General features: G+C 44.3%; 228 protein-coding genes, 6 tRNA genes and 2 pseudogenes (1 of these 236 cut by a window edge). 149 read left to right on the plus strand and 87 right to left on the minus strand.

The window, feature by feature from the left end; translation table 11 throughout:
• Together EDC63_RS00005 and EDC63_RS00010 are read left to right on the plus strand one after the other, a co-directional pair.
• Nucleotides 1-81 (plus strand): annotated as a pseudogene (locus EDC63_RS00005) (IS1595 family transposase); the annotation flags it as partial.
• 20 nt (nucleotides 82-101) lie between these two features.
• On the plus strand, nucleotides 102-677 hold the full coding sequence (locus EDC63_RS00010; RefSeq protein ID WP_399166205.1) for an N-acyl amino acid synthase FeeM domain-containing protein: 576 nt from the start codon (nucleotides 102-104) through the stop codon (nucleotides 675-677).
• Nucleotides 678-871: 194 nt separating this feature from the next.
• Here EDC63_RS00010 and EDC63_RS00015 read toward each other — a convergent pair whose 3' ends face one another.
• The 4 genes from EDC63_RS00015 to EDC63_RS00030 all read right to left on the minus strand — a co-directional run bounded on the left by EDC63_RS00015 (nucleotide 872) and on the right by EDC63_RS00030 (nucleotide 4,069).
• Nucleotides 872-1,375 carry a hypothetical protein gene (locus EDC63_RS00015; protein ID WP_124947972.1) on the minus strand — a complete coding sequence of 168 codons (504 nt, stop codon included), beginning with the start codon at nucleotides 1,373-1,375 and terminating at the stop codon, nucleotides 872-874.
• Between the two features lie 365 nt (nucleotides 1,376-1,740).
• On the minus strand, nucleotides 1,741-2,079 hold the full coding sequence (locus tag EDC63_RS00020; RefSeq protein WP_124947971.1) for a zinc ribbon domain-containing protein YjdM: 339 nt from the start codon (nucleotides 2,077-2,079) through the stop codon (nucleotides 1,741-1,743).
• Nucleotides 2,080-2,199: 120 nt separating this feature from the next.
• A tRNA-Asn gene (locus EDC63_RS00025) sits at nucleotides 2,200-2,275 on the minus strand.
• Between the two features lie 600 nt (nucleotides 2,276-2,875).
• Nucleotides 2,876-4,069, minus strand: coding sequence for a pyridoxal phosphate-dependent aminotransferase (locus EDC63_RS00030; protein ID WP_132920852.1), 1,194 nt, complete (start codon nucleotides 4,067-4,069; stop codon nucleotides 2,876-2,878).
• 82 nt (nucleotides 4,070-4,151) lie between these two features.
• Here EDC63_RS00030 and uvrB point away from each other — a divergent pair, with 82 nt between their 5' ends.
• From uvrB to EDC63_RS00075, 9 genes are all read left to right on the plus strand, one after another.
• Nucleotides 4,152-6,179, plus strand: a complete 2,028-nt coding sequence (gene uvrB / locus EDC63_RS00035) for an excinuclease ABC subunit UvrB (protein WP_124947970.1) — start codon at nucleotides 4,152-4,154, stop codon at nucleotides 6,177-6,179.
• A gap of 162 nt (nucleotides 6,180-6,341) precedes the next feature.
• Entirely contained in the window at nucleotides 6,342-8,585 is a 2,244-nt protein-coding gene (locus EDC63_RS00040) for a putative bifunctional diguanylate cyclase/phosphodiesterase (protein WP_223248463.1), read from the plus strand.
• 385 nt (nucleotides 8,586-8,970) lie between these two features.
• Complete coding sequence (locus tag EDC63_RS00045) at nucleotides 8,971-9,543, plus strand: MarR family transcriptional regulator (RefSeq protein WP_124947969.1); 573 nt, start codon at nucleotides 8,971-8,973, stop codon at nucleotides 9,541-9,543.
• Between the two features lie 58 nt (nucleotides 9,544-9,601).
• Nucleotides 9,602-11,092, plus strand: coding sequence for an efflux transporter outer membrane subunit (locus EDC63_RS00050; RefSeq protein WP_223272261.1), 1,491 nt, complete (start codon nucleotides 9,602-9,604; stop codon nucleotides 11,090-11,092).
• A 59-nt stretch (nucleotides 11,093-11,151) separates the two neighbouring features.
• Nucleotides 11,152-12,294, plus strand: a complete 1,143-nt coding sequence (locus EDC63_RS00055; RefSeq protein ID WP_124947968.1) for an efflux RND transporter periplasmic adaptor subunit — start codon at nucleotides 11,152-11,154, stop codon at nucleotides 12,292-12,294.
• A complete protein-coding gene (locus EDC63_RS00060; RefSeq protein ID WP_223248462.1) occupies nucleotides 12,291-15,404 on the plus strand; it encodes an efflux RND transporter permease subunit in 3,114 nt (1,037 codons plus the stop codon). The genes EDC63_RS00055 and EDC63_RS00060 overlap by 4 nt, the downstream gene beginning before the upstream one ends.
• A gap of 171 nt (nucleotides 15,405-15,575) precedes the next feature.
• Nucleotides 15,576-16,673 (plus strand): NADH:flavin oxidoreductase/NADH oxidase, encoded by a 1,098-nt coding sequence (locus tag EDC63_RS00065; protein WP_223248461.1) that lies wholly within the window; start codon nucleotides 15,576-15,578, stop codon nucleotides 16,671-16,673.
• Nucleotides 16,674-16,792: 119 nt separating this feature from the next.
• A complete protein-coding gene (locus tag EDC63_RS00070) occupies nucleotides 16,793-18,406 on the plus strand; it encodes an MFS transporter (protein WP_124947967.1) in 1,614 nt (537 codons plus the stop codon).
• 288 nt (nucleotides 18,407-18,694) lie between these two features.
• On the plus strand, nucleotides 18,695-19,174 hold the full coding sequence (locus EDC63_RS00075; RefSeq protein WP_124947966.1) for a low molecular weight protein-tyrosine-phosphatase: 480 nt from the start codon (nucleotides 18,695-18,697) through the stop codon (nucleotides 19,172-19,174).
• Nucleotides 19,175-19,276: 102 nt separating this feature from the next.
• On the opposite strand, the gene EDC63_RS00080 is transcribed toward EDC63_RS00075, so the two are convergent.
• Nucleotides 19,277-22,090, minus strand: coding sequence for an Rne/Rng family ribonuclease (locus tag EDC63_RS00080; RefSeq protein ID WP_124947965.1), 2,814 nt, complete (start codon nucleotides 22,088-22,090; stop codon nucleotides 19,277-19,279).
• A gap of 686 nt (nucleotides 22,091-22,776) precedes the next feature.
• On the opposite strand from EDC63_RS00080, the gene EDC63_RS00085 reads away from it, so the two are divergent.
• The 5 genes from EDC63_RS00085 to EDC63_RS00105 are packed head-to-tail and all read left to right on the plus strand — an operon-like array spanning nucleotide 22,777 to nucleotide 25,928.
• Nucleotides 22,777-23,724, plus strand: a complete 948-nt coding sequence (locus tag EDC63_RS00085) for an RluA family pseudouridine synthase (protein ID WP_124947964.1) — start codon at nucleotides 22,777-22,779, stop codon at nucleotides 23,722-23,724.
• A gap of 12 nt (nucleotides 23,725-23,736) precedes the next feature.
• Complete coding sequence (locus EDC63_RS00090) at nucleotides 23,737-24,390, plus strand: HAD-IA family hydrolase (protein ID WP_124947963.1); 654 nt, start codon at nucleotides 23,737-23,739, stop codon at nucleotides 24,388-24,390.
• Nucleotides 24,369-24,731, plus strand: coding sequence for a Rieske (2Fe-2S) protein (locus EDC63_RS00095; RefSeq protein WP_124947962.1), 363 nt, complete (start codon nucleotides 24,369-24,371; stop codon nucleotides 24,729-24,731). Before EDC63_RS00090 ends, EDC63_RS00095 begins: the two co-directional genes overlap by 22 nt.
• On the plus strand, nucleotides 24,724-25,671 hold the full coding sequence (locus EDC63_RS00100; protein WP_124947961.1) for a S49 family peptidase: 948 nt from the start codon (nucleotides 24,724-24,726) through the stop codon (nucleotides 25,669-25,671). Before EDC63_RS00095 ends, EDC63_RS00100 begins: the two co-directional genes overlap by 8 nt.
• An 11-nt stretch (nucleotides 25,672-25,682) precedes the next feature.
• Entirely contained in the window at nucleotides 25,683-25,928 is a 246-nt protein-coding gene (locus EDC63_RS00105; RefSeq protein ID WP_124947960.1) for a transcriptional antiterminator, Rof, read from the plus strand.
• A 21-nt stretch (nucleotides 25,929-25,949) separates the two neighbouring features.
• Here the strand turns inward: EDC63_RS00105 and EDC63_RS00110 are convergent, their stop codons facing one another.
• The 5 genes from EDC63_RS00110 to EDC63_RS00130 form a co-directional block, all read right to left on the minus strand.
• Nucleotides 25,950-27,500 carry a sensor domain-containing diguanylate cyclase gene (locus EDC63_RS00110; RefSeq protein WP_165922879.1) on the minus strand — a complete coding sequence of 517 codons (1,551 nt, stop codon included), beginning with the start codon at nucleotides 27,498-27,500 and terminating at the stop codon, nucleotides 25,950-25,952.
• Nucleotides 27,501-27,577: 77 nt separating this feature from the next.
• Entirely contained in the window at nucleotides 27,578-28,291 is a 714-nt protein-coding gene (locus tag EDC63_RS00115; protein WP_124947958.1) for an SAM-dependent methyltransferase, read from the minus strand.
• A complete protein-coding gene (locus EDC63_RS00120; protein ID WP_223248459.1) occupies nucleotides 28,267-28,875 on the minus strand; it encodes a Maf family protein in 609 nt (202 codons plus the stop codon). Before EDC63_RS00120 ends, EDC63_RS00115 begins: the two co-directional genes overlap by 25 nt.
• A gap of 98 nt (nucleotides 28,876-28,973) precedes the next feature.
• Nucleotides 28,974-30,821 carry a sodium-extruding oxaloacetate decarboxylase subunit alpha gene (gene oadA / locus EDC63_RS00125; RefSeq protein ID WP_124947957.1) on the minus strand — a complete coding sequence of 616 codons (1,848 nt, stop codon included), beginning with the start codon at nucleotides 30,819-30,821 and terminating at the stop codon, nucleotides 28,974-28,976.
• Nucleotides 30,822-30,871: 50 nt separating this feature from the next.
• Complete coding sequence (locus EDC63_RS00130; RefSeq protein WP_124947956.1) at nucleotides 30,872-32,290, minus strand: acetyl-CoA carboxylase biotin carboxylase subunit; 1,419 nt, start codon at nucleotides 32,288-32,290, stop codon at nucleotides 30,872-30,874.
• A 52-nt stretch (nucleotides 32,291-32,342) separates the two neighbouring features.
• Between EDC63_RS00130 and EDC63_RS00135 the strand changes: the two genes are divergently transcribed.
• From EDC63_RS00135 to EDC63_RS00215, 17 genes are all read left to right on the plus strand, one after another.
• Nucleotides 32,343-32,855 (plus strand): YceD family protein, encoded by a 513-nt coding sequence (locus EDC63_RS00135; protein ID WP_124947955.1) that lies wholly within the window; start codon nucleotides 32,343-32,345, stop codon nucleotides 32,853-32,855.
• Between the two features lie 9 nt (nucleotides 32,856-32,864).
• Complete coding sequence (gene rpmF, locus EDC63_RS00140) at nucleotides 32,865-33,044, plus strand: 50S ribosomal protein L32 (protein WP_124947954.1); 180 nt, start codon at nucleotides 32,865-32,867, stop codon at nucleotides 33,042-33,044.
• Nucleotides 33,045-33,301: 257 nt separating this feature from the next.
• A complete protein-coding gene (plsX, locus tag EDC63_RS00145; RefSeq protein ID WP_124947953.1) occupies nucleotides 33,302-34,318 on the plus strand; it encodes a phosphate acyltransferase PlsX in 1,017 nt (338 codons plus the stop codon).
• A complete protein-coding gene (locus tag EDC63_RS00150; RefSeq protein WP_124947952.1) occupies nucleotides 34,315-35,274 on the plus strand; it encodes a beta-ketoacyl-ACP synthase III in 960 nt (319 codons plus the stop codon). Before plsX ends, EDC63_RS00150 begins: the two co-directional genes overlap by 4 nt.
• 25 nt (nucleotides 35,275-35,299) lie before the next feature.
• Nucleotides 35,300-36,238, plus strand: coding sequence for an ACP S-malonyltransferase (gene fabD / locus EDC63_RS00155; RefSeq protein WP_124947951.1), 939 nt, complete (start codon nucleotides 35,300-35,302; stop codon nucleotides 36,236-36,238).
• 66 nt (nucleotides 36,239-36,304) lie between these two features.
• Complete coding sequence (gene fabG, locus EDC63_RS00160; protein ID WP_124947950.1) at nucleotides 36,305-37,045, plus strand: 3-oxoacyl-ACP reductase FabG; 741 nt, start codon at nucleotides 36,305-36,307, stop codon at nucleotides 37,043-37,045.
• Between the two features lie 271 nt (nucleotides 37,046-37,316).
• Nucleotides 37,317-37,553, plus strand: coding sequence for an acyl carrier protein (acpP, locus tag EDC63_RS00165; protein WP_124947949.1), 237 nt, complete (start codon nucleotides 37,317-37,319; stop codon nucleotides 37,551-37,553).
• A 40-nt stretch (nucleotides 37,554-37,593) separates the two neighbouring features.
• The gene (gene fabF, locus EDC63_RS00170; protein WP_124947948.1) at nucleotides 37,594-38,832 is read left to right on the plus strand and encodes a beta-ketoacyl-ACP synthase II; all 1,239 of its coding nucleotides are present in this window, start codon (nucleotides 37,594-37,596) and stop codon (nucleotides 38,830-38,832) included.
• 59 nt (nucleotides 38,833-38,891) lie between these two features.
• A complete protein-coding gene (locus EDC63_RS00175; protein WP_124947947.1) occupies nucleotides 38,892-40,220 on the plus strand; it encodes an aminodeoxychorismate synthase component I in 1,329 nt (442 codons plus the stop codon).
• Nucleotides 40,217-41,026: an aminodeoxychorismate lyase gene (gene pabC / locus EDC63_RS00180; protein ID WP_124947946.1), complete on the plus strand. Its 810-nt coding sequence runs from the start codon at nucleotides 40,217-40,219 to the stop codon at nucleotides 41,024-41,026. Before EDC63_RS00175 ends, pabC begins: the two co-directional genes overlap by 4 nt.
• Nucleotides 41,013-42,011 (plus strand): endolytic transglycosylase MltG, encoded by a 999-nt coding sequence (gene mltG, locus EDC63_RS00185; protein ID WP_124947945.1) that lies wholly within the window; start codon nucleotides 41,013-41,015, stop codon nucleotides 42,009-42,011. The genes pabC and mltG overlap by 14 nt, the downstream gene beginning before the upstream one ends.
• A 10-nt stretch (nucleotides 42,012-42,021) precedes the next feature.
• Nucleotides 42,022-42,636 (plus strand): dTMP kinase, encoded by a 615-nt coding sequence (tmk, locus tag EDC63_RS00190; protein ID WP_124947944.1) that lies wholly within the window; start codon nucleotides 42,022-42,024, stop codon nucleotides 42,634-42,636.
• 3 nt (nucleotides 42,637-42,639) lie between these two features.
• Complete coding sequence (gene holB, locus EDC63_RS00195; RefSeq protein ID WP_124947943.1) at nucleotides 42,640-43,680, plus strand: DNA polymerase III subunit delta'; 1,041 nt, start codon at nucleotides 42,640-42,642, stop codon at nucleotides 43,678-43,680.
• A gap of 10 nt (nucleotides 43,681-43,690) precedes the next feature.
• Complete coding sequence (locus tag EDC63_RS00200) at nucleotides 43,691-44,059, plus strand: PilZ domain-containing protein (protein WP_124947942.1); 369 nt, start codon at nucleotides 43,691-43,693, stop codon at nucleotides 44,057-44,059.
• A 59-nt stretch (nucleotides 44,060-44,118) separates the two neighbouring features.
• Nucleotides 44,119-44,883 carry a TatD family hydrolase gene (locus EDC63_RS00205; RefSeq protein ID WP_124947941.1) on the plus strand — a complete coding sequence of 255 codons (765 nt, stop codon included), beginning with the start codon at nucleotides 44,119-44,121 and terminating at the stop codon, nucleotides 44,881-44,883.
• Between the two features lie 2 nt (nucleotides 44,884-44,885).
• The gene (locus EDC63_RS00210; protein WP_124947940.1) at nucleotides 44,886-45,650 is read left to right on the plus strand and encodes an MBL fold metallo-hydrolase; all 765 of its coding nucleotides are present in this window, start codon (nucleotides 44,886-44,888) and stop codon (nucleotides 45,648-45,650) included.
• 84 nt (nucleotides 45,651-45,734) lie between these two features.
• Nucleotides 45,735-46,403 carry an ankyrin repeat domain-containing protein gene (locus EDC63_RS00215; RefSeq protein ID WP_124947939.1) on the plus strand — a complete coding sequence of 223 codons (669 nt, stop codon included), beginning with the start codon at nucleotides 45,735-45,737 and terminating at the stop codon, nucleotides 46,401-46,403.
• Between the two features lie 43 nt (nucleotides 46,404-46,446).
• On the opposite strand, the gene EDC63_RS00220 is transcribed toward EDC63_RS00215, so the two are convergent.
• The 4 genes from EDC63_RS00220 to EDC63_RS00235 all read right to left on the minus strand — a co-directional run bounded on the left by EDC63_RS00220 (nucleotide 46,447) and on the right by EDC63_RS00235 (nucleotide 52,541).
• Nucleotides 46,447-48,540 carry a sensor domain-containing diguanylate cyclase gene (locus EDC63_RS00220; RefSeq protein WP_165922880.1) on the minus strand — a complete coding sequence of 698 codons (2,094 nt, stop codon included), beginning with the start codon at nucleotides 48,538-48,540 and terminating at the stop codon, nucleotides 46,447-46,449.
• A gap of 193 nt (nucleotides 48,541-48,733) precedes the next feature.
• Nucleotides 48,734-50,452, minus strand: a complete 1,719-nt coding sequence (gene ycaO / locus EDC63_RS00225; RefSeq protein ID WP_124947937.1) for a 30S ribosomal protein S12 methylthiotransferase accessory factor YcaO — start codon at nucleotides 50,450-50,452, stop codon at nucleotides 48,734-48,736.
• A 226-nt stretch (nucleotides 50,453-50,678) separates the two neighbouring features.
• Complete coding sequence (gene lplT / locus EDC63_RS00230) at nucleotides 50,679-51,884, minus strand: lysophospholipid transporter LplT (RefSeq protein ID WP_124947936.1); 1,206 nt, start codon at nucleotides 51,882-51,884, stop codon at nucleotides 50,679-50,681.
• 114 nt (nucleotides 51,885-51,998) lie between these two features.
• Nucleotides 51,999-52,541, minus strand: coding sequence for a TM2 domain-containing protein (locus EDC63_RS00235; RefSeq protein WP_124947935.1), 543 nt, complete (start codon nucleotides 52,539-52,541; stop codon nucleotides 51,999-52,001).
• A gap of 87 nt (nucleotides 52,542-52,628) precedes the next feature.
• Here EDC63_RS00235 and EDC63_RS00240 point away from each other — a divergent pair, with 87 nt between their 5' ends.
• The 3 genes from EDC63_RS00240 to EDC63_RS00250 all read left to right on the plus strand — a co-directional run bounded on the left by EDC63_RS00240 (nucleotide 52,629) and on the right by EDC63_RS00250 (nucleotide 54,710).
• Nucleotides 52,629-53,531: a selenium metabolism-associated LysR family transcriptional regulator gene (locus tag EDC63_RS00240; protein WP_132920853.1), complete on the plus strand. Its 903-nt coding sequence runs from the start codon at nucleotides 52,629-52,631 to the stop codon at nucleotides 53,529-53,531.
• 79 nt (nucleotides 53,532-53,610) lie between these two features.
• A complete protein-coding gene (locus EDC63_RS00245) occupies nucleotides 53,611-54,369 on the plus strand; it encodes a type 1 glutamine amidotransferase (protein WP_124947934.1) in 759 nt (252 codons plus the stop codon).
• Nucleotides 54,366-54,710 carry a Crp/Fnr family transcriptional regulator gene (locus tag EDC63_RS00250; RefSeq protein WP_124947933.1) on the plus strand — a complete coding sequence of 115 codons (345 nt, stop codon included), beginning with the start codon at nucleotides 54,366-54,368 and terminating at the stop codon, nucleotides 54,708-54,710. The genes EDC63_RS00245 and EDC63_RS00250 overlap by 4 nt, the downstream gene beginning before the upstream one ends.
• Before the next feature lie 268 nt (nucleotides 54,711-54,978).
• On the opposite strand, the gene EDC63_RS00255 is transcribed toward EDC63_RS00250, so the two are convergent.
• The 20 genes from EDC63_RS00255 to trxB form a co-directional block, all read right to left on the minus strand.
• The gene (locus tag EDC63_RS00255) at nucleotides 54,979-55,260 is read right to left on the minus strand and encodes a hypothetical protein (RefSeq protein ID WP_124947932.1); all 282 of its coding nucleotides are present in this window, start codon (nucleotides 55,258-55,260) and stop codon (nucleotides 54,979-54,981) included.
• The gene (locus EDC63_RS00260) at nucleotides 55,253-55,465 is read right to left on the minus strand and encodes a hypothetical protein (protein ID WP_124947931.1); all 213 of its coding nucleotides are present in this window, start codon (nucleotides 55,463-55,465) and stop codon (nucleotides 55,253-55,255) included. The genes EDC63_RS00255 and EDC63_RS00260 overlap by 8 nt, the downstream gene beginning before the upstream one ends.
• A gap of 86 nt (nucleotides 55,466-55,551) precedes the next feature.
• Nucleotides 55,552-56,190 (minus strand): hypothetical protein, encoded by a 639-nt coding sequence (locus EDC63_RS00265; RefSeq protein ID WP_124947930.1) that lies wholly within the window; start codon nucleotides 56,188-56,190, stop codon nucleotides 55,552-55,554.
• Nucleotides 56,191-56,703: 513 nt separating this feature from the next.
• Entirely contained in the window at nucleotides 56,704-58,104 is a 1,401-nt protein-coding gene (locus EDC63_RS00270) for a PhoH family protein (RefSeq protein WP_124947929.1), read from the minus strand.
• Nucleotides 58,105-58,121: 17 nt separating this feature from the next.
• The gene (locus EDC63_RS00275; RefSeq protein WP_124947928.1) at nucleotides 58,122-58,577 is read right to left on the minus strand and encodes a peroxiredoxin; all 456 of its coding nucleotides are present in this window, start codon (nucleotides 58,575-58,577) and stop codon (nucleotides 58,122-58,124) included.
• 352 nt (nucleotides 58,578-58,929) lie between these two features.
• Nucleotides 58,930-59,838 carry a 4-deoxy-4-formamido-L-arabinose-phosphoundecaprenol deformylase gene (locus tag EDC63_RS00280; protein ID WP_124947927.1) on the minus strand — a complete coding sequence of 303 codons (909 nt, stop codon included), beginning with the start codon at nucleotides 59,836-59,838 and terminating at the stop codon, nucleotides 58,930-58,932.
• 143 nt (nucleotides 59,839-59,981) lie between these two features.
• On the minus strand, nucleotides 59,982-61,025 hold the full coding sequence (locus EDC63_RS00285; RefSeq protein ID WP_124947926.1) for a bifunctional UDP-4-keto-pentose/UDP-xylose synthase: 1,044 nt from the start codon (nucleotides 61,023-61,025) through the stop codon (nucleotides 59,982-59,984).
• A 51-nt stretch (nucleotides 61,026-61,076) separates the two neighbouring features.
• Complete coding sequence (locus EDC63_RS00290) at nucleotides 61,077-62,003, minus strand: formyltransferase (RefSeq protein WP_124947925.1); 927 nt, start codon at nucleotides 62,001-62,003, stop codon at nucleotides 61,077-61,079.
• The gene (locus EDC63_RS00295; protein WP_124947924.1) at nucleotides 62,000-62,938 is read right to left on the minus strand and encodes a glycosyltransferase; all 939 of its coding nucleotides are present in this window, start codon (nucleotides 62,936-62,938) and stop codon (nucleotides 62,000-62,002) included. The genes EDC63_RS00290 and EDC63_RS00295 overlap by 4 nt, the downstream gene beginning before the upstream one ends.
• Nucleotides 62,939-62,970: 32 nt before the next feature.
• Nucleotides 62,971-64,095: a DegT/DnrJ/EryC1/StrS family aminotransferase gene (locus EDC63_RS00300; RefSeq protein ID WP_124947923.1), complete on the minus strand. Its 1,125-nt coding sequence runs from the start codon at nucleotides 64,093-64,095 to the stop codon at nucleotides 62,971-62,973.
• Between the two features lie 11 nt (nucleotides 64,096-64,106).
• On the minus strand, nucleotides 64,107-64,478 hold the full coding sequence (locus tag EDC63_RS00305; protein WP_124947922.1) for an SMR family transporter: 372 nt from the start codon (nucleotides 64,476-64,478) through the stop codon (nucleotides 64,107-64,109).
• Nucleotides 64,475-66,127 (minus strand): glycosyltransferase family 39 protein, encoded by a 1,653-nt coding sequence (locus EDC63_RS00310; RefSeq protein ID WP_124947921.1) that lies wholly within the window; start codon nucleotides 66,125-66,127, stop codon nucleotides 64,475-64,477. The genes EDC63_RS00305 and EDC63_RS00310 overlap by 4 nt, the downstream gene beginning before the upstream one ends.
• Before the next feature lie 47 nt (nucleotides 66,128-66,174).
• Nucleotides 66,175-67,140: a lysylphosphatidylglycerol synthase transmembrane domain-containing protein gene (locus tag EDC63_RS00315; protein ID WP_132920854.1), complete on the minus strand. Its 966-nt coding sequence runs from the start codon at nucleotides 67,138-67,140 to the stop codon at nucleotides 66,175-66,177.
• Complete coding sequence (locus EDC63_RS00320; protein ID WP_124947920.1) at nucleotides 67,141-68,013, minus strand: decaprenyl-phosphate phosphoribosyltransferase; 873 nt, start codon at nucleotides 68,011-68,013, stop codon at nucleotides 67,141-67,143. It abuts the gene before it with no gap.
• A 4-nt stretch (nucleotides 68,014-68,017) separates the two neighbouring features.
• The gene (locus EDC63_RS00325) at nucleotides 68,018-68,641 is read right to left on the minus strand and encodes an HAD-IB family hydrolase (protein WP_223248456.1); all 624 of its coding nucleotides are present in this window, start codon (nucleotides 68,639-68,641) and stop codon (nucleotides 68,018-68,020) included.
• On the minus strand, nucleotides 68,638-69,375 hold the full coding sequence (locus EDC63_RS00330; protein ID WP_124947919.1) for an SDR family oxidoreductase: 738 nt from the start codon (nucleotides 69,373-69,375) through the stop codon (nucleotides 68,638-68,640). The genes EDC63_RS00325 and EDC63_RS00330 overlap by 4 nt, the downstream gene beginning before the upstream one ends.
• Complete coding sequence (locus EDC63_RS00335; protein WP_189836555.1) at nucleotides 69,375-70,727, minus strand: FAD-binding oxidoreductase; 1,353 nt, start codon at nucleotides 70,725-70,727, stop codon at nucleotides 69,375-69,377. The genes EDC63_RS00330 and EDC63_RS00335 overlap by 1 nt, the downstream gene beginning before the upstream one ends.
• Nucleotides 70,727-72,229 carry a glycosyltransferase family 39 protein gene (locus EDC63_RS00340; protein WP_124947917.1) on the minus strand — a complete coding sequence of 501 codons (1,503 nt, stop codon included), beginning with the start codon at nucleotides 72,227-72,229 and terminating at the stop codon, nucleotides 70,727-70,729. Before EDC63_RS00340 ends, EDC63_RS00335 begins: the two co-directional genes overlap by 1 nt.
• Nucleotides 72,230-72,239: 10 nt before the next feature.
• Complete coding sequence (locus EDC63_RS00345) at nucleotides 72,240-72,818, minus strand: Smr/MutS family protein (RefSeq protein WP_124947916.1); 579 nt, start codon at nucleotides 72,816-72,818, stop codon at nucleotides 72,240-72,242.
• On the minus strand, nucleotides 72,815-73,771 hold the full coding sequence (trxB, locus tag EDC63_RS00350) for a thioredoxin-disulfide reductase (RefSeq protein ID WP_124947915.1): 957 nt from the start codon (nucleotides 73,769-73,771) through the stop codon (nucleotides 72,815-72,817). The genes EDC63_RS00345 and trxB overlap by 4 nt, the downstream gene beginning before the upstream one ends.
• 266 nt (nucleotides 73,772-74,037) lie before the next feature.
• On the opposite strand from trxB, the gene EDC63_RS00355 reads away from it, so the two are divergent.
• Genes EDC63_RS00355 through serS form a run of 4 tightly spaced genes read left to right on the plus strand, consistent with a single transcriptional unit; the run spans nucleotide 74,038 to nucleotide 79,600 of the window.
• On the plus strand, nucleotides 74,038-76,326 hold the full coding sequence (locus EDC63_RS00355; protein WP_124947914.1) for a DNA translocase FtsK: 2,289 nt from the start codon (nucleotides 74,038-74,040) through the stop codon (nucleotides 76,324-76,326).
• 46 nt (nucleotides 76,327-76,372) lie between these two features.
• The gene (gene lolA, locus EDC63_RS00360; protein ID WP_124947913.1) at nucleotides 76,373-76,996 is read left to right on the plus strand and encodes an outer membrane lipoprotein chaperone LolA; all 624 of its coding nucleotides are present in this window, start codon (nucleotides 76,373-76,375) and stop codon (nucleotides 76,994-76,996) included.
• Nucleotides 76,989-78,302 carry a replication-associated recombination protein A gene (locus tag EDC63_RS00365; protein ID WP_132920855.1) on the plus strand — a complete coding sequence of 438 codons (1,314 nt, stop codon included), beginning with the start codon at nucleotides 76,989-76,991 and terminating at the stop codon, nucleotides 78,300-78,302. The genes lolA and EDC63_RS00365 overlap by 8 nt, the downstream gene beginning before the upstream one ends.
• 14 nt (nucleotides 78,303-78,316) lie before the next feature.
• Nucleotides 78,317-79,600 (plus strand): serine--tRNA ligase, encoded by a 1,284-nt coding sequence (serS, locus tag EDC63_RS00370; RefSeq protein ID WP_132920856.1) that lies wholly within the window; start codon nucleotides 78,317-78,319, stop codon nucleotides 79,598-79,600.
• A 4-nt stretch (nucleotides 79,601-79,604) separates the two neighbouring features.
• Here the strand turns inward: serS and mltF are convergent, their stop codons facing one another.
• A complete protein-coding gene (gene mltF, locus EDC63_RS00375) occupies nucleotides 79,605-81,041 on the minus strand; it encodes a membrane-bound lytic murein transglycosylase MltF (protein ID WP_399166207.1) in 1,437 nt (478 codons plus the stop codon).
• A gap of 151 nt (nucleotides 81,042-81,192) precedes the next feature.
• Between mltF and EDC63_RS00380 the strand changes: the two genes are divergently transcribed.
• Nucleotides 81,193-81,283: transfer RNA gene (locus EDC63_RS00380), tRNA-Ser, on the plus strand.
• Between the two features lie 121 nt (nucleotides 81,284-81,404).
• On the opposite strand, the gene EDC63_RS00385 is transcribed toward EDC63_RS00380, so the two are convergent.
• Nucleotides 81,405-82,127, minus strand: coding sequence for an EI24 domain-containing protein (locus EDC63_RS00385; protein ID WP_124947911.1), 723 nt, complete (start codon nucleotides 82,125-82,127; stop codon nucleotides 81,405-81,407).
• 137 nt (nucleotides 82,128-82,264) lie between these two features.
• On the opposite strand from EDC63_RS00385, the gene EDC63_RS00390 reads away from it, so the two are divergent.
• Entirely contained in the window at nucleotides 82,265-83,173 is a 909-nt protein-coding gene (locus EDC63_RS00390) for an MBL fold metallo-hydrolase (RefSeq protein WP_165922881.1), read from the plus strand.
• A 56-nt stretch (nucleotides 83,174-83,229) separates the two neighbouring features.
• Here the strand turns inward: EDC63_RS00390 and EDC63_RS00395 are convergent, their stop codons facing one another.
• Nucleotides 83,230-84,099 (minus strand): diiron oxygenase, encoded by an 870-nt coding sequence (locus EDC63_RS00395; protein ID WP_124947909.1) that lies wholly within the window; start codon nucleotides 84,097-84,099, stop codon nucleotides 83,230-83,232.
• 272 nt (nucleotides 84,100-84,371) lie between these two features.
• Between EDC63_RS00395 and EDC63_RS00400 the strand changes: the two genes are divergently transcribed.
• The 4 genes from EDC63_RS00400 to EDC63_RS00415 all read left to right on the plus strand — a co-directional run bounded on the left by EDC63_RS00400 (nucleotide 84,372) and on the right by EDC63_RS00415 (nucleotide 87,352).
• A tRNA-Ser gene (locus EDC63_RS00400) sits at nucleotides 84,372-84,462 on the plus strand.
• Between the two features lie 304 nt (nucleotides 84,463-84,766).
• A complete protein-coding gene (locus tag EDC63_RS00405) occupies nucleotides 84,767-85,654 on the plus strand; it encodes a ParB N-terminal domain-containing protein (protein ID WP_124947908.1) in 888 nt (295 codons plus the stop codon).
• A 394-nt stretch (nucleotides 85,655-86,048) separates the two neighbouring features.
• Nucleotides 86,049-86,519 (plus strand): hypothetical protein, encoded by a 471-nt coding sequence (locus EDC63_RS00410; protein ID WP_132920857.1) that lies wholly within the window; start codon nucleotides 86,049-86,051, stop codon nucleotides 86,517-86,519.
• 110 nt (nucleotides 86,520-86,629) lie between these two features.
• Nucleotides 86,630-87,352: an rRNA pseudouridine synthase gene (locus EDC63_RS00415; protein WP_124947907.1), complete on the plus strand. Its 723-nt coding sequence runs from the start codon at nucleotides 86,630-86,632 to the stop codon at nucleotides 87,350-87,352.
• 132 nt (nucleotides 87,353-87,484) lie between these two features.
• Here EDC63_RS00415 and EDC63_RS00420 read toward each other — a convergent pair whose 3' ends face one another.
• Nucleotides 87,485-87,778: a hypothetical protein gene (locus EDC63_RS00420; protein WP_124947906.1), complete on the minus strand. Its 294-nt coding sequence runs from the start codon at nucleotides 87,776-87,778 to the stop codon at nucleotides 87,485-87,487.
• Between the two features lie 548 nt (nucleotides 87,779-88,326).
• Between EDC63_RS00420 and EDC63_RS00425 the strand changes: the two genes are divergently transcribed.
• Nucleotides 88,327-88,617, plus strand: a complete 291-nt coding sequence (locus tag EDC63_RS00425; protein WP_124947905.1) for an HU family DNA-binding protein — start codon at nucleotides 88,327-88,329, stop codon at nucleotides 88,615-88,617.
• Nucleotides 88,618-88,851: 234 nt separating this feature from the next.
• Here EDC63_RS00425 and EDC63_RS00430 read toward each other — a convergent pair whose 3' ends face one another.
• Complete coding sequence (locus tag EDC63_RS00430) at nucleotides 88,852-89,085, minus strand: ATP-binding protein (RefSeq protein ID WP_124947904.1); 234 nt, start codon at nucleotides 89,083-89,085, stop codon at nucleotides 88,852-88,854.
• Between the two features lie 153 nt (nucleotides 89,086-89,238).
• Entirely contained in the window at nucleotides 89,239-90,258 is a 1,020-nt protein-coding gene (locus tag EDC63_RS00435) for an AI-2E family transporter (RefSeq protein WP_223248453.1), read from the minus strand.
• A 240-nt stretch (nucleotides 90,259-90,498) separates the two neighbouring features.
• On the opposite strand from EDC63_RS00435, the gene EDC63_RS00440 reads away from it, so the two are divergent.
• Complete coding sequence (locus tag EDC63_RS00440) at nucleotides 90,499-91,674, plus strand: MFS transporter (protein ID WP_124947902.1); 1,176 nt, start codon at nucleotides 90,499-90,501, stop codon at nucleotides 91,672-91,674.
• A gap of 112 nt (nucleotides 91,675-91,786) precedes the next feature.
• Here EDC63_RS00440 and EDC63_RS00445 read toward each other — a convergent pair whose 3' ends face one another.
• A complete protein-coding gene (locus EDC63_RS00445) occupies nucleotides 91,787-92,953 on the minus strand; it encodes a BaiN/RdsA family NAD(P)/FAD-dependent oxidoreductase (protein ID WP_124947901.1) in 1,167 nt (388 codons plus the stop codon).
• 111 nt (nucleotides 92,954-93,064) lie between these two features.
• On the opposite strand from EDC63_RS00445, the gene EDC63_RS00450 reads away from it, so the two are divergent.
• Nucleotides 93,065-94,327 (plus strand): MgtC/SapB family protein, encoded by a 1,263-nt coding sequence (locus EDC63_RS00450; protein WP_124947900.1) that lies wholly within the window; start codon nucleotides 93,065-93,067, stop codon nucleotides 94,325-94,327.
• Between the two features lie 17 nt (nucleotides 94,328-94,344).
• Here EDC63_RS00450 and smpB read toward each other — a convergent pair whose 3' ends face one another.
• On the minus strand, nucleotides 94,345-94,788 hold the full coding sequence (gene smpB / locus EDC63_RS00455; RefSeq protein WP_124947899.1) for an SsrA-binding protein SmpB: 444 nt from the start codon (nucleotides 94,786-94,788) through the stop codon (nucleotides 94,345-94,347).
• A gap of 369 nt (nucleotides 94,789-95,157) precedes the next feature.
• On the opposite strand from smpB, the gene EDC63_RS00460 reads away from it, so the two are divergent.
• Together EDC63_RS00460 and EDC63_RS00465 are read left to right on the plus strand one after the other, a co-directional pair.
• On the plus strand, nucleotides 95,158-95,595 hold the full coding sequence (locus EDC63_RS00460; RefSeq protein ID WP_124947898.1) for a type II toxin-antitoxin system RatA family toxin: 438 nt from the start codon (nucleotides 95,158-95,160) through the stop codon (nucleotides 95,593-95,595).
• The gene (locus EDC63_RS00465) at nucleotides 95,592-95,918 is read left to right on the plus strand and encodes an RnfH family protein (protein WP_124947897.1); all 327 of its coding nucleotides are present in this window, start codon (nucleotides 95,592-95,594) and stop codon (nucleotides 95,916-95,918) included. The genes EDC63_RS00460 and EDC63_RS00465 overlap by 4 nt, the downstream gene beginning before the upstream one ends.
• A 26-nt stretch (nucleotides 95,919-95,944) precedes the next feature.
• Here EDC63_RS00465 and EDC63_RS00470 read toward each other — a convergent pair whose 3' ends face one another.
• Both EDC63_RS00470 and EDC63_RS00475 read right to left on the minus strand, forming a co-directional pair.
• Nucleotides 95,945-96,406: a DUF4124 domain-containing protein gene (locus EDC63_RS00470; RefSeq protein ID WP_124947896.1), complete on the minus strand. Its 462-nt coding sequence runs from the start codon at nucleotides 96,404-96,406 to the stop codon at nucleotides 95,945-95,947.
• A gap of 64 nt (nucleotides 96,407-96,470) precedes the next feature.
• Nucleotides 96,471-96,800, minus strand: coding sequence for a hypothetical protein (locus EDC63_RS00475; protein WP_124947895.1), 330 nt, complete (start codon nucleotides 96,798-96,800; stop codon nucleotides 96,471-96,473).
• A 337-nt stretch (nucleotides 96,801-97,137) separates the two neighbouring features.
• Here EDC63_RS00475 and EDC63_RS00480 point away from each other — a divergent pair, with 337 nt between their 5' ends.
• The 7 genes and pseudogenes from EDC63_RS00480 to rluB all read left to right on the plus strand — a co-directional run.
• Nucleotides 97,138-97,989 (plus strand): 3',5'-nucleoside bisphosphate phosphatase, encoded by an 852-nt coding sequence (locus EDC63_RS00480; protein WP_124947894.1) that lies wholly within the window; start codon nucleotides 97,138-97,140, stop codon nucleotides 97,987-97,989.
• Nucleotides 97,990-98,075: 86 nt separating this feature from the next.
• On the plus strand, nucleotides 98,076-98,705 hold the full coding sequence (locus tag EDC63_RS00485) for an L-threonylcarbamoyladenylate synthase (RefSeq protein ID WP_124947893.1): 630 nt from the start codon (nucleotides 98,076-98,078) through the stop codon (nucleotides 98,703-98,705).
• The gene (locus tag EDC63_RS00490; protein ID WP_124947892.1) at nucleotides 98,705-99,358 is read left to right on the plus strand and encodes a site-2 protease family protein; all 654 of its coding nucleotides are present in this window, start codon (nucleotides 98,705-98,707) and stop codon (nucleotides 99,356-99,358) included. The genes EDC63_RS00485 and EDC63_RS00490 overlap by 1 nt, the downstream gene beginning before the upstream one ends.
• 7 nt (nucleotides 99,359-99,365) lie before the next feature.
• Nucleotides 99,366-100,568, plus strand: a complete 1,203-nt coding sequence (locus tag EDC63_RS00495) for a tryptophan--tRNA ligase (RefSeq protein ID WP_124947891.1) — start codon at nucleotides 99,366-99,368, stop codon at nucleotides 100,566-100,568.
• Nucleotides 100,569-100,630: 62 nt separating this feature from the next.
• Complete coding sequence (locus EDC63_RS00500; protein WP_124947890.1) at nucleotides 100,631-101,431, plus strand: segregation and condensation protein A; 801 nt, start codon at nucleotides 100,631-100,633, stop codon at nucleotides 101,429-101,431.
• Nucleotides 101,424-101,993, plus strand: coding sequence for an SMC-Scp complex subunit ScpB (gene scpB, locus EDC63_RS00505; protein ID WP_124947889.1), 570 nt, complete (start codon nucleotides 101,424-101,426; stop codon nucleotides 101,991-101,993). The genes EDC63_RS00500 and scpB overlap by 8 nt, the downstream gene beginning before the upstream one ends.
• A gap of 59 nt (nucleotides 101,994-102,052) precedes the next feature.
• Nucleotides 102,053-102,988, plus strand: a pseudogene (gene rluB, locus EDC63_RS00510) (23S rRNA pseudouridine(2605) synthase RluB); the annotation flags it as partial.
• A 127-nt stretch (nucleotides 102,989-103,115) separates the two neighbouring features.
• Here the strand turns inward: rluB and EDC63_RS00515 are convergent.
• The 5 genes from EDC63_RS00515 to EDC63_RS00535 all read right to left on the minus strand — a co-directional run bounded on the left by EDC63_RS00515 (nucleotide 103,116) and on the right by EDC63_RS00535 (nucleotide 106,898).
• Complete coding sequence (locus EDC63_RS00515; protein ID WP_124947887.1) at nucleotides 103,116-103,787, minus strand: mechanosensitive ion channel family protein; 672 nt, start codon at nucleotides 103,785-103,787, stop codon at nucleotides 103,116-103,118.
• A 245-nt stretch (nucleotides 103,788-104,032) separates the two neighbouring features.
• Nucleotides 104,033-104,926, minus strand: coding sequence for a 50S ribosomal protein L3 N(5)-glutamine methyltransferase (prmB, locus tag EDC63_RS00520; protein ID WP_124947886.1), 894 nt, complete (start codon nucleotides 104,924-104,926; stop codon nucleotides 104,033-104,035).
• A 4-nt stretch (nucleotides 104,927-104,930) separates the two neighbouring features.
• Complete coding sequence (dapE, locus tag EDC63_RS00525) at nucleotides 104,931-106,070, minus strand: succinyl-diaminopimelate desuccinylase (protein WP_124947885.1); 1,140 nt, start codon at nucleotides 106,068-106,070, stop codon at nucleotides 104,931-104,933.
• Entirely contained in the window at nucleotides 106,060-106,527 is a 468-nt protein-coding gene (locus tag EDC63_RS00530; RefSeq protein WP_124947884.1) for a DUF302 domain-containing protein, read from the minus strand. Before EDC63_RS00530 ends, dapE begins: the two co-directional genes overlap by 11 nt.
• Before the next feature lie 17 nt (nucleotides 106,528-106,544).
• On the minus strand, nucleotides 106,545-106,898 hold the full coding sequence (locus EDC63_RS00535) for an ArsC family reductase (RefSeq protein WP_124947883.1): 354 nt from the start codon (nucleotides 106,896-106,898) through the stop codon (nucleotides 106,545-106,547).
• 127 nt (nucleotides 106,899-107,025) lie between these two features.
• On the opposite strand from EDC63_RS00535, the gene EDC63_RS00540 reads away from it, so the two are divergent.
• Complete coding sequence (locus EDC63_RS00540; RefSeq protein WP_124947882.1) at nucleotides 107,026-107,529, plus strand: Hsp20/alpha crystallin family protein; 504 nt, start codon at nucleotides 107,026-107,028, stop codon at nucleotides 107,527-107,529.
• Between the two features lie 65 nt (nucleotides 107,530-107,594).
• Here EDC63_RS00540 and dapD read toward each other — a convergent pair whose 3' ends face one another.
• Both dapD and dapC read right to left on the minus strand, forming a co-directional pair.
• Entirely contained in the window at nucleotides 107,595-108,416 is an 822-nt protein-coding gene (gene dapD, locus EDC63_RS00545; protein ID WP_132920858.1) for a 2,3,4,5-tetrahydropyridine-2,6-dicarboxylate N-succinyltransferase, read from the minus strand.
• A gap of 97 nt (nucleotides 108,417-108,513) precedes the next feature.
• Entirely contained in the window at nucleotides 108,514-109,713 is a 1,200-nt protein-coding gene (gene dapC, locus EDC63_RS00550) for a succinyldiaminopimelate transaminase (RefSeq protein WP_124947881.1), read from the minus strand.
• A 53-nt stretch (nucleotides 109,714-109,766) separates the two neighbouring features.
• Between dapC and EDC63_RS00555 the strand changes: the two genes are divergently transcribed.
• Together EDC63_RS00555 and EDC63_RS00560 are read left to right on the plus strand one after the other, a co-directional pair.
• On the plus strand, nucleotides 109,767-110,648 hold the full coding sequence (locus EDC63_RS00555) for a DMT family transporter (RefSeq protein ID WP_124947880.1): 882 nt from the start codon (nucleotides 109,767-109,769) through the stop codon (nucleotides 110,646-110,648).
• Entirely contained in the window at nucleotides 110,641-111,012 is a 372-nt protein-coding gene (locus tag EDC63_RS00560; protein WP_124947879.1) for a VOC family protein, read from the plus strand. Before EDC63_RS00555 ends, EDC63_RS00560 begins: the two co-directional genes overlap by 8 nt.
• A 5-nt stretch (nucleotides 111,013-111,017) precedes the next feature.
• On the opposite strand, the gene EDC63_RS00565 is transcribed toward EDC63_RS00560, so the two are convergent.
• From EDC63_RS00565 to queF, 3 genes are read right to left on the minus strand one after another with little or no spacing between them, the layout of a single operon-like run.
• On the minus strand, nucleotides 111,018-111,590 hold the full coding sequence (locus tag EDC63_RS00565; RefSeq protein WP_124947878.1) for a PilZ domain-containing protein: 573 nt from the start codon (nucleotides 111,588-111,590) through the stop codon (nucleotides 111,018-111,020).
• A complete protein-coding gene (locus tag EDC63_RS00570; protein ID WP_124947877.1) occupies nucleotides 111,587-112,864 on the minus strand; it encodes an FGGY-family carbohydrate kinase in 1,278 nt (425 codons plus the stop codon). The genes EDC63_RS00565 and EDC63_RS00570 overlap by 4 nt, the downstream gene beginning before the upstream one ends.
• Nucleotides 112,857-113,276, minus strand: coding sequence for a preQ(1) synthase (queF, locus tag EDC63_RS00575; RefSeq protein ID WP_124947876.1), 420 nt, complete (start codon nucleotides 113,274-113,276; stop codon nucleotides 112,857-112,859). The genes EDC63_RS00570 and queF overlap by 8 nt, the downstream gene beginning before the upstream one ends.
• 28 nt (nucleotides 113,277-113,304) lie before the next feature.
• Between queF and smc the strand changes: the two genes are divergently transcribed.
• The 4 genes from smc to galU are packed head-to-tail and all read left to right on the plus strand — an operon-like array spanning nucleotide 113,305 to nucleotide 121,053.
• Nucleotides 113,305-116,895 carry a chromosome segregation protein SMC gene (gene smc / locus EDC63_RS00580; protein WP_223272262.1) on the plus strand — a complete coding sequence of 1,197 codons (3,591 nt, stop codon included), beginning with the start codon at nucleotides 113,305-113,307 and terminating at the stop codon, nucleotides 116,893-116,895.
• 17 nt (nucleotides 116,896-116,912) lie between these two features.
• A complete protein-coding gene (locus tag EDC63_RS00585) occupies nucleotides 116,913-118,115 on the plus strand; it encodes a cell division protein ZipA (protein WP_124947875.1) in 1,203 nt (400 codons plus the stop codon).
• A complete protein-coding gene (gene ligA, locus EDC63_RS00590) occupies nucleotides 118,116-120,134 on the plus strand; it encodes an NAD-dependent DNA ligase LigA (RefSeq protein ID WP_124947874.1) in 2,019 nt (672 codons plus the stop codon). It begins immediately after the preceding gene.
• Between the two features lie 31 nt (nucleotides 120,135-120,165).
• Nucleotides 120,166-121,053: a UTP--glucose-1-phosphate uridylyltransferase GalU gene (gene galU, locus EDC63_RS00595; RefSeq protein ID WP_124947873.1), complete on the plus strand. Its 888-nt coding sequence runs from the start codon at nucleotides 120,166-120,168 to the stop codon at nucleotides 121,051-121,053.
• A gap of 13 nt (nucleotides 121,054-121,066) precedes the next feature.
• Here galU and EDC63_RS00600 read toward each other — a convergent pair whose 3' ends face one another.
• Nucleotides 121,067-121,744, minus strand: a complete 678-nt coding sequence (locus EDC63_RS00600) for an IS1595 family transposase (protein WP_124947872.1) — start codon at nucleotides 121,742-121,744, stop codon at nucleotides 121,067-121,069.
• A gap of 259 nt (nucleotides 121,745-122,003) precedes the next feature.
• Here EDC63_RS00600 and EDC63_RS00605 point away from each other — a divergent pair, with 259 nt between their 5' ends.
• The 4 genes from EDC63_RS00605 (at nucleotide 122,004) to def (ending at nucleotide 124,369) form a co-directional block, all read left to right on the plus strand.
• Nucleotides 122,004-122,372 (plus strand): DsrE/DsrF/DrsH-like family protein, encoded by a 369-nt coding sequence (locus EDC63_RS00605; RefSeq protein WP_124947871.1) that lies wholly within the window; start codon nucleotides 122,004-122,006, stop codon nucleotides 122,370-122,372.
• Nucleotides 122,373-122,541: 169 nt separating this feature from the next.
• Nucleotides 122,542-123,087 carry a hypoxanthine-guanine phosphoribosyltransferase gene (locus EDC63_RS00610; protein WP_124947870.1) on the plus strand — a complete coding sequence of 182 codons (546 nt, stop codon included), beginning with the start codon at nucleotides 122,542-122,544 and terminating at the stop codon, nucleotides 123,085-123,087.
• Nucleotides 123,088-123,096: 9 nt separating this feature from the next.
• The gene (locus EDC63_RS00615; protein WP_124947869.1) at nucleotides 123,097-123,846 is read left to right on the plus strand and encodes an S-methyl-5'-thioinosine phosphorylase; all 750 of its coding nucleotides are present in this window, start codon (nucleotides 123,097-123,099) and stop codon (nucleotides 123,844-123,846) included.
• The gene (def, locus tag EDC63_RS00620) at nucleotides 123,836-124,369 is read left to right on the plus strand and encodes a peptide deformylase (protein ID WP_124947868.1); all 534 of its coding nucleotides are present in this window, start codon (nucleotides 123,836-123,838) and stop codon (nucleotides 124,367-124,369) included. The genes EDC63_RS00615 and def overlap by 11 nt, the downstream gene beginning before the upstream one ends.
• Nucleotides 124,370-124,735: 366 nt before the next feature.
• Here the strand turns inward: def and EDC63_RS00625 are convergent, their stop codons facing one another.
• Nucleotides 124,736-127,570 carry a tetratricopeptide repeat protein gene (locus EDC63_RS00625; RefSeq protein ID WP_124947867.1) on the minus strand — a complete coding sequence of 945 codons (2,835 nt, stop codon included), beginning with the start codon at nucleotides 127,568-127,570 and terminating at the stop codon, nucleotides 124,736-124,738.
• Nucleotides 127,571-127,970: 400 nt separating this feature from the next.
• On the opposite strand from EDC63_RS00625, the gene EDC63_RS00630 reads away from it, so the two are divergent.
• Genes EDC63_RS00630 through EDC63_RS00650 form a run of 5 tightly spaced genes read left to right on the plus strand, consistent with a single transcriptional unit; the run spans nucleotide 127,971 to nucleotide 132,952 of the window.
• Nucleotides 127,971-129,077 (plus strand): DegT/DnrJ/EryC1/StrS family aminotransferase, encoded by a 1,107-nt coding sequence (locus EDC63_RS00630; RefSeq protein WP_124947866.1) that lies wholly within the window; start codon nucleotides 127,971-127,973, stop codon nucleotides 129,075-129,077.
• Between the two features lie 2 nt (nucleotides 129,078-129,079).
• Nucleotides 129,080-129,817: a WbqC family protein gene (locus EDC63_RS00635; RefSeq protein ID WP_223248450.1), complete on the plus strand. Its 738-nt coding sequence runs from the start codon at nucleotides 129,080-129,082 to the stop codon at nucleotides 129,815-129,817.
• Between the two features lie 3 nt (nucleotides 129,818-129,820).
• A complete protein-coding gene (locus EDC63_RS00640) occupies nucleotides 129,821-130,783 on the plus strand; it encodes a glycoside hydrolase family protein (RefSeq protein ID WP_124947865.1) in 963 nt (320 codons plus the stop codon).
• Between the two features lie 10 nt (nucleotides 130,784-130,793).
• Nucleotides 130,794-131,753 carry a glycoside hydrolase family protein gene (locus EDC63_RS00645; protein ID WP_124947864.1) on the plus strand — a complete coding sequence of 320 codons (960 nt, stop codon included), beginning with the start codon at nucleotides 130,794-130,796 and terminating at the stop codon, nucleotides 131,751-131,753.
• Entirely contained in the window at nucleotides 131,750-132,952 is a 1,203-nt protein-coding gene (locus EDC63_RS00650) for a GNAT family N-acetyltransferase (RefSeq protein ID WP_124947863.1), read from the plus strand. Before EDC63_RS00645 ends, EDC63_RS00650 begins: the two co-directional genes overlap by 4 nt.
• A 119-nt stretch (nucleotides 132,953-133,071) precedes the next feature.
• On the opposite strand, the gene EDC63_RS00655 is transcribed toward EDC63_RS00650, so the two are convergent.
• The 6 genes from EDC63_RS00655 to EDC63_RS00680 all read right to left on the minus strand — a co-directional run bounded on the left by EDC63_RS00655 (nucleotide 133,072) and on the right by EDC63_RS00680 (nucleotide 137,355).
• Nucleotides 133,072-133,407, minus strand: a complete 336-nt coding sequence (locus EDC63_RS00655) for a flagellar protein FliT (protein WP_124947862.1) — start codon at nucleotides 133,405-133,407, stop codon at nucleotides 133,072-133,074.
• Nucleotides 133,408-133,411: 4 nt separating this feature from the next.
• Nucleotides 133,412-133,861 carry a flagellar export chaperone FliS gene (fliS, locus tag EDC63_RS00660; protein ID WP_124947861.1) on the minus strand — a complete coding sequence of 150 codons (450 nt, stop codon included), beginning with the start codon at nucleotides 133,859-133,861 and terminating at the stop codon, nucleotides 133,412-133,414.
• 14 nt (nucleotides 133,862-133,875) lie between these two features.
• Complete coding sequence (fliD, locus tag EDC63_RS00665; protein ID WP_124947860.1) at nucleotides 133,876-135,294, minus strand: flagellar filament capping protein FliD; 1,419 nt, start codon at nucleotides 135,292-135,294, stop codon at nucleotides 133,876-133,878.
• A gap of 18 nt (nucleotides 135,295-135,312) precedes the next feature.
• Nucleotides 135,313-135,687: a flagellar protein FlaG gene (locus EDC63_RS00670; protein WP_124947859.1), complete on the minus strand. Its 375-nt coding sequence runs from the start codon at nucleotides 135,685-135,687 to the stop codon at nucleotides 135,313-135,315.
• 65 nt (nucleotides 135,688-135,752) lie between these two features.
• On the minus strand, nucleotides 135,753-136,469 hold the full coding sequence (locus EDC63_RS00675) for a flagellin (protein WP_124947858.1): 717 nt from the start codon (nucleotides 136,467-136,469) through the stop codon (nucleotides 135,753-135,755).
• A gap of 169 nt (nucleotides 136,470-136,638) precedes the next feature.
• Nucleotides 136,639-137,355, minus strand: a complete 717-nt coding sequence (locus EDC63_RS00680; RefSeq protein WP_124947857.1) for a flagellin — start codon at nucleotides 137,353-137,355, stop codon at nucleotides 136,639-136,641.
• 530 nt (nucleotides 137,356-137,885) lie between these two features.
• Between EDC63_RS00680 and EDC63_RS00685 the strand changes: the two genes are divergently transcribed.
• The 3 genes from EDC63_RS00685 to EDC63_RS00695 are packed head-to-tail and all read left to right on the plus strand — an operon-like array spanning nucleotide 137,886 to nucleotide 139,606.
• A complete protein-coding gene (locus EDC63_RS00685) occupies nucleotides 137,886-138,269 on the plus strand; it encodes a DUF2802 domain-containing protein (RefSeq protein WP_124947856.1) in 384 nt (127 codons plus the stop codon).
• 22 nt (nucleotides 138,270-138,291) lie between these two features.
• Nucleotides 138,292-139,308, plus strand: a complete 1,017-nt coding sequence (gene fliK / locus EDC63_RS00690) for a flagellar hook-length control protein FliK (RefSeq protein ID WP_124947855.1) — start codon at nucleotides 138,292-138,294, stop codon at nucleotides 139,306-139,308.
• The gene (locus EDC63_RS00695) at nucleotides 139,295-139,606 is read left to right on the plus strand and encodes an EscU/YscU/HrcU family type III secretion system export apparatus switch protein (RefSeq protein WP_124947854.1); all 312 of its coding nucleotides are present in this window, start codon (nucleotides 139,295-139,297) and stop codon (nucleotides 139,604-139,606) included. Before fliK ends, EDC63_RS00695 begins: the two co-directional genes overlap by 14 nt.
• Here the strand turns inward: EDC63_RS00695 and EDC63_RS00700 are convergent.
• Together EDC63_RS00700 and map are read right to left on the minus strand one after the other, a co-directional pair.
• A complete protein-coding gene (locus EDC63_RS00700; protein WP_223272263.1) occupies nucleotides 139,581-142,160 on the minus strand; it encodes a [protein-PII] uridylyltransferase in 2,580 nt (859 codons plus the stop codon). The genes EDC63_RS00695 and EDC63_RS00700 overlap by 26 nt on opposite strands.
• Before the next feature lie 19 nt (nucleotides 142,161-142,179).
• Nucleotides 142,180-142,983 carry a type I methionyl aminopeptidase gene (map, locus tag EDC63_RS00705; RefSeq protein WP_124947853.1) on the minus strand — a complete coding sequence of 268 codons (804 nt, stop codon included), beginning with the start codon at nucleotides 142,981-142,983 and terminating at the stop codon, nucleotides 142,180-142,182.
• Nucleotides 142,984-143,303: 320 nt separating this feature from the next.
• On the opposite strand from map, the gene rpsB reads away from it, so the two are divergent.
• The 20 genes from rpsB (at nucleotide 143,304) to EDC63_RS00805 (ending at nucleotide 162,329) form a co-directional block, all read left to right on the plus strand.
• Nucleotides 143,304-144,053, plus strand: a complete 750-nt coding sequence (rpsB, locus tag EDC63_RS00710; protein ID WP_124947852.1) for a 30S ribosomal protein S2 — start codon at nucleotides 143,304-143,306, stop codon at nucleotides 144,051-144,053.
• Between the two features lie 130 nt (nucleotides 144,054-144,183).
• A complete protein-coding gene (gene tsf / locus EDC63_RS00715) occupies nucleotides 144,184-145,062 on the plus strand; it encodes a translation elongation factor Ts (protein WP_124947851.1) in 879 nt (292 codons plus the stop codon).
• Between the two features lie 3 nt (nucleotides 145,063-145,065).
• The gene (gene pyrH / locus EDC63_RS00720) at nucleotides 145,066-145,782 is read left to right on the plus strand and encodes a UMP kinase (RefSeq protein WP_132920859.1); all 717 of its coding nucleotides are present in this window, start codon (nucleotides 145,066-145,068) and stop codon (nucleotides 145,780-145,782) included.
• A 69-nt stretch (nucleotides 145,783-145,851) separates the two neighbouring features.
• Nucleotides 145,852-146,409 (plus strand): ribosome recycling factor, encoded by a 558-nt coding sequence (gene frr, locus EDC63_RS00725; protein WP_124947850.1) that lies wholly within the window; start codon nucleotides 145,852-145,854, stop codon nucleotides 146,407-146,409.
• 12 nt (nucleotides 146,410-146,421) lie between these two features.
• Nucleotides 146,422-147,192 carry a polyprenyl diphosphate synthase gene (gene uppS, locus EDC63_RS00730; RefSeq protein WP_124947849.1) on the plus strand — a complete coding sequence of 257 codons (771 nt, stop codon included), beginning with the start codon at nucleotides 146,422-146,424 and terminating at the stop codon, nucleotides 147,190-147,192.
• Nucleotide 147,193: 1 nt separating this feature from the next.
• Nucleotides 147,194-148,045 carry a phosphatidate cytidylyltransferase gene (locus tag EDC63_RS00735; RefSeq protein ID WP_124947848.1) on the plus strand — a complete coding sequence of 284 codons (852 nt, stop codon included), beginning with the start codon at nucleotides 147,194-147,196 and terminating at the stop codon, nucleotides 148,043-148,045.
• Nucleotides 148,042-149,241: a 1-deoxy-D-xylulose-5-phosphate reductoisomerase gene (gene ispC / locus EDC63_RS00740; protein WP_124947847.1), complete on the plus strand. Its 1,200-nt coding sequence runs from the start codon at nucleotides 148,042-148,044 to the stop codon at nucleotides 149,239-149,241. Before EDC63_RS00735 ends, ispC begins: the two co-directional genes overlap by 4 nt.
• A gap of 30 nt (nucleotides 149,242-149,271) precedes the next feature.
• Nucleotides 149,272-150,639 carry an RIP metalloprotease RseP gene (gene rseP, locus EDC63_RS00745; protein ID WP_189836553.1) on the plus strand — a complete coding sequence of 456 codons (1,368 nt, stop codon included), beginning with the start codon at nucleotides 149,272-149,274 and terminating at the stop codon, nucleotides 150,637-150,639.
• A gap of 4 nt (nucleotides 150,640-150,643) precedes the next feature.
• A complete protein-coding gene (bamA, locus tag EDC63_RS00750; protein ID WP_124947846.1) occupies nucleotides 150,644-152,920 on the plus strand; it encodes an outer membrane protein assembly factor BamA in 2,277 nt (758 codons plus the stop codon).
• Between the two features lie 26 nt (nucleotides 152,921-152,946).
• Entirely contained in the window at nucleotides 152,947-153,450 is a 504-nt protein-coding gene (locus EDC63_RS00755; RefSeq protein WP_124947845.1) for an OmpH family outer membrane protein, read from the plus strand.
• Nucleotides 153,451-153,463: 13 nt separating this feature from the next.
• Complete coding sequence (gene lpxD / locus EDC63_RS00760; RefSeq protein WP_124947844.1) at nucleotides 153,464-154,516, plus strand: UDP-3-O-(3-hydroxymyristoyl)glucosamine N-acyltransferase; 1,053 nt, start codon at nucleotides 153,464-153,466, stop codon at nucleotides 154,514-154,516.
• 5 nt (nucleotides 154,517-154,521) lie between these two features.
• Nucleotides 154,522-154,956, plus strand: coding sequence for a 3-hydroxyacyl-ACP dehydratase FabZ (gene fabZ, locus EDC63_RS00765; protein ID WP_124948027.1), 435 nt, complete (start codon nucleotides 154,522-154,524; stop codon nucleotides 154,954-154,956).
• Nucleotides 154,957-155,727, plus strand: a complete 771-nt coding sequence (gene lpxA, locus EDC63_RS00770; protein ID WP_124947843.1) for an acyl-ACP--UDP-N-acetylglucosamine O-acyltransferase — start codon at nucleotides 154,957-154,959, stop codon at nucleotides 155,725-155,727.
• Between the two features lie 17 nt (nucleotides 155,728-155,744).
• Nucleotides 155,745-156,923, plus strand: a complete 1,179-nt coding sequence (gene lpxB / locus EDC63_RS00775) for a lipid-A-disaccharide synthase (protein WP_124947842.1) — start codon at nucleotides 155,745-155,747, stop codon at nucleotides 156,921-156,923.
• Nucleotides 156,920-157,531, plus strand: coding sequence for a ribonuclease HII (rnhB, locus tag EDC63_RS00780; RefSeq protein WP_124947841.1), 612 nt, complete (start codon nucleotides 156,920-156,922; stop codon nucleotides 157,529-157,531). Before lpxB ends, rnhB begins: the two co-directional genes overlap by 4 nt.
• A 62-nt stretch (nucleotides 157,532-157,593) precedes the next feature.
• The gene (locus tag EDC63_RS00785) at nucleotides 157,594-158,052 is read left to right on the plus strand and encodes a CopD family protein (protein WP_124947840.1); all 459 of its coding nucleotides are present in this window, start codon (nucleotides 157,594-157,596) and stop codon (nucleotides 158,050-158,052) included.
• Between the two features lie 110 nt (nucleotides 158,053-158,162).
• The gene (gene motA / locus EDC63_RS00790) at nucleotides 158,163-159,023 is read left to right on the plus strand and encodes a flagellar motor stator protein MotA (protein ID WP_124947839.1); all 861 of its coding nucleotides are present in this window, start codon (nucleotides 158,163-158,165) and stop codon (nucleotides 159,021-159,023) included.
• A gap of 51 nt (nucleotides 159,024-159,074) precedes the next feature.
• Nucleotides 159,075-160,058: a flagellar motor protein MotB gene (gene motB, locus EDC63_RS00795; protein WP_124947838.1), complete on the plus strand. Its 984-nt coding sequence runs from the start codon at nucleotides 159,075-159,077 to the stop codon at nucleotides 160,056-160,058.
• Nucleotides 160,036-160,857, plus strand: coding sequence for a class I SAM-dependent methyltransferase (locus EDC63_RS00800; RefSeq protein ID WP_223272264.1), 822 nt, complete (start codon nucleotides 160,036-160,038; stop codon nucleotides 160,855-160,857). Before motB ends, EDC63_RS00800 begins: the two co-directional genes overlap by 23 nt.
• A gap of 8 nt (nucleotides 160,858-160,865) precedes the next feature.
• A complete protein-coding gene (locus EDC63_RS00805) occupies nucleotides 160,866-162,329 on the plus strand; it encodes an HDOD domain-containing protein (protein WP_124947836.1) in 1,464 nt (487 codons plus the stop codon).
• Here EDC63_RS00805 and senB read toward each other — a convergent pair.
• Nucleotides 162,319-163,278, minus strand: a complete 960-nt coding sequence (gene senB, locus EDC63_RS00810) for a selenoneine biosynthesis selenosugar synthase SenB (RefSeq protein ID WP_124947835.1) — start codon at nucleotides 163,276-163,278, stop codon at nucleotides 162,319-162,321. The two genes, EDC63_RS00805 and senB, sit on opposite strands and share 11 nt — an antisense overlap.
• Before the next feature lie 256 nt (nucleotides 163,279-163,534).
• Here senB and EDC63_RS00815 point away from each other — a divergent pair, with 256 nt between their 5' ends.
• Nucleotides 163,535-164,455, plus strand: a complete 921-nt coding sequence (locus EDC63_RS00815; RefSeq protein ID WP_124947834.1) for a pentapeptide repeat-containing protein — start codon at nucleotides 163,535-163,537, stop codon at nucleotides 164,453-164,455.
• A 6-nt stretch (nucleotides 164,456-164,461) separates the two neighbouring features.
• Nucleotides 164,462-165,247 (plus strand): TrmH family RNA methyltransferase, encoded by a 786-nt coding sequence (locus EDC63_RS00820; protein ID WP_124947833.1) that lies wholly within the window; start codon nucleotides 164,462-164,464, stop codon nucleotides 165,245-165,247.
• Between the two features lie 5 nt (nucleotides 165,248-165,252).
• On the opposite strand, the gene ppsR is transcribed toward EDC63_RS00820, so the two are convergent.
• A complete protein-coding gene (gene ppsR, locus EDC63_RS00825; RefSeq protein ID WP_124947832.1) occupies nucleotides 165,253-166,083 on the minus strand; it encodes a posphoenolpyruvate synthetase regulatory kinase/phosphorylase PpsR in 831 nt (276 codons plus the stop codon).
• 76 nt (nucleotides 166,084-166,159) lie between these two features.
• Here ppsR and ppsA point away from each other — a divergent pair, with 76 nt between their 5' ends.
• Nucleotides 166,160-168,535, plus strand: coding sequence for a phosphoenolpyruvate synthase (ppsA, locus tag EDC63_RS00830; protein WP_223248447.1), 2,376 nt, complete (start codon nucleotides 166,160-166,162; stop codon nucleotides 168,533-168,535).
• 49 nt (nucleotides 168,536-168,584) lie between these two features.
• Here the strand turns inward: ppsA and feoB are convergent, their stop codons facing one another.
• The gene (gene feoB / locus EDC63_RS00835) at nucleotides 168,585-170,372 is read right to left on the minus strand and encodes a ferrous iron transport protein B (protein WP_124947830.1); all 1,788 of its coding nucleotides are present in this window, start codon (nucleotides 170,370-170,372) and stop codon (nucleotides 168,585-168,587) included.
• A 12-nt stretch (nucleotides 170,373-170,384) separates the two neighbouring features.
• On the minus strand, nucleotides 170,385-170,621 hold the full coding sequence (locus EDC63_RS00840) for a FeoA family protein (RefSeq protein WP_124947829.1): 237 nt from the start codon (nucleotides 170,619-170,621) through the stop codon (nucleotides 170,385-170,387).
• A gap of 278 nt (nucleotides 170,622-170,899) precedes the next feature.
• Between EDC63_RS00840 and EDC63_RS00845 the strand changes: the two genes are divergently transcribed.
• Genes EDC63_RS00845 through ftsB form a run of 4 tightly spaced genes read left to right on the plus strand, consistent with a single transcriptional unit; the run spans nucleotide 170,900 to nucleotide 175,097 of the window.
• The gene (locus EDC63_RS00845) at nucleotides 170,900-172,558 is read left to right on the plus strand and encodes a CTP synthase (RefSeq protein WP_124947828.1); all 1,659 of its coding nucleotides are present in this window, start codon (nucleotides 170,900-170,902) and stop codon (nucleotides 172,556-172,558) included.
• On the plus strand, nucleotides 172,555-173,400 hold the full coding sequence (gene kdsA, locus EDC63_RS00850; protein WP_124947827.1) for a 3-deoxy-8-phosphooctulonate synthase: 846 nt from the start codon (nucleotides 172,555-172,557) through the stop codon (nucleotides 173,398-173,400). Before EDC63_RS00845 ends, kdsA begins: the two co-directional genes overlap by 4 nt.
• 46 nt (nucleotides 173,401-173,446) lie before the next feature.
• The gene (gene eno, locus EDC63_RS00855) at nucleotides 173,447-174,730 is read left to right on the plus strand and encodes a phosphopyruvate hydratase (RefSeq protein WP_124947826.1); all 1,284 of its coding nucleotides are present in this window, start codon (nucleotides 173,447-173,449) and stop codon (nucleotides 174,728-174,730) included.
• 1 nt (nucleotide 174,731) lies between these two features.
• Nucleotides 174,732-175,097 carry a cell division protein FtsB gene (ftsB, locus tag EDC63_RS00860; RefSeq protein ID WP_124947825.1) on the plus strand — a complete coding sequence of 122 codons (366 nt, stop codon included), beginning with the start codon at nucleotides 174,732-174,734 and terminating at the stop codon, nucleotides 175,095-175,097.
• On the opposite strand, the gene EDC63_RS00865 is transcribed toward ftsB, so the two are convergent.
• On the minus strand, nucleotides 175,087-175,365 hold the full coding sequence (locus EDC63_RS00865; protein WP_124947824.1) for a DUF4936 family protein: 279 nt from the start codon (nucleotides 175,363-175,365) through the stop codon (nucleotides 175,087-175,089). The genes ftsB and EDC63_RS00865 overlap by 11 nt on opposite strands.
• A gap of 5 nt (nucleotides 175,366-175,370) precedes the next feature.
• A complete protein-coding gene (ygfZ, locus tag EDC63_RS00870) occupies nucleotides 175,371-176,402 on the minus strand; it encodes a CAF17-like 4Fe-4S cluster assembly/insertion protein YgfZ (protein WP_124947823.1) in 1,032 nt (343 codons plus the stop codon).
• A gap of 155 nt (nucleotides 176,403-176,557) precedes the next feature.
• Here ygfZ and sdhC point away from each other — a divergent pair, with 155 nt between their 5' ends.
• The 6 genes from sdhC to EDC63_RS00900 are packed head-to-tail and all read left to right on the plus strand — an operon-like array spanning nucleotide 176,558 to nucleotide 180,418.
• Entirely contained in the window at nucleotides 176,558-176,935 is a 378-nt protein-coding gene (sdhC, locus tag EDC63_RS00875; protein ID WP_124947822.1) for a succinate dehydrogenase, cytochrome b556 subunit, read from the plus strand.
• Complete coding sequence (gene sdhD / locus EDC63_RS00880) at nucleotides 176,932-177,276, plus strand: succinate dehydrogenase, hydrophobic membrane anchor protein (RefSeq protein WP_223248446.1); 345 nt, start codon at nucleotides 176,932-176,934, stop codon at nucleotides 177,274-177,276. The genes sdhC and sdhD overlap by 4 nt, the downstream gene beginning before the upstream one ends.
• 4 nt (nucleotides 177,277-177,280) lie before the next feature.
• Nucleotides 177,281-179,044 (plus strand): succinate dehydrogenase flavoprotein subunit, encoded by a 1,764-nt coding sequence (gene sdhA, locus EDC63_RS00885; protein ID WP_132920860.1) that lies wholly within the window; start codon nucleotides 177,281-177,283, stop codon nucleotides 179,042-179,044.
• A gap of 8 nt (nucleotides 179,045-179,052) precedes the next feature.
• A complete protein-coding gene (locus EDC63_RS00890) occupies nucleotides 179,053-179,748 on the plus strand; it encodes a succinate dehydrogenase iron-sulfur subunit (RefSeq protein ID WP_124947820.1) in 696 nt (231 codons plus the stop codon).
• Nucleotides 179,745-179,981, plus strand: coding sequence for an FAD assembly factor SdhE (locus EDC63_RS00895; RefSeq protein ID WP_124947819.1), 237 nt, complete (start codon nucleotides 179,745-179,747; stop codon nucleotides 179,979-179,981). The genes EDC63_RS00890 and EDC63_RS00895 overlap by 4 nt, the downstream gene beginning before the upstream one ends.
• A complete protein-coding gene (locus EDC63_RS00900) occupies nucleotides 179,975-180,418 on the plus strand; it encodes a protein YgfX (RefSeq protein ID WP_124947818.1) in 444 nt (147 codons plus the stop codon). The genes EDC63_RS00895 and EDC63_RS00900 overlap by 7 nt, the downstream gene beginning before the upstream one ends.
• Here EDC63_RS00900 and nadB read toward each other — a convergent pair.
• Nucleotides 180,415-181,992, minus strand: coding sequence for an L-aspartate oxidase (nadB, locus tag EDC63_RS00905; RefSeq protein WP_223272265.1), 1,578 nt, complete (start codon nucleotides 181,990-181,992; stop codon nucleotides 180,415-180,417). The two genes, EDC63_RS00900 and nadB, sit on opposite strands and share 4 nt — an antisense overlap.
• Nucleotides 181,993-182,263: 271 nt before the next feature.
• On the opposite strand from nadB, the gene rpoE reads away from it, so the two are divergent.
• The 24 genes from rpoE (at nucleotide 182,264) to EDC63_RS01025 (ending at nucleotide 199,522) form a co-directional block, all read left to right on the plus strand.
• Nucleotides 182,264-182,863, plus strand: a complete 600-nt coding sequence (gene rpoE / locus EDC63_RS00910) for an RNA polymerase sigma factor RpoE (RefSeq protein ID WP_124947816.1) — start codon at nucleotides 182,264-182,266, stop codon at nucleotides 182,861-182,863.
• A gap of 3 nt (nucleotides 182,864-182,866) precedes the next feature.
• On the plus strand, nucleotides 182,867-183,379 hold the full coding sequence (locus EDC63_RS00915; RefSeq protein WP_124947815.1) for a sigma-E factor negative regulatory protein: 513 nt from the start codon (nucleotides 182,867-182,869) through the stop codon (nucleotides 183,377-183,379).
• Nucleotides 183,376-184,350, plus strand: a complete 975-nt coding sequence (locus tag EDC63_RS00920; RefSeq protein WP_124947814.1) for a MucB/RseB C-terminal domain-containing protein — start codon at nucleotides 183,376-183,378, stop codon at nucleotides 184,348-184,350. Before EDC63_RS00915 ends, EDC63_RS00920 begins: the two co-directional genes overlap by 4 nt.
• A gap of 16 nt (nucleotides 184,351-184,366) precedes the next feature.
• Nucleotides 184,367-184,843: a SoxR reducing system RseC family protein gene (locus EDC63_RS00925; protein ID WP_124947813.1), complete on the plus strand. Its 477-nt coding sequence runs from the start codon at nucleotides 184,367-184,369 to the stop codon at nucleotides 184,841-184,843.
• Between the two features lie 3 nt (nucleotides 184,844-184,846).
• Nucleotides 184,847-186,241 carry a DegQ family serine endoprotease gene (locus EDC63_RS00930; RefSeq protein WP_124947812.1) on the plus strand — a complete coding sequence of 465 codons (1,395 nt, stop codon included), beginning with the start codon at nucleotides 184,847-184,849 and terminating at the stop codon, nucleotides 186,239-186,241.
• On the plus strand, nucleotides 186,231-186,488 hold the full coding sequence (locus EDC63_RS00935) for a glutaredoxin family protein (protein WP_124947811.1): 258 nt from the start codon (nucleotides 186,231-186,233) through the stop codon (nucleotides 186,486-186,488). The genes EDC63_RS00930 and EDC63_RS00935 overlap by 11 nt, the downstream gene beginning before the upstream one ends.
• Nucleotides 186,489-186,546: 58 nt before the next feature.
• Entirely contained in the window at nucleotides 186,547-188,334 is a 1,788-nt protein-coding gene (gene lepA, locus EDC63_RS00940) for a translation elongation factor 4 (protein WP_124947810.1), read from the plus strand.
• Nucleotides 188,335-188,352: 18 nt separating this feature from the next.
• Complete coding sequence (gene lepB / locus EDC63_RS00945) at nucleotides 188,353-189,156, plus strand: signal peptidase I (protein WP_124947809.1); 804 nt, start codon at nucleotides 188,353-188,355, stop codon at nucleotides 189,154-189,156.
• Between the two features lie 18 nt (nucleotides 189,157-189,174).
• Nucleotides 189,175-189,564: a DUF4845 domain-containing protein gene (locus EDC63_RS00950; RefSeq protein ID WP_165922882.1), complete on the plus strand. Its 390-nt coding sequence runs from the start codon at nucleotides 189,175-189,177 to the stop codon at nucleotides 189,562-189,564.
• 19 nt (nucleotides 189,565-189,583) lie between these two features.
• The gene (gene rnc / locus EDC63_RS00955; RefSeq protein ID WP_124947807.1) at nucleotides 189,584-190,264 is read left to right on the plus strand and encodes a ribonuclease III; all 681 of its coding nucleotides are present in this window, start codon (nucleotides 189,584-189,586) and stop codon (nucleotides 190,262-190,264) included.
• Nucleotides 190,265-190,303: 39 nt separating this feature from the next.
• Nucleotides 190,304-191,194 (plus strand): GTPase Era, encoded by an 891-nt coding sequence (gene era / locus EDC63_RS00960; RefSeq protein ID WP_124947806.1) that lies wholly within the window; start codon nucleotides 190,304-190,306, stop codon nucleotides 191,192-191,194.
• 250 nt (nucleotides 191,195-191,444) lie between these two features.
• Nucleotides 191,445-192,179 carry a DNA repair protein RecO gene (gene recO / locus EDC63_RS00965; RefSeq protein WP_124947805.1) on the plus strand — a complete coding sequence of 245 codons (735 nt, stop codon included), beginning with the start codon at nucleotides 191,445-191,447 and terminating at the stop codon, nucleotides 192,177-192,179.
• Nucleotides 192,176-192,901, plus strand: a complete 726-nt coding sequence (gene pdxJ / locus EDC63_RS00970) for a pyridoxine 5'-phosphate synthase (protein ID WP_124947804.1) — start codon at nucleotides 192,176-192,178, stop codon at nucleotides 192,899-192,901. Before recO ends, pdxJ begins: the two co-directional genes overlap by 4 nt.
• Nucleotides 192,902-192,903: 2 nt before the next feature.
• Entirely contained in the window at nucleotides 192,904-193,290 is a 387-nt protein-coding gene (gene acpS / locus EDC63_RS00975) for a holo-ACP synthase (RefSeq protein ID WP_124947803.1), read from the plus strand.
• Nucleotides 193,281-194,360, plus strand: a complete 1,080-nt coding sequence (gene nagZ, locus EDC63_RS00980) for a beta-N-acetylhexosaminidase (RefSeq protein ID WP_124947802.1) — start codon at nucleotides 193,281-193,283, stop codon at nucleotides 194,358-194,360. Before acpS ends, nagZ begins: the two co-directional genes overlap by 10 nt.
• Entirely contained in the window at nucleotides 194,347-195,318 is a 972-nt protein-coding gene (locus tag EDC63_RS00985) for a cation diffusion facilitator family transporter (RefSeq protein WP_223248443.1), read from the plus strand. The genes nagZ and EDC63_RS00985 overlap by 14 nt, the downstream gene beginning before the upstream one ends.
• Nucleotides 195,319-195,334: 16 nt before the next feature.
• The gene (locus tag EDC63_RS00990; protein WP_124947801.1) at nucleotides 195,335-195,976 is read left to right on the plus strand and encodes a uracil-DNA glycosylase; all 642 of its coding nucleotides are present in this window, start codon (nucleotides 195,335-195,337) and stop codon (nucleotides 195,974-195,976) included.
• Nucleotides 195,976-196,161: a tautomerase family protein gene (locus EDC63_RS00995; RefSeq protein WP_124947800.1), complete on the plus strand. Its 186-nt coding sequence runs from the start codon at nucleotides 195,976-195,978 to the stop codon at nucleotides 196,159-196,161. Before EDC63_RS00990 ends, EDC63_RS00995 begins: the two co-directional genes overlap by 1 nt.
• Before the next feature lie 47 nt (nucleotides 196,162-196,208).
• Complete coding sequence (gene uvrC / locus EDC63_RS01000; RefSeq protein WP_124947799.1) at nucleotides 196,209-198,014, plus strand: excinuclease ABC subunit UvrC; 1,806 nt, start codon at nucleotides 196,209-196,211, stop codon at nucleotides 198,012-198,014.
• Between the two features lie 40 nt (nucleotides 198,015-198,054).
• A complete protein-coding gene (pgsA, locus tag EDC63_RS01005) occupies nucleotides 198,055-198,627 on the plus strand; it encodes a CDP-diacylglycerol--glycerol-3-phosphate 3-phosphatidyltransferase (protein WP_124947798.1) in 573 nt (190 codons plus the stop codon).
• A gap of 57 nt (nucleotides 198,628-198,684) precedes the next feature.
• Nucleotides 198,685-198,759: transfer RNA gene (locus tag EDC63_RS01010), tRNA-Gly, on the plus strand.
• 130 nt (nucleotides 198,760-198,889) lie between these two features.
• Nucleotides 198,890-198,963, plus strand: a tRNA-Cys gene (locus EDC63_RS01015).
• A 7-nt stretch (nucleotides 198,964-198,970) separates the two neighbouring features.
• A tRNA-Leu gene (locus EDC63_RS01020) sits at nucleotides 198,971-199,058 on the plus strand.
• Between the two features lie 32 nt (nucleotides 199,059-199,090).
• On the plus strand, nucleotides 199,091-199,522 hold the full coding sequence (locus tag EDC63_RS01025; protein ID WP_124947797.1) for a DUF1178 family protein: 432 nt from the start codon (nucleotides 199,091-199,093) through the stop codon (nucleotides 199,520-199,522).
• Between the two features lie 93 nt (nucleotides 199,523-199,615).
• On the opposite strand, the gene EDC63_RS01030 is transcribed toward EDC63_RS01025, so the two are convergent.
• The 4 genes from EDC63_RS01030 to EDC63_RS01045 form a co-directional block, all read right to left on the minus strand.
• Complete coding sequence (locus tag EDC63_RS01030; RefSeq protein WP_124947796.1) at nucleotides 199,616-200,215, minus strand: methyltransferase domain-containing protein; 600 nt, start codon at nucleotides 200,213-200,215, stop codon at nucleotides 199,616-199,618.
• A 20-nt stretch (nucleotides 200,216-200,235) separates the two neighbouring features.
• Entirely contained in the window at nucleotides 200,236-201,651 is a 1,416-nt protein-coding gene (locus EDC63_RS01035; protein ID WP_124947795.1) for a 3'-5' exonuclease family protein, read from the minus strand.
• Between the two features lie 141 nt (nucleotides 201,652-201,792).
• Nucleotides 201,793-201,996, minus strand: a complete 204-nt coding sequence (locus tag EDC63_RS01040) for a cold-shock protein (protein ID WP_124947794.1) — start codon at nucleotides 201,994-201,996, stop codon at nucleotides 201,793-201,795.
• 231 nt (nucleotides 201,997-202,227) lie between these two features.
• Nucleotides 202,228-203,016, minus strand: coding sequence for a DUF3050 domain-containing protein (locus tag EDC63_RS01045; protein ID WP_124947793.1), 789 nt, complete (start codon nucleotides 203,014-203,016; stop codon nucleotides 202,228-202,230).
• Nucleotides 203,017-203,161: 145 nt separating this feature from the next.
• Between EDC63_RS01045 and EDC63_RS01050 the strand changes: the two genes are divergently transcribed.
• Complete coding sequence (locus EDC63_RS01050; protein WP_124947792.1) at nucleotides 203,162-203,593, plus strand: cytochrome c; 432 nt, start codon at nucleotides 203,162-203,164, stop codon at nucleotides 203,591-203,593.
• Between the two features lie 31 nt (nucleotides 203,594-203,624).
• Here the strand turns inward: EDC63_RS01050 and EDC63_RS01055 are convergent, their stop codons facing one another.
• Nucleotides 203,625-204,293, minus strand: coding sequence for a hypothetical protein (locus EDC63_RS01055; RefSeq protein WP_124947791.1), 669 nt, complete (start codon nucleotides 204,291-204,293; stop codon nucleotides 203,625-203,627).
• 486 nt (nucleotides 204,294-204,779) lie between these two features.
• Between EDC63_RS01055 and EDC63_RS01060 the strand changes: the two genes are divergently transcribed.
• The 4 genes from EDC63_RS01060 to EDC63_RS01075 all read left to right on the plus strand — a co-directional run bounded on the left by EDC63_RS01060 (nucleotide 204,780) and on the right by EDC63_RS01075 (nucleotide 210,997).
• Nucleotides 204,780-207,026, plus strand: coding sequence for a glycosyltransferase family 2 protein (locus EDC63_RS01060; protein ID WP_124947790.1), 2,247 nt, complete (start codon nucleotides 204,780-204,782; stop codon nucleotides 207,024-207,026).
• Between the two features lie 55 nt (nucleotides 207,027-207,081).
• Nucleotides 207,082-208,056, plus strand: coding sequence for a polysaccharide deacetylase family protein (locus EDC63_RS01065; RefSeq protein WP_132920861.1), 975 nt, complete (start codon nucleotides 207,082-207,084; stop codon nucleotides 208,054-208,056).
• 208 nt (nucleotides 208,057-208,264) lie between these two features.
• Nucleotides 208,265-209,683: an MBOAT family O-acyltransferase gene (locus EDC63_RS01070; protein ID WP_306307892.1), complete on the plus strand. Its 1,419-nt coding sequence runs from the start codon at nucleotides 208,265-208,267 to the stop codon at nucleotides 209,681-209,683.
• Between the two features lie 9 nt (nucleotides 209,684-209,692).
• Nucleotides 209,693-210,997, plus strand: coding sequence for a hypothetical protein (locus EDC63_RS01075; protein ID WP_124947787.1), 1,305 nt, complete (start codon nucleotides 209,693-209,695; stop codon nucleotides 210,995-210,997).
• A 55-nt stretch (nucleotides 210,998-211,052) separates the two neighbouring features.
• Here the strand turns inward: EDC63_RS01075 and EDC63_RS01080 are convergent, their stop codons facing one another.
• The 11 genes from EDC63_RS01080 to EDC63_RS01130 all read right to left on the minus strand — a co-directional run bounded on the left by EDC63_RS01080 (nucleotide 211,053) and on the right by EDC63_RS01130 (nucleotide 221,028).
• Nucleotides 211,053-211,952, minus strand: a complete 900-nt coding sequence (locus tag EDC63_RS01080; protein WP_124947786.1) for a sensor domain-containing protein — start codon at nucleotides 211,950-211,952, stop codon at nucleotides 211,053-211,055.
• A 176-nt stretch (nucleotides 211,953-212,128) separates the two neighbouring features.
• Nucleotides 212,129-212,797: a DUF2231 domain-containing protein gene (locus tag EDC63_RS01085; RefSeq protein ID WP_124947785.1), complete on the minus strand. Its 669-nt coding sequence runs from the start codon at nucleotides 212,795-212,797 to the stop codon at nucleotides 212,129-212,131.
• Nucleotides 212,798-213,156: 359 nt separating this feature from the next.
• Nucleotides 213,157-213,543 carry a hypothetical protein gene (locus tag EDC63_RS01090; RefSeq protein WP_124947784.1) on the minus strand — a complete coding sequence of 129 codons (387 nt, stop codon included), beginning with the start codon at nucleotides 213,541-213,543 and terminating at the stop codon, nucleotides 213,157-213,159.
• A 64-nt stretch (nucleotides 213,544-213,607) separates the two neighbouring features.
• The gene (locus EDC63_RS01095; RefSeq protein ID WP_124947783.1) at nucleotides 213,608-214,090 is read right to left on the minus strand and encodes a YHS domain-containing protein; all 483 of its coding nucleotides are present in this window, start codon (nucleotides 214,088-214,090) and stop codon (nucleotides 213,608-213,610) included.
• Between the two features lie 73 nt (nucleotides 214,091-214,163).
• Complete coding sequence (locus tag EDC63_RS01100; protein WP_124947782.1) at nucleotides 214,164-216,428, minus strand: copper-transporting P-type ATPase; 2,265 nt, start codon at nucleotides 216,426-216,428, stop codon at nucleotides 214,164-214,166.
• 53 nt (nucleotides 216,429-216,481) lie between these two features.
• A complete protein-coding gene (locus EDC63_RS01105) occupies nucleotides 216,482-217,243 on the minus strand; it encodes an HD domain-containing phosphohydrolase (RefSeq protein ID WP_124947781.1) in 762 nt (253 codons plus the stop codon).
• A 10-nt stretch (nucleotides 217,244-217,253) separates the two neighbouring features.
• Nucleotides 217,254-217,643: a hypothetical protein gene (locus EDC63_RS01110; RefSeq protein WP_223248441.1), complete on the minus strand. Its 390-nt coding sequence runs from the start codon at nucleotides 217,641-217,643 to the stop codon at nucleotides 217,254-217,256.
• A 9-nt stretch (nucleotides 217,644-217,652) separates the two neighbouring features.
• Entirely contained in the window at nucleotides 217,653-219,224 is a 1,572-nt protein-coding gene (locus EDC63_RS01115; RefSeq protein WP_124947780.1) for a multicopper oxidase family protein, read from the minus strand.
• Nucleotide 219,225: 1 nt separating this feature from the next.
• The gene (locus EDC63_RS01120; protein WP_124947779.1) at nucleotides 219,226-219,903 is read right to left on the minus strand and encodes a Spy/CpxP family protein refolding chaperone; all 678 of its coding nucleotides are present in this window, start codon (nucleotides 219,901-219,903) and stop codon (nucleotides 219,226-219,228) included.
• Nucleotides 219,904-219,966: 63 nt separating this feature from the next.
• A complete protein-coding gene (locus EDC63_RS01125; protein WP_124947778.1) occupies nucleotides 219,967-220,212 on the minus strand; it encodes an SHOCT domain-containing protein in 246 nt (81 codons plus the stop codon).
• A 78-nt stretch (nucleotides 220,213-220,290) separates the two neighbouring features.
• Nucleotides 220,291-221,028, minus strand: a complete 738-nt coding sequence (locus EDC63_RS01130; protein WP_124947777.1) for a Spy/CpxP family protein refolding chaperone — start codon at nucleotides 221,026-221,028, stop codon at nucleotides 220,291-220,293.
• A gap of 325 nt (nucleotides 221,029-221,353) precedes the next feature.
• Between EDC63_RS01130 and EDC63_RS01135 the strand changes: the two genes are divergently transcribed.
• The 10 genes from EDC63_RS01135 to atpD form a co-directional block, all read left to right on the plus strand.
• On the plus strand, nucleotides 221,354-222,031 hold the full coding sequence (locus EDC63_RS01135) for a heavy metal response regulator transcription factor (protein ID WP_124947776.1): 678 nt from the start codon (nucleotides 221,354-221,356) through the stop codon (nucleotides 222,029-222,031).
• Complete coding sequence (locus tag EDC63_RS01140) at nucleotides 222,028-223,431, plus strand: heavy metal sensor histidine kinase (RefSeq protein WP_124947775.1); 1,404 nt, start codon at nucleotides 222,028-222,030, stop codon at nucleotides 223,429-223,431. Before EDC63_RS01135 ends, EDC63_RS01140 begins: the two co-directional genes overlap by 4 nt.
• 182 nt (nucleotides 223,432-223,613) lie before the next feature.
• Nucleotides 223,614-224,282 (plus strand): metalloregulator ArsR/SmtB family transcription factor, encoded by a 669-nt coding sequence (locus EDC63_RS01145; protein WP_124947774.1) that lies wholly within the window; start codon nucleotides 223,614-223,616, stop codon nucleotides 224,280-224,282.
• 33 nt (nucleotides 224,283-224,315) lie between these two features.
• Entirely contained in the window at nucleotides 224,316-225,050 is a 735-nt protein-coding gene (locus EDC63_RS01150; protein ID WP_124947773.1) for an MBL fold metallo-hydrolase, read from the plus strand.
• A 101-nt stretch (nucleotides 225,051-225,151) separates the two neighbouring features.
• Nucleotides 225,152-226,468 (plus strand): MFS transporter, encoded by a 1,317-nt coding sequence (locus EDC63_RS01155; RefSeq protein WP_124947772.1) that lies wholly within the window; start codon nucleotides 225,152-225,154, stop codon nucleotides 226,466-226,468.
• Nucleotides 226,469-226,495: 27 nt separating this feature from the next.
• Entirely contained in the window at nucleotides 226,496-226,837 is a 342-nt protein-coding gene (locus tag EDC63_RS01160) for a DsrE family protein (RefSeq protein ID WP_124947771.1), read from the plus strand.
• Nucleotides 226,838-226,849: 12 nt separating this feature from the next.
• Nucleotides 226,850-227,317: a rhodanese-like domain-containing protein gene (locus EDC63_RS01165; RefSeq protein ID WP_124947770.1), complete on the plus strand. Its 468-nt coding sequence runs from the start codon at nucleotides 226,850-226,852 to the stop codon at nucleotides 227,315-227,317.
• An 80-nt stretch (nucleotides 227,318-227,397) separates the two neighbouring features.
• Nucleotides 227,398-228,042 carry a class I SAM-dependent methyltransferase gene (locus EDC63_RS01170; protein ID WP_124947769.1) on the plus strand — a complete coding sequence of 215 codons (645 nt, stop codon included), beginning with the start codon at nucleotides 227,398-227,400 and terminating at the stop codon, nucleotides 228,040-228,042.
• An 87-nt stretch (nucleotides 228,043-228,129) separates the two neighbouring features.
• Nucleotides 228,130-229,542: a cryptochrome/photolyase family protein gene (locus EDC63_RS01175; RefSeq protein ID WP_124947768.1), complete on the plus strand. Its 1,413-nt coding sequence runs from the start codon at nucleotides 228,130-228,132 to the stop codon at nucleotides 229,540-229,542.
• A 104-nt stretch (nucleotides 229,543-229,646) separates the two neighbouring features.
• A protein-coding gene (atpD, locus tag EDC63_RS01180) for a F0F1 ATP synthase subunit beta (RefSeq protein WP_223248440.1) crosses the window boundary here: on the plus strand, nucleotides 229,647-230,686 show its 5' portion. Its footprint extends 361 nt past the window's final position; only the first 1,040 of its 1,401 coding nucleotides appear in the window; it begins with the start codon at nucleotides 229,647-229,649; its stop codon lies beyond the right edge, outside the window.

Below are 230,686 nucleotides of genomic sequence, written 5' to 3' on the forward strand. Positions count from 1 at the left end.
GAAACTGAATATCGCTTTAATCATCGTCGTGATAATCTTTACCTTGGACTACTCAAATTGTTGAGACTAAACCCGCTTTAACTTCCTAAGACCCTAGCTTAATAGAAAATAAATTTTCTTGGCCTGGATATTCAACAACCGACACTAATTTTAAAGGAAAATCAAACCGTATAATTTTAATGGTTGAACATAAGGATAATATTACTGGAACTATTACTTTATGTTTCGATACTCCACTTGGTTTGGATGTAGACGCAACACATAAATCAGACGTAGATCAACTTCGTGTCAATGGTAGAAAATTAGTTGAGATCACGAATTTTGCAACAAAGGGGACTTTCAATAACAAAAGAATAATGGCTTCATTTGCTCATATTGCTTTCATATACGCTCGGTATATTCATGGTTGCACTGACTTTGTAATCGAAGTTAAACCTAGCTCACATTATTACGAAAAAATGCTGGAGTTTAGACGTTGTAGTAAAGAAAAGTTATGTACATGGAGAAAAAAAGATGAGATGTCGGTATTGCTTTGTTTGGATCTAGATCATATGGGTAAGCAAATTGGGAAATTTGGCGGCTCACTTCAACCACCTCCAGGTGAAAAAAGCTTGTATCCATACTTTTTTTCTAAGCAAGATGAGATTGGAATAACAAATCGACTAAAGCAAGGCTGATATCGCGTAAAAAAATTTCTGCAGTGGCAAGCATAAATCTAGCCAAGGGATGACTGTTGAGCTTGGTTTTAGGGTATCTCACTTAAAGGTGGTGTTACGGTAGCGGGTTCTGGAAAGCTGCGGAAGTAGTGCTTAAGAAAAGCTGAAAATTTCAGGGGGGACAGGGAAGTTCTTATGAAAGAGTTGGTCAAATGTTATATCCGCGTCAAACAAATAGAACCCATAGCAATATGACCTGCCTTGATGTGATCTTCAGCTATCCAATATCCAGAAATGTCACCTAGCCCAGGAACTCGGAGAAGTAGCAACCCATACCACTCTTGAGCATTTCGAATATCATGCACATGATAGGTTATGTAAGCGACCCCATTCATAAATACGCCGTCACCGGTAAGTTCTGCATCAGATATGATAACTTCTCCAGTAGTCATAGTCGCATTGAGAATTGCAGAAAGTCTTATTTTGTTTTTACCTAAATTTATTGTTGCTTTGGAAATGTCGTAACCGTACCCACTTTCATCCTTAGCAATGCTTCCGTCTGGGAGAATTGCAAAAATCTCGCTTGCGGTACCTTTTGTACGTATTACTTTGGAGTTACGCCAGAAAGGTAGACCGTATTTTGTGATTAGGGCGGTTAATATCGCACTGATGATAGTACACGCACCTGCAATTAAGGCAACGAAAATTGGTTGGGACATGTGGTCACTCCATATGCGATTGTGTAGGGGGATGCTACATGGCTAATAATTATATTTATGGCGCCAATTATGCTTGCGTAATGAACTGATATGCAAGTGCTTTTTTATTTTTAGGCTCTTTTACGCAGGTAGCTTGGAAGAGTTACTTTGAGTGTCGTATCCAAGGCTGTCGTACTTTTTTGTAGTGGTTTTTATTGATGTTATATTTTTTAAATTTTATTTAGAGGAGCAACTTGACATTGAACATATATTATAATAAATAAAGGCATTTTTTTATGTCGAGATCTTCAAAAAGCAAAAAGCCACCCCGAAAGATGGCCATGTTGCTTAAAGAGTATTCTGGCTTCCTGATGTAACGCGTAACTCTACGCCTTCTTCACGAATTCGGATTTCAGCTGCATCGCGCCAATTCCGTCGATCTTGCAGTCGATGTCGTGATCTCCTTCCACCAGGCGGATGTTCTTTACCTTCGTTCCAACTTTGACTACCAAGGTCGATCCTTTGACCTTCAGATCCTTGATCACCACCACGGTGTCGCCGCTCTTGAGTTCATTCCCATTGGCATCGCGGACTATATTCAAGTCATTAGAGCCCTCCGCTATCACCTTTGGCCACTCGTGGGCACATTCCGGGCAAACGAACATGAGACCGTCTTCGTAGGTGTATGCCGAGTTGCATTTAGGGCATTGAGGTAAAGTACTCATGGGATGTCTCCTTTGTTAGTGATTGTATATGGCTCAGTGCTCTATATCGAGATATTGAGTAGTTTATACGGATCACTAGAAATGAAAAAAGCCCTGCATTTCTGCAAGGCTTTATATCTGTGGCTCCCCGACCTGGACTCGAACCAGGGACCTGCGGATTAACAGTCCGTCGCTCTACCAACTGAGCTATCAGGGAACAGTGAAGGTGCGTATATTAACGGTTTGAGGGTTGCTGGTCAACAAAAAAGAGCAAGAAATATACGATATTTTATATGAAATGATTTAACCGGTTGCTTTATATTGTGCTTTTTTGTTCCGGAATTTGTGATCTTTAAATTATTTTTGGGTTTGGGTAAGTCAAAAAGTAACCTGATTATCAATCATTCTCAGCCAAATAACGAGGATAGGTTTGCAGTTCATTATTAACAACACGTTGGCGTGTTTACAAAGTTGTTTATGCAACTGTGTGCATTAACCGCAGAGACGCAGAGGCGCTGAGCTGATGTGCCATAACATAATAAATATGTGATGTTTTATTGCAGGGGAGGCGGTTTACTTTCACAAAGCATTGTATTTCTCCGCGCCTCAGCGCCTCTGCGGTTAAAACTGAGTTTTCTGGATTTTCAGAAATTCCAAAATGGGTAAGAACTATCAATGTAGCTGAGCTTTCTTGCTAATCAGGAAAAGAAATGGAGTGCATGATTTGATAGAGTGAGCTTTATCCAAATTTTTCGTATTGGAAAAAGCCCCGACCTTCAAATAAAGGCCGGGATTAAAGAAGAGTTGTTTAAATTCTTTAATCGAGTGTTTTGTGCAGGCGTTCCAATGCAGCTTTCAGATTTTCCATCGAAGTGGCAAAAGACAGGCGGATATAACCTTCACTTCCAAATGCTGATCCGGGCACTACGGCTACGCCTGCATGCTCTAACAGATATTCGCCTAGTGCTACATCTGTTTTTTCCGGGATGGCATTTCGGGCATGCAATTTTTCTATTGCCTTGCGCACATCAGGGAATGCGTAAAATGCGCCACCACTAGGCAGGCAATTTACACCTGGAATGCTGTTTAATGCCTCCACGACAAACAGGTGACGTTCCTTAAATGCTTCTAACATCGGTGTTATGCAAGACTGGTCGCCGTTCAGTGCCGCTTCTGCTGCAACTTGGGAGATGGAGGTTGGGTTTGAAGTGCTTTGTGATTGCACGTTTTCCATGGCGGTGATGATGTTTTCCGGCCCAGCTGCATAGCCGATTCGCCAGCCTGTCATTGCGTAGGCTTTGGAGACACCATTTAATACCATGGTGCGTGGATATAAATCCGGGCAGGCATTCAGAATGTTGACGAAAGGTTCGTCGGACAGGCGAATATGCTCGTACATATCATCTGTTGCAATGAGTACGTGCGGGTGGCTGCGCAGTATGTCGCCCAGTGCTGTTAATTCATCAATTGTATATACCGCGCCGCTTGGGTTGCTTGGGCTGTTTAATACTACCAGTTTGGTTTTGGGCGTGATTGCCGTTTGTAGCTGCTGGGGTGTTATTTTAAATTTTTGCTCAATACCCGCTTCAATGATCACCGGCTTGCCATCGGCCAAAATGACAATATCCGGATAGGAAACCCAATAGGGGGCGGGAATGATAACTTCGTCGCCTGAATTAATGACGGCTTGAACCAGATTGAAGAAGCTTTGTTTGCCTCCACATGAAACCAGTACTTGTTTTGCAGTATATTCCAGGCCGTTATCACGCTTGAATTTGGTAATAATGGCCTGTTTGAGTGAGGGCGTGCCTGAAACTGCTGTATATTTGGTGAATCCACGATTGATCGCGTCTATTGCAGCATCTTTGATATGCTGGGGCGTATCAAAATCGGGTTCGCCGGCACCAAGCCCTATAATGTCTTTACCTTCAGCCTTAAGCTTGGCGGCTCTTGCCGTTACGGCCAGAGTGGGGGAGGGTTTGATTGCCTGAACACGCTGAGAGAGTTCCAAAATCCTGTCCTTATGATTCCCCATTAGCAGCGTTTGGCTGCATGGTATAATTTAAAGTTGTTAAAGAGGTGTGATTTTACCTGTGATTGTTACTTTTCCCAATAGTCCTTATAAACTTCATCAACCTTTTTTGCCCGCGGGCGATCAAACGAACGCGATTGCGCAACTGGTTGAAGGAATAAATGATGGTCTGGCTTTTCAGACGCTGCTTGGTGTGACGGGCTCAGGCAAGACTTATACAGTCGCAAACGTGATTGCTCGGCTGGGGCGTCCGGCTATTGTCATGGCTCCCAATAAAACGCTGGCTGCTCAATTGTATTCCGAAATGCGCGAATTTTTCCCTGAAAATTCGGTGGAATATTTTGTCTCTTACTATGATTATTATCAACCAGAGGCTTATGTGCCTTCGCGTGACATGTTCATCGAAAAAGATTCGGCTATAAATGAACATATTGAGCAGATGCGTCTTTCGGCAACTAAAGCTTTGCTGGAGCGTAATGATAGCGTGATCGTGGCGACAGTGTCAGCGATTTACGGTATTGGTAATCCTGTGGATTATCATGGCATGATTCTGCACCTGAATCAAGGCGATAAGCTGCCTCAGCGCGATGCAATCAAACGACTCACTGAAATGCAATACGATCGTAACGATATTGAGTTTTCTCGTGGGATTTTCCGGGTGCGTGGGGATGTGCTCGATATATATCCGGCGGAAAGCGCTGAAACGGCTGTACGAGTGAGTTTGTTTGACGACGAAGTAGAAAGTATTTCTTTGTTCGACCCGCTGACTGGGCATATTCTGAAAAAAATCTCACGTTACACAGTTTACCCTTCCAGCCATTATGTCACACCGCGCAGTACTGTATTACGTGCTATTGAAAAAATTAAAGTGGAATTGCGAGAGCGTATTTCATTTTTTCAAAAAAATATGAAACTTGTGGAAGCTCAGCGTATTGAGCAGCGGACCCGTTTTGATTTGGAAATGCTGCATGAAACCGGATTTTGTAAGGGGATTGAAAATTACTCCCGACATATTTCTGGTCGCAATCCAGGGGATCCCCCTCCAACATTGATCGATTATTTGCCTCCAAACGCATTGATGTTTATCGATGAGAGCCATGTCACAATTCCCCAGATTGGTGGCATGTATAAAGGTGACCGGGCAAGGAAAGAAAATCTGGTGGATTATGGTTTTCGACTGCCAAGCGCATTGGATAATCGTCCGTTGCGATTTGATGAGTTTGAGAAAGTGATGCGTCAGGCCGTCTTTGTTTCTGCGACACCCGCTACTTATGAGGCGGAGCATGCGGGACAGATAGTGGAGCAGGTTGTACGTCCAACAGGTCTGGTTGACCCGGTTATTGATGTTCGTCCTGCTACTACGCAGGTTGATGATTTATTGTCAGAAATTAATTTGAGGGTAGAGAAGGGCGAACGAGTACTTGTGACTACCCTGACTAAACGTATGTCTGAGGATTTGGCCGACTACCTGTCAGATCATGGCGTCAAGACGCGTTATTTGCATTCTGATATTGATACAGTGGAACGGGTGGAAATTATTCGTGATTTACGTCTGGGTGTATTCGACGCGCTCATCGGTATTAACCTGTTAAGGGAAGGGCTGGATATTCCCGAAGTGTCGTTAGTGGCCATTCTGGATGCTGATAAAGAAGGTTTTTTACGATCCGAGCGCGCACTTATTCAAACGATTGGCCGGGCTGCACGCCATCTTAATGGGACTGCAATTTTATATGCAGACAAGATTACTAAATCCATGCGTTTTGCTATCGATGAAACAGAACGTAGGCGAAACAAACAAATTGCGCACAATATCGAACATGGCATCACGCCTAAAGGGGTGGTCAAGCGAATCAAGGATATGATTGATGGGGTTTACGATATTGAAACCGCGCAAAGAGAATTGAAAGTCGCGCAGGAACGTGCCGGCTATGAGCGTTTGTCTGAAAAGCAATTGACCAAAGAATTGAAACGACTTGAAAAAGAAATGCAACAGTGTGCAAAAAATCTGGAGTTCGAACGTGCCGCTCACCTTCGCGACCAACTGAAAGATTTGAAGCAACTTTTGTTTGGCGTGCCCGAGCATGAATAAAGAAGCAGGATCCCGGATAGTGACAACTGGAAAATAGACTGCTTCAAAAAAATTACTCCTTATCTTACCTCTATATGGGTTAATTTTAACCCTTGTCTTTATGGGGCTAATAGCTTACGATGTAAAGTTATTTTTCTTGAAAATTTTACACAGTAAAACATAATGATAGGAACAGATCAATCGCCTTTTTCTCATGCGGGAATCAATACGGCTGGAAAGCAGCTTAAAATGAATGAAGCATTCAACTCGTTTTTGCAAATTGTTGATGCAGAACTCAAATTGCTGGCGCAATACCGCCCAGTATTGGAGGAAAGCGCAGATTCATTTGTTGAGACTTTTTACAAGTATTTACGTGAATTTCCAGCCACTGCAGAAGTACTGTCCGATTATCAGGCAGGAGGGGGACTACTTTTTAAACTTGCAACCAAGCAGTCAAAGCATTTCAAAGATCTGTTAAGTGGTGATATTGGAGCAGAGTCGGCTGATAGGCTATTGCATATCGGTCATGTCCATTATCGTTATAAAATTGAACCGGTATGGATGATGGGCGCCTACCAGCTTTACCTTGAGCATCTGCGTCAGGTCTTGGCTTCCAATCCAAAAATAGAGAGCGATGACCATAGCCTTCTTGAAAGTGTGCTTATCAAGCTTCTGTTCCGGGACATGGGGCTAATGATGGAAGGATACTGGGGCGCAGCAATGGCTCTGGTGCAAGAAGAAAAAAAGAAAGTTGAAGATTTGCAGTCACAAGTGACCAATCTTCTTGCAAATACACCGCAGGTGCTGTGGTCAGTGGATGTGAAAAATAACCTGCCACTTTACGTAAGTCCAACAACAATTAAAATTTGTAAGCTGGATATTGAATTGCCTATTCCCTGCATGGGCTGGACCCATCCTGAAGATCGTGAAACGGTCTTGATGGCTTGGGAAGAGGCACTGAGTGGAACACGGGTTGAGGTGGAAAGCCGGGTGCAAGAACCGGGTGGAGACCCGCGCTGGTTTCGTCGTGTTTTCAGTCCATTTGTGGATGCAGATGGCAATGTGACCAGAATTGATGGTCTGATGGACGATACCACTGAATCCAAGAAAACCATAGAACGGCTTCATATTTTAGCCACCACAGATAGTCTTACCGGCTTGCCTAATCGCTCTTTGCTAAATGACCGATTAAATCGATCGATAGCTACAGCTCAGCGAGATGGCAACATGCAGGTAGCGCTGATATTGCTGGATCTGGATCATTTTAAAGAGATAAATGACACTTTAGGCCATCCTGCAGGAGATGAAATTTTGCGCCAGGTGGGTAAACGTCTGACGTCTTTATTACGGGAAAGCGATACGCTGGCGCGCTTGGGTGGCGATGAGTTTGCCGTGCTGCTGCCAGAAGTGAGAAATGGGCAGGAATCGGCGCAAAAGGTCGTGCAGACCATTCTTGATAGTTTCATAGAACCGTTCTGGTATCAAAATAACGAATTGTATTTAGGGGCCGGGATTGGTATTTCTCTCTTTCCTGATAATGGGGAGGATGCAAGCGCCTTGATGAGCCGCGCAGATGTTGCAATGTACAGTGCCAAGCATAAAGATATCGGCTATTTGTTTTATGATCCCAAGACAGACCCTCATACTCAGGAAAGACTTCAACTTAATTCTGATCTGAGACATGCCCTTGAACGTGATGAACTTGTACTTTATTACCAGCCGCAGATCAATATCCGGACAGGTAAGATTATCGGAGTAGAGGCACTGATTCGCTGGCAACACCCTGAACTGGGGTTGCTCTTGCCAGATCAATTTATTCCTTTTGCTGAGCGCAGTGGACTGATTCATCCATTGACGGACTGGGTCATTGTCACTGCGTTAAGGCAATGTAAGAAATGGCAATTCGCTGGACATGATCTTCGCATTGCAATCAATGTTTCGGCTCGTTCTTTTCAGGATCGGAAGCTTGTTGCTAGGCTGGAAGAGTTGTTAAGTGCAGGTGAAACCTGTTTGCCGGCAGGGCATATTGAAATTGAGATCACTGAAAATATTCTCATGTCTGATATTGAGCACGGTGCAATTGTATTGCAGCAGCTACGGGAACTGGGTATTTCGGTTGCAATAGACGATTTTGGCACAGGGTACTCCTCTCTTGCTTATCTAAAAAAATTGCCTATACATAGCATGAAAGTGGATAAATCATTTGTTATGAATATGGCTGAAGATGAGAGCGATACAGCAATCGTGCTTTCAACGATTGATCTTGCACATAACCTGGGATTTAGTATTGTGGCTGAAGGCGTGGAAAATAAGGGGACGCTTGATATTCTTAACAAGCTAGGCTGCGACTATGCCCAAGGGTTTCATATTAGTCATCCACTTTCGGTTGATATGCTGGAAAAATTACTGGATCAATCTGAAAGTTAAAAACAATCTGATTGCTAGTATTTCAGTGGTCTACTATTTCCGGTTACTAAATCAAGCTTTTCTTTGGTTGCTTCAGGCAATATCCCACCGTTAAAAGCATGCGTGTGCCATCTGATGTAGCAAACCATCAGGTACTGGCTGATAATATTTCTGTCTTCGCCTTTTGATGGATACCTAGCACTGGTATCTATTCACTCGTTATACACCTGAAAATTTGTTCCATCTGATTATTTTTTGAAGATCGAATCATGCTAATTCATTTTGTCAGTTGAATTAGCAAGTAAACACCACACATCCAAAAATTTGATTGCGAAGTAAATTATGTTGACGGTAAATAGTAACGTACGTTACTATTTCTCTAGTTATCATTTTATTTGTTCAATATATGGTTAAAGAATGCCTAAATGCGTTTGAAGAACGTTTAGATGCGATTGATAGGCAAATATCAGGTCAGCCTCGTCAAGAAGTGATGCTGTCTCGTATGCAGTTTCTTATATTTCAGAAACTGAATGCCTTAATAAATGAGAACCTGCAACCTTATGGTATTAACGACACTATCTGGGTTGCACTCATCATGCTGTACTCCAGCCCGAATCGATCTATATACCCCAGCGATTTGAGCCATGTCGTTGTATCTTCGCGCACTAATATCACTCGATTTGCCGATGAAATGGTTAAAAAGGGCTGGGTAAGCAGAAGAGAGCACGAAGCTGACAGACGTAAGATTGTTTTGACCTTGACTGATGCAGGGATTGAACTGGTTGAATCCATCATGCCCAAACAATGGGCGGTTTATCATGCAATATGGGAAGGCTTTAGTGCTGCAGAGAAAAATAATATGGAATCCATGCAGAATAAACTGCTTGATTCAATAACAAATTTCAAAGGCTTTTCAAAGCCAGATAGTGAAAATACGGTTACTACAAATGGCATTCTCAAATCCAAGCATCAGAAATGAAATCACGCATATGACTCTTTATTCTGACAATACAAAATGGCTACCTAGATTAAACATCTTGGCGTTGTTGGTGCCTACCACCATGCTGTTTGGCTGCGCTAGTGTAGGGCCGGATTTCATTCAACCCGAACCGCCGGCTGATAATGGTTACAATGTGAAAAAGCTGCCAGAACATACCGTTTCTGCACCTGGTGCGCGTATGGGTGAAATGCAAAATTTTGCAATTGGCAAGAAAGTGCCGGAAACATGGTGGCAAAATTTTGGCTCTTCCAAGCTCAATGCATTTGTTGATCAGGCATTACATGCCAGCCCTTCGTTAGCCGCGGCGCAAGCGACATTGCTTCAGGCACAACAAACCTATGCTGCGCAATCTGGTTCCAGCCAGTATCCGCAAGTGAATGCCAAGTTAGGCGCTCAGCGACAGGGTACCAATAATTCAGGTATGGGTCTTGCGGGTGGTGATCGGGTTTTTGAGCTATACAACGCTGGGGTAGCGGTTAGCTACAATCTTGACCTTTTCGGTGGTAATAAGCGCGCACTTGAAAGCTATGCGGCACAAATTGATTATCAGCATTACCAACTTGAAGGCGCACGGTTGACACTTGCTGCAAATGTTGTCACAGCTGCAATGATGCAAGCGCAATATGCTGCCCAAATCCTTGCCAGCAACGCAATATTGGCTGCTCAGCAGAGCCAGCTGGACATTACCCGGAAGCGTGTCAAATTGGGTGCTGTTTCACGTAGTGATGAGCTTTCTTTGCAGACGCAGGTCGAACAGACACGAGCTGGTATTCCTACCCTGCGCAATAAGCTGGAGCAGACTAATCATTTACTTGCTGTGTTAGCTGGTCAGGCACCTGGCGCAACTGAAATACCGCAATTCCATTTGGAGGATTTCAGTCTTCCGACAGAATTGCCAGTAGTTGTTCCATCTGAACTGGTACGTCAACGCCCGGATATTCAGGCATCAGAAGCGTTGCTGCATGTAGCAAGTGCACAATATGGGGTGGCAATATCGAATGGTTATCCTCAAATCAACTTGACTGCAAACTTGGGTTCGCAGGCGTTGACGGCTTCCAGCCTTTTTGGTGCCGGATCATTAGTATGGGGATTGGCTGGTCAGATTGCGCAACCATTATTTAATGCAGGACTTAAAGCTGGAGTTAAGTCGGCTGAGGCCGGTTTCGATGCGGCTGCGGCAAATTATCGTCAGACGGTATTGCAAGCTTTGCGGAATGTGGCTGATGTGCTAAGAACGCTGGATAACGATGCTCAAACTATGCAAGCTCAAGTTGCTGCCAATGAAGCGGCACAATCTGCACTCAACCTCATTCAACAACAATATCAACTAGGTGGTTTGAGCTATCTGCAGCTACTCAGCGCGCAACAGCAAACGCAGCAAACACGTATAAATTTGATTGCGGCTCAGATTCAACGTTTGACAGATACAGCGGCTCTTTACCAAGCTATGGGTGGTGGCTGGGTAGCAGGTGATAGCCATGCCAAACCTGTCGATATACCAAAATCCGCCGACACTGCAGTTAATTAAACGCAGTTGTTTAAAACAACCACAACTTTTGAATCACACTTGATGCACGGAGTATTTTTATGACTAAGGGAACGACCAAGCGCATGACCATTATGTTGCTTCTTACTGCATTGGTATTTGGCGGTATTTATGGTTTTCAGCAGTTCCGCAACAAAATGATACAACAAGCAATCAAAGGGAAAGGCATGCCACCGCAAGCGGTGTCAACAATAGTCGCAGAAATTTCCGCATGGCAGCCTAATGTTGAAGCGGTTGGTAATATGCGGTCAGCAAGTGGCACTAATCTAGCCGCCGAGATAGGTGGCCTGGTAACTGGAATCCATTTTGAATCAGGGGAAATGGTCAAGACTGGTCAGCTGTTGGTGGAGCTAAATGCAGCGCCACTTAAGGCACAGCTTGAGCAACTCAAAGCTGCAGTTACGCTTGCTCGACAAAATTATGAACGCGATTTGGCACAGCTAAAAATTCAAGCTGTTAGTCAAGCTACAGTTGATTCAGATATCGCTATGCTAAAAGGCGCGCAAGCGCAGATTGCAACACAGGAGGCTATGCTTGAGCAGAAATTCATACGAGCGCCTTTTGCAGGTCGTTTAGGCATACGGCAGATAGATTTAGGTCAATTTCTTTCAGCAGGTGCACCCATTGTTAACCTGCAAAAGCTGGACCCTATGTATTTGGATTTCACTGTGCCCCAAGCACAAATTGATCTGATCCATGTAGGCAATAAGATCACAATCAATACCAGCGCTTTGCCAGGTAAAACGTTTGTAGGCCACATTTCAGCAATAGAGCCTCAAGTAGATACCGCTACTCGTAATCTTAAAGTTCGCGCAAAAATTCCTAACCCAAAGGGGGAATTGCTCCCAGGATTATTTGCAACCGCAAAAGTAGATGAAGGCGGCAAACGGGAATATATTACATTGCCTAATTCTGCAATTGCTTACAACCCTTATGGCAGCACAGTGTTTATCGTTAAAGATAAAGGAAAAGACGCTGACAACAAACCTAAGCTATCTGTTGAACAACGATTTGTAACAACGGGCTTAACGCGTGGTGATCAGGTGGCAATTCTTACTGGAATAAAAGCTGGAGAAGTGGTGGTAACTGCCGGTCAGTTAAAGTTACGTAATGGCGCGCCTGTATTTATTAATAACAGTGTGCAACCAGCAAATAACCCCAATCCAGAGGTAAAAGACGAATGAGCAATGCTGCTGGCGCCATGATGCGAAAATTCACTGATATCTTTGTTGAACGCCCGGTGCTTGCATCGGTTATCAGTTTGGTCATATTGGTGCTTGGTTTACGGTCCATAGGCCTTCTGCCCGTACTGCAATTTCCGTATACCCAAAACGCAGTAGTGACCGCTACCACTGCTTATCCTGGCGCTGATGCTAATCTGGTGGCAAGTTTTATTACTACGCCTTTGGAAAACGCTGTATCTCAGGCTAATGGTATTGATTACATGACTTCCAGCAGTGTTCAAGGGGTGAGCACCATCACTGCAAATTTGCGTTTAAATTATGATCATGACAAAGCGTTAACTGAAATAAATACAAAGATTAACGCTGTACTTAATCAGATGCCTCCACAGGCGCAAAAACCGACACTCTCTGTGAGTATTGGTCAGACTATTGACGCTATGTATATCGGTTTTTATAGCGATGTACTTAAACCTAATCAGGTGACCGATTATCTTGTTCGTTCTGTGCAACCAAAATTGCAGGCGATTGATGGTGTGCAGACTGCAGAGCTATTAGGCGCAAAAAACTTTGCCCTGCGTGCTTGGCTTGATCCACAAAAATTGGCTGCAGTTAGTCTTACCGCAGCAGATGTTTATACTGCGTTAGCAGCGAATAATTACTTGTCTTCCAGTGGGCAATCCAAAGGGCAGATGGTACAGATTAATCTGAATGCCTCAACTGCTCTGCATTCCGTTGAATCATTCAAACAAATGATCATCAAGCAAAAGGATAATTCAATTGTGCGTTTGTCCGATGTGGCAAATGTGACTTTAGGTGCTGATGATTATGACTCGAGTGTAGCTTTTGATGGCAGGAAAGCCGTTTATGTGGGTATTCAGGTTGCGCCGGGGGCAAACTTGCTGGATGTGGTTGCCCGTGTTCGTAAGGCCATGCCGGAAGTTGAATCGCAATTACCACAAGGTTTAAATAGCAATATTGTTTATGACTCAACCAAATTCGTAAATTCATCAATAGATGAAGTGGTTAAAACCTTAGTAGAAGCTATTCTTATCGTGACGGTGGTTGTTTTTGTTTTTCTGGGTTCTCTGCGTTCGGTGCTGATACCCGTTATTGCAATTCCACTATCCCTAATTGGGACTTTCACGATTATGCTCGCACTAGGTTACTCCATTAATCTGCTTACGTTACTGGCGTTGGTGCTTGCTATTGGTTTGGTGGTGGATGATGCCATTATTGTTGTGGAAAATGTCAGCCGTCATTTGGAAGCAGGGCTTTCACCATTCGATTCTGCTGTTAAAGCTGCACGTGAACTATCTAGTCCGATTATCGCGATGACTATCGTGCTGATAGCAGTTTATGTGCCTATTGGGTTCATGAGTGGTCTTACTGGGGCGTTGTTTACAGAGTTTGCATTTACATTGGTTGGCGCTGTGACTATGTCTGCAATTATTGCATTGACGCTTTCACCCATGATGTGTTCGCGTATGTTGCGCGCACCCAAACTTGAAGGCGGCAATTGGCAAGATCATCTGGTAATCTGGCTGGATAAGAAATTTGAACGATTGCATGTGCAGTACGAGAAAAGATTACATGGTGTGCTAAATTATGTATCAGTAATTGCCGTATTCGCTTTATTGGTGCTGGGCGGTATCTATTTTCTATATACTACTTCAATGACAGAACTGGCACCTCAAGAAGATCAGGGCGTTTTGATTTCGGCTTCTTTTAACGCTCCAGATGCCACACTTAAGCAACGTGAAAGTTATGGAAATCAGATCCATGATACGTTCAAGAAATTCCCTGAAACGGATCATATATTTCAGTTAAATATGCCGACCCAAGCGATTTCCGGAATGGTGCTTAAGCCGTGGAATGAACGTACTAGAACCTCAAATCAGTTACAACCTGAATTGCAAAAGGATCTTGGCAAAATTGCAGGTTCACAGAACGCGATTTTTCAGCCTCCACCATTACCTGGTGCGCGCGGATTGCCAATACAGTTTGTGATTACGACTACTGAACCTTTTTCCAGGCTTTATGAGGTGTCGCAGAAATTCTTGCAAGATGCGCAGCAAACTGGAGAATTCATATTTATCCAGTCAGATTTACGTATCGACTTGCCCCAGACTTCTGTTGTGATAGATCGCAATCTGGCAGCGCAAATTGGCTTGAACATGCAAGACATTGGCTCAGCATTATCAGCTATGTTAGGCGGCGGTTACGTAAACTATTTTGAGCTCAGTGGTCGCTCCTACAAAGTAATTCCGCAAGTTGCGCAGCGTTTCAGGCTTAATGCAGACCAGCTTAATCAGTATTACCTGCGTACTGCAAGCGGACAAATGGTGCCGTTGTCTTCGGTAGCGCATCTGGAAACCAGTACTCAACCTGAAACGATTAATCATTTTCAGCAGCAAAATATGGCAACCATACAGGGTGTGGCAATGCCAACCATTTCCCAAGGGCAAGCATTGCAACGACTCAAGACCCTGGCTCAGGATACCTTGCCAGCCGGATATAGTTTTGATTACGCAGGGGCTTCACGTCAGTTCACGCAAGAATCAGGAAGTCTGGTACTCACCTTTTTCTTTGCTATCGTGATTATTTTTCTTGCACTGGCAGCTCAGTTCGAAAGCTTTCGAGATCCGATCATTATCCTGGTATCCGTTCCAATGTCGATTGCTGGTGCCCTGATATTTATTAATCTGGGGATAGGTCATGCCACACTTAATATTTACACTGAAGTCGGTTTGGTCACGCTGATAGGACTGGTTTCCAAGCATGGAATCTTAATTGTGGAGTTTGCCAATAATTTGCAAAAAATGGGTGCAAGTAAACGCGAAGCAATTGAAAAAGCGGCAGGTTTGCGCTTGCGTCCAATTTTGATGACAACCGCTGCAATGGTGTTGGGTGTTGTTCCGCTAATTATGGCTAGCGGGGCCGGAGCGGTAAGTCGCTTTAACATGGGTTTAGTTATTGCCAGCGGTTTGTCCATCGGTACATTATTTACCTTGTTTGTCGTACCTGGCGTATACATGATACTCGCAACTGACCATAATCAAGTCACTAATACATCAGATAAAATTGAGAATGATTTCAGTGAGGCAAACTAGTGGAAACTGAGTCCATTTTTTCTAAATGCTTGCTAAAAGGGTGGGTGAAGCAGCTGATTTTTTTAGGTTAACTGACGTGAAGATGGATGTTTAGAGTGTTGAAAATCATCCTTCATAAGCAAGACTTGAGCAGGAATAACCTAACTATAAGACTATCAATGGAAGATAATTATGATAAGTAAATTGTTTTCTCCGATTACCTTGGGCAATCTTGTGTTAGATAACCGAATAGTTATTTCACCCATGTGCCAATACTCTGCTGAGAATGGGCAGGCAACCGACTGGCATCTAATACATCTCGGTCATTTAGCTATGTCTGGCGCAGGTCTGCTGTTCATCGAGGCTACTGCAATTGCGCCGGAAGGCCGTATTTCTGCTGGTGACCTTGGTTTATGGTCCGACTTGACGGAAATGGCGCTTGCCCGTGTCATCCAAGCTGTCCGTCAGTACTCATCTATGCCTATCGCGATCCAATTAGCACACGCTGGACGAAAGGCCTCCACCAAAGTGCCGTGGGAGGGCGGTCAGTCGATCGCAAAGGGGAACGGAGGTTGGCAAACTGTTTCTCCATCAATCTTGCCCTACGCTTCAGGCGACCCCCATCCTCATGCTTTAGATGCCACTGATTTACAGCGAATCTGTCAAGATTTCGTTTCTGCAGCGCAACGTGCGCATCGACTGGGTGTAGATGTTATCGAATTGCATGCGGCACATGGCTATTTGTTACACCAATTACTGTCTCCATTGTCGAATGTCCGTAATGACCAGTTCGGTGGATCGTTGGAGAACCGGATGCGCTTCCCGCTGGAAGTTTTTGAGGCTATTCGCAGTGTTGTTCCGGAAGAAAGTCCAGTGGGAATTCGAATTTCAGCCACGGACTGGGTTGAAGGAGGATGGGACATCGAACAAAGCGTTGTTTTCGTCAAGGAACTGCAACGCCGGGGGTGTACGTTTGTTGATGTTTCGAGTGGCGGGTTGTCGCCTTTACAACAGATCTCAATTGAACCCGGATATCAGGTTCGATTCGCTGAAAAAATCCGGCAAGAAACCGGTTTGACGACGATTGCCGTGGGGCTAATCACCGAGCCGGAACAGGCTGAAACAATCATTGCGACAGGGCAGGCAGACATGGTGGCCCTGGCCAGAGGTATGCTATATGACCCTCGGTGGCCTTGGCATGCTGCTGCAAAGTTGGGGGCCCAAGTGATCGCGCCAAAACAATATTGGCGCTCGCAACCACAAGCATTCAAAACTTTGTTTAAGCAATGAACTGTTAAAGCTCAAAATCCCTCACATTGGAGAGTATCAATTTAAAATATCAAGAGTGTATATTTTCATTGCCTTTGAGCAATATTTTTACAATTGACTATCCCTCTGCCTGAACACCCATGAATGTTCCCACTAGAAATAGTATTTTGTCAGGACCCTGGGCGCCACTCAATCACAGCGTATTTCGTATGTTGTGGATCGCTTCGATTGTCTCCAATATTGGTTCCTGGATGCATGAGGTTGGTGCAGGCTGGCTCATGACCTCACTGGCATCAAGCCCCTTGATGGTGGCGTTGGTGCAAGCGGCCACAACTGCTCCTGTGTTCTTGCTGGCACTGCCATCAGGAGCCCTTGCTGATATCGTTGATCGAAGGCGCTACTTGATTACATCGCAGGTCTGGATGATGGTCATTGCTGGAACGTTAGGTGCACTTACTCTCTGGGGCGTGACAACTGCCCCTATTTTGCTGATCTTTACATTTGCGCTTGGTATAGGCACCGCAATGATGATGCCGGCATGGGGCGCAATGACGCCTGAATTAGTGGAACGTTCCGAACTTCATGCAGCCATTGGGTTGAACACAATCGGAATGAATGTATCCAGATCTGTAGGCCCGGCGCTTGCTGGTTTGATTGTTGCCACTGCTGGACCCGGTATGGTCTTTATCCTGAATGCCATTTCATTTCTTGCCGTCATTGCAGCTTTGAAGAAATGGCAGCGACCGCCGAATTTAAGCGATTTGCCTGCCGAGCGAGTCATAGGAGCGATTCGCTCCGGTTTGCGATATGCACGTCATTCTCCAGATTTGCAAGCGGTGCTCATAAGGGGAGCGGGCTTTTTTATTTTCGCAAGTGCCTCTTGGGCATTGTTACCACTGATCGTTCGGCAAGAGCTGAATAGTGGCCCAGGCACCTATGGGTTGTTTCTGGCTTCATTAGGTGTTGGTGCTATCGCCGGCGCCTTGGTGCTACCTCATATTCATGCCCGCATATCACGAGACAAGATTGTGGCTGGCGCTACCGGGCTATACACCATTGCCATGCTGGCGCTTGCCCATAGCGTAAACGTTTATACAGCCGGGGCGGCAATGGTGATAATAGGTGTTGCATGGATAAGTGTGGTGTCGTCGCTAATGACTTCTGCCCAGACAGCCCTGCCGAGTTGGGTGAGGGCGCGAGGTTTGGCTCTGTTCTGGGTCGTATTCATGGGTGGCATGGCTATGGGTAGCGCACTGTGGGGGCAGGTTGCCACATTGGTGGGTATACCTGACGCACTTACAGCGGCAGCTATCGGAGCTGTTTTTAGCATTGCTGCAACTTGGCGTTTCCAAATAGGACAACATGATGTAGCCGATTTATCACCTTCAATGAGCTGGCCAACATTGATGTTGGCTGATGGTATTGAATGCGATAGGGGGCCAGTAATGGTCACAGTGGAATATCAAATTGATCCAGAAAAAGTTAGAGGATTCATAAAGTTCATGAATCAAATGCGCAGGATTCGACGACGTGATGGCGCTTTCATGTGGGATCTGTTTAAGGATATTGAATATAAAGACCGCATGGTTGAATGTTTTATGGTCGAATCATGGCTAGAACATTTACGTCAGCATGAAAGGTTTACTGTTGCAGATCGTGATGTTATTGAAAAGGTACGTGCCTTTCATCTTGGAAGCGGGCTTCCCAAAGTCACACATTTGGTGGCTATGAGGAAGTCATTGAGTATGAAGTGAGTATGCGTTCTGATGTAGCGTGCATGTTGTTAAGTAACAGGTATTGCATGCAGATCAGCTTATTAGTAATGTCATATAAACGCAGAACTCTTCTGGTTAAACGATCAAAAATTGAATTGGTATAGTAGAGAGCTTATTTCTTGTCCATGTTGGAGTATTTTTAAACATGTTAAAATCAAAGCCTACTCTATTTCGAATTGTACGAATTTGTTGTCCTGAATTTTTGCAATTTGGTTTTCATTTATGCTAATTATTTAAGTATATTGATTTAATAACAAATTGAAAAATATGGAAAAAATAAACGTTTTATTCGTCTGTATGGGCAATATTTGTCGTTCGCCAACTGCAGAGGGTGTATTCAGACATGTTGTTGAAACAGCAGGTTTAAAAGATAGTGTTTTGATTGATTCTGCCGGAACGATCAGCTCACATGTTGGAGATTCACCTGACAGAAGAGCCCAGCAGACAGCTACCCGCCGCGGGTATGATCTGAGCAAGATTCGTGGTCGCAAGGTGTGCCTGGAAGATTTCAATGAATTTGATTTTATATTGGCAATGGACGAAGATAATTTGGCGAATTTGCAACGTATTTGTCCGCAAGAGCATAGCCATAAGTTAAAATTATTTCTTGCGTTCAGCCAAAAATTTCATTGCAAGGAAGTGCCTGATCCTTATTATGGTGGCTCGCAGGGATTTGAAAATGTGCTGGATATGATTGAGGATGGGGCAAAAGGATTGTTGGAAGAGATTGTAGCCCATCGTATATAGTATTTCAAATACACCCTATGTTTTACGCTTGTGAATAAATTAAAAAGCCACAGAACATTATATTCTGTGGCTTTTGTTTTTTACAGCAAGATTAAACAAGTATTATTTTTGCGTTTCAATTTGAACTAACGGTTCAGCTGGCGCGGTAACTGGTGCCATACGAATCCGTTTGGGTTTTTCACTCTGTACAGGAGTCGTAGAACCCTCTGCCGGAGTTGCCGCAACGTTGCTATTACCACTCGTTTCAATTTGAACTAAACCGCCGGCAGGAGCCTGCACGGGTGCGCTAGGTGCAGTTCTGGTACGGCGTGGTTTTACATCAGTAGCAACATTTTCATTTGTAGACTCGGGCTTTGCCTTTGAAGCAGTTTCAACCTGTTGTAATGTGCTACCAGAAACAGGTTTTGGCTGAGTTTGTATAACGACAGAAGGTTTGGAAACAACCTCTTCAAGGGACTTAGTAACAATCGCTTCTGCAGGTTTTTCAGCTACTGTGTTTATCTCAGGCTTGGTCTCTGCTACGGTGCTTTCTGCTTGTTGTTGTTCCGGTTTAGTGGCAATGGTTTCATTTGGGATGTCGGCCACTGGAGTACTAGCAACATTAGATTTCACTTCAGTTGGATTTGACTCAGCTACAGGCACCACCTTTTCCGCCGGCTTGAAGGCTTCAACAGCGGCAGCAATAGCAGCAGCATTTTCTACAGGCTTGGAAACTCTAGCGGCTGCTTCAACGATACTTGTCGTTGCTTCGGCAGGCGTTTCAATGGAAGTTTCTGCATTGTTCACAGGTTGATTTTCACGAGGCTGGCGTGGGCCACGCTCACGTCTTCCACCGCGACGACCGCGTTTGCTACGGGTTTCACCTGTATCCTGGCCTTCACGTTCAGTCGTATCTGCAGAAGTTAAAGCTTCTGCAGCCAACGGTGCTTCTGCCTTTGCTTGCTGGGCAGGCTGGCGCGTTCTTTGCTGTTGGGGGCGCGGGGATTGCGTGCCGCGCGGTTCACCACGGGCAGGCTGCGGTGCACGCGGTTCATTTTTTTGCTCAGCACGAGGCTCATTTTTTTGTTCGGCACGCTGCTCGCCGCGTTCCTGATCTCGGCGCGGACGACGTTCGCGTCCATCACGCGCACCTTCGCGTCTTTGATCGCGTTGCGGTGTACGTTGTGGTTGGCGGGCCTTTGGTTTGGCTGTTTCTTCTACCTCAGGTGCTTTTTCTTCACCAAGCTTTTTGAACCAGCCAAAAAGTTTACCAAATATGGAAGGTTCTGCTTCAGGTTTGGCTTCTTCACGCATAGGCGCTGGTTGACCAGTTGGAATACCTTTGACCGCTGCTTGTTGCCTAACCGGCTTGGCTTCTTGTGGTGGTGTTTGAGCCAGGGCTTCTTCAGCTGGCATTTCAACCATTTTGTAACTAGGTTGCAGGCCTTCGTTCAGAAGTGCGTCGTCGTGACGTAGTCTGGCTAGCGTGTAATGAGGTGTTTCCAGATGAATATTTGGAATCAATACTACGTTCACCTTGAGACGTGCTTCAATACCATGTATTTCTGCGCGCTTTTCATTCAGCAAGAAGGTGGCTACATCCACTGGTACTTGCGCATGGATGGCGGCAGTATTCTCTTTCATTGCCTCTTCTTGCAGTATACGCAAAATGTGCAATGCAGAAGATTCAGCGCCTCGAATATGCCCCGTTCCATGACAGCGCGGGCAAGGAATATGGCTGGACTCGCCGAGCGATGGCTGCAGACGCTGACGTGATAGCTCCAGTAATCCAAATCGGGAAATTTTGCTGGTTTGTACACGTGCACGATCATAATGCAACGCTTCGCGCAGGCGGTTTTCTACTTCACGCTGATTGCGCTGACTTTCCATGTCGATGAAGTCAATGACGATCAAGCCACCAAGGTCACGTAATCTAAGTTGTCTTGCCGTTTCTTCAGCGGCTTCCAGATTGGTGTTAAAGGCAGTTTGCTCAATATCCGACCCTCGAGTTGAGCGCGCTGAATTGACGTCAACTGAAACCAGTGCTTCAGTATGGTCAATAACAATAGCGCCACCTGATGGCAATGATACTTCACGCGAAAAAGCTGTTTCGATCTGATGCTCAATCTGGAAACGCGAAAACAGAGGAACGTCATCTTTGTAGAGTTTGACCTTGCTCACGTTGTTAGGCATGACATGGCTCATGAACTGAATCGCTTGTTCGTAAATGCTTTCAGTATCAATCAGAATTTCGCCAATATCAGGCTGGAAGTAATCTCGAATAGCCCGGATCACCAAGCTGCCTTCCTGGAAAATCAGGAAAGCGCCACTTTGAAGTTTTGAAGCATTTTCGATAGCGCGCCAAAGTTGCATGAGATAACTCAGATCCCACTGCAACTCTTCTAAAGTACGGCCAATACCTGCAGTGCGTGCAATTATGCTCATTCCCTGCGGGACATCCAACTGAGCCATGATGTCGCGTAGTTCATTGCGTTCTTCACCTTCGATGCGGCGTGAAACACCACCGCCACGTGGGTTGTTTGGCATTAATACGAGGTAACGTCCGGCAAGGCTGATAAAGGTTGTTAGAGCAGCGCCTTTGTTGCCGCGCTCATCCTTGTCTACCTGAACGATCAGTTCTTGTCCTTCTCGCAGCACATCCTGAATGCGCGCGCGGGAAATATCCCCACCTTCTGCCAATTGGAAATTACTGCGAGCAACCTCTTTAAATGGAAGGAATCCATGACGATCCGCACCATAGTCGACAAATGCTGCCTCCAGGCTAGGTTCGATACGGGTAATAATACCCTTGTAGATATTGCTTTTTCGTTGTTCTTTACCGGCTGATTCAATGTCTAGATCGATCAGTTTCTGACCATCAACAATGGCAACCCGTAATTCTTCAGCCTGGGTTGCATTAAACAGCATTCTTTTCATTACTTTGTTCTCCCGCGCTCATCACCCGGGCAGGACAAACCGTTCTGTCTCACCTTAACGTTTTAAAGTGAGCACAAAAATAAATGTATTAGTTATCAAGCATGTGTTTCATAGGTTTTAGTTTCGGTTACTGTTTTATTAACCTTTAACTGATTCCAATATTTTATATTGATAGAATAACTAAACTTTCAGTTTGTCTTATTTTTGAAACCTTAGCTAACAATTACTCGACTTATGCTTCAGGGTAGATCAACGCGAATGGCGTGGTAATATATTGCGCTGCTAATTTTTACTACTTTTTAATTAATAGCGTTTGGGCAGCAATATACTTTCTATTTCCAAAGCAAAAGCATGTGTTTTAGAAAAGCCATATTAGCTTAACCGAAAACATTCTTTTTCTATGAACCTGGCCCTAGGAAATATTTCAAAGGGCAGAGGTTGTAAGCCGGTTTTTTGTTTTGCCTCAGCTTCTTCTTGTCAAAATGTTGTGGCAAGATTTAAAAATCAACAAGTGCTTTGAGCGCGCAAATCATTTATTATCGCTACTTTTGTATTTTGGTGAGCGAAATTAACCATTCAATTCAAATTAAATTTTGGGTTCCTGATTTCTTGATCAAGGAACTGCTGATTGATTGGAACGCCTCTATGGCAAGATATCTACAATCAGGAGAATTAGTATAAGCAAAATGAAAGAGATAAGCAAAGAATCTGTAACATGGCTTGAGATTGATGAGTCTGGTGATCAGCAGAGAATTGACAATTTTCTGATTAAGTCATTGAAAGGAGTGCCAAAAAGCCATATTTACAGGATCTTGCGTAGTGGCGAAGTGCGAGTTAACAGTGGTCGGATAGACGCCAGTTATCGACTCCAGATAGGGGATAAGGTCCGCATTCCGCCAATTCGCGTTGCGCAGCGGCCAGTTGTGTCTGAACAAAGAGTTGTAACACCTGTGCTTGATGATGCCACGTTATACGAAGATGATGCCTTGCTGATCATTAATAAACCTTCTGGCATGGCTGTTCACGGAGGAAGCGGTATCAGTCGTGGGGTCATTGAGCAGATAAGACTGGAAAGACCTGAGCTTAAGTTTATTGAATTAGTGCATCGTCTGGATCGTGAAACATCTGGTGTGCTGATGTTGGCCAAAAAACGCAGTGCTTTGACCAAACTGCAGGATGTCTTAAGAGAAGGCGGGATGGATAAGCGTTATTTGACCTTGGTAAAAGGCAATTGGCGAGACGAAAAGCGTAATGTTCGATTACCTCTGTTCAAATACCTGACTGACTCAGGAGAGAGGCGTGTCAGTGTGCAGGACGATGGTAAACCATCCCACACTATATTCAGATTGCGTCAGGCATGGAAGGATTTTTCACTGCTGGAAGCGGAACTAAAAACAGGGCGCACACATCAAATTCGCGTGCATCTTGCGCATTTGAATTTTCCGATTGCCGGTGATGACAAATATGGTGATTTTGCTTTGAACAAGTCACTTCAAAAGCTTGGGCTGAAGCGTATGTTTTTGCATGCGTATAAATTGACCATTAATCACCCTTTAACGGGCGATGAATTGCAAATCGAAGCGCCATTACCCATTGAGTTGCAGAGTTTTCTTCAATATTTAGATAAAAATTAGCATTGTATATTTATGAAACAGTTTGATTTGTTGGTTTTTGATTGGGATGGCACTTTGATGGATTCTGCAGGTGCCATCGTTATGTCTATTCAGTCTGCCTGCAGGGATCTGGATTTGCCAATACCGAGTGATGCTGCTTCACGGCATATCATTGGCCTTGGACTGAATGAAGCACTAGCCGAGTTGTTGCCGGGGTTGTCACCTTCATCATATGGTCAGCTTGTTGAACGTTATCGCCATTATTTTCTTTCTCAGGATAATGAAATTCCGTTATTTGATGGTGTATTTGAAGCGATGCAGGAATTGTCAGAAATGGGGTTCTTGATGGCAGTGGCAACGGGCAAGAGTCGGCGGGGGTTGGATCGTGCTTTTGATCACACAGAAACCAGACCGTTTTTTCATGCTTCACGCTGCGCGGATGAAAGTTTTTCAAAACCGCATCCAGGCATGTTGCTGGAAATACTGGTTGAGTTGGGTGTGTCAGCTGACAGGGCACTCATGATTGGTGATACAACACACGATTTGCAAATGGCAATTAATGCTAAAGTGCCTTCACTTGGTGCTGCTTATGGTGCGCACCCTAAGCAAAACCTTGTTGATCTGGAGCCCTTGGCATGTTTGGATAATTTCACAGAGTTGCATCTATGGCTGAAAACCAACGCTTAATTTGTGAAAGTATTGAATTGCCGGAATCCGGAAAAGGAATCCGGTTCACTATTCTGTTTGAGGGCGAAGAGACTGCTGCATTTGTTGTGCGTTCCGGTGGTCAAGTCCACGCTTATCTGAATCGTTGTGCACATGTACCTGTAGAGCTAGACTGGATGGAAGGTGAATTTTTTGATGATTCAGGGGTATACTTGATTTGCTCTACGCACGGTGCGATGTATGCACCTGATAACGGCATATGTGTAAACGGACCTTGTGCAGGTAAAAGTCTGCAGAAACTTACTGTATTAGAGAGTGAAGGTAAAATTTATTATATGAAACATGAGGATAGATATGTCTGAGTCCAATAGTCCAGATAGCTGGGAACGTCAGGTTTTGGAAAAAGTGGCTTTGGCGGCCGTACAGGAGCAACGCAGGTCACGCCATTGGGGAATTTTTTTCAAACTGATGGGCTTTGGTTACTTGTTCATTTTACTGTTTCTTGCCATGGGCTGGATTGGTAAAGGCGAAGTACCTATACCTGGAAGGCATACTGCCCTGGTGGAGTTGCAGGGTGTGATCGCTCCTAATGAAGCCAGTGCCGATAGAATTATTACCGGATTGCAGGAAGCCTTTAAAGACAAAGATACAAAGGGTGTGATTTTACGAATTAACAGTCCAGGCGGCAGTCCGGTACAAGCTGGTTATATCAATGATGAGATTAAGCGTTTGCGCGCTAAATATCCAGCTATTCCACTTTATGCGGTTGTTGAGGATATATGCGCGTCCGGTGGATATTACGTTGCTGCAGCAGCAGACAAGATATATGTGGATAAAGCTAGTCTTGTTGGATCAATTGGCGTACTGATGGATGGATTTGGATTTACCAGTGGTATGGAAAAATTAGGAATTGAACGCCGATTGTTGACTGCTGGTGAGAATAAAGGTTTTCTGGATCCATTTTCTCCTGTCAGCCCAAAGCAAAAAGAGTTTGCTGAAGCAATGCTGAGTGAAATTCATCAGCAGTTTATACAAGTGGTTAGACAAGGTCGTGGCAAACGTTTAAAAGAAACGCCTGAAACATTTAGCGGTTTGATCTGGACGGGTCAACAAAGTATTGAAAATGGTTTGGCTGATGCAATGGGCAGTTCAGAATATGTGGCGCGCGAAGTAATCAAGGCTGAAAATATTGTGGACTATACACCGAAGGAAGGTTTTGCAGAGCGATTTGCCAAGCGCTTTGGTGCAGTCATGGCAAAGTCATTGAATCCGCTTACCCAAAGCGGCGTTAGTTTGCATTAAAGATTAGGCTGATGTCCGAAAAATATCAGCCTATTGCTTGCGCAGATCATGAGCGACTCGAGCTTAGCGTTATGCGCAAATCCCTTTTGGAAGTACGCTATGAAACGGCTGATGGAGTCATGCTGAAATGTGGTACGTCCATAGATGTACAGACTCGTAATGGTGAAGAATGGTTTAAATTCGGGCTGGAGAATGGCAATCAGATTGAGATTCGGCTCGATAAAATTATTTCTTTTACCGAAGTGAAAAGAGCTTGATTGATGATAATTGCGCTGTAATTATATTTGGTAATTATCAATTTTTTCAGCAGCATGTTTATCAGAATACATCCGGCTATCCGCGAGCTTGAGCAGTTCATCCAGATTGATACCTTCTTCAGGATATAATGCAATACCAACACTGATCCCTGCAGAAATCGGCTGATTTTCAATAATAAATTGTCGGGAAATGCTTTGCCTGATTTTCTCAGCTACCATTTCAAGCATTTTGCGACTTTCTATGTTCTCAATAAGCACGACAAACTCATCGCCACTCAGTCTGGCTACTGTATCGTCAGCTCTAATACATATGCTTATTCTGTCAGCTACATTTTTAAGCAACTGATCGCCGGTTTTGTGTCCATAAGAGTCGTTGATCAGTTTAAAACCATTCAAATCCAAAAACATAATCCCGCACTTTGTTGATTGGCGTTGTGCTCTTGCAATTGCCACTTCCATACGATCACGGAGCAAATTACGGTTAGGCAGTCCGGTAAGCGGATCATGGTTCGCCAGGAACCACAGATGACCTTCCGAAGCAATTTTTGCTAGCTTGTCCCGTTGATGGGAGCGAATGTAAGAAACAAGCACCGTCAGTGATAATAAAGTGGCAAGTGTAATGATGAGAAGTAATTTCTGATTTAAATCTGACCATCTGGTTTGTTTTTCTATATGCAGCGCAATGGGTTGGCCAGCAGCGGTTACGGTGCGTTGATAGGTAAAATGCGGGAGTAGTAGTTCTTCCAGTTGTGTGTGGCGAGTAGCTTTAACATTGAGCAATTCTCCTATAGGGTCATTGGGAGAGAAATGGTTGTGATATACCTGGACATGCATTTCTGTTGGCCAATTGAAAGTATCCGATTTAAGCATTTTTTCGACATCGACTACCAGACTGACTATATACGGTGCATCCGAATGGGCATTGTTTTGTTGCGTTTTGTTTATTGAGTTACTTGGAACAGGGTGAAAGATAACATAGGCAAGATTGCCCTCTATAAGGCGAAATGGAAAAGTAGCCACAGAAATATGCTTTTTCTGGGAAGCTGCCATAGCATCAAGTGAATAAGGCACTGTTTCCATGTCCATACCAATTACCTCTTCGAAGCCTGGTTTCATAGGCGCAATGAAAATGATTGGATAGTAAACGGCTTTATTTTGTACTGGGCGCCATTTTCGATCTGTGTTGTATGAGAAGTTTTTGATCTGAAAATTGATATTGCCGGTTTTGTGCTGGAGAGCAATGAATTCATTCAAATTGGTTTTAGGGACAACTTGAACAATTTCGAGAGCATATATTTGCGGGTGTCGTTCAATTACCAGCTTCGAGTACTGAGATATTTTTTTAAGCTCAGTTGAAGTGTAGGTGTCAAAAACTGCTGCAAAACCTTCAATGATAGTTTCATTATCTTTTGTTTTTTCTGAAATATCGTGGAACAAGGCATTGCTGAATTGAGTAAAGCGAGACTCTGCATTGTTCAGGCTCATGGATATGACGAATGCGGTGATTATGGCTGAAAAAGTAAGCCAAATCATCAGGAAAAAAACGTATGTCCAAGTCAGATAAGATTTCATGGACATCGCATACATTCGCTAATTAATAGCGGGAGGAGGGAGAGGCAAGTAAGTTGCTGACATCAATCGCATAATCATTATTGTCCATTATAGAGCAAAAAAATGCTGGGTTTTTTCTGGATGTCTGGTGTCTGTTTCTTCCAGTCAGCAATTTTTTTCGTCAAAATGGTTTCGCCTGCTGTTGTAATATCTGTTGCGATGCATAAACGGGTATGCTTATCGCAAGTTTGCGTCAATGCTTCAAACAATTGCAGGTTACGGTAGGGCGTTTCAATAAATATCTGAGTTTTATCCAGCTTTTTCGATTCAGCTTCCAGTTCCTTTATTTTTTGTCCCCGGTCAGATTTGTCTACAGGAAGGTAACCGTGAAAGGCAAAGCGCTGACCATTCAAACCAGAAGCCATCAGAGATAACAATATTGATGATGGTCCAACTAAAGGAATAACCTTAATATTTCTTTCATGGGCAAGTCTGACCAGATTTGCTCCAGGGTCAGCCACCGCGGGGCAACCTGCTTCTGAGATCAGGCCCACATTCTTTCCAGCGAATACTGGTTCTAATAACGCCAGTAATTGATCTGCTTTGGTATGTTCGTCCAGGGTGAGCAATTGCAGATTTTGCAGTGGGGTTATGGTGCCGATTTGTTTCAGAAACTGTCGGGCTGTTTTGGGGTGTTCTACAATGAATGTATCAAGTGTTGAGGTAATTTTTCTGACATTCTCAGGGATAACATTGGCAATGTCACCTTCACCCAGTGTCGTGGGAATTAGATAGAGTAAGCCGGATTCCATGAGAGCACGTCCACATTTTCATTGAGTAGCATTTCAGTTAATTGAATCAGAGGCAATCCGATCAGCGCGTTTGGATCATTGCCTTCTAAGTTCTCAATGAGCGCTATACCTAATCCTTCGGTTTTTGCACTTCCGGCACAATTGTATGGTTGCTCTTTGAGCAAGTAGTTTTGTATCTGTGTATTAGTTAAGTTTCGGAATTTTACTTTGTATGGGACAACAGTCGTCTGTGCATTACCAGACCAACTGTTATAGAGGCATAAGGCCGTGTGAAATACAACGGTTTTCCCGCTCATGAATTGTAACTGTTTGACAGCGTTATCATGTGTATGGGGTTTACCTAACAGCACACCTTCCAGAACGGCAACCTGATCAGAGCCGACAATCAGGGCTTTTTGAAACTGATCTTTTACAGCGCGTGCTTTATACAGGGCCAGGCGCTCGGCAGTTTCTTCAGGTTGTTCTTCTGAAAAAGCAGTTTCATCAACATCGGGTGAGGCAATAGAAAAAGGGATTTGCAACCGGGACAGTAATTCGCGTCGGTAAACAGAGGTTGATGCCAGCACAAAGTGAAATTCGTTCAAGATGGACTCTTACTGTTAAACAAGTGAATAAAATAAGCAATGCCGTTTTGTAGATTCCCTATAGAGGTGATCTTCATATTACATTGCCTTCCTGATGATTAATCTGGTTGAATCTCAATCAATGCCTCGTCAGGCGTCACTGAGTCCCCTTTTTTAACATACACAGCGATGATTGTGCCGCTTGCTGGAGCTTGCACTTCATTTTCCATTTTCATGGCTTCAATTACAAGTACAGGATCGCCAGCTTTCACTTGTTGGCCTGCCTTAACCAGAACATCCACGATGGTTCCAGGCATGGCGGTCTTAACATGTCCTGCGTGTGTAGGCCTTGGGCGCTTGCCGGGGGCAGTTGGACTGTCAGCGGCTTTGGTTCTTGCTCCGGTGCCACTTCCACCCGCAACTTCAATTTCGCTAATGGTTTCAATCACGACTTCTTCTGTTACGCCGTCAACTGAAACGTAAAAGGGTCGCTGCTCTTCACCATGATGACCACTTCCGGTCAGCTTAATGTGATAGGTCTCACCATGGAGTGTGATATGGAATTCATTAGGCGCATAGCGTGGTCCGGTGCTTTCTTTAGCCTCTTTCGGTAAAATAACTTCTGGTTTGAGTGATCCGGCAGCTCGTTCTTGCAGGAAAGTCCGGCCAATATCCGGAAACATGGCATAGGTCAGGGTATCTTCATCGGTTTTGGCCAAGCCTTCAATTTCACCGCGCAACTTGTCCAATTCGTCTTCCAGCAAATCTGCGGGGCGACATGTAATCACTTCCTGATTACCGACTGCCATGATACGCACTTGGGAGTTAACAACGCCTGGCGCTTTGCCATAACGGCCCAGTAAATAATGTTTTACTTCAGTTGTAATGGATTTGTAACGTTCACCAGTCAGGACGTTCAACACAGCTTGCGTACCCACAATCTGTGAGGTGGGTGTAACAAGGGGAGGGAACCCCAGATCTTCCCTGACCCGTGGAATTTCAGCCAGCACTTCATCCATGCGATTAAGCGCGCCTTGTTCCTTGAGCTGGTTGGAAAGGTTAGAGATCATCCCGCCAGGTACCTGATTTACCAGAACGCGCGTATCAGAGCCGGTAAATTCACTTTCGAATTGCCAGTATTTTTTGCGAACTTCGCTGAAGTAGGCACCGATTTCCTGTATTGCGATCAGATCCAAACCAGTGTCGTAATCAGTTCCCTGAAGCGCTGCGACAATGCTCTCGGTCGATGAATGACTAGCGCCATCAGAGAAAGAGGAATTGCACGTATCCAGAATAGTCGCGCCATTTTCGATGGCTTTCAGAAAGCTCATGCTGGATAAACCCGAGGTGGCATGGCTGTGCATATGTATCGGAATGCTGGTGGCTGACTTGATGGATTTTACCAGTTCACCGGTTGTATATGGGGTGAGCAAACCAGCCATGTCTTTAATTGCAATGCTATCGCAGCCCATTGATTCAAGCTCTTTGGCAAGTGCTACAAAGTGAGGGATATCATGCACCGGGCTAGTAGTATAGGAAATTGTTCCTTCGGCGTGCTTCCCAGCGGTTTTGGTCGCTTCTACTGAAACACGTAAATTGCGCAAGTCATTCATGGCATCAAAAATGCGGAATACATCAACACCATTGTCAGCCGATTTCTGTACAAAGGCTCGTACAACATCATCTGAATAATGGCGATATCCAAGCAGGTTCTGACCACGCAAAAGCATTTGAATGCGGGTGTTAGGTAGCGCTTTACGCAACTTTCTCAAGCGCTCCCAGGGATCTTCCTTTAGAAAACGAACACAGGTGTCAAAGGTTGCACCTCCCCAGGCTTCCAATGACCAGAAACCCACGCTGTCGAGCTTTGCGCAAATTGGCAGCATATCGTCAGTTCGCATGCGGGTTGCAATCAGGGACTGGTGCCCATCACGTAAAACCAATTCAGTAATAAAAACTTTTGCCATGCCTAAATCCAATGTTTAAATATTTGACTATTAATGCTGGACATTAATACTTACATTCCCTCACTGGCTGCAATCGCTGCCGCAATGGCGGCTGCCAGTTGTTCCGGGGGGCGTGGGACAGAATAGTTTATCAGGTCTGGATGGGTTTCCACAAAACTGGTATCAAACTTACCTGACCGAAACTCAGGGTCTTTCAGAATTTCCTGATAATAAGGAATGGTGGTCTTGACGCCATACACCGCCATATCATCCAATGCGCGCCGTCCACGTTCTATCGCTCCAGGCCATGTCAGGTTCCATACGGTCAGTTTTGCACACATGGAATCATAATAGGGTGGAATGACGTAGCCAGTATAAATGGCAGCGTCAGTCCTGATGCCTGGACCTCCTGGTGCATAGTAGCGCGTTATCCGGCCAAAACTGGGTAAGAATTCGTTTTTTGGGTCCTCGGCATTAATCCTGAATTCCATGGCAAAACCACGATAACTCACTTCAGACTGCTTATATTGTAGTGGCAGCCCGCTGGCAATCCGTATTTGCTCCTGAACAATATCTACCCCGGTAATGGTTTCGGTGACGGTGTGTTCAACCTGCAAGCGTGTGTTCATTTCCATGAAGTAAAACTGATTGTCGGAATCCAGCAAAAACTCAATAGTCCCGGCATTGACGTATTTGACAGCCTTGGCAGCCTGAACTGCCAGACCACCGATATATTGGCGCTGTGCTTCAGTAAGTTGCGGTGAGGGAGCGATTTCAATCAGCTTCTGGTTGCGGCGCTGGATAGAGCAGTCACGTTCATAGAGATGTATGACGTTACCTTGATTGTCGCCTAGAATCTGCACCTCAATATGACGTGGATTAACAACGCATTTTTCCAAGAACACTTCTGGCTTGCCAAAAGCTTTTCCCGCTTCTGAAACAACCCGATCATAGTTCTTGGTTAATTCTTCTTCATTATTGCAACGGCGAATTCCGCGGCCACCACCACCATTAGTCGCTTTTAGCATGACCGGATAGCCAGTGGTTTTAGCCAGCTTCCTCGCTTCTTCAACATTTTCCAAATTATGGTCGCTACCAGGGATAACCGGAATGCCAGCCTTGATCATGGCCTGTCGAGCCTGAATTTTGTCGCCCATTTGATGAATAACTTTGGCAGGCGGGCCAATAAATTTAATCCCTCTTCTAGCGCAAATTTCAGCGAGCGTAGGATTTTCAGATAGAAAACCATAGCCTGGATGCAGTGCATCACAACCACTTGCCACAGCAAGATTGACTATATTGTGAGCGTTCAAATAGCCCAGAACCGGATCAGAACCGATATTGTAGGCGCCATCAGCTTTCTTTACATGCAGTGCGTGTCGGTCAGCATCGGTATAAATAGCTACCGATTTTATCCCTAACTCGGAACAGGCGCGTACAATACGTACTGCGATCTCTCCGCGGTTGGCAATGAGGATTTTCTTTATCACTCTTAATCCTTTTTTTGACAGCCAAAGCTAAAAATTATATCATGCGCGCCTTATGTCTGAACAGATTGTTATAGATAGTCTGGAGTTTGCACGCAACAAGCAAGTGTTGCATGGTAAAATCACGGTTGCTAGCCTGCCAAGGTTGCAAGACGTGGTGTTTTCCAGTGACGGAGTGCTTGAGTATGAACTCTCTGGACGAATGGATCAGTATGGTAAGCTATCGTTGCATTGTGAGGTAAAAGGCACTTTGCAGCTTAGCTGCCAGCGCTGTCTGGGGGCTTTTGCTTATCCGGTTGGTGTGAAATCTGATCTCATCTTGATAAAAGATGAAATGGCGTTAGCCGAAGTTGACGAAGAGGAAGTTGAAGATATCGACGTTGTTTTGGCTGACCCGCAATTAGATGTATTGTCGTTGATTGAAGAAGAAATTTTGCTGGATTTGCCGATGGCTCCCGTGCATCCCATTGCCGAGTGTAATGTGAAAGATGCCGGACAAGAGGGTTCCCGGCAAGGTAAGGCATTTGAAGCGCTGGCTGTATTAAAAGCGCAAAACCCGAAAAAGTAAGGAGTTATCATGGCAGTTCAACAAAACAAAAAGTCACCATCCAAACGTGGTATGCATCGCGCTCATGATTTTCTGACTAACCCGCCATTGGCTGTTGAGCCAACGACCGGTGAAGCTCATCTGCGTCACCACATCAGCCCGAACGGCTATTATCGTGGTCGTAAAGTTACCCGCGCCAAGGGCGAGTAATATTCGCGCAATCCATTTAAGTGATTGCCGCTAAAAATCAGACTGGATATTTTGTAAATTGATGCGCGTTCTTGCTGGTTTATTGATTGATATGAAACATTTTGCTCAGATGCCCGTATGAATAGTTACGGCCTTCCTTTAAGAAATTTTCGTAATAATCAAAGGGAGTTTGCGGAAATGGGCAATTTTTTGCCTGTTTCGCTTAGCTCTGTACAGGCAACATGCAAGTTTATGAAATATCCGGGTTAGATTGCTATATGGATATAACTGTAGCAATTGACGCCATGGGTGGCGACCATGGGCCTCACGTTACTGTGCCTGCAGCTTTGGCATACTTGCGCCGAAATCCCGAAGTGAATATCGTTCTGGTTGGGCTGCAGGATGTGATTGAATCGGAATTGCAAGCCCATAAAGCCGCTATTGGTCCACGCTTGCGAATACATGCCGCAAGCGAAGTGGTGACAATGGATGACCCTCCTGCGCTTGCATTGCGCAATAAAAAAGATTCCTCGATGCGGGTGGCCATTAACCTCGTCAAAAGTGGAGAAGCAAATGCCTGCGTGAGTGCTGGAAATACTGGCGCTCTAATGGCTATTTCACGCTTTGTTCTAAAAATGCTCCCCAATATTGAAAGGCCTGCCATAGCCAGTATTCTGCCTACGTTAAATGGCCACACCCATGTGTTAGATTTAGGCGCGAATGTGGATTGCACTCCCAATCATCTGTTGCAATTTGCCATTATGGGCGCGATGCTGGTTTCAGCAGTGGAGCATAAGCCTTCTCCGACTGTAGGTCTCCTGAATATTGGCGCAGAAGATATCAAAGGTAATGAGGTTGTAAAGCAGACGGCAGAATTGTTGCGTCGTAGTCATCTTAACTTTTACGGTAACGTAGAAGGTGATGATATCTACAAGGGCACGACAGATGTAGTGGTTTGTGATGGTTTTGTTGGCAATGTGGCACTAAAAACTTCTGAAGGGCTGGCTCAGATGATTTCTACCATGCTGAAACAGGAATTTAAACGCAATATTTTCACCAAATTGGCTGGGTTGGTTGCTTTGCCTGTGCTTAACCGTTTTAAGAGCAGGGTTGATCATCGTCGATATAATGGTGCAAGCTTGTTGGGTTTGCGCGGTATTGTACTCAAAAGCCATGGATCGGCAGATACTGTTGCTTTTGAAAATGCGATTGAGCGAGCAGTTGAAGAAGTACGTAATGGTGTATTGCGTCGCATCAGCGAGCAGATGTCTCTTTTAAGTGAAGGAGCGGCTTGATGTACTCCCGTATTGTTGGGACTGGCAGTTATTTGCCGAAAAGAATTTTGACGAATCACGATCTGGAACAGATGGTTGAAACCACTGATCAATGGATCGTTGACCGTACAGGTATTCGTGAGCGCCATTTGGCTGCAGAAAACGAACTAACCAGTGATTTAGCATTAGAAGCATGCAAGCAGGCAATTCATGCCGCGGGAATCGATACCCAGGAAATTGATCTCATTATTGTTGCAACGACTACCCCCGATTTGGTCTTCCCAAGTACCGCCTGTATTTTGCAGTCCAAGCTGGGTATTGAAAACGGTGGCCCCGCTTTTGACGTGCAAGCGGTATGCAGCGGGTTTGTTTACGCGTTATCGATCGCGGATCAATTTTTGCGGAGTGGTCAAAATAAATGTGCATTGGTGGTGGGTGCAGAAACCCTGTCACGTATTACCGATTGGACTAATCGCACTAATTGCGTGATTTGGGGCGATGGCGCTGGTGCCGTTGTAATGAAAGCCAGCAAAGAGCCGGGCATCATCTCAACACATATTCATGCTGACGGCAGTTATAAAGATCTTCTGAAAGTTTCGGGTGGTGTTTCGAGTGGCATGGATGAAAATACATTCATGCAGATGGAAGGTAACGCGGTGTTCAAAGTGGCGGTCAATACACTTGATGCCATTGTGGATGAAACTTTAGCGGCAAATAATCTGCAAAAATCCGACATCAATTGGTTGGTTCCACATCAGGCGAATATTCGTATCATTCAGGCTACTGCAAAAAAACTGGGCATGAGTATGGATAACGTGGTTGTGACAGTTGATCGCCATGGTAATACTTCGGCTGCTTCTATCCCGCTTGCATTGGATGTTGCGGTGCGTGATGGTCGTATCAAAGCCGGTGAAACTATATTGATGGAAGCATTTGGTGGCGGCTTTACCTGGGGTTCAGTACTGGTAAAGTGGTAACACAAAAAAACGGACAAGAATTAACATGAAACTTGCATTTATTTTCCCCGGTCAGGGATCTCAATCTATAGGCATGATGAATGGCTATGAGGCATTTCCTATTGTCCGCGATACTTTTGTTGAAGCATCGGATGTGCTCAAGCAGGATTTATGGCAATTGGTGACTCAAGGCTCGGCCGAAGAATTGAATCTAACCGTGAATACGCAACCCGTTATGCTGACAGCGGGCGTTGCAGTTTATCGAGCCTGGAATGCAGTTGATGGAATGGTTCCGGCTGTCATGGCTGGACATAGTTTGGGTGAATACACAGCACTGGTTGCCTCTGGTGCTTTGTCACTAGCAGAAGCGTTGCCACTGGTGCGCTATCGCGCACAGTCGATGCAAGAAGCTGTTGCTGAGGGCGTTGGTGGTATGGCCGCCATTCTTGGCCTGGATGACGATGTGGTGAGGTTAGTTTGCCTTGAAGCAGCAGGAGGGGAGGTGTTGGAAGCCGTTAACTACAACTCTCCTGGGCAGGTTGTTATTGCAGGCAATAAGGCTGCGGTAGAACGTGGCATGGAACTGGCCAAGGCAAAAGGTGCCAAGCGCGCACTGCCTTTACCTGTTAGCGTCCCGTCTCATTGTGCATTAATGCAACCAGCAGCAGAAAAGCTTAAGCAGTATTTGTTGAACGTGCAGGTTAAGACGCCTGAAGTACCGGTTCTGCATAATGCAGACGTTATGTCATTTAATGATGCCGAGCGGATCAAGGATGCGCTGACCCGGCAGTTATATAGCCCCGTGCGTTGGGTGGAGATAATTCAGGCATTTGCACAGCAAGGTGTAACGAATTTAGTTGAATGTGGGCCTGGGAAAGTGTTGGCCGGATTAAATAAGCGAATTGATGGCTCAATGCAAGTGTTCCCCTTAGTGGATGGCGATTCAATTAATAGTACAAAACAGGTAATTGCACAATTAAGTTAATTTAAATTATTAAATAAATTCATTTGTTTTAATCGAGTGATTTAAGTAATTTGTGGAGATAAAGTCATGCTGGAAGGGCAAATTGCACTGATTACTGGCGCGAGTCGCGGCATTGGCCAAGCGATTGCAATGGGGCTTGGTAAGCAGGGCGCAACAATTATTGGTACGGCAACGAGTCAAAGTGGTGCAGACAATATTACAGCGTATTTGAAAGCGGCTGACATTAAAGGTAAAGGGCTGGCACTGAATGTGACTGATGCGAGCCAAGTTGAACAGTGCATTGAAACTATTCAGAAAGATTTTGGTGATGTATCTATTCTCGTCAATAACGCTGGTATTACCCGCGATAATCTGTTGATGCGTATGAAAGACGATGAGTGGGATGACATCATGGATACCAACTTGAAATCGGTGTTTCGTTTAAGTCGAGCCGTATTACGTGCCATGATGAAAGCACGTAGCGGAAGAATTATAAGTATAGCCTCAGTGGTTGGTGTGATGGGCAATGCAGGGCAGACCAATTATTCTGCAGCCAAGGCCGGCATTATTGGCTTCAGTAAATCATTGGCACGTGAAGTGGGTAGTCGCAATATTACGGTGAATTGTGTTGCGCCAGGATTTATTGATACGGATATGACCCGTGCTTTGCCGGAAGCACAGCGTGATGCTTTAAAAGCGCATATTCCCTTGGGAAAATTGGGGCAGGTTGAAGACATTGCTGCTGCTGTGGTTTTTCTGGCATCTCCCCAGGCAGGTTATGTGACAGGTACCACGCTACATGTGAACGGCGGCATGTATATGGATTAATGTTTTAACTGACTGAAATTGTTGGGTATTATTGATTGCTTGCATACTAAAGCAAATGGCGGTCATAATTGAACATTTTTTTATGTGGTTAAATTTGGTAGAATGCCAACGGTTTTAAGTTTTGAAATAAGGTATAACAACAAACGCGGTGTTACTGGCTGGTTATTTTGACGCAGTTTTGGCAACCTGTTCTGAACTGAATTTTTGTATACCCCATTTTGGGATATACGCTTTGATAAGTTGCTTTTAGTTTTTTTGAGAGGGTAAATAGATGGAAAACATCGAACAACGTGTAACGAAAATCGTCGCTGAGCAACTGGGTGTGAATGAAGCGGAAGTTAAAATTGAATCATCTTTCGTTGATGATTTAGGTGCTGATTCACTGGATACCGTTGAATTGGTCATGGCGTTGGAAGAAGAGTTTGATTGTGAGATTCCTGACGAAGAAGCTGAAAAAATCACCACTGTCAAACAGGCTGTTGATTACGTAAATGGTCATCAGAAGTAAAGCAATTTTTCTTTAAACCTACTTATATTGCGGAGTAATTTTGTCTAGACGCAGAGTAGTTATTACTGGCCTTGGTATTGTGTCTCCTGTAGGCATCGGGGTCAAAGAATCCTGGGCAAATATTCTGGCGGGTAAGTCGGGTATTGATCGGATTACTCGTTTTGACACCACGGGATTTAGTTGTCAAATTGCTGGTGAAGTTAAAAACTTTGATGTCGCTCAATACATCAACCCAAAGGATGCCAGACGTATGGATATTTTTATCCAATACGGCTTGGCAGCCGCAATTGAAGCGGTTAAAGACTCTGGAATTGAAGCAACGGATGAGAATGCTGAGCGTATCGGTGTAAATATTGGCTCAGGAATGGGCGGATTGCCGATGATTGAAGATACGCACAGTATTTATCTTGCTGGTGGGCCACGTAAAATTTCTCCATTTTTTGTCCCAGGAACCATTATCAACATGATTGCAGGTCATCTGTCTATCATTTATGGTTTCAAGGGGCCCAACCTGGCAATGGTAACGGCTTGTTCTACAGCTACCCATTGTATTGGAGATTCCGCCCGCCTGATTGAATATGGCGATGTGGATGTGATGGTGGCCGGAGGTTCTGAATCTACTATTACCCCATTGGCAGTTGGCGGGTTTGGCTCAGCGCGTGCTTTAAGCTCACGCAATGACGATCCCGCTGCAGCAAGCCGTCCTTGGGATACTGAACGAGATGGTTTTGTCATGGGTGAAGGTGCCGGAATGTTGGTACTGGAAGAATATGAACATGCAAAGGCACGCGGTGCAAAAATCTACGCTGAATTAGTAGGTTTTGGTATGAGTGCGGATGCTTATCATATGACCGCGCCTCGCGAAGACGGTGATGGTGCAGCCCGTTGCATGCGTAATGCGATGAAAAACGCTGGGTTGAATCCTGACCAGGTTGATTATATCAATGCTCATGGCACATCTACTCCGCTGGGTGATTTAGCTGAAACGATGGCAGTGAAGAAGTACCTTGGGGATCATGCCAAGAAAACCGCTGTTAGCTCAACTAAATCTATGACCGGGCATCTGCTGGGCGCCGCTGGTGGCGTTGAAGCTGTTTTTTCAGCTTTAAGTGTGCATGAACAGGTTGCGCCACCTACCATCAATATGGTTAACCAGGATCCGGCTTGTGATCTTGATTATGTGCCAAATACAGCGCGCCAGATGAAAATTAATGTGGCGTTATCGAATTCTTTCGGGTTCGGTGGTACTAACGGTACTTTGGTATTTGCCAAGATTTAACGGTCTGTTCGCAAAAACGCTGAACAGGTTTTCTCAGGGTTTTTGCGTCGAGGTCCGCTGTGGCTGTTACTCGTTTTGACGGCTCGCCTGATTTGCTGGCGCTTCATGCGGCAAATCGGCTGCGCTATCCTTATTTGCTCCAAACACAGGGCAAACAGGGATGGGATATCCTGTTTGCCTTTCCACAGAGTTCGATTAAATTAGCCACATTTGAGCTTATTCAAAAAGGGTTTTCTTTTTTGGATGAGCTCGATCATGCCTGGTTTGCAGAACGCAATCAGGTAAATATTCAACCCGTTATTTCACCAGTTGAACTTCCTTTCCATGGTGGCTGGTTTGTTTATATGGGATATGAGCTATTGCATCAGCTTGAACCATCCGTTGTTCATAAAACCCTTCAGACAGATTTCCCTATAGCGTTATTAACTCGTATTCCTGCAGCCATATTATGTGATCGGGGAAGTAAACAAACTTTTATCTTTGCAGAAGATGGTCAGGACGCTTTGATTGATGAAATGCGGCATGACTTGAATGTTGTTCCGCGTTTTCAGGCAGAGGCGACTGTCTTGAAAACTCTGATGGAGGAGGAAGATAATTTATTTCTGGACGGCGTGGAAAAAATCAAGCGCTATATCAAGGAAGGTGATGTCTTTCAGGTGAATTTGTCACGTGAATGGCGAGGCGAGTTGGGTTCCGGCGATGCTTCCAATTTGTATGCGCAACTTTGTGAGCGCAATCCTGCGCCATTTTCTGGAATTGCAGATTTTGGTCGTCATCAGATAGTCAGTTCCTCTCCGGAGAGGTTGGTCAGTGTCAGGAATGGTCTGGTTGAAACGCGACCTATCGCTGGTACTTATGCACGTTCAATCGATCCTGAGCAAGACGCGCAATTGTGCCGTGATTTGCTTGCCCATCCGAAAGAGCGTGCAGAGCACATCATGATGGTGGATTTAGAACGTAATGATTTGGGGCGCATATGCCAGCCTGGCAGCGTTGAAGTGGATGATTTAATGGCTGTCAAAACCTATGCACACGTGCACCACATTGAATCGAATATTCGTGGGCTATTGCGCAGTGATGTGACGCCTGGAAAGGTACTGAAAGCGTTGTTTCCGGGGGGGACGATTACTGGTTGTCCCAAAGTGCGTACCATGCAGATTATCAGCGAGCTGGAGCAGTCGCCACGATTAGCCTATACCGGCAGCATGGGATATTTGAATCACGATGGCAGTATGGACATGAATATATTAATCCGCAGCTTTATGCTGAGCCAACAAGAGCTACGGTTCAGGGCGGGTGCAGGTATTGTGGCGGACTCTGTTCCGGAACGAGAATTGAATGAAACCCGAGCTAAAGCCAAAGGGCTGCTTAGGGCATTATCATCATGATGATGATTAATGGCGTTCAGACGGACAAGCTTGATGCATTGGATAGAGGATTAATGTATGGGGATGGTGTATTTCGCACCATGGTCATGCGCAACAGCAGCGTATTCTGGTGGGATATTCAGTATAAGAAGTTGCAAGATGATTGTGCAGCGTTAGGGATTACTTGTCCTGGGAAAGAATGCCTGGAAAGCGAGCTGGCTGTTTTAACTGCTCAGACGCCAGAGTGCGTTATAAAAATTGTTGTTACACGCGGAGTAGGTTTACGTGGTTATACAGCCAATTTGGCGCAACAGCCAACGCGTATTCTCAGCACTTCACCATTACCGGGATTCCCGGCTGAATATATTGATAAAGGCGTGAAAGTGAGGGTTTGTGACTTACGATTGTCTTATCAACCAAGATTGGCTGGTATCAAGCACTTGAACAGACTGGAAAATGTATTGGCCAGAACTGAGTGGACCGATGCTGAAATTGCCGAAGGCTTGTTGCTGGATGCGAGAGATAATGTTATTTCTGGCACGATGAGCAATATTTCATTGCTGAAGGAGGGGGTGTTTATCACACCGGATTTGAGTTTGTGTGGTATCGCAGGTGTTGCCAGGCAACGTATAATGGAGATTGTAGCTGGATGGGGGTGGCGGATCAGGATTCAACCTGTTTCCCTGTCTATGCTGATTGAGGCGGAAGAAGTATTGCTTTCTAATAGTGTCATAGGTGTATGGCAAATAACCGAGTTGCAGGAAAAAATATGGCAACCGGGCAATCTGACAAAAAAAATTAGGTGTGTATTGCATGAAAGCCATTAAGCGATTGATTAAGTTTGTTGTCCTTGGTTTGCTAGTCGCAACTGGCTGGATGCTTTATTTTGTTAATACGCCTTTGTCTTTGTCACAGTTTCCTGTTGAATTTAATTTGAAGCATGGCAGCAGCTTGAAAAGTGTGGCGCGACAAATGACAGATGCGGGCATTTTGCGTGAGCCGTGGAGCTTTAGTTTGCTAGTCAGGGCATATGGAAAGGCTGGAGAAATTAAAGCCGGAAATTACCAACTCGAAGCAAATCTGACACCCTTGGAACTCTTTTACAAGATTACACGCGGAGATGTCAGCCAAGTTGAATTGACTTTTATAGAGGGATGGACATTCAGACAGTTGAGGAAGTCTCTGGATGATCACCCTGGAATTGAACATAAAACTGCAGATATGAGTGACCAGGAAGTGCTGAGTCTGGTTGGGGCATCAGAGTCCCAAGCGGAAGGGTTGTTTTTTCCTGACACCTATTATTTTGGTACAGGCATGAGCGATATTTCTATTCTCAAGCGTGCTTATCACATTATGCAGGGGCATCTATCAAAATCCTGGAAGGACCGTGACCCTGGATTGCCTTATAAAAGCCCTTATGAAGCGCTGATTATGGCGTCTATTATTGAAAAGGAAACAGGTAAGGCCAGTGAACGACCATTAATTGCGGCGGTTTTTATTAATCGACTGCATCTGGGTATGAAGTTGCAAACAGATCCAACAGTCATATATGGTCTGGGTGAACGTTTTGATGGTAATTTACGTAAAATCGATCTACTTACGGATACACCTTATAATACCTACACACGAACTGGTTTGCCTCCAACACCGATAGCCTTGCCTGGCCTGGAATCCATTCAGGCGGCTTTGCACCCGGTTAAAAGTAGCGCGTTGTATTTTGTTGCGAAAGGTCAAGGCGAACATCAGTTTTCTGATTCACTGGTGGAACACAATCGTGCAGTTTCACGTTACCAGTTGAATAATAAGCACTAGAAAAAGGGGAATGGCAATTAAAGGTAAATTTATTACGCTGGAAGGAGTGGATGGCGCGGGAAAAAGCACGCATCTTGCCTGGCTTGAGCAGCATTTACGCAATCTCGGGCATGAACTGATCGTCACGCGTGAGCCAGGTGGTACTCCATTAGGGGAAACGCTTCGGACATTGTTGCTGAATGAGTCGATGCACATAGAAACGGAAGCTTTACTCATGTTTGCAGCAAGGCGGGAACATTTGGATAAAGTGATCTTTCCTGCTCTTGATCAGGGTAAATGGGTTGTTTCAGATCGCTTTACCGATGCCAGTTTTGCCTACCAATGTGGTGGTAGAGGAATAGATGAGAATAAGCTGGAAATTCTTGAAAACTGGGTGCATCCAGATTTTCAGCCTGATTTAACCTTGTTGTTCGATGTGTCCATAGAAGTGAGTCAGCAGCGATTGGCGAACAACAATGCTGAATTGGATCGATTTGAAAAAGAGCAAGGTGCCTTTTTTCAAAAAGTACGTCAAAAATATCTGGATCGTGCTGCAAAGTATCCAAATAGAATCAAAGTGGTTGATTCGAGTATTGCGCTACATGAAATTCAAGTGAAACTTGCAGAAATTCTGAAAATAATCTGAAGTATGACTTTATATAGCTGGCAAAAAGAAATATGGCATCGGATCCAGAGTCGAAAGGATAATCTGCCCCATGCGATTTTGTTGCAGGGCAGAACAGGCATTGGGAAGTTTACATTTGCCAGGCTATTAGCGCAGGGTTTGTTGTGTGAATCACCTCTGAATGATGGCTTGCCTTGCGGCCAGTGTGCTGCATGTGGCTGGTTTGAACAAATGAACCATCCGGATTACCGATTGATTGAGTCTGAGGCGCTGTCTCAGGCATCTGGCGGCTCAGATGATAAATCTGAGTCTTCTGTCGGTGTTGATGAGTCAAAGGCAGCAGGCAAGAAAGCCAGTAACCAGATAAAAGTTTCTCAAGTAAGAGAATTACTGGATTTTGTGAATCTGTCTACCCATAGAAGTGGAATGCGCATCATTTTGGTACATCCGGCAGAATCCTTGAATATCAATACTGCTAATGCACTGTTGAAAATTCTGGAAGAGCCGCCACCGAAAACCTTATTTATTCTGATCACCCATCAACCTCAGCGGTTGTTGCCGACTATTCGCAGTCGATGCCAGAAGCTTGATATGCCATTACCTGAAAAATCCCTGGCGATTGATTGGTTAACTGGGCAAGGTGTGGATGATCCAGCGCTTTGTCTTGCTCAGGCAGGTGGTGCACCGTTGGCGGCGCTTGAATTGAGCAATGCAACTTATCAACAGTCACGAAAGACGTTTGTAGGTGAAATGAGCGAACTGAAGCAGTTTGACCCATTAGCCGCCGCAGAGCGATATCAAAAGATTGAATTAACTTTGGTGATGAATTGGCTACAAAAATGGATCTATGATTTGCTGAGTTTCAAGATGGCGGGGGAGGTGTTATATCATCCTGATTTCGCTAAAAACTTGCAAGAATTAGCTAAAACCGTTAATTTATCAGCGTTACTAAACTATCAGCGTGAATTAATTGCAACGCAAAGAGTAGTGAACCACCCTCTTAATGCGTTATTATTGCTAGAGAGCCTGTTTTTATCATATGCGGATATTTTTGAGCCGGTTTAGGAGTTGATGCATGGCTGATCCAAAAGCCCCACAGATGGGTGCGCGTCCTGGTGTACTTTCTTTAAGCATTAAGGAAAAGTCGGCACTGTATGCCGCCTATATGCCATTTTTGAAAGGAGGCGGGATCTTTATTCCTACTACCAAGACGTATAAGCTGGGTGATGAAGTCTTTATGCTGATCAGTCTGATGGATGATCCCAATAAGATACCCGTTGCAGGTCATGTGGCATGGATTACACCGACATCGGCCCAAGGAAATAAAACGCAGGGCGTTGGTATTCGGTTCAACGATAATGAAAGCAGTATTGCTGCACGCAACAAAATTGAAGGTTTACTGGGCGGTTCTTTAAAGTCCACTCGTCCAACGCATACCATGTAATATTTGCGTAACAGCTATAGGGTAATTTTAGCCTGTAGCTATCTATAAAGTTTTAAATTATGTTTGTCGATTCCCATTGCCATATTAACTTTCCCGGTTTGATTGAACATGCTGACGAAGTGTTGTCCAGAATGCAGGATAACCATGTCAGTCATGCATTATGCGTCAGCGTGGGGCTGCCACAATTACCTGAAGTGATTGCCATGGCAGAACGCTTTGAAAATGTTTATGCATCTGTTGGCGTGCATCCAGACCATGAAGACGAAGAAGAACCAACAGTTGCCAGACTGACGGAGTTGGCCAAACATCCCAAAGTTGTTGCTATTGGTGAAACCGGTCTGGATTACTTTCGCCTGAAAGGTGATCTGGAATGGCAGAGAGAGCGTTTTCGCGTACATATTCAAGCTGCTAAAGAAAGTGGTAAGCCGCTTATCATTCATACTCGTGAAGCTGCTGCAGATACGTTGCGTATTATGCAGGAAGAGGGCGCGGACGAGATTGGTGGGGTGATGCATTGTTTTACCGAAAGTTGGGAAGTGGCAGAAGCGGCTATTGCAATGGGCTTTTATATTTCATTCTCTGGGATTGTGACTTTCAAGAACGCGTTATCGATCAAAGAAGTGGCCAGGAAAGTACCGCTGGAAAATATGCTGATTGAAACCGATTCACCTTACCTTGCACCTGTGCCATATCGTGGCAAAACCAATGAACCAGCTTTCGTGAAATATGTCGCTGAAGAAATAGCGAAGCTGCGAAATATTAATGTAGAAGAGGTGGCAGAAGCCACTACACGAAATTTTTTTAATCTCTTCAAATCGGCTTGAACATGGAAATTATTTTCCTTGGTACTGGTTCTAGTACTGGTACGCCAGTTATCGGTTGCAGTTGTCCTACTTGCCTTTCAAGTGACCCAAGGAATAAGCGAACGCGTTGCTCTGTTGCCATTAAAACGGATGCTGGGAAAGTGCTGCTAATTGATACCGGGCCGGATTTGCGTTTGCAAGCACTCAGGGAAGATATTCTTCGTGTAGATGGTGTGCTTTACACGCATACTCATGCAGATCATCTTAACGGTATTGATGATCTGCGTAATTTTTGTTTTTTACAGAAACAGCCAATTCCTGTATTTGGGAACGAGATCACGATTAACGATATTCGGCAGCGTTTTACCTACGCATTTGCTCCCCCTGGGCAGTATTGGGATAAACCGGTTCTGACATCTCAGGTAGTTGAATCGCCATTTATTTTGGAAGCCGTTCAGATAACGCCTATTCCAGTGATGCATGGGAAGTTGCCGATACTGGGTTATCGCATTGGTGATGTCGCGTATATTACAGATGTATCTGACATTCCGGATGCAAGTATGGCGCTACTAGATGGCCTGGAAGTGTTAATGCTGGATTGCCTGCATTTTCGTCCGCATCACACCCATATTCATTTTGATAAGTCAGTTGATTATGCGCGGCAAATTAATGCAAAACAAACCTATTTTATTCATATGACCCATCAGGTTGAATACGGTGAGGCAAGTAGTCTTCTACCGGAAAAAATGCACTTTGCCTTTGATGGTCATAGGGTTAATATCAACTAATTTATTGATACATATGTAACATGGTAAATAGTTTTTTAGAACAATAAGTGCCATAGTGCTGAACAAGGATTTCAAAGGCCCTAGATGAATAATACATTATCTAAATACCCATCAAAGTTTTTCAGGTTGTTTCTGCTATTTTCTTTTTTATCTTTTTTCACTTGTACGGTTTGGGCCGATACCTATGATGATTTGTTCACTGCAGTACGCTTGAATGATGTGGATACCGTTAAAGAGTTATTGCAAAAGGGAATGGATTCAAATGCATCAGATCAACAGGGAAACACCTTGTTGATGGTGGCGATCCGTGAGGATAGTAAAAAGGTAGTGGATCTGTTGCTTTCTATGGGTGCCAAGATTAATGTGCACAATCAGTATGGTGAAACGCCGTTGCTTGTGGCAGCTTATAGAGGGTCTTCTGGCATTGTGCGTATCCTTATTGAAAAAGGTGCGGAGGTAAATCCTTCAAGCGGCTGGCCACCTCTGGTTTATGCCTCTTTTAATGGGCACACAGATACGGCGAGGCTATTGCTGGATCAGGGGGCCAGAATTGATGCTGTCAGCGAGAATGGCACTACAGCGCTGATGGTTGCTGCAAAAGGGGGGCACATTGAGACAGTTCAACTGCTATTGCAGCGGTCAGCTAACCCTAACATCAAAAATGGCGCTGGTTTAACTGCGATTAATTTTGCATTGAAATCTGCTAACACCGATATAGCGGATATGATTAAGCGTGCGGGTGGGGTTGAGTAGAACTGCAAAGCAGTTCTACTATTTTGCTAACATCCCCGTGCCGTCAGGGTAAACAGGCCGGTTCTGCAATACGGTTACGCCCGGCATGTTTGGCCTGATATAAAGCTTGATCTGCTGTTTTTAAAACAGATTGCCAAGCATCTCCATTCTGAGGGAAGGAAGCAGCACCAATTGAGACAGTGACGCCTGCCAAAGCTTGCCCATTATGTTGAATGCTGAGTTTCTCAATGGCCATGCGCAGCATTTCAGCGCGCTGGCTAGTGTCTTTGAGATCTGCCCCCGGTAGAATAATGACAAATTCCTCTCCACCATATCGGCAGGGAATATCACACTTCCTGACAGTTTTGCGAAGCAGCTCTCCTACCGTACGCAATAGCGTATCACCCGCATCATGTCCGTACGTGTCGTTGTAATGCTTGAAATGGTCCACATCAAGCATCATGATGCCTATGTGGGATCCACGACGTAATGCGCGACGCTCTTCAATAATCAGCGTTTCTTCCATAAATCGTCTGTTATATAGCCCGGTTAATACATCTCGAGTTGCTTTGAACCTGAGCTTTTGTTGCTGTTTAGCACTTCGAAGGGCAATGGCGGCACGTTCTGCAATTGAATTTGCTAACCAGTGAAAGTATTCTTGCCGGTTTTTGTGTTCTAAAACATCTAACTCAGTGATATGTAGCGCCCCGAGTATCTCATTATGTGTGATTAACGGTATCCAGAGGCTCTTGGTTAGCCTGATGGGAAGTTGAGCAGCATTGGTTGCAGTATGTACTTCTACAGCAGGGTAAAGCCGGTTTTGAAGGATATTTTGGTAATCCTTTATTAATAGCGCATCTTCAATATTGTTTCCCCATTTAAGTAAGACGCCAGCCTTATTCGAACCTGTTTTTAATAATAATGCGCCTGAGCTCACAGGGAAAAAATATTTGGTACAAAGTGCTACTGCGCTAGCGACATCTGCATTACTTACGCAACTTTGTAGGGATTGGCTTAACTGGTCAAGGCGTTCTATATGGCGGGAATGCTCTTCCTGGATGGCCAATGACTGTTTGAGTGAATCGTAGTCTGATTGTCTGATTAAGCCTGAGTTTGACTCATTATTTTGCGGCATCGCTACTTTTGCGAAAAATAGACTGAAATACTGTCGCGTATAAGTTAAAAAGTTGTTCAAGCTTAAGTAAGTCTTTAACAGCAACAACCTATTGTTTTTTAGTCGAAGCAGCAACATGCTAATAAAAACAGCAAGTAATCCTGACATCCCTAATGAAGTCAAAATTACGCCGCCAAAAGCAAGATTATTATTGGTAGTTAGCGTGTTTGCTTCATTTTCTACAGTTTGCCCGACAATGAGCGTTAGCTCATGACTAGCCCCATGCACAGCTTTGGCTGTATACAGACGTGTGACTCCGTCTGGCGCTTTTAGCGCAGTGGCATTTTCATTTTTTAAGTTGATCAGCGCTTCAATGAATGAATTATCTTTATGCGTAATGCTGTTCCAGTTTGTCTGGGATGGGTAAGCTGCAACCAAGTTTCCATTATGATTAAGGATGGCAATTTGTATGTTCGATGGTAAACGAACCCCTGCAGGATGCAGAAATCTGTTTGCGCTAATCTGAGCAAGTACGGAACCTACTTTTTGTCCACTCGGGGCAATATTTGAAGCGCTTAAAAGAAGGCTATTATCAGTAAGGTACATTGAGCTGATTGATAGCGAGTTTGGAGCATTCAATGCTAATTGCTGTGCGATTTGTTCGGTTGATTGTTGCCAGGGTAACGCGCTGCATCGAATCAAGCCATCCGAACTGGCAAAAGCGAGGTTGTCATACTCAGGGAAGCTTTCTAATTGGCGAGAGAGCAGGGCATCGCAGTTCCATGTGCCATGGAGATCAGATACTGTTACACCCCCGAGCACTTTTAGCAAGTGTCTGCTTTCTGTTAGCAGGGTAGTCTGACGTTCGGCAATGGACTCTGCCAGGCTTGCCACTTCTACTTGAGTCTTGCCTAGTTGTTGTCTGGGCTCAGTGCTACCCTGCCACGCTGTTTTTGATAGCATTATTCCTGCAAACGCAAGAAATATCAGGGCAAGGATAGGATAATTGGTGACTTGATGGCTTATACTTGGAGACTTGCTCATGAACACGCTCATTCATCATATTACTTAAGTTGTGAGCATAAGTAATATTGGCTTAATTGACCAGTTACGCGTTGTTCATGAATCTGTGTTTAGAAATTCACAATTATCTTATTGATTATAAATAATTAATCATTTGTAATGAGGCGCCGAACAACATACCCAAAATACTCGATAGATTGTGGCGCCTTTCACCTCAAATTTTAGCTGAGAGTTTGTTATAGGCAGTCAGTAGTTGCTGGTGCATATTGCACCCTTCCATCGACATACCAGGTGAATGCAAACCGAAGAAGCGTTGCTCTTTGTTCAGTAATGCTTTTGCTTGCACGAGTACTTCTGCACCATATAGCTGTTGTAAGGCATGAGTAAATGGCGTTGCGTCTTCCAGGTTAAGCAGACTCTCTATGCAGCGATAAACACGCCGGCGGGGTTCTTTCAATTGTTCAAAATGACGAATCCAGTCGCAACCTTCACGGATTGATTCTTCATCACCGATTGCCAGAGCAAGCAGGGTTTTAAGTTCACCTACGCGCAACTCTTTCCATACTGAATCGGCATCCGGTGCAAGGCCGATCAGTCCGGCTACTGGGCGCTGGTCTGCAAGACCCAATTCGTTTAATGCGGCTAGCAAATCGGTGCATTCATCATCATCCAGATCGGTAAGGTGCAAAATGGGGGAGCGCAGATCATTACCAACGCTATTGTTTTCCCATTCCAGGTCATCTACCGGATAGATTTCTGACATGCCAGGCACGATAATTCGGCAAGCATAAACGCCCAGATGCGTAAAATCAGCAATGTAGATTTCTTTATTTTCGGCGTGAACACGTTCAACCAGCCAGGCATAATCTTCTTCGGTCGTAGTGCTGAAATTCCAGTCGCAAAACTCAAAATCAGGTGTATCACCCAGAAACTGCCAGCTGATAATGCCGCTGGAATCGACGAAGTGAATTTCCAGATTTTGTTGGTGGGCAATTTCATCCAGATCATGTCCCGGCTCTGGGAAGTCACCCAGTGCATCCAGGGCTCTGCCCTGGAGCAATTCAGTCAATGCGCGTTCTAATGCGATTTCAAACCGCGGGTGTGCACCAAAGCTGGAAAAGCATCCCTGGTCATTCGGGTTAAGCAGCGTCACGTTCATTACAGGGTATTGGCCGCCCAAAGAGGCATCTTTGACGAGAATACCAAAGCCAGCAGCGCGTAGCGCGCGAACACCGGCTTCAATACGGGGAAAACGTGCAATCACAGCTTCCGGTACATCCGGCAGGCAAATACCTTCAGCAATGATGCGGAACTTGATTTGACGTTCGAAAATTTCTGATAACGCCTGGGTGCGTGCTTCTTTCGGTGTATTGCCTGCAGACATGCCATTGCTGACGTATAGATTTCCGATAATATTCACCGGAAACCAAACCGTGGCACCGTCTCTCTCACGGGTGTAGGGGATAGCGCAAATGCCGCGATCTATATTGCCGGAATTCAGATCAACCAGCATTTCGGCGTCGATCGTACCTTCAGGGTTGTAAAATTGGTGTAATTCCGGTGTAAGCAACTCAGTTGGCCATTCGGTATTGTCACCCAGTTCAAACCACTGTTCTTGTGGATAATGGGTGTAATCGCGGTTCGCGATCTGTTCTCCCAGGTAATAGTGGGTCCAGAAGTAATTGCAGCTCAAACGTTCAAAGTATTCACCCAGTGCGCTTGCTAGCGCCGCTTGCTTTGTAGCCCCCTTGCCATTGGTAAACATCAAGGGGCAATCTTTGTCGCGTATATGTACCGACCAGATACCTTCCACAGGATTCAGCCATGAACATTCCTCTATGTGAAAACCCAGTGTTTCCAGTTTTTGACTCATTGAGCTGATGGAGGATTCAAGAGAGGCGTCTTTGCCTGCAATAAAACTTTCTGTTTGCATCTGGGTACCTGTTATGAAGCGTAATGGATAATTTGGAGGTTTGCCTGTTTCAGGCTTTATCAAAGCAAGTAACCAGACTCGAATTCTGAAAGAAAGAATGGAAATGATTGCTATGGCGTTGTGTTTATAGCAGATTTTACCACTAATGGGCCATAAAGCCGAATCAATTAGTGAGGGCGATTCAAATGGAAAATGGTATTAAAAGTCGAACAAATGCTGGAGAAAATTAGTGGCGATGCCGCTTATAGATAAGCCCCATCGTCAGGCTGATGAAGGTTCCGAATATAATCACGATCAAATTAATGTGCATATCAGCCTTAACCATCAGCATGTAACCACCCAACATAAGTAATATGCCTATGTTTTCATTAAAGTTTTGTATGGCAATGGAATGGCCTGCACCCATCAGCAGATGACCACGATGTTGAAGCAGAGCGTTGAGTGGTACCACAAAGAAACCACTCAGTGCACCAATCAGGAATAGCAATGCCCAGGCGATATACCATTTCGTAACGAAGATCATCGCTACAACCAGCATGCCCATAATAATGCCGGCTGGCAGGGCTTTTACAGCATTTTCAAGAGAAATATAGCGGGCTGCAAAAACCGCGCCAACCGCTATGCCAACCGCCACGATAATCGTCAGTAGCGGTGCATTTTCAGGCAGAAAATGCAGAACGGCTACCGCCCATACTAAGACTACCAGACGGAGTGTGGCACCGGCGCCCCAAAAAAGCGTTGTGACCGCAAGTGATACTTGCCCCTGAGGGTCACGCCATAGCAGGGTGAATGCATGCCAAAAATCATGCAAAATATAGAGTGGATTCTTTTTTGGCATACGATGGTCAATCGGTACATGGGGTATGCCCAGATTGATGATGGCAGCAATCACGTAAAGCAAGGTAATGGCCGCAATCGCAAATTGGGGAATATTGATTAAACCATCCAGATGCAGCAAATCAAGAAATGAATTCGCAATTGAAGGTGTTACAAAAAGTGTGCCCAGAACAGCGCCTAAAACAATAGCCGCTACAGTAGCACCTTCCATCCAGCTGTTGGCTATTACCAAGGCATCAGCTGGCAGATATTCTGTCAAAATGCCATATTTGGCAGGTGAGTATGCTGCAGCACCGATACCAACAATACCGTAAGCGTATAAAGGTGGCACGCCAAATAACATGGTTAAACAACCAATCAGCTTGATGGCATTACTGAGAAACATGACCCGCCCTTTGGGAATGGAGTCCGCAAAGGGACCAACAAAGGGGGCCAGCAGAATATAGGAAATGACAAAAAATTCCTGCAAGAGAGGCGTATGCCAATCAGGTGCACTCAATTCCTTAAGCAGCGCGATAGCGGCAAAAAGCAACGCATTATCGGCCAGAGCAGAAATAAATTGCGCGGTAAGAATCGTATAAAAGCCGCGGTTCATCGAAGAGTAAGGCTTATAAGTAGTAGATTAAGTTCTGTTTGTTTTATATGAGTCAAAATGAATGGCTCTTTGTGATTTATACCATGAAAAAGAAGCTTTCCACCATTTGTGCAATTAATCTTTTTTATTTTTGGCCTTAGCCAGTTCTTTCAGCATCGCTTCCTGTTGGGCAAAGGAGGGGACTCGTGAAGGTGAAGTGGCCTGTTCAGAAAGGTTTATAGGTGTGTGGCCGCCACGTTCCTGTTCTTTGGTCTTCAGGTAGTCATCAAGGCCATCGTCGGTATAGCGGCCTTTAAAGTCTTTGGGGGCCGCACTGCCTTGCTTGAGATATACCTGCATGCGTATCTGTTTGTTCAAGCTGGCGATCCGGTCTTCAATCCAACGGATGTCGTATAAGGCAAAGCCGATCTGACCTGCTAAAATAACCAAGGCAGGCAGTTTGTGGCCTATAATAAAAAGAGTGACTATCGTCAACGTCAGTATTCGATAAATCCATGCGGTACGGGCATCGTTCAAATAGGCTCGGTGCATCCCTGAAGGGAAGAGCAGTAGCCAACTGTTAGCTACCTTACGTTTCTTCATTAATTGTACTAATCTAAGATTTGCACTTTGCAACCCTTGACCTTCCAGATCAAGATTTTTCCACGCTTCATGCATAAACTCTATCCTTCTTACGGAAAATATGATTGAATGTTAGGCTTTCCGTATATATTAATTTAATAGCTTATCACAGTTGGTTAAACCATGGCAGACCGCCGAATTCAAGTATTTCATACAGTAGCGAAACAACTCAGCTTTACCAAGGCAGCTGAGTTGTTATTCATGACCCAGCCTGCGGTGACCTTCCAGGTGAAACAACTGGAAGAGCATTTCAATACCCGTCTGTTTGAGCGTACGCATGGCAAAATCACCTTGACCCATGCCGGGGAAGTTGCCCTGGAATACGCCGAAAAGATTCTGGAGCTTTCATCTGAAATGGAAACCCGTTTAGGAGAACTCACCGGGGAAATTAGCGGCAAACTAATGATTGGAGCAAGTACCACTATTGCTGAATATCTGTTGCCGCGTATTTTGGGTGAATTTAAAGAGAAATATCCGCAAGTAAAAGCCCATTTGACTGTGGCCAATTCTGAAACCATTGAAAACAAGGTGGCAGATCACACACTGGATCTTGGTTTGATAGAAGCGCAATCTCATCATCCGATTCTGAATACAGACTTGTGTTGCAATGACGAACTTGTGGTGATTTGCTCCCCTAATCATGAGTATGCAAAGTTTACATCGCTTACCGCGTTACAGCTTGCAGAGCAGCCTTATGTCAGCCGCGAATTGGGGTCTGGCACCCGTGAAGTTATCGATGATTATTTCCGAAATGCAGGTGTGAATCCCGATGATTTGAATATTGCCATGGAAATGGGCAGCCGCGAGGCAATCAAAGGTGCGGTAGAAGCCGGACTAGGTATTGCAATTGTTTCAATCTCAACGGTAGTAAAAGAATTGAAGCTAGGCGATCTGGTAGCTATTCCGCTGGAGCCAAAAATGACGCGTGCATTGTCTTTGGTCTACGCAAATGAAAAGTTCCGCTCAAAACTGATGCAGGCTTTTCTGGATTTCGTTAAAACAACCAAGCTGAATAGAGTTAAATGATCATTAAGTTAATTGCTCAACTGATCGTTTTCAGATCAGCAGTGGCAAACTTATTGCTTCGATGGAGTACAGCAAGGTTATGAAAAATTTTCTGGTTATACAGCATACATATGCAGAATTTCTAGGCCCGATTGAAAAACAATTGGAGTCTCGCGATATCGGGTTTTCTTATCAGCGTCCATTTACTGGTCAGGATATCCCTGGTAGCGCACTGCAATACGATTCGCTCTGGTTATTGGGTGGCGCTTTCCCCATCACGGATAAAGAATCATGCCCCTGGTTAGACGATGAAATCCGATTGATTGGTGTGTTTAAACATGCAAAACGTCCCATTGTAGGGATAGGGTTTGGCGGACTGTTGGTGGCTCAATACGAAGGGGGGGTGGCATCTGCCGAACCATTACATACAGCTTACTGGACTACAGCGCATAAGACAGAAGTGGGTAAGGATGATCCGCTTGCTAATGCGGTAGATGGTGTAAAAGTGCTTGTGATGTATAACGGCAAGGTAGATTTACCAAAAGGTATAGAACCCATTCTGGTTGATGATGAAGGCAATTGGCTGGCTATTCGCCCGGATGAACTCACTTATGGCATATTGTTCCGCCCTGAAATCAAACCCGGCATGATTGAAGACATGATCATGGAAGCGAACCGACCTTTACCAGAGCACATCGGTACACTGCTTGGTGAAGCCCGAATGAACTGGAACGATATGCAAGTTACGATGGGTAAAGTAGCTGTAGCACTGGTTTCAGCCCTTGATTTAATGAAAGAACGCCGCAAAATGCCAGTTTTCAGCTTAAACGTAGTCAGAACGGAAGATGAAAATTCATGAGCGATGATAAGAAATTATCCAAACTGTTTCGATCGCTACCAGATGCGCAGCGCCAGACATTACTGGCTTTTGCCGAGTTTCTTGCTGCCCGTGGCCAGGAAGGCGTAGTAAAAGAAATTCCGCAAGTGAATCCTATTCCGCGCCCTTCAGAAGAAAGTGTCATCAGGGCTATCAAGCGGCTACGTGCAACTTACCCAATGCTGGAGAGTGGCAAGTTATTAAATGAAACATCAAGTGCAATGACACAACATGCCATGCATGGCAAACCGGCGGTGGAAGTGATTGATCAGCTGGAAGTGGTATTTAAGTCCCACTATGAACGGTATTTAGGGGAGCAGTAAGCTTTTGTCGTAAAAAGTAGGGCGCTGCATATTGCGTTCATATCAAGCCAGGATAGACGTGATTCCACACGTTGTTGTGCGTGCACTGGCATTCAAATGGATTCGAATTCTCTTCCGAAATTGGCTGAACCGCACACCCCTATGATGAATCCGTTTACTTGAATTCGCTCAGGCGTCTTGGCCTCGCCGCTGCTTGATTCGAAGGGAGAGGCTGCAAAAATGACTTGACTGTCGACCTCAGGGCGTGGGTTGGCCACTCACTGGTACTCTATTTGGTTCCATCAAAAAATCCGCGTGGATAGGTGGAAACACAGTTAACGTGGGCATCTGCGCGTCGAGTTGGAGCATGGAAGGCACTGCCGTTTATTGGGCCAGTTAATGACAACAAGCGCGCGTTGTAGATGATTTCCCATAGTTGCGCTGCGGCATATTTATCATCCCAAACGACCTCTGTTCCATCTTCCAATCGGTCACCGTGCGCGTTTATTTGAGCAATGTTTCGCGCAAATTCAAGGCATGCGCGGCCTAGCACCTCTGCGTCTCTAGCCATTATATTTCCCTCCATATTCTAGCGTTTCGTCTCGAAAGCAGCCATTATCGTCAAGCAAAGAGGAATCAACCTCTTCGCATGACTCTTCAATTATTGTTCCGCCAAAACGCTCAATTGCTTCACGGGTGGCTCGCAGTGACCTAACGCTGTTGTGGTCGGTTTCAATGTCATACATTTCATACCGGTAGATATTCAACATTGCCATGACTTACTCCTATTGCAAACGGGGAATTGAATGGGCCAACGTAAAATTAAGGGGCGCGCTTTAACGCGTCCCTCTTAAATGAAGGGTTAGATTGCTGCTGCAAAAACGAACCCTGCAATTAGGAAGCTTAAGAAAAGCAATGCTTGTAGAAGAGCAAATAGTCCTTGCCATTGAAGCCCCTTGATAACTGGAAGGTACCCGACTTGAGGGTTATTCATGTGCTTTTTGAGCTGTCGATTGACAAGCCAAGCGACCCAACGGGGCAGTGGAATAAAGAATTCACTGAGTACCCGCTCAAGGCGGATGCCAGTTTCAAGCGTAATTCCCCATACACTAGCACTTTCCTTAATTTTCTTCTCTTCCTCTTGATGCTTTTCTAGATGCTCAGCGAATGTCTTGCGAACCGCTGCACCCGCGTCGATTTGGATTTCACACCGCAGTGCATACATTCTTGAAATAAGGCCAAACAGGCAGGAGACGCAAAGAAGGGCGCCACATGTGAGAAAGCCAGCTTGCGTTATGAAAGGTAGGAGCTTGTCTGCGTTTGTGATAAAGAACGCCGCGACAGTAGCTGTACCAACCAAGAGCCACGTTGAGAATTCCTTGATGGGCTTACTTGCTTTGAAGCCGGACTCGAACATCGACGACACGATCGCATTCTCTGCGTTCTGGCGTGCGAGGCGATTCCACTCTCGGAGTGACTCTGTTTTAGGATCGTTGGTCATGAGCAATCTAACGTAATATAGACGCCCTAAAGGTGTATTTTTCTATGGCATGAAGGTGTATAAAAAGTCGTTTCAATTTTTTCCTTTTTTTTCAATATGTTGAAATTTTCATGCCGTTTTATACACCCTAAACAGCATTTTTTTTCCACCATTCTGGTGTATAAAAATGCTGTCGTCAAAAATATAATGTTATTATTTAACAACTTGGTATTTTCTTGACTTTTTATACACCGCTTTTTAGTAAATTATTATGGATCGTCATTGTTCAGCCAAAGCTTATTGACCAGCTTAGGAGTAAAATCAGGCTCAAGCACTGTAGCTCGCGTTGAGTTAAATAAAATGAAGCCCAACGAAAACGAAGTCTGAAACGAAGTTTGAATTTGTGTTAAGGGATTGCAAAAAAATAGTCGAGAGTTGGCCTTGGCAGCCCAACGCAAGCTGTGAGCGGTATTTAGGGGAACAGTAATTTTCCGGCATAGAATGGCTGATCTATGCCGGAGTAATTGTTCGAACTTATAGCGCCTCAGCAGCATAATCCGCCAGTCTTGATCTTTCGCCACGCTGCAATGTGATATGCCCGTTGTGTTCCCAACCCTTAAAGCGATCTACTACATAAGTTAGCCCCGAACTGCCCTCGGTCAGGTAAGGTGTGTCAATTTGTGAAATATTGCCTAGACAGACAACTTTGGTACCCGGCCCAGCGCGAGTAATCAACGTTTTCATTTGTTTTGGCGTTAAGTTTTGTGCCTCATCAATAATCAGGTATTTGTTAAGAAAAGTGCGGCCGCGCATGAAGTTAAGGGATTTAACCTTGATGCGTGAACGGATTAAATCCTGGGTAGCAGCGCGCCCCCAGTCTCCGGCTTCATCATCAGTTTTGTTCAGTACATCCAGATTATCCTCAAGCGCTCCCATCCATGGGGTCATTTTTTCTTCTTCTGTACCCGGCAGAAAGCCGATGTCTTCACCGACAGGGACGGTTACACGGGTCATGATGATTTCGGAATAGAGTTTTAGCTCAAGCGTCTGCATAAGGCCTGCTGCCAGCGTGAGCAGGGTTTTCCCTGTGCCAGCCTGGCCTAATAACGTAACAAAATCGATGTCAGGATTCATCAGGACATTCAGCGCAAAGTTTTGTTCTCGGTTGCGTGCTGTGACTCCCCATACGGCATTTTTCTGGTGGCCATATTCTTTGACGGTTTCCAGGACGGCGGTGTTACCTTTTACCTCTTTTACTATTGCGTAGAAAGGTTTTTCGTTTTCCTGGAAGAGGAACTCATTGATCAACATGCTGTTGCAAAGGGGGCCCTTGATACGATAATAGGTATGGCCTGCATTTTGCCAGGACTCCATGCCTTTTCCATGTTTGTCCCAGAAATCGGCTGATAGCTCTCTCACGCCTGCATAAAGCAGATCAGTGTCTTCCAGTACTTTGTCGTTAAAGTAATCCTCTGCGGCAACACCTAAAGCACGCGCTTTAATGCGCATATTGATGTCTTTACTGACCAGAATGACCTGGCGTTTTGGCTGGAGTCGCTGAAGATGCAGAACAAGGCCCAGAATCTGGTTGTCTACTTTGCTGCTGGGCAAGGTGTTGGGTAATTCGCCTTGCACGGCTGTAGTCTGCAGGAATAGTCTTCCTGTTGCACTTTTGTGGCTATGCGTAGCCAGTGGTATGCCTTGTTCTATGGCTAATTCAGATTCACTGACAATCTCATCCAGAAAGCGGCTTGCCTGTCGGGCATTTCGCGCAACTTCAGACATCCCCTTTTTGTTGTGGTCCAATTCTTCCAGAGTGGCCATGGGTACAAAAATGTCGTGTTCCTGAAAGCGGTATATGCTGGTAGGGTCGTGCATCAGCACGTTGGTGTCCAGTACGAATAATTTGTTTTTTACACTGGAGGCTCGCGCCATATTGGTTTCCTCTTATTTTATTTTGATTTAATGTAGGCCAGAATATCATCGACGTGCCCCGGCACTTTTACACCACGCCATTCTTTTGCAATTTTTCCGTCGGCATCAATTACAAATGTGCTGCGCTCTATACCTCTAACCTGTTTGCCATACAGGTTTTTCATTTTGATGACATTGAACATTGAGCAGGCCTTTTCTTCGCTGTCAGATAATAATTCGTAAGGCAGTGTGAATTTAGCTTTGAAGTTTTCGTGTGATTTAAGACTATCGCGAGAAATGCCATAAACCTCAAAACCCAGTGAGGTGAGTTCGTTATAGGCATCTCTGAACTGGATAGCTTCTGTCGTGCAGCCCGGGGTGTTGTCTTTTGGGTAAAAGTAGAGGACAAGAGGCTTGCCTCTTGCGGCAGATAAGCTGAAAGTTTTACCGCTGGTTGCGGGTAATTCCAAGTCGGATTCTGGTTGATTCGTCATGGTGTGGCAGGCATCCTTGCGATGTTGAACACACTACCATTGTTGATCAAAAACTATTTCAATTGCAAGCAATTGTATGCGAAATCATTATTCCCGAAACCATTAAATCTGGAAACCTCAGTTAACCGCTAAACTTAACATTTAACTAAATAATTCTAATAGAACGTTTATTTATTCCTTGGTTCATCCGGTTGGTGCGACCGCTATGGGTTGGATTGCACAGTTTTCGCATCTCAGGGCGGCGTTGTAACTCCTTGAAATGGAATGACCATTCTGCATCATTGCGCCTTGCTCTGCGCTCCAAAAACAGCACACTCCAACTCATTCAACTAAGGTTTCCAGGTTAAAAGTGTTATGCCAGGAAGGGGTTTCCTTGAAGTGCCAGCGTACCAGACCTGCCCGGAATTTCTCCCATGATGAATTCATGGTGTGGAAGGTTGCTTTTATCCAGCGAGTCGAAATACTCTTGCATAGAGACCAGCTCGTATCCTTGCTGCTTCCAGCCTTCAAGCAATTCTTCAAAGACGCCGGCTAATTTCATACCTTCCAGTTCAGCATGAAGGGTATACACGTGTCCTGTTGGAGGTGGGGTCTCAGTCAAACTTAGTACGTGCGTTGCAACATTCTCTGCTGTTATGTGGTCAACGCCGATCAACTCGTCCAGTGTTGGCAGGGTTGTTGGCAGTTGGGGGCAGGCGATGATTTCCGCATTGTAAATGGGGATAAAAGGGTGGGTGCCTCTGCCATCACTGCAATAGGTAAAACCAAGGTGCTGTTCTTGGCGGAGCGCATGAACGTTCATTTGCCAACCGGCGGCACCATGGGTCTTGGCAGGTTCACCAAAAATTTTCTGAAAACGGTCATAGGCCAGCTGCATCTGCTTTTGCGTCCATGCGGCATCTTTATTGACGACATAATCCTGCCATTTGATATGGTCGTAACAATGGATACCCACTTCAAAGCCATGATCTTTTACTGAACGCATGATATCGCCACAACGTTTACCGATATCCGGTCCTGGCAATAAGGTGCCGTACATGAGGGTTTTAAGGCCGTAGTGCTCTACTACCGAAGTGCGGGAAACCTTCTTCATGAAGCCGGGGCGAAACACGCGTTTGATTGCGCGACCGGTATGATCCGGCCCCAGGCTGAACAGGAATGTGGCATGGGCGTTGTGTTTTTTCAGTAATTCAACAAGGCGTGGTACACCTTCTTTTGTGCCTCGCAGAGTATCAACGTCAATTTTAAGGGCTAATTTCATGGGTTTTTGGCTGCAAGTTACTTAGAGTGGCTGAGTAGTTAAATAAAAAATTGGCAGGCATGTTTTGCATGTCTGCCAATTTTAATTCATAAATAGCCTGGGGCTAGTATTACTGTTGCGTTACATTCTGTAATGCCTGAAAACTATTCCACCAATTTGCGCGCTTCACCTACCTGGTTGCGGTAGGAGTCAAAAATGCCTTTAAGCGCTTGTTCCATGGTGAATTCCGGCTTCCAGTTCAGGTCTTTCATGGTGTTTTCGATTTTTGGAACGCGATTTTGCACGTCCTGATAACCTTTGCCATAGTAATCAGCTGAGGTGGTTTCCACAGTGTTGACCTTTACTGCCGATTCTTTGTACTCAGGGTAGGTTAATGCCAGATCCAGCATCATTTTTGCCAGCTCTTTCACAGAGAAATTGTTTGCAGGGTTACCAATGTTGTAAATCTGGCCGCTTGCTACACCATCTTTGTTTTCAATGATTTTCATCAAGGCTGAAATGCCATCTTCGATGTAAGTGAAAGCGCGTTTTTGTGATCCACCGTCAACCAGTTTAATGTCCTCGCCACGTACAATGTGACCCAGGAATTGGGTGATCACGCGTGAGCTGCCTTCTTTTGTAGTGTAGATGCTGTCCAGTCCGGCGCCAATCCAGTTGAATGGGCGAAACAGGGTGAAATCCAGAACCCCTTGCATACCGTAAGCCCAGATAACACGATCCATCAGCTGCTTGCTGCAAGAATAAATCCAGCGTGGTTTGTTAATGGGGCCTAAAACCAGATCCGAATTATCCGGATCAAATTCCGCATCGCCGCACATTCCATAAACTTCAGATGTAGAAGGGAACAGGATGCGCTTGTTGTATTTAACGCAATGACGGACGATAGGTAAATTGGCTTCGAAATCCAGCTCAAATACTTTCAGGGGTTCTTTAACGTAGGTAGCCGGAGTAGCGATTGCAACCAGCGGCAGTACAACGTCACATTTGCGAACATGGTACTCAATCCACTCTTTATTGATGGTGATATCACCTTCAAAGAAATGAAAGCGCGGATTGGTCATTAGTTCGGTGACACGGTCACTCATCATGTCCATACCATAGACTTCCCAGTCGGTCGTTTCCATGATGCGCTTGCTTAAGTGGTGACCGATAAATCCGTTTACACCTAGAATCAGAACTTTTTTCATTACGCTTTCCTTCCGGACAACTTGTTGTTCAAAATTAAATTAATTACCCAATTAACTACCTAATGACTGCGGTGTTGCACCAAATTGTGCAATAAAGCTGGCGGCGTTTTGGGGTTCCCCATCAATCTCAAAATCAAGAATGCGTAAAACGCTGCCGTTTCCGCACTCAGCAAAGCATTTTTCACCCACACAGTAGAAAAACGGCACTGTGTGCTGCGCATTCTGCTGTGGCACTACCATGCTGCGCAAGATGCGCATCGGTTTTCCTGACAGGGTGGTGTAGGCGCCGGGGTAGGGCGGCGCAACAGCACGTATCAGATTGTGGATGGTAGTCGCATCATTAAACCAGTCGATTTTACCATCTTCCGCGCGTCTCCCGCTAAAATATGCACCCTTACTCAAATCTTGCTGGGTAGATTTGGCTGTACCCCTTATTAAATCAGGCAAACAACGGTTAAGAGCGATTTCTGCCGCACAGGTAACCTTGTGAAAAACTTCCATCGCCGTATCGTTTGGGAGAATAGGAATAGCTTGCTGGTCTACAATTGCACCGTTGTCAGGTTTTTCGGTCATGTAATGCAGGGTTGAACCGGTTTCGGTTTCCCCTTTGATAATTGCCCAGTTAACCGGTACGCGCCCACGGTATTTAGGCAGCAATGAGCCATGCATGTTAAGCGCGCCCAATTTCGGGATGTTTAATATGTCTGCTTTCAACATGTTTCTGTAATAAAAAGAAAACAGAAAGTCAGGTTTTAAGGCTGAAATTCGATTGATTGTTTCAGGCAGGTTGGGATCATCCGGCGTTATGACGGGGATATCATGTTCTTTTGCAAGCTTCGCAACACTGTCAAACCAGATATTTTCATCGGGGTTGTCAGTATGACTCACCACCAGTGAAATTTTTACACCATGGGCCAATAACACTGCCAGGCAGCGAACGCCTACATTGTGATAAGCAAAAACAACGGCACTGGTCATTCTGTTTTTTCCAGTATGGCTTCAACCAGATATCTTGGCCTGTGCCTTACCTGCTGGTAAACACGCCCTACATATTCACCCAGCAAGCCAATGCCGAATAAGATAATACCCATGAGTAAAAAGGTAATGGCAAATAACGTAAATACGCCTTCAGCTTCCGGACCAATTATTAGTCGGCGAATAACCAGAAAGACAACAAAAAACGCTGACAGAATAGAGATGATGATGCCAAAGAAAGAAAATAGTTGCAGGGGAACCAGAGAAAAACCCGTCATCAGGTCGAAGTTGAGTCGAATCAGGCTGTAGAGGGAATATTTGGATTCTCCCTCTGCGCGTTCTTCATGCTCCACAACCACTTCAGCTGGATTTTTGGCAAAAGTGTAAGCAAGGGCTGGAATAAAGGTATTCACTTCCTTGCAACTGTTGATGGCATCGATAATATTCCGGTCATAGGCGCGCAACATGCAACCTTGATCAGTCATTTTGATACGGGTAATCCGTTCGCGCAGCGAGTTCATGGCTTTAGAAGCCACATGACGCCACCGGCTATCCTGACGCTGGTTCCGGATGCTGCCAATATAATCATAGCCTTCATCCATTTTTGCGAGCAGTTTGCCAATTTCCTCTGGAGGATTTTGCAAATCCGCATCCAGCGTAACGACACGTTTCCCTTTGCTTTGCTCGAAGCCGGCCATGATCGCCATGTGCTGGCCAAAATTACCGTTAAACAGGATGACACGGGTGACATCCGGCCGCGCTTGAAACTGCTCACGAAGGATAGCAGGAGAGCGGTCACGGCTACCGTCATTGATAAATATGATTTCGTAACTGATATTAAGCTGGTCAAGTGCAGGATATAGTCTGGAAAACAAAGTCGCCAGACCTTCTTCTTCATTGTAAACCGGGATAATGACTGATAGTTCGGGTGTATTCATAAAGGCATTTTACCGTGTTGGGACGCTGATCCTCATTTTTTTGAGTGCGTAATGATCTCTTTTATAGCAGCACAGACGCGCTCTACATCTTCAAATGTCATGGTTGGGAACAATGGAAGTGTGACTGTTTCATTCCCGATTCGTTCGGCGTGCGGGTAATCGCCTTCCTTAAAACCCATGCTCCGGTATAAACTGAAAAGATGAATAGGGGGATAGTGTACGCCTGCAGCTATTTCTCGCTGCTTCATCTGTTCAATGAATTCGCCACGACTGATAGTGAGCTTGTCTAGTGGCAGCAAAATCTGGAACATGTGCCAGTTGCCATTGCTATATTCTTCAACAGGAAGTTCGCAACCCAGGCTTCTGTCAAATTGGGCGAAGTAGTGTTTTACCAGTTCACGTCTGCGTGCATTAAAGCTATCTACCTGTGGCAATTGGCCAAGTCCAATGCGTGCGGCAATATCCGTCAGGTTTGATTTCCCACCTGCAATATCCACTTCCATAGTGCCATCAGGCGATCTCACTACCCCTTGCAAACGCAATTTTTCTGTCAGGGGGATTTGCGCATCGCTCGACAGTACCAGGCATCCCCCTTCTCCGGTGGTCATGTTTTTGTTTGCGTGAAAACTGAACGAGATCAAATCACCAAATGAACCGATTTTTTTGCCTTGCCATGTTGAACCCATGGATTGGGCTGCATCTTCGATAACACGTAAATTGTGTTTATGTGCGATGGCATACAAGCGATCCCGATCCACCGGCAGCCCTGCTAAATCAACCGGGATAATGGCTTTGGTATTGGGTGTGATCGCCGATTCAATGAGAGTTAAATCAATGTTGCGCGTGACAGGATCAACGTCGACAAAAACAGGTTTGGCTCCCACATGCAGAATAACGTTCGCAGTGGCAACCCAGGACAGCGGGGTGGTGATGACTTCATCCCCGGGGCCTATGCCACATAATTGCAATGCCACTTCTAAAGTCGCAGTACCTGAACTGAAAGCGCGTACGGTTCGACCGCCGAAATAGTCCGACAATGCAGCTTCAAAGTCTTTGACTTTGGGACCGCTGGTTATCCAGCCAGAGCGCAGGACATCGACAACACCCTGAATGGTTTCTTCATCAATGGTCGGGCGTGTAAAAGGTAAGTAACTCATAACAGTTTTATCTAGCTTCTGGAAACAACGTATACGCCAACAATAATAATGCCGATACCCACTATCCGGCTAATGGTGACAGCTTCGCCGAAAAGATACCATGCGGCAAGGGCGTTGACTACATACCCGATGGAAAGCATAGGATAGGCGATGCTGACTTCAACCCGTGACAGGGCCATGATCCAGACTACGACGCTGATCACATAACATGCGAGACCGCCTGCTATGTGAGGTTCTGTAGCCAGTTTAAAACCGATCGGGAGGATATTGTCCCGGCTGAACTCAAAATGACCCACTGCATTGGTTCCTGCTTTAAGCAACAGCTGGGCCATAGCATTGAGTAAAACACCGGATAAAATAATGCCGAAGGTGAGTATATTCATGGTGTTTTTACAATAATCCTGCGAGTGTCTTTTGCGATAACCTGCATGGGTAAATGATCTGCTTGCAACCTGTTGAAGGTTTCAGGCTTCATGATAGCCAGTGCATAGGGCTGTTTGCGCCAGATTTCTTCGAATGTACTGATTAGGGGAATCCATTTGTCTGGCTCTTGTTCAATCCCAAAAGCCATTTCATCTTGATATTCAACCAGAGTGACGGTGCGCTTTATATAAAAGGGCAGAGTTTGCTCATACATATTGACACTATAAAAAGGCACGTCTGGCTTTAAGTAAGGTTTTATTTCCTGAGCAAGGTGATAAGCTGAACTGGCTGGTGAAAGGCTGTTATGACCAGCCAAAGCCAATTGACCAGCAATAAGACTGCTCAAGGCTAGGGCTATAATTGCGCCACGGACACGTTCTTGATAACTTAAATACAAGCCAATAAGCGATCCTGTAAGCCAGATTGCCGCAGCGGGGTACAGCCAGGTAATATAATTTTGGTAGAGTGCTACAGGCACTTCGTCACTGGCAAAGCTGATGACTTTGGGTATTAAAACCAGTCCTGCTGCAGCCAGAACAGCAATGGGTATGATTTGCCAAAACAGGGTTCTGCTCTTGATCTGAGTAAGTCTTTCACCAATCAATAATGCCAGTGCGGGGAAAATCGGCAGTATATAAGATGGCAATTTTGAACTGGATACGGAGAAAAACACAAAGATAAAAACCGCCCATATCAACAGAAAGCGTTTGGGCTGGAATGTGTTTTTATCTGCGTCAGTTTTTTTCCAGGCGTGAGCGAGGCTGTCAAAAAGCATGACAAGCCACGGCAGTATGCCTAAGAGCAAAATTGGAATGAATGTGTACCAAGGGTGAAAGCGATTGTGAACCTTGGTCAGAAATCGTTCAAAATGCTCGTGAATAAAGAAAAAGTGAAAGAACTCAGGGTTGGCGAGTGATACTGCAATAAACCAGGGCGCTGTAATAGCAAAAAACAGCAGCAATCCGCTGATCAGATGCAGACGCTTCCACAAAGCAAAATCCCGTTGAATCAAGGTGTATAAAACCAGAACTGCACCAGGTAATACGCCGCCAATTAATCCTTTGCTTAAAATCGATAAAGCGAGTGCAGCCCAGGTCACCAGCATCCAGACTTTGTTTTCACGCGGGGTTGCAGATGACTGTTGGGCTAGCAGAAACGCCATTAATCCTGCGCCCATGAAAAAACTGACACCCATATCCAGCGTGATGATGTGGCCAATCATCGCGTAGAGCAGACTGCTCCCCAGAACCAGTGCACTATAGAGGCCAGCTTCTTTGCCAAAGAGTCTGCTACCTGCATAGAAGGTGAACAGCACCCCAATAAATCCGGTCAGCGCACTCCATAAACGTGCTGTCCAATGGTGTTCTCCAAACAGATCATATGCAGCAGCGGTAGCCCAATATTGCAAGGCGGGTTTTTCAAAGTATTTGATACCGTTCAGGCGTGGCGTTTTCCAGTCTCCAGTGACTGACATTTCCCGCGGAATTTCTGCGTAACGGCCTTCATCAGGTCTTACCAGATTGCGATAATCGAGGTTGCTGAACCAGATTAGCGTAAAGACTAAAAATACCCAAAACAGGCAGCGTCGTGAAGGAGATTGAAAGGTCATTGAAAATTGGTAATGCGCTGATTATGACAATGCGGCGAAGTATAGCATTATTTTGCCTGTTCCCGCACGGGCATAGCCAAGGCGATGATGCCAAGTATGACGGCGAACCAAAGTGTTGCCAGCCTGATGATCAAGGTGGCAGCAACGGCTTGGGGTTGTTCTACATGGTTTAGCATTAATAGGGCAAGCATCGTAGCTTCAGCGCCACCTAACCCACCGGGCAAAAAGCTCAATGCGCCAATCAGCATAGAAAAGGCGTAAATAAATAGCGCGGTTTGCAGCGATATATTATTTTCTAACAGGGAAAGAATGTAATAAAAAGCAACCCCTTCGGATCCCCATGCAATCAGTCCGAATACTATACCCAGAATTAACATAGGCAGTCGAAAGCATCGGCCTGAATGCAGAACGATATCAATGGTAGAGCTAACCAGTTTTCCTGGTCGAACGGGCAGGCGGTTTTTTGCGACAGATTTCAGAAATTTGAGTAATGTTGTTTGTTGTAACAAACCTAGTCCGATGAGGATGGCGATGGCGAGCGCCACAACTAGCGGTTGAGCTTGGGGGTATACCCATAATCCAATGGAAACCAGTATTAACATACTGATCAGGTTTGAAAAATGTTCAGAGAAAAAGGCAGCCAGGCTTTCAGGGTAAGAAACGCCATACCTTTTAAGAAATACGCTACGGATTGCTTCACCAGCCTTGCCGGGCAGGATAGTCAGGCCAAATCCCGCGATGTAGATATGGAAGCTGGGTGCCCAATGAATATGATGCCCTAGTACAGCCAGAAATTTCTGCCAACGGATAAAGCGTAACCCATAGTTAACCAGCGAAAGGATGAGTGCGATGGCTATGCCAATCAAGCCTACCTTTTCGATGGCTGCAAGAACGTCCTTCCAGCCTCCCCATAGGGTAAAAATTAAATAACCACCAACACTCATTAATACAATCAGGATCAACGCGCGGAGGCGCCATCCTGAAAGGAGCGATTCAGACGAATGATTCGTCATCTAGGAAATCAGCAGAATGGTCGTGGTCAGCCATGCGATGACCACTATCAATAAATGGGGGTCGCGGACCAGATCATGGGAGGGATCGCCCCCTTTGCTTTGGTGGTGTAGCAGATATATGTAGCGAAATATGCCGTACATCACGAATGGTACGGTGTAAATCAAGTTGTGGGTGCCATGGATATGTATGGTATCCGGGCTCATGGTATACAGGCTGTAGCTCATGATCAAACCGGCGGCGGTAATGCCAATCATATTGTCCAGCAGCACCGGGCTGTAGTGTTGTAATACTTTTCTGTGAGTGCTTTTATCTTCTGCCAGTGCATTGATTTCTGCCCGCCGTTTGGCAAAGCCCAGGAAAAGCGTCACCATTAAACCACATAGCAGGAGCCATTGTGATGGGGGGATGCCTACGCCAAGTGTTCCGGCAAGAATGCGCAACATAAAGCCGGTAGCTATGATGAAAATATCCAGAATCACCACATGTTTAAGCCAGAACGAATAGGCTGTATTCATGATTGCGTAGGAGAGAATGATCCAAATTACGGTGGCAGACACCAGTGTGGCAAGGGCAATAGCGGATATCGCCAGAATAACAGCTAGCATAAGGGCACTGGTTATTGAAACGGTACCGGCAGCTAGCGGTCGGTGTTTCTTTTTGGGGTGGTGCCTGTCCAGTTCCCGGTCAATGATGTCATTAATGATATAGATAGCGCTGGAGACAAAAGAAAAAGCGACTGCGACGAGAATGACGTGCTCAATCAATGTTGCATCGTGCCAGGCATGTCCGAATAACAATCCAGTAAAAACGAACGCATTTTTCACCCATTGATGGGGGCGCATGAGGCGAAACAAGGCAAATAGTCTTTTCATATTATTAATGACTGGGCATTTCCCGATAAAAAGCGTGGTCAGCCATGGATAGTAATTCTTTATCTCCCTCGCTGTCACCATAGGCATATAAAATATAACGCTTTCTATCGCCCATCAGTGCTTCCAGCCTTCTGGCCTTTTCAATGCCAAAGCAATTCGCACCGGATAATTTGCCGGATATGTATCCATCTGACCGTACTTCAAGGCTGGAGCAGATGACTTCGTCAAAGCCATGGATCAAGGCCCAGGGTTGCAGGTAAATATCCAGAGATGCGCTGATTAATATGCAACGGTGACCTTGTTTTTTGTGCCACTCGAAACGTTTCATCGCTTCAGGTCGCAGCAGGTTGGGCAATTTTTGCGCAGCGAATTGCGCGGCTTTATATTTTAGCGCATCCATTTTTACGCCCCAAAAAAAACGCGTAAATACTTGTTCTTTGGCAAGGTCGTTTCTGATCAAGCCTAGTTTATACCCGACCAATACAGGAAGAAGCAGGATAAAGTTACGGAAAAACGTCAATTGTCCTGACACATGTGACAGGAATGGAAAAAGGGTGTCCCGGTTAGTCATCGTGCCATCGAAATCAAATGCCGCTACAACTTGTTTGTCAGCCTGCCATCCGCTCACAGTTTCATCCGTTTGAAAATAAATTCCGGAATGTGTTTGATGATCAGCATGATGTAGCGCCAAAACCAGGGGAGGTAGATGATGTCGGAAGATTTGTTCAAGGCGCCAACAATACGATTACCCACATACTCAGGTGAGGCAACCAGAAATAATCCCGGCATGCCAAACGTCATGGCAGTGTCAACAAACCCTGGCTTAACGGTAATTACTCTTACGCCACTGCTAAATAATCTATTGCGCAATCCTTGCAGAAACAAACTTAAAGCACCCTTGGCTGCACCATATACATAATTGCTCTGACGGCCTCTATCTCCTGCCACGGAAGTGATGCCGATAATAAAGCCGAATTGCAATGGTTCAAAGTAATTGGCACATATACTCAGGAAAGACGCCGCGCCAGTGAAGTTATTGGCAATGATTTTTGCCCCGGTTTTGAAGTCACGTGCCGCCAGTTGATCACCCAGAAAGCCAAAAGCCAGCACTACGCCGCTGATACCATGCATTTCCTGAACAACATCCTGAAAAAAGGGTTCATGAGTTTCAATTGCTTCAGCATCAAATAATCCGTAGCTAACCTTGACGCCATAGCGAATCTGTAAATCTGCAGCCGTACGTTCAAGTTCATCTTTATCTCGCGCAGCCAAATATAAATCATTGCCCTTGGCAGCAAAAGCAGCTGCCGTTGCTCTGGCAATAGCGGATGTGGCTCCCAGAATCAATACGGTATCACTCATTACGCAGTCTCCCCGATCTTTAAACGCTGGGAAAGGCTGGAGCGGAATCGATTTTCAGGATCGATTAATGTTTTGACGTTGAGCCATTCTTCATAACGTGGGTACATGGTGTGAAATGACTCAGGAGAAAGACGTGCGTCTTTTGCAAGATACACGCGTCCACCATGTTGCATGACAATTTGGTCAAGTCTATTCAACAGAGGAAATATTCCCTGATCGCGAATGGGTAAATCCAAAGCCAGGGTGTAACCTGTCATGGTAAAGGAAAGCATCCCTTTGCTTTCAGCGCCCAAACGTTTCAAAACGGCTAAAAATGAAGGGTGGCGGCTATTGGTAAGTGTTTCCAGTATGGCTTTGATGCCCTCGAAACTGGTTTTGTCTGGAATGACGCATTGGTACTGTAGAAACCCCTGTTTACCATACATGCGATTCCAGTTGTTTAGCCCGTCCAGAGGATAAAAATAGGGATCATAATCTGTCAGATATGGACTTGTTTTTTTGCCTTCATGGCTGTAATAAAATGCATTGAATTTTCTGATGCTAAAAGAATTCAGCGTAAAGGCAGGGAAATTAAACGGGATAGAAATTGCGTGTCTTTTTTTGATGTTGTAGCGGTTTTCAATCCTGAAGGGCAGTTCGTCATCATTGGCATGGTGTCCGCACATGACTACACCACGGCCCAGTTCACGCCCCGATACAAGGCTATCAATCCAGGCTACTGTATAGCTGTCGTCTGCCGTGGGGTTTTCCAGAAGCTTGAAAATTTGCTCAAGGTTAGGCGTTTTATAATGGCGAACCATCATTTGCGAACTGTGAATGTGGATAAGTTTTATCGTTACTTCACCAATAATGCCAGTCAGGCCCATGCCGCCAACTGTCGCCCAGAAAATATCAGAATGATTCTCTGGAGAACATTCGATACGGCTGCCATCGGCCTTGATCAGTTCGATGCTGAGAACGTGATTTCCAAAACTGCCATCATGGTGGTGGTTTTTACCATGAACGTCCGCAGCGACACATCCTCCAAGTGATACGTGTTTTGTTCCCGGAGTAACCGGTAGAAACCATCCTTTAGGCACAATAGCATTCAGAACTTCATCTAACGTGACACCCGATTCAGCACGTAATATGCCATTTTCTACATCAAGTAAAAGCAGGCGATTAACGCGTTCTGTCAGAATAACATGCCCATTTTCATTAAGTGCAGCGTCTCCATAGCTGCGACCTTGGCCTCGCGCAATCAGGGTGGGTGAGGAAGGCTTGAGATCGGCGTAACGTTCCGGACGCTCTATTTCGCATGATTGTACTGGGTAACGTCCCCATCCGGACACTGGTTTGATGAGAGTAGCCATCAGGGTTTGGCTCCTTCATTGAAATATTTTTCGCAAAAATAACAGGGTGTGTGTGGCAGATAATCAGGGATTTTATAATATTTATCTTTAATTGGTGTCAGCACTTTTATTTTATATTGTTCATAATTGAAGTTATAGCCTAGCACATAAAAAAAGGTTGCACCGCGAAGGGTAAATTGTTTGAACTCCACCCGCTGAAAGTAGGGGGCGTATTGGGAAATGTCAGGTGCTGATTTTTTCACAATCAGGATATTGCGCCCACTAAACTGACGGAAATCGGTAACAATGTCATCCTGTCTTGCATGGTAAGAACCTTCACCAAATACAAAAAAATCTTTGCCATAACTATAAGAGATGATTGCTGCGGGCGTATAACCATCGGCAGCGAGTAAAAACTGTTTTTCGTACGGCCGGATATGGTCTGCAATTTCATTGGTTTTGAACATGAAAACAATACCATCGTACCACTTGGTTTTAATCCAGGTTTCCATGGGCATGACTGAGATAACAGTGATGATAGCCAGATGGGTAATACTGAACCATGCCATGAACTTAGTTGTTTTGATTAACTCTGCACGTGATAAATAGTGGAAAAGTAAAATATATAAAAAAGGGTAAAACGCCAAAACCCAATGCAGGCCAATCAGTTTTTTTAAAGCAAGTGCTGCAAAAGCAGCCATGGGAATGAAAAAGGCAAAAAAGAACAACTTCAAGTTGTCATTATTGAGACTTCGCACAAAATTGGCTCGGTGTTTGAATAAATAGTAAACAACCGGGGGTGTCATTAAATATATCTGGGTGCCAAAATAGGTAGCGATTTTGCCTAAAGAAAATTGTTCACCCTCATTTCGGGTGTAAAGATTGAATAGAATGTTGTCCCAGCAGTGAGTGTAGTTCCAGTAAATATTAATCAATGCGAAAGGCAAGGCAGCCAGATAGAGCAGGGCAAAACCACGAGATTTATGCCAGTTTTTGGTGGAAAAAAGAAAATAGGTTAAATAAGCTAGGCCCAGTAAAACTGCGAAGTATTTTGATAAAAATGCCATGCCGAAAAAAATACCGGATAGCCCATACCAGACCAGTTGATCTTTTTCTAACGCTTTGTACAGCGAAGCTGCTGATAAAAATGCGAACAAAATAAGTGGTGTATCGGTTGTAATCAGTACATTAATGATGTTTAGTGGTGAAATAAGAAAAAGAATGGCTATCAGCGCAGCCTTGGTTTCATCACGGGTTTTAAGAAACTGATATATGCCAATACCAATCAAAGAGGAGAGCAGTATGGCCGGCAGTCGCAGAATAACTTCCGAGTCGCCCAGAAAACGCATACCATAAAGAAACCAGCCAGCCATGGGCGGATGGTCGTAATAACCAAAGTCCAGATTTTTTGCCCAAATGATGAAATAGGCCTCGTCACCTGACATAGGAATAACATATGCCAAGAGCAGCTTGATCAGAAAGGTTGCAAGCAGAGTGGCTTTAAAAACGTTGCTAAAATTCATGAAATTATTATCAGTTGTTTTGGTTTTTAAGCAGAACTATAACAGCGCCACCACCGCCATCCGCTGGCTTTGCATGGCAATATGCCAAAACCTCACCCCTTTGCATCAGCCAGTTTCGTGTTTTTATTTTAAGAATCGGCTCCTGGTTTTTTGAACTCAAACCTTTTCCGTGGATAATACGCACACAGCGAGCACGCATTTGCTGGCACTCGGTCAGAAATGTGACCAAAGCAAGTCGTGCTTCATCACTCGTCATGCCGTGTAAGTCCAGTTCAGCTTGAATACCCCAATGGTTTTTTCTTAATTTTCTTAATATATCTTTTGCCAATCCATGACGCAGGAATGGTGTATCAGAATCTGTTTCTTGATCTGATTGCCAGAGAATATGGTCACTCAACAAATCAGCCTGGGGGGGATTTACCAAAATTTTTCTGGATTTTGGAATAGGGCCAAGTTTGCGTGGGGGATGAAAGACTTTGCCTGTAGTGAGCAAAGGTTCGGCTTCTCGCACAGCATCGCGAAAAGCCGATATATCTTCAGTCGACAAGGATGGCGCGGTAACAACATCCTTATCTTTGCCTGTTTTCATGCTTTGCCGAGATCATCCAAATAACGCTCGGCATCCAGCGCAGCCATACAACCAGTACCAGCGCTGGTTACGGCTTGACGGTAGATGTGATCTTGCACATCGCCCGCAGCAAAAATACCTGGAATACTGGTAAGCGTAGCGTTTCCAGCACTGCCACCTTGAGTAGTCAGGTAGCCGTTTTTCATTTCCAATTGTCCTTCGAAAATACCGGTATTGGGTGAATGGCCAATTGCAATAAAGACACCTTGCAGCGCAATATCTTTGGTGCTGCCATCTTTGGTGTTTTTGATGCGAATGCCGGTAACGCCGGTCTTGTCACCCAGGACTTCATCCAGTTCATTGAAATATTCAAGAGTGATGTTGCCGGTTTTTGATTTTTCTACCAGTTTGTCCACCATGATTTTTTCTGCTTTGAATGTATCGCGGCGATGAACCAATGTAACGTGTTTAGCAATATTGGACAGGTATAAAGCTTCTTCTATGGCTGAATTGCCACCACCGATTACTGCAACATCCTGGTTCTTGTAGAAAAAACCATCACAGGTTGCGCAACCTGATACGCCTCGGCCCATAAATGCTTGTTCGGACGGCAAACCAAGGTACTTGGCAGAGGCGCCTGTCGCAATGATCAGTGCATCGCACGTATAGGTGCCCGCATCACCGATCAGGGTATAGGGTTTTTCTGTCAATTTGGCTGTGTGGATCTGATCAAAAATGATCTCGGTGTTAAAACGCTCAGCGTGCTTTTGAAAACGCTCCATCAACGCTGGTCCCTGAACGCCATCCACATCTGCTGGCCAGTTATCCACTTCGGTTGTAGTGGTCAGTTGGCCACCTTGTTGCATGCCAGTAATCATTACTGGTGCAAGATTTGCGCGGGCAGCGTAAACGGCTGCAGTGTAACCAGCGGGGCCAGAACCCAAAATCAGTAGACGGGAATGCTTAACGGACATGAAAATCTCTCCTAATAAAGTTTACAGGCAGTCTGACTGCTATGAAAAAAACTACTGCAAAGGAATTGAAAGGGCTATATTTTGCTGATTCTTTGGGGGAAATAATTTTATTTTCCATAAAAATCAATAAAATACATCCCGATTTGGTCACTTTCCATTTGGTTCTTCAAGTCTCGCAGACGACCAACGTGTTGCAAAAAATAGGCCATTTTATCAGGAAGCGCGAATAGTTGTTATAATCGGCCGATTATTGGTTGATAAATTTAATGGCCCAGAATAGAAAATCAACATTAGTTACGCCTAATGATAAGGCGCTCCCTCCTAAAATTGCTAAACTTGTGCGTGAAGCATGGTGGATTGGCCTGGTCGGTATTGCAGTCTTTTTGTCGCTGATTTTGTTCAGCTACAATCGGGCTGATCCCGGTTGGTCTCACAGTGCAACCCAGCCAGATTTGTATAATGCCGGGGGGGAAATCGGCGCCTGGATTGCGGATTTATTATTATATCTATTCGGCTTGTCAGCCTATTGGTGGCTCGTGTTTCTGATTTATGCCGTGTGGTGGGGTTACCGGCGTATAGATCGTGTTGATTCACCTGACCGTCGATCACTTATTATTGCGGGTATTGGCTTCATGTTATTGCTGCTTGCTAGCAGCGGTATTGAAGCTTTGCGGCTTTATTCTTTAAAAATGGCATTGCCATTGGCTCCGGGTGGCATGATGGGGACGGTGGTGAGCAGCATGCTTTCCAAATCCCTTGGCTTTACCGGCTCAACGCTTTTCTTGCTAATTGTTGCAGCTATTGGTATCAGCCTTTTTACCGGAACATCCTGGGTTCAATTGATTGAACGGTTTGGCGGCGCAATTGAAGACGGTTATTTTTTTGTGATCAATAGCTGGCGTAACTTGCAGGACAGAAAAGCAGGCGTTGCGGCAAAGAGCAAAAGAGAAGAATATGTTGCAGTAGAAAAAAAGCGTGTTGATGAACAGCCCCCTATTCATATCGAACCGGCTTTCACTGAAATTCCTAAATCTGAACGCATCATCAAGGAAAAACAGGCACCACTGTTTGATGAATTACCCGATTCTCCTCTACCTCCCCTACGTTTGCTTGATGAAGCAGAACAAGATGTAGAAACGATCAGCCCGGATACGCTGGAATTTACTTCACGGCTGATTGAACGAAAATTAATGGAATTTGGTGTTCAGGTTCAGGTTATTGCAGCTTACCCCGGACCAGTCATTACCCGTTATGAAATAGAACCTGCAACAGGTGTAAAGGGAAGTCAGATCACCAACCTGGTCAGGGACCTGGCTCGTGCGCTTTCAGTTGTCAGTATTCGGGTGGTGGAAACCATCCCTGGTAAGGCTTGCATGGGACTGGAAATTCCGAATCCCAAACGGCAGATTGTGCGTCTTTCCGAGATAATCAGCTCCCAGGTTTATAACGACATGGCTTCGCCCCTTACGATAGTCATGGGTAAAGATATTGCAGGCAAAGCAGTCGTGGCAGATTTGGCCAAGATGCCCCATGTACTCGTAGCAGGAACGACCGGCTCAGGTAAGTCAGTTGCGATTAACGCACTTATTCTCAGTCTGCTCTATAAAGCGACGCCTTCTGAGGTACGCTTACTGCTGGTTGACCCAAAAATGCTGGAGCTATCTGTTTATGAAGGGATTCCACATTTGCTGGCACCGGTTGTCACTGATATGAGTCAGGCAGCTAATGGATTGAATTGGTGTGTAGGCGAAATGGAGCGGCGCTACAAACTGATGTCTGCTTTGGGAGTGAGGAATATCGCTGGTTTTAATCAGAAATTACAGGAAGCGCACAAAGCGGGCACTCCGATAACCCACCCATTCAGCCTCACTCCTGACGCTCCTGAACCGCTGGATGAAGTGCCAATGATTGTAGTCGTGATCGATGAATTGGCTGATTTGATGATGGTTGTAGGGAAAAAAGTTGAAGTGTTGATTGCCCGTCTTGCACAAAAGGCGCGTGCGTCTGGTATCCATCTGGTACTGGCAACCCAGCGCCCTTCAGTCGATGTCATTACCGGCTTGATTAAAGCGAATATTCCCACTCGTGTTGCGTTTCAGGTATCCAGCAAAATTGACTCGCGTACCATACTTGATCAAATGGGTGCTGAAGCCTTGTTAGGGCAGGGCGACATGCTTTATTTACCGCCAGGTACAGGTTATCCGCAGCGGGTTCATGGTGCTTATGTCGCTGATGGCGAAGTACATAAGGTGGTCGAATATTTGAAAGCGCATGGAGAACCGCACTATATTGAAGGTATGCTTCAGGGGGGTGAAGTAGAATCTGACGCTGATGGTGAAACTTCCAGTGGGGGAAGTGAGTCTGACCCATTATATGATGAAGCGGTAGCGATTGTTTTGAAATCTCGCCGTGCATCGATTTCTTCCGTTCAACGTCAGTTGCGTATAGGTTATAACCGTGCAGCCAGACTAATTGAGCAAATGGAAGCTGCGGGACTGGTTTCACAAATGCAAAGTAATGGAAATCGTGAAGTATTAGTGCCTAACCGCGAATAATTGGCATTTCAAGGCGCTTTTGAGCGACTATTTTATCTGGAGTATTATGAAAATTCGCTTTCAATTAATATTGGTATTATTGTTTTCGTTCTTCCTCTCATTTTCAGCGAGTGCGTCCAGTCTCGATAAACTGAAAAACTTTATCCAGCAAACCCATTCAGCAAAAGCGCATTTCACTCAATCGGTATTCAGTAAAAGTGCTCGCCCTGGCCAGGAATCGAGCGGCACGATGCAATTTATGCGGCCTGGAAAATTTCGCTGGACCTATGAAAAGCCCTATGAACAATTGATTGTTGGTGATGGAGTTAAGCTTTGGGTGTATGACGCAGAACTTAATCAGGTAACAGTGCGAAAACTGGATCAGGCAATTGGAAGTTCACCTGCGGCATTACTTGCGGGGAATAATGAAATTGAAAAATTCTTTACTTTGAAAGATGTGGGCTTGAAAGAAGGGTTAGAATGGCTCGAAGCAACACCAAAGGGAAACGAAAGCACCTTTGAAAGTGTGCGCATGGGTTTTGGACCAGCGGGTCTGCAGGTTATGGAATTACATGATAATTTTGGCCAGATTACGCTGATTCGTTTTTCTGCAATTGAGCGCAATCCTAAAGCTGTGGCCGATCTGTTTAAGTTTGTGCCGCCTAAAGGCGCGGATGTGATTGGTGAGTGATCTATTTACTCAGCCATCCGTACAACCCCCTTTTGCGGAGCAGTTACGCCCCAAAATACTGGATGATGTAATCGGCCAGTCGCACTTGTTGGGTAAAGGCAAGCCACTTCGTTTGGCTTTTGATTCGCGCAAATTGCACTCCATGATTCTTTGGGGACCCCCCGGTGTTGGAAAAACCACGCTTGCTCGGCTCACGGCAAATGCTTTTGACGCTGATTTTATTGCGCTTTCTGCTGTGTTGTCCGGTGTAAAAGATATTCGAGAAGCGATAGACAAAGCAAAGTTGAATTTGGAACAATATGGCAAGCATACCATTCTGTTTGTTGATGAAGTGCATCGCTTCAATAAATCCCAGCAAGATGCTTTTTTGCCTTTTGTAGAATCCGGGCTGGTTACGTTCATTGGCGCAACAACTGAGAATCCCTCTTTTGAAGTGAATAGTGCTTTGTTATCTCGTGCACAGGTATATGTGCTTCAAGCACTGAATGAAGCGGAACTGACTCAACTTTTTGATCGTGCTCACCAACAGTTTATGCCTGACCTGGCGATTTCTGACGATGCAAAGGCGTTGCTGGTAGGCTATGCAGATGGCGATGCACGGCGACTACTTAATCTGCTTGAGCAGATTAATACAGCCGCAATGACTTCCGAAGTATCGCAAGTTGATGAGCCGTTTGTGCGTGAAGCATTGGCTAAGAGCGGGCGGAGGTTTGACAAGGGCGGGGAGGAATTCTACGATCAGATTTCCGCCTTGCACAAATCGGTGCGTGGATCGAATCCTGACGCAGCTTTATACTGGTTGTGTCGTATGCTGGATGGAGGTGCAGATGCACTTTATCTCGGCAGACGTATCATACGCATGGCATCGGAAGATATTGGCTTGGCTGACCCTAGAGCGCTCCGGTTAACGCTGGATGCAGTTGAAACATATGAACGGTTGGGAAGCCCAGAGGGTGAGTTGGCCTTGGCCCAAGCTATTATTTATCTTGCAGCAGCACCTAAAAGCAATGCGGTTTATGTAGCGTATAATAATGCCCGCGCATTTATCAAAAATGACAAGACGCGGCCTGTTCCGCTTTATTTACGTAATGCGCCAACAAAACTCATGAAAGAACTGGGTTACGGGCATGCTTATCGCTACGCGCACGATGAACCTGATGCGTACGCAGCGGGTGAAAATTATTTGCCAGAAGGTATGGCAGACATGAATTTTTATGAACCAACCCCGCGCGGATTGGAAGCAAAAATTGGCGAACGGCTTGCTTATTTGCGGTCGCTGGATGAACAAGTTAGAAAAAGAAAATAAAATCTGGAGTTTTCATGTTAGATATTCAACTATTGCGCAATGATCTGGAAGGTGTGGCGCAGCGCCTCTTAACTCGTGGATTTGAACTGGATGTTCACCAGTTTCAGACGCTGGAACAGGATCGCAAGACGATTCAAACACGCACACAAGAATTGCAGGCCAAACGTAACCAAACTTCTAAGTTGATCGGCCAGGCTAAAGCAAAAGGCGAAGATGTATCAGCCATTATGGCTGAGGTGGCAAACTTGGGTGACGAATTAAAAGAAGCGGAATCTCAATTGGATGCATTGCAGGCAAAGCTGAATGATATCCTTCAACAAATTCCTAATTTACCCCATGAAAGTGTACCTACAGGTAAATCTGAAGAAGATAATGTCGAGATTCGTCGTTTTGGGACGCCAAAAGCTTTTGATTTTCCGGTAAAAGATCATGTAGATGTAGGTGAAGGGTTAAAATGGCTGGATTTTGCAACGGCGACTAAGATCAGTGCTGCGCGCTTTACCTTACTGAAAGGTTCGCTTGCAAAATTGCATCGTGCTCTCGCACAGTTTATGCTGGATGTACACACAGAAGAACATGGTTATTGCGAGGTGTACGTTCCTTATCTGGTCAATGCTGAAAGCATGTATGGCACCGGGCAATTGCCTAAATTTGAAGCGGATTTGTTTGCCGTACAAAAGGGCGAAACTGAAAAACTGTATCTTATTCCTACTGCAGAAGTGCCGGTGACGAATATCGTACGTGACGAAATTGTGCCGATGGAAGATCTGCCTTTGAAATTTGTAGCCCACACTCCATGCTTCCGGTCTGAGGCAGGTTCATATGGTAAAGACACACGGGGTATGATACGTCAGCATCAATTTGAAAAGGTGGAGATGGTGCAAATTGTTCACCCCTCCAAATCCTATGAAGTGCTGGAAGAACTGACAGGCCACGCCGAAGCTATTTTGCAGAAACTGGAGCTACCTTATCGAGTTGTTTCCCTGTGTACTGGGGATATTGGTTTTTCTTCTGCAAAAACCTATGATCTTGAAGTGTGGTTACCTGCCCAGGATACATATCGTGAAATTTCATCCTGTAGCAATTTTGAAGCGTTTCAGGCGCGTCGTATGCAAGCTCGTTTTCGCAACGAGAAAGGCAAACCGGAACTGGCACATACCATCAATGGCTCAGGTCTTGCAGTAGGGCGTACATTGGTGGCTGTTCTGGAAAATTATCAGAATGCAGACGGGAGCGTGACAATTCCAAACGTGTTGAGACCCTACATGAATGGTATGGAAAAAATCACCACTAAATGAGAGTTTAGCGTTCCTTGTTAGCAAGTAGTTGGCTATTAAACTTAGGCAACATTGGTTTGTAGGGCTTTTCAAATTTGACGAGAATATCGTAGTAAGTATGGATATTCTTTACAAAAAGGACAGGCTCCCCCCCACGTGCATAACCATGTTTAACTGTGCTATGGTAGTCAGTTATACTCAAAAGCGGCAGGGTCGTTTTTAAATCAGACCAGGAATCCGGATTTAATTTTTGTCTCTGTGCCAGGATACGTGCATCCTCTAAATGGCCATATCCAACGTTGTAGGATGCTAATGCAAGCAATGTGCGATCTGGTTCACTAATTCTGCCAGGAATCATTTCACGCATATCCAGCAGATACTCTGCACCCGCTGCAATACTTTCCTTCGGATCAAGTCGATCTTTTACACCCATGCGGTCTGCAGTATCACCCGTCAACATCATCAATCCACGCACCCCGGTAGGTGAGGTGGCAAGGGGATCCCAGTGGGACTCCTGATAACCTAAAGCTGCAATTAACCGCCAGTCGATACCTGTGCTTTCTTGCGCTTGTTGAAACATACGCCGATAGCGTGGCAGTACCTTATTCATCTTGTCGAGAAATCCTACTATGTCTGGACGTTCAAGACGATCGACGTGGCCATAATAACGGTCAATAAGCCTTTTTAAAGTGCCATCTTTTTTAATACGTTTAAAGAACAGTTTTGATTTTTCATATAAATAAGGATCTGCATCTTTAGAAAATGCCCAGGCAAGATATTCAGGTTTGCCAAAATTGAACGCAACTGCAATGTTCGGATTAAAGTTTTCTGCCACATCTACGATGTTGGAATCTGCAATAACAATTTCTACTTTGTTCGCACCCAATCTATCCAGTAACTCTTCACTTTCCATTACTTGAGTTTCTTTCCAGCTTAGAGCTGGGAATAGCTTTTTGGCTTCGCTCAGTCTTTCTACATAGCTACTGCCTGCAACCACCTCAATATTCTTTCCTATAAGATCCTTCATTGCTTTTGGTTTTGGAAAATCAGTGTTATAGACAACTTGCTGCTGAACGAGTTGATATGGACCGCTGAAACGAACTTTCTTTTCTCGGGCAGGGGTAATGCTCAGCCCTGCCGCTGCAAAGTGAACTTGCTGTGCTTGTACAGTTGGAATGATGTCATCAAACTTCTTGGCTACGACAAACCTGATCTTTAAGCCGACTTCCTTGGCAAATAACACAGCCAGGTCGTGTTCTAGCCCTACAAAATTGCCATCTGCATTTTCATAGTATGCAGTGGCGCTATTTCGGGTCATAACCACAATTTCACCACTCTTTTGCGCTGCGGGTATAGGCTTGGGAGGGGGGGGAGGGGTATCAGTCTGGTTGCAACCTGCAAAAGCCAGAGTAAACAAAACGATAAAATAGAACAGGTTGCCCTTATGATTATGTTTAAAAATTTGTTGCCATTTTGATCGGCAAAATAAATTTTCTATAATAGTGGCCCTGATGTGGCTGATCCCAATTCTCATTTCTGAAAGTGTGCCCAATTTTGCTATGTTTGTCTATCCACTAACATATTGCAAAAAAGCAGGTATAATCTATGCCCTCGGAGAGGTGCCAGAGTGGCCGAATGGGGCAGACTCGAAATCTGTTGAACAGTTACGCTGTTCCGAGGGTTCGAATCCCTCTCTCTCCTCCATGATAAACAAAAATCAGCCGTATTTACCCGGCCGTATTTGTTCAGATTGCAAACATTCCTGACACCCCAGTGCATTTTTTACCGCTGTAAAAAACCTGATCAGCGGGATATATTCTAATAATCAAGTACTTGATTTTCTTAAAACTTCTAATTCGGCCAGGCTTAAGTAGATAAATGCCAAGCCTATATATACTGGCGTAAAAAACTGGAGTATAGGAACAAATTGCAGCAGGGCAAGCGCTGCTCCCATCACATAAAATTTAGTGCTGCTGCGCTCCATGATTGTTTCAAATTCAGGAGCACTCGCATGATCCGCAAGCGCATCGTAACGGAACAGTCGTTGATTTAAATAAGCCGTCAAAACAATAGGTATGAGTACAGCGAATGGTGTAAATAGCCATAAAGGAATGGTAACTACCCACAAAATAACGTAAATCAAGATAGCGATCAATCCATTCCAGATGCTACCCGCCACGGTTCCACCATGTTTTAGTTCAAGATTTGGAAAGTCCCTGGAAGCAATATGATTTACCATCAGGGGCATGGCGAAAATAGAAGTAATAAGTAAAGCTGTCGTATAGATAACCGGTAAAAGCAGCATGAATAGTATAAAAGAGATGAAGTATCCTGCTATCCAGTTAAGCTCATGCCGCTGTAAATAGTCAGTAGCATTAAATTGCCCGGCAAAATTTGTTAGTATATTTATCCAGTCATGCCAAAAATAATAAGCTGTTCCCCCCCAAAATATCGTGGCTAAAAGCATCGGCCATAAAATCAGTGACAACATTTTTGGATGAAAAAGGCATTTAAGTGCCTTAAATAAAGCATTGAAGGTGTCTTGCACTTTCCTCTCCTTGTGATATTCACTTATATCACGATTTGTCAGGGGTATAAACTTGGAAAGTCTTGCATAAAAGCGTTATGATTTAATAAAAGTTTTCAACATTGAACAGGAAGATTGATATGAAACGCATTGTCTGTTTGTTTATTGGTCTGGTCGTAAGTTCTCAAATATTTGCTGCACAATCTCTGCCAGAACCGAAAGTCAGCAAGATCAATGAAAGGGTCTATGCATTACTTGGGCCTGTTGCATTGCCAAACAAAGAAAATCAGGGTTATCAGGTTAATAGCACTGCAATTATCGGTGATAAAGGCGTGATAATCGTTGATACAGGATTTACTGATGAAATCGGCGCGCATTTATTAAAAGCCATTGCAAAGATTACATCAAAGCCCGTTACACATATCATTAACACGCATCATCATGGTGATCATACCTTGGGGAATATCGCCTTTAAAAATGCAGAAGTGATTAGCGCGGAGCAGTGCAAGGCACAGTTGCTGAAAACCGGTCCTGAATGGATTGGAATGGTAGAGGGATTTGCCGGGCGTAAATTTCCAAATACAAAGCTTGTTCCAGCAACAGTCACTTTCCCGGAAAACACTAAAACAGAAAAAATGATCGATGGTGTAAAATTGGTGCTGTGGGTTCCAACTGGTTCTCACACGGCAGGGGATATGATTGTTTTCTTGCCGGATGATAATGTTTTAATCGGTGGAGATATTCTGGTCAATCATGTTATGCCGAATTTCAGAGATGGGCACGTTAAAAGTTGGATTGGCACCCTGGATCAAATTCAGAAAATGAACGTAAAAACGATTGTACCCGGCCATGGCCCTCTAATGACCAATAAGGAGGTGGCAGGTTTGCACGATCGTATGGCATCACTGTATTCAGCAGTAGAAGCGGGTTATAAAAAAGGGCTCAATGACAGCGAAATTCGTAAGTCGATGGATTTGAGTGATTGGAAAAAGCTGAAAGAATTTGATGTGGTGATGGGCGGTAATATCAATCGTGCATATCTTGAGGTTGAAGCCGCCAATTTTTAAATCAATTTATAACGTTAACCAATCTATGCTGTTTTAGATTTGTTAACGTAGTAGCGTTAAAAAGTAGGAACATATACCTTAAAACCATGACTTTGAAGCAAGTTAACCGTTGGGTTAACGCACTGGGCAACAAACTCTTTTCGAATGGGATTGTTGCGTGCCAATGTTTGCCATTCAATCCCTGGAGTAAGCCCGGCAAGTTCATATATTTCTGGTTTTGGAAGGTAAAATGTTCGGACAAATTGCTTGATCAGTAGATTGGCTACTGGTGTAAGCAATCGTTTTTTTATGAAGTTAGTGGTGCTCAAGTTGGCTTCAAGCGCGCTTCTTGCATGGGCGATATGCCGTGCTTCATCAATAATATGCAAAGTGCACATTTGCTTGATAAGTGGATTAAGAGAATTGTCACCATAGACACGTACATGACGGTTAAGCTTATCCGGGATTTCCTCACCAATCACTACAGCCAACCAGAATAAGGTTGTGTTAACAGGTGCGTGACGTCCCATAAAATCTGCAAAACGTGGACGTTGTTGCCATATACCTGGTAAATGCAACCCACTTTTCTCCATCAGTTTCAAAAACATCAAACTATGCCCGGCTTCTTCTCGAATTTCATGCAAATAATAAGCATGCTCAGCCAATGCATGGGTTTTTTTCAGATTTTTACCCAAACGTTCAACAAAAATCGCTTCAAGCCACAGACCCGCTTGAATAAATCCAGTAAATTCGTACTGAGATAAACGTTTTTTTGTTTGCTCAGGCAAGGCTTCAAATTCCGCAACACCATGTAATGAAATTGCAGACTGTGGCAACCAGTAGTCAGACGTGTTCAGACTTGACCAGTCCAAGTGGGACAAAGGGTCATGATAAGGACTGCTATTTGTGCTGAGTTGTTCTAAAAGAGAGAGTTCTGCATGCGCCATATGTCAGATTTACGCTAAGCCTTAATCTGGTGCAATTGATTAATTAAGGAAATCAATCAAAAGCTAAATTAGAGAACTATAATAATATCACAACCACGCTATAGTTCGGAGTATAGATAATGTCTGGCTTGGCGTTGAAAATTGTTTATCATTGATAATTCTGATTATTTCATAATAGCGAATAGAAAAAGTTGCTTCAAACAGACATCTGGTTTATTCTTCACATCCTTTGATTTTGTGGTATTTTAACAATCACAAAGTTATCAGTTTCCGGAGAGGTGGATGAGCGGTTTAAGTCGCACGCCTGGAAAGCGTGTTTAGGGTAATACCCTAACGCGGGTTCGAATCCCGCCCTCTCCGCCATAATGATTTAGTTTTTAATACATTTAAGCTCGACGAGTGATTATTGGTAAAATAATCTGATTTCTCTAATACCCATTCGGTTTTCATCCGCATTACTAAGCCCATTCTTGCAAGTTTCCTAAAACAATTCATCAAAATCTAGTATGTTGCGCGCAGTCGCAATTCGGATTCTATACGTATGATTTAGGGTGTTAAAATCTAAAACCAATATGCGGCTTTGAAAAGCCTACAGCTAATTTGAGAAACTGAATGTTTTGTTCTCAGCGAAGCGAAAAGTGGTACAGCAACCAGGAATGTATTAATTATGAAAATTCACCCAATAGCAGAAATATTTCCAAGAATTTTTGGTGCGGATTTTGTCGCTCTCAAAGAAGATATTCGCAAAAATGGACTACTCGAAGCGATCTGGACATACCAGGGGGAGATCATTGAAGGGCGTAACAGGTATTACGCCTGCGGTGAAACCGGAGTTGAGCCGCAATTCCGCGAATACACGGGCGATGACCCTTTGGGCTTTACTATATCGCTAAACTTGACTCGGCGACATTTGACAGATGGCCAGCGGCAAATGGTAGGGGCTGCAATTGCTAAAATTGAGCAAGAGCAGAAGCAGGATGAAACGACTATTGGTGCTTCTCAGGAGAAGGTATCTAATTTGTTGAATACCAGTGTGCATGGTATTCAACGGGCAAAAGGTATCTTGCATGAAGGCACGCCAGAACTGATTGAGGCAGTAAAGTCAGGAAAAGTTTCGGTCAGTGCAGCTTCTGTTGTTGCCACGCTACCAAAAGAAGAGCAGCAGCAAATTGTGGCAGCGGGAGAAGTAGCTAAAGCCGCGAAAAAAGTGAGGGGGGAGAAATCTCGTAAAATAAAAGCAATTGAAATTACGCCGGGATTTGCTGGTGATGAAAAATTCGTTGAATTGTCTGATGTACTGATTGAGCTGGCCTCATCACGTAAGGAAATAGATGCCATTCATCTTCTGGTTACTGGTTTAACTGAAACAAATCTGGTGACAGAGATCGAGCCGTTGCAAAATAAAGTTGCTCAATTTTCCGCTAAGCTGGATATGCAAATTGCACAACTAAATGTTGTGGTAAAACATACCTTACTTAATGCAAATCTGCTTGGTCAAATCCGTAATAAATTAGGGGTAAATACTAATAACGAGATTTTGGACGCGATAAAATAGCAACCAGAGTTATGGATCATCACAATAGCTACAATTCAACAAATGGCTTGATATTCCTTGATGGTGCATATGTATGTAATTGAAAGATATGTTGAAGGCTTTAATGGATGCACGTTAGTGAAGGAAGGTAAAGCTGTAAATTCAACGATACTTGAAATATCAAATCGATCTTCAGGTGTTATATCTGGAATGAATTTTTAACCTTTTTCCTCAATTGGTTATAATTTCTTCATTATCTGGCTAGAGAATTTGTAAGTGCTGGGCAAGTGTTCGGCACGAGTAGGCTTGCTGCGAATTCCCTTTTAAAATTATAAATTTAGATGTAAAATTTGTTTGTCATGTTCACGCAAATTCAGAATATATGACAATTCAACTATATCTTAAAGGGAATGACATGAATAAACGTATGGGAATGATATTGTCAGTTGTGGTAATGGCATCCAGCATAAGCCACCAGGTAAACGCTGAATGTTTTGATCTTAAAGGTAAAGTGCTGTCGAGCAACATTAATGCAACAACACAACTTGGCACAATCGAGTTAATCGGGGCAGGGGGGGAGTTGGAAGGAGGAATTCTGGGTCAGATTACGAATAGTAATACTTCTTCATTACCAATAGTTACTTATCTTGATCATACTGTAGTTTTTCCTGGCAAGGGAGGGTTTGTCACGCGTAACGATGTTGCTCAACTTGAGCCTGTTCCTAACGATGCATGTACATTTAAGGCGAAGGAACAGTTAAATATAGTGATGGGTACAGGGAAGTTTAGCGGTGCGAGTGGAACTGGAACGGCAATTGGCACTGTTAATTTTTGTACCGGCACTAACAAGTTTTATCTTTCTGCCTCTGTTTGTACTAATCCCTAGAACATTATCGGCTCGTGGAGATTTTGATTGAAGCGAGCGCAGATAATTGTATGTTGGCAATATATAATCGATACAATATTCAGATTGTTGCCAATTATTGCTCTTAAGTTATGACTGATTCCATCCGCCTTGCCAAACGTATTGCAGAGATGCTCCCTTGTTCTCGTCGAGAAGCCGAACAATACATTGAAGGGGGATGGGTTAGCGTAGATGGCGTTGTGATTGAAGAGCAGGGGTTCAGAGTGTTGCCTCAGCAGCAGATTGCTCTATTGCCTCAAGCAACCCTTGCTCCAATCGAGCCTGTAACCATCCTTTTTAATAAACAGCCGGGTTATCCTTCCGCTCCCACAACTTCCATTGATGCGCTTATTACCCCAGAAAATCGTGCTTCTGATGATCGTTCTGGCAAACAGTTTCTGAAACGACATCTTACAGGTTTGAATCTAGTTCTGCCTCTGGATACACAGGCTGGTGGACTGCTGGTTTTTACTCAAGAGTGGCAGATTGCTAGAAAACTAACGGATGATTCAGCTAAAGTAGAACAGGAATGCATTGTAGAAGTCGCTGGAGAATTGATGCCTGATGGACTTAAATTGCTTAATCATGGACTTAGCATGAATGGAAAACCGCTCCCTGCTATGAAAGTGAGTTGGCAAAATGAGACCAGATTGCGTTTTGCATTTAAGGCATTGCAAAGCAATCAAATAGTACGTATCTGTGAAATGGTTGGATTGAAAGTAGTAGCCATTAAGCGTATTCGTATTGGGCGAGTGCCCATGTCTGGTTTACAGGTTGGACGATGGCGATATTTACTACCGTATGAGCAATTTTGAGTTCTTAGAACTCAAGGTGATATTCGTTATATAGTCTGGAAATGTGTTGCGAAAAATGAGAGGCACGCCAATCAGCTTCAGATATAGGGTGCCTCGTTCAATCTCAGTATAAATTACTTAGCCCGTCAAGATTTATTGCAGGCTGCGTTCAGCTTCTTCGTCAATTAATCCCAACTCTGAAAAATCTGCATTTAACAGTACATTGTCGTCAGAAAACTGATCGGGTGCGACTATGGCAAGTATGCGCGCCATTCTGTTATTGCAGGGAAATACCCTCTGTTTGTCAACGTAAATTACGGCATCGTCAAAGTCATCATTCAAAAAAGGCATGCCATCAGCCAGTTTTACTAAAATCTTGCCTTGATGCTCATTTAAATGGAAAAGCGTGACCAGATCGATTTTCTGTGTTTGTAGTTGGTTTATCATCGCTTTGTTCTCCCGTCAAAATTGCTTGGATTAACTAAATTTATTTACATTTTCTAGGTTGGGATTGAATAGCGAAATTCAAGTGCTACGTCTTCACTATACAGTTAGTTGGTGGAAAATAATATTGGGGCAATGAGTATGGTTATTTTCATTAATATTTTCAGGGTAGATGTTCAAGGCGGCAGGTAAAGCAACAACAAGCGTTTTATTAAAAACATCCAGTAGTCTGTTTGCGAGCTGAAGGTGAGACTCGTACGAGTGAATATTGATTCATCTTGATTGAATACGTGTTGTATTACACCCGGAAAAAGCTTGTCATCCCCCATATTTAAAGGGATTTTGTAATTTTTTTTGTTTTTTTTTAAAATGTTTGTTATTTTAATTTATGATTTAGAATCAATTGGATATGTTTGATTTTGTAGTGAGTGACGCAGTTTTTATAGGATTTCTGTACGGTGGGGTAGTTGCATTTGCCCGATAGCACAGTATTATTAAGGGCAGCGCTTATGGATATAGGCGTTTATCCCACTTACAAGAAGGAGATTTGAATGAATAAATCCGAGCTTATCGACGCTATTGCAGCGAAGGTTCCAGATGTTTCTAAACGTGCAATTGGTGATGTAGTTGGTGCATTTACTGAAAGCGTGTCAGATGCTCTTAAGAAAGGTGATAGCGTAACTTTGGTTGGTTTTGGCGCTTTCAAAACTGGCAAACGTGAAGCTCGCACTGGTCGTAACCCACGTACTGGCGCTGAGATTAAAATCCCAGCAGCAGTTGTGCCAAAGTTCTCACCAGGTCAAGGCCTGAAAGACGCTGTAAATAAAACCAAGAAAAAATAAGCTTTTTGTGAGGTAAGGTTGGTTCTTCACTGAATCGCCTTCCTTCTAGTATCAGATTCCTGGCTTTTCATCCACCGGATAGGTGGATGAAAAGCCAATTTTTTTGTCTGTCATTTATTATTGATTTGAGACTGTCGCTAGAAATTTTACGATGTTGGTAACAGCAGAGAACTGCAGTAAAACGGGAAATTGATCGTGGATTGTTTTAAATTAAATGGATTGGGTTTTTTAATTCTATAGTCCAATCAGTTCAGCATGCACGCCTTTTTTCTGCACTCTATCTATAATGTCTTTAGCCTGGAGGGCGTTGGTGTTATATCCTACAAACATGAGATGAGACTTTTCCAAAGAAAATCCTACTGATACGACCCCTTCCAAGTGGCGAATATACTCCACTAAATCTGCTTTACTTCCTTCGTTTAATGATTCATCTATGTGAACTTCAATGTCTACGATATGGTTGCTCATGTCAGGTCTCCTTCTATGTTTTGAACTGGCGGTTTAGCCAGAACATATTCATGGATTTCTCTTATGTATAAACTAAGAATAGGATATGCATGACACAAAGCAAAGGATCCATTATTAAGTTATGAAAAATTTGCTGAGTAAACGAATGCAGCATTAAATTAATTTTTGGCTTGAAAGCTCGTCTTTCAGGTATGCGTAATAAATAGGCGCAGCTATGACACCACTTAAGCCAAATACGGATTCCATAGCCAACATGGCTAACAATAATTCCCATGCATGGGCTTTTATTTGGGTACCCACTATTTTTGCGTTAAGAAAGTATTCTAGTTTGTGAATGACTACTAAAAAAACCAGTGAAACTGTTGCAGCTTTGAGTGAAAAACTCAGGCTGACGATGATTATTATGGCATTTGAAATCAGATTTCCTACAACCGGTAGCAAACCCAGTAAAAAAGTAAGTGCCACCATGGTTTTTACCAGAGGGAGATGAATATCAACGAGAGGCAATGCAACGGCTAGATAAAGCCAAGTTAAAAAAGCATTGATCGCAGCAATTCTTACCTGAGCAAATACAACCCGACGAAAAGCATTGGCAAATTTGATGGAACGTTCTGTCAACGCTGCGGACAATGGACGCAAGACCGTTCCGTTTCGTACCTCGTAAAGTGAAATGAGCATACCTAGTATCAAGCCGACCAATATATGAGCCCCGGCTATGATGGCATCCTTTCCAATGGTTTTTGCTTCAGTAGCATGTTCGCGCAACCACGTTACAATGATAAGTTGCAAACCTTCCGCATTGGCTGGTATGTACCCAACAACCCATGCAGGTAAAGTCGTTTTTGATCCTTCCAGTATTTCCGCCATTTTCTGTAGCAACACGGATAGATTACCCATGTCTGAGTGAAAAAATGTAGCTATACCTACAATTGCGGCAATGATGGTAGACACAATGATTGTGGCGAGCAATGCAATTGCTATTAGTTTAGGCTTGGTACCTTGCAGTTGTTTGATGTGAATGCGAGCTGCAACGATATGTACAAGTTCATGTACTAACAAACCGGCCAGTAACGCTGGCAGCAAATGCGTTGCCAGGACAAATATCAGTGCAAGTCCGGAGATTACCCAGGCAGTGACATTTAATCGAAAAGCAAAGGTTTCTGTAGATGGCAAAATAAGGCTCCAGGTGATTTCATTGAAGTGATTTAATATTTGTTGTGCAATTCATGTCTGTGCTTTGGCAGTGAGTTATTATTCTTATTTCAGAGCAACAGAGCATGGTTTAGTAGATCAAGAGCATATCTTATTTACTGCTAAAGCCAAATAGTTTGAAGGTTTAAATTTTAAGCTATTTGTAGCCAGATAACCTTTAACCATTCAATTTAAGGTTTCAGAACAGTCAGCATTATTCATATGATAAAAATTGCAAATCGACATTTTCTTGTCTTCATCTCCATCGTAGGCGGATTGGCAATACTCAGCTCGACCATGTCGAAAACACCTGTGCTGCCACTGTTTTCTCATTATTTGGGAGCAACGCCAGCTGAAATTGGCTGGATTGTGATGGCATCGACTATCCCCGGAATTTTGATCAGCTTCCCAGCAGGCGTTTTATCAGATTTATTGGGAAAGAGAGTTGTTATTCTCGCGTCACTCTTTATTTTTGCGACGGCACCATTTGCTTATCTGCTAGTGACTGAAGTGTGGGAATTAATTGCAGTACGCTTCTATCACGGATTTGCTACTGCAATTTTCGGTACGGTAGCGAGCGCGGCTATTGCAGAAAGATACGTTAAAGATCGTGCGCAAAAAATGTCGGCCTTTTCTTCTGCGACGATTGTTGGCCGATCAGTTGCCCCTTTTTTGGGGGGGGTACTCATATCCCTGGCCAGTTTTGAGATGGTTTTCTGGGCATGTGGCATTAGTGCATTGTTGGCTCTGATACTCGGTATGATGCTTCCGGGAGAACATAAAGCAACCTTGACAACGCAAGCGCGCCCCTCTGTTATTGACGGTCTTAAAGCTGTGTTAAAAGATCGTTATATTATGGCAACCAGTATGGTGGAGGCATCTCAGTATCTTGTTTTTGGAGCAATTGAAGCATTTTTGGCCTTGTTTGAAGCTTCTTTGGGTTTTCCTGCTTGGGAGATTGGCATTATTCTCGGTGTGCAGTTAGTCAGTATTATTTTTGTAAAACCGTTAATGGGGTCAGTATCTGACAAGGTAGGGCGAGAATATGTGATTATTCCTGGCTTATTGCTAGCAGGCTTGAGTGTTTTGAGTTTGCCTTACTTTTCCAGTTTGGCGGGTTTGACAATAGTCAGCGCAATATTTGGTATTGGTTTTGCTTCGGTGACTTCCTCTACTTCCGCTTTGGTGGCAGATTTGACTAAAAACCAAACGTATGGCTCATCAATGGGGGTATTGAGGACGGTGATGGATATAGGTCAGTCTGTTGGACCTGTTTTAACAGGATGGATGGTTGGTCGATATGGCTACGTAACAGCCTTTGCAATTTTAGCTGGAATACTTACAACAGCGGCTGTGTTATTTGGTTACGCATCAGTCAAATATAGAAGACTGGAATAGGGCCGTATGTTTGCGCTCTAATTCAGCGTGTGAACTTTATTAAAAGGTTAGCGTTTGTTTGCAATAAATTACATTAATTATTTTTAATAACATATTGTTATTAATGTACATTTTATACAAATTGGCCGGCAGCATGGCCAGAAGCCCATGCCCATTGAAAGTTAAAACCACCAAGGTGGCCTGTCACATCGACTACTTCGCCAATGAAATAAAGTCCCGGTACATTTTTTGCTTCCATGGTTTTTGAGGATAGTTCATTGGTATCTACGCCACCTAATGTGACTTCCGCTTTTTTATAACCAACAGTGCCGCTGGGGGTAATTTGCCAATCATGTAACTGATTGGCAATGAAATGTAATTCTTTTTCACTGTACTGATTCATGGGCTTGATTGGTGTAATGGTTTCACACCATTTCTGAATAAAGCGTTTGGGTAAATATTGAGCGAGCAAGTTGGTTAAAACGATCAGGCTGTTTTTCTGCTCTTGTAGCCATTGTTGCGCATCCAGGTCAGGTAACAAATTTATATGAAGTATGTCACCGTGTTTCCAATATGAGGATACTTGCAGAATAGCAGGTCCACTTAGACCGCGATGAGTTAGAAGCAAGTTTTCTCTGAATGTCGCACCGTTGCAGCTTACGGCTGCATCTATTGTAATACCTGAAAGATCTGCAAAAAGGGTAAGATCTTGCGGGTGAAAAGTCAGCGGAACCAAGGCTGCCCGAAGGGAGGTGACTTTAATGCCAAATTGTTCGGCAATACGATAGCCAAATGCTGTAGCGCCAATTTGGGGGATGGATAGCCCCCCAGTTGCAACTACCAGTGAGTCAGCACTGAAGGTTCCCTGGTCAGTATCAACCGTAAAATATTCGTTTTTGTATATTTTTTTAACGTTACATGCCATTCGCCATTCAACGCCAACCGAAGTGCATTCCTGCCTGAGCATGTCGATAATTTGCTGTGCGCTATCATCGCAAAAGAGCTGCCCGTGGTTACGCTCATGATAGGCAATCCGGTGCTTATCCATAAGGCTAATGAAATCCTGTGGGGAAAATCTGGCTAAAGCAGAGCGACAGTAATGTGGGTTTTGTGAAAGATAATTGTCCGGTTTGACCTGACGGTTGGTAAAGTTGCAACGGCCGCCTCCTGAGATACGAATTTTCTCGGCAAGTTTATTGGCGTGGTCCAACAGCAGAACGCTTCGACCGCGACTGCCTGCTTCAATTGCACACATCATCCCGGCTGCGCCTGCCCCAATGATGATCACATCTTTTTTCATGAATCGCTTTAATATGGTAAAAGGTAGCTATTGTACACCGGCAACAATAAGACGCTTGTGCTAGCATTTTCAGAAATATATTAAGAAACAATCTCACTACGGGTTACACATATGGATATTTTGCAGTTAAAAGGTAATGGTCTGGAATATTTGCCTTCTTTCCTGACGACGCTTGCTATCGGTTTGCTGATAGGGATGGAACGTGAACGTAATCCTACTGCAAGGGCAGGGTTAAGAACGTTTGCGTTGGTTGCGCTACTAGGTACAACGACAGCAATGTTGTCGGCACAAATGAATTCCCCTTGGTTATTGGCCGTTGGATTTATGGTGGTGGGTATCTTTATCATTGTCTCTTATTTTGGTGTATCTTCTCCAGATGGTGACCCGGGAACCACGACAGAAGCTGCATTGTTGATGTGCTTTAGTCTGGGCGCAATGGTGTGGTTTGGTTTTTCAACCTTGGCGGTCATGTTAAGCATAGCGACAACTGCTTTACTCTATTTCAAGCCTGAATTGCATGGTATAGCTCAACGCCTGGAAAGGCGCGATTTACTCTCTATTTTACAATTTTCAATCCTGACCTTTGTTATATTGCCCATTTTACCTAATAAGGGCTTTGGGCCTTATGAAGCATTAAATCCCAATCATATCTGGCTAATGGTGGTGTTGATATCGGGAGTGAGCCTTGCGGGTTATGTGGCACTGCGTCTGGTCGGTCAGCGCTATGGTGCGCCCCTTCTGGGCTTGATGGGTGGATTGGTTTCCAGCACTGTCACCACGATGATTTATTCACGTCATGGAAAGCGTTATGAATCGATGGGGCAATTGGCAGTTGTGGTTATTTTGCTCGCGAATCTGGTAGTTCCCGTGCGACTTGCCATTTTAGGAGGGGTAGTAGCGCCGGGTATATTGCCTCGTTTATTACCCGTGCTTGGCATGGGTTTGGTACTGGGTATGCTGGTTTCATTTATTACATGGCTGAGATTTCGCAAGACGGGTGATCTACCCATTCCTGAAATACAAAATCCAACTGAAATTAGAGCTGCATTGATATTTGGTGTTATTTTTGCATTAGTATTATTCTTGTCTGCCTGGTTATCAGATCGGATTGGCAGCGTGGGATTATATGGGGTTGCAATGGTTTCAGGTCTGACAGATGTGGATGCGATTACACTTTCCAGTTTGACGCTTTTTTCTTTAGAGAAGCTAAATGCAGATCAGGTAGTAACCGCGATCGTTATTGCGCTAAATGCCAATCTGCTTTTTAAATTTGGTCTGATACTGTTTGTTGGTGGTACAACTATGGCCAAACGAAGCATATTGGGACTGCTTGCAGTTGGTGTTGGATCGAGTGCAGCGCTATATTTGATGTAGTAAATATTGTGTATAGCTTATTTGTTGCGCATCAGGCGCTGTTTTTCCCTTTCCCATTCGCGTTCTTTTTCAGATTCTCGTTTGTCGTGCTGTTTTTTACCATGAGCCAAACCAATTTGCAGTTTGATTCTGCCTTTGGAATAGTGCAAATCCAGTGGAACAAGAGTGTAACCGGCGCGCTCAACTTTAACGACCAGTTTGTTGATTTCTTCGGCATGTAGTAGCAACTTACGCGTGCGCAGAGGCTCAGGAACGATATGAGTAGAGGCAGTAGGGAGGGCGCTAATGTGACAACCAATTAAATAAAGCTCGTCTTTACGAATGATCACATAGGCTTCTTTGAGCTGCACGCGACCATCCCGTATGGACTTGACTTCCCAGCCTTCTAAAACCAGGCCAGCTTCATATTTTTCTTCGATAAAATAATCGTGAAAAGCTTTCTTGTTTTGAACAATGCTCATTAGCGGGTAATTTTATTGGTAAATCAAATAACAGAAATTAATTGCATAAATTGAGTCGTAAACTGGTTTACTCACAGCCCACTTTATTAATGTTGCATTTTACCTGTTTTAACAGTGTTACGCGTCTGAATTTTCCGTGCACTATTTCAAGGGTGGTTATAGTTAAAGCGGTTTTTTTGTTTGATATGATGGGCAAGTCGCCAATGTAAATTACGATAGTGTAAACTGGCATTCTTGAAAAATAAGTTTTGTGATCGCTTTGGTTAGATACGATCTGAATTCTATGTTATTGTTTTAATGATATATAGTGTGTTTTATTGTTTATTCTGAAGTTGCTTTGAGAGAAGTTGGCTTCTTATCGGGTTTAAGATGGCGCAGGTAAAAAAATCGGTTTTAGTCGGACATTCTGCATCTAGAATGTTCATGCTTGTTGATCAGGTAGAACAATATCCTGAATTTTTGCCCTGGTGTGGTGGTACAGAAGTTAAATGGCGTGATGAACTTACGACGTTAGCAACGATAAAAATTGATTATCTTGGTGTTAAACAGTCATTTACGACTAATAATACTAAGGATATGCCGCATTTGATTAACTTGAAGTTACAGGATGGTCCTTTCAGTCATTTGGAAGGAAGCTGGCGCTTTGTTGAATTAAATGGTGAAGCTTGCAAGGTGGAATTTGAGTTGCATTATGAGTTTTCCAATAAAATTCTTGAAAAACTGGTTGGCCCAGTGTTTTCGCATATTGCTAACAGTTTTGTAGAAGCGTTTGTTCAACGTGCAGATAAGGTTTACGGTTCCCTATGAATAATGATATTCAGGTTGAAGTGGCATACGGTATAAGAGATAAACAAATTATTTTACCCGTGCGGGTTCCTGCAGGTAGTACTGTTGCTCAAGCAATTGAATTGTCAGCTATTCAATCTCAATTTCCTGAAATAGATTTGGGAAAGAATAAGGTAGGCATTTTTGGGAAGCTGGTAAAACTGGAAAATGAACTGCGGGAAAAGGATCGGGTTGAAATTTATCGTCCGTTAATTGCAGACCCCAAAGAAGTAAGGCGTAAACGTGCAGAAGAGGGGAAAGTAATGAAAAAAGGCGGTGGGGATATAGAGCCCACCGCCGATTAAATTAGGGCATGGTGTGAATGTAAAATTTATTTACACCAGTCTTCGACTGCTTTTTTAGCGTTTTCAAGGCTTTTTTGTCGTGCAGCATCATCTAGATAAACGCGCTCGCCTTTATCATCAAACTTTACTACCCGGCCACCTTCCTGCAGGCTGCGGACATTGCCACGGGCATTGTTACAATTTTCCTGCTTCTGTTTGGATTCTATAGCTGCCTGATCCTGTTTTTTCTGAGCCTCAGCAGCCTCGACACGGCGTTTACGGAAATCAACTTCCTTGTCGTTCATTGTCTTTGCTGGCGATGCTTTGGTATCAGCGGCGGATGAAGCACTAGGAGCGGGTGTGTCTATATTCAGTTTTTGGGTTTTATTGCTTGGGGGTGGTTGGTCACCATAGTGAACCTCACCTTTAGAGTCTACCCACTTATATACGCCACCATAAGCAGATCCGACCATTAGCGAGAGCAACAGCGGTAGCAGTAATTTTTTCATGATCGATTGATGCGTTATGTAGTTAATCGGGAACCCTGTTAAAAGATTCCCGATATCTGTTGAGTTACTTGGTTACAGGGTATTGAAGTTGTGCAATACCGAGTTTAGATTGTTCACTAGCTGTCTTTGAATTTTTGATTACAGCTTCGCTATCACCCTTTTCGGCTGCCTTTTTGGCATCTTTCAATGCGGCGTCAGCTGTAAGCCAAAGTGCTTTTTGTGCTTGTGCTGATTTAACATCTGCTTCAGCTTGTGAGAGAGTCTTGCTTGCTTCCGGGCTGATTGAAGGTTTAGCCGCCTGAGTCGGTGCTTCACTCTTTACCGCTGCTCCCCCTTGGCATCCTGCCAAGCTTACAATTCCAGCAGCTGCAAGTGCGATTAAGATTTTATGCATTATACCTTCTCCTTTAGTTATATATTTCTATTCAATCCTGAATTATCTTAACCTGTAAATGGTTAATTTGTTATCCAAGTAAGTTAAATTTAACGATTTAACTTTAATTCGTCAATCAATGATGCTTTGAAATGGCTATTAATTATTTGTTCGCCAGTGACAGAATTCATAGTTTAACGCAATTCTGGCAACGTGTATAAGTTGAATTTACTGATCTATAAATTCTATTCTATTGGTTTTAAATATCGCGGTTATTACATTTAAACTCCTTAATACTGTGGTGAGGCAGGCCGTATTTTGCTATGATTTGCTACTATGCCTTTGATTAATCCACTACATGCTCAATATTGATTTGCATTGCCATTCCAAAGTGTCCGACGGCACGCTTTCCCCAACAGATCTGGTTAAGCGCGCTGCAGCGCATGGTGTGAATATTCTGGCACTTACGGACCATGATGATACTGGTGGACTTGAGGAAGCGCGAAAAGCTGCTCAGGCTGAGGGAATCACCTTAATTAATGGCGTTGAAATTTCTGTTACCTGGAACAAGCATACTATCCACATTGTTGGCTTGAATGTTGACCCTGATCACCCTGTTATCCAAGAAGGACTGGCTTCGATTCGTGTTGGCCGTACAGAACGGGCTAGGCGCATAGCAGATGCACTGGAAGCAAGGGGAATACCTGATAGCCTCGAAGGGGCTTATGCTTTTGCAGATAATAAACGTATTATAGGTCGCGCGCATTTTGCCCGTTTTCTGGTTGAAAAGGGCTATGTTAAAAACGTAAAAACTGTTTTCAAGAAATATTTAGTCAAAGGCAAACCTGGGTATGTTTCTCATCAGTGGACCTCTTTGGAAAACGCTGTTTCCTGGATCAATGCTAGCGGTGGCATGGCTGTTATGGCACATCCTGGTCGATACCATGTCGGAGAAGCGGTAATGCAGACATTATTGGCAGATTTTAAGGATGTTGGCGGCGCTGGTATTGAAGTGGTAACTGGTAGCCACACTCCAGATCAGTATCCTCGTTTCGCCAGTTATGCGGAACATTACGGTTTTTTGGCTTCAAGAGGGTCAGATTTTCATGGACCTGAAGAAAGTTATATTGAGCTGGGCCGTTTGCCTGAGCTTCCATCTAACTGTACACCAGTCTGGCACGACTGGCCGGAGGCACAGGCGAATTTATAATGCTAAGTAATGAATGTGAAATTTTCTTTGTAGTATAGTGCGCTACAATCGCTTCCCCATTCAAAACATAAAATTGCCTTGGAATTATGTCCCAATTTTTTACAATCCATACAGAAAATCCACAAATACGGTTAATCCGGCAAGTGGTATCGGTCATAAATGCAGGTGGCGTAATTGTGTATCCCACGGACTCATGCTATGCCTTGGGATGCCAGATCGGAAATAAAGATGCTATGCAACGCATACGGGCGATCCGCGAAGTGGATGACCGCCACCATTTCACGCTTGTTTGCCGGGATTTGGCGGAGATTTCGCGTTATGCCAAAGTGGATAATACTCAATACAGATTATTGAAAGCCAATACCCCAGGTAGCTATACATTCATATTGCAGGCAACAAAAGAAGTACCAAAACGATTGCAGCATCCAAAGCGCAATACGATCGGGTTGCGCGTGCCAGATCATTCTGTTGTACAGGCATTACTAACGGAATTGGATGAACCCTTGTTAAGTTCGACACTGATGTTGCCTGGCGATGAGTTTCCTCATACCGATCCTGAAGAAATTCGAGATCGAATCGGTAATCGCGTTGATATGATACTGGATGCCGGGTCGTGTGGTATTGATATGACTACAGTAATAGACTTGACTGATGAAGTGCCTGCTCTGATCAGAGCAGGTAAAGGCCCGATTGAACCCTTTGGATTAAGTGATTAATGGATTTAAATATCGTACAAAAAATCACGGTGTACGCACTTCCTGTGATTTTTGCAATTACATTGCATGAAGCCGCCCATGGTTACGCGGCTAAACATTTCGGTGATACCACGGCGTTCATGATGGGGCGCATCAGTATCAATCCGCTGCGCCATATTGACCCGATAGGTACAATTTTAGTGCCACTCCTATCGCTCATGTTGGGTGGAATATTGTTTGGCTGGGCAAAACCGGTTCCAGTTAACTTCAGCCAACTGCGAAATCCGAAAAAGGACATGTTCTGGGTTGCTGCCGCCGGCCCATTGGCGAATCTGGCAATGGCCATTTTCTGGGCATTCATGATCAAAATTGCAACCTTGATGCCCGGTAGTAGCTTTGCCTTACCGCTGGCGCTAATGGGGCAGGCGGGGGTTTTGATAAATGCGGTTTTAATGATTTTAAATCTGTTGCCATTGCCGCCCCTGGATGGTGGTCGGATTGCTGTCAGTCTATTACCGCAACATCTTGCGTACCGATATGCCATGGTTGAGCCTTATGGCATGTTTATTTTGGTTGGGCTATTGTTTACAGGAATTTTAGGTTCTATTTTGTGGCCGTTTGTTACTTTATTTATTAAAGTGCTTTCGGCGTTTTTTGGTATTTCTTTGGGATAACAATAACATGTATGCTGATCGGATTTTATCCGGAATGCGCCCGACTGGGAGTCTGCACCTTGGTCATTATCACGGCGTTTTAAAAAACTGGATTAAATTGCAGCACGAATATGAGTGCCTGTTTTTTGTGGCTGATTGGCATGCGCTGACCACCCACTATGATTCACCTCAGATCATCGAAGCCAGTGTGTGGGATATGGTGATTGACTGGCTGGCTGCTGGGGTTGATCCTGCCCATGCAACACTATTTATTCAATCGAAAGTACCAGAACATGCGGAATTGCATTTGTTGCTTTCCATGATCACCCCACTTGGATGGCTGGAAAGGGTACCAACGTATAAAGATCAGCAGGAAAAACTGACTGAAAAAGATTTGAGTACCTATGGCTTTTTGGGTTATCCCCTATTGCAAAGCGCTGATATCCTGATTTATCGTGCCAACCGCGTACCCGTGGGTGAAGACCAAGTACCCCATATTGAGTTTACTCGTGAAATGGCGCGTCGTTTTAACCATCTTTATGGACGCGAACTGGGTTTTGAAGAAAAAGCTGAGGCGGCAGTAAAAAAGCTGGGTAGTAAAAAAGGGCGTTTGTATGAAGAACTACGCACCCGCTATCAGGAACAGGGCGATGATGAAGCGTTAGAGTCAGCTCATGCTTTACTCAATGAATTACAGAATTTGACTATCGTGGATAGAGAACGTTTGTTCGGTTATCTGGAAGGGGGCGGAAAAATGATTCTGGTAGAACCTCAGTCTATGTTAACACCCGCGTCCAGGATGCCCGGTCTTGATGGGCAAAAGATGTCAAAATCGTATAACAATATCATTGGTCTTCGGGAAGATCCTGAAACTGTCATGAAAAAAATTCGTACTATGCCGACTGACCCGGCACGAGTACGCCGGACAGACCCAGGGGATCCAGGTAAATGCCCGGTATGGCAGTTACACAACGTGTATTCCAATGATGCTACTCGTGAATGGGTTCAGAAGGGTTGTAAAAGCGCAGGTATTGGCTGTCTTGAATGTAAACAGCCGATAGTTGATGCCGTTCTGGAGGAGCAAAAGCCGATGCAAGAGCGGGCGCAGGTTTATCTGGATGACCCGACTCTGGTGCGAAATATTATTGCTGATGGTTGTGAAAAGGCGCGTAAGCTCGCCAGTGAAACGATGCGAGATGTTCGCGAAGCCATGGGACTCAGTTATTTGTAAGCTATTTGACTAGCTATGGTGAGCAGGCGTTTAATGTTTAAAATGTGTGATAGATAACGCTGATGAATGAAGTTCACTTTAGCGAACCGTTTGCCCGGGTGAATGGCGAGCCGTTTCTGGAGCTACCGCAGGACTTGTACATCCCGCCAGATGCGCTGGAAGTCATTTTAGATGCTTTTGAAGGTCCATTGGACCTGCTGCTTTATCTGATCCGGCGGCATAACCTGGACGTGCTGGATATTCCAATGGCGCAACTGACGCAGCAGTATATGGGATATGTAGAGCTCATGCAGGCTCACCAACTGGAACTGGCATCTGAGTATTTGTTAATGGCTGCCGTGATGATCGAGATCAAGTCGCGCATGCTTTTACCGCGGCCAACGGAAATTTCTGGCGATGAAGCAGATCCTCGTGCCGAACTGGTGCGACGCTTGCTGGAATATGAACAAATGAAATTGGCAGCGCATGGATTAACGACATTACCCCAGGCACAGCGGGATTTTTCTCTAGTTCAAGTCTGGCTGGAACAGGTTGCGGTGAAACGGTTGCCTGAAGTCCATCTGGAAGACCTGCGAAATGCATGGCTAGGTATGATTGCTAAGGCAAACGTCAACAGGCATCATAAGATTTCACGAGAGGAGCTTTCAGTCCGGGAACACATGAGCCGGATTTTACGTTCTTTGCAAAATAGGGAGTTCGTTGAGTTTTCAGAACTTTTCAATCAACAAGCAGGTATCCCAGAACTGGTGGTGACCTTTTTGGCCATGCTGGAATTAGGTAAGGAATTGATGGTGGTAATTAGTCAACAAGCCCCTTTTTCACCCATTTATGTGAAATTAAGTTTGGCATCGGCTCATGCATAATATTGATGAAGTGAAATTGATTCTGGAAACAGTCTTATTGGCTAGTCAGGAACCGCTTTCGCAAAGTGAACTCAAAAAGCTGTTTGATGAAGAGCTCAGCAATGAGACAATGCGCAAGCTTTTGGAAGAGTTGCGCCATGAATGGACCGGACGGGGTGTTGAACTGGTTAATGTGGCAAGTGGATGGCGTTTCCAGACTCGACCAAAGTATCAAAAGTATCTGGACCGTTTGAATCCGGAGAAACCACCTAAATATTCTCGTGCCGTCATGGAAACATTAGCCATTATTGCCTACAAGCAGCCAGTGACGCGTGGTGATATAGAAGAAATTCGAGGTGTAGTTGTTTCTACTCAGGTGATAAAGTCGCTGGAAGAACGGGGATGGATAGATGTCGTTGGTCACAGAGACGTGATAGGCCGGCCAGCACTGTATGCGACAACCCAATCTTTTTTGGATGATATGAATTTACGCTCACTTCAGGAGCTGCCAGTGATTGAGGAAGTAGGTGGGATTAACGAACAAACAGAGCTCGGATTACAATTAACAGCAGGGCAGGCATAATTTAATTAAACTGATTGCCCGGTTTTCTGCCATGCATGATGCATTGGACTTGGATATAAATGAATAGTAACGGAAACAAATCACGGGGTGGTTCCTCGCAAAAGCGGAATAAACCTGCGGACAGTTCTCGGAAACCTAAACCAAGAGGGAGTACCCGAGGGAGCATTAGCGGCCGCACGCTTAATCCAACGAAACAGTCATCAAGCGTGGATGACAAGGTAGTTAGACATGCTCCAAAAGCTGCGGTAGTAGCTGATGACTCCCACAAACTTCAAAAGATGCTGGCTCAGGCTGGCATGGGCTCTCGTCGAGAGATGGAGGAAGTGATTAAAGCAGGTCGTGTCACTATCAACGGTAAAGTGGCTGAAACTGGTGATCGTGTGGGCCCTGAAGATGTCGTCAGGGTGGATAAGCGTCCTGTAAAATTACAATTTGCAGGGGAAAACACTCGTATTCTGCTTTATCACAAACAAGAAGGTGAAATTGTTAGTCGTGATGACCCGGAAGGGCGCACAGACGTGTTTGAAAAGTTGCCAAGAATTCGTGGCGGAAAATGGATTTCAGTGGGGCGGCTGGATTTTAATACCAGTGGTTTACTGGTATTTACTACATCCGGAGAATTGGCTAACCGGCTGATGCACCCCAGGTTTGAGGTACAACGCCAATATGCAGTGCGTATTCTTGGTGAGCTGACAGATGAACAGATGAAACTTCTTAGAACGGGTATAGAACTGGAAGATGGTCTGGCAAAGTTCGACGAGTTGGCAGATCAGGGTGGCGAGGGGTCTAATCACTGGTATCACGTTGTACTCAGGGAAGGCCGAAACCGTGAGGTTCGTCGTATGTTTGAGTCCATTGGATTAACTGTTAGCCGCCTGATGCGAGTTCGATTTGGTATCATCAATATGCCGCCTCGCTTGAAGCGTGGGCAATGGTTAGAGTTGGAACCAAAGCAGGTTGCACAGGTCATGAAATGGGCTGATACTTTGATACCACATCACGATATAGATTCAGCTGTAGATTAAAGTATTTCCTGCTTAATCGTTTCTACTCACTTCTCGAGAATAGAAGGGAGTAGAAATAAGAATATTGGGACTCATCTGCCAAATATTGAGCTAAGCTTTACTTTTTTGAGTTCTTTGTCATTTTTTGAATCACACCTGCAGCCCAATCTCTCCCTCCCAGACCAAATGCTAGTGCCAAAGCCAGAGCAACTGCCCCAAATCCGATTTGAAAAGCAGCAGTTAATAGTTGGGTGCCGATCTGTAATTGTTCTAACGCTACAAATACCACAAAAATCTGTACTGAATATTCTGCAATAGTGCTGATAGTGAGTGCATTATCAACACCAATATTATTCAGGTAGGCGAAAATCATCCGATTTATGAAACGTGACAAAAGGGTACCAAAAACCAAAACCAATATGGCAACCAGAATATTGGGGATATAAAGCACTATTTTGTTAAACAGGTCTGCGACCATGTGTAAGCCAAGGCTGTTTGTAACTGTCACAACCACGATCATGAAGATAAGCCAGTAAACAATTTCACCCATAATGTGACTGAGTGATATATGTATATTGCCTTGTTTTAGAAAGGCTTCAATACCTGATTTCTCAGACAAAGCATCGAAATGCGCTAATTTAAGAACATGAGCAATAGCTGTTCGAGCCAGTTTTGCAACGATCCAGCCAACAAAAAGTAGAATGAGCGCTGCACCAAGTTTAGGGATGAAACTGGCTAGTTCTGTGGTGAGTGAAGTTAACGAAGCCACAAAAATATCAAGCTGCTGCATGGCCTATCTCCTTATTTAGTTTTTCTGATTGCTTTAGATATCATGTAGATGAATCTTGGTTGATGAATTTTTTATCAGCTGGATTTGCCAGTATAGTTGATTATGCATAATTAGCTTCACTCTGGCAGACGCTTGGACACTATATTGCATTTGATAGAAGCCATTTCGTGGATTTATTAGTTACTTTATCTTGGGATTTTCAATATGGGCGCAAGTTTCACTGCGTCCATATATATTTACAAGCTTCAGATCAATTGCTCGCGTGCCAGCATAAATACATATTCATCACCCGCACTGACATTTAACCAGGTAAAGTCAATCTCAGGGAAAGCGGCTTCTACCGTATCCCGATTGTGTCCAATTTCAACAACCAGAATTCCACCTTCATTTAGATGTTTAGGTGCATCACGTAAAATAATGCGCGTTGCATCCAACCCATCTTCTCCACTGCCCAGAGCGAGCTTTGGCTCATGTAGATATTCACTGGGGAGGGCTTTGACGGCTTCGGCATTTACATAGGGCGGGTTGCTGATAATAATGTCGTAGTGTTTGCCTTGCAATGACTCAAATAAGTCAGATTTAATTAAGTGAACGCGATCTTCCAGGCCGTAATCTGACACGTTACGATATGCAACTTCCAACGCATCCTCAGATATATCTACTGCGTCAATCATGCTATTGGGGAAGGCATAAGACATGAGAATCCCCAGGCAACCCGAACCAGTACATAAATCCAGGCAGGTTGTGACTGCATCTGGATTTTCTACCCAAGGGGTTAGCTGTTCCCGCAGCAGTTCGGCAATGAATGAGCGAGGTACGATTACTCGTTCATCTACATAAAACCGAAAATCACCTAGCCATGCTTCATGGGTGAGATAGGCGGCAGGCGTGCGTTCTTTGACGCGTTTTTCCAGTATTTTTAATACGGTCTCTAGTTCTGAAGGCAGGAGCTTGGCATCCAGAAAGGGATCCAAAGTATCAAGTGGCAGATGTAATGTATGCAAAATCAAATAAGCAGCTTCGTCGTAGGCATTTTGTGTACCGTGACCGAATGCGAGCTCCGCTTCATTAAAGCGGCTCACGGCAAAGCGAAGTAAGTCGCGGACGGTAGTCAGTTGTGTTTTGGCTTCTATGAACATGCTTTTATCCAGGCTGGGCCAACAGGTTAACCAGCGTCTGCCGGTATATTTCTCTTAGCGGTTCAATGTCAGCAACGGCAACGCATTCGTTCAATTTATGAATGGTTTCGTTGAGTGGTCCCAGTTCAACAACTTGCGGACAGATGTCTGCTATAAATCGGCCATCTGATGTGCCACCAGTTGTTGAAAGCTCTGTCTCAATACCCGTGACAGTTTTGATTGCCTGGCTTACTGCGGTAACCAGGCTGCCTTTAGGAGTCAGGAAGGGTTTTCCGGATTGTTCCCATTTCAGGTCATATTCCAGACCGTGTTTATCCAGGATGCTGTGTACTTGTTCTTTTAATCCTTCAACGGTGCTTGCGGTGGAAAAGCGAAAATTGAAGAGCATATTCATTTCCCCCGGGATTACATTGGTCGCACCTGTTCCGCCTTGAATATTAGATATCTGCCAACTGGTAGGGGGGAAATATTCGTTACCTTCATCCCAGCGAGTTGCTGCCAGCTCTGCAATGGCTGGTGCAGCGATATGGATGGGGTTTATGGCTAGATGAGGATAAGCAATATGCCCTTGTATGCCTTTGACGGTGAGATTGCCGGAAAGTGAACCACGGCGGCCATTCTTGAGCATGTCGCCCAATTTGGTCACGCAAGTTGGTTCACCTACAATGCAGCAATCAATCAGTTCGTTGCGTGCTTTCAATGTTTCAACAACTTTAACTGTTCCATCCACAGCCACGCCTTCTTCGTCAGAAGTAATCAGCAACGCAATGGAACCGTTGTGATTAGGGTTGTCAGCAAGAAAGCCTTCAATGGCCGTAATAAATGCCGCGAGTGATGTTTTCATATCTGCAGCGCCACGACCGTATAGCATACCATCACGTATTGTAGGAGTAAAAGGCTCACTATCCCATTTCTCGATAGGGCCGGTAGGCACCACGTCAGTATGGCCAGCAAAACAAATGATGGGGGCAGTTGTGCCACGCCGTGCCCAGAAGTTATCGACATTACCGAAGCGCATTTTTTCGATTTTGAAGCCAAGTTTTTCCAGGTGGTCGATCAGGATTTCCTGACATCCCGCATCGTCCGGAGTGAGAGAGCGTCGGGAGATGAGTTCTTTTGCCAGCTCTAAGGTGTTAGTTTGCATTGAGTCCGCTTTCCAATGATTTAATAACGTCGTTTTCTAATTCTTTCGCGATTTTTTCAGCTGCGCTACCTTTAGCTACAACGCTCGGTTTAATAAACAGAATCGTAGTTTGCCCTGATTTATGTGTTAGTGTGATATGGAGCGGGCAAAGGGCGAGCAAGGATGGATCACTATTACTGATCTGGTTAGCATACCAGGCACTGCAGAAAACCATGCTGCGTATGGATTCCAGTTTGTTCTGATTGTATTCCTTACCCCATTTTGCTGAAAATTTTTCCAGATTTTTGCCAATATTGGGTTCAAATATGACGTAAAACCCATTATCTTCCAGCGCCTTATAGACATTTTGATAAGTTGCTTCCATATCTTTGGAGACAGACTTCTCATACACATTGGAAGTAGCTGAAAAGGCTGTATGGCTAAATATCAGCAGTGCAAGTGCGAATACTACTTTCATTAAAAGCCTCTTATCAATTAATTCGGTTGCGAAAGCATTTCTTGATAGATGGTTTCGTCGAACCCTACTGCGATCTTGCCGTTATTTTCCAATACAGGCCGTTTAATAACAGAGGATTTTTCCATCATTAGCTGGATGGCGGCCGCTTCATTGTCGATGCTGTTTTTGATTCCATCTGGCAGTTGGCGCCAGGTAGTGCCTTTGCGGTTTACCAGCTTTTCCCACCCTGCGAGTTTGACCCAGTTTTTCAACAGCGCCTCTGAGACACCTTGCTTTTTGAAATCATGGAATTCAACTGTTTGGCCTTGTTCAGATAGCCAGACACGCGCTTTTTTCACGGTGTTGCAATTAGGAATGCCGTAAAGCTTCATGAGAAATTTTCTTCTGAAAAGGGCTATTTTAAACACTTACTGCTAGTTTGTGTAAACGTTGGATAGGATTGTAATTCCATCGCGATTAGCTATAGTTGATAAAAGGTTATTAATTGGAGAAGTGGTTATGCTGGATTCATTAAGAAAAGTGGGGAAAGAAATAGGTCGTGAACTGAACCGTACTTGGGAGAATTTATCGGATGGATGGCGTGAATTGTTAAGCAGAAGCAGCAATGCGTTAACGCATTTTACGAAAAAACACGAAGATAATCAGGGTGGTGAAATATCTTTATCCCAGTTTCCAAGTTGGAGCTTACTGGCGGGGGAAGTGGTTGAAACGGATGAATCAATCATTGTGCGGCTGGAAGTGCCTGGAATGGAGAAAGAAGACTGCAATATTACAATTGAAGGCAATACTTTATATTTAACTGGGGAAAAGCGCATTTCCCGAGAATCTGAAGAAGGGCAGTATCACATCATGGAGCGTGCTTATGGCAGTTTTCAGCGAGCAATCCCGCTAGCGCATAATGTGGATAGTGAAAAAGCTGAAGCCAGTTACAAAAATGGTGTGTTGTCGGTACGATTACCCAAGACCGGGAGTGCCACAAGCAAAAGTATCGTGATTAACTAAATGATCAGATTGAAATCGGCGGTTGATTTAAAATCAACCGCCGTATCTATGTAAAATCAGAGTTCTTATATGCCGCGTAACAGTTCGTTGATACCCACTTTGGAACGGGTTTTAGCATCTACCTGTTTCACAATTACCGCACAGTAAAGGCTGTATTTGCCATCAGCAGAAGGCAGGTTGCCAGCTACTACGACTGAACCTGCAGGAACGCGGCCGTAGCTTACTTCACCGGTTTCACGGTTGTAAATTTTTGTGCTTTGGCCGATGTAAACTCCCATGGAGATAACACAACCGTCTTCAACGATCACGCCTTCTACCACTTCAGAACGTGCGCCGATGAAACAGTCGTCGCCAATGATGGTTGGATTGGCTTGTACTGGTTCCAGTACGCCACCGATACCTACACCACCGGATAAATGCACATTTTTACCAATCTGCGCGCAAGAACCAACGGTAGCCCAGGTGTCTACCATGGCGCCATCATCCACATAAGCGCCAATATTTATGTAAGAAGGCATCAATACAACGTTTTTGCCGATGTAAGAACCTTTACGCGCTGCAGCGGGTGGAACCACGCGGAAGCCACCTTCACGGAAATCTTTTGAATTGTAATCAGAAAATTTGGAAGGCACTTTGTCGTAGTAGTTGGTGAATCCACCTTTGATAAAAAAGTTATCTTCCATACGGAAAGAAAGCAAAACCGCTTTTTTCAACCACTGATGGGTCACCCAGTCACCATTGATTTTTTCGGCAACGCGTAGAGTACCTTTATCCAGTTCGTCCAGAACATGAACTACAGCATCTTTCAGCTTGGAATCAACATTGCGAGGTGTGATGTCCGCACGGCGTTCGAATGCTTCGTCAATGATGGATTGGAGTTCATGCATAATAATCATTTCCTAAATAAGTTTGATGTAAATTTTATATATGTTAAATATCAATAAACTAAAATTAAAAATTAATGTAGATTATTGATTATTCCGTCTACGCTTCAATATTTTCTACGCATTGTTTGATGCGCTCAGCGGCATCTACGCATTCTTCAAGTGATGCCACTAATGCGATGCGTATGAAATTCTGGCCCGGGTTGATTCCGTGGGCGTCTCGGGCAAGATAGCTGCCAGGTAAAACCGTAACATTATAATCCCGATAAAGTCTTTGCGCGAATTCTGTGTCCGATATAGGCGTTTTTGCCCATAAATAAAAAGCGGCATCCGGTATTTCTACTTGCAGAAAACCTTGCAGCATAGGGGTGACGCTGGCAAATTTTTCGCTGTACATACGTCGATTTTCTTCTACGTGCGATTCATCGCTCCATGCTGCTGCACTCGCCGCTTGAACGGCCGGGTTCATGGCGCAACCATGATAGGTGCGGTACAACAAAAATTGCTCAAGAATTGAAGCGTTACCTGCGACAAAGCCTGAGCGCATGCCTGGTACATTGGAGCGTTTGGAAAGGCTGCTGAAAACAACAAGTTTGGGGAAATCAACTCTACCCAGTTGATGGGCAGCCTGCAATGCACCTAACGGTGGGTGGGAACCGTCAAAGTAAATTTCCGAGTAACATTCGTCGGAAGCAATGGTGAAACCATATTCGTCTGAGAGTTTAAACAGATTTTCCCACTCGCCCAATGACATGACTTTCCCAGTGGGATTGCCGGGCGAGCAAACGTAAACCAGTTGCGTTCGAGCCAAAGTTTCCTTGGGAACGGACGCAAAATCCATGACGTAATTACTATCGGGTGTGGTGTTGATGAAATAAGGCGTAGCACCTGCTAAAATCGCGGCACCTTCATATATTTGGTAAAAGGGGTTGGGCGAAATAATAACCGGATTGGGTTTGGTGGGGTCAATAACAGCCTGAGCGAAAGCAAAGAGCGCTTCCCGGCTCCCTGTCACTGGTAGCACTTGATTTTGAACATTAATTTCAGGCAGACCATAACGATTTTTTAGCCAAGTGCCAATTGCATTGCGCAACGCCTCTGTGCCCTGTGTTAAGGGGTAGTTCGACAATCCATCCAGATTTTTTATGAGGGATTCACGAATAAATTCCGGGGTTGCATGTTTCGGCTCACCGATGGAAAGGTTAATATGCGGCAGTGTGCTGTTTGGGGTAATCCCCTGAAACAGCGTACGCAGTTTCTGAAATGGGTAGGGATGCAGTTGCTGTAAGTTAGGATTCATTTTTTATTCTGGACTCGAGATTCTCGAAACATCAAATTATAAAGGTTTAAAGAGTGCCTTCAAAACAAAAAGTTTTAGCTGTTTCAGGATTGTTGAGCGGTGCCGTGACTTGGGGGCTTGTTTGGTACCCGCTTCGATTGCTTGAGAAGGAAGGTGTATCTGGCGAACTGACCACTTTTTTGATGTTTGGTATCGCGTTGCTGTTAGGGATATTTTTCTTTCACAAAACGCTGCGGCAGCTTCCTCCTTCAAAAACGATACTTATTCTGATTGCTATTACTGCCGGCTGGACAAACCTTGCCTATGCAATTGCGGTGATTCATGGCGAAGTGATGCGTGTCCTGCTTTTGTTCTATCTTTCCCCGCTTTGGACGGTATTGCTTTCACGCATGATCTTGGGGGAGCGTTTAAATCGTCATGGTTATACAGTTTTAGCATTGTCTTTCAGTGGTGCCATGGTGATGTTATGGTCGTCTGTAAATGGGTTACCACTTCCTCAGAACAGTGCTGAATGGTTTGGGTTATCTGCCGGAATGATGTTTGCGCTCTCGAACGTGTTAACGCGTAAAGCGCATTATCATGATATATATCTTAAATCTTTAAGTGTGTTTGCAGGTGTCAGCATTATCGCAATCATGCCCCCACTATTTCAACCTGATATGCTTTCACCACTGCTGATCTTGTCAGCATCGTCGTGGGGAATTTTGTTGGGGTTAGGTTTGCTTGCATTCTTAGCGACTGTTACGGTGCAATTTGGATTGACCCATACGCCTTCCAATCAGGCAATTGTGATATTTTTGTTTGAATTGGTTGTTGCCGCAATTTCTGCCTACTATTTGGCGGGCGAAAAGATGATGTTGAGGGAATGGGTTGGGGGGGCAATGATTATTACTGCCAGCCTTTTTTCAGGCAAACTGGAACAGAAAGATGTCTAATATAGCTAAATTTTTGCACAGCTCGTTACTTGTCTCTGATTTGAATAAAGCCAAAGGGTTTTACGAAGATGTATTAGGACTTGTACCAAGCCAGTTGCGTCCGGAAATGCGTTTTGATGGTGTTTGGTACGAAATTGGCGCTCAGCAAATTCATTTATTGGTACTGCCAAATCCGGATAAAGATGCGGTCCGACCTGAACATGGAGGCAATGATCGACACATTGCGCTTGGCGTAATGGATATTGCGGTACTGCAAAAGATGTTGGAAGAAGCCAGCATTCCTTTTACCCTCAGCAAATCAGGACGAAGCGCTTTGTTTTGTCGTGATCCGGATGGGAATGCGCTGGAATTTGTCGAGGTTTAGTGCTTTCAGGGAGTTTTTCCGCTATGCCGTAATTGTATTTCGCGCCGGTGATACCTGAAAAGCGTACGCTCAAGCCAGTCCTGCATTTCTTCGCTTAAATTGATAAATTCAGCACGGGTATGAAGCCCACCTTCCATTCTTTTTGAATGTGTCACTTTAGCGGGGAAAATAATGGCCTGCGGTATTTTTTTGCTGAGATAGAGAGATAGGGTTATTTCCGTGTTGGGACTCGGTCCCTCTTCAGCGATCCATTCCATTGCGTTTGCAGACAAGTTGACTGAAACAGGGTTTGGAAAACTACCCTTTTGCTCCAAAAGCGTCGCTAAAAGTGTAAGGGCAAGATCTACTTTAGTTTCCAGTCGTTCAAAGGCGATCGCCGCAACAGTGCCCATTTCGTTGTCTTTCTCTGCAGGCAGCGTTTCCATGGTCGTTAAAGCGCGCAACAGATATATGTTGGTATCCATCCAGTCTGATAATGTGGATGATGAAATAGCCGTGATAACAGGCGACCAGCTTAATGGCAACATTGCCTTGTAAGAAATACCATCTGAATCAGTAAATTGGGTTGAAGTTGTCATTGATAGGAAGCTATCAGATTTTGCTCATTAACAGCAAGCAAGGCAGAGCCATAGGCGGCTTCTGTGTGCTCGGAAATTCGTACATCAATATCTAAAAGACGTTCTCTTATCGCAGTCCATGTTGGATTGTGGGCACCGCCGCCAGCAGTCAGCACAAGGCTTGGTTTGGATGCGCCTAACTGTTCAAGTAATTGGTAACCTTGTGCTTCAATTTTGGCGATGCTTTCCAATAAGCCATGTAAAAATGCTGTGTCATCATCAGGGCGCGGCAAAAGACGCGGTTGCAAAAGCGGGTCGTTTACAGGAAAGCGCTCTCCAGGTTTCAGTAGCGGATAGTAATCAAGATTGGTTGCTACAGCTGGATTGATGTTTGTACTTAATGTTTGTAATTGATCGTCACTGAAAAAACTGCGGATCACTGCGCCTCCGGTGTTAGAAGCGCCACCTGTAAGCCATAAGTCACCAAGCCGATGACTGTAAATACCATATTGTGCTGCTTCAACTCGTGTGCGGCTGAGTAGTTTCAACACTAAAGTAGATCCAAGCGATGTAACCGCATGGCCGGGTTGGTTCGTTTCACTAGCTAAAAATGCAGCGATGCTGTCTGTAGTCCCTGCAATGATTCGACAATCAGAAGGGAGGGATAGCTGTTCGGCAGTTTTTTCCTGAATGCGGCCGAGAAAAGTGCCAGGCTGGACGACTTTAGGCAAAATGTGCACAACAGGTAATGCCAATACCCAATAGGGGTAGCGCAATTCTGCAGGATCGAATCCTAGTTTCAAACTATTGTGATAGTCGCTGATCCCCGGTTTGCCATGCAATAGTGATGCCAGCCAGTCTGCCTGATGCATAAAATACCGAGCTTTTTTAAATTCCGGCTGTTTACTGAACCAGAGCAATTTTGCAAGGCTTGAACTAGCGCTTAGGACCACATGGTCGGGTGGTGCAATCGATTGCAGTTCTATTGCTTTCGATTGCGCGCGCGCATCGTTGTATAAAAGTGGGGGCAGTACTGGCTGATTGAGTGCATTGCAGATCAGCGAGGTAGCCGAAGTGCCATTAATTGCAATTGCACGAATCTTGGTGCGAGGCGCAAATGGAATCTGAGTGATTAAATCAAAAAGTGCAGTTTGCCAAACTGTTGCAAGATTTTGGTCATCAGAGTGCTGATCAAAATCAATCCGTGTTTCGTACACTATTGTCTGATTTGCATCGATCAGTACGGCACGAGCACCACTGGTGCCGAAATCAATGCCTAAATATGTATCAGCCACGTGTATTTGACTGTGAATCGAAGCGAGTCAAATCTACTAAAGGTTTAGGTTCCCAGCCTTTTTTACGGTATTCGGCTACGACGTTGGTGAAAATTCCACCCCGCACAAAAAATTTAGCTGTTAAACGCATAAATCTGGGCTTGGTCACTTTGGCCAGATCATCTAGAATGCGGTTAGTGACAGCCTCATGAAAAGCGCCTTCATTGCGGTATCCCCATATATAAAGCTTAAGACTTTTTAATTCTACGCAATGTTTATCCGGGATATAGTCAAGATAAAGCGTTGCAAAATCAGGCTGGCCGGTTTTGGGGCACAAGCAGGTAAACTCTGGAATTTCCATGTGAATATGGAAATCACGTTCAGGATTTGGGTTGTCGAATGTCTCCAAAGATTGACTTGGTTGGCTTGGCATTCTCTTGTCTCGCTTAAATCGGTTAAAATTGCATTTTAACCTGTTTTGGGCTGCGGCGTGTCTGTACTCAACTTACTATTATTCATTTAAATTGCGCCTGACCCATATAAAATTAGCTGGCTTTAAGTCCTTCGTTGATCCAACCGTCATTCCAGTCCCCGGGCAATTGGTCGGTGTGGTCGGCCCGAATGGCTGTGGCAAATCAAATGTGATTGATGCTGTACGCTGGGTACTGGGTGAATCCTCGGCAAAACAATTGCGTGGTGAATCCATGCAGGATGTGATTTTTAGCGGCTCCAGTGGTCGCAAACCGGTTTCACGCGCTAGTGTTGAACTGATTTTTGATAACAGTTTGGGTAAAGCGGCAGGGCAGTGGTCGCAATATGCCGAAATTGCTGTCAAGCGCATATTGCAACGTGCTGGCGATTCTTCCTACTATATTAATAATATCCATGTTCGTCGACGAGACGTAACAGACATCTTCATGGGGACGGGGCTTGGAGCTCGCGCCTACGCAATTATCGAACAAGGCATGATATCGCGCATTATTGAAGCGCGCCCTGAAGAATTGCGTGTATTTCTGGAAGAAGCGGCGGGAATCTCCAAATACAAGGAGCGACGCAAAGAAACCGAATCCAGACTTTCGGATACCAGAGAAAACCTGCTGCGGGTGGACGACATCCGGCAAGAACTGGATAAACAGATTGAGAAACTGGCAGTTCAGGCAAGAGTAGCGGCGCAATATCAGGATTTACAATTGCAGTTAAAAACCACGCAAAGTTGGTTGTGGTTGTTGAGAAAATACGAAAGCGAAAATCTGCGGGAACGTTGCGAGAAGGATATCCTGCGTTTAACCAATGAGTTGGAGGCGGAAACTGCTACCCTGAGGGAGTCAGAAAAAAGGTTGGAAGAGGTGCGGGCGAATCATTATTCAGCAGGAGATGCGTTGCATGATGCGCAAGGTGATTTGTATGCCAGTAACGCTGAAGTTGCCAAGCTGGAACAAAAAGTACAGTACCAGCATGAAAACCGTGAACGTCTGGTGCATCAGATTGCGACGCACAAAGGTCAATATGAACAGCATATTAAAAACCTGGAAGAGTCTAAATCCAATCTCGCGCAAATACGGATTGAACTTGCAGACGTGCAGGAACATGTTGTTCAGTGCCGTGAGCAGGTGCAGGAAACAAAGTTAAACCTGCCACTTGCAGAGGAGGCTTTTCGGACCTGCCAAAACCGTATGACAGAAATTCAGCGTAATTTGTCTCAATCGGAGCAAGGGTACCAGCTGGAAGAAGCGCATCGTGCCTATGCAGTAAAAACCTTACAGCAGCTGCAAGCGCGGCTTGAAAGATTAAAACACGAACAAATGAACCTGCCACAAGCTGATCTGGATAAGCTAAGTAATGCGCGGGAAGACTTAGCCATGACTGAAGAACAACTGCACCAATTTCAGTCGGAACTTTCAGAGTTGCAAGCGTTATTACCTGTTGCAGAGCAGACTAAACGCGAAGCAGATCACGCCTTGCAAAATGAAATGCAACAAATCACTCGCCTTGAAGCGCAGTTGCATGCGCTGAAACAAGTGCAAAACAGACTGGATCAAAACAAAAAATTGCAAGATTGGCTAATCAAGCATCAGCTGGAAAATTTACCGCGCTTATGGCAAAACATCCAGATTGAGCCAGGTTGGGAAAACGCTATGGAAAGCGTGCTGCGCGAACGCTTGAATGCCATCATGCTGAATGATTTCAGCGAATCGCAAGCGTGGTTGAACGATGCACCCCCAGCGCAAGTGGTGATAGCCAATATTCAACAGACTTCTGCATTGGAAATTTCGCAGCATAAAATTGATCTAGTGCCATTTCACCAAAAAACCTCTTGGAAGGGAAGTTATACTCCTGCCCTTTTTGATGCATGGTTGAGTCCAGTGTTTACGGTTGAGCATTGTGCTGAGGCTTGGTTGATTCAGCCCGATTTACCGGAAGGCGTCATGGTTGTATGTAAGGAAGGGCATTTATTTACTCGACATAGCGTTTCCTTCCATGCGCAGCAATCTGAAATGCATGGTGTACTGGCAAGGCAACGCGAAATAGAACAGTTGCAAAGCGATCTGGATCATAAACGTGCGATGTTGTCGCAATTTACAGAAGCGCATGTGGCTGCAGATGAGATGCTGGAGAAACAAAAATCTGAAAGCATGCATATGCGTTCCCGGGTTTCCGAGGCACAACAACACCATCATAAGCTCCAATTGGAAGTGTTGAAACTTTCCCAGTTGGAAAATCAGGTTGTGCAACGAAAAGAACAATTAGCCCAGGAAATTGAAGAAATTTCAGCTGAAATGCTCGCTGAAAGCGAGCAACGAGAGAGCAGTGCATTGAACCAAAGTGAATATCGGGCGCAAGTAGAAGTTTTGCGCGAACAGATGGACGATATCGCACAGGAGCGTTCAGATGCCGAAAACGTGTTGAATAGTCAGCGTGAAGCAGTTAATCAAGCTGAACGAGAAATACAAAGCGCTGAGTATGCTGAGCGGACGTGTATCAGTAAAATCAGTGTAATAGAGAACTCTATTAAAGTAACAAGTGAAAATTTAACCATCTTGCAGGAACGTCTGGAAGAGCTGCAGTTAGAGCAGGCTGAATTAGGTGAAGCGCCTATTCAACTAGACTTACAGCAAGCGTTGGCAATTCGTGAAGAAAAAGAAAAAGCATTGGCTATGGCACGTGATTATCTTGCAGAACTTACCAATTCTCTTGGTGTTATAGAAAAAGAGCGGCTGATTTCAGAGCAAAAGCTGAATCCTTTGCGGGATAAAATTGGTGAAATGCGCCTTAAAGAGCAGGCTGCACAATTAAGTGTCGCTCAATTTGCGGAACAGCTGCATGCAATTGATGCTAATGAGGCAGAGCTAGCCGCTACCTTAAAAGCAGGTACAAAGCCCGGCGTGTTGCAGGCTAAAATCGTACAGATCAATGAAGCTATTACTGAACTTGGCGCAGTAAACCTTGCTGCGTTGGAAGAATTGAATACTGCACAAGAAAGGCAGTCCTATCTGGATACACAAGCAACTGATTTGAATGAGGCTATTGCTACACTTGAGAATGCGATACGGCGAATCGACAAGGAAACCAGGGAGCGCTTGCAGAATACGTTTGATGTGGTAAATCGGCATATGGGCGAAATGTTCCCTACTTTGTTTGGTGGCGGACATGCACGACTGGTGTTAACAGGAGATGAGATTCTGGACTCCGGTATTCAAGTGATTGCTCAGCCCCCAGGAAAGAAAAACAGCTCGATTCACCTACTTTCTGGAGGAGAAAAAGCACTCACGGCCTTATCTCTGGTATTCTCTTTGTTTCAGCTTAACCCTGCACCTTTCTGCCTTTTAGACGAAGTGGATGCACCGCTGGATGATTCGAACACAGTACGGTTTTGCGAATTGGTTAAAAAAATGTCGCAAAATACACAGTTTTTATTTATCAGCCATAATAAAATAGCAATGGAAATGGCTCAGCAGTTAATCGGTGTTACCATGCAGGAATCCGGCGTTTCGCGGGTGGTTGCTGTAGATATGGAAAATGCCATGCGGCTGAGTGAAGAAGCTACCGTTTAGGAGAATGTAGTAACGTGATGAGTGATCTTCAAATTAGTTTACTTGGAATAGGCGCTATTGTTATCGCCGGAGTATTTGTCTTCAACCGGTTTCAGGAAAGAAAGTTTCGTCGGATAGCCGATGCACATTTCAAATCAAAACATGATGATGTGTTGCTTGATAGCACAGCTAATCCAGAAAAGAGCAGTTTGCATATTGATGAAATTGTTCCAAAAGAAGAATGGCGTATCGAGCCAAAATTTGAACCGGAAGAACCAACATTCAAACAACCCCATACTGAACCAAAATGGTCGCAGGAGCCGATTGTAGAGGTAAAGCATGAAGAAGAACCAATTATTCAAGTAACTGAAGAGCCCAAGTTTAAACCCCAACATCAGCAGCATAATGAACCTGCCAAAGCACAGCAAGTGGATGACAGCATTGCGTATGTTGCAACTTTACAGGCCGGGGAAACAATCATTACTGAAGATATTGCCTTGTTATTACAACAGTTTGCTGCACTTGGCAAACCTGTTCACTGGTCCGGGCAACATATGCAAACGGGCGCATGGGAAGAAATAAGCCCTGCCCATCCAGGTGAATATGAAAAAATCAGGGTAAGCCTGCAGTTGGCTGATCGCAAAGGGCATTTATCTGAAGTGCAGTTAGATATGTTTTGCGATGGCATTCAAAATATTGCAGCTGATTTGCAAGCTTTAATGGATTGCCCTGAGAAACAGCCAGCATTGCAACGCGCAATAGAACTGGATGATTTTTGTGCTGAAGTGGATGTCCTTATAGGGTTGAACGTGCTTAGCCATAATGGTGAAACCTTGCCCGCAACTAAAATTCGCGCTCAAGCAGAAGCGGCAGGCATGAAATTGCAGGCGGATGGTACCTTCCATTTACTGAATGATGATGGAGTCTCACTTTATTCTTTGTCAAATCATGATGAAATTCCGTTCTCAGCAGATAATATCAAACACATGGTTACCCATGGTGTGACATTCCTGTTTGACGTGCCGCGCGCACCGGGCGGGATACACACATTTAACAGTATGGTTACGCTTGCAAAACAGGTTGCACATACGTTAAACGGTGATTTGGTAGACGATAACCGGAATAAACTGGATGAAAAGAGCATTGCTACTATTAGACAGCAGCTTTCAAACATCTATACAAAAATGGATGCCCGTCATATTAGTGCAGGCAGCCAGCGCGCCTTAAATTTATTTTCTTAAATGCGGTTTACACCACAAATCGTCGAACGCGTTCGACATCTGCGTGAAGAAATTGAGCGGCACAATTATCAATATTATGTGCTGGATGCGCCTGTTATTCCTGATGTTGAGTTTGATAAACTGTTTCGGGAATTGCAGGAGCTGGAAGCAAATTTTCCTGAACTGGCTAGTTCGGACTCTCCCACGCAACGAATAGGGGGAGCACCTTTAAAAGAATTCTCGCAAGTCACCCACCGTACTCCCATGCTTTCTCTCAACAATGCATTTGCAGAGGAAGAGGTAATCGCATTTGATCACCGGGTTCGCGAAGGTCTGGGAATCGATAATGTCGAATATGCCGTTGAACCTAAATTTGATGGCCTGGCTATTACATTATCTTATGAAAATGGCCAGCTGGTAAAAGGTGCAACCCGTGGCGATGGTAATACGGGTGAAGATGTTACAGCTAATTTACGAACCATTAACTCAATTCCCCTGAGGTTGCATGCAAATCCTCCTCCAGCATTGCTGGAAGTTCGGGGTGAAGTGCTCATGCTGAAAGCCGATTTTGCCAAACTTAATCAGATGCAGATAGCAAAAGGGGAAAAAGAGTTTGCTAATCCCCGTAACGCGGCGGCAGGTTCTTTACGACAACTGGACCCTCGCATATCAGCAACGCGAAAACTGACTTTCTTCTCTTATGGATTGGGTGTAACGGAAGGCATCACTTTGCCTGAAACACATAGTGCGGCGATGGACTATCTGGAATCCCTGCATTTACCTGTGTGCGCAGAGCGCAGTGTGGTTCGCGGATCTCATGGTTTGATGGGGTATTATCAAACAATAGGCAGTAAGCGTGCCAATTTACCCTACGATATAGATGGCGTAGTTTACAAAGTAAATGATTTGAATCAGCAGGATAAATTAGGATTTGTTTCCCGTGCCCCTCGCTTTGCCATCGCGCACAAGTTCCCTGCTCAGGAAGCGTTGACTGAAGTGCTGGATATTGATGTGCAAGTTGGCAGAACCGGGACAATTACTCCTGTGGCGCGCCTCAAGCCTGTATTTGTCGGCGGTGTAACTGTGACTAATGCTACATTACATAATGAAGATGAAGTTCGTCGCAAGGATGTGCGAATCGGTGATACCGTAGTGGTGCGACGTGCAGGTGACGTGATTCCTGAAGTGGTGAGTGTGGTTTTGGATAAACGCCCATCTGCAGTGCGGGAATTTGAAATGCCTGAACTTTGTCCTGTGTGTGGTTCGCATGTGATTCGTTTGCCAGATGAGGCGGCTGCCCGGTGTACCGGAGGTTTATATTGTCCGGCACAACGCAAGCAAGCAATTCTGCATTTTGCCAGTCGTCGCGCGCTTGACATTGAAGGACTGGGAGAAAAGCTGGTTGATCAGCTGGTGGATACGCATGTCATCAAAACGCCATCAGATTTGTTTAAACTCGGCATGCTATCTTTGGCCAATCTTGAACGCATGGCTGAAAAATCTGCCAGTAATATATTACAGGCAATTGAACACAGCAAAAACACCACGCTAGCGCGTTTTATATACGCACTGGGAATTCGTAATGTGGGGGAAACAACGGCTAAAGATCTGGCGCGACATTTCGGCAGTCTGGATAAGCTGATGGAAGCGGATGAAGCCATGTTGCAGCAGATGCCAGATGTCGGACCCGTAGTTGCGCAAAGTATTGTTCAGTTTTTCAGAGAAACGCATAACAGGGAAGTTGTCGAGCAAATGCGTGCCGCAGGTGTAAAATGGGAGGAAGGGCAGGGTTGGGTAGCGCCACCAGAGAACGCTATAAGCGGTAAATCATTCGTGCTGACTGGTACGTTGCCAAATCTCTCGCGGGAAGGTGCAAAGGAAAAGATTGAAGCCGCTGGTGGAAAAGTTGTCGGCAGTGTATCAAAGAAAACGGACTATGTTGTTGTGGGGTCAGATCCTGGCAGCAAATACGTAAAAGCGCAAGAATTAGGTATACCTATACTGGATGAAGAGTCGCTTATAAAATTGTTAAGCGAATAATATAAATATTAAAGGGAATGAGGGGTTATTGATGTTACAAGTGACTAAGGCTGTTTTTCCAGTGGCGGGTATGGGAACCCGTTTTTTGCCAGCTACTAAGGCCAGCCCGAAAGAGATGTTGCCCATCGTAGACAAGCCTTTGATTCAATATGCAGTTGAAGAAGCAGTGGCTGCAGGCATTACTGATCTTATTTTTATCACGGGTCGCACCAAGCGTTCCATTGAAGATCATTTCGACAAAGCATATGAAATGGAAACAGAACTGGAAGCGCGTGGTAAAACACGCATGCTTGAAATGGTCAGGGATATTATCCCAAGCCATGTTTCCTGTATATTTATCCGTCAGGTAGAGGCACTTGGTTTAGGTCATGCCGTGTTGTGCGCAAAACCTGTTATTGGAGATGAACCTTTCGCTGTTATGCTGGCAGATGATTTGATAGATGGTGAGCCACCTGTGTTGAAGCAAATGGTTGATCTTTTTACCTATTATCAAAGCTCTGTTATCGGGGTGCAAAATGTTGCACGTGAGGAAACTTCTCAATATGGCATTGTTGCTGCCCAGCCTATCTCTGAAAAAATTCACAAAATCACCAACATTGTGGAAAAACCAAAACCTGAAGATGCTCCTTCTACATTAGGTGTAGTAGGACGGTATATTTTGACTCCTCGCATCTTTGATCATCTGAAAAAGGTGCAAAAAGGGGCTGGTAATGAAATTCAATTGACCGATGCCATAGCTGCGTTGTTACAAGAACAACAAGTAATGGCCTATGAATTTACCGGAACTCGATATGACTGTGGTAGTAAGCTTGGTTATCTTAAAGCAACTGTTGAATTTGCCATGAAACACTCTGAAGTAAGCGAAGAGTTTACTGACTACCTCGGCACTGTCTGCGCTAAGTTGGCATTAAATAAATAAGGGTCTTAGGAAGTTAAAGCGGGTTTAACCTCAATAATTTGAGTAGTCCAAGGTAAAGATTATCACGACGATGATTAAAGCGATATTCAGTTTCTTTCAAATGCAAATAGAACGTATGTTTAGGTACGCCATTAAACTTGGCCAGCCTGCGTTTTGCATAACTCCAGAAAGACTCAATGCCGTTTATATGCCTTTCACCATTCGCGAATTCATTCTCGCCATGATTCACTCGAAAGTGTTTATCGAATCCAATATCAACCAGGCCGTCATAACCGCGCCAGCCATCCGAATGAATAACAGTAGCGGGTTCTACATGGCCTCTGATAATGCCTTGCAGCCTAGCTTTAGAGCAATCTGGCACAATCTCGGCATACACTTTACCTTGCCGTTTCAACAGTCCAAATACAATTGTTTTACCATAAGCACCACGCCCTCGTTTGCCTCTGACGCGACGTGCCCCAAAATAAGATTCATCAACTTCAACAGCGTCTTTAAGGGGAGTTGCCACTTCGCAAGCTTCAGCCATACGAAGACGAATCTTCAGGTAAATACTATTCACAGATCGCACCGAAATGCCGATCAATTCAGCCGTACTCGAAGCCGTAAAATCGAGAGCAAAACATCTTACAAGCTGACTGAATTTAGCCTCGCTGATTCGAGAACGGCAATAATATCTATTTTTATTAATCATCTTAGTAAGTTAGCGCACTTTAAAACGCGCTTAACTTCCTAAGACCCATAAATAATTATCAGTTTGTGCCAACAAATTGTTATTGTTCAACTATAATTAATTTTCGCCGTTTATTAACTATCAATTGTATCGCATTGTTTTAACTATAGTTTTAAAATGGGAATATTTTGATGAGAAATATTCCCATTTAGGTTATAATACTGCAATTGCTTTTTTAGATTAGAAGCATATTCTTAAATTCTTGTGTTGGAGAGTGAACATGGCAGATAAATTGATGATTATTATGGTTAACACCGATCCATCCAACGGTTCTGAACTAGGCGCCCCCTTTTTTCAAGCAACTGTTGCCGCTGCAATGGACTTTGAAGTAGAGGTTATTCTTACCGGTCGTTCTGGTGAGTTGGCTATAAAAGGTGTAGCTGATAAGCTGTTTGTAAAAGAAGGATCACCAAAGAGTGTTTACGAATTCATGAAAGATGCACATGAAGCTGGTGTAAAATTCAAGGTTTGTACTCCAACACTGGAGCTATGGGGTGAAGATCTGATCCCTGAAATTGAAGAAACCATTGGTGGTGCTTATGTCATTGAGCAAGCTATGGATGAAGATGTTGTTACACTGACTTACTAAAAGCATTTACAGGTTACGTTCTTCTAAATAGAAAAAACCATAAAAAGAGCAAAGGCGGAACATTAGTTCGCCTTTGCTCTTTTTTTTGCCTTGAAGTACACAGTTAGCTTGCCAAACATATACCTATCTCGGCACAATACCCATATTACCAAATATCAATCCGAAAGCCATGCTCGACGCAAACAAAGCACTTGATGTCCTTAACAATGCAGAGCTTATCGCTTCAAGTGAGAAAGTATCAGAAACTCTCGCGCAAATAGCCAGCGAAATAACAGTCGCGTTATCCGACAAGCACCCCTTGGTCTTAAGTGTGATGGGTGGAGCAGTGGTATTTACAGGACAATTGTTGCCAAAACTTAGTTTTCCCCTGGATTTCGATTATATTCATGTCACTCGATATGGCAATAATACTCAGGGTGGATTACTGGACTGGAAAGTTATGCCACGCGAAAATGTGGCAGGACGCGTAGTGCTGGTATTGGACGATATACTGGACGAAGGTCATACGTTAGCTGCGATACGAGAGAAAGTGCTGTCACTGGGAGCCAGCGCTTTTTATAGTGCAGTATTTACAGATAAACAAATTGGCAAACAAAAACCGATTCAAGCAGACTTTGTTGGTATGCAATTACCCAATAAATATGTATTTGGATTCGGGATGGATGTTCAGGGAGCTTGGCGTAATCTGCCGGCTATCTACGCCATGAAAGAATAAGGAAAAACAATGTTAGCAATTATCGGCGGTACAGGGTTAACCAAATTGGCCAATCTTGAAATTACGCATCGGCAAGTGATACGTACTCCCTATGGGGAACCTTCAGGCGCGCTTACATTCGGCAATATTTGTGGTCATAGCGTCATTTTTTTGGCACGCCATGGTTATGGGCACACAATTCCACCTCACGAAGTGAATTACCGGGCGAATATCTGGGCACTCCACTCTCAAAAGGTAAAAAATGTGATATCTGTAGCCGCTGTGGGGGGTATACATGCTGATTTGGTTCCAGGCGTCATTGTAGTGCCAGATCAAATAATTGATTACACCTATGGTCGCAAAAATACGTATTTTGAAGGAAATGGGAAGCCTGTCACCCATATGGATTTTACAGAACCCTATTGTGATTACATGCGCAGTAGATGCAAAGATGGAATATTGGCAGCAGGCGAGAAATTTGTTGATGGCGGTGTGTATGCTTCTGTTCAAGGTCCCAGGTTGGAAACCAAGGCTGAAATAGATCGCTTGGAGCGCGATGGAGCCACTATGGTGGGTATGACTGGCATGCCAGAGGCTGCTTTAGCGAAAGAAATTGGATTGAGCTACGCAACGATAGGTGTTGTCGCCAACTATGCCGCTGGTCGGGGTTCTAGCGCTCATCGCATCAGCTATGAAGAAATTGACACTGTTTTAAAGGCATCAATGGGCCGCGTCAGGAACATCCTTGAACACCTTGTGGATCTGGATAATGGCGATTAAGCCTGTCTTGAGAATGGGTGACCCCCGCTTGCTGGAGATTTCTAGTCGCGTCGAACTATTTAATACGCCTGAATTGCATGAGTTGATACAGGATATGCATGACACCATGGAATCGCTTGATGGTGCCGGATTAGCCGCTCCGCAAATTGGCGTCAGTTTGCAAGTAGTGATTTTTGGTGTTGGTCACAATCCCCGGTACCCTGATGCAGAGCAAGTCCCATACACCGTTCTCATTAATCCTGAGCTTTCTACTATCAATGAAGAGATGGAGGAGGGCTGGGAAGGGTGTTTGTCAGTACCGGGAATGCGTGGCAAGGTGCCGCGTTATAAGCAATTGCGTTATAAAGGTTTTGATCCTAAAGGCGAAAAGATAGACAGAGTGGTTGAAGGGTTTCATGCACGGGTAGTGCAACACGAGGTGGATCATTTGAATGGTATTCTTTATCCGATGCGAATAGAAGATATGCGGTTTTTTGGTTTTACTGAAGTGCTTTTTCCTGGACAGGAACTTGTTGATGAGTGAAAACTTAAAATTACTAAGCGGATTCCAAGCGTTTTAATGCCTTTTTGTGTATGATTTTTACCATACATCAAATGATTCTGCTGGCAGTCTGTCACTGCATCTGTGCCACATAACATGCAACGCTCGTTTCAAAACAGTTGCAATCAGTTCAGGTTGGCCTAGAGCAGATTGTTGAAAACGCTCCCTCAACTCAGCCAGAAGATCGGCGAGTGTTTCAAGTTCACAGGCCAAATTAACCCCCTTTTGTACAAAATTTTCCTCGTCATGTGCAATAAAACCTTCTAACCCCACTTAGTTAATAATAGTTGTCCCCACTATTCCTGGCAATTGAATATAAGAAACACCTTTTGCTCTGTGCCGGTAAGTTTAGACAGAGTGTTTATCACTCATTACAGAATTAAAAAAGTCAATCAAGTCATCGACTGGTTGCAGATTTTCATAAAGGACAGAATTGTTTTTTAGTATATTTTTGCTGATCTTATCTCGTAATTGTTGATCGCTTGCGATTTGCACTGCTTTTTTAGCATAATTCTCGGTGTCTTTCGTGACACAATCAGACAAGTCAAGCATCTCACAATAATATGCTCCAACCCTGCCACGCATAAACTCTCCTACTTTCGTTACAAGCGGTGTCCCAGTTATAGAAGTCATGGCGGCCGTCGAACCTATACCAAAATGGAATGGGTCCAAAATTACATCGGCAGCAGAAATGGCACTCATAAAATCTATAGGATTGCTTAACCAAGGAAGGAAGATAATTCTTACCCTAAGATGTTCGGGGATGGTATTCTGGAATCGTTTAATAACATCGTGCTTCCAGTATGGTCTCAAATCATCTTCAAACAGTATAATTACACCATTTTCATCGAGTTGCAGAATTCTGGTTATTGCTTCATCAAAATCAGGGTGAAGTTTTTGTAATTTCATCGGGCACATATAAATATGCTGATCATTTGGTAAATCTAATTCCAAGCGAGTTTTAAGTATTGCTGGTAATGATGGTCGTGAAAAGTAAACTATTGGAGATGGAAAACGAACCAATTTTTCACTGTAATGTTCTTCTGCGTTATTTGGTTCCATACGGTCAGTAGACAGAAAATAGTCGATATTTGCAATGCCCGTCGTTACTGGATGACCTGTTAAAACACATTGCACTCTCGCCAAACGGGAAAAAGCCATGAAATAGCTGAGTGGTTCCATGCCTATATCTAGATATACCATTATGTCGAGCTCCAAATCGGCAATAATTTTCCGAGCCCCAGGTAAATTATAAGGAATACGGACACGATTTCCTGCAAAATTCGCGTAAATGTTATCATCGATAGAACTGTTCGAAATCAAGGTTACTTCTAATTGCGGTTTCAAAGATAATGATTCAATTATTTTGCTAAAACAGAGTGATACGGAATGGCTATATAAAAATTTGGAAAAAAAACCAACTCTAATTTTTTTCGATGCAACTAATTTAGATTTTGAGCAATGAGGGGCAATAAATAGTAGTGAAGGGCTGACTTTCTCATAGTATTTAGCTATCTTGACTTGTAAATCCCGGTCATTTAAGCCGTGATAGGCTAAATAGAAATTAGTTTCTCCGATGATTTTTAAAGGTTCATTAATCGGTACATTTTCCTCTATTAGTTTATCAAGGTTTTGTTCAAACTTAGCTCTGCTTCTGAATAATTCTGGTTTTGTTCCCATAATTGACGGAAGTAATAATGCTTTCCTTATACGAGCACCATATAATCCCTTTTGGTGTGCCATTTGATAGCATATCTCGGCTTTCTGCAGTTCTCCCTGGCTCTTCAGGGTGTTACCCAAGTTGTAATGCGCATCAGCTAGTTCTGGGTTAATGTCTAGGGCCCGTTGGTAGCAACTCTGCGCTTCATCCAACCGCTCCAAGTTAAAAAGAGTTGCACCTAAATTGCAATTTGCCTCAGCGTAATCGGGCTTGATTTCTAGCGCACGTCTGTAACTGGCTTCAGCTTCATTTAGCCGGCCCAATTCATGAAGAATGACACCTAAATTGCTGTGCGCTTCAGCATAAACGGGTTTGATTCTGAGAGCTACAATGCAGCTGGTTTCGGCCTCGTCTAACCTGCCTAATTCGTGAAGAATGACTGCCAGATTACTATGTGCTTCAGCAAAATCAGGCTTGATATTTAGCGCTCGACGGTAGCTTGCTTCGGCTTCATCCAGTCGGCCTTGTGCTTTGAGGGCATTACCAAGATTATTATATGCTTCAGCATATTCTGGATTGATTTCTAGCGCTTTACGGCAGCACATTTCGGCTTCGTCAAATCTATTCAACTCATGCAATGTAAAGGATAGGGTAATGTGTGCTGCGACTAATTCTGGGTTTATCTCAAGTGCCCTTCGGCAGCTTGCTTCGGCCTCGTCAAGTCGGTTCAGCTCATGAAGTGTGATACCAAGGTTGCTATGCGCATCTGCGTCATAGGGCAAAAGCATTGCTGCTTTTTGCATTGGTGCTAGTGCATTTGTATTTTGTCCCAACAGATTAAATGCTGCACCTAAGGCTTTCCAGCCAAATCCATGCAAAGGGTAGCGTACGGTCATTGCTTGAGCAACACTTGCTGCTTTTGTAAAATGTCCCTCCGTGAATAGAGATACTAGTGAATTTACATCTTGAGGAGCAGGTGCCTTTTTATTGTGAGTGGCAGATTTTTTGGTTGATTTACCTGATTTTAAAGGTTTATTTTTAATTTTGTTTGAGGCTGATAAAGACGTGGGCTGAGGTTCCTTATAGGCATGCTTATATTCAATTGTTGATGGCGTTATGGTAGTTGCACTATCACTTAATTTAATAGCTAATGCATTTATTTCCCCCCCCCCTATTCCCTGTTGTCGCGCAAGTGCCAGTACTTCACGTGCAGCGTCTAACTGGCCAGTTTTAATCAGGGCGTCGATATAACTTAACCAATATGGTCCATGGGTTGGGTTTGCTTCCAATGCTGCCATAAAGTGCGGCAATACTGCATCAGGTTTTTTCATCTGCATCGCTAAAACACCCATATTGTGGTGTGCTTCAGAGTGATTAGGTTGTACTAGCAAAATTTTTGAATAAAGCTGCTCGGCAGCTTGCAGTTGCCCTGCTTGGTGGAGAGCAACGGCCTGCTGGAGAGTCCTGTCGATGGTCGTTGTTATATGCTGAGTTGACTCGGCAGTATTGGAGTGTGGTTTCATCTTTTTATATTACGTGAGCTAATCAAGAAAAATCAAACTTATGGTAAGGCATATTTGGTGTGCATGGCAAAGGGTGATGATGTGCATGCTCTAAAGCATGTCTGGGAAAACCATCGAATTTTACTTCGATAGCCATATACGCAAAAAACAAGTGGCTGGCCTGAATTATCATTTGTTAATAAAAACTTGACTGCAATCATCGCTTGACGATAAAACACATGATGAGTTTAACTTGAATAAATGGGTTGAATAACCGGCAATGGTAATGTAGAAGTAATTCTGAAGGTTGCCAATGGTATTGATTAATCTGTTCCCCTTGTTTATAAATATTTTTGGTTATTATTCAAAATTTGATGTGATGGTGATTGTATGAACAACACATTTTAATAGAAAGGAATGCATGAAAAAGCCAATCTATGTTACTCAACCCTATCTTCCTCCATTGGAGGAGTTCATGCCCTTTCTTGAACAGATTTGGGAAAGCAAAATCCTGACTAATGGCGGTCCATTCCATTTTCAGTTGGAAAAAGCACTATGTGAATATCTTGGTGTAGATCATATCGCCTTATTTACAAATGGAACAATTGCATTGGTTACTGCTTTGCAAGCATTGCGTATTACTGGGGAGGTGATTACCACACCGTATTCTTTTGTTGCTACTTCACATTCACTATTATGGAACGGTATCAAACCAGTATTTGTTGATATTGATCCCTGCACACTGAACCTGGATCCGACAAAGATAGAAGCCGCCATCACGCCACAAACTACAGCTATCATGCCAGTTCATTGCTATGGACATCCTTGTGATGTGGAATCAATTCAGAAAATAGCAGACAACTACAACCTTAAGGTAATTTATGATGCCGCTCATGCTTTTGGTGTAAAAAATGCTCAGGGCAGCATACTCCAGTATGGTGATTTGTCCGTGCTAAGTTTTCATGCTACTAAAGTTTTTAATACTTTTGAGGGTGGCGCTATCGTATGTCCTGATCTTAAAACCAAGGTGCGTATTGATCAGTTTAAAAATTTCGGTCATGTCGGCGAAGTTACTGTTGTAGCTCCCGGCATCAATGGAAAAATGAGTGAATTTAACGCGGCACTAGGATTGTTGCAGCTAAAGCATTTAGAAAATGCACTTGTGAGCCGCAAAAAAATTGATGAGGCTTATCGAGAGAAGCTTAAAGATGTGAAAGGCATTCACTGTTTGACTGGTACGGGTGAAAGCGTCGCCAATTATGCTTATTTCCCGATTCTTGTGAAAGCTGACTATCCACTTAGTCGAGATGAACTTTACCTGACACTCAAGGAAAATGACATTCATCCACGCCGATATTTTTACCCCTTGATATCTGAATTCCCAATGTATCGAGGTTTGCCTTCTGCAAATAGAGAGAACCTTTCTGTGGCAACAGCATCATCGTTAGAAGTTCTCTGCCTACCGATTTACCCTGGTCTGGATATGGATATTATTGACGAAATATCAAATTTAATTGCTGCTAAATAATCGTGATTAGTAAAATCATAGAACGTTTGAAGGGAGATAAAGTGAAGTTGGCCATAATGCAACCATATTTCTTTCCATACATCGGCTATTTTCAGCTAATTGCGGCAGTTGATTTATTTATTGTTTACAACAATATTCAATATACCAAGAAAGGATGGGTTAATCGTAACCGATTGTTGCAGAATGGTAAAGATGTGATTTTTTCTCTTCCATTGAAAAATGATTCTCATTGTTTGGATGTGCGCGAACGGGAGTTGGCGGGAGGATTTAATCGGGAAAGATTGCTAAATCAATTGAAGGGGGCGTATCAATGTGCACCATATTTTGCTGAGACCTTTCCGCTTCTTGAGCAGATTATTCAGTACGATGATGTTAATTTATTTCATTTTCTACACCACTCCATCTTAAAAACTTGTGAATACTTGTGCATTACAACTGAAATTGTGGTTTCTTCTGATATTGCTATTGACCATAGTCTGAAAAATCAAGAAAAAGTGCTGGCCATGTGTGCCGAGGTTGGTGCGAGTACATATGTGAATGCTATCGGCGGCAAGGAGATGTATTCAAGGGAAGCATTTTCGAAGAAAGGTGTTGATTTGAAATTTATACAATCAAAATCGATAGAGTATGAGCAGTTTGGGGAAGCATTTATACCTTGGCTGTCGATTCTCGATGTGTTGATGTTTAATCCTCGCGATGTGATTCTCAACAGGATGTTGACTAATTACGAGTTGATTTGAAATATGTTCAAATGGAAAAAGTTAGGCAAAGTGTTCACGCCACAGGATGTTAAAGGTCGATGTTGGCTTAAGGAGTTCGCACAGGCTCCAGCTACCTTGGTGTTCGAAGATTTTGTGCGTGTTTACTTTTCCTGCCGCCCTCAGGTGGATTTGAATGGTCAATATGTAAGCTATTCTGCCTATGTCGATTTAGATCGTGCTGATTTGTTTAAGGTGCGGTATGTTGCGGAACATCCAATTCTTAACCTGGGTGGGTTGGGCGAGTTTGATGAGTTTGGCACCTATCCTGTATCAGTTGTTCGTAATGGCGACCAAGTTCGTGTTTATTACGCCGGTTGGACTAGGTGTGAATCTGTGCCTTTCAATGTGGCTATTGGTATGGCGGATAGCTTCGATGGAGGAAAAACTTTCACCAAGCTCGGTAATGGACCAATTTTGTCGTATTCTCCTGACGAGCCTTTTATTTTGAGCGGTCCAAAGATTCGGATCTTCGATAATACTTGGTACCTATGGTACATAGCTGGACGAAAATGGAAAATGGTGAGTTCGCGAGCTGAACCAGTGTATAAAATTCGCATGGCATCATCTAAAGACGGCATTCATTGGAATAAGATCAACAAAGACTTAATAGTGAGTCGTATTGAAGAAGATGAGGCGCAAGCCAGCCCGGATGTGATCTATGCCAACGGAAAGTACCACATGTTTTTCTGTTACCGTTACAGCAGTAATTATAGGGGAAATGAGAACGGTTATAGAATCGGATATGCTTCTAGCAACAATCTGATTGACTGGGTACGCGATGATTCGAAAGCTGGAATTGACGTATCTAAAAATGGTTGGGATGCCGAGATGATTAGCTATCCGCATGTATTTGAATTGGATGGGCTTATTTATTTAGCCTATCTGGGAAACCAGGTTGGCAAGTATGGATTTGGTCTGGCAGTGCTGGAAGGAATATTGGAGTAGGGAGCATGAGATGAAGTGGAAAAAGCTCGGCAAGATTTTCGACCCTACGCAGTACACGCTGCCAAACGACTGTGAGCAATTCGCACAGTCGCCACAAGCACTGGTGTTTGATGATTTTGTGCGTATCTACTTTTCAACTCGCGCAGTTGATAAAAGTAATGGCAAATACCTCAGCCATATTGCATTTGTTGATATGCAAAAGAACCTGCATGATGTCATCAAGGTATCTGATAAAACTGTTATACCGCTAGGCAATCTGGGTTGTTTTGACGAACATGGGATTTTTCCAATGAATGTTATGCGTCATAGCGAAGCTGTGTATGGTTATACATGTGGTTGGAATAGACGTGCATCGGTTTCTGTAGATACGGCAATTGGTCTCGCGATAAGTAATGATAATGGGCTTACTTTTCAGCGTGTTGGCAATGGACCGATTTTGACGGCATCGTTGCATGAACCCTGTTTGGTTGGTGACGCTTTCGTGAAGGTAGTCGGGAACGTATTTCATATGTGGTATATGTTCGGAACTGGGTGGAAGCGGTTTTCGGAGGATGCTTCACCGGATCGTACCTACAAAATAGGTCACGCAGTTTCAACTGACGGCGTTAATTGGGTTAAAGAAGAAGCTCGACAGCTTATCAGTAACCGTCTGGGAGAAGATGAAAGTCAGGCGCTGCCTACGGTGATTGAAATTGGAAGTCGGTATCACATGTTCTTTTGTTATCGTTTTTCTACTGATTTCAGGACTAACATGAGTCGCAGTTATCGAATCGGTCACGCTTACTCGGATGATTTGTCAAACTGGATTCGGGACGACGAGTCCCCATCATTAGATGTCACTCCGGGCGACTGGGACTCTGATATGTTGTGTTACCCGCATGTGTTTGAATGCTTCGGCAAGGTGTACTTGCTCTATAACGGCAATGAATTTGGACGCTATGGTTTTGGATTGGCGGTATTGGAAAGATGAATGAGTTGATTAGATTTCAGGCGAACACAGCTTCTGCGGCACAAATAGCTGAACACTTGTTGTGTTGCGATAATGATTTTGTTCCGCCCTTAAGTACTCATGTCAATATAAGCGCCTATTCTAAAAAAATCGCAACTAAGGCGGCATGTTTAGAAGCTTGGTCGGGAAATTTGCTAGTGGGGTTGTTGGCGGTATATTGCAACGATCATGATAGCGGTAATGCCTACATTACTAACCTTAGCTTGTTGTCAGAATGGAAGAGTAAGGGTATTGCAACCCAATTACTGGATCAGTGTTTAGAACATGTAATGCACTCTGGTTTGAGGGGGATTAATCTTGAAGTTGAAACGGGGAATTTACCAGCTATCAAACTGTATGAGAAAAAAGGTTTCGTAATGAGCAAGGCGGATACGCAATTTGTTAATATGAATCTATGCATTAAAGCGGGGGAGAGTATGAATAATGACCGCGATTATAACGCCGAAATGGGAGAAGCAAATGGCAGCAAGTACGTTTATAGCTTTGATTTCGACGTTATGCATCCATATATGATCAAATCATTCAAACAATTTTTTTTAACAGGCTCTTTGCTTGAATTGGGGAGCTTTAAGGGCGACTTCACCAAAAGGCTACTTTCTTACTTCGACGACATTACTTGTGTCGAAGCTTCAGATGTTGCTATCGAAGAAGCTAGAAATAAACTCGGTGACAAAGTGCAATTTGTTCATTCCCTTTTTGAAAATGCAGTGTTGCCGAAGCGTTATGATAACATCGTGCTTACTCACGTTTTAGAACATTTGGATGACCCCGTGCAACTATTGAAGAGAATTAATGACAAATGGTTGGCAGACAATGGCAGGTTCTTTCTAGTTTGTCCTAATGCCAATGCGCCATCTCGCCAAATTGCAGTCAAGATGGGATTGATTTCACATAATTCGGCGGTGACGGCAAGTGAAAAGGATCATGGTCACCGCTATACCTATACATTAGATACCTTAGAACGCGATGCTGTTGCTGCAGGGTTAAATGTGGTTTTTCGTTCTGGAGTATTCTTTAAAGCTTTGGCTAACTTTCAATGGGATAAGCTATTGAATACGGACATAATATCCAAAGAGTATCTGGAGGGGTGCTACAAACTGGGGCAGCAGTATCCGGATCTGTGTTCAAGTATTTTTTTGTTGTGTGAAAAAGGGAATTGATTTGAAATTTGATTAAACTTGTAAATTTTAAGTTTAAAATGACATCCCGCGATTTATGTATTGCTTCACTTGCTTAATATTTTGGAACAAATTTTCGTTCAGAAAAATGAAAGCAATTGTTAAACCCCGTATTTATCTTGCAATTTCTGGCCTTGGCGAATGCTTTGATTAATACTTTGCGTAATGGTTTGTAATTCAATCATCCAAGTTTGCGTGTGATTGCGTATGTCGGAGTCGTCTGACAATATTTTGCTAATCAATTTAGTTTTATGTTGTCTGGCATCGTTATCAAGTACTTCCTCAATATCAGTTTGCTTCATTTTGACGACCAGGTCACTGCACTTTTGTTCTAGGGTGATAAGTTGCTCCCATTTACCATTAATTGCAGCTTCGCGCATCTGCTCCATTAGGGTAGATAATAATTCATAGTTTTGAATGGGCTTGGAAGTGCTCATTTAATCATGCTCTGCCATATACTTTTTGAGCGTTATTATTTTGTACTCGCGGAGCTTCAGGTTGCATTTGATTGGGTCGAATTGTATCCCATGCTCCTTTTAAATCAGTCAGAAGGAGAGCAACCTCATCTAAAGCTGCAATGTCATTATTTAAATTCGCTGCAATAAGTCGAGATATCATATAGTCATATAATGAAGACAGATTCTGCGCCAACTCTCCCCCAACTTTTTTATCTAAGCTAGCATTCAGCCCTTCACCAATGATGGCGATAGTTTTGGTAATAGATGCACCCTTGGATTGTATTTCTTTGCGTGAAATTCCGTTTTTTGCATTGGCAATTTCAAGCAATGCTCCACGATACAACAATGAAATTAGTTTGTGCGGGTCTGCTCCAATTATCTCGGATTCGACGCTGACCGTGTTATAGGCTTTGATAGCGGAAGATGTATACATGACATACCTCTAAATTATTTTACAGTTGCAAGTTGTTGTGTCAGATAAGCGCTAGTCTGACTCATGCTGCTCAACATGACATCAAGAGCGCTATATTGACGGCGATATAGCTTTTCAAGCGTAACCATACGCACTTCTAACGCATCCCGCTGAGTACCAATATTTTTTATTGATTGATTAAATCCATCTGTACGATTGGCAATCGTTCCTTGAACGCCTAGCGTGGCAGATGTCCATTGGGCAAACATTGTGCCGTAGCCAGTCCCGGAGTTAAACAGGTTTGCCACATCATTGAAATTATTTGCTATGGCACTGGTTAACTTTGTAGTATCCAGTTGCATCGTGCCAGAGACTTGAATAGTCAGACCTACTTCATACAAGTGGGACATGGTGCCGCCACTTACCGCTTGTGCTGCGATGTCCCGCATTTGGGTTTGCAACGTACGTAAAGTAGGATCACCTTCTAACGCAGAGCCGGATTTATATGCGGAAGAATTTTTAAGAGCGCTATATAAATCATTATAAGCTTTAACAAAACCTGACACTGCATCAGTTGCAGCGCTTGCATCTCTGGCGACTGTCAAGGCGACGGGTGTGGTTGTTTTATTGTTCAAAGTCAATGTGACACCTTGAATAGCATCAGTCACTGTATTGGAAGTTTTGCTGATTGGAATACCGTTAACGCTAAACTGTGAATTTTGGGCGGCAACTGTCTGGGTAAGATGTTGCGCAGCGGGCAAACCTGCAGGATCATTTGCCAATAAAGTATTAATTGTTCCATCACCACCAGAGGTGGTTATTTTGATGCTATTGCTCACACCACTGTTATCTGAAGATAATACGAGGCGGTATGGAGTGCCGCTGCCATCATTAACGATGCTCGCAGTTACACCTATTCTGGCTGAGTTGACGGCATCACGAATACCTTCCAATGTATTGTTTGTCCCATCTATTGTGATGCTTTTGCTACCATTTCCATTCGGGGTAAATGTGGCGCCACTATACGTGCCTGATGACAAAGTGCCACCATTAATGGTTCCAAAATCGAAAGTGATTGTAGTCGCTACGCCATCACTAATAGCTGTATTACTACTAGATTTCCCAGAAGCAACCAGATTTTGTGATTGTGCCAGGCTGGTTACTTCAAGCGTGTAATTTCCTGCAGCTGCTGTGCTGCTAGCAGAAGCATTAAAAATGGTTGAATCTGAAGAGGTGGCCTTAAATGCAAGTAGGCTGCTGGAACTTGTGCTGCTCAAGCTCTTCAAAGCAGTTTGAAAGCTGTCTACTTTACTTGTAATAAGGCCCATAGCTGTCAGCTTTGCCTGGTAGCTCGACTCTTTAGTATTGAGCTTTGTAATAGGCTGACGCTCTATAGACATTAATCCTGTTACTATGGCATTAACGTCTAAGGATGATGTAGCACTAACTGCCATGATTTTTTACCTCCAGAACTAGGCCTTCTGTTTTAGCAGCAGGCCTTGTTGAAACCGGTCAATTTCTCGTGATATTGCCAAGGTTTCTTCAGAAGGAAATTGCCGTATCAACTCTCCTGTTTCTGTGTCAACCATTTTTACTACTGTCCTGTTAGTGTCAGTATCGACACTGAATTGAAGGTTGTTGTTAGAATGCTTCATTACCAGATTGATAACATCTACAGCATTCTTCAATTGTTCGGGAGAAGGCTGCTGCAAAGAGCTAGTTTGATTGGTTGAGATTTGCGCAACGCCCGGCGTAGATCCAACATCTGAAACAATGTTTGGTAAACTATCATTGAATGGCCTGACAGATTGCGCTGGCTGATTTAGGTTTGTGTTTTGGATGATCATTGCTTATCTCCTTCATGGCACTACCTAACCGGAAGTCCGGCTAGGTAGATTTTAAATTACCATGTTTAACGTAGCAAACTTAGTACGGTGTTGGGTGTTTGGTTTGCTTGAGCCAGCATTGCCGTTCCTGCTTGTTGCAGAATGTTGTTACGGGTCATGTTCTGGGTTTCCATGGCATAGTCGGTGTCCATGATTCGGCTATATGAAGCTGATAAGTTCACAGACTGAACCTGAAGGTTGGCAACAGCAGATGAAAAAGTCGCCATGTCTGCACCGTAGGTAGCCCGGGCTGTGGTTACTGCTGTGATGTCTGCATCAATGCCTGCAACAGTAAGGGTTCCAGCAACTGTTGCTTTGGTACCTACGCCAGTAACCGTTCCACCATTTGAGTTCACAACAACTGTACCGGTGTTTGCAGCCAAACCCAAAATCCGGGTGTTTTCTGCAGCCAGTGCTGTAGTTTCAGCTCCGGCTGCTGTACCGCCCAACTGAACTGCAATTTCACGCAGTCTTTGTAGGTTCTCAAGAACCTGGGCATGGTAGCCGTCATTAGTTTGTGCGGTTGAAATTCCGTCATTAGCGTTGCGAATGGCCTGGTTTGCACCACGAATCTGGCTATCATAACCGGTAGCTGTAACCAAGCCAGTTGCATCGTCTTTAGCGCTGTTTATACGCAGACCTGAAGAAAGGCGCTGCTGTGCAGTTTGCAACGCAAGATTTGATTTGTTCAGGGCCGCTCCAGCGAACAGGGAAGCAACGTTTGTGTTAATGACTTGAGCCATGGTAATTCTCCTTTAATACTTGGTACATTCGATTATGGCTGCTTGCCATAAACTTCGGTTCACTTTAGAAGTTTTTAACCGCTTATATTTATATTATCGGTAAGACGGTTAAAAACTTTAGAGTGAATCCCTAATTTTCTGATCATGTTTGTTGCTGGAATAAAGTTACTTATCTCAACAAGGACAATACGGTGTTAGGTGTTTGGTTTGCTTGAGCCAGCATTGCCGTTCCAGCTTGTTGTAGAATGTTGTTACGGGTCATGTTCTGGGTTTCCATGGCATAGTCGGTGTCCATGATTCGGCTATATGAAGCTGATAAGTTCACAGACTGAACCTGAAGGTTGGCAACAGCAGAAGAAAAAGTCGCCATGTCTGCACCGTAGGTAGCCCGGGCTGTGGTTACTGCTGTGATAGCTGTATCGAGAGCACCCACGGTAAGGCCGGCAACAATAGTAGCCTTAGTGCCTGTTCCTGCAACCGTGCCACCATTCGAATTTACAACAACACTACCGGTGTTTGCGGCCAGACCTAAAATCCGGGTGTTTTCTGCAACTAACGCGTTGGATTCTGCACCGGATGCAGTACCGCCCAACTGAACTGCAATTTCACGCAATCTTTGAAGGTTCTCAAGAACTTGGGCATGGTAGCCATCATTGGTTTGCGCGGTTGAAATTCCGTCATTAGCGTTGCGAATGGCCTGGTTTGCACCACGAATCTGGCTATCATAACCGGTAGCCGTAACCAAACCAGTTGCATCGTCTTTAGCGCTGTTTATACGCAGACCTGAAGAAAGACGCTGCTGAGCAGTTTGCAACGCAAGATTTGATTTGTTCAGGGCCGCTCCAGCAAAGAGGGAAGCAACGTTTGTGTTAATGACTTGAGCCATGGTAATTCTCCTTTAATACTTGGTGCGATAATTTATGGCATATTTGCCATGAACTTCGGTGCGCCTTTAAGGCATCCCAACCTCAGTTATTTTTATTATCGGTTGATTATTAATTAACTTTAGGGTCAATCTCAAGTTTCTGATCTTACATGTTGCTTGAGACCAGATGCTTGCAGATACTTTATCGATTGAAATTGATAAAACTTTAGTCAAAATTTAACAGGATTAGTTTTTATTATAAAAATCAATTGGTTGAATTTTGATAATACCGGGTTATATATTACACATACTCGCAAATATATTTTGATAACTAAGCGCTTACCTATTTGTGTTGTTGTTACTGTCCGGTATAAACATATTTTTAGAAGTTTTTTGTATCTTAATGTTTCTGCGGCACCATTTCATTGATACACTTTCTAATACAGCGTATTGTATTATTGTCACGAAAACGGATTAAACGGATTGATACAATTTCGTTTTTTTGGCTGATATGAAAATCTATTGCGAACCCATTTGGGTAGGGACTGATCTTGGAATCGTTTGTTGTAACTTGGCGTGAGCTATTGATTGTCATTGTGCTGGTTTTGGCGGTTTATATTGCCGAAATGCTGCTGCTCACCCGATCCAGCAAAAGTCGTGGGTTGAGGCTTTGGCAAAAAGGATTTGAAGCTAATAAGGAAGCGCATGCCTTGGATGGTATTGAAAGTGAAATTGCATTGTTGCGTGACAAAGTTTCCAAACTTGAAAGTGATGTAGATGAACTGAAGCAGGATAAACCCGCTGCCACTCCTTACAGTCAGGCAATCCAGATGGCGCAGCAAGGTGTAGATCCAAGTGAGTTGGCAGCAAATTGTGGGATTTCACGAGGAGAAGCAGAGTTAATTGTTGCTTTGTATAGATCCCATTCTTCTTGAAATTGCCTGCTTAGGATAGCAAGTGATTTATAACGACATTCAAAACCAGCTTCAGCTACTCATCAAGGTTTCGGCCCCGCCGCTGATAGAGGTCTCTGAAACTCAGTTGAAGCTGCCAGAACTTGTCCCAGGGCAGCGTTTATCGGCTATCGTATTAGGTAATTTGCCAAACGGTCGTTTCCAGGTTTTGATTGGAGATAGCGTCCTTGATCTGAATCTTCCAAAAAATACCCAGGCTGGGGATAAACTCGACCTGACATTTGTTTCCAATCAACCGCGCCTTACTTTCGCTTTGTCTCGTGACCTTCCAGCCGCAGGATTCAATACGGCAGGGCAGCCTCAAGTTTCTATCAGTGATTCTGCAAAATTTTTGGGTGCGCTATTGCAAAAGGTTGCTGAACAGGCGCAATCGCAAACTTCGCCCTTAACCAAATTTGCACCTTTAATGACAGGCGCTCCGGAAAATACCAAAGTGCTGGCCGATACCCTGCATAACACCATTTCTAAAAGTGGCATGTTTTATGAGTCGCATCAGGCCCAATGGGTGACTGGTCAGCGTCCTCTAACCGACTTAACAATGGAACCCCAGGGAAAGTTATCAGGGTTGGGCCAGAATGCACAATCGTTAAGCGGGACTGCAGCAGGTGCATTAGCGCAGACCCAAAATGCGGTACACCCTCAGACAGCACCCATAGTGCAGCAACAACTGGATATTCTGGATTCTCGTCAAATTATATGGCAAGGCCAGGTGTGGCCTGGCCAGGCTATGGACTGGCGTATAGAGGAAGACACACATAAGGAGCAAGGGCAGGACGAAGCACCAGCCTGGCAAACACGCCTGTACCTTAAAATGCCAGTACTGGGCGAAGTAGAAGCTACCTTGGCCTTGAATCGGGAGGGCATTCGACTGAGTATTAATGTGTCAGATGCTGAAACAGCAAATAAGCTAAAAGCTAATCAACCGACGTTGCAGAGTGCATTGCAAACCGCGGGTATTAATTTGCTCGGTTTGAAAGTTGACCGAAATGAAGAAGCCTGATTCGCAACAAATTGCGGTGGCAATGGCATATGGTGCTGGCGATGCAGCGCCTAAGGTGGTTGCTAAAGGCAGGGGGATTTTGGCAGAAACGATTATTGCCCGCGCTAAAGAAGCGGGGGTGTATGTACATGAATCGCCGGAGCTGGTTTCCTTGCTGATGCAAGTGGATCTGGATCAGCATATACCCCCCCAACTTTACCTGGCAGTGGCTGAGCTACTGGCATGGTTGTATCACCTGGAGAAAGGGGATGCGAATGCAGAACAACCCGACTTTAAGTTACCGGGTTTAGTGCCTTAACCAGATCGGTTTCAAGCTGTAGTGTGCTTTTGGTATGTTGCAGACTGTCTCCGGTAATCAGGAATATATCTTCTGCGCGCCCACCTAATGTGTTGATTTTTGCAGTATGCAAGTGGATTTCGTGTTTGACGAAAATCTGTGCAATTCGCGATAACAAACCGGATTGGTCTCCCGCTGTAATGGAAAGTACGTGGTAAGCGCCTTTGTCATCGGCTTGTATGCGCACCTGTGGTGCAATGGGAAAGTGCTTGAGATGTCTGCTTAAGCGTCCGCGCAGGGGTTCTTCTACGGGGTTACTTGATGTCAGGCGTTCAGTCAGTTCAAATTCTACGTAGCTTATAAGATCACGGTAATGAGGCGAGCGATTGGCTTCATCCAGTACCAAAAAACTATCTAATGCATATCCATGGGTTGTGGTGTGTATCTTGGCTTCAACAATGTTGTAATCGGTGCGTTCGAAGAACCCGCAAATTCTCGCAAACAAATCATCATGATCGCGTGAATAAATCAATACCTGTAGCCCTTCTCCCACTGGACTGATACGCGATCGGACGATAGGAGTGTCAGTATTGGTATGGGCAAGCAATAAACGGGTGTGCCAGGCAATTTCCTGTGCATCATGTCTTAAAAAATATCCGACATCCAGCTTCGACCACAATTCTTCATGTGCTTTATCACCAATAGCATAAAGCCTGAGAATGCGCTGTGCTTCGGTTTGTCTTGCCTCCAGATAACTATCTGTAGTGGCGGTTCCTTCGCTTAAATGTCTTTTGGTAGCATAGAACAAATCTTCCAGCAGTTTGCCTTTCCATGCATTCCATACTTTTGGACTGGTGCCTCTTATATCTGCAACTGTTAACAGATAGAGTGCAGCCAAGTGTCGCTGATCCTTTATTTTTTCAGCGAAACTGGCAATGACATCCGGGTCACTAATATCCTGTTTCTGAGCAGTGGCTGACATGGTCAGGTGCTTTTCTACCAGCCAGCAAACCAGGTCGGTATCTTCAGGGGCAATATTATGTGCAGTGCAGAAACGTCGCGCATCTACTTTGCCAAGTGCGGAGTGATCACCGCCGCGCCCTTTTGCGATATCGTGGAAGAGTGCTGCAAGAATGAGCACTTCCTGTCTTTCAAAGCTGTTGATCAGACGGCTGCACAAAGGAAATTCATGGGCGAACTCTGCAACTGTAAAACGCCGCAGGTTGCGCAGTACCATCAGGGTATGCTCGTCAACCGTGTACTGATGGTAAAGGTCATGCTGCATTTGACCGACAATACGTCCAAAAGCAGGGATATAACGCCCCAGAATACCGTACTGGTTCATCCTGCGTAATTCGTGAGTAACGCCTCTGGGTTGCCGCAGAATCTCCATGAATAAATCGCGGTTATGCCGTTCACGTCGAAATAGCGGGTTAATTAAGCGTTTTGCCCGCCATAACGCGCGTAATGTGCTCGCAGTCATACCCTTTAATTCTGAGTGCTGTTGTAATAACAAAAAGCATTCAAGTATCGCACTGGGTTCTTCTTCAAATATCTGGTCATTCGCTGCAGCGAGCAGATTGCCTTGCTTTCTGAAACGGGCATTTAATTCAACTGGTGCTGTATGACTGGATGGAAATATCTTAGCCCGTAAATTTTGCAGCAGTATTTCATTGAGCAGGCTGATAGCTTTGGCTGTACGATAATAGCGCTGCATAAGCTGTTCGCTAGCGCGACGTTGTTTTTTATCAGTAAAACCAAATTGTTGAGCCAGAGTGGCTTGAAAATCAAATAACAGCCTGTCTTCCCTACGTTTAGCTTGGTAATGTAATCGAATGCGGATGTTTTCGAGCAAGGTTTCGTGCCGGCGAATCTGGCGTGCTTCATTTGAGGTAATAATGGATTGATGGGCTAATTCCATCCAGGACTGCCCAAGACCGCACCCGTCACTTATCCATATGATATTTTGTAAATCTCTCAGGCCGCCAGGACTTTCTTTAACGTTTGGCTCAAGGTTGTAGGCTGTGTCATGGAAGCGAGCGTGCCGCTGTTGTTGTTCAAGGTACTTGGCCTCAAAAAAAGCGCGTTGATCCAGTTCTCGGTGAAAAGTTTGATCAAACTGCTGGAAAAGGGATTTATTACCCGCGATGAGGCGCGCTTCCAGTAAATTGGTCTGAACAGTAATATCCTTTGCGGCTTCCTCTCTGCATTCTTCAAGCGTTCGTACGCTGTGGCCAACATCCAGGCCTGTATCCCATAAAAGAGCAACTAGCTGTTCCAACTGCAGATTCAAATTTTCATCAGGGGCACCAGGTAATAGAATCAATATATCAACATCTGAATAAGGGAACAGTTGGTCACGACCATAACCCCCAACGGCAAGCAGAGAAATAGATTCAGGTAATTGCGTTTTTTGCCATATTTCCTGTAACAGCTGATCTACTAGCCGACTATGATTGCGTAACAGCGAAGTAGAAGACAAATTGGTTAAATAGGTGTCGCGAAGGACTTGCCTTCCTTCGACCAGAAAAGCTCTCCAGTCAGCAGTTTTTTTCTGGGAAATGGGTAAAGACAAAAGCAACGAGTCCTGAATGTTAGCCGATAATTGTGGGTATGGGCGGGGATCCTGCAGACACGGTCAGAACCTCGTAACCTGATTCTGTCACCAAAATGGTGTGCTCCCATTGTGCAGATAAACTGTGATCCTTGGTGACAATAGTCCAGCCATCACCCAATTGACGGATATCACGTTTACCCGCATTAATCATGGGTTCGATTGTAAATGTCATCCCAGGTTCAAGCTTTACGCCTGTACCTGCTTTACCATAATGCAAAACTTGTGGGTCTTCATGGAAATTCAGGCCGATACCATGTCCGCAAAATTCACGTACTACGCTACAACCCTTACTTTCAGCATATTTTTGAATGACTTGACCAACATCTCCCAAAAATCCACCTGGTTTCACAGCAGCGATGCCAAGCCACATGCACTCATAGGTTATCTCAGCGAGTCGTTTAGCGTGAGGAGCTACTTCGCCTACAAAAAACATCCTGCTGGTATCCCCGTGATAACCATCTTTAATGACAGTAATATCAAGGTTGACAATGTCACCAGATTTCAATTTTTTGTCACCGGGTACACCATGGCAAACCTGATGGTTCACAGAAGTGCAGATAGAGCGAGGATAGGGTTTATGTCCTGGTGGGGCATAATTTAGCGGTGCAGGGATGGTTTTTTGTACATCAACCATATAGTCATGGCAAATTTTATCCAGTTCGCCGGTAGTGATGCCTGGAGTAACGAATGGCTGAACATGGTCGAGCACTTCGGATGCAAGCCGCCCCGCAATCCGCATTTTTTCGATTTCTTCAGAAGATTTGATACTGATGGACGACATAATGCGAAACCTTGTGATAGGAGTTAAGCGAAGAGGATAGTGGATTATAATGAAATTATCAATTCACTTGATATGCCGTGAATTGGCAGACGTTGAGGTTTGACGTTTGATTATGCCTTGTAAGTTAAAACCATGCTGAGCTTGATGTGGTAATGTATTTTATGGTACTATTTCGAGTTAGTTTTTCAACTGTACCTTATATCGGATTGGTAAAGGGGTTGAAAGATGAAATCGCACATCTGCCTAAAGTACAGGGTGCCCGTTAAATTACGGGTTATGTTCAGGCAGATGGAGGCTTAACCCTTACAAGGAATGTTTAAATGTCAGTTACTATGCGTCAAATGTTGGAAGCGGGTGTTCATTTCGGGCATCAAACCCGTTACTGGAATCCAAAGATGGCTCCGTTTATTTTCGGTCATCGCAATAAGATTCACATTGTAAACCTTGAAAAAACCCTTCCTATGTATCAGGAAGCGCTGAAATTTGTACGTCGCCTTGCTTCAAACAAAGGAACTGTTTTGTTTGTTGGTACCAAGCGCCAGGCGCAGGAAATTATCAACGAAGAAGCAACCCGTTGTAACATGCCTTATGTTGATCATCGCTGGTTGGGCGGCATGCTGACCAACTTCAAAACAGTTAAACAATCCATCAAGCGCCTGCATGAAATGCAAGTCATGATGCAAGACGGTTCTCTGGATAAAATTTCCAAGAAAGAAGGTCTGGGTCTTCAGCGTGAGCTTGAGAAACTGGAACGCAGTCTTGGTGGTATCAAGGACATGGGTGGCATTCCTGATGCGATTTTTGTGATCGACGTTGGTTATCAGAAAGGGACCATTACCGAAGCCAATAAACTGGGTATTCCCGTAATTGGCGTGGTGGATACCAATAACTCACCAGATGGTGTTGATTATGTTATCCCGGGTAATGACGATTCAAGTCGCGCTATTCGTCTGTATGTTCGTGGCGTTGCTGATGCAGTGCTGGAAGGGCGTAGTCAGGTTGTACAGGAAATAGTAGGCGGTGATGAATTCGTAGAAGTTGATGAGTCGGGAACCCCGGCTGCTCAATAAGATTTAAGAGAAAAAAGGGGCTAGCGCCCCTTTTTTTAAATAAGTAACAATTGTAAGAAATGCTCTAAATGATTTGAGCATTTGTCAAAATATCTGGTATTACGTATTACTGAATTCTAAGGAGCACATTATGGCGGAAATTACCGCGAGCATGGTTAAAGAACTGCGCGAGATGACAGGTCTCGGCATGATGGAATGCAAAAAGGCATTAACTGAAACGTCTGGTGATCTGAAAGCGGCTGAAGACTTGATGCGTATCAAGAGTGGCGCGAAAGCGAGCAAGGCTGCTGGTCGCGTGGCAGCTGAAGGCGTTGTTAGTGCCTGTATTTCGGCTGATGCCAAAACTGGCGCTTTGGTTGAAATTAACTGTGAAACCGACTTTGTGGCAAAAAATGATGATTTCATCGCTTTTGGCAATGAAATTGCCAAATTGGTAGCAGATAACAACCCAGCTGATGTTGATACAATTTCCCAAACCAAATTGGCCTCTGGTGAATCTGTTGAAGATAGTCGTAAAGCATTGGTGATGAAGCTGGGTGAGAATATCTCAATTCGCCGCTTCCAGCGCTTCAATACGGCTGGCCGATTGACTACTTACCTTCACGGCACGAAAATCGGTGTAATGGTAGATGCCACGGGTGGTGATGAAGCTATGGGCAAGGATATTGCAATGCATATTGCTGCAAGTAAGCCAATTTGTGTCTCTAAAGAACAAGTGCCAGCTGAACTGTTGTCCAAAGAGCGTGAAATTTATGCAGCTCAGGCAGCAGAAAGCGGCAAGCCTGCAAATATCATCGAGAAAATGGTCGAAGGCCGGATTGTCAAGTATCTTGCCGAAGTAACCTTGCTGGATCAGCCTTTTGTTAAAAATCCGGATGAGACAGTTGAAAAGTTGCTGGCTGCCAAGAAAGCAACAGTTAATGGATTCCAGATGTTTGTAGTTGGTGAAGGTATTGAGAAGAAAGTAACTGATTTTGCAGCTGAAGTTGCTGCTGCTTCACAGGTGTAATGCATGACAGCCCCCGCCTATAAAAGAATTCTGCTCAAATTAAGCGGAGAAGCCCTGATGGGTGAAGATAGCTATGGTATTAACCGTGCCACAATCGATCGCATGGTATCTGAAGTTGCCGAAGTTGTAAGATTAGGCGTTCAGGTTGCTGTTGTTATAGGCGGGGGTAATATTTTTCGTGGTGTGGCACCAGCCGCAGCCGGGATGGACCGCGCCACTGCAGATTACATGGGTATGCTTGCCACCGTGATGAATGCACTGGCTTTACAAGATGCCATGCGCAGACAAGGGCTGGTGAGTCGTGTACAGTCTGCATTGAATATAGAGCAAGTAGCAGAACCCTATATTCGCGGTAAGGCAATGCGCTATCTGGAAGAAGGTAAAGTAGTTATTTTTGGTGCCGGAACAGGTAACCCTTTCTTCACTACCGACACTGCGGCTGCGTTGCGCGGTATGGAAATGAATGTAGATGTCGTTCTGAAAGCTACCAAAGTGGATGGGGTCTATACTGATGATCCTAAAACCAATCCAGAAGCCATGCGCTACCAACGCCTCACTTTTGATGAGGCAATTGTCAAGAATCTGAAAGTGATGGATGCTACCGCTTTAACTTTATGCCGCGATCAGAAAATGCCCTTGTGTGTTTTCAGTATTTTTAAAGAAGGTGCATTAAAGCGCGTAGTGATGGGTGAGGATGAAGGTACGTTGGTTCAGTGCTGATAGACCGAGCGTTAACCGTTTTGCACAGTAGTTAGTTTTACGCTAAGTTAACCATGGAAGGATTAAATCATGATTGCAGACATTAAGAAATCTGCCGAGCAAAAAATGCAAAAAAGCCTGGAGTCCTTGAAAGTTGATCTGGGTAAGGTCAGAACTGGCCGTGCAAATCCAGGCATTCTTGACCATGTGATGGTTGATTACTATGGAACGCCTACAGCAATTAATCAAGTAGCTAATGTATCGCTTTTAGATGCTCGCACAGTGACAGTTACGCCTTGGGAAAAGAAACTGGTAGGTGCCATAGAAAAAGCTATTCGCGATTCTGATCTGGGATTAAACCCATCATCTGTGGGCGATTTGATTCGTGTGCCGATGCCAGCATTAACCGAAGAACGAAGAAAAGATTTGATCAAAGTTGTCAAATCCGAAGCAGAAAATGCACGTGTCGCTATGCGCAATATCCGACGTGACGCCAATGGTACGCTTAAAGATTTACTGAAAGAAAAAGAAATCAGTGAAGATGATGAGCGTCGTGCGCAGGAAGATATTCAGAAGCTGACTGATCGCTTCATCGCGGAAATTGAAAAAGTTCTTCAGGCCAAGGAAGTTGACCTGATGGCTGTCTAAGGTAAAACATCTGTGGTCTTTTTCTCAAGCTCAACACGTCAGTTACCTGAAACTGGCAATATTCCTCGCCACATTGCCATCATTATGGATGGTAATGGCCGGTGGGCAAAAAAACGATTTATGCCACGTATTGCTGGCCATAAACGTGGTGTAGAAACAGTTAGAGATACGATTAAGGCTTGTATTGATAAGGGTGTAGAGTATCTGACCTTGTTTGCGTTCAGTAGTGAAAACTGGCGGCGTCCCGCTGAAGAAGTGTCGTTGCTGATGCAACTTTTCGTTTTTGCTTTGGAAAAAGAAGTAACCAGGCTACACGAAAATAATATTCGCCTCATCGTTGTAGGTGATTTAAGTCATTTTGAACCGAAGCTTCAGGATTTGATTCGTCAAGGTGAAGAACTGACTCGGAATAATACGCGCTTAACCTTATCAGTTGCAGCAAATTATGGTGGGCGATGGGATATCTTGCAGGCAACCCATCGTTTACTAAAAGAAAAGCCCGCTTTAGCAACTAGCTTTACCGAAGAAGAGTTAGTTCCTTATCTTTCAATGAGCTACGCACCTGAGCCGGATTTATTTATTCGTACAGGTGGCGAACAGAGAATCAGTAATTTTTTGCTGTGGCAACTGGCCTATAGCGAACTCTATTTCACCCACACGCTTTGGCCGGATTTTGATTCAGATTCCTTGAATTTAGCGATCCAATCCTATCAGCAGCGTGAACGTCGTTTCGGAAGAACGAGTGAACAGTTGATTTCGACGAGCAATACGGACAATTCCTGAGATGCTGAAGGCCCGTATCCTGACTGTATTGGTCTTGCTGCCACTACTGCTAGCCGCATTGTTTTTCCTTCCTAATGTTTACTGGGCTGTACTCATGCTTTTTGTGCTGCTTATTGGCGCATCTGAATGGGCCCGGATGGCTTCCTATTCTGTAGTGAGTTCTTCAATCTTCCTGTTTCTTACTGGTGTGTTTGGGTTGGCGTTGCTGTTTATTTTTAAAATTGATACGGCTACCGGTACGTGGTTAAACTTAAGTCTGTATGGATTATCTTTGTTTTTTTGGACTCTGGTTGCGCCAGTCTGGTTATCTAAGGGATTGAAGATATCCAATGGATTTGTGCTGGGACTAGTGGGTTGGATAATATTGATCCCAACCTGGCTCGCGTTGGTACAGTTAAAATCAATCAGCCCTGTTTTGCTGCTTGCCCTGATGGCAGTCATCTGGGCAGCTGATACGGCAGCATATTTTGCCGGGAAAAGATTTGGAAATAATAAACTGGCACCAACTATCAGCCCTGGAAAAACTTGGGAAGGCGTAATTGGCGCCCTGGTAGGCGTTTCTATTTATGCTCTTATCTGGTTAAATTCAAGTAATACGTTACATGAGGCAACGGCTCGCGTTGGGGGCATTCCTGTAATTACTGTTATTATCGCAGTTTGGTTAATGACTTATTTTAGTGTCTTGGGCGATCTATTTGAATCCTGGATGAAGCGACAGGCAGGTTTGAAAGATAGCGGAAATATATTGCCTGGTCATGGTGGCATTCTTGATCGAATTGATGCTTTGACCTCAACACTTCCATTAGCAGCACTTGTTGTGTTTTATTTAAACTCTACATTGTCTATTCAATGAAATCAGTTCAAAACGTTACGATTTTAGGTTCAACTGGGACTATCGGCGTTAATACTCTCAATGTTATTGCACAGCACCCAGATAAATTTCGCGTAGTGGCGCTCACGGGTAATGCGCAAATAGATCGATTATTTGAGCAATGTCAACAGTTTGAACCCGAGTTTGCTGTGGTTCTAGATTCAGCAGGGGCGGAAAAGCTTCATGCCAGGATCAGGCAAGCCGGTCTTCAAACTGAAGTGCTGTTTGGTATTGATGCAATGGAACGAGTGTCATCATTGCCGCAAGTTGACAGTGTGATGGCGGCTATTGTCGGCGCTGCTGGTTTACGTCCAGCTTTGGTGGCTGCTAAAGCTGGTAAGCGCATTATGCTTGCCAATAAAGAAACGCTAGTGATGTCCGGCAATATTTTCATGGAGGCTGTACGACATAGTGGGGCTACCTTATTGCCGATTGATAGTGAGCACAATGCCATCTTTCAGGCGATGCCAGGTAATTATGCCGGTGATCTGGCACATTCCGGCATTAAACGCATTTTATTGACAGCTTCTGGAGGGCCGTTCAGGAAAATACCCCTGACTGAGTTGGAAAACGTGACACCAGAGCAAGCTTGTGCACATCCTAATTGGGTCATGGGAAGAAAAATTTCAGTCGATTCTGCTACCATGATGAACAAAGGGCTGGAAGTAATTGAAGCGCATTGGTTATTCAATGCGCCAGCTGATCTGATTCAAGTCGTTATTCATCCACAAAGTGTGATTCACTCGATGGTTGAGTATGTGGACGGCTCAGTGATTGCGCAGTTAGGCAATCCGGACATGCGAACACCTATTGCCTATGCATTAGGGTTTCCTGAACGTATTGATGCCGGTGTAAGCCCTCTAGACCTGTTTAAAATAGGTCGCCTGGATTTTGAAGAACCAGACTTTGTGCGATTCCCTTGTCTTCGATTGGCATTTCAAGCGTTGCGCACTGGTGGTACTTCGCCTGCAGTCTTGAATGCCGCTAATGAAATTGCCGTGGCTGCTTTTCTGGATGGAAACTTGCCATTCAAGTCAATTCCTGTGCTGATTGAGTTTGTGTTAGAACAAATTACTTCGCAATCTGTCACAGTACTGGAAGATGTGCTACGCGCTGATGCGCAAGCTCGTGAACGTGCTTCAGAATGGATAAGCATGCACACTGCTGTCCGTGTTTAAACGTATAAAATCCAAAAACTGATTTATCCTATGAATATTATTTTTACTCTCATTGCCTTTGCACTTGCACTGGGTATCCTGATCGTTATTCACGAATTGGGGCATTACTGGGTTGCTCGTCTTTCCGGAGTGAAAGTGTTACGGTTTTCGATCGGGTTCGGTAAGCCTTTGCTGGTTAAAAAATATGGTGCTGATCAGACTGAGTGGGCAATCGCTGCTTTTCCGTTAGGCGGATATGTAAAGATGCTTGATGAGCGTGAGGGTAAGGTTAGCCCACACGAAGCCCATCGTGCATTTAATCGTCAGACTGTATCAAGGCGCATTGCTATTGTTGCTGCTGGTCCAATAGCCAATCTGCTGCTGGCGATACTGCTCTATTGGGTGTTGTTTATGCATGGTGTTCCCGGCATAAAACCTGTTCTGGGGGATGTGCCGAAACAAACCGCTGCTTCAGTGAGTGATTTGAAGAAGGGCGATTTAATTCTCAATATTAACACCCAACCTGTTGCTACTTGGCAAGATGTCCGTTGGTATCTGCTCCAAGATGCAGTACAAAAATCCATTGTCAAAATTGAGGTGCAAAATACCAAGGGCGAACTGAGTTTTCACACGCTTGATTTGAGTGGTCTCACAGCTGAAGATCTTGATGGGGATCTTCTTGAAAAATTGGGATTGTCTATTTTCAGACCCGAACTCACAACCCGGATTGGTCAAATTTTACCTGATGGTGCTTCAGCGCAAGCAGGATTGCATGAAGACGACGTAGTTGTCTCGATTAATCAATCACAGGTACAACGTTGGGAAGAGCTAGTCGAGTGGGTGCGAAAATCGCCTGGACTACCTTTACTATTTTCACTGGATCGGCAAGGGAAGGTTGTTCAACTTACTGTGGTACCTGACGGTGTGGTAGAAAATGGCACGAAAGTGGGTAAAATTGGTGCTGGCCCCTGGGTAGATCCCTCTCAAAAGAAAATGCTGTTAACGCAAGTAAAGTATTCTCCGTTGCGAGCATTACAGGAATCGGTCAGAAAGACTTTGGATACGGCTATTTTCAGTTTGAAGATGCTCTTCAAAATGGCTATTGGCGAAGTTTCTCTCAAAAACATCAGTGGCCCGATCACGATTGCCGATATAGCGGGTCAAACGGCAAGTTTGGGGTTTGTCCCTTATGTCAGCTTCCTGGCTTTAATCAGTATTAGTCTGGGTGTATTGAATTTATTGCCCATCCCCTTATTGGATGGTGGTCATTTGTTGTATTATATGGTGGAAATTATCAAAGGAAGCCCTGTCTCTGAAAGAGTCATGGAAATTGGTCAACAGGTTGGCATGGCATTCTTGTTGACCTTAATGGCTTTTGCTTTCTACAACGATATCAATCGATTGCTAATAGGCTCATAAAAATATGAAACCAAAACTTCTTGCTTCCCTGATTATGGGTTTGTTTTCCGCATCCACTTGGGCAATTCAACCTTTTGTGGTTAAGGATATCCGGGTTGAGGGTATTCAACGTACAGAAGCTGGCACTGTATTCAGTTATTTGCCTGTTAAAGTGGGCGAAACCATGGATGATGAAAAGGCATCCGCAGCAATTAAAGCCTTATTCTCAACTGGCTTTTTTAAAGACGTGCGTCTGGAATATGATAAAGATGTATTGATTGTTATGGTGCAGGAACGGCCCGCTATTTCCAAAATTGAAATTACAGGTACCAAGGAATTTCCTAAGGAACAACTTAAGGATGGCCTTAAACAGGTAGGACTGGCCGAATCCCGTATTTTTGATAAAGCTTTGCTAGATAAAGCCGAGCAGGAATTAAAGCGGCAGTATTACAGTCGTGGCAAATATGCAGCTACTGTAACAACGACTGTGACACCGCTTGAACGTAATCGGGTAGCGATTGATTTTACGGTTAATGAAGGTGAAATTGCTAAAATTCATCAGATCAACATTGTAGGTAATCAGGCCTTTAAAGAAAAAGAACTGTTGGATTTGTTTGTACTGACAACGCCTGGCTGGTTGACTTGGTACAGTAAGAATGACCAGTACTCGAAACAAAAACTCTCGGCTGATCTGGAGACGCTGCGGTCCTTTTATCTGAATCAAGGCTATCTTGAGTTTAATATTGATTCTACTCAGGTTTCAATTAGTCCTGATAAAAAAGATATTTATCTGACTGTAAATATCACAGAGGGTGAAAAATATACCGTTTCAGATGTAAAGTTGGCTGGTGATTTGCTGGTGCCCGAAGAAGAACTGAAGAAATTAATCAAACTAAAGGCAGGTGATGTTTTCTCCCGTGAGAAACTGACTGAATCCAGCAAACTCATCGGGGACCGTTTGGGTAATGACGGCTACGCATTTGCAAACGTCAATGCTGTTCCTGAATTGGATAAAGTAAACCATAAAGTAGCTTTTACTTTTTTTCTGGACCCTGGTCGGCGTGTTTATGTACATGAGTTGAATATCACCGGTAACACTAAAACAAGCGACGAAGTGATTCGACGTGAAATGCGGCAATTAGAAGGCGGATGGTATTCTGCCGAAAAAATCAACAGGTCTCGTGAACGTTTGAATCGCCTGGGTTATTTTTCTGATGTCAACGTTGAAACGCCTGCAGTAACGGGTACAACGGATCAAGTAGATGTGAATTTTAATGTTACTGAAAAACCAACTGGCAGCATTATGGCGGGTCTTGGATTTTCAAGCACTGATGGGGTGGTTTTAAGCGGTTCAGTATCTCAGAGCAATGTTTTTGGGTCCGGTAATTATCTTGCTGTTCAGGTTAATAGCAGCAAAATAAATAAAGTTTATTCTTTATCATTTACTAACCCGTACTACACTCCGGATGGGGTTAGCCTTGGTTATGATGTATATCAGCGAAACGTAGATGCGACTACCAGCTCTGTTTCACCTTATACCAGTAAAACATTGGGTGGGGGAATGCGACTTGGTATCCCATTAAATGAACTCGATACAGTTAATTTTGGTTTGAGCTACGAACGCACCAAACTAGGTGTATTGGATACCAGTCCGATCCAGTACATTAATTTCGTGAACGAATTTGGTTCGACAAACACTACTTTGCGCGGAGATGTAGGTTGGGCTCGTGATACACGTGATAGTCTGATTTATCCAACTCAAGGTACGTTGCAACGGGTTTATGGCGAACTTGGCTTGCCTGGGGGAACCCTGAAGTACTATAAACTTAACTACCAGCATCAATGGTTTTACCCATTGTCCAGAGACTATACGCTTATGCTGAATGGTGAGGCTGGAATGGGTAATGGCTATGGTGGAAAGACATTGCCATTTTTCAAGAATTTCTATGCTGGTGGCAACACGTCAGTACGCGGATATGATTCCGGTACTTTGGGTCCAAAGGATATTAACGGCAATTCTTTGGGCGGAAATCGTCGTATAGTGGGTAATGCAGAGGTTTTTTTTCCATTCCCTGGTTTAAACAAGGATAAGTCTGTAAGACTCAGCGCTTTCATGGATGCTGGTGCAGCGTATGGGCAGGATGAGAAATTGAGTTTTGGAAATATGCGATATTCAGCAGGCGTTGGATTAAGTTGGCAATCACCCATAGGTCCGCTTAAATTTAGTTTGGCCAAAGCTTTCAAAGCGCAAGAAAATGATAAAATACAAAAATTCCAGTTTGTTTTGGGTACAGCATTTTAAAATAATTATTAAGGTAGGAGAGTAAGTTGAAAAAGTTCTTATTATCAGTATGTGCTACAGCTTTGTTGCTGCAGGTTGCGCCCACAGTTTTAGCAGCAGAATATAAAATTGGTTTTGTAAATACTGAACGTGTGTTCCGCGAAGCTGCTCCGGCAGTCAGAGCACAAAAGAAACTGGAAAAGGAATTCGCTGCGCGTGATCTTGAACTCCAGAAAATGACCAAGCAGGCACGTGATATCCAGACTTACCTGGAAAAAGAAGGTGTCACAATTAGCGACACAGATCGTCGAAATAAAGAAAGGGATCTGGCTAATCTGAATCGCGATATTCAGCGTTCGCAAAGAGAGTTTCGTGAAGATCTGAATTTGAGACGTAATGAAGAGCTTTCAGCTGTGCAGGAAAGAGCGAATAAAGCCATCCAGGCAATTGCAGAAAGCGAAAAGTTTGATTTGATCCTTCAGGAAGCCGTTTTTGCAAGCTCCCGAATTGATGTGACAGAAAGAGTTCTGAAAGCTCTGTCTGACAAGTAACAGACATTGACTGATGCGCTCTGGAAATCAAAAATCCTTTACTCTAGGAGATTTTGTAGAGCAGTTTGGTGGTGAACTAATAGGCGCTGCCAATACTGAAATTAACCAGGTCTCCTCACTGGAAAGCGCTAAAAGCGATCAGGTCAGTTTTTTTTCCGGTGCGCGATACCTCAACCAATTACAACACACTGCAGCAGGTGCGATTATCCTTGGTCTGAAAGACCGCGATGCATCAACTTTGCCACGTATTGTATGCAGTAATCCTTATGCTTATTTTGCCAAAGTTTCTACGCTGCTTAATCCTGTTGTGAAATGTGAACCCGGTGTGCATTCGTTGGCTGAGGTTGATGCTTCGGCGCAAATAGCCCTCTCTGCCAATATTGGGCCTTTTGTTTATATAGGAAAAAATGCACGTATTGGTGAAAATGCAGTCATATCCCCGGGGTGCTACATTGGTGACAATGTTGTAATTGGATCAGATTCAAAGCTTTATCCTCGTGTCGTTATTTACCATGATTGCCAGATAGGTAGCAGAGTTATTTTGCATTCTGGTGTTGTGATTGGCGCAGATGGATTTGGATTGGCTAATGAAGAAGGTCGCTGGTTGAAGATTCCACAGATTGGCCGTGCCATTATTGGAAATGATGTGGAAATTGGTGCCAATACAACAGTTGATCGGGGGGCGTTGGAAGATACCGTTATTGAAGAAGGTGTCAAACTGGATAACCTGATTATGGTTGCTCATAACGTCAAAATTGGTGCGCATTCTGCAATGGCTGGATGCGTGGGGATTGCCGGCAGTGCTACAATCGGCAGCCATTGCACTGTTGGTGGCGCCGGTATGGTATTGGGTCATCTAGCATTAGCTGATGGCGTTAATGTGTCTGCAGGTACGCTGATTACGAAGTCGATCACAAAGCCAGGTACTTATACTTCGGCCATGCCATTTTCCAGCCACAAGGATTGGTTAAAAAATGCTGCGCAATTACGTCATCTGGACAACATGGCAGACAAAATCCGCATGTTGGAACAAAAGATCAACGAACTTGAAAGGAAATCATCTTGAGCAGTATGGACATCCATGAAATTCTGACCTATCTTCCGCACCGTTACCCTTTTTTATTAGTGGATCGAGTGCTTTCTTGCGAACCGGGTAAAACGATTACCGCGATCAAGAACGTTACTATTAATGAGCCTTTTTTTGAGGGGCATTTCCCGCATTTTCCTGTTATGCCCGGTGTCCTCATCATTGAAGCCATGGCGCAAGCAGCTGCTATTTTGTCATTTAAAACCATGGGTACACGCCCAGATGACAAATCAGTCTATTACTTTGCCGGTATAGATAATGCCAGATTCAAAAAGCCTGTTTTTGCAGGCGATCAATTGGTATTGCAAGTTGAAATTACTCGCACCATGAAAGGTGTCTGGAAGTATAAGGCCCAAGCAAAGGTGGATGATGTGCTTGCAGCTGAGGCTGACTTGATGTGTACATTGCGAGCGATTTAAATGATTCATGCTACAGCCATTGTTGGTGAGGGGGCCAAGCTTGCAGCAGATGTTGAAGTTGGTCCTTATTCTATTATTGGCGATCACGTAGAAATTGGCTCTGGCACGAAAATTGGCCCGCATGTGGTGATTACAGGTCACACGCGTATAGGTAAAGATAATCAGATTTTTCAGTTTGCTTCTTTGGGGGAAGTACCCCAGGATAAAAAATTTGCTGGAGAGCCTACCCGTCTGGAAATTGGTGATCGTAACGTCATTCGTGAGTCTTGTACGTTGAATGTCGGGACTATACAAGATGTTGGCGTAACCAAAATTGGCAATGATAACTGGATTATGGCCTATGTACATATTGCCCATGACTGCCAGATTGGAAATAACACGATTTTTGCCAACAATGCCTCACTTGCTGGTCATGTGCATATTGATGATTTCGTTATTCTGGGTGGGTTTACGCTTGTTCATCAATTTTGCCATGTTGGAGCCCATGTATTTACGGGTATGGGCAGTTCTATTGTTCAAGATGTACCACCATATGTAACAGTGGCTGGCAACCCTTCAAAACCTCATGGCATTAACTCTGAGGGCTTGAAACGTCGTGGATACTCAAGCGAAGCAATTATGCAAATTAAACGCGCATACAAAACCCTTTATCGTGCCGGGTTGACTCTGGAAGAGGCTAAACGTGCTTTGTCGGAACAGGTTATAGATTGCCCTGAACTCGGAATTTTTCTTGAATTTCTAGCGGCTTCCTCCCGCGGTATTGTTCGATAAGTCGGAGAGGCTGTTTAATGGTGCAAGATGACGTTAAGGGGAAAGTTACCCGCGACAGGCTACGTGTTGGTATTGTTGCAGGTGAAGCGTCCGGTGATTTGCTGGGAGCGCATCTGATTCGAGCGCTCAAGGAAAAGCTGCCTGACATCGAATTTGTTGGTATAGCGGGTCCAAAAATGATTTCTGCTGGCGCTATTTCTTTATTTCATATGGAAAAACTGGCAGTCAACGGATTTACCGAAGTGATCCGTCATTATCGAGAAATTTTGGGAATCCGCCGTAAACTGACTGAAATTTTTCTGAGTGACCCACCCAATGTATTTATTGGTATTGATGCCCCTGATTTCAATCTGGAACTGGAATCACAGCTAAAAGCCAAGGGGATTCCTGCGATTCATTATGTAAGTCCTTCTATCTGGGCTTGGCGTGGTGAGCGGATTCGTAAAATTGCACAGGCAGTTTCCCGTATTTTGGTGTTATTTCCCTTTGAAAAGCCTATTTACGAAAAAGCAGGTATTCCTGTTACTTATGTAGGCCATCCATTGGGAGATATGTTACCAATGGAACCTAATAGACAATTGGCACGTGAACAGTTAAAACTGTCACAATCCGAAGTCATTATTGCCATGCTGCCCGGGAGCAGGCAAAGAGAACTGCATTCTCTTGCGGAACTTTATGTGAAAACGGCAAGGGAGGTTATCCAATCTTGTCCCGCCGCCCGTTTTCTTGTTCCTTTAGTTAGCAGAGAAACCCGCAAGATATTTGAGAAAGCCATATACAGCGCGGGTGGCGAAGATTTGCCGATAACAATTTTGTTTGGCCATGCCTATGACGCAATTACTGCCGCTAACGTTGTCCTGGTGGCTTCTGGTACAGCAACCCTGGAAACTGCATTGCTTAAACGCCCTATGGTGATAACCTACAGGGTATCCAAATTAACCTGGAAACTTGCAAAGCGAAGAGCTTATCTTCCTTATGTTGGGTTGCCTAATGTTCTTGCAGGGCGTTTTATTGTGCCAGAGCTGCTACAAGAAAATGCGACGCCTGAAAATCTGTCCCAAGCCTTACTGAATATTTTGAATGATCAAACGCTGGAAAAAGAATTGATCAATCGTTTTACAGATATGCATGTTGCTCTGCGCCAGAATACTGGAGAGAAGGTTGCCGCTGCGTTATTACCCTATTTGACCCGATGAAACAGATTGTAAAGATTCACAATAACATCCTCATCTGTGGCGTGGATGAAGCGGGCAGGGGTCCATTGGCAGGGCCCGTTTATGCGGCAGCTGTTATTCTGAATCCAGAACGGCCTATAATCGGGTTGGCAGATTCGAAAAAACTGAGCGAAAAAAAACGGGATAAATTGGCGCTTGAAATAAGGGAGTTTTCATTGGCGTGGGCTGTAGCGCGTGCTGAAGTTGAAGAGATCGATCGTATTAACATCTTGCAAGCCAGTTTGCTTGCCATGCAGCGTGCGGTAAATCAGCTTAAACTAATACCAACAGAAGTGTTGGTGGATGGAAATCAATGTCCCAAGTTAACTATGTCCACGAAGGCAATTGTTAAAGGGGACAGTTCAGTACCAGAAATTTCCGCTGCGTCCATTTTGGCTAAAACAGCCAGAGATGCAGAAATGCTGTCGTTACATTTACTATATCCGCAATATGGGTTTGATCGACATAAAGGTTATCCTACTGCGGATCATGTACGAGCACTGAAAGAATTTGGCGTGACGTCAATACACCGGATGAGTTTTTCACCAGTAAAAAATATTATTAGAGAAAAAGAAACGAAAATTAGTTAGAATAATTTACAGTTCTAATCGAATCAACTATTTCGCAATACCAATAAAGGAAAATCTCTACCGTGAAATTTGCTATTCTGCTGCATATTCTTGGCATAGTCGTTTGGGTGGGAGGCATGTTTTTTGCCTATATGGCACTTCGTCCTGCAGCTGCTCAGCTACTTGAACCTCCTCAGCGTTTAACACTTTGGGTTGGAACTTTCGGTCGTTTTTTCCCTTGGGTATGGGCATCCGTTCTTTTAATTCTGGGGAGTGGTCTTGACCTGATTTTTACTAAATTTGGTGGTTTTGCTACCACGCCTGTTTTTGTTCATAGCATGTTTGGTATTGGTCTGCTGATGATGTTGATTTTTGCCCATGTATTTTTTGCGCCCTATGGTCGTTTAAAACGCTTTGTAGCCGTTCAGGAGTGGAAGTCCGCAGGCGCTGCCCTTGCACAAATTCGCGTATTGATTGGTATTAACTTAAGTCTTGGGTTGATTAATATAGCCATTGCAGTCATTGGCGAGAGACTGGGTTAAGTTTCCTGAACGGTAACTATTCGATTCAAGCTTCGTCAGAAGCTGAATCGTCCTGATTAATACGCTGCCTTTTCTGAAATGAAAAGTGACGCCATGAGGAGCAGCTTGTAATGTTTGTAATTATTGGTTGGGTTATTGTTATAGGCTCAGTATTTGGCGGTTTTGCGATGGCCGGGGGGCACCTGGCTGTTTTATTTCAGCCACTGGAGCTTTTAATGATTGGCGGTGCTGCCGCTGGTGCTTTTTTGGTGGGTAATACCCTTACTGTTGTAAAAAGCACTATCAAGACGCTTCCTACCGTATTCAAGGCAGGAAAGTTCAATAAAGTCATGTATATGGACTTACTGGCCCTCCTGTTTGAAATTCTGGCAAAAGTCCGCAAAGAAGGTTTGATGTCCATTGAGAGGGACGTTGAAAGTCCCCATGAGAGTCCTGTTTTTTCCAAATACCCTAATATTAGCTCAGACCATCACCTTATTGAATTCATTACGGATTATTTGCGATTGATGGTGGGGGGAAACCTGAATGCCTTTGAAATTGAAAATTTGATGGATCAGGAAATGGAAACTCACCACAAGGAAGCAGAAGCGGCTATCGGCGCAGTTGCCAAGTTGGGTGATGGTTTGCCGGCATTTGGTATTGTGGCAGCGGTTATGGGAGTGGTTCATACAATGGAGTCGGTGGGAATTCCGCCAGCAGAATTAGGTATTTTGATTGCACATGCTCTCGTAGGTACCTTTCTGGGTATTTTGCTCGCTTATGGCTTTGTTGGCCCACTTGCTTCAACACTTGAACAAAAAATGCATGAATCGTCCAAGCCTTTTGAATGTATCAAAGTAACCTTGCTGGCCAGCTTGAATGGTTATGCTCCACAGGTTGCGATTGAATTCGGGCGTAAAGTTTTGTACTCCACAGACAGGCCTACCTTCAGTGAGTTGGAAGAAGACGTGAAATCGCGTAAAGGTAAATAACTACTATGTTTGTTATGAAATATAGCAGCCTAAATACTCAGGATATCCAGGATGAGTGATACATCCCAGCGGCCAATTATTGTAAAAAAAATCAAGAAGAGCGCTCATGGCCACCACGGTGGTGCCTGGAAAATCGCTTATGCTGATTTTGTGACGGCGATGATGGCTTTCTTTTTGCTTATGTGGTTATTGGGCTCGACAGCAAAAGGTGACTTGAGTGGTATCGCTGAGTATTTTAAAACGCCTTTGAAAGTTGCACTTGCTGGAGGTTCTGGTAGCGGTGATAGCTCAAGCGTTATAAAAGGTGGTGGGCAGGATCTGACACGCAGGGCTGGCCAGGTTAAAAAAGGCGAAGTACCCCAGCAAAAAAGATTGATCAACCTGGAAGCTGCGAAGCATGAGTTTGAGCGGATGGAAGCGGCTAAACTGGAAGGCTTGAAAAGTAAGCTGAAAGCAGCGATTGCAGCAAACCCTGGTTTGAGTAAATATAAGGACCAACTGCTGATTGATATTACCAGCGAAGGTTTGCGTATCCAGATTGTTGACGAAAAAAATCGGCCGATGTTTGATAGTGGGCATGCAGCCCTGAAGCCATATACACGTGATATTTTGCATGAAATTGGAAAAATTCTGAATGAAGTGCCTAATCGAGTCAGTCTTTCTGGGCATACTGATGCTACGGTTTATGCAGGAGGGGAAGCGGGCTATAGCAACTGGGAGCTTTCTACCGAAAGGGCCAATGCTTCCCGAAGGGAGTTGATTGTTGGCGGTATGAATGAAAATAAAATGTTGCGTGTGGTGGGGCTGGCATCAGCAGTATTATTTGATAAAGAAAACCCGGAAAATCCTATTAACAGGCGAATAAGTATCATCGTCTTGAACAAGAAAACAGAAGAAGAATTTGCTAAAGAAAGCGGTCCCGTCCAAGAGGTGAAGCCGGCAGAAGAGTCAAGTGAGGGAAGCGATCCTGTGCAGGAGATCAAAACCAAACCAGTTACTGAAGGGGCGCTGAGTGGAAGTCAGCCCAAGCACTAGCAAATTTGAATCTAACGTTACTATGCTTTTAATAGCGCGCATTCGTAAATTGCCACCTGCAATTCTTGCATTATTTATACAACTAATTGCTTTCTGTAGTTTGTTTCTGGTTATACCTGTTTTCCATCAAGTTGTTGCAGTAGATTTCTCACCCATGCAACTGGCAGTCATTCAAGGGGTGCTAGCCGTTGCATTCAGTCTGGCTATTCGATTTGCAACCTGGTGGTACGTTATTCAATTCCTGTTTGCTCCAACATTAATTAGTGCACAGTATCTGCATATTCCTTCTGGCTGGTTCCTGCTGGCATTTTTGTCGCTGGCAATGATTTACTGGAACACTTTCAGAACTCAAGTGCCACTTTATCTTTCCAGTCGCAAAGCATGGGTGGCGATCAGCGAATTGTTGCCGGCAGAACCCGGTTTCTCTTTTATAGATCTGGGCTCGGGACTAGGCGGGTTACTGGCGTACCTGAGTAAGGTAAGGCCTGGTGGAAAATATCATGGTATTGAGTCTGCTCCTTTGCCATTTATCTTTAGCTGGTTGAAAGCGAATTATAAGGGAAGCGCCTTCCAAGTTGCCTGGGGTGATTTCTGGAAGCTTGATTTTGCTAATTATGATGTGGTTTATGCCTATCTATCACCTGTCCCTATGGTGGAATTGTGGCAAAAGGCACGCTCTGAAATGCGCCCAGGTTCACTTTTTATCAGTAATACTTTTGTTGTTCCGGGGGTTAATCCAACTCAAGTTGTGCCATTGAATGATTTAAATGACTCAACGCTTTATATTTGGAAAATGTGAAAATCTCCATGGAAAAGAGCATCGATAACTGGGTTGATGAGTTCAGGAACAAAGAGATTCCGGTGTTAAGGAAAACTGCAAAGGAATTTCAACGCATGTCTTCCAACACCAGAGATTTAACCCCCTCACGTATTGCAGCTGTGGTGTATCGAGACCCGTTAATGACACTCAGGATTTTAAGGTTTATTAACGGGATGCACCGTGGCCGGCTGGCAGGGGAAGTGACAACGATTGAGCATGCCATCATGATGCTTGGTATAGACCCATTTTTTAAGCAGTTCAGTCAGTTGACTTTTATTGATGACCATCTTGGGTACAGTCGTTATGCTTTTGTTGGGTTGATGCGTGTTATTAGCCGTGCTCACCATGCGGCTTATCAGGCATGGGACTGGGCGGTTTTGCGTAACGATGTGAAGGCTGAAGAAGTTTATACCGGAACATTGGTTCAGTCTCTTGGTGAGCAAATGTTCTGGTGTTTTGCACCTGAAGTGCATCTGGATATTGTAAAGTCCATGCGACAAGATAAATTGCCGTTTATAGAAACGCAAAAAGCGCTGCTGGGTTTTGAATTTTCACAATTTCAGATGGCTCTCGCTAGAGCGTGGAATTTGCCGGAGTTATATATCGATTTCATGGACCCGGAGAATAGTGAACGACCACGAGTGATTGATATTCGACTCGCCGATTCCATTGCCAGACGTTCAGACAGAGGGTGGTATCAGGAGGCCTTGTGGCAAGACATGAAGGATGTTGCCCTCTTGTTGCGAATGGAAGAAGAACCCATTATTGCCAGAATTCATCAGAATGCCATTATTGCTGCAAGACAATGGGAGTTGTATGGTGTAACGCCTGCCGCTGCCTGGTTACCTTTGCTGCCAGGAACATGGCCGGAAGATGAAATTCCGGATGAGATCGTGCCTACTGCTATTGAATCTGATGAGGAAGCGCTATGCTTTATGCCGCAGCCTGCAGTGATGAAGCATGTCATGCAGGAAATTGGTTCGCATCTCGATGGAACCTTTAATTTGCAGCAACTCATGGCATTGGTTTTGAAGGGTATGCATGATGGCATTGGATTAAATCGGGTTGTTTTTGCGCTGATGACTCCGGATCGAAAAAGTGTTAAGGCTAAATTTGTGTTGGGTGCAGAAGCCAATTCTCCTTTACGTCAGTTTGAATATTCGTTAAGTACGCCCCATTTATTTACTCGTTTGATGAGCAAACAGCAAGGCCTATGGTTTAATGCTTCAAACAAGGAAAAGTTTGCCCCGCTATTACCAGCAGAAATAATAAAAATAATAGGAGAGGGAGAATTTTTTGCAATGGCTGTGCATATTCATGATAAGCCAGTAGGGATGTTTTATGCTGACAGAAAACATGGTGATTGCGAATTAGATGCGCATAGTTATGAAGAATTTAAGGCACTTTGTTTGCGTGCCTCTGAAGGTTTAGCTCACCTCGCTAAGAAATAGGCTCACTGATCCGTTTAACCAGATTTAGTAATTCGATTTTTTCTTTTTCTGGTTGAACATAGTGCTTGCGTTGAGCGCATTGGGTTTTTAAGAGGGAATAAAAAAGCGGGTCTGATTCTGCACGCCAAAGCAATTCGGCTAGCGCTTTTTCATTTCCACATGGAAAATACCCTGCATAATCCTCGCCTAGCATGCCGATATTACCCGATACCGCAGACGAAATAATCGGAATATCGCCCATCAGTGCTTCACAAATGACGTTTGCCCCTCCTTCCATTTTAGATGTGATCACCATCAAGTGTGAATGCGCGAGTTTACGGCGCACCTCACTATGAGGTATTTCACCTATCCAGGTATAACGGGAGCTGTATTTCATAAGGTTTCTTGCTTCATCTGCCATGGTTTCTTCCATAGCTCGCCCAATATGCGTGATATGAATTTTGGATTGGGGAGGAAGCAGCAGTGTTGCCAAGGCACTACGAAAAGGATCTTTTTCATCTCGTAGATGACCTATAAGAGAAACTTCAAATCGTCTTTTCGGCGGTGTTTTCTTGATGAGTGGCATCGCTGACTGGTACAGAACGTCGGTCTTGATACGGTAGATTTCTGTTAATTCCTGTCGCCCCATATCCTGTAACACCAGTAATCGTGTAGCGAGATTCATGGATTCCTGTGAGTTTGGATCCGTTTTTATGTCGCGGTATAAATCTGTACCGGTCAGTACGACAATGAGAGGTGAGTTTGGATATAGTGTTGAAAATTGCTTGATGGAATCATAACTTCGTCGCGCATGCAAAGCGATCATCATATCCGCTTTGTTTCTGTCCCAATGTTGCTGTATTTTTACTTGGTGACCACCTTCTCGAAGATATCTGGCCCAGCGTTGTGCAGTGTTGTGGTTACCATTTTTAAAACGCGATGAGGTGGGTGTAATTATAATAATTTTCATATTCAGCTAATCGCGATAGACTTCTTGAAACGATGCTAAGAAAAACTGGTTAAAATGATAAGCAAAGTGTGTCTGTGTTTGCTTTACAGTAATGCAGCAAAACTGTTTGAGCGGATCATAAACAATTAAAGTTTGTGTCGAAGTTAGTTCATTTTACCAATAAATATGCTTTGAATAATGCTTTCCATAAGTTTTAACCTGATTTGAGATAAATATCGTCATGTTTGCATCAGAAATTAATAGATAGGTTAACCTTTTGAGTATCCAGAAATTTTGGTTTATCAAACAAGGTGAGGCGATTAACGGGCCTTTCCCTGCGGGTGTCATTACTCAATATTTATTGTTGGGAAGAGTCACACCTACGTATATGGTGAGTCTGGATAAAATTACATGGTCACCTATTAGTGATTTTGACGAATTTCTGCCAGAAACATTGCCCGAGCAGTCTCCTGGAAATATTGTATTTCAGAAACCGCCTCATTGGCAGATTGAGCGGATAAGTGCTTCTCGCCGTTGGATTGACGAGCGAACACGGGATCGGCGTTTAGAGGAGCTTCCAACATCCGAGGCCCCAAAAAGACGCAAGCGGATTGATCGCAGAATGATTGAAAGTAATGAGATACGGGCACTGCGTAAACATTTCCTGTATCAATCCTTCAATCGCCCATTAAAATTATCCGATTTGCCACTTTTATCAATCTCACTCGGATTGATCGTATTTGCAATGTTGTTGTACTTCTATCCGGTTAATCCGGTAAAAGTAGATCTCGGACCTATTCAGGCTGATTGTCATCAAGCTGCGAAACCTCAGGTTAACTGGAAAGGGTGTGATATGCGAGGAATCTGGTTGCGAGGTGTGAATTTGTCCAGCTCCAATTTAAACCATACTAACTTGAATAGCGTAGAGCTTAGTAATAGTAATTTATCTTACGTTAATTTAGCCAATGCAGATATTTCATATGGACGTTTGAACAATGCAGTACTGCTGGGGGCGAATTTAAAACAGGCTAATTTAAGCTATGCAGAGCTTCGTGGTGCAGATTTAAGCCAGGCGGATTTGAGGGGAGCAAAACTTGATGGTGTAGCCATTGTGGGTGCAAAACTAGATAATGCTGTCTGGCCAGATGGCTCGATATGTGCACCGGGTTCTATTGGGCACTGTATACCAAAAAATTAACGTGATATGAAATTAATTACTTCTCGCGAAAACCCTTTATTTAAATCGCTTAAAAAACTTGAATCGTCTGCAAAAGACAGGAAAGTTGAAGCAAAAACGTTGCTCGATGGTGAACACCTTATTGAAGCGTATCTTTCCAGTGGCGGCATTCCAGAGCTGTTTATTCTAAACGAAGCTGCCGCTAATGGAAGGGCATCAGTTGATTTATTGAAACGGTTGGAACCTGAACGTCTGATTGTCATGCCAGATGCGTTGTTAAGAGAACTTTCGCCGGTTAAAACGCCAACGGGCATGATTGCACTTATCGCTATTCCAGGTGCTAATGCTGAAACGTCTCAAGCAGATTTTTGCGTGATGCTTGAAGATATTCAGGATCCCGGCAATCTCGGCACAATCCTGCGTTCGGCCGCTGGTGCAGGTGCACAACAGGTATATCTTTCCAGCAAATGCGCTGATGCCTGGTCACCCAAGGTTTTACGCGCGGGGATGGGGGCGCACTTTTGTCTGGTAATCAAGGAAAATGCTGAACTGATAAAAATCGCGGATAAATTAATCGGTTCTATTATTGCTACCAGTCTGAATGCAAATAAAAGCCTTTTTGATTTGGATTTAACCGGTCCGGTCACTTTCTTAGTGGGTAATGAAGGTGCGGGTTTATCCGCTCAGTTGGAAGATGTCGCAACAGAAAAAGTGTCTATTCCCATGCCCGGAAAAATAGAGTCATTAAATGCTGCTTCTGCTGCTTCAATTTGCTTTTTTGAACGAGTCAGGCAAATTTCTACACGCTCTTAATGTGCCTACGATGCTGGATGAGCTTGGTGTAAATGTGCTGCGTGTAGAATCGTTATGGAAATTTCCTCTACGGATTTGGTAGAGGTATCAAGGTAGGGAATAGCTTCAGAATGGAAAATGCTTTCTGCTTTGCGTATTTCAGCACGGCAGTTATCCAGAGAAGCATACTGGCTGTCCGGTTTTCTTTCGCTGCGTATTTTGTGTAGCCTGTCAGGTGTTATGGAAAGACCGTACAATTTTTTCCGGAAGGGCTGTAATAATTTGGGTAAATGCCCATCGCTAAAGTCATCAGGGGTTAACGGGTAGTTTGCTGCACGAATCCCGTATTGCATCGCCAGATACAAACACGTAGGGGTTTTACCTGAACGTGAGACGCCAATCAGAATTATATCCGCCAATTCAAAGTTAGCTGTTGTAATACCATCATCATGATTTAAAGTGAAGTTGATTGCGTCAATCCGGTCGTTATAGGCATCATGATCACTGATGCCATGGGATAAGCCCAAAACATGAGAAGATTCTTCACCCAGCTCTTTTTCAAGTGGCCGTATAAACATTTCAAACAAATCCAGTACCAGCCCATTACATGCTGTAATGACATTTCGAGTATTGGGGTTAATTAAGGTGCTAAAAACCAGTGGTCTGACACCTTGGTCTGAAAACGCCTGGTTGATTTCTATGCAAGCAGTTCGCGCCTTTTCAACAGTATCGATAAAGGGTAAAGTGGTTTTATTAAATGCCGCCCCTTGAAACTGGCTAAGAAGCGTGCGGCCCAGCAGTTCAGCAGTAATGCCGGTACGGTCAGAAACATAAAAGACATTTCTTTTGATTGTCATTCAAAGTACCTATAGTGATATCAATATGAGTATGCTGGATGGCAAAACATGTTGCAAATTAGTTATGGAGTGTTCTGTGGAAAAAGATTATATAGCTTGGTTTGAAACATTATCGATGAATGATGTTGGCACTGTTGGGGGTAAAAATGCCTCCCTGGGCGAAATGATTAATCAGCTTTCGCATGCTCAAGTTCGTGTTCCCGGTGGTTTCGCAACTACTGCCAAAGCGTTTCGTGACTTTCTCACACATAATGGATTGACACAGCGAATTAATGCATCGCTTGAAACATTAGATATCAGCGATATAAAAAAGTTGGCAGAAACGGGGGCAAAAATTCGCCAGTGGATTGTAGAGGCGCCATTGCAACCAGATCTGGAAGCTTCAATAAAGGAAGCTTTTAATAAAATGCAGGCTGAGAGTAAAGGTGGGTTATCAGTTGCGGTACGTTCTTCAGCCACTGCAGAAGATTTGCCCGATGCCTCATTTGCTGGCCAGCAGGAAACCTACCTCAATATAAACGGTATAGAAAACGTGCTGTTAGCGGTCAGAAAGGTATTCGCCTCTTTGTATAACGATAGAGCGATTTCGTACCGCGTGCATAAAGGCTTTATTCATTCTGAAGTGGCGCTTTCTGCGGGCGTTCAGCGCATGGTGCGCAGTGATATTGGCGCCAGTGGCGTAATGTTTACTTTAGACACCGAATCCGGGTTTCAGGATGTTGTTTTGATCACTGCTTCTTTCGGTTTGGGTGAAATGGTTGTTCAGGGTGCGGTAAATCCGGATGAATTTTACGTGCATAAGCCTATGCTGGAAGCGGGTAAACAGGCAGTCATTCAACGTACGCTTGGTTCAAAAGCCATCAAAATGATTTACTCTAATGACGCTTCAATTGAAGACCCTGTGAAGGTGGTCGATGTCTCCGAAGCAGAACGGAACCATTTCTGTCTGACAGATATAGATTTACTGGATCTAGCCCAACAGGCCGTTATTATTGAAAAACATTACGGTCGCCCTATGGATATTGAATGGGCAAAAGATGGTATAGATGGAGGGCTTTATATTGTGCAAGCCCGCCCCGAAACAGTTACTACACAAGCCAACACCAAAACATTAACACGATATCACCTCAAACAGCGTTCCACAGTGCTGATTGAGGGGCGAAGTATTGGGCAGAAAATTGGAAGCGGTAATGTGCGTATTGTGATGGGTACTGGCGAGATGGAGCGTGTGCAACCAGGTGATGTACTGGTAACGGATATGACAGATCCCGATTGGGAACCAGTCATGAAGCGGGCATCCGCTATTGTTACTAATCGAGGTGGGCGAACCTGTCATGCAGCCATTATTGCAAGAGAGCTTGGTATACCTGCAGTTGTTGGCTGCGGAAATGCTACGTCAGAGCTAAAAGATGGCGCTGAAGTGACTGTATCTTGTGCTGAAGGAGATACAGGGTACGTTTACGAAGGCATTCTGGAAAGTGAGATTATTAATTTATCTCTAGATTCTATGCCTAAGTCGCCAGTTAAAATCATGATGAATGTAGGTAATCCTGAACGCGCTTTTGATTTTCAAGCACTGCCAAATGAAGGCATCGGGTTGGCCCGCCTGGAGTTTATCATTGCGAGAACAATTGGTATTCACCCCAAAGCGTTACTTCAATATCCGGATCTTTCAGAAGAATTACGTGAAACAGTGGAAAAACGAAGTGCTGGTTACACTAATCCAGTTAGTTTTTACGTTGATAAAATAGCCGAAGGGGTGGCCACTTTAGCTGCTGCTTTTTGGCCCAAGCCGGTCATTGTGAGGTTGTCAGATTTTAAGTCCAACGAGTATTCCAATCTCATTGGCGGTAATCTCTATGAACCCAAGGAAGAAAATCCCATGTTGGGGTTTCGAGGTGCTTCTCGCTACATATCAGATGATTTCCGCGGATGTTTTGAACTGGAATGCCGTGCTATGCTTCAGGTAAGGGAGGAAATGGGACTAACCAATTTACAGATTATGGTGCCATTTGTACGTACTATCGACGAAATTAAACAAGTGATTGGATTACTCGAAGAATATGGATTGAAGCGTGGTGAGAACGGCCTGAAAGTGATTATGATGTGCGAAATACCTTCTAATGTGATTTTGGCAGATGAATTTTTAAAGCATGTTGATGGATTTTCGATAGGTTCTAACGACCTTACACAGCTAACATTGGGAATAGACAGGGATTCCGGGCTGGTTGCAGGGGGCTTTGATGAGCGCAATCCGGCAGTAAAAGCACTATTGCACCAGGCCATTCAAGCTTGTACCAAGGCAGGTAAATATATTGGTATTTGCGGTCAAGGGCCTTCTGATCACCCGGATTTAGCGCAATGGCTTGTCGAGGAAGGGATCGAAAGTATTTCTCTCAACCCTGATACGGTAGTGGAAACCTGGATGCTGCTTGCAGGTAAAAAAGTCTGAATAGGGTTTTGTTAGCCAATTTTTTTACCAAATTGGTTAACTTTTCAGGTTAATAACCTAACGCTCTGGCACCCTGATAAAAAGCAAAGCTCAATATCCATGCTAAGCATAAAGGCCACACCACAGAAAACACGGTGAATCCCAAGCTTTTTGATTCGCTACGTATGGTGGCGATGGTTGAAAGGCAAGGTGTGTAAATCAGGGTAAACAACATGAAACTATAAGCTTGAACCCAATCCAGTTGATGTGCCATCTGCCCCATCAGTGCTGTGCCATCCAATCCGTAGATTACTGCCAGTGAACCAATGACGATTTCCTTGGCAACAAAACCGAAAATCAGCGCGATGGCAAGTTGCTGATTAATGCCCAGCGGATCCAGAATAGGTGACATCCAGTGCCCAATCATACCGGCCCAGGTTTGTGCGCTGGCAGGTGCCACATCAGAAGGAAAATGGGTGAGTAACCAAACCAGTACGACACCGGCAATAATAAATTTACTGGCGCGATTCAGAAAATGACGAACCTCATGCCATCCGCGTAGCACCATCTGGCGTATAGTAGGGAAGCGATAGGGCGGCAATTCTAGAATAAAAGGTTCGGTATTCTTAAATCGCCCTTTGAAAATCAGTGCAGTAAGTAATGCTGTGCCAAAGCTGAATAAATAGAGACTGAATAATACCAAAGGTGCTGCTTTTGGCGCAAATAGCGCTGTGGTGATAAAAATAAATACCTGCAAACGAGCAGAGCATAACGAAAATGGAATCACCAGCATGGACAGCAAGCGTAGAGGGCGAGAGCGCATCACACGGGTACCCATCAATGCAGGCACATTGCAGCCAAATCCCATTAATATCATAACAAAGCTGCGGCCATCCAGCCCCAGTTTTGACATCAAGGCATCCATCAGGAAAGCAGCTCGGGATAAATAGCCGGTATCTTCCACAATAGCCATAAACAGGAAGAACAAAATAATAATAGGCACAAAGGCAGCTACAGTACTTACACCATTGTAAATACCATCAAGCAGCAGGCCATTAATCGGGCCGGGTAAACCACTAAAAAGCGGATCTAATGCATATTCCCTGAAACTGCCTAAAATCCAGGCAACACCTTCCTGGAATGGCGTGCCTAAAAAGAAGATTCCCTGGAAGAGCAAAAACATCACCAGGAAGAAGATAGGTAAACCCAGCCAAGGATGTAACAAAGCATTATCGAGGCGCGCAGTCAGATTGTCTGACATTTGCACAGGAACCTGGACGGCACTTTTGAGCACGGATTCCATTGTGGATTCAATTTTAGCGTCCTGCGAAAGCATTTCGCGGATTTTGTCCAGTTTGACTGGTTTGCTGCTGCTGACAATTTTGGTAATGGCTTGATAGGCTTCTTTATAACCTAAGCCATATTTTGCGCTAAGCAATGCTACAGGCATCTCCAGCATTTCAGACAGTTTTTTAGTGTCAACGGTAATGCCAAATTTTTTGGCTTCGTCAGACATGTTTAACAACAGAATTGAGGGGAGATTTAACTGCTTTATTTGCAATACAAGGGAAAGTTGCCGCTCTATTTGAGACGTGTTCAGAATGATCAATACCTGATCGACGACATTATTTTCCAGGAAGTGCCTGACAACCTGCTCATCATCTGAAAATCCATGCAAGTCGTAAATACCTGGTAGATCTACCAGTTCAACCATTTCTCCACCAAGCAGCACTTTTGCGCCTAGCAGATCAACAGTGATTCCGGGCCAGTTGCCAACTCTGGCAGATGCACCCGTGATACGGTTAAAGAAAGTGGATTTGCCTGTATTAGGCATACCCAAAAGGGCAATTCTTTTCATAGGGGATATTTATTAAGGCAGAGGCTGAATATCAATTTTATTGGCTTCAACTCTCCGTAGCATGACATCGGTAGTGCCTATGCGCACGTGCAAGGGACCAGAGAATCGGGCACCGCGAATGATGTCGATTTTCTTTCCGATACGGAAACCTAGTGCTGAAAGACGATGGTAAAGATCTTCTTCAGTATTCAAAGCGGCAATGATGCCGGTTTCACCAGGTTTAAGCGCAGACAATTTTTGGGTGGTCATTCAGCAGCACCTTCATGTTCATAGTAATGAGAATTATTCTTATTATGGCAATATTTATTTCTGTTTGCAAGCTTATTGTAGACATAAAGGTATTAAATAAACTACGGAATATTCCTTCATGGTTACATTGGGTACTCCTATAGGGTTACTTGTTTTAGTGAGTTGATGTAAAAATGAACCAGCTAAGGCTAAAATTCCCAACAAGACTTCTGCTTTCATCCTTCACTGAATCATCAAATTAAGCTAGAATATGCAATTCTTATGATCGCGATAAGTTCATGACCAAATATGTATTCGTAACTGGTGGTGTTGTTTCTTCTCTGGGGAAAGGCATCGCATCTGCTTCACTCGCCGCTATCCTTGAATCTCGTGGCATTAAAGTCACTATGCTCAAACTTGATCCCTATATTAATGTGGATCCAGGAACGATGAGCCCTTTTCAGCATGGTGAAGTGTTTGTCACTGAGGATGGTGCGGAAACTGATCTGGATTTAGGTCATTATGAGCGTTTTATTAGCGCCAAAATGAGCAAGCGCAATAATTTCACGACGGGTCAGATTTATGAAAGTGTGATTAAAAAAGAGCGCCGTGGTGATTATCTGGGCGGGACGGTTCAAGTTATTCCACATATCACTGATGAAATCAAAAATTTTATCAAGGCTGGCGCTGGTGATGCTGAAGTCGCGCTGGTGGAAATTGGTGGTACGGTTGGTGACATTGAATCATTGCCGTTTCTTGAAGCGATTCGCCAGATGGGTGTGCAGCTCGGTCGTCACAACACCTGTTATATACACCTTACATTGGTGCCATATCTGGCGTTTGCTGGTGAAATTAAAACCAAGCCAACACAACATTCTGTAAAAGAGCTTCGTGAAATTGGTATTCAGCCAGATGTGTTGCTGTGCCGAGCAGACCGTCCGCTACCGGATGACGAGCGCCGTAAAATCGCATTATTTACCAATGTCGAACCAGAAGCAGTGATTTCTGCCTATGACGTAGATAACATATACAAAATTCCCGGTGTTTTGCACATGCAGCATCTGGATGACATTGTGTGCAAGAAGCTGGAATTGAATCCGCCACCAGCAAATTTAAGCACCTGGGAAGCTTTGATTTATTCCTTGGAACATCCTGAGCAGCAAGTCAACATCGCATTGGTCGGGAAATATGTGGATTTAACTGAATCTTATAAATCTCTTTCAGAAGCGTTGATTCATGCCGGTATTCACACTCGCAGTAAAATCAATATTAATTACATTGATTCGGAAAATATCGAAAAAGAGGGTACAGATTGTCTCAATGGAATGGATGCCATTCTGGTACCCGGTGGTTTTGGTAAGCGTGGTGTAGAAGGAAAAATTCAGGCGATCCAGTTTGCTCGTGAGAACAAAATTCCCTATCTTGGTATTTGCTTAGGGATGCAATTAGCCGTGATTGAGTATGCGCGACATAAGGCGGGCATGTTGAAAGCGCATAGTACTGAGTTTGACCCCGAAACACCTTACCCAGTAGTGGCGCTTATCAGTGAGTGGCAAGATAAGGATGGTAAGCTTGAAACAAGAGATGCAAAGTCTGATCTTGGTGGTACGATGCGTTTAGGTGGGCAGAAAGCCATGCTGAAATCAGGATCTTTGGCCAGCAAGGTTTATGGTGCTGATCATGTTGTTGAGCGTCATCGCCATCGATACGAAGTTAACAATGCACTGCTACCACAACTGGAAGCGGCTGGCTTGATCGTTAGTGGTAGGTCTGCTTCTGAAGATTTGTGTGAAATGATCGAGCTAGCCGATCACCCATGGTTTATCGCGTGTCAATTTCATCCGGAATTTACTTCTACCCCTCGTGATGGACATCCCTTATTCAAGGCTTTTGTTGAAGCTGCTCTTAAAGGGATCAAATCAGACTCGCAGGTAAATAAATCAGGGGATGCGGTATGAAACTTTGTGGATTTGAAGTCGGACTGGATCATCCGTTTTTCCTGATTGCGGGACCGTGTGTTATTGAATCTCAGCAACTGGCTTTGGATACGGCCGGTGAACTCAAAGAAATATGTTTGAGCCTGGGTATTCCCTTTATTTTCAAATCTTCGTACGATAAGGCCAACAGAAGTTCTGGTAAGTCGTTTCGTGGTTTGGGAATGGACGGAGGTTTGAAGATTCTGGATGAGGTGAAACGGCAGATCGGTGTGCCGGTTCTGACCGATGTACATTCTGAAAGCGAAATTGAGCAGGTAGCTTCAGTGGTCGATGTTTTGCAGACGCCCGCTTTTCTTTGCCGACAAACCGATTTTATTCATGCCGTTGCCAGTGCTGGCAAACCAGTGAATATCAAAAAGGGACAGTTTCTTGCGCCCTGGGACATGAAAAATGTTGTAGATAAAGCCCTTGAAGCCAGTAGCCAGAATAATATTATGGTCTGCGAACGTGGTGCATCTTTTGGCTATAATAATCTGGTGTCAGATATGCGCTCCCTGGCTGTAATGCGTGAAACTGGTTGTCCGGTCGTGTTTGATGCTACGCATTCAGTTCAATTGCCTGGTGGGCAAGGCACCAAGAGCGGTGGTCAGCGTGAGTTTGTCCCCGTTCTGGCAAGAGCTGCCATTGCCAGTGGGGTTTCTGGTGTTTTTATGGAAACCCACCCTAATCCGGAAGTCGCGTTATCCGATGGCCCGAATGCCTGGCCGTTGAATAATATGCGCAGTCTTTTGCAAACACTGAAAATGCTTGATGAACTGGTTAAGCAACAAGGTTTTGCAGAATCCGAATTTATTAATAAATAATTCATATCATTATGTTGTTGTGTAAGATTTAAAGGAAAAATAAGAAATGAGTGCAATTGTTGATGTAATCGCCCGTGAAATTCTCGATTCCCGTGGAAACCCTACTGTTGAAGCAGATGTATTGCTTGAATCAGGTGTAATTGGCCGCGCGGCTGTCCCGTCTGGTGCTTCTACCGGTAGTAAAGAGGCCATGGAACTGCGTGATGGAGATAAAGACCGTTATAACGGTAAAGGTGTATTGCAAGCTGTTGAATATGTGAATACTGAAATTTGCGAAGCGATTATTGGCCTGGATGCAGAAGAGCAGAGCTTTATTGATCGTACTTTGTTGGACCTGGATGGTACCGAGAACAAGTCCCGTTTGGGAGCCAATGCAATACTCGCGGTATCCATGGCAGTTGCAAAAGCGGCAGCTGAAGAATCCAGTTTACCTTTATACCGCTATCTGGGGGGTGCAGGCCCTATGCAGCTTCCAGTGCCCATGATGAACATCATCAATGGCGGAGCCCATGCCAATAACAATATTGACATGCAGGAATTCATGATCATTCCAGTCGGTGCGGCAAGCTTCCGTGAAGCCCTGCGTTGTGGTGCTGAAGTGTTCCATGCATTGAAAAAAATACTTGAAAAACGTGATATGACCACTACGGTAGGTGATGAAGGTGGTTTTGCTCCTAACTTGCCTTCTAATGAATCCGCTTTGCAACTGGTTGTTGAAGCTATCGAAGCAGCAGGCTATTTGCCTGGTTCTGATGTGGCGATCGGTATTGATTGTGCCAGCACAGAATTTTATAAAGATGGTAAATACCATTTGGAATCAGAAAACCTTGCGTTGACCTCCGCGCAATTTTCAGATTATCTGGCTGCCTGGGCAGATAAATATCCTATCATCAGTATTGAAGATGGCATGGCTGAAGATGATTGGGATGGCTGGAAAATCCTGACCGACAAATTGGGCAAGTCAATCCAGTTAGTTGGCGATGATCTGTTTGTAACCAATTCAAAAATTCTGCGTGAAGGTATCAAATTAGGCGTTGCCAATTCCATTCTGATCAAAGTGAACCAGATTGGTACATTAACCGAAACTTTTGAAGCGATTGAGATGGCTAAGCGTTCAGGCTATACATCGGTAATTTCCCATCGCTCTGGTGAAACGGAAGATACAACTATTGCTGATTTGGCTGTGGCAACCAATGCTATGCAAATCAAGACGGGTTCATTAAGTCGTTCTGATCGTATGGCAAAATACAATCAGTTGTTGCGCATTGAAGAAGAACTCGGTGATTCCGCCAGCTATGCTGGCCGTGGGGCGTTTTACCAAATAAGCTGATATGCGGTTATTGACGCTCATACTTGTTGCCTTGATTGCCTTGCTTCAATATTCTTTGTGGTTAGGTAAAGGCAGTTGGCTTCGGGTATGGGAAGTCGATCAGCAATTAAAGGCTCAAAAAGCGACGAATCAGAAGTTGCAGGCGCGCAATTCTTCCATGGATGCGGAAGTGCGCGACCTTAAACAGGGATATGATGCCATTGAAGAACGTGCGCGTTCTGAATTAGGTATGGTCAAGCAGGACGAGGTTTTTTTTCAGGTTCTGGATTCATCAAAGCAAACCGGGCTTTCTGACAAAACGCCTTCTGAAAAACCGCTACCCCAACCACAGTTAGCTGTTCCAGCCCAACCCAAAACTAGTCGCTAAAGCACTCCATTTTTCTGCTGGTCCCAGGCACAAGAAAGATTTCTATTTCAAACTTGTCCACTTCACGCATTAAGGCTTTCTCAAAGTGGTCCGGGTTTTCTACATTTTCGTATATTTCCATCCAAAGCAGTGGATCATCACGTTTTTTCAGTGTGCGACCCATAACGCCAGTCTGGCATTTAAGCCTTGCCTGCATACTGGATACCAAAGTTTCAAGTGTTGGCGTGTTGTCTGGGTCTACACGATAATAAACGTAATAATGCAACATTAACTTTAAGGAAGGGCGTAAGGTAGCTGTTGAAGCTCAAGTGCCGGGCCATCAAGGGTCTTCCAGTGAATGGTTTCACTTGCAGCGCTACTGATTTGAATGACGGCAAGAAGGTCATATCCACCTTTTGGTGAAGGAAATACGTTAACAACCATTCCGGATGCTTGTCCTTCCATCTCAGGACTAAACAGGTCGTCACCCGCAGCAGGTGCTCCTGTATTGAGATGAGCTAAATACATGCGGCGCTTTAATTTTCCTAAATATTGTGTTCTCGCAACAATTTCTTGCCCTGGGTAGCAGCCTTTCTGAAAATTAACCCCGCCTATGACTTCATAGTTGACCATTTGTGGCACAAATTGCTCTTGCGTTGCAGTGGTAATGCGAGGGATTCCAGCCTGAATTTCATACCACTCCCAAGCAGCACTCCCAACAGGAGTGCATATTTTACTTAATGCATCCCATAAATTGGCTGCATTTTCCGGGATAGTAATAATTTCAAAACGATTACCCGGCAGGTTAATAATAGTGTCATCTCCGATGCGTATCACTTCCTGGGGAGTTTCAGGTACGTTCCCATAATGATTTTGCAATATCTCCTTGGCGTTGCTGCCTGCAATGCCCAATCGAATAGACAAACCGCTGATATCAGTTACTTTTACTTTGGAACGCATAACGAACATACTGAGTCGTTTTTGTATGCTTTCCTGAAGTTCAACAGGCAATTGCATGATGTAGCCATGCTCATCATTCTGCCAGATCAGGAAATTAGCTAACATGCGGCCTTTTGGCGTACAGTAACTGCTATATTGGCTTTTACCTGAATTGACTTGACGAATATCATTGGTTAACTGTCCCTGGAGAAATATTTGCGAGTCTTCTCCAGAAAAACTGATCAGTCCGAAGTCTGATAAGTCAATCAGTACGGCTCCCGATTGCAGGGATGCCATTTCTTTTATAGGATTGCCAAAGTTAACAACACAGTTAGCTTCTATTGAGGCACCGCAGTTCAATAAATGTTGTTGCCAAATTGAGTTCATAATTAATTAATTGAGTTAGATGGGTTGCACGAATACATGACCGGGATGAACGCGATATAATGTCTTAGCATGCTAAGCTAACAGACGTTTTAATTCACTGCAAGCTTGCGAATTTACTAACGTATTTCTCTTTGCCTAATTTTATAATAATTTGCATGATAAAACAGCGACCAAAAAACCTGAATCTTTTAAAAATCAGATTGCCTGTTACTGGATTGGTCTCTATTTTACATCGGCTTAGTGGCGTCTTATTGTTTCTTTTAGTGCCTGGTATTTTATGGGCCTTTGAACTTTCTCTTGCATCTGAATACCAATTTCAGGCACTTTTCAGCGTTTCTGATTACACCCCTATATTAAAACTGATTTTATTATTTTTACTATGGGGATTTTTTCACCATCTTTTTGCTGGTGTGCGTCATCTGTTTTTGGATATTCACTGGGGAATTTCTTTGACCCATTCTCGTTTAACTGCGAAATTTATCATGATATTTAGTTTGTTTATAACATTTCTACTAGGGTTTTTTCTGTGGTGAGCCGTGTAGTCAGTGGTGCGCGATATGGGTTGAGAGATTGGCTTATGCAACGTATAGCTGCTGTTATTTTATTGATATACAGTCTATTCGTTTTGGGTTTCATTATTCTGAATATGCCCATAAGTTTCACCAGCTGGCATGCGTTTTTTACACATGTCTGGATGCGGTTTTTCACGTTACTTTCTTTTATAGCGTTGTATTTGCACGCTTGGGTGGGCATTCGCAATGTTTTGATGGATTATGTTCATTCGACTGCAATCCGTTTGATCCTGCATGGAAGCGTTATTGTCGCGCTTGTTATTTATTTTATCTGGACGGTACAAATTTTATGGGGAAAATAATTCCATGAATATCCCCAAGAGAACATTTGACGCATTGGTGATTGGTGCAGGCGGGGGAGGGTTGCGCGCCGCTTTGCAGTTGTCCGATGCTGATTATCAGGTAGCTGTAGTGTCCAAGGTTTTTCCTACACGATCTCATACGGTTGCTGCTCAGGGTGGCATCAATGCCGCGTTGGGAAATGTCACGCCAGATAACTGGCACTGGCATATGTATGACACCATAAAAGGCTCGGATTACCTGGGTGATCAGGATGCGATTGAATACATGTGCCGGGCAGCGGCTCAGTTGGTATATGAACTGGAACATTATGGCGTGCCATTTTCCCGCCTGGATAACGGCAAAATCTATCAACGCCCTTTTGGTGGTCAATCCATTGAATTCGGCAAGTCACAGGCAACGCGAACTTGTGCCGCAGCGGACCGAACTGGCCATGCAATGCTGCATGCCCTATACCAACAAAACATGCGCGCCAGAACCCATTTTTTTGATGAATTCTATGCAATCGACCTGATAAAAGATAAAGACGGTTATGTGTTAGGTGTGCTAGCAATTGAGATAGAGACCGGTGAACCCTTATTGATTGAAGCCCGTACTACTTTACTGGCAACCGGTGGCGCAGCCAGAATTTTCCGCACTTCAACCAACGCTTTAATTAATACAGGCGATGGTTTGGGAATGGCGTTGCGTGCTGGTGTCCCTTTGCAGGATATGGAGTTCTTTCAGTTCCATCCCACCGGGATTGCAGAAGTGGGTAGCCTGATGTCCGAAGCTGCACGAGGAGAGGGCGGCTATCTGTTGAACAGCGAAGGCGAGCGTTTTATGGAGCGCTATGCCCCCAATGCCAAAGATCTTGCCAGCAGGGATGTGGTGAGCAGGGCTATTGCCACTGAAATCAGAGAGGGGCGTGGTTGTGGTAAGAATAAAGACCACATCTTATTGAAAATGGACCATCTTGGTGCAGAACTGATTATGCAGCGTTTGCCAGGTATACGCGATCTGGCTATGCGCTTTGCCCATGTTGATCCTATTGAAAACCTTGTGCCTGTTTTCCCTACTGCCCATTACATGATGGGAGGAATTCCGACGAACCGCTTTGCTCAAGTAGTTACACCTGCACAGTTTGGCCCTGAAGAACCCGTTCCTGGGCTTTATGCCGTAGGCGAGTGCGCATGCGTTTCTGTACATGGTGCAAACCGGCTTGGTGGCAATTCGTTGCTGGATATTCTGGTCTTTGGTCGTGCTGCAGGTAATCATATGCTGGAATACCTGCAAGAAAATCCCTATCCAAGAGAAATGCCTGTTGATGCCATGGAACCGGCTTTGCAACGGTTACTGCGTTGGGAAAAAACCGGTGATGGAGAGAGTGTTCATACCATCCGTGAAGCAATGCAAAAGGTAATGGAAGATTACTGTGGTGTTTTTCGCACTAGTGAAGTGTTAAAAGAAGGTATTACCAAAATAAAAGCCTTACATGAAAGACTTCAGCATGCTGTGTTGCATGATCAAAGTAAAGTTTTCAATACGGCTCGTATCGAAGCTCTGGAACTGGAAAATATGATGGAAATCGCGTTGGCGACGATTATTTCTGCAGAAGCACGCCAGGAGAGCAGGGGGGCGCATTCGCGAATTGATTTCCCTGAACGCGATGATGATAAATGGTTGAAGCATTCTTTGTATTTCAAAGAGGGTCGACGCATGGACTATAAACCGGTGCGACTGAAGCCATTAACGGTGGAAACATTTATTCCAAAACCTCGGGTTTATTAGGAGATCGCATGCGTTTCTCAATTTACCGCTACAACCCGGAATCTGATCAAGAGCCCTACATGCAGGACTATGATCTGGACATCGACCCAGAGGGGAAGATGTTGCTGGATGCCATTCTGCTGATTAAAACCATAGATGAAACATTGAGCATGCGCGCTTCTTGCAAAGAGGGAGTCTGCGGTTCAGATGCGCTCAATATTAATGGTCGAAATGGTCTGGCCTGCATTACGCCACTCGGAAGCTTGCAGGAGCCTGTTGTGTTGCGTCCGCTGCCAGGCGTCCCAATCATTCGTGATTTAGTAGTAGATCTCAGTCAGTTTTATAAACAGTATCGAGCAATCAAGCCCTATCTGATCAACCAGGATCCTCAGCCGGAAATTGAGCGTCTACAAAGCCCGGAAGATAGAAAAGAGCTGGATGGTCTTTACGAGTGTATTTTGTGCGCATGTTGCACGACTTCATGTCCTTCATTCTGGTGGAATCCAGATAAGTTTCTGGGGCCGGCTGCGCTACTCCAGTCTTACCGTTTTATTGCCGATACTCGCGATCATGCAGCAAATGAACGTCTGGATTACTTGGAAGATCCATATCGACTGTTTCGTTGCCATACTATTATGAATTGTGTTGATGTATGTCCCAAAGGACTGAACCCTACCTTGGCAATTGGTAAAATTAAATCACTGCTGGTCAAACGCAGCGTATGACGATTGAACTAAACCGGTTGCGTTGGCGTTGTCGACGTGGCTTGCTGGAGCTCGATATTGTGCTTGAGCGGTTTATTGAGCATCATTATTCCAGCCTCTCGGAATTGGAAAAAGCTTCCTTTATTGAATTGCTAACTGAAGCTGATAATGACTTATGGGAGTTGATTTCTGGCGTAAATGCTGTTAGTGCAAGTTACAACGGGCGCGTATTGTCTTTGCTGCGACAATGCTGAACATCAATTTAAAACAGTCCAGAATACTTGCCCTGATGCTGCTGTTTATGCATAGCTTTTGTATTTTACTGGTTTGGCTTATGCCCTTACCGTTTTGGGTTAAGCTGACAGGTAGTTTGATATTGATAGTTAGCGCAGCTTTTTATCTCCAGCGGGATGCTCTACTTACGTTTCCTCAATCAATTGTCGCGTTACAAGTGGATTCTGATTGCCGCAGCGAAATTCAAAGCAAGCAAGGTGATCGGATTACGGCAGAATTAATGGGGACAAGTTTTGTAGCTCCCTATCTGACTGTTCTCAATTTCAAAACAGCTGAAAAAAGGTTCGCACAGCATGTTGTAATTTTTCCAGATGCTATCAATAGGGAAGATTTTCGTCAGTTGCGGGTACTGCTCAGGTGGAAATGCAATCAATTTCCACCTGAAAAAGGCTCTTAAATCTGAGGCTGCAACACCGTATTTTCTGCGTGTGGCAACATAGCTGGATAATCCCGGCTAAAATGCAGACCACGGCTTTCATGGCGTGCCATAGCGCAACGAACAATCAGGTCGGCTGTTAATACCAGGTTACGTAACTCGATTAAATCGTTACTTACGCGAAAGTTTTGGTAATATTCATCAATCTCTTCAGTCAGTAATTTAATACGGTGCTGAGCGCGTTGCAGCCGCTTGTTAGTTCGCACAATACCAACATAATCCCACATGAAACGGCGCAACTCGCCCCAGTTGTGCGCAATAACAATTTCTTCGTCTGCGTCTGTTACACGGCTTTCATCCCACTCTGGCAGGAATTGTTCAGAAACTTTATCCTGATTTAAAATATCCTGAGCGGCAGCCTTTGCGAAAACAATACATTCCAGCAAGGAATTACTCGCCAATCGGTTGGCGCCGTGAAGACCTGTTTGTGCCACTTCGCCTACAGCGTAAAGATTGGTAATATCCGTTCGGGCCTGTAAGTCCGTCATTATGCCGCCACAACTGTAGTGAGCCGCCGGAACCACTGGAATGGGTTCGCGGGTAATATCAATTCCCAGCTCCAGGCAGCGCGCATAAATATTGGGGAAATGGCTGATCAGAAAATCAGCGGGTTTATGGGATATATCCAGATAAACACAATCCAGACCACGTTTTTTCATTTCAAAGTCTATGGCACGCGCAACAACATCCCGGGGGGCCAATTCAGCACGTTCATCATGGTCTGGCATAAAACGGTTACCATCCGGTAACTTTAACAATCCACCTTCACCGCGAACGGCTTCAGTAATCAGAAAGGATTTGGCGTGAGGATGGTATAAGCAAGTAGGATGAAATTGAACGAATTCCATATTGGCGACACGGCACCCCGCACGCCAGCCCATGGCAACGCCATCGCCAGCTGCTACATCAGGGTTCGTGGTGTAGAGATAGACTTTACCCGCACCACCAGTAGCCAAAATTGTGTTTTGAGCTGAAAATGTTTTGACGGTACCTGTGCTTGTATCCAGTACATAAACACCATAACAGCGATTGTCGTCTAACCCTAGTTTTTTGCCGGTGATGAGATCGATCGCAATATGTTGTTCAAATACGGTGATATTTGAGTGAGCTAATATTTTTTCGGAAAGGGTTTCCTGAATGGCTCGGCCAGTTGCGTCAGCTGCGTGAATAATGCGGCGTTGACTGTGCCCTCCTTCACGAGTCAGGTGGTAACCGGTCGGGTTGGTTTCATCTTTGGTAAAGGGAACTTCCTGGCTGATTAGCCAGTTTACGGCTTCTTTGCCATGCTCCGCAACATAGCGCGTGACGTTTTCATCGCATAATCCTGCACCTGAAATAATTGTATCGTGAATGTGTTCATCAATAGAGTCTCCGTTCCCAAGAACAGCTGCAATGCCGCCCTGCGCCCAGCTACTGGCTCCATCCAGCAAGTTTTTTTTGGTAATCAGAGCAACACGCTGGTGATCAGCCAGATGCAACGCCAATGTAAAACCTGCCAGTCCGCTACCAATGATGATGACGTCAAAACGAAACACAAAATACTCCCATAAGTCATGTGGCATCAATCATATCAGACACAAGGATGCTCGGGCATGTACTGGTTAAATTATTTATCCTCCTTGAAATGCATTTTTATAAATTTCATTTCAAAGAAGTGAACTATCAATTATTACCGCTGTCTTTAGCTTAGTAAGAAGGATGCGTTCCCTGATCAGCGCCTTGCAGCTATACTATTCGTAAGTTGCATATATATGTAGCTTGGGTGCTTATTAATTCATACAAACAAAATTCAGGGAAAAACCCCGCATGGGTGATCGGGAAATCGATCAAGTATTGGTCGAGCGAGTACAACAAGGCGACAAGCATGCGTTTGAATTGCTTGTCGTAAAATACCAGCGCAAGCTGGGGAGATTGCTATCGCGTTTTGTTCGCGATCCAGCAGAAGTTGAAGACGTGACACAAGAGACGTTTATCAAGGCTTACCGCGCATTGCCATCCTTCCGGGGTGAGAGTGCGTTTTATACCTGGCTGTATCGGATTGGTATTAATACAGCCAAAAACTATCTTGTCGCTTTAGGCAGGCGTGCCCCAACTTCTACAGAAATTATCAGTGAAGATGCTGAAAATTATGAAGAGGGTGAACTGTTAAGAGACAACAACACGCCTGAAACTGAGTTGATGACCAAGCAGCTTGCCATAACAGTAAACAACGCTATGAGCAGCCTGCCAGAAGAACTCCGTACAGCGATCACGTTGCGTGAAATTGAAGGTCTGAGTTATGAAGATATTGCCAGCGTCATGAACTGTCCAATAGGGACAGTGCGTTCCAGAATCTTCCGGGCACGTGAAACAATTGCGGAACAATTACGCCCTTTACTGGGCACTAATAAAGAAAAAAGGTGGTGAGTTATGAATGACCAAATCTCAGCATTAATGGATAATGAATTAGAAGAAAATGAAGCCAAAGCATTACTGGCAAAGTTCAAAGATAATCATCAATTGAGTGAAAGTTGGGCTGTTTATCATCAAATTGGAGATTGTCTGCGTCAGACTCAGATGCTTTCGACTGATTTAACAGAAAAGATTTCTGCGCGGCTGGAAAACGAACCGACTGTTCTGGCACCACACAAACTAACTCCCCCTCGACGTGAAATGATTGCCTGGTCGGCAGCTGCTTCGTTTGCTGCCGTAGCCGTAGTTGCATTTGCCATGTTGAAATTTTCAAGTATTAATAATCAAGAGGTAAGTAACTTGGCTTCTGCATCCAGTCAACCTGCCAAAGCCCTCGTTGCTTCTACATCAAATAGTAATATGAATGATTATTTATACGCGCATCAAGAGTATTCCCCTGCAACCCCCATTCAGTCTGCCTCGGGATTTGCATTGGTAACATATAGTAATGAGCAGGGTAGTGCCCGATGAGATATTTGGTTGGTGCGTTTGTATTCCTATCGGTTATTGCTGGAAGTGTGCAAGCAGATAATTCTCAACCTGATGCCTTCGCTGTACTGAAAAAAATAGAAGCTGCCGCAAGGGAACTTAACTATTCAGGCACATTTGTATATCAATATGGCAATCAGGTTGAAACCTCAAAAATCACACATCATGTGGATGCAACAGGTGAGCATGAGAAACTGGAAGCATTAAATGGTCCGGCAAGAGAAACCATTAGAAACAACGATGAAGTCATTTGCTATCTACCGGAAAGTAATTCAGTTCGTGTTGATAAACGCCATACCAGAAAATTCTTTCCCGCATTGCTGCCAAAAGATATCAGTAAACTTTCAGCGAACTATACGATTAAATTGGGTGGGATAGAAAGAATTGCTGGCTTCGATTGCCAATCGCTTATTCTTGAGCCGAAAGATAACCTTCGCTATTCGCATAAATACTGGGCTGATATTGCAACTGGTTTGTTATTAAAAGCAACACTTTTAAATACCAATGGGGAAGCAATAGATCAGTTTACATTTACTCAATTAACCATAGGTGGGCCAATAGATAAGTCTCAGTTCAAACCAAAACCTGCCTGGAAAAAACTGACGTGGAAAACGGATGAATCAACCATAGTGGATGCAAATGCTCACGATACTGGCTGGGAAATTAAACAACCGCTCCCTGGCTTCAACAAAATTGTCGAATTGAAAAGGTCTATGCCAGGGAAAAAAATGCCTGTATCTCATTTGGTTTATTCTGATGGGTTGTCCACCGTATCCGTATTTATTGAGCCACTTTCAGGAATCGCGCATCCCATGCAAGGTTTGGCTAGCCAGGGTGTGCTTAATGTCTATGCCACTTCATTGGCGGATTTCCAGATAACCGTTATTGGTGAAGTGCCTGCTGTGACGGTTAAGCAAATAGCAACTTCGATGTCTAACAAGCATAAACAATGATTAACAGGGCTTGGCAATGCTTGAAACAGAAGCAGTAATTGTAGAAATAAAGAATTCAGTCGCCTATGTGGAAACGCAACGGTTGTCAGGGTGCGGACACTGCGATCCACAAAAAGGGTGTGCTACATCTACATTGACTAAATTTTTTGGCGGAAAGAAAACTTTTTTTAAAGCTTTGAATCCAATTGAAGCACAAGTTGGTGATGCGGTTGTAATCGGGGTAGAAGATGGCGCAGTACTGAAAGGTTCACTTGCTGTTTATTTGCTGCCGATACTCTTCGTGCTGTTAGGTGCTGGAATGGGTAATGCTCTTGCTTCAACAGCACCGCAACGCGATTTGCTTGCCATCATTGGTGCTGTTGTGGGACTGGGAATTAGTTATGCATGGATACGCGCTTATACCGCTTTTGTAAGCAAAAATAGTCATTTCCAGCCTGTAATATTACGCAAAATTTCTACTGATAAAATTGTTAACTTTATTAAGGAAATCTAAAAAATGAAAAATTGGTTGTATGTATTTGTTTTTCTGCTTTCTTTTACAACTCCGTTACACGCAAAAGATTTGCCGGATTTCACTGAGTTGGTCGAGAAGCAAGGTCCCGCCGTTGTGAATATCAGTATTACGCAAGTTGTGCATGGAAATAACATGTTCCCACAAATCCCAAATTTGTCGGAAGATGATCCTTTTTTTGATTTTTTCCGCCGCTTTATGCCACCACAGGGCGGGAATGGCGGGCCATCCCAGGACTTTGAGAGCAAATCACTCGGTTCGGGATTTATTATCAGTCCTGACGGTTACATTTTAACCAATGCCCATGTGGTGGATGATGCCAGTGAAGTGGTTGTCAAATTGACCGATAAAAGAGAGTTCAAGGCTAAAGTTATTGGCAGTGATAAACGTACTGATGTTGCTCTGATCAAAATAAATGCAACCAACCTGCCAAGAGTGACGTTTGGCGATCCGGCGCAACTTAAGGTGGGAGAGTGGGTGGCAGCAATTGGTTCCCCTTTTGGTTTCGAAAATAGCGTGACGGCTGGTATCGTGAGTGCCAAAGGGAGATCGTTACCCCAAGAGAACTATGTACCGTTCATTCAGACAGACGTGGCAATTAACCCTGGTAATTCAGGTGGCCCCTTGTTTAATTTAAGAGGGGAAGTAGTCGGTATCAACTCGCAAATTTATAGCCGGACAGGCGGTTTCATGGGGCTGTCTTTCGCCATACCTATCAATGTAGCTATGGATATCAGCAACCAGCTTAAAATAAGTGGCAAAGTAAGTCGTGGTTGGCTGGGTGTGGTCATACAGGAAGTTAACAAGGAATTGGCTGACACATTTGGTTTGAGTAAACCTATGGGGGCCTTGATCGCTAATGTAGAAAAAGGAAGCCCTGCAGATAAAGCCGGTTTACAGGCAAGTGACATTATCCTTAAATTTGATGGGAAAGCGGTTCAGAGCTCCAGTGAATTACCCCGACTAGTTGGCGCTGTCAAACCAGGCGCGAAAGTGAATGTTCAAATTTGGCGTAAAGGTGCTTTAAAGGATTTGTCACTGGTATTAAGTGAATTACCTGCTGAAAAAATGGCTAAGCGTACTGAAAAATCTGGGAAATCACCTGGTAAATTAGGACTTTTTATCAGTGAACTGACGCCTGAGCAAAAGCAGCAATTGCAAATTTCCAGTGGATTGCTGGTGGAGGATGCGCAAGGACCTGCAGCTCGAGCAGGGATTCGCAGGGGCGATATCATTCTGGCTGTCAACAATACCGATGTGAAAAGTATTGCACAGTTTTCTCAAATTGTTTCTCAGTTTGAATCGCGTGGTAGTGTTGCGCTGCTGGTTCGTCGTGGAGATACATCCCTCTATGTGCCTTTAAAACTGGATGGTAAATAATCCTATGCCGGTTTTGACCTTGTTTGGACGCGAAGATTGCCATTTGTGTCATGAAATGATTGCTGAATTGGAAGAAATTCAACCGGACTTTTTGTTTGACATAGAAGTTGTTGATATCGATCGTGATGCAAATCTGAAAGAAAAATACGGGCATCTGGTGCCAGTGCTAACCTCGAACGACGAGGAAATATGTCATTATTTCCTCGATCGCACAGCACTTGATGCTTATTTTGCCAAAATCCGCTAAAATCCTCCTTTTCTTAAGTATTTAAGGGCGCTTAATGTGCCCTTTTTTGATGCGAAGTATGAAACATATCCGTAATTTTTCCATTATTGCCCATATTGACCACGGTAAATCCACCCTGGCAGACCGAATTATCCATCTGTGTGGAGGCTTGAGCGACCGCGAAATGGAGTCTCAAGTACTTGATTCTATGGATTTGGAACGAGAACGTGGCATTACCATTAAAGCGCAAACTGCGGCTTTGGAATACAAAGCTCGAGATGGGCAGGTCTATCAGCTGAATTTGATCGACACACCCGGACACGTTGATTTTACCTATGAGGTGTCGCGCTCACTGGCGGCATGTGAGGGAGCATTGCTGGTTGTGGATGCCTCACAAGGCGTGGAAGCTCAGACCGTGGCTAACTGTTACACAGCCATTGAGCAGGGCGTTGAAGTCGTAGCTGTTCTGAATAAAATTGACTTGCCTTCTGCCGAACCTGAACGCGTTATAGCTGAGATTGAAGATATTATCGGTATTGATGCGCAGGATGCTGTTCGTGCCAGTGCAAAAAGCGGTTTGGGCGTTGAAGACATTCTTGACGCGGTTATTAGCCGTATTCCACCGCCTAAGGGGAATATAGATGCCCCTCTTAAAGCACTAATTATTGATTCCTGGTTTGATAATTATGTTGGCGTGGTGATGTTGGTACGGGTAGTAGACGGCGTGTTGAAACCTAAAGATAAAATTCTGCTAATGGCATCACAAACCACTCATTTGTGCGAACAAGTAGGTGTGTTTACCCCAAAAACAAAGGCTCGTGCTCAGCTTTCAGCTGGTGATGTAGGTTTTATTATTGCGGGTATCAAAGAATTAAACTCTGCAAAAGTTGGTGATACGGTAACTTTGGCAAATAATCCCGCTGCAGAACCTTTACCTGGCTTTAAAGAAATTCAGCCGCAGGTGTTCGCTGGCTTGTACCCAGTCGAATCGCATGATTATGATGCATTGCGTGATGCGTTGGAAAAACTGAAATTAAATGATGCATCCCTGCAGTACGAACCTGAAACTTCTCAGGCGCTGGGATTCGGTTTTCGCTGTGGATTCCTGGGATTGTTGCACCTGGATATTGTGCAGGAACGACTTGAACGCGAATACGACATGGATCTCATCACTACTGCGCCGACGGTGATTTATCAGATATTGATGAAAGATGGCGAAGTAATCGAAATTGAAAATCCTTCCCGACTGCCTGACTTATCTAAAATTGAAGAAATTCGAGAACCTATTATCAATGCTACTATTTTGGTACCGCAGGATTATGTCGGTGCAGTAATCACACTGTGTACTGAAAAGCGTGGTATGCAGCGTAATATGCAATACATGGGCAGGCAAGTTATGCTGAGCTACGAAATGCCAATGAACGAAGTGGTGATGGATTTCTTTGATAAATTGAAATCAGTCAGCCGAGGTTATGCTTCCCTGGATTATGAATTTAAAGAATTTCGAGCATCAGATCTCGTTAAACTTGATATTCTCGTAAATAGTGAGAAAGTAGACGCATTGTCATTAATTGTTCACCGCAATACATCCCAGCGTCGCGGGCGTGAATTAGCCGCCAAAATGCGCGAATTAATTCCTCGCCAAATGTATGATGTGGCTGTACAGGCAGCAATCGGTGCAAACATCCTAGCCAGAGAAAACGTGAAAGCTTTGCGTAAAAACGTTTTGGCAAAATGTTATGGTGGCGATATCTCTCGCAAACGCAAGTTACTGGAAAAACAAAAAGCTGGTAAGAAACGCATGAAACAAGTGGGTAATGTAGAAATCCCGCAAGAAGCATTCCTGGCTATTTTAAAGATAGATTAACAGTAAAACGGAGAAAGAATGAATTTTGCACTTTTCATGTTTATCGCGCTGCTCTTGACGGGAAGCGTGTGGCTTCTGGATCATTTCGTAACGGGGAAGGGCAGACCTGAAGGAGTTAAAGAACCTTGGTGGGTAGAGTACTCAAAGAGCTTTTTTCCGGTTATATTGATTGTCTTTTGTCTGCGTTCATTCCTTGTGGAGCCATTCAAGATTCCATCTGGTTCGATGATTCCAACTTTGCTGGTTGGCGACTTCATTCTCGTGAACAAATTTGATTATGGTATCCGTATTCCAATTATCAATAAGAAAATTGTTGAAATAGGAAACCCTGAAAAAGGCGATGTGATGGTATTTCGATATCCAAAAGATCCAGGGGTTGACTACATCAAGCGCGTTGTCGGTGTTCCTGGTGATAAAATCACTTATCAGGATAAGCAGCTTACGATCAACGGTGAAAAGATTAAAACTATCAGCACCGGTGAATACAGTTACATTGAGAGCGGCTTGAACTATGCGACAACCGCCCGTTACAACGAGTCTTTAGGCAAGCATAATCATGAGATAATTGTACAGCCGGAACAAAATACATATTATCCATCACAAGTGGAAGATTTTCCCGGCAGAGAAAATTGCGTATATAAACAGAATGAATTTACCTGCACAATTCCTCAGGGCCATTATTTCATGATGGGAGACAACCGGGACAGAAGTAACGATAGTCGCTACTGGGGTTTTGTACCGGACAAAAATATTGTGGGAAAAGCATTTTTGGTATGGTGGAATTTTGATCACTTCAAACGTATTGGTACAAAAATCAATTAACAGAGGAATGAGTTCATGATGAAAAAACAAAAAGGGATCACTTTTGTGGGCATGTTGCTGGTAGCAGGCATGTTATTTTTTGTTGCTTTGATTGGTATGAAAATTGTTCCTGCTTATATTGAATTCTTTTCAGTCAAAAAAGTCATTACCGCGATGAGTAATGATTCTGAAGTACAGAATATGTCAGTGAAAGAGGTTCGCAACTCTTTTGACAGGCGTGCAGTCATTGACAATATTACAGCTGTAAAAGGCGATGACCTGGAAATTTCTAAAGATGGGGGAGAAACAGTGGTTATAGCGCAATACTCAGTCAAAACTCCCCTCTTTGGCAACTTGAGTGCGTATATGGATTTTACCGCAACAACCAGTAAATCACGTTCTAAATCACTGAAGGGAGCAGATATCTGATCCATCTGCACAATTGCAAATGAGCAACGCCAGACTATTGCATCACCTTGGTTATGATTTTAAATCACCTGCGTTATTAAAGCAGGCATTGACACATCGCAGTTATGGAACACCCAATAATGAGCGATTAGAATTTTTGGGTGACAGTATTTTAAATTGCGCCATTGCAAATCGACTGTATCAGGAATTTCCTCGCTTGTCAGAAGGCGATTTGAGTCGTATGCGTGCTCACTTGGTGAATCAGCAGACGCTCTTTGAAATAGCCGAGTCTTTCAAGCTTGGGGAGCATATATTGCTTGGTGAAGGGGAGTTGAAAAGTGGTGGCTTTCGTCGCCCATCTATCCTGGCCGATGCGCTTGAAGCTATTTTTGGTGCAGTGTTTCTGGATAGTGATTTTGATTCAGCAACGCAAGTAATTGGAAAGCTTTACACGCCTTTGCTGAAAAATCTGGATCTGACACGTATGGGTAAAGATCCTAAAACGCTACTGCAAGAATACTTGCAAGGGCGCAAAATTGCATTGCCTCAATATGTTGTCGCTGCCATCCGTGGTGAAGCGCATGACCAGTATTTTGAAGTGGAATGTGTTATTCCTGAATTAAATATTCGCTCTCAAGGCGAAGGGACGAGCAGGCGTAGTGCAGAACAACTCGCAGCTAAACAGGCTTTTGAACTGCTTAGCCTTGCCAATCAAGCATAACAGCTTGTTTTTGAAACTTTACTTGCCAATATAATTCCTATGGATACTCCAGAATTTCGCACCGGTTACATTGCCATCGTTGGTCGACCAAACGTTGGCAAATCTACGCTCCTGAATCACCTGATTGGCCAGAAAATCAGTATTACTTCTCGCAAGGCGCAGACAACCAGACACCGCATTACCGGAATACACACTACCCCTGAATCGCAGTTTATTTTTGTTGACACGCCTGGATTCCAGTTGCAGCATCAAAACGCATTGAATCGCTCCATGAATCGCACTGTGACGCAAGTATTGAATGATGTGGATGTGGTTCTGTTTGTGATCGAAGCTTTGCGCTTTAGTGATAAGGACAAGCAGGTTATTAAATTACTGCCTCAAAATCGACCAGTTTTACTTATTATCAATAAAGTAGATACGATTGAAGAAAAAAACATGCTGTTGCCATTTATTGAGAAAATGGCAGAATTGTTTCCGTTTACAGCCATTATTCCCGTCAGTGCCCAGCAAAGTACGGGCCTGCCTGATCTGTTGAAAGAAATATCGAGTCATTTGCCTGTTGCGCAACCGCTCTTCGGTGAAGATGAAATAACAGATCGAAGTGAGCGGTTTCTGGTTGCTGAAATCATTCGGGAGAAGCTCTTTCGCTCCTTGGGTGAAGAAATTCCTTATTCAACAACGGTTGAAATTGAAAAGTTTGAGATGGATGGCAAGCTTCGCCGTATTCATGCTGCCATTATCGTTGATAAAGCAGGACAAAAGGCCATTGTTATTGGTAAGGGTGGTGAAAAGCTAAAGGGAATTGCTACTCAGGCACGTTTGGATATGGAAAAGCTGTTTGATGGTAAAGTTTACCTGGAAATATGGGTAAAAGTAAAAGGTGGGTGGGCTGATGATGAACGTGCGCTCAAAAGCCTGGGTTATGAGTAAGCAGTCATTGTCTTTAGAATGAATTTGGCAATTTTTTTTGCTAGATTGTATTGTTAATACTATGATTTTTTTACTGATCTTCATAAAATGGCTTAGAGTCCTTTATTCCGGTTTGGCGCTATATACGTATGCCTGCTTCACCTGCTTTAATCGGGTAATTTTTCCCTTTTATTGGCAGAATCACTCCCCAGCACCCTTCAGCTTAAACAAGCTGCAGCTACGACCGATTAAATCCCGGAAATCGAGTTAAATGGGTAATACACAAAAATCCCAGCAAGAAGCCCAGCCAGCTTATGTTTTGCATAGTTATCCTTTTAGAGAAACCAGCCTGATTGTTGAAGTTTTCAGCCGTAATTTTGGGCGGTTAGCAATTGTTGCGCGTGGTGCTCGCCGTCCAAAATCTGCTGTGAGGGGATTGCTGATGGCTTTTCAGCCATTGCAGTTAAACTGGTTTGGAAAGGCCGAACTTAAAACCTTGCACAGTGCTGAATGGCAAGGAGGGCAGCCGCAATTGCAAGGGATGGCATTGCTCTGCGGGTTTTACTTGAATGAACTGATGCTGAAGTTACTCCATCGCGATGATCCCCACGAAAATTTATTTATGTATTATCAGGAAACATTGCAATCTCTTGCCAGTCAACGGGATTATGCCGCAGTATTAAGGCGTTTTGAAATAAGGCTATTGCAAGAATTGGGTTATGCACTCACCTTTGTTAATGACGTATCATCGGGTGAGTCTATCGTTCCCGACAGAGAGTATCACTATCAAATTGAATATGGCCCGGTTGTTGCTGAAGGCAGGAATAGCCACCAAATCGGTGTACAATTATCGGGTAAAACACTGCTGGATATGGCTGCGGACAATTATCGGGATCCTCTCACTTTGCAGCAAAGCAAGACGCTTATGCGTACGCTTATTAATCATTACTTGGGTGACCAGACCCTGCACACACGGCAACTATTGAAGGACATGCAACAATCATGATTCAACTTGGCGTTAACATTGACCATATAGCAACTTTAAGGCAAGCACGTGGTACTCGCTATCCTAGTCCCGTCCAAGCGGCGTTAGCTGCTGAATCAGCTGGTGCGGACGCCATTACGCTGCATTTGCGAGAAGATCGTCGGCACATACAGGATCGTGACGTGGATATTTTGCGGGAATTACTGCAAACCCGAATGAATCTGGAAATGGCCGTAACCGATGAAATGTTGAAGATTGCATTGCGTGTTAACCCTCAAGACGTTTGTCTGGTGCCTGAACGCCGCCAGGAACTCACCACAGAAGGTGGTCTTGATGTAGTGAATCATTTTGATAAAGTGAGGCATGCCTGTAGTGTGCTGGGCGATGCAGGGATCAGAGTTTCACTGTTTATTAATGCGGATAAGGCGCAGATGGATGCCTCTAAAGAGGCGGGAGCGCCTGTCGTTGAAATTCACACTGGTCATTATGCGGATACAACCAGCGCAGAAGCGGAACAAATAGAATATGACAAAATTAAAGACTCGGTGATTTACGGCACAGCTTTAGGATTGTGCGTAAATGCTGGCCATGGCCTGCATTATCATAATGTACAAAAGATTGCCGCTATAGCGGATGTACGGGAACTGAATATTGGTCACGCTATTGTTGCGCATGCGCTTTTTGTTGGCTGGGACAGTGCCGTAAAAGAAATGAAGTCACTTATGCTGGCAGCGCGTACTTAATAATGATTTACGGAATCGGGTCAGATATTGTAGCCGTTGAGCGCATGCGTACGCTCCTGCAAAAATATGGGGACAGCTTTGCTCGCCGTATTCTGGCTCCGAATGAGTGGTTGGCTTACGAAAGCAGTAAAAATCGTGCCAATCTTTTGGCTAAGCGCTTTGCCGCAAAGGAAGCGTTCGCAAAGGCAATGGGTACAGGTTTACGTCACCCGGTGTCATTGCAAAATATCAGCGTGATTCATAATCATCTGGGAAAGCCAGACTTTCATTTAGACCCGTTAGTGACAAACCTGCTTGAAACCCATGGCATCCAGAAACACCATCTGTCCCTGAGTGATGAAAAGGAAATGGCCTGCGCCTTTGTGATATTGGAGGGAGTATGTCTCTAGGGCCAGTTATGCTGGATGTTCTCGGTACAGAATTAACCGAAGAAGATCGCAAAAGACTTTTGCATCCATTGACAGGCGGCGTTATCCTTTTCAGTCGAAATTATGAATCTCCCGCACAGTTGACGAAAATAACGCAAGAAATACATTCAGTTAGAAATCCACCGTTATTAATCGGTGTTGATCAGGAAGGTGGCAGGGTACAGCGTTGCAAGGCGGGTTTTACCCGAATACCTCCCATGCGCGAATTTGGGCGAATATGGGATGAACATCCTCATAAAGCACGCCAGTTGGCACAGCAAACTGGTTATGTCCTTGCCGCAGAACTTCGCGCTTGTGGAGTGGACTTTAGCTTTACACCTGTACTGGATATGGATTACGGCCAAAGCGGGGTAATTGGTGATCGTGCATTCCACCTTAATAAACAGGCTATTGCAGAATTGGCACACAGTCTTGTTTTGGGGCTCAAGGAAGCAGGCATGGCAAGCGTAGGTAAACATTTTCCAGGGCATGGCTACATCAAGGCAGATTCGCACCTTGAAATACCAATCGATGATCGGGAATTTGCCGATATCGAATTGAATGACCTGGTACCTTTCAAGCAGATGATCAATTTTGGGTTAACAGGGATTATGCCTGCTCATGTTATTTATCCCAAAGTGGACAAACGTCCTGCAGGATTTTCAAAATTTTGGCTGAAAGATATTCTGCGTAATGAATTACGCTTTGACGGTACGGTTTTTAGTGATGATTTGAGCATGGAAGGGGCCAGTGTGGCGGGCGGTATCGTCGATCGAGCAAAAGCCGCATTAGAAGCAGGGTGCGATATGGTCCTGGTATGTAACAGGCCCGATTCGGCAGATGAATTGCTGGCAAATCTGCACTGGAATGTGCCTCCAGTCAGCCTTACTCGCCTGGTACGTATGCACGGTAAGCCCCACCCCGATTCGTTAGTGAAATTGCATGAACAAGAGCATTATGTAAATGCTGTACATGCTATTGCCGGTATTGGCTTTCGCAGTGGTGACCTGCCACTGAAACAACGGGAGCCAGATTCCTGTGGCGATCTCTAATCCTCACCATGATCCTCTTGATGAGGATCATGGCACTCATAATCATAGTAGTGAGCATGGCCACCACCATCACCATGGAGATGGCGGGGCACACCTGCGTTGGGCGTTAATCATAACGTTTGGCTTCGCCATAGTTGAAGCGTTGGGCGGTGTATGGTCTGGATCCCTGGCGTTGATCAGTGATGCTGGGCACATGTTTTCTGATTCCTTTGCCCTTGGATTGGCAGCATTTGCTGCCTGGATCGCAAAACGGCCTCCATCACTGCGTCATTCCTATGGATTTGTCAGGGCGGAAGTAATTGCAGCTCTGGTAAATAGCGCGCTCATGCTAGCGGTCATAATCGGTATTGTCGTAGAAGCTGTTATTAGATTGAATGTTCCACACCCTGTAGCGGGTGGTGCGGTGATGATTATCGCAGCAATAGGTTTGGGTGTGAATGTGGTGGTGGCATTTGTACTCAGCAGCAGCCAGCATTCAATCAATTCTCGCGCAGCATTGCTGCATGTGCTGGGGGATTTACTTGGATCTGTAGCCGCGTTGATAGCTGGTGCAGTTATTTTCTTCACCGGCTGGATGCCAATAGATGCCATATTATCTCTCGTAGTGGCTGGTTTGATACTGTTTTCAACATTGAATCTGCTGCGGGAGGCCCTGCATGTTTTAATGGAAGGTGTCCCTCTGAACCTTCGACTGGAAGAGGTGGGTAATGAAATGGCGAAAATGACCGGGGTAGTATCCGTGCATGACCTGCATATTTGGAATCTTTCATCCGGTCAGATAGCTCTCTCAGCCCACCTTGAACTTGCAGAACTTGATTCTTGGCAAAACATACTAATCGATATGCGAAAACTACTGCATGATCAATTCGATATTGATCATGTTACTTTGCAGCCAGAAATTGCCGTGCAAATTAATCAGCCTTTTATAGCTACTATCGCGATACACCCTATCAATTAATACAGGGCAATGCTAAATGGAAGTAACATTCTCAGGTGCCTGTCGACAATGCCCACGCCTGGCCACATTCCTGGATGAGGTAAAGCTGGCCAATCCGGATTATTTTGCCAAACCTGTTCCGTCTTTCGGGGACAAAAATCCCACATTACTGGTCGTTGGTCTGGCACCCGGGTTGAATGGTGCCAACCGCACCGGAAGACCGTTTACGGGCGACCATGCAGGTATTTTATTATACGAAACACTCCATAAGTTTGGATATGCCACTCGCCCCACATCTATAGATGTCAATGATGGATTGAAACTAAAAGAGTGCCGTATTACCAATGCTGTCAAATGTCTGCCCCCACAAAACAAACCAGAAACACTGGAAATAAAGCAATGCAACCAATATTTGACCAGTGAAATCAATTCACTATCTAAGGGTACGGTTTTGCTCGCTTTAGGGGCGATAGCTCATAAAGCGATTTTGATGGCGCTGGGTTTAAAGGTTAAGGATTTTGCATTCGCCCACGGTGCAAAACATGTATTACCACATGGATTAACCTTATATGATAGTTACCATTGTAGCCGTTACAATACGCAAACCAGGCGTTTAACCCCTGAGATGTTTCAGTCTGTTTTTGAAAGTATTTCCGATCACCTAAAGAGGGATACCTGATGCCTTACGTGAATATACGCATAGCGGGTAGCTTGACCCGTGAACAAAAAAAGAAGATTGCTGAAGAAATTACAGATACGCTTGAACGGATTGCTAAAAAGCCTAAATCATATACTTACATTGCGTTTGATGAATTGCCTGACGAAAATTGGGCCATTGGTGGCAAACTGCTGGATGATGAATAATCTGCAGATTGCCTGTATAAAATAATAGTATTTACATTAAGTTAAAATTGCAACAATTTGATATAAAAAATTATTTAGATAATATCCCCAACCTTCCTGGCGTTTATCGCATGTTAAATGAAACAGGGGAGGTTTTGTATGTGGGTAAAGCCAAAGATTTAAAAAAACGTGTTACTTCATACTTTCAGAAAAGCGATCTTTCTCCACGCATTTCTCTGATGGTGAAGAAAATAGCCCAGATTGAAACCACTGTTACCCGTTCTGAGTCTGAAGCGCTGGTTCTTGAAAATAACCTCATTAAAGCTTTAGCTCCACGTTATAACATACTGTTTCGTGACGATAAATCATATCCTTATGTGATGTTAACCGGTCATGTTTTTCCCCGGTTAGGTTTTCATCGCGGCGCATTAGACAAAAAAAATCATTATTTCGGCCCATTCCCCAATGCATGGGCGGTGCGTCAAAGCATGCAATTACTGCAAAAGGTATTTCGAATTCGCACTTGTGAAGATAGTGTATTCAGCAATCGATCCAGACCCTGCCTGCTTCACCAGATCAAGCGGTGTACAGCGCCCTGTGTAGGTTTGATCGACGCTACTGCTTATCAAAATGACATAAAAAATGCTCAGTTATTCCTTGAAGGCAAGGAGTCAGAGGTAATCAGCACCTTAAATAGCAAGATGCAAACCGCAGCTGAGCATATGCAGTATGAAGAAGCAGCTATGTACCGTGACCAAATCCAGGCCCTGGGTACAATTCAGGAAAAGCAATTTGTCAGCAGTGAGAAGCAGTCAGATGCCGACATAGTTGCTTGCATTGTTCAGAGCGGCTTGATTTGCGTCAACCTCGTGATGATCCGGGGTGGACGACATCTTGGCGATAAAAGTTTTTTTCCAATTAATGCAGAAGATTACGATGCGGCAGCTGCGCTCGAGGCATTTTTAAGCCAGCACTACCTGAACAGACCGGTGCCTTCACTTATCCTCGTTAATGAAAACATTGATAAAATGGCGATCGAATCACTATTGAGTGAGCAGGCAAATCGTAAAATTCAAATAAAATCCAACTTAACTGGCGAAAGACGGGTCTGGTTGACCATGGCTACTGAAAATGCGCGTATTGCGTTGGAGCAAAGAGTTAACCAGAAAGTGACGCAAGAAGCTCGGCTGGAGGCATTGCAAAATGCTTTAGCTTTTCCCTCTACGGTGCAACGCATCGAGTGTTTCGATATCAGCCATACCATGGGTGAGGCCACGATAGCTTCCTGCGTAGTTTATGACCGTTTTGCGATGCAAAATGGAGAGTATCGGCGCTATAACATAACGGGAATCACGCCTGGCGACGATTACGCAGCTATGCGTGATGTGTTGAATAGGCGTTACAAGAAAATTGCAGCTGGTGACGGCAAAATGCCTGACCTCATTTTAATTGATGGTGGCAAGGGGCAAATCAGTATCGCCAAGAGCGTACTGGAAGAGGTTGGATTGAGTGATATTTATCTTATTGGTGTAGCAAAAGGCGAAGCGCGTAAACCTGGATTGGAGCAACTCATTTTCCCGGACGGTGAAAAAACGCTACAATTGCCTAAGGATCACATTGGTTTGCACTTAATACAGCAGATTCGCGATGAAGCCCATCGATTTGCAATCAGCGGTCATCGTGCTAAGCGCGGTAAAGCCCGTACTAATTCTTCCCTTGAGCAAATAGGAGGAGTAGGAGCAAAACGCAGACAAAAGCTATTGGCCCGGTTTGGTGGTTTAAGTGGTGTTAAAACTGCGAGCGTAGATGATCTCGCTCAGGTAGAAGGTATCAGCCACCAATTGGCTGAAAAGATTTACCAGGAATTTCATTAAAATAACCCAGTGCGGAAAAAGCAACTGCAATATAAAATTTATGCCACTTAATATACCCAATATCTTAACCTGGTTAAGAATCCTGCTGATTCCCCTTTTTGTTGCCATCTATTATCTTCCGCAGCACTGGATGACACCGCATGATGCCAATTTAATCGCAGCGGGAATATTTGCCATAGCCGCAGTGACTGACTGGCTGGACGGCTATCTTGCACGTACCCTGAATCAAACGTCCGCATTTGGTGCATTTCTAGATCCTGTCGCCGACAAGCTCATGGTGGCGGCTGCTTTGCTTGTATTGGTTAAACTTAATCGCGTAGATGCCATGATCGCTCTGATTATCATTGGTCGAGAAATTACCATATCTGCTTTAAGAGAATGGATGGCCCAGATTGGTGCAAGTAAGAGTGTTGCAGTTTCATTTATCGGCAAAATAAAAACTGCGGTTCAGATGATCGCAATTTTCCTGTTGCTCTATCACGACAGCTTTTTTCAACAAATTAACGCACAAATGCTAGGAACATGGTTAATTTACATCGCCGCAATATTAACTTTATGGTCAATGGGTTATTACCTGAAAATGGCTCTCCCACAAGTGCGTAATAGAATTTAAATCAAAATGTGGGTTGACAATATCCGTAGAATATTTAAAATAGCGATCTTTCATCAAGCGGGAATAGCTCAGTGGTAGAGCACAACCTTGCCAAGGTTGGGGTCGCGAGTTCGAGCCTCGTTTCCCGCTCCAGATTATAGGGGAAAGCAGTAGCTTTCCCCTTTTAGTTTAAAAAATATCAACTCGGTTTGCATCGAGCTGATACAGTAGTAAGCCGTAAAGCTGTAATGAACACAGTATTAACAATGTGTATTAGAGTTACGGCGGGGTGGCAGAGTGGTTATGCAGCGGCCTGCAAAGCCGTGGACGCCGGTTCGATTCCGACCCCCGCCTCCATCCATCCGCCCGGATGGTGAAATTGGTAGACACAAGGGACTTAAAATCCCTCGCCCTAATCCGGCGTGCCGGTTCGATTCCGGCTCCGGGCACCACATACAAATAATTAAATTGACTGATTCACCTCATGATCATTTACAAACTTATTTGCGAAAATGACCATCAGTTTGAAGGGTGGTTTACCTCAAACGAAGAGTTCGAGAAGCAACATACTCAAGATAAACTTTCTTGTCCTGTATGCGGTGATGAGGGCGTGACGGTATTGCATTCAGATTCACTTATCGATTCAGACATGCATCAAGAATCTGATCTAGAAAATGCCTCGCAGAATAATCGTTTGTCCAGTCATCAGGTTTTTCAGCATTTGATTGGCTATGTGACCCAGGACGCAGAAGATTTTGGTAACGCTATCATCAAGAAGATTCGTGACTTCCATTCTCAGCAAACCCGAGCGCGTAGCAAGGTTGGCAATGCAACGCTAAAAGGCGTTAAAGATTCAACTGAAGAAAGTATAGAGATTTTTGTGAATTCATCCAAAATGCGGGAAAAACTTCACTGAGCTTGATGAGCATTCAAGTGATTAAACAAGAAAATCGTGTTTTGATCTTAGGCTTCACGTTTTGCAACTGTAACTCCGAGCTTTACTTCTCAGTTAAGCTAGTTTCTCTGCAACAATCGTAATAAATTCCTTCTTTGTATTATCGGGTGCTGGAAAAGTGTGTTCAGCCCTAAATCTAATTTTCCATCCATTAAAATGCTTTTCAAGTTCTTCACGAGTAAACAGGTAATAATGACCCGGATGAAACATAGCCGTGTAATCAGTTCCAGCAGTAAGTACGTTGATAACTGCTACTCCTCCTGGCAGAACGTTACTTTGAATATCCGATAGCATTTCGAGTGCACGTGTTTTTGGAAAAAACATCAGCAGGCCAATAGCCACTATGGAGTCGAATTTTTGCGGGATATGGAATGTAGCTAAATCAGCTTTTATCGTTTCAATTGGGAGATGTTTTTCGGTGGCTATTTTAGCTATGTGTTCAATGGCTGATTGGCTAGCATCGACAGCAACCACAGAATGCCCACGCAGTGCCATTTCTACGCTTAAATTACCTAGGCCACACCCTAAGTCCAGAACATCACCAGTAATGAATTCAAGTGCTGTTTGCTCGAATTGATTCAGCGCGAATTCCTGTTGTTGTATTTGCCTTTGAAACTGGGTATCGAAGAAGTTGACTGATGTATTGTCTATCATTTGGCTTGTCGTTTTAAAAATTAGTTTGCTGTGATTTTATCTAAATAAACAATATCCAGCTTTCCCGAGCCGATTTGTTTGCTTAGTGCTTTATAAACATCAATATCAAATGATGCTTTGCAGTGTTTAATAGACTGCATGTCTAATTCATTTATATTAGCAATCGTCCCTAAATAGCACCAATTTTCAATCAGGTGAATATCAATTCGGGCACCCAATGGCGCAATTTCTTTTACACCAATTAGCCCGTTGAAAGGCCATGCTTGAACCTGTGACTTGAATAAAGCAGCTTTGAGTCTGGCATTATGACTGGCAATGGGTTCAACACCAATGCATGCACCTAAACAGTTTTTTGAATGAAAGGCTTTGCAGGGTTTGCCCATGGGTTGTGTTTCTAGTCCGAGCAAATTATGGCAAAGCAGATGTGCGTCAGCGAGGCTGCGCAGTGCTTTTGTAGCAACTTTGCCATTGGGGAAAAGACCATAGAGGTTTTTTATTCCACCAAAGTCTAGATCTCGTGAGTATTTAAGTTTGGGAATAAGTGTGCCGTTATCGCTTTCTTCCATTTGCCAGGTACAAAGGTCATTGCGCTTTGCGGTTCGAGTTGTATGCAGGTGTTGGTGTTCTTTCATCAGGCGGGTTTCGGTTAAGAGTGCACCTAATTCACTGACTGTTTCAATATGCGCTATTTGCTGCAATTGTTGTGCTAATGCGGCTTCGTTGCTGTGCCTAATGCCTTTGGAAAAGAAGGAGTAAATACTTTTACGTATGTTGCTGCTCTTGTTGATGTATAGCAACTGGTCGTTTGTTCCATAAAACATATAAACACCACAGGATTCAGGCAGATCATCCAAGACGGCAGGGTCAAGATGCGCGGGCAAGGCAGGGCGCTGGATTATTGAATTAATTGCTTCTGTAACTGATTCTAGGGGTAGGGAATCGTTTAAATGACGCATAAAAAACATCAGCGCTTTTACATCAGCCAGAGCACGATGACGGCTATCTATTGGCAAGTTGTGCCGTTGAATTACAGCATCAAGATTGTGTTTGTGGTGCTGGGGGAAGAGCTTGCGAGATAATTTAACCGTACACAATGCTGTTGCGCTGAATTTGATACCAAGACGCTTGAATTCATTTCGGAGAAACCCATAATCAAAGCGAGCATTATGTGCTACGAATAGCCTGCCTGTTAGCCTTTTCAGCGTTTCCTGTGCTACCGCTTCAAATGACGGTGCATTGGCGACCATCTCGTCACTTATACCCGTCAGGTTTTGGATAAACTTGGGGATTGTTACCCCTGGATTGACCAATGTACTCCACTCATGAATAGTATCGCCATCAATCTCAACAATACCAATTTCTGTGATACGGTCACTTTCAGCGTTGGCGCCGGTTGTTTCCAGATCAACAAAAACCATTGGTCGTTCGAATAACATCTTTCTCTCTATTTTATGGCTAAAGTCAATATATCTGCCAGATGGCGTGTTTATCAGTGCTAGGTGATCAATAAAATGTAACTTTAAATCCTATGTAAAAAAAAACCCCGGCTAGCCGGGGTTTTTTGAGCTGTTTAAAGCTTAAGCAGGATGAATGTTTGCAGCCTGTTTACCTTTAGGACCAGCTGTCACATCAAAGGTGACTTTCTGGTTTTCTTGCAATGATTTAAAACCAGAACCCTGGATTTCTGAGAAATGCGCAAATAAGTCTTCACTACCATCTTCCGGTGTGATGAATCCAAAACCTTTAGCATCGTTAAACCACTTTACTGTACCTGCTGCCATTGTAATTTTTCCTTAATAACAATTTAATTAACGGGCGATATGCCCAATCCATCAATCCAAGGGGAAAAAAAAGAGGCCAACTGAAGGTACCGCAATTTGAAGCTTGAATTCCACAGACTTAACTAAGAGTACCTGAAAACCCAATAAGTTCAAAATATTAATGCATTTAATTACATGAAATTTTACTATTTTTTTCTACTCAAAGCTGCAATCGCTTTACCAGAAACAGCTTCAGGTGGTAACACGATTATTATTGGTGAGCTCTGTGGCCAAGCCATCCCATAGCGTAATACGGGAATTTATGGCTTTTTCTGCGGCATCTGCCAATTGTTGAATCGCAGTGAGATTGTCACTGGTTAGTTCATTTATGATTTTCAGAGCTGCAGGCCCATGGGTATCTCCATCAAGTTCTATATGACGCTTGAGGTAATAGACAAACATTGGCGCCTCGGTAGCGTCAATCTGCCAACTTGCCAATAAAGTATTAAACATTTGTGGGATTACATTTTCACGACCGTAGAAAAAGCTGCCTAATACTTCGTAAACATTCCCATTTTTAACTGTTTCCATGGTGCTCGTAACAAATGCTTGAATGCATTTTGGTGCGGAAACGATTTCCAGCGCATTTGTATAGGGAGTGCCGGCTCGGATTAGAGAGACAAACTCTTCAATCTGATTTGTTTGTGCACCAACTTCTTTCATTGCCAGCAAGTAAATTTCATAATGGCTTAGAAAACCACCACCGGGCACCTCATCACTTTCTTCTCCTAGAACAATTTCGTTAATCAAGCGTGCTGCAAGTGGGTGAGGGGAAGGAACCCAAGGTAAATCAACAGAAGTCAGATTGAGCTGGAGGCGCTTGATAAGAGACATGAAATCCCATACTGCAAATACATGCCATGTCATGAACAACTGTAAGTCTTCCATATTTTGTATGGATTTAAATACTTCGTGCTGCTCAAGTACTCGTTGTCTGGGTTCAATTTTGCTAAGATGAGTCTTGCTTTCAACGGCTTCCATTGTGGTATGTATCCAGTGTATTTTGGGGTATAACATTTTGATAGATTGCGGAATATAATAATCAACTTATATATAATGGGCAAAGAATAATTTTACTGGAATACTGCTTAGCGAATTCCTGAATAATATATTGAGGTTGCAAAAAATGAAGAAACACCATTACACCAGTGCACTTATTATCACTATGTTGTTATTGACACCAGTAAAGGCAGAAGAAAACGAGACGCGACAAACTGTAAATCTTCCTGAAATGATGCGTCAGCATATGCTTGGGAATATGCGGGATCATTTACTTTCTGTTCACCAGATTCAGGAGGCTTTGGCGAGAGGGGATCTGGAAAAAGCAGGAGATATCGCAGAATCCCGACTCGGTATGAGTTCCCTAGCTTCGCATAATGCAGAGCATATGGCGCCTTTCATGCCTGCCAGCATGCAGCAAATTGGAACAGAAATGCACCATGCTGCTAGCCGATTTGCTATAACAGCCAGGGAAGGGGACTTAAAAGCCTCTTTAAGCGGTCTTGCCAAAGTAACTCAGCAATGCATAGCTTGTCATAGCAGCTTCAAAATTAATTAACAAATCAGAACTTTTGTAAATATTGTAGCTGCTACATACCTTTCAGCCAGCTTTCCATCTGTGTAAGGCGCTGCCAGGCCTGTGGCAAATTTTGTCCCTTGGACTCAACGTTTTTAAGGAGCTGTTTTCCTTCATCAATCATTACCTCAAGACGCTCAGGAGGAAATAATACCAAGGCAGCTTGCAGTCCATTTTCTGACTCGCTTAATAGCGTAGGGACAAGCTCATCGCTTCCAATGTTTTGGTCAGGATTCAGAATGTCTGAAACAATAGCGTAGGTACAAAGTTGCAGGTGCAAGGCGGTATACTCATCATCCTCACGTAACGTTTCAATTGCATGGGGTTCATCGTCCTTTACTGAATGCAAGGTTTTACTTACTGCGCTAATCAGCTTTTTTAATGCTTCAAGAAAAGGTGTCTGGTCGCCAGGTAACCCTGTACAAACGCCATAAAGTTGTTCTGACTGAGCTTTAATTTTCAAAATTACATCGCGTTCTTCGTTTTTATCCAGCTTTACAGCACGTTGTACCAGATCGCGGAATTGTTCCGTAAATTGCTGTAATGCCTTCTTATCCTGTTCCAACGCATTTTGTAGATCTTGTTGTGTGATTGCATCCCCGGAAGTAAACAGGGGGTTGTTGTACTTGCGCTGTAAATGCCGCTCACGTGGGCCAGGTTGTTTTGAAAAAGTTAGAGACATGACTAGATGGTATCCAGATGATTTGCTAAAGAGTCGGGTAGTTGCCAGTAAATAATGATCATACAGATTGGGCTGTATTTTATAGCTAAGGCAAAGTTACTGATAGAGGTAATACTGAATTGCATGCAATTTAACATAATATACATTATGCGAAGTAATGGTGGTTTTATAGGTGTTGCTTAATTTAATCAGATTTACTTCTCCCAACTATTCTCCTTAGCATATATATCAATAAATTCAAGGCAGATTGATGTCGGATAAATTTACAAAAATACAATGACATGCTACTTTGATATTCATATATCATTGATATTACAGGCAAACAAATTTGTGGCGTAAATCTTGCTTGGGTGAAGTCAACAATTATATTACTGTTTGCGCACGAAATAATTGACTAGATCAACCGCGTCATCTCGACCGATTACAACAACATATACGTTCAATAATCGTAGCGCCTAATTTATAAAATCAGGGCCAGAAGCACTAATGAAAAATAATTTTGGGAATGGCGCTGCACACTCTGCAGATGTGTGTGTTGATGCTCTAGCATCGATCAACGAATGCCATTGGAAATCTCGCAAAGAAATTACTTTTACCTGGATTGGCATCCTGTTTACCTTGGTCGCCACGATACTGATTACGTTTGAGCAAGGTCCAGTTCTGATAGATCAGTTTCATCAGAATCAGTGGCAATCCTTTGCCAATCACTTCATCTTTCTGTTCATTGCTGCCCTATTGATCTACGGTGGATTGGTCTATCTTTTCAGCCGCCTTGGTTATATACATCGGCTGCGTGTACACATGCCTGCCAGTAGCGAGGATCTCGATATCTTGCTATGTAATGAGCAGGCTCCTGAACTAACGGTACTTGTACCTTCTTACAAAGAAGATCGTAGCGTTATTTACCAGACGTTGATGTCGGCCGCTTTGCAAGAGTACCCTTGTCGACGAGTGGTTTTATTGATTGATGATATTCCAAATCCCACCTCCATTGCTGACATGACGCAATTGGCCTCCGCACGCGAGCTGCCACAACATATAGATAGCTTTTTGGCACCCATTGCGAAACATATGGCCAATGCTCGCAACGGATTTTTGCAGCTAGTCCAACATAATGCCGTGGATGCATTCCAGGCTACTAAAGAGCTTATAGAATTATGGCACCACGCTGCTTACTGGTTTTGTAGCAGGGCAACTGAACATGGCACAGGTGACCATGCGGAGCGCTTGTTTGTTGAACAAGTGTTGCGTGTTCGTGAAGCAAATTGCATGAATCGCGCTCAGCAATTGGCAGAGTGGCTTGAAGTCAGAAAGGTACTTTCAATACAGTTGTTGGAAAATGATTTTCGGAAACTTGGGTCAATGTTTGACTGCCAATTGACTAGTTTTGAGCGTAAGCGTTACGTTAATCTTTCTCACGAACCCAATAAGGCTATGAACCTCAATAGCTATATTCACCTGACAGGTAAGCATTTTAATGAGCAGCTTACTGCAGATGGTTGGCGGTTAGATGAGGTAGAACCTGAAAATGCAACGTTTTCTGTGCCCTTGGCCCGTTATTTTGTCACACTTGATGCCGATAGTATCCTGCTGCCTGAATATGCGTTGCGATTGATCCATATTATGCAGCTTCCAGGTAATGAACGTTTGGCCGTGGCACAAACACCTTATAGTGCTTTTCCTGGTGCAACTTCAACGCTTGAGCGAATCGCAGGGGCAACTACCGACCTGCAGTACATTATTCACCAAGGTTTCACACGTCATAATGCTACCTATTGGGTTGGTGCCAATGCCTTGCTGAGACGCGAAGCGTTGAATGCAATTGCAGAAGATGATTTGGAACGTGGTTACAAAATTACCCGCTACATTCAAGACCGTACCGTTATTGAAGACACTGAATCCAGTGTTGACCTTGCCGCACGTGGCTGGACATTATATAACTACCCCCAGCGTCTGGCCTATAGTGCTACGCCTGCTGATTTTGGTTCCCTGCTTATCCAGCGCAGGCGCTGGGCCAACGGCGGGCTGATTATTCTGCCAAAGCTACTCGGATATCTGATCCGTCAGCCTCATCGTAAAATTGCCGAAGGCTTATTGCGGTTACATTATCTGGTATCTATTGCGGCAGTGAATGTTGGGCTTTTATTGATGATGTCCCTGCCCTTTTCCGATAGTATCACGACTGTATGGCTACCCCTGACTGCCCTTCCCTATTATCTTCTCTATGGCCGTGATTTGATGCTATGTGGCTACCGTGCCAGCGATCTCTTGCGAGTGTATGCACTCAATTTATTATTGATCCCGGTCAATCTGGGTGGGGTGCTCAAATCGCTGCAACAAGCAGTAACTGGCCAGCAGATCCCTTTTGGAAGAACCCCCAAGATTAAAGGGCGGACAGCAACCGCCCCGCTATATATTATTGCCATCTTTGCGATTTTGGCACAATGGCTATACAGCGCTCATGGAAAATATGACATTGGCCATTATAATCAAGGGGTTTTTGCATTACTTAACGCGGCCATTCTGTTTTATGCTATTTTTATCTTCATCGGATTGCGTGATAGCTGGGGTGATCTTGCCATCTCTTTCCGCAAATCAGATCCTTTGCCTGAATTGATCGCAGACGACCTGATTTCGGAAACAGATAACGTCGCCGTTTTAAATATGAAAATAAATCAACGACTTAATGAAAATGACGCTCTCAGTGAAAAACAAGAACGCCGCATAAATTAATACATTGCGATGAATGAAATCAACCTATTGTTTTTCAATCTAAAAGGCTGAAACTTTGTTTAAGTTCAGCCTGAAGTACTTCCTATCCCCTTTTATCAAGTATTTTCTTATTGTCATTACCGCCGCACTGGCATTGCCGGGAGCTGCTGCTGCAGATATCAATCCGGGTAGAGTGTTTTTAACCTTTGATGATGGCCCTATTAACATTACGCTTGATTTGCTTGATGTCCTAAAGGCGCAAGGTATTAAAGCCACCTTCTTCATCAATGCAATCCATCTGGAAGGTCGTGGTGGAGAAATGGAAGACCAATCCCGGCTCGCACTGCGGCGCATTATTGCGGAGGGTCATGTTTTAGGTAACCATAGTCACGACCATATGGGGCATAATCGGCCAGACGTCGTCTATTCGATCACAGCCTCTCAGGCATACAGCGATATTGAATCAGATATCAATTACTTCGTTCCGGGTAATATCATCTCTGTTAATAAAGCATTAGGTCCACTAGCGACGCGTGTGAACAACCAGATTAACTTAATGGCCCGTCTGCCTTATGCCAATGTCTGGGTTCATCCACTTCTAGGTGATATTTGCCACTGGTGCGGAGTCCGCAAAGGGCCTTTTTGGCATCCGGATGCTCGTGCGAATGCTGGACAGGAAGTCAGTTTTGCCGGTGGCCAACTGGCTACGTTGTTGTATGATCGTTATCAGATTATCAGCTACGGTTGGGATATTCAGTGGATGCCAAGTGACTGGGGTTTGCCAACCACCAACGAAACAATGCCTTCTGCTGAGGTGATCGAAGAAAAAATTATCACTCTTTTCAATGAGGATAAAAACTGTAAGGATATGGCACCTTGCAAACGACCGGTAAGAAGACATAATGTGGTTGTTTTAACTCATGATTTTTTGTTTGAAAATGGTTTTCGAGGACGCGGTAATGATGTCAACATGCCTCAATTAATCAAACTGATTGAATCTCTCAAGGCTAAAGGATATATCTTTGAAACACTTGACCACTATCTTGATTGAACATCAATGCATGAAAATGGAACATGCTGAAACCGGCTGTTACCGGACGCAAAATCCATGCAAATAAGCTGTTATTGATTCAAATCTGCGCGCAATGTTATTCAACTCATACAGTTTTATATTTATCTTCCTTCCAGTGTCTTTACTGCTATTTCATGGATTGCGACACAATGGCTTTAATCGTGCGGCAGTCTTCACATTAGTTGTTATGTCTCTTATCTTTTATGGCTGGTGGAGCGCAAAATATTTATTACTGCTCATCCCGCTGATGCTGATCAATTTCAGCGTTGCCAATTTAATTGCATCACTGCGTAACGATACTCGACGTCATAAGGCAAAAGTCTTTTTAATACTTGGTCTAGGTATTAATCTGGGTGCCCTTGGTTATTATAAATACGCAAACTTCTTTGTTGATAATCTTAATGCCCTATTAGGGCTGGATTTGTTTTTGGCGTCAATTATTCTTCCACTGGGTATTTCTTTTTTTACCTTTCAAAAGATTGCCCTGCTTGTCGACGTATATAACGGAAATACAAATCGGCTTAACCTTCTTGATTTCTCACTGTTTGTCGCATTTTTTCCGCAACTTATCGCAGGGCCTATCGTGCACCACAGCGAAGTAATGCCACAATTCAAACAGCTTGGAAAAATGCAGGCTAATCTGTTCATATTGGGGATAACACTATTTGCGATGGGGCTGGCGAAAAAGGTATTGCTGGCAGATACTGCAGCCATCTACGCTACGCCTCAGTTTGATGCTGTAGCCAATGGGGTTCAGCTTGGCATGGTGGCTGCCTGGAGCGGAGCTTTAGCCTATTCAGCGCAACTTTACTTCGATTTTTCCGCCTATTCCGACATGGCAATCGGCATTGGATTGATGTTTGGAATTCGCCTGCCCCTGAATTTTGCCTCGCCTTACAAGGCCACCAATATCATCGATTTCTGGCGCCGGTGGCACATGACTTTGTCACGTTTTTTGCGTGATTACATTTACATACCGCTTGGTGGTAATCGTAAGGGAAAGGTACGCAGGTTTGTCAATCTGTTTGCTACTATGCTGCTGGGCGGTATATGGCATGGTGCTGGCTGGAGTTTCCTGGTGTGGGGGGCGCTTCATGGTGGTTATTTAATGATCAATCACGGTTGGCGAGAACTGCGCACTCGCCTGGGACTGAGTTCAGAAGCCAGCAGCGCTGCAGGAATATGGCTCGCAAGGGGAATCACGTTCATGTCAGTGGTGGTTGCATGGGTGTTTTTTCGGGCTTCTGATACAGAGGCCGCATTATCGATGCTGAGTGCTATGACAGGCATGCATGGATTTGCAACCCCCGGCTTATTTGGGCTGGTTGTCCCTGACAAATTACCATCGGGTCAATCAGTTGATAGCTGGTCGGGTTTGATTATCGCATGCTTGCTTTTACTAATGGCATGGTTTGCACCCAACACCCAGCAGATCACTGGCTATGTTGGACCGGAAGGCGCTTATGGTTCAGGCGTGACGGAACCTGGCCCGGTAGCACTAAGATGGAGGGGTTCATGGAAATGGGCAGTATTTATAGGGATACTGTTTGCCACGAGTTTGATGCTGATGTCTCGCGTATCAGAATTTATTTACTTTCAATTCTGAGGCCAATTGATGATCAGCCTCCCTGCACCGCAAGTTAAAACCTATACACAACTTGTCTTTTTAACGGCGCTTTTGGTTATTGCTTGTACAATTGCGTTCAATGTGGTTGTAGATCCCTATGGCATGTATCACTTAAGAGATGCATCTGGCTTCAATCAGCATAAATCAGCAATCTATCATCGTGTCCGCCTGTCTAAAGCTTACGATGTGCGCCGTATAAAACCGGGTACGATCATACTGGGTACTTCTCGCACCCATCTAGGTATCCGTCCGTCTCATCCTGCGTGGCCGGAAAATGGCTTACCGGTATATAACCTTGCTTTCGATGGCGCGACAACCAAAGAAATGTATTATTACTTACGACATGCACAGGCTGTAAAGCCCCTTAAACGGGTACTTCTCGGTCTGGATACTTACCACCTTACGGATGCCCCTGGCGCAACACGTCCAGATTTTGATGCACATTATTTGTTGCAGGATAATTCCTGGTGGTCTCAAATAAAGCTAGTTCTGGCCGATCTTAAAATTTTAGTTAGTTATGATGCTTTTAAGGACAGCATTGCGACGATACAATCTCAAAATCCAGCTCAACCGGAATGGTTTGCCAAGGATGGTCAGCGTTTAGGGAAAATATTTTTCCGTCAACCCTGGGAAAATTACCAAATTTTGGGACCGCGGGGGTATTTCGATGAAATTGATAAACAGGAGGTGCGCTATAAGCTTGAGTGGCGCATTCCACTTAGTAAATCACCCAGCGGCAAGCTAAGTCCGGAAATTCAGCCGGATCAAATAACTTCACTAGCTTACATTAAAGACATTATCGAATTTTGCCGAGCCCATAATATCGGACTTACACTCTATATCACACCATCGCACGCACATCAGCTTGAGATAGCGGCTGCTACAGGCGAGTGGCCAATCATTGAAAATGGCAAACGTGCTCTGGTGCAACTGCTAGCAGCTGATGCCAGTAAGCATCAAGCCAAACAAGCATTTCCTCTATATGATTTTAGCCAATATTCCACTGTCACCAGTGAGGCGTTGCCACAATTGGGCAGTCGCGATGAAATGCATTATTACTGGGAGTCATCCCACTTTAAAGAAAACGTAGGTGATATGGTTCTCAATCGAATTTTTAACGCAGGTGAAGTACCTGAGGATTTTGGCGTACTACTGGACAGTGAAACAGTTGAGAAGACCTTGCGAAACACCCGCTTACAGCAGAAAAATTACCAAATATCGCATCCCGATGATATCGCCCGCATACAACATGAAATTACAGAATACAAAAAGATACACCAGATTCAGGATTAGATTGTATCCAATGATTGCTCAGCTAAAACGACCTGTCATATGATGTTCAATAAGGTTATGCAGGCAGGTTCATCGAGCTAAAACAGCCTTTCCCAGCCCGCTTTGATTTGTATAGGGCAAGGTCAGCGTACTTGAGCAAATCTTTCTGGCTTGTACCATGATCCGGGTAAAATGCGATGCCGATGCTCGCGCTCAGTTTGACCGATTTTCCCTGTAGCAGGATTTTGTCAGAAAGTTTTTGTAAAATTCTTTTTGCTACGCTAAAGACGGTGTCTTTATTGTCTAGTTCATCAAAGACGATTACAAATTCATCCCCTCCAGGCCTTGCCAAAGTGTCTGAATCACGAATTGAATCTCTTATTCGGTCAGCAGCTATTAATAGTGCCTCATCACCCGCCATATGACCAAAGGTGTCGTTCACATCTTTGAATCCATCCAGATCAATACTCATTACGGCAATTAAACAATCAAGGGAAGCTGCTTTTTTACAGGCATCGTTAAGTGCGGTATAAAGATGGTACCGACTTGCCGCCCCTGTTAATGTGTCAAACAGAGCGACCTGCTCAAGTTTTCTTTCAGCGGCTTTTCTTGCGCTGATATCCAAAATTGCCCCAGCCATGTAGTCTTTGTTCAAAAAAGGAAAAACCGCTTTGTGAAACATGACATCGTGGATTGAACCATCAGCATATTTAACCCTGGCCTCGTACTGTTCTTCTCCGCCAGAATCAAAAAGTCTTTTATCAGCTTCGTGGTAAATTTTTGCTAGTTCGGGTTCCCATAAATCATGCACACTATAACCTACGAGCTCGCTGGCTTTTTTTCCCACGTAATTTTCAAAAGGAATATTGCAATACACATATATCCCTTTCGAATCCTTAACGAAAATAGGCACTGGAAGCGCGTTGATAATTGCCTGAATCATGGCTGATGTGTCAGCAGGCGGCTGATGTTCCATACTTAAGTCTGTTTCCTGAGTTTTTAACAAAATACCTACTTAGGCATGAGTTGAAATTTGTGGCTTCATGGGTTTAACGTAAAACCATTTGCTAAGCTTGATTCAATTTATAACATGTATTTATGTGTTTGTTAATTCTACTTAATTGATTTTAAAGTTTGAAGCGCTAATTAAGGTTAGTGCTCATGGGTATGCCCATCATGGCTATCATGCACTTTTTTAGGTGGTTTTTCAGTTGGTTGGGGCTGGATTGCTTTTGTTTCAAGTGAAACTTCCGGTATGGTTTTTGTGGTTTGTTCTGCTGTTTGCTCCGCTGATTTTTTGATGTCAGATACTGCGCCGTGTGCATGTCCATGCTCATGCCCGTGAGTTTCATCGCCACCCTCTTCTTCCGCTTGCGGCAAAGACATCACACCGAGACCGAAACGGTACACTACTTCACCACCATGCCATGCAGTGCTGGCAAGAAGCGCACCACCAGTAAACATCAGGACTGCAAATAGCACTCCAGCTTTACGCTGTTTACGCGTATTCCACAACGACCAGGCAGTTAATATTATAAATACTGAAAGTGTCGCCAGTGCCCAGTTCCGGTGTTCAGTCATTGCAACATGTGATGGCGCATCGTGAGCTACAGTATTGTAAGCATCCCATCCCGCTATCGCTGTGAGAATGCTGATAGCTGTACCTAACCAGAGATTCCAGCGCGCCATAACCTGCCATTGTACTTTGAGGTTACCTGGACGCAGGAGCATTGTGGTAAGTGAAAAGAATACTGCAAGGCTTAGTAGTGCAACAGTAAAGTGCACAAAAACAGGGTGCCAGTTTGGTATAATTTGTATCACTTAATTTTCTCTATAATGATTAATTGTTTTGTATTGCTGTTTATACGAGCACTAAGATTGTGTCGCAGATTATTTTTTTGCAATATTTGAATTTGTTACTCGACATGTTCAAGCAAGTTCAACAGTTTCAGCTATTTTACATGATATGTTTTGGTCCAATTTACATACTATTGTTAAGTAATATTTTACGGGTGATGCGCTATCGCTATGATGACAGCGAGATTACAATTCTGTAAGCGCACTGTTTACTAACGGATAGTTGGCATTAAGTTCGGTTTGCGTTAATTAAATAAGAGAATTTCAGGTTCGAACCTTAGCCTCTTAAGTACTAAGCTATTTTTTAAATACCCCTTGATTTTTTATTTGCGTGTTTTCTTCTGCTGACGCTGGACCTGCAGCGCGGTCAGACCATCATGCCGCCCATTTTCGTTATATAAAACATCTATAACAACCCCTCTTTTATCGAATTCAAGTGTATATGTATGCAAGCCAAACCCTTCACCCACTTCATATGTCCAACCTTCCAAGCCATTAGGTAAAGTAGCTACATGTACGGGCTTGCCATGATGTGAGAATGCAGCTTGCTTGGTAATCACTCCCAAAGGGTAATCTTTCAAAACAATTTCTCGTTCTATTTTGGTGGAAAAAACAGGTGGCATTGGCAGAAGCCCTGTCTGCTGACCAAAACTAAAAGAAGATGATAGCATCAGGCCAACTATCATAAAATTTGCAATTATCGCTTTCATGATTTGTTACCTCCTCGAAAAATGGCACACAACTTAAGTTTTAATGATATTTTGCATTCAAGGTTTAGTGGTGTCCTTGGCGCGGAGTGGCTTGCAGGTTACCTACTTCGCATTCCTCAAAATAATGAACAAAACCACGTTGCAAGCGTTCCGTCCACCCTTCACCAAGGCGCAAGCCAATTTGACCAATGCGTTCTTCTATCTGTTCAGCGGTTGCCTCCAGAAGATCGTAAGTGATGGATACAATATTCGAAGCAACTTCAATGTGTTTGATGCCCATCATAGCGCCAAGCTCTTCCGAAAGAATGGTAGCTTCTGAATCGTTCATCGGTTGTTCCAGACTAAAGCGCCTCTGCTTGATAATTTCCAACCCTTTTTGTTTTGGCGCTTTTTCGCCCGGTACTCCTATATATAGATAGGGGTTAGCCTTGAAGCGATCCTGGCATTGCTGGGAACAGAAGGCGTACTGTATGCCCAAGTGCTCCATTGCAAAGGAATCCAGACTGACTTGCATACCGCATACGCGATCTCTTGTACTGTCATTCATCATTTTTTTCCTTCAATTTGCTTTGTCCCTGCTATGCACTATGAAACTGTTTGAAATCCAATTGTGAGCTTATTCATAGACTGACGCGTCGTAACCGCAAGGCATTGGTAATTACAGACACTGAGCTGAAACTCATGGCCGCAGCAGCGATCATGGGGGAAAGCAATAACCCGAAGATGGGATACAATACCCCAGCAGCTATGGGCACGCCGGCAGCATTATAGATAAAGGCAAAAAAGAGATTCTGACGAATGTTGCTCATGGTAGCTCGCGAGATTTTTCTGGCCCGCACAATGCCACGCAAATCACCTTTAACCAAGGTTACCCCCGCACTTTCCATAGCCACATCAGTACCGGTACCCATAGCGATACCTACCTGGGCCTGGGCCAGAGCCGGAGCATCGTTGATGCCGTCGCCAGCCATTGCAACAATTCGACCTTCTGCCTGAAGCTGTTTGATCACAGCAGCTTTCTGGTCAGGCAACACTTCAGCCTGAATTTCGTCGATGCCCAACTTTGCCGCTACCGCCTCGGCTGTCTTGCGGTTGTCTCCTGTTAGCATAACAATTTTGATTCCTTCTTCGTGCAGTAAACGAATCGCTTCCGGTGTGGTTGATTTAATCGGATCAGCTACGCCGATCAAACCGGCGGCCCGCCCATCAACGCCAAGGAACATGACCGTTTGCCCCTCTACGCGCAACGCATCAGCCTGTGTTGGCAAGTTTCCCACATCAATGCCAAGATCCTGCAACAATTTGATATTGCCCAAGGCAATCTTGCGCCCCTCCACCACGCCCGTTACGCCCTTGCCGGTGACTGATTGAAAATCCTCTGCTGAAACCAGTTTCATGTTACGTTTCTCTGCACCGCGTACGATGGCAGCTGCTAGAGGGTGCTCGCTGGCGCGCTCAACACTGGCAGCCAGACGGACAATTTCTGCTTCATCAATACCAGCCGCAGGGGTGATGCTCACCAATTCAGGATGGCCTTCCGTTAGCGTGCCAGTCTTGTCTACTACCAGAGTATCTACCTTGCGCATCACCTCCAGCGCCTCGGCATTCTTGAACAGTACACCCATCATGGCACCTCGCCCTGTTCCCACCATAATGGAAACAGGGGTGGCTAACCCCAGCGCGCAAGGACAAGCGATAATCAACACAGCTACTGCATTAATTAATGCATGAGCCAAACGCGGCTCAGGCCCCCATACCCACCACACCCCAAATGTAATTACAGCGGCGATTATCACGGTTGGTACAAAATAACCGGATACCACGTCTGCCAGCTTCTGGATAGGCGCACGAGAACGTTGTGCTTCGGCCACCATATGTACGATTTGCGCTAACAGAGTATCGCTACCAACCTTTTCTGCTGTCATTAACAGGCTTCCGGTTCCGTTTACCGTAGCGCCGATTACTTTTTCACCTGTGTGTTTTTCAACAGGAACAGGTTCGCCGGTGACCATGGATTCATCCACATGGCTTGTACCGTCTACTACCGTGCCATCTACCGGAACCTTTTCGCCGGGGCGAATGCGCAAACGATCTCCAGTCTGGACATGTTCTAGCGGAATATCCTCTTCACGCCCGTCATCACGAACAATACGCGCGGTTTTTGGTGCCATGCCCAAAAGCAGTTTGATGGCTGCATTAGTCTGACTTCGGGCACGAAGCTCCAGTACTTGCCCAAGTAATACAAGAGCTGTGATAACAGCGGCAGCTTCAAAATAAACTGGCACAACGCCCATGGCATTGAACACTGAACGTGGGAATATTTCTGGCACCAAGGCCGCAACCATACTATAGCCCCATGCCACCGACACCCCGAGGCCAATCAGTGTGAACATATTGAGATTTCGCGTTACCAGCGATTGCCATCCACGCACGAAAAAAGGCCACCCACCCCAAAGCACTACTGGCGTGGCTAATAGCAGTTCTAGCCACTGACGGGTATGCGGCTGGATGAACCGGGCAAAAACATCTGGCCAGAACTCCGCACCCATCGCACTGAAAAGTACCGGAATGGCAAGCACTGTACTAACCCAGAACCGCAAAGTCATATCGCGCAGTTCTGAATCATCTTCTTCTGAGGCCACAGTGCGTGGTTCCAAGTTCATGCCACATTTAGGGCAGTTGCCGGGGTGATCCTGGACTACCTCAGGGTGCATGGGGCAAGTATATTCAGTTTTCGATGTGGTTACAGGCATACCCATCGGTTCAAGGGCCATGCCGCATTTTGGACAAGCGCCTGGCTCCTGTTGACGCACCTCTGGATGCATGGCGCAGGTATAAGTAGTGGTACAGGTACCGCTTATACTACAAACAGGATCGTTAGACATGCGGTTAATTCTCCTAATTATTAGTAAAAAAACGACTGTTTTGTTACTTTGCGCTAGTTTTTTACCACGGGTGGTACATCAACACATTTGAGTTCTACCATTATTCGTAATGTTGCCTCTTCCATTAGAAATGTTTCTACCGCCAAAGGGTCAAATTGAGAACCGGCCATACGCTGTATTTCAGCTTTGGCTGCTTCGAAAGGCAGTCCTTTACGATAGGGACGGTCAGAGGTCATTGCATCCAGCGTATCAATTACTGCAAATAGCCGTGCCCAAAGCTGAATATTTTCTCCTGATAGCCCACGTGGGTAGCCAGACCCATCAAATTTCTCCTCATGACAGAGCACAATTTCTGCCGCTATTGCAAGATGCGGCACGCCTTTTAAAATTTGCTGCCCGATTTCAGGGTGCTGTTGCATGGTCTCCCATTCCTCTGGTGTTAGCGGTCCATCTTTAAGCAGGATGGCGTCAGGAATACCAATTTTGCCTATATCATGCAGGAGCGCTCCCCAATAAATCTGGCGCAGCGTCGCAGCATCGTGGCTAAAGTGTTTGGCAAGCACCATGGTATGGCAGGCAACACGTTTGGAATGCAGCCCTGTTTCATGTTCGCGGGCATCCAGTGCAGATGCGAGTGCTTCCGCCAAAGAGACGTAAGGCAATTCAGTTTCTGCCCATGCAGGTTCGTGGCCTGACATACCAAGAAAGCAACTTTCACACACTACGCCATCATCTTTTCTTACATACAGGTCTTTGGCAATAGGCTTGCCACAACTTTTACAGGTACATGAGTACGAAGCACTGGCATCTAGCATAAAAGCTTACCTAGTGCGCTTTTCCAGCATCACTGCTTCCATCGTGTGCAGCAGGAGGACGATTGCAGCATGCACCGCCTCCAGAAACGGCATTGGATTTGGCGTTTTCATCCAGAAAGCGATACCACGATAATTTTATTCGCGACCAGAAACCTGATGCGCGATATACGCTCATCTCATCTAGCAATGGTTCAATATCGCGCATACCAACGCAAGAGGCGTCATATGAAATTCTTAACCGGCCATTCTGATCTATGTTGGCATCAATAATAGGTTCGATGGTTTTAAGGCGCGTGACCGCTTCATGCCACCTCTCAGGAGCTGTTGGTGCCAACAGGATTTTTCGCGTGACATCGAATGGTCCTTTACCTGGTTTCATTTTCTTTGGTGTCTTATTCATATTATTTGGTTACGCCTTGATCAGAAAATTTCTCATCATGCCCATATCTTCATGTTCCAGATTATGGCAGTGATAGACAAACATGCCAGGGTAGTTATCGAATCGCATTAATAGTCGGACACGCTCGCCAGGCATGAGCAGCACTGTATCTTTCCACCCTTCATCTACATATCCTTCGTTCAAGCTATGCCATGCTGAAATTGCAGCAGGTTGAACTCGCCGACCTATAATACGGAACTGGACGCCATGTATATGTATTGGATGCGGCATGCCGCCACCCATCATGCCCATACTGGCTTCGTTGATAAATTCCCATATTTCAGTTGAGCCAAGACGTACTACTTCATCTTTTGCCACGCCATCCATCTCGAATACACGACCGTTCAAGCCCCATCGCATGCCAACCATGGTTGTGCGAAAAGTTCTGGGGTTAGCAAAATTACTGGCTTGTTCTGGACGCAACGGCGCAATGCTGGTCAACATTCCCGGCAGTTTTTCTGAAATTGCCGCACCCTTCCCTATTCGCACTTTGAGTACAGGAAACTCAGCGCCATTTGGTAGACTGCCACTACCGCCCATCATCCCTCCCATCATGGAGCCACCAGTCGAGGCGGCAAAAGGCTGGCTTTGCAGGGTAAGTTCCTCTCCTGCAACGCGCGTTGAAAAATCAACCCATAGCTCGATCCGTTCAGCCGGTGCAAGGGTGATATAAGTTCTGCGTACAGGTGCATAAAGTAAGCCGCCATCCGAACCAATTACGGTCATAGGTGAACTATCGTTCCAGGCTAATTTGTAAATGCGTGAATTAGATCCGTTCAGCAGGCGCAAACGGTAGGGTCTGCGTTCAACTGCGAGCGAGAAGTCAGGACGGCCATTTACCAGTATCTGGTCACCGATAAAACCGTTCATACGCGACATCATGCCAGCCATGCCGGGGCCATTTCCAACATAGCGCAATTGATTATCACTGGTGAAGCTGCGGTCTTGAATCACGAGCGCTACATCTCGCTCTCCATCGGGTAATTTAAGCGCGCGCTCTTCGTCATCGGTAACAATAAATAGTCCGGCCAAGCCCGCATTTACTTGCGTACCGGTTAGCTGATCGGGATGGGGATGAAACCAGTAGGTTCCGGCGCGGTTGCGTACTTCAAACTCGTAGGTATAGCGGCCACCTGGTGGCACAACATAGCGGGGATGACCATCCATAGCTTCAGGAATAATCAAACCATGCCAGTGCACCACACTGGGTTGAGGCAGTTCGTTGATAAAATTCACTCGTACACGAGTGCCCCGGCGAACATTGATTATGGGGCCAAGATAACTGCCTGGAATTGTTGTTACCGCATTCGCAGGACCTTTCAGTACTTTTGCTCGATAGCGCCAGACACCAGTAGATTGTCCCGGCAAGATAGCTATCTGATCAGGTGCGGCACGCAATTCCAATTCCAGATCAGGTGTAAAACCGTCAGGTGTTTCGGTGACGTTCTTCCTGGTTTGTGCCATACCGGGTAAAGCACCAAGCAGAGCTGTACCACCCAGAACACCAAGAAAACGTCTTCTGCCAGATTGATTCAGCGCCATGTTATTGCACTCCCTGTTGCGTATAGCCACGCGTGACAATTGACATTTTCTGGCGCTGGCTATCTGTTAACAGACTATCAATTTTCTGTTGCGCATCGATTGTTGCATCTAATTGTTTGCGTTGCAGATCATGCACCGCATTAGACGCAGCGCGAATAGCATTCCAGTCGCGTTTGGTGGTTGCATATAGCTTATTCAGCTGCGACTGTGCTTCCCAGAGTTGCTTCATGTCACTGCTATTTCGTTCATCCGATTCACTTTGTATCTGAGCAAGTTTCGACTCTTGCTCAGATGTGAGGTCAGGGAGTCCAAATGGCATCATGGCAAAACCCGAGTCGGTCATCCCATAACCCATTCCAGCGCCAAACACCGGGAAACCGGAACCATATTGACCCATCATTCCGTTGGAGTTCCTCATACCCCAGCCATAACCACTGCCACTCATCATGCCAGGGCCATAATTGCCTCCCATCAGGCCTGGCCCCATGCCAAACCAGCTTGATCTGCCATCTGCACGATACCCTTCTTCATTGCCCCAGCCACCCATATGACCCCAGCCCGCGCTCGGACCATAACCAGTTCCATAACCCATTCCACCTGTGCCGCCAAATGAAAGGAATCCCGAAATGAGAACAAGTACTACCCACAAAATAATCAACAATCCTCTATTTTTTTTCATATAGTTCCTTTATTTCTTAGCTGTACTATGTGCAAGAGTATTCATTCAACGTCTACATTCTGATTAACTGGTTAGATCGCGTTTTCTTTTCTGAAACTCTTGCTCGTCTATCTCGCCTCGTGCATAGCGTTCTTTCAGTATGTCCAGTGCTTTACTGTCACTACCGATCTGCCCTGTTGCACCAGAGGAATTGCCCATCCATTTAACCAATACGACAATACCAATAATGATAAGTACCCAAAAAAATATCATAAAAAAACCTCCGAATCCGCCACCGAAACCACCTGACATACCATATCCGCCCATCATTGATGTACTCCTGAAAAAGTTATTACTTATGGACTGTCAAAAATGCTTAACACTAGCCAGTCCATATATTTTTTTGGGTTAATAACCCATCATGCCTCTGCTAAAGCCTTTACGCATTTGGTTTTTTTGCTCTTTGGTAAGCACAGCGGCCATTTTGTTTTCCGCGTCAATACGCGTTTCCAGTGCCTGCCGCTGCAGCTCAGAGACCTTTCCATAAGCTTTACCAATCGCGGCTGGGTCACGTTTATCTGCGTTAAATAAATCGCCCAGTTTTTCTTGCTCTTCCCATATCTGGCGCATTAACGTGCGCTGCTTTTTCATCACTTCCGACTGAATTTTCTCAAGTTGACCGGTTTGTGCATCACTTAGATTAAGCATGGCCATTGGACCCATTCCACCAGCCCATCCACCCATCATGCCAGGTCCCATGCCATAACCTTGCCCCATTCCACCACCCATCATGCCAGCGCCGGGCCCATACCCTCCCATGCCACCACCCATCATTCCCATTCCTTGCCCCATCATTCCACCGCCCATCATTCCGGCACCATAACCACCGCCCCCCATCATGCCGCCCATAGGGCAACCACCACTTTGTTGCATGCCGTTTCCCTGGCCATATCCACCACCACCCATCATTCCATTTCCATGACCATAGCCTGGCATTGATCCAGGTACACCTCGTCCTTGCTCCTGTCCTTGCATCATTTGTTGATTAGGCATCGTTTGTTCATCTGCTAAAGCTAGGGTAGTTGTCCCAGCCAGGGTTGCAGCAACGATGGATGATGCAACTAATATTTTCATGGACTTGTTCATTTGAAACTCCTTTTCTTCCTGTTAAAAAAATACAACTAAAAATCACTGCACTTCATTTAAAATGAAGTGCCTTAATAGTTTTCAAGAATTACTCAAGGTCATAATTGTTTATTTGCTCCGGGATTGATGATAAATAAAGACGTTAATGCCAATGTTTAAAATATTCCCTGTAAATGGAAATTTTAAATGTTTATCCACAATCATCATCTTGCGCCACTGCTAACAACATAAAGCTGACACGAACATTACAAGTTTGTAAGCTAGTGATAATGTCTCCAATCAGGAGGAAAATAGCCTGACAGCTCAAGTATAGGAAAATATATTCATGAAAATCCTGATCATCGAGGATGAATCAAAGACCGGCAGTTACCTTAAACAAGGCTTGACCGAAGCAAGTTTTACTGTTGACCTGGCCCATGATGGCCTGGATGGTATGCATATGGCGCTAAGCGAAGCGTATGATCTGGTGATTCTTGACGTGATGTTACCCACACTTGATGGTTGGCAGGTTTTGCAAAGCATTCGGCGAGCAGGAAAAGAGATGCCGGTTCTGATGCTTACTGCCCGGGATGGGGTGGAAGATCGGGTAAAAGGCCTTGAGCTCGGGGCCGATGACTATCTGATTAAGCCGTTTGCTTTTTCCGAGCTACTCGCGAGAGTGCGAACGCTGCTACGAAGAGGAAAATCTAAGGAACCAGACCGATTTCAGGCAGCGGATCTTGAACTGGATCTGTTGCGGCGCCGTGTCACACGATCAGGCAAGAAAATTGATCTTACTGCTAAAGAATTTTTATTGCTGGAACTCTTGCTACGACGTGAAGGGGAGGTTTTACCTCGTTCACTGATTGCCTCACAAGTTTGGGACATGAATTTTGACAGTGATACCAATGTTATCGAAGTGGCAGTGCGTCGTCTTCGTGCAAAAGTAGACGATGATTACGAACCCAAACTGATCCACACTATTCGAGGTATGGGCTATGTTCTGGAGGTTCCTGAGCTGTGATACCACGCATTTCAATTACTGCCCGTCTTACCTTCTTTTTTGCCGTCACGTCAGCTATTATCATGATTTCTGTTGGTATTGTCCTGGACTGGGCAATGGAAAAGCATTTTAAGCAGCTAGATGTCGTTGAGATAAACGGCAAACTGGAACTGATCAGGCATGCCATTAACGAAAAACTGCCTCCAGAATCTAACAACTCTTTATCTTTACGTTTGAGTGATGCGTTGATCGGTCATCATGCGCTATCCGTCAAAGTACTCAAGCCAGGTGGTATTGAATTACTGAATCTGGGTGAGGCTGATTTCCCTGATACTTTAATGCAAGACCCCGTTGAAACAAATGCGGTGAACCGCGACATGCTGAGAACATGGCACGAAGGTGATAATACCTTTCATGGAGTTGCTGTAGCTTTATCTTCAGGCCAGCCAGGATTGCCCTTTATTGTGGCGCTAGGAACAAGCACTGAGCAGCATCAGGCATTTATTAACCTGTTTCAACAGACGTTGATGATCGCTGTAGCATTAGGCATATTACTCAGTAGTATTCTCGCATGGTTAGTGTCACACAAGGGACTAGAACCTTTGCGCAAAATTGCCAGAATCGCTGAAGGGATATCGGCAGAAAAACTACACAATCGGCTGCCTGTTGAAGTGGTACCTATTGAGCTTACAAACCTCGCAACGGCTTTGAATCAAATGCTGTCTCGCCTGGAAGAATCGTTTCATCGGTTGTCAGATTTTTCGTCAGACATTGCACATGAAATTCGAACACCTGTCAGTAACCTCATGACAGTGACAAATGTAGCGTTAACCAAGGCACGAAGTGCTGAAGAATATCGTGAAATTCTCTACTCGAATCTGGAAGAATATCAGCGGCTATCACGAATGATCGACGATATGCTGTTTTTGGCGAAAGCTGATAACGGTCTTTTGATACCGCATAATGAAGCAGTAGATCTCGCTTCAGAAATACAAGGACTGTTTACGTTCTATGAAGCGCTGGCAGAGGAAAAACATCTGGCGTTAACAAGTGAAGGACAAGGAGTCATCCAGGGTGACCGGCTTATGCTTCAGCGTGCGTTGAGTAATTTACTTTCCAATGCAATCCGCCACACACCCTCTGGCGGTAAAATCAGGATTGATTTGTTATCCGAAGTACCTGGTGTTGCCGTCGTTAATATAGAAAATACCGGAAATCCGATTCCGTTTAAATACCTGCCACGTATATTCGACCGTTTTTACAGGGTTGACCCCTCAAGGCAACGTTCAAGCGATGGCGCCGGACTGGGTTTGGCAATTACCAAGTCAATCATAGAAGCGCACGACGGCCATATCACAGCAACTTCCGATGATGATAAGACCCTTTTCACAATTCAATTACCCTTAAAACGCAAAAAATAACGTTTTATTAACAGCACAAAACCCTTCACGAACTTGTCGATAAGTTCTATTAACTTATTTATATTCAATTATTAACGAATCATATACAAAGTCATTCCGATAATTTTTATTGATTGTTCTTGACTTAATTCTGATATTAATTTACATTTCATTCTAATGTTCGTTAGATTGTGAGTTTGTAAATGAAATCATCACGAGAAATAAAGAATCTGCTTTATGAACAAGTAGCCAGAATTGGTAAAGCAGCATCCAGCCCTAAACGCTTAGAACTGATTGAAATACTCTGTCAGGGCGAAAAAAGTGTAGAAAATCTTGCAGCAGACGCAGAGATTTCAGTCAAATTAGCCAGTGCTCATTTAAAAGAATTGAAATCAGCCCGGCTTGTAGTAGCCCGTCGTGATGGAAAAAACATGTATTACAGCCTGGTTGATTCCAGGGTTGCTGATCTTTGGGTGATGCTGCGCGAACTCGCTGAAGAGCGCTTGCTGGAACTGCAGGAAGCCATGAGAGGATTAGTGGCAAGTCCGGAAGGTTTAGCTCCCTTCAGTCGTGTTGATCTGCTTGCTCAGGCAAAACGCGGTGAAATTTTTGTGCTTGACGTTCGGCCTGAAGCTGAATTCACTACTGCACATCTCCCTTATGCACGTTCTATCCCGGTATCTGAGCTAAAGCATCGTCTGAGCGAACTCCCGCATGATAAACCGGTGGTTGCCTATTGTCGTGGGCCATTTTGTCTGATGGCAAAAGAAGCAGTTGAAATGCTGAATAGAGAAGGATTTCAAGCATTTCGGTTTGAAGATGGCGTTGCAGAATGGCGCTTGCATGGATTGCCATTAGCCAATAATGCATAAGCTACCGAAACATTTACAGATAGGAGTTACATCATGTTTTTCAAACAATTTGCTACAAAAGAATCTTCACTTTCATACTTTTTAGGCTGCGGCACCCTGGGTAAGGCAATTGCTGTAGATGTGGTTTCTGGAGATGAAGAATGGTTTATTGAGGAAGCCAAAAAGGCCAACGTGACGATTAGCCACGTCATCGATACCCATATTCATGCTGATCATTATTCTGGTGGGCGCAAGCTTGCCACTATGATTGGTGCCCCCTATTGCTTGCACGAAAGTGATGCATCTGTGGTGAAATTCCCATTTCACCCCCTGCATGACAATGATGTCATCGAAGCCGGTAACGTGATTATTAAGGTACTTCACACCCCTGGCCATACTATGGATAGTATTTGCTTGATGGTTACAGACAAACGACGTGGCGAACAGCCCTGGTTTGTTATAACGGGTGACACTCTGTTTGTAGGCAGTGTGGGGCGCCCTGATCTTGCGGGCAGAGAAAAAGCGATGGCAGGCATATTATTCGATAGTCTTCATAGCAAGCTGCTTACATTACCAGATGAAGTGGAAATATTCCCCGGCCACCAGGCAGGAAGTGCCTGTGGCGCAGGCATTTCAGGGAAGCCTTCTTCTACCATCGGTTTTGAGAAACGCTTCAATACCGGTTTGCATATCAATAACAGGGAGGATTTTGTAAGTTATCTCACCAGTGAAATCCCTCCCCGCCCGGCAGAAATGGACAAAATGGTTGCAGCCAATATAGCAGCTTGATTCTGCAAATAATTTCGGGAATAACATTTTTTTAATTGTTATCCCCCGAAAAATCCTGTTTCACGCTGCATGGCTTCATAAAACATTTGGAACACAATTACATGAGCAATTCACAAACGCTGCACAAGCATTTCAGTAGTTACCAGCACGGTATTCGACACAATCAGACGCAATTCTTGCACCAACTGTTGCAAGTATTTATGGTCGGGTTAACGTTGGGTATGATGCGCACTGTCATACCGGCGCTGGCCGAAAGCGAATTCGGCGTACCTAAAGGTTCATTCATGTTGTTAATGACTTTTGTCGTGGCATTTGGTTTTGTGAAGGGTACTCTCAATTTTGTAGCCGGTAGACTTTCTGAACGTATGGGACGCAAAACAGTGCTTTTGCTAGGCTGGGTTTCAGCTTTGCCGATTCCCCTGATGATACTGTACGCACCAAGCTGGAACTGGATTGTGGCTGCAACGGTATTGCTTGGTGTCAATCAAGGGTTCACCTGGTCCATGACACAAACTTCCAAGCTTGATATTACGCGTGCAGATCAACGCGGGTTAACCATCGGCCTCAATGAATTCTCGGGATATGTAGGTGTTGCCATTGCGGGTATTATCACCGGCTACATGGCGCAGGCTTTTGGCGCGCGGGAAGGTTTGCTCATTTTTGGCATGGTGGTTATAACGCTGGCCATAGCAATCACGCTGTTTTGGGTAAAGGAAACCTTGCCGTGGGCCAAGGCTGAAGGTGCACGACTGAAAGCAGGAACATTGTTTGCTTTAAACCCGCGCTATCCAACCAATATTGCAGATAACCCTACTACCTGGGAAGTATTCACGCTAATGTCCTGGCGTGACAAACGTATGGCAGCGATCAGTCAGGCAGGGTTGGTTGAAAAATTTGTCGATGCGCTTATCTGGGTGTTTTACCCGGTATTCCTTTATCAGCATGGGCTGAATCTGGCAAATATAGGCTGGATTGTGGGTGTTTATGGATTCGTTTGGGGTGGCTCACAATTTATTACCGGCAAACTTTCCGATCACATTGGCCGTCATAAACCCATCATATTGGGAATGTGGATATGCGGTGCAGGCGTCGGCATGATGCTGATGGGTGAAGGCGTGCTCTGGTGGTCCATATCGGCTGCGGTAACAGGATTTGGTATGGCGCTGCTTTACCCTAATTTGAGTGCTGCAGTAGCTGACATTGCTCACCCAAACTGGCGTGGTTCCGCCATCGGTATATATCGGTTCTGGCGAGATTTGGGTTATGGCATTGGCGCATTGGCGCTTGGAATAGTCGCCAATTACAGCGGTGCAATCACATCCGGCTTCTGGCTGGTTACCATTGCCATGTTGATATCCGGATTAATCGTATTGATATGGGGTGAAGAGACCCATCCACGAATTAATCCAGCACATTAAATCCCTGGAAATTAAAAGGTATATTTCTTGAAAACGCTTATTATTTTGCATGCTGCTGCAGATGCGCCGGATAACCGCGCATTCACTTCAATTAGACTAGCTGGTGCGTTACTGGCAGACAATATAGAAGTAACTTTATTTCTTGTCGAAGAAGGTGCCAGGCTTGCCGATCCTGCACTCGGTGAAATCAACCCGTGCCGAGAACTGTTCTACGAACTGATAGATGCCGGAATGCAGGTTTTTATTTGTGGTGCCACAATGCGAAAATTAGGATGGGATGATGGATATACTATGCCGGGTATAGTACGCAGCTCCATGAAGGCTTTAAGTTCACTGATGACTGAAGCTGATGAAATTGTCACTTTTTAAATGGAGATGGGCATGATCGAGATAAACAGAACACTTAGTATAGGCATTTTATTTCTGGGATTGGTGTTAGCTGCATTACCTTCTTACGGAGCAGACAGTGCAACCGTAAAGACGATGGAAGAATATCTGGATTTTGTTGATTATGGTGGCGCAACCATTTTTCCAGAGCAAATTCCCTCTGAAGATTGGAAAAGATTCTATGTAATTGATGCGCGCGATGCTGATCAATATCAAAAGGATCATATTCCTGGGTCAATCAATATTGAGTGGCGACAAGTGTTAGCAAAACGCGCAGAATTACCCAAGGATAAACCAGTACTGATTTACTGCAATACCGGTTCGCTTTCAGCTCAGGCTGGTTTTGCACTGCGTGTGGCTGGCATGGATAATGTACGAATTTTACAAGGCGGTTATAGTGAATGGAAAAGTAAGGGTGGATTCGATGCTAATCGTCGCGCGTCACTGCCTGCCAAACATTAATATCTATTCGAGCCGCTAAAGACGCTCTGTATATTATTTTTGTTTCTTTAGACTTAACCGCAGGAATTGGGGAGACTTGAGTGACTCCTGATACATATGATGCCTGGTATCTAACACCAAGGGGTAATTGGATTGGTCAGACGGAATACCAACTAATACGTGCACTTCTTCAGGCAGAACCTGGATCAAGCATTGTCGATGTTGGATGCGGTACAGGATACTTCACCCGGCGCTTTGTGAGGGATGGTATACGGGTCACAGGTTTAGACCCGAATCAGGCGATGGTTGACTATGCGTATTTGCATCGTGTAGCTGATGAGCGCTACATTCGTGGTGATGCCGTCGCCCTGCCCTTTTCTGATCGTTCTTTCAAATATTGTTCTGCCATTACATCTCTCTGTTTTATAAAGGATCAGACTTTAGCTGTTTCTGAAATGGTGCGTGTCACGGAGAGTCGCATAGCACTCGGTCTTCTGAATCGCCATAGTCTGCTTTTTCAGCAGAAAGGCAAAAATGGTGGATCTGGTGCTTATAAGGGTGCACATTGGCATTCAGTTTCAGAAGTGCCTCAACTGTTCTTAGGTTTGCCTGTGACCAATCTGCAGATTCGCTCTGCAATTTATCTCCCAGGCGGTAATATTATGGCAAGAAGTATTGAGGCAATAATGTATCACCGTCTTCCTCTTGGTGGTTTCCTCATCGTAACGGGTGATATTATTCATTAACGCTGAAATGAATCCAGAAAATGTTTCTTTACGCATTCACATAAAAGCATATGTATATACATTTTAACTCACAACAACATAATAATTATGGGTTTTAAATACAAAAAATCTTTATGCTGGTTCCGTCGTGATCTAAGGTGTGTTGATCATGCGGCTCTTTACCATGCCTTGAAAAACAGTACTCAAGTGTATTGTGTATTTGTTTTTGATACGGATATTCTGGCGAACTTGTCAGATCAAGCAGACCGTCGAATTGACTTCATTTGGCAAAGCGTTCGTGAATTGCAGCAAGCCTTGGAAAAACTGGGTGGAGGACTGATTATTCGCCATGGCAGCGCAATAGGAGAAATAACGGATCTAGTGGAAGAATTAGGCGTCAATGCGCTTTATTTCAATCATGATTATGATCCAGACGCGTTAGGCCGTGACGACAGGATAAAGCAGCTTTTACAACAGCAAGGTGTTGATATTCATACTTTCAAAGATCAGGTGATCTTTGAAAAAAATGAAGTGCTGACCCAAAGTGGCAGCGCCTATAACGTATTTACTCCTTACAAGAATGCCTGGTTAAAAAAACTGGATGCTTCTGCAATTCAAGCCTATCCGGTTGATCAATACATTTCATCACTAGTTCCACAATCCAGCCCGATTCCAACCCTCGCAGAACTCGGCTTTGAAAAGGCTGATTTAAAATTTTCCACCGGCATGAGCGGAGCCAATACATTATTTGAAAATTTCAAGCAACGTATAGCACATTATCATGAGTGGCGGGATTTTCCTTCGGCTAAAGGGCCATCGTATTTATCCGTTCATTTGCGATTTGGCACTATTTCGATCAGAGCGTTAGTTAATTTTGCCCTGACTCAATCTGGGCCTGGTGCACAAACCTGGTTAAGTGAACTCATCTGGCGCGACTTTTATCAGATGATTTTGTATCACTATCCTCATGTTGTCAGCCATGCCTTTAAGGAAAAGTACGACAAGATCAAGTGGCCTGGCACAGACTCTCATTTCAAAGCCTGGTGCACAGGCCAAACGGGTTACCCTTTGGTGGATGCAGCCATGCGCCAACTTAACCAGACTGGTTACATGCACAACCGGCTACGTATGGTAGCTGCTTCTTTTCTGGTAAAAGATTTGCAAGTGGACTGGAAAAAAGGCGAGCACTACTTTGCGCAAAAACTGCTGGATTATGATCTTGCAGCCAATAATGGCGGTTGGCAGTGGGCGGCCTCAACGGGATGCGATTCACAGCCCTGGTTCCGTATTTTTAATCCCGTTACCCAATCAGAAAAATTTGATCGCGAAGGCGATTTTATCCGTAAATATGTGCCGGAGTTGACTAATTGCGACTCTAAGGCAATCCATACTCCATGGAAGTTGTCGCCTGCACAGCAACAGATATGCGGAATTACCATCGGAAAAGACTATCCTTTACCCATAGTTGATCATGCTGTTGCACGTGATATCACGCTAGCACTTTTCAACAGGACAGGATAATTAAAATACTGCTGCTATCGCACTCATTACCCGCTGCAGTGATAAACTGTCACTTACCAAGCCTGTAATAAAATGAAATGTTTATCTGAAATTGGGGTGCGTTATTGCAAACAGTTACAGACATAACCGAACCTGCGGGTAATTTAATCGGTGTGATAGAAGAAGTCCACGGACCGGTCGTGGATATTATGTGCGACCGCCTCCCTCCCCTGCATCAGGCATTGTTTACCTCGTTTGATCATGAACACTTTGTTTTTGAAGTGCATCGCCACCTGGATGAGCGCAGAGTGCGCGCTATTACCCTGCATCGCACCAGCGGACTTAAACGCGGGCAAAAGGTTTATGATAGTGGCGGCCCTTTAGAAGTGCCTGTTACACCGGATTGCCTTGGGCGCCTGATTGATTTGTTTGGTGCACCGCTGGATGGTGGCGAGCCGTTTCCAGCGACAGAATTCCGGCGTATTATCACTCCCCCTGCACCACTCTCGGAAAGTATTGCTGCAAGCGGCATTCTGGAAACCGGAATCAAGGTAATCGATTTGCTCTGCCCATTTGTAAAGGGAGGAAAAACAGGGCTGTTTGGTGGCGCGGGTGTTGGCAAAACCGTATTGATCATGGAATTCATGCACGCCATTGTTAATTTGCACCAAGGTGTGTCGGTATTTGCAGGTGTAGGAGAACGCATTCGCGAAGGGCATGAACTGTGGCATGAAATGCAGGATGCAGGCGTAATGCCGCGCACACTCATGGTATTCGGGCAGATGGATGAATCGCCAGGAGTGCGTTTTCGCGTTGGTTTATCTGCACTTACCTATGCAGAATACTTGCGCGATACACTCTCAACAGAAGTCCTGTTTCTTATGGACAACGTTTTCCGTTTTGTACAGGCAGGCAGTGAAATATCAGGGCTGCTCGGCCGTATGCCCGCTACTGTGGGCTACCAGCCAACTCTCATGAGCGAAGTAGCAGAATTGCAGGACCGTATTATCTCTACCCGCAAAGGGAATATCACCGCTGTAGAAGCCGTATACGTGCCAGCGGATGACATGACCGACCCGGCTGTAAGCACGATTCTCACCCATCTGGACACAGTGGTTATTTTATCAAGAAACCAGGCCAGCAAAGGGATTTATCCTGCAGTTGA

Source organism: Sulfurirhabdus autotrophica (assembly GCF_004346685.1).
Taxonomy (GTDB): domain Bacteria; phylum Pseudomonadota; class Gammaproteobacteria; order Burkholderiales; family SMCO01; genus Sulfurirhabdus; species Sulfurirhabdus autotrophica.

Excerpts from the sequence above, each read along its gene's own strand:
- EDC63_RS00015 (WP_124947972.1), bottom strand. The coding sequence starts at position 1,375 with ATGTCCCAACCAATTTTCGTTGCCTTAATTGCAGGTGCGTGTACTATC.
- EDC63_RS00020 (WP_124947971.1), bottom strand. The coding sequence starts at position 2,079 with ATGAGTACTTTACCTCAATGCCCTAAATGCAACTCGGCATACACCTAC.
- EDC63_RS00040 (WP_223248463.1), top strand. The coding sequence starts at position 6,342 with ATGATAGGAACAGATCAATCGCCTTTTTCTCATGCGGGAATCAATACG.
- EDC63_RS00045 (WP_124947969.1), top strand. The coding sequence starts at position 8,971 with ATGGTTAAAGAATGCCTAAATGCGTTTGAAGAACGTTTAGATGCGATT.
- EDC63_RS00055 (WP_124947968.1), top strand. The coding sequence starts at position 11,152 with ATGACTAAGGGAACGACCAAGCGCATGACCATTATGTTGCTTCTTACT.
- EDC63_RS00060 (WP_223248462.1), top strand. The coding sequence starts at position 12,291 with ATGAGCAATGCTGCTGGCGCCATGATGCGAAAATTCACTGATATCTTT.
- EDC63_RS00065 (WP_223248461.1), top strand. The coding sequence starts at position 15,576 with ATGATAAGTAAATTGTTTTCTCCGATTACCTTGGGCAATCTTGTGTTA.
- EDC63_RS00070 (WP_124947967.1), top strand. The coding sequence starts at position 16,793 with ATGAATGTTCCCACTAGAAATAGTATTTTGTCAGGACCCTGGGCGCCA.
- EDC63_RS00075 (WP_124947966.1), top strand. The coding sequence starts at position 18,695 with ATGGAAAAAATAAACGTTTTATTCGTCTGTATGGGCAATATTTGTCGT.
- EDC63_RS00080 (WP_124947965.1), bottom strand. The coding sequence starts at position 22,090 with ATGAAAAGAATGCTGTTTAATGCAACCCAGGCTGAAGAATTACGGGTT.
- EDC63_RS00085 (WP_124947964.1), top strand. The coding sequence starts at position 22,777 with ATGAAAGAGATAAGCAAAGAATCTGTAACATGGCTTGAGATTGATGAG.
- EDC63_RS00090 (WP_124947963.1), top strand. The coding sequence starts at position 23,737 with ATGAAACAGTTTGATTTGTTGGTTTTTGATTGGGATGGCACTTTGATG.
- EDC63_RS00095 (WP_124947962.1), top strand. The coding sequence starts at position 24,369 with ATGGCTGAAAACCAACGCTTAATTTGTGAAAGTATTGAATTGCCGGAA.
- EDC63_RS00100 (WP_124947961.1), top strand. The coding sequence starts at position 24,724 with ATGTCTGAGTCCAATAGTCCAGATAGCTGGGAACGTCAGGTTTTGGAA.
- EDC63_RS00105 (WP_124947960.1), top strand. The coding sequence starts at position 25,683 with ATGTCCGAAAAATATCAGCCTATTGCTTGCGCAGATCATGAGCGACTC.
- EDC63_RS00110 (WP_165922879.1), bottom strand. The coding sequence starts at position 27,500 with ATGAAATCTTATCTGACTTGGACATACGTTTTTTTCCTGATGATTTGG.
- EDC63_RS00115 (WP_124947958.1), bottom strand. The coding sequence starts at position 28,291 with ATGGAATCCGGCTTACTCTATCTAATTCCCACGACACTGGGTGAAGGT.
- oadA (WP_124947957.1), bottom strand. The coding sequence starts at position 30,821 with ATGGCAAAAGTTTTTATTACTGAATTGGTTTTACGTGATGGGCACCAG.
- EDC63_RS00135 (WP_124947955.1), top strand. The coding sequence starts at position 32,343 with ATGTCTGAACAGATTGTTATAGATAGTCTGGAGTTTGCACGCAACAAG.
- rpmF (WP_124947954.1), top strand. The coding sequence starts at position 32,865 with ATGGCAGTTCAACAAAACAAAAAGTCACCATCCAAACGTGGTATGCAT.
- plsX (WP_124947953.1), top strand. The coding sequence starts at position 33,302 with ATGGATATAACTGTAGCAATTGACGCCATGGGTGGCGACCATGGGCCT.
- fabD (WP_124947951.1), top strand. The coding sequence starts at position 35,300 with ATGAAACTTGCATTTATTTTCCCCGGTCAGGGATCTCAATCTATAGGC.
- fabG (WP_124947950.1), top strand. The coding sequence starts at position 36,305 with ATGCTGGAAGGGCAAATTGCACTGATTACTGGCGCGAGTCGCGGCATT.
- acpP (WP_124947949.1), top strand. The coding sequence starts at position 37,317 with ATGGAAAACATCGAACAACGTGTAACGAAAATCGTCGCTGAGCAACTG.
- pabC (WP_124947946.1), top strand. The coding sequence starts at position 40,217 with ATGATGATGATTAATGGCGTTCAGACGGACAAGCTTGATGCATTGGAT.
- mltG (WP_124947945.1), top strand. The coding sequence starts at position 41,013 with ATGAAAGCCATTAAGCGATTGATTAAGTTTGTTGTCCTTGGTTTGCTA.
- tmk (WP_124947944.1), top strand. The coding sequence starts at position 42,022 with ATGGCAATTAAAGGTAAATTTATTACGCTGGAAGGAGTGGATGGCGCG.
- holB (WP_124947943.1), top strand. The coding sequence starts at position 42,640 with ATGACTTTATATAGCTGGCAAAAAGAAATATGGCATCGGATCCAGAGT.
- EDC63_RS00200 (WP_124947942.1), top strand. The coding sequence starts at position 43,691 with ATGGCTGATCCAAAAGCCCCACAGATGGGTGCGCGTCCTGGTGTACTT.
- EDC63_RS00205 (WP_124947941.1), top strand. The coding sequence starts at position 44,119 with ATGTTTGTCGATTCCCATTGCCATATTAACTTTCCCGGTTTGATTGAA.
- EDC63_RS00210 (WP_124947940.1), top strand. The coding sequence starts at position 44,886 with ATGGAAATTATTTTCCTTGGTACTGGTTCTAGTACTGGTACGCCAGTT.
- EDC63_RS00215 (WP_124947939.1), top strand. The coding sequence starts at position 45,735 with ATGAATAATACATTATCTAAATACCCATCAAAGTTTTTCAGGTTGTTT.
- EDC63_RS00220 (WP_165922880.1), bottom strand. The coding sequence starts at position 48,540 with ATGAGCAAGTCTCCAAGTATAAGCCATCAAGTCACCAATTATCCTATC.
- ycaO (WP_124947937.1), bottom strand. The coding sequence starts at position 50,452 with ATGCAAACAGAAAGTTTTATTGCAGGCAAAGACGCCTCTCTTGAATCC.
- lplT (WP_124947936.1), bottom strand. The coding sequence starts at position 51,884 with ATGAACCGCGGCTTTTATACGATTCTTACCGCGCAATTTATTTCTGCT.
- EDC63_RS00235 (WP_124947935.1), bottom strand. The coding sequence starts at position 52,541 with ATGCATGAAGCGTGGAAAAATCTTGATCTGGAAGGTCAAGGGTTGCAA.
- EDC63_RS00240 (WP_132920853.1), top strand. The coding sequence starts at position 52,629 with ATGGCAGACCGCCGAATTCAAGTATTTCATACAGTAGCGAAACAACTC.
- EDC63_RS00245 (WP_124947934.1), top strand. The coding sequence starts at position 53,611 with ATGAAAAATTTTCTGGTTATACAGCATACATATGCAGAATTTCTAGGC.
- EDC63_RS00250 (WP_124947933.1), top strand. The coding sequence starts at position 54,366 with ATGAGCGATGATAAGAAATTATCCAAACTGTTTCGATCGCTACCAGAT.
- EDC63_RS00255 (WP_124947932.1), bottom strand. The coding sequence starts at position 55,260 with ATGGCTAGAGACGCAGAGGTGCTAGGCCGCGCATGCCTTGAATTTGCG.
- EDC63_RS00260 (WP_124947931.1), bottom strand. The coding sequence starts at position 55,465 with ATGGCAATGTTGAATATCTACCGGTATGAAATGTATGACATTGAAACC.
- EDC63_RS00265 (WP_124947930.1), bottom strand. The coding sequence starts at position 56,190 with ATGACCAACGATCCTAAAACAGAGTCACTCCGAGAGTGGAATCGCCTC.
- EDC63_RS00270 (WP_124947929.1), bottom strand. The coding sequence starts at position 58,104 with ATGGCGCGAGCCTCCAGTGTAAAAAACAAATTATTCGTACTGGACACC.
- EDC63_RS00275 (WP_124947928.1), bottom strand. The coding sequence starts at position 58,577 with ATGACGAATCAACCAGAATCCGACTTGGAATTACCCGCAACCAGCGGT.
- EDC63_RS00280 (WP_124947927.1), bottom strand. The coding sequence starts at position 59,838 with ATGAAATTAGCCCTTAAAATTGACGTTGATACTCTGCGAGGCACAAAA.
- EDC63_RS00285 (WP_124947926.1), bottom strand. The coding sequence starts at position 61,025 with ATGAAAAAAGTTCTGATTCTAGGTGTAAACGGATTTATCGGTCACCAC.
- EDC63_RS00290 (WP_124947925.1), bottom strand. The coding sequence starts at position 62,003 with ATGACCAGTGCCGTTGTTTTTGCTTATCACAATGTAGGCGTTCGCTGC.
- EDC63_RS00295 (WP_124947924.1), bottom strand. The coding sequence starts at position 62,938 with ATGAATACACCCGAACTATCAGTCATTATCCCGGTTTACAATGAAGAA.
- EDC63_RS00300 (WP_124947923.1), bottom strand. The coding sequence starts at position 64,095 with ATGAGTTACTTACCTTTTACACGCCCGACCATTGATGAAGAAACCATT.
- EDC63_RS00305 (WP_124947922.1), bottom strand. The coding sequence starts at position 64,478 with ATGAATATACTCACCTTCGGCATTATTTTATCCGGTGTTTTACTCAAT.
- EDC63_RS00310 (WP_124947921.1), bottom strand. The coding sequence starts at position 66,127 with ATGACCTTTCAATCTCCTTCACGACGCTGCCTGTTTTGGGTATTTTTA.
- EDC63_RS00315 (WP_132920854.1), bottom strand. The coding sequence starts at position 67,140 with ATGACGAATCATTCGTCTGAATCGCTCCTTTCAGGATGGCGCCTCCGC.
- EDC63_RS00320 (WP_124947920.1), bottom strand. The coding sequence starts at position 68,013 with ATGAAAAGACTATTTGCCTTGTTTCGCCTCATGCGCCCCCATCAATGG.
- EDC63_RS00330 (WP_124947919.1), bottom strand. The coding sequence starts at position 69,375 with ATGAGTGATACCGTATTGATTCTGGGAGCCACATCCGCTATTGCCAGA.
- EDC63_RS00335 (WP_189836555.1), bottom strand. The coding sequence starts at position 70,727 with ATGGCTACTCTCATCAAACCAGTGTCCGGATGGGGACGTTACCCAGTA.
- EDC63_RS00340 (WP_124947917.1), bottom strand. The coding sequence starts at position 72,229 with ATGAATTTTAGCAACGTTTTTAAAGCCACTCTGCTTGCAACCTTTCTG.
- EDC63_RS00345 (WP_124947916.1), bottom strand. The coding sequence starts at position 72,818 with ATGAAAACAGGCAAAGATAAGGATGTTGTTACCGCGCCATCCTTGTCG.
- trxB (WP_124947915.1), bottom strand. The coding sequence starts at position 73,771 with ATGTCCGTTAAGCATTCCCGTCTACTGATTTTGGGTTCTGGCCCCGCT.
- EDC63_RS00355 (WP_124947914.1), top strand. The coding sequence starts at position 74,038 with ATGGCCCAGAATAGAAAATCAACATTAGTTACGCCTAATGATAAGGCG.
- lolA (WP_124947913.1), top strand. The coding sequence starts at position 76,373 with ATGAAAATTCGCTTTCAATTAATATTGGTATTATTGTTTTCGTTCTTC.
- serS (WP_132920856.1), top strand. The coding sequence starts at position 78,317 with ATGTTAGATATTCAACTATTGCGCAATGATCTGGAAGGTGTGGCGCAG.
- EDC63_RS00395 (WP_124947909.1), bottom strand. The coding sequence starts at position 84,099 with ATGGCGCATGCAGAACTCTCTCTTTTAGAACAACTCAGCACAAATAGC.
- EDC63_RS00405 (WP_124947908.1), top strand. The coding sequence starts at position 84,767 with ATGAAAATTCACCCAATAGCAGAAATATTTCCAAGAATTTTTGGTGCG.
- EDC63_RS00410 (WP_132920857.1), top strand. The coding sequence starts at position 86,049 with ATGAATAAACGTATGGGAATGATATTGTCAGTTGTGGTAATGGCATCC.
- EDC63_RS00415 (WP_124947907.1), top strand. The coding sequence starts at position 86,630 with ATGACTGATTCCATCCGCCTTGCCAAACGTATTGCAGAGATGCTCCCT.
- EDC63_RS00420 (WP_124947906.1), bottom strand. The coding sequence starts at position 87,778 with ATGATAAACCAACTACAAACACAGAAAATCGATCTGGTCACGCTTTTC.
- EDC63_RS00425 (WP_124947905.1), top strand. The coding sequence starts at position 88,327 with ATGAATAAATCCGAGCTTATCGACGCTATTGCAGCGAAGGTTCCAGAT.
- EDC63_RS00430 (WP_124947904.1), bottom strand. The coding sequence starts at position 89,085 with ATGAGCAACCATATCGTAGACATTGAAGTTCACATAGATGAATCATTA.
- EDC63_RS00440 (WP_124947902.1), top strand. The coding sequence starts at position 90,499 with ATGATAAAAATTGCAAATCGACATTTTCTTGTCTTCATCTCCATCGTA.
- EDC63_RS00445 (WP_124947901.1), bottom strand. The coding sequence starts at position 92,953 with ATGAAAAAAGATGTGATCATCATTGGGGCAGGCGCAGCCGGGATGATG.
- EDC63_RS00450 (WP_124947900.1), top strand. The coding sequence starts at position 93,065 with ATGGATATTTTGCAGTTAAAAGGTAATGGTCTGGAATATTTGCCTTCT.
- smpB (WP_124947899.1), bottom strand. The coding sequence starts at position 94,788 with ATGAGCATTGTTCAAAACAAGAAAGCTTTTCACGATTATTTTATCGAA.
- EDC63_RS00460 (WP_124947898.1), top strand. The coding sequence starts at position 95,158 with ATGGCGCAGGTAAAAAAATCGGTTTTAGTCGGACATTCTGCATCTAGA.
- EDC63_RS00465 (WP_124947897.1), top strand. The coding sequence starts at position 95,592 with ATGAATAATGATATTCAGGTTGAAGTGGCATACGGTATAAGAGATAAA.
- EDC63_RS00470 (WP_124947896.1), bottom strand. The coding sequence starts at position 96,406 with ATGAAAAAATTACTGCTACCGCTGTTGCTCTCGCTAATGGTCGGATCT.
- EDC63_RS00475 (WP_124947895.1), bottom strand. The coding sequence starts at position 96,800 with ATGCATAAAATCTTAATCGCACTTGCAGCTGCTGGAATTGTAAGCTTG.
- EDC63_RS00480 (WP_124947894.1), top strand. The coding sequence starts at position 97,138 with ATGCTCAATATTGATTTGCATTGCCATTCCAAAGTGTCCGACGGCACG.
- EDC63_RS00485 (WP_124947893.1), top strand. The coding sequence starts at position 98,076 with ATGTCCCAATTTTTTACAATCCATACAGAAAATCCACAAATACGGTTA.
- EDC63_RS00490 (WP_124947892.1), top strand. The coding sequence starts at position 98,705 with ATGGATTTAAATATCGTACAAAAAATCACGGTGTACGCACTTCCTGTG.
- EDC63_RS00495 (WP_124947891.1), top strand. The coding sequence starts at position 99,366 with ATGTATGCTGATCGGATTTTATCCGGAATGCGCCCGACTGGGAGTCTG.
- EDC63_RS00500 (WP_124947890.1), top strand. The coding sequence starts at position 100,631 with ATGAATGAAGTTCACTTTAGCGAACCGTTTGCCCGGGTGAATGGCGAG.
- scpB (WP_124947889.1), top strand. The coding sequence starts at position 101,424 with ATGCATAATATTGATGAAGTGAAATTGATTCTGGAAACAGTCTTATTG.
- EDC63_RS00515 (WP_124947887.1), bottom strand. The coding sequence starts at position 103,787 with ATGCAGCAGCTTGATATTTTTGTGGCTTCGTTAACTTCACTCACCACA.
- prmB (WP_124947886.1), bottom strand. The coding sequence starts at position 104,926 with ATGTTCATAGAAGCCAAAACACAACTGACTACCGTCCGCGACTTACTT.
- dapE (WP_124947885.1), bottom strand. The coding sequence starts at position 106,070 with ATGCAAACTAACACCTTAGAGCTGGCAAAAGAACTCATCTCCCGACGC.
- EDC63_RS00530 (WP_124947884.1), bottom strand. The coding sequence starts at position 106,527 with ATGAAAGTAGTATTCGCACTTGCACTGCTGATATTTAGCCATACAGCC.
- EDC63_RS00535 (WP_124947883.1), bottom strand. The coding sequence starts at position 106,898 with ATGAAGCTTTACGGCATTCCTAATTGCAACACCGTGAAAAAAGCGCGT.
- EDC63_RS00540 (WP_124947882.1), top strand. The coding sequence starts at position 107,026 with ATGCTGGATTCATTAAGAAAAGTGGGGAAAGAAATAGGTCGTGAACTG.
- dapD (WP_132920858.1), bottom strand. The coding sequence starts at position 108,416 with ATGCATGAACTCCAATCCATCATTGACGAAGCATTCGAACGCCGTGCG.
- dapC (WP_124947881.1), bottom strand. The coding sequence starts at position 109,713 with ATGAATCCTAACTTACAGCAACTGCATCCCTACCCATTTCAGAAACTG.
- EDC63_RS00560 (WP_124947879.1), top strand. The coding sequence starts at position 110,641 with ATGTCTAATATAGCTAAATTTTTGCACAGCTCGTTACTTGTCTCTGAT.
- EDC63_RS00565 (WP_124947878.1), bottom strand. The coding sequence starts at position 111,590 with ATGACAACTTCAACCCAATTTACTGATTCAGATGGTATTTCTTACAAG.
- queF (WP_124947876.1), bottom strand. The coding sequence starts at position 113,276 with ATGCCAAGCCAACCAAGTCAATCTTTGGAGACATTCGACAACCCAAAT.
- EDC63_RS00585 (WP_124947875.1), top strand. The coding sequence starts at position 116,913 with ATGAGTGATCTTCAAATTAGTTTACTTGGAATAGGCGCTATTGTTATC.
- ligA (WP_124947874.1), top strand. The coding sequence starts at position 118,116 with ATGCGGTTTACACCACAAATCGTCGAACGCGTTCGACATCTGCGTGAA.
- galU (WP_124947873.1), top strand. The coding sequence starts at position 120,166 with ATGTTACAAGTGACTAAGGCTGTTTTTCCAGTGGCGGGTATGGGAACC.
- EDC63_RS00600 (WP_124947872.1), bottom strand. The coding sequence starts at position 121,744 with ATGATTAATAAAAATAGATATTATTGCCGTTCTCGAATCAGCGAGGCT.
- EDC63_RS00605 (WP_124947871.1), top strand. The coding sequence starts at position 122,004 with ATGGCAGATAAATTGATGATTATTATGGTTAACACCGATCCATCCAAC.
- EDC63_RS00610 (WP_124947870.1), top strand. The coding sequence starts at position 122,542 with ATGCTCGACGCAAACAAAGCACTTGATGTCCTTAACAATGCAGAGCTT.
- EDC63_RS00615 (WP_124947869.1), top strand. The coding sequence starts at position 123,097 with ATGTTAGCAATTATCGGCGGTACAGGGTTAACCAAATTGGCCAATCTT.
- def (WP_124947868.1), top strand. The coding sequence starts at position 123,836 with ATGGCGATTAAGCCTGTCTTGAGAATGGGTGACCCCCGCTTGCTGGAG.
- EDC63_RS00625 (WP_124947867.1), bottom strand. The coding sequence starts at position 127,570 with ATGAAACCACACTCCAATACTGCCGAGTCAACTCAGCATATAACAACG.
- EDC63_RS00630 (WP_124947866.1), top strand. The coding sequence starts at position 127,971 with ATGAAAAAGCCAATCTATGTTACTCAACCCTATCTTCCTCCATTGGAG.
- EDC63_RS00640 (WP_124947865.1), top strand. The coding sequence starts at position 129,821 with ATGTTCAAATGGAAAAAGTTAGGCAAAGTGTTCACGCCACAGGATGTT.
- EDC63_RS00645 (WP_124947864.1), top strand. The coding sequence starts at position 130,794 with ATGAAGTGGAAAAAGCTCGGCAAGATTTTCGACCCTACGCAGTACACG.
- EDC63_RS00650 (WP_124947863.1), top strand. The coding sequence starts at position 131,750 with ATGAATGAGTTGATTAGATTTCAGGCGAACACAGCTTCTGCGGCACAA.
- EDC63_RS00655 (WP_124947862.1), bottom strand. The coding sequence starts at position 133,407 with ATGAGCACTTCCAAGCCCATTCAAAACTATGAATTATTATCTACCCTA.
- fliS (WP_124947861.1), bottom strand. The coding sequence starts at position 133,861 with ATGTATACATCTTCCGCTATCAAAGCCTATAACACGGTCAGCGTCGAA.
- fliD (WP_124947860.1), bottom strand. The coding sequence starts at position 135,294 with ATGGCAGTTAGTGCTACATCATCCTTAGACGTTAATGCCATAGTAACA.
- EDC63_RS00670 (WP_124947859.1), bottom strand. The coding sequence starts at position 135,687 with ATGATCATCCAAAACACAAACCTAAATCAGCCAGCGCAATCTGTCAGG.
- EDC63_RS00675 (WP_124947858.1), bottom strand. The coding sequence starts at position 136,469 with ATGGCTCAAGTCATTAACACAAACGTTGCTTCCCTGTTCGCTGGAGCG.
- EDC63_RS00680 (WP_124947857.1), bottom strand. The coding sequence starts at position 137,355 with ATGGCTCAAGTCATTAACACAAACGTTGCTTCCCTCTTTGCTGGAGCG.
- EDC63_RS00695 (WP_124947854.1), top strand. The coding sequence starts at position 139,295 with ATGAAGAAGCCTGATTCGCAACAAATTGCGGTGGCAATGGCATATGGT.
- map (WP_124947853.1), bottom strand. The coding sequence starts at position 142,983 with ATGTCGTCCATCAGTATCAAATCTTCTGAAGAAATCGAAAAAATGCGG.
- rpsB (WP_124947852.1), top strand. The coding sequence starts at position 143,304 with ATGTCAGTTACTATGCGTCAAATGTTGGAAGCGGGTGTTCATTTCGGG.
- tsf (WP_124947851.1), top strand. The coding sequence starts at position 144,184 with ATGGCGGAAATTACCGCGAGCATGGTTAAAGAACTGCGCGAGATGACA.
- pyrH (WP_132920859.1), top strand. The coding sequence starts at position 145,066 with ATGACAGCCCCCGCCTATAAAAGAATTCTGCTCAAATTAAGCGGAGAA.
- frr (WP_124947850.1), top strand. The coding sequence starts at position 145,852 with ATGATTGCAGACATTAAGAAATCTGCCGAGCAAAAAATGCAAAAAAGC.
- EDC63_RS00735 (WP_124947848.1), top strand. The coding sequence starts at position 147,194 with ATGCTGAAGGCCCGTATCCTGACTGTATTGGTCTTGCTGCCACTACTG.
- ispC (WP_124947847.1), top strand. The coding sequence starts at position 148,042 with ATGAAATCAGTTCAAAACGTTACGATTTTAGGTTCAACTGGGACTATC.
- rseP (WP_189836553.1), top strand. The coding sequence starts at position 149,272 with ATGAATATTATTTTTACTCTCATTGCCTTTGCACTTGCACTGGGTATC.
- bamA (WP_124947846.1), top strand. The coding sequence starts at position 150,644 with ATGAAACCAAAACTTCTTGCTTCCCTGATTATGGGTTTGTTTTCCGCA.
- lpxD (WP_124947844.1), top strand. The coding sequence starts at position 153,464 with ATGCGCTCTGGAAATCAAAAATCCTTTACTCTAGGAGATTTTGTAGAG.
- fabZ (WP_124948027.1), top strand. The coding sequence starts at position 154,522 with ATGGACATCCATGAAATTCTGACCTATCTTCCGCACCGTTACCCTTTT.
- lpxA (WP_124947843.1), top strand. The coding sequence starts at position 154,957 with ATGATTCATGCTACAGCCATTGTTGGTGAGGGGGCCAAGCTTGCAGCA.
- lpxB (WP_124947842.1), top strand. The coding sequence starts at position 155,745 with ATGGTGCAAGATGACGTTAAGGGGAAAGTTACCCGCGACAGGCTACGT.
- rnhB (WP_124947841.1), top strand. The coding sequence starts at position 156,920 with ATGAAACAGATTGTAAAGATTCACAATAACATCCTCATCTGTGGCGTG.
- motA (WP_124947839.1), top strand. The coding sequence starts at position 158,163 with ATGTTTGTAATTATTGGTTGGGTTATTGTTATAGGCTCAGTATTTGGC.
- motB (WP_124947838.1), top strand. The coding sequence starts at position 159,075 with ATGAGTGATACATCCCAGCGGCCAATTATTGTAAAAAAAATCAAGAAG.
- EDC63_RS00805 (WP_124947836.1), top strand. The coding sequence starts at position 160,866 with ATGGAAAAGAGCATCGATAACTGGGTTGATGAGTTCAGGAACAAAGAG.
- senB (WP_124947835.1), bottom strand. The coding sequence starts at position 163,278 with ATGAAAATTATTATAATTACACCCACCTCATCGCGTTTTAAAAATGGT.
- EDC63_RS00820 (WP_124947833.1), top strand. The coding sequence starts at position 164,462 with ATGAAATTAATTACTTCTCGCGAAAACCCTTTATTTAAATCGCTTAAA.
- ppsR (WP_124947832.1), bottom strand. The coding sequence starts at position 166,083 with ATGACAATCAAAAGAAATGTCTTTTATGTTTCTGACCGTACCGGCATT.
- feoB (WP_124947830.1), bottom strand. The coding sequence starts at position 170,372 with ATGAAAAGAATTGCCCTTTTGGGTATGCCTAATACAGGCAAATCCACT.
- EDC63_RS00840 (WP_124947829.1), bottom strand. The coding sequence starts at position 170,621 with ATGACCACCCAAAAATTGTCTGCGCTTAAACCTGGTGAAACCGGCATC.
- EDC63_RS00845 (WP_124947828.1), top strand. The coding sequence starts at position 170,900 with ATGACCAAATATGTATTCGTAACTGGTGGTGTTGTTTCTTCTCTGGGG.
- kdsA (WP_124947827.1), top strand. The coding sequence starts at position 172,555 with ATGAAACTTTGTGGATTTGAAGTCGGACTGGATCATCCGTTTTTCCTG.
- eno (WP_124947826.1), top strand. The coding sequence starts at position 173,447 with ATGAGTGCAATTGTTGATGTAATCGCCCGTGAAATTCTCGATTCCCGT.
- ftsB (WP_124947825.1), top strand. The coding sequence starts at position 174,732 with ATGCGGTTATTGACGCTCATACTTGTTGCCTTGATTGCCTTGCTTCAA.
- EDC63_RS00865 (WP_124947824.1), bottom strand. The coding sequence starts at position 175,365 with ATGTTGCATTATTACGTTTATTATCGTGTAGACCCAGACAACACGCCA.
- ygfZ (WP_124947823.1), bottom strand. The coding sequence starts at position 176,402 with ATGAACTCAATTTGGCAACAACATTTATTGAACTGCGGTGCCTCAATA.
- sdhC (WP_124947822.1), top strand. The coding sequence starts at position 176,558 with ATGATAAAACAGCGACCAAAAAACCTGAATCTTTTAAAAATCAGATTG.
- sdhA (WP_132920860.1), top strand. The coding sequence starts at position 177,281 with ATGAATATCCCCAAGAGAACATTTGACGCATTGGTGATTGGTGCAGGC.
- EDC63_RS00890 (WP_124947820.1), top strand. The coding sequence starts at position 179,053 with ATGCGTTTCTCAATTTACCGCTACAACCCGGAATCTGATCAAGAGCCC.
- EDC63_RS00895 (WP_124947819.1), top strand. The coding sequence starts at position 179,745 with ATGACGATTGAACTAAACCGGTTGCGTTGGCGTTGTCGACGTGGCTTG.
- EDC63_RS00900 (WP_124947818.1), top strand. The coding sequence starts at position 179,975 with ATGCTGAACATCAATTTAAAACAGTCCAGAATACTTGCCCTGATGCTG.
- rpoE (WP_124947816.1), top strand. The coding sequence starts at position 182,264 with ATGGGTGATCGGGAAATCGATCAAGTATTGGTCGAGCGAGTACAACAA.
- EDC63_RS00915 (WP_124947815.1), top strand. The coding sequence starts at position 182,867 with ATGAATGACCAAATCTCAGCATTAATGGATAATGAATTAGAAGAAAAT.
- EDC63_RS00920 (WP_124947814.1), top strand. The coding sequence starts at position 183,376 with ATGAGATATTTGGTTGGTGCGTTTGTATTCCTATCGGTTATTGCTGGA.
- EDC63_RS00925 (WP_124947813.1), top strand. The coding sequence starts at position 184,367 with ATGCTTGAAACAGAAGCAGTAATTGTAGAAATAAAGAATTCAGTCGCC.
- EDC63_RS00930 (WP_124947812.1), top strand. The coding sequence starts at position 184,847 with ATGAAAAATTGGTTGTATGTATTTGTTTTTCTGCTTTCTTTTACAACT.
- EDC63_RS00935 (WP_124947811.1), top strand. The coding sequence starts at position 186,231 with ATGGTAAATAATCCTATGCCGGTTTTGACCTTGTTTGGACGCGAAGAT.
- lepA (WP_124947810.1), top strand. The coding sequence starts at position 186,547 with ATGAAACATATCCGTAATTTTTCCATTATTGCCCATATTGACCACGGT.
- lepB (WP_124947809.1), top strand. The coding sequence starts at position 188,353 with ATGAATTTTGCACTTTTCATGTTTATCGCGCTGCTCTTGACGGGAAGC.
- EDC63_RS00950 (WP_165922882.1), top strand. The coding sequence starts at position 189,175 with ATGAAAAAACAAAAAGGGATCACTTTTGTGGGCATGTTGCTGGTAGCA.
- rnc (WP_124947807.1), top strand. The coding sequence starts at position 189,584 with ATGAGCAACGCCAGACTATTGCATCACCTTGGTTATGATTTTAAATCA.
- era (WP_124947806.1), top strand. The coding sequence starts at position 190,304 with ATGGATACTCCAGAATTTCGCACCGGTTACATTGCCATCGTTGGTCGA.
- recO (WP_124947805.1), top strand. The coding sequence starts at position 191,445 with ATGGGTAATACACAAAAATCCCAGCAAGAAGCCCAGCCAGCTTATGTT.
- pdxJ (WP_124947804.1), top strand. The coding sequence starts at position 192,176 with ATGATTCAACTTGGCGTTAACATTGACCATATAGCAACTTTAAGGCAA.
- acpS (WP_124947803.1), top strand. The coding sequence starts at position 192,904 with ATGATTTACGGAATCGGGTCAGATATTGTAGCCGTTGAGCGCATGCGT.
- nagZ (WP_124947802.1), top strand. The coding sequence starts at position 193,281 with ATGTCTCTAGGGCCAGTTATGCTGGATGTTCTCGGTACAGAATTAACC.
- EDC63_RS00990 (WP_124947801.1), top strand. The coding sequence starts at position 195,335 with ATGGAAGTAACATTCTCAGGTGCCTGTCGACAATGCCCACGCCTGGCC.
- EDC63_RS00995 (WP_124947800.1), top strand. The coding sequence starts at position 195,976 with ATGCCTTACGTGAATATACGCATAGCGGGTAGCTTGACCCGTGAACAA.
- pgsA (WP_124947798.1), top strand. The coding sequence starts at position 198,055 with ATGCCACTTAATATACCCAATATCTTAACCTGGTTAAGAATCCTGCTG.
- EDC63_RS01025 (WP_124947797.1), top strand. The coding sequence starts at position 199,091 with ATGATCATTTACAAACTTATTTGCGAAAATGACCATCAGTTTGAAGGG.
- EDC63_RS01030 (WP_124947796.1), bottom strand. The coding sequence starts at position 200,215 with ATGATAGACAATACATCAGTCAACTTCTTCGATACCCAGTTTCAAAGG.
- EDC63_RS01035 (WP_124947795.1), bottom strand. The coding sequence starts at position 201,651 with ATGTTATTCGAACGACCAATGGTTTTTGTTGATCTGGAAACAACCGGC.
- EDC63_RS01040 (WP_124947794.1), bottom strand. The coding sequence starts at position 201,996 with ATGGCAGCAGGTACAGTAAAGTGGTTTAACGATGCTAAAGGTTTTGGA.
- EDC63_RS01045 (WP_124947793.1), bottom strand. The coding sequence starts at position 203,016 with ATGGAAGCCGTTGAAAGCAAGACTCATCTTAGCAAAATTGAACCCAGA.
- EDC63_RS01050 (WP_124947792.1), top strand. The coding sequence starts at position 203,162 with ATGAAGAAACACCATTACACCAGTGCACTTATTATCACTATGTTGTTA.
- EDC63_RS01055 (WP_124947791.1), bottom strand. The coding sequence starts at position 204,293 with ATGTCTCTAACTTTTTCAAAACAACCTGGCCCACGTGAGCGGCATTTA.
- EDC63_RS01060 (WP_124947790.1), top strand. The coding sequence starts at position 204,780 with ATGAAAAATAATTTTGGGAATGGCGCTGCACACTCTGCAGATGTGTGT.
- EDC63_RS01070 (WP_306307892.1), top strand. The coding sequence starts at position 208,265 with ATGTCTCTTATCTTTTATGGCTGGTGGAGCGCAAAATATTTATTACTG.
- EDC63_RS01075 (WP_124947787.1), top strand. The coding sequence starts at position 209,693 with ATGATCAGCCTCCCTGCACCGCAAGTTAAAACCTATACACAACTTGTC.
- EDC63_RS01080 (WP_124947786.1), bottom strand. The coding sequence starts at position 211,952 with ATGGAACATCAGCCGCCTGCTGACACATCAGCCATGATTCAGGCAATT.
- EDC63_RS01090 (WP_124947784.1), bottom strand. The coding sequence starts at position 213,543 with ATGAAAGCGATAATTGCAAATTTTATGATAGTTGGCCTGATGCTATCA.
- EDC63_RS01095 (WP_124947783.1), bottom strand. The coding sequence starts at position 214,090 with ATGAATGACAGTACAAGAGATCGCGTATGCGGTATGCAAGTCAGTCTG.
- EDC63_RS01100 (WP_124947782.1), bottom strand. The coding sequence starts at position 216,428 with ATGTCTAACGATCCTGTTTGTAGTATAAGCGGTACCTGTACCACTACT.
- EDC63_RS01105 (WP_124947781.1), bottom strand. The coding sequence starts at position 217,243 with ATGCTAGATGCCAGTGCTTCGTACTCATGTACCTGTAAAAGTTGTGGC.
- EDC63_RS01110 (WP_223248441.1), bottom strand. The coding sequence starts at position 217,643 with ATGAATAAGACACCAAAGAAAATGAAACCAGGTAAAGGACCATTCGAT.
- EDC63_RS01115 (WP_124947780.1), bottom strand. The coding sequence starts at position 219,224 with ATGGCGCTGAATCAATCTGGCAGAAGACGTTTTCTTGGTGTTCTGGGT.
- EDC63_RS01120 (WP_124947779.1), bottom strand. The coding sequence starts at position 219,903 with ATGAAAAAAAATAGAGGATTGTTGATTATTTTGTGGGTAGTACTTGTT.
- EDC63_RS01125 (WP_124947778.1), bottom strand. The coding sequence starts at position 220,212 with ATGATGGGCGGATATGGTATGTCAGGTGGTTTCGGTGGCGGATTCGGA.
- EDC63_RS01130 (WP_124947777.1), bottom strand. The coding sequence starts at position 221,028 with ATGAACAAGTCCATGAAAATATTAGTTGCATCATCCATCGTTGCTGCA.
- EDC63_RS01135 (WP_124947776.1), top strand. The coding sequence starts at position 221,354 with ATGAAAATCCTGATCATCGAGGATGAATCAAAGACCGGCAGTTACCTT.
- EDC63_RS01145 (WP_124947774.1), top strand. The coding sequence starts at position 223,614 with ATGAAATCATCACGAGAAATAAAGAATCTGCTTTATGAACAAGTAGCC.
- EDC63_RS01150 (WP_124947773.1), top strand. The coding sequence starts at position 224,316 with ATGTTTTTCAAACAATTTGCTACAAAAGAATCTTCACTTTCATACTTT.
- EDC63_RS01155 (WP_124947772.1), top strand. The coding sequence starts at position 225,152 with ATGAGCAATTCACAAACGCTGCACAAGCATTTCAGTAGTTACCAGCAC.
- EDC63_RS01165 (WP_124947770.1), top strand. The coding sequence starts at position 226,850 with ATGATCGAGATAAACAGAACACTTAGTATAGGCATTTTATTTCTGGGA.
- EDC63_RS01175 (WP_124947768.1), top strand. The coding sequence starts at position 228,130 with ATGGGTTTTAAATACAAAAAATCTTTATGCTGGTTCCGTCGTGATCTA.